Source organism: Micromonospora sp. DT41, from assembly GCF_049841715.1.
Taxonomy (GTDB): Bacteria; Actinomycetota; Actinomycetes; order Mycobacteriales; family Micromonosporaceae; genus Micromonospora; species Micromonospora profundi.
Window position 1 is genome coordinate 113,198 of record NZ_JBNCKU010000010.1, and the last position, 221,598, is coordinate 334,795.

The following is a 221,598-nucleotide window of genomic DNA, read 5'->3' on the forward strand; positions in this document are numbered from 1 at the left end:
CCTCGGCGTAGCCGTGCAGCCGCTCGGCCTCCTGGGCCGCGGCCACCGCAGCCGGCAGGGCACGGGCCGGCTCGCCGGCCAGTCGCCAGTGATGCGCCAACCTGGCCTGGTGCAGCTCGCCCGGCGCGGCAGTCAGCGCCTCGGCGTAGCGCCGGTGGATGCCCGAGCGTTCGGCAGGCAGCAACTCGTGCGCCAGCACCTCGGCCACGAGACGGTGTCGCAGCCGGTAGCCGTCGTCGGCGCCGACCAGCAGCCGGTGAGCCACGGCGGCGCGGGCCGCGTCGATCAACTCCCCCTCCGGCAGCCCCAGCACCTCGGCAAGCAGCCAGTGCTGCACCGGCTCCACACCGGCGGCCACCGCGTGCACCACCGCGTGCGCGTGCTGCGGCAGCGCGTCGACCCGGTCGAGGAAGATCTCCCGCAGCGTCTCGGACAGCCCGTCGCGCCCGTCGCGCAGGTCGCGGGCCAACTCCTCGACGACGAACGGGTTGCCGCCGCTGCGCTGCCACACCTGATCGGCCGCCTCGCCGGGCAGCGCACTGCCCACCACCGCAGCGGCGAGCTTCTCCGTGTCGGCGCGATCCAGTGGGGCCAGGTCGAGCACCCGCACCGAGCGCAGCCGGCGCAGCTCGGTGAGCACCCGACGCAACGGGTGGGCGCCCTGCAACGACTCGGCACGCACCGCGGCCAGCACCGACAGCTGAAGGTCACCGAGGCCGGCGAGCAGGTAGAGCAGGAGCTGGCGGGTGCTGCGGTCGACCCACTGGAGGTCGTCAAGGATCAGCACCAGCGGTCGCCCCTCGGCGATCAGGTGCAACCCGCGCGACACCCGCTCCAGCAGGGCGCTCGCGCCGTCCGGGCCGCCGGTCTCGTCGGCGAACATCTGCAACAGGCTCCGCACGGCCGAGGAGGTGCGCGCCTGCGAGGCCGGCAGGTCGGCGTCGAAACGCCGCAGCGCCTGCAGGAGAGGGTGCAGCGGGGACGCGTCGCCGATGTCCAGGCAACCGCCGGTCAACACAAGTGCGCCCTGGTCGCGCAACCGGGCACCGATCTCGCCGAGGAGGCGGGTCTTACCTACACCGCTCTCGCCGGTGAGGAAGACGGCGGCCGTCTGCCCCTGTGCCACGTCACCGAGCAGGGCGGACCGAACCGTCTGCACCAGCCCGGCCCGGCCCACGAGCGGTGCGGTGTCCACATCGCTGGCCATGGCACGCAGCCTAATCACACGCCCCTGGACCGTTCTACGGCTATCTGCCGCTTGTGGTACTCGTCGCGTCGAGATTGCGACTAAAGGTTGCGTGTGGCCGACATACGTCGTTCGGCAGATCCCCGGTCAGCCCACGAATGCCAATCTCCGGAGGGTCATCAGCCGTCAGCAGGGAAGGGCCGGTGCGCTACCCATGATCACCATCATCGCCGACAGGTCGCGGACCGACCACCCACATTGGCCGGTACCCGCGGAGCGACGCACCGTCACCGTGCTGTTCGTGGACATCGTCGGCTCCACTGCACTTGTCGACAGGCTCGACCCGGAAGACGTCCGCGCCCTGCAACGCGCGTACTTCGACACCGTCGCCGGAGTCCTGCACCGCTGGCAGGGCGTTGTCGAGAAGTACGTCGGCGACGCGGTGATGGCACTGTTCGGGGCACGGAACTCCGACGGCTTCGACGCGTACCGGGCGGTGCGCGCGGGGCTGGAGATCCAGGCCGCGCTGGACCGTCACTCGACGGTCGGCGACATCAGGCTGCGGGTCCGCGTGGGCGTCGCCACCGGCGAGGTGGTGGTCGACCTGGGCGACGCGGTCAGCGGGGGCCACGGCGTCGCCAGCGGCGCGGTGATCACCACAGCGGCCCGCCTCCAGGAGTACGCGCCGCCAGGCGCCGTCGCGCTCTGCGCCACCACGGCCCGCGCCACCGCCGGTCTGATCGCCCAACGCCAACTGGCATCGGTGCCTGTCACCGGTCGGGTGTCGCCGATGCCGGTCTGGCATGCCGTCGGCCCGATACGTCCCAGCGCCGCCCGGCACGACGGGCCGCTGATCGGCCGCCGCCGCGAGTTGGCAACCATCTCCGAGCAGCTGATTCGGGCGCTGCGGGAACGCTCGCCCCGCTGGGTGTCAGTGGTCGGCCCGGCCGGTAGCGGCCGTAGTCGCCTGCTGCACGAGCTGACCCGGGCACTGCCCACCGTGGACGGTGTGTCCGTGCGGTGGTCCGTGGTGGGCTGCCCCCCGTACCCCGATCAGGTTCTCGCTCCGATCGCGGAGCTGGCCCGCAACCTGGCCGGGATCCGGCACGGCGACGGCCCGGCCACGGTCCGCAAACGCCTGACCGACACCTTGACGCCGCTGTTCGCACCGGACCGTGTCGCGGCGGCGGTACCCGCGTTGCAGCGGCTGCTGGCCGCCCCGGACAGCGGTGCCGACGCCCTGAACGGCGCGGCGATCTGCCGGGACGTCCTGCTGCGCCTGGCCGCCGACGGCCCGCTCGTCGTCGCCGTGGACGACGTGGACCGGGCCGCCCCGGTGGTGAGCCGGTTCCTGCACGCGCTGTTCAGCACCGCGACGGCGCGTGGGCTCCCGCTGGCGGTGCTCACCGTGCACCAGCCGCAGTGGGCCGACACCCGACCCGGCCCGGCCCGGCGGGTGACGATCCGGCCGCTGGCCACCGTGCAGTCCGGTCGGCTGCTGCGTCACCTCCTCGCCCGGGCTGGGCAGCCGGTCGCCCTTGTCGACCGGCTGCTGCCGCTGGTCGGTGGACGACCCGGGCACGCGGCCGCGTACGTGGCGGCGGCCACGACAGGCACGGACCCGACGGTGGGCGGGCTGCCCGAGGCCGTGCACCGGGCCGCCAGTGCGGAGTTGGACCGGTTCGGCGGTGAACACCGGGCGGTGCTGATGGCGGCCGGGACCCTCGACGGCGGGATCTCCGGCGCGGCCATCGACCGGGCGCTCGACTGGGCACCCGGGCGATCGGCAGCGGCGCTGCGTGATCTGGTCGCCGCCGGGCTGCTGCTCCCCCGCCGCGCTGGCGGATACGCCTTCACCGCTCCCGCGCTGCGCCAGGTTGCCGCCGAGCGGCTGCCCCGCGCGCTGCGGGCCGTCTTCGCCCGCCGGGCCGCCGACGCTCCGCGCCCGCACAGCGTCCTCCCAGTGGCCCGGCAGACCGACAGCCGCGCTGTCGACGTCCACCCGACCACCGTCAGCGCTGGCACCGTCCACGCTGGCACCGTCAGCGCTGGCACCGTCCACGCTGGCACCGTCCACGCTGGCACCGTCCACGCTGACGCTGTCAGCGCTGACGCTGTAAGCGGCTCGCCCGCGCGGCACGCCGAGGTCGTGCGTCTCAACACCGCCTTGGCCGACCCGGCACCGCAGCCTCGCCGTATGCCCGTCTCGACGGGCACCTCGTCGGCCGCGTCGAGCCGCGACATCAGCAGTCCGCTGAGCGTACGACGGCTCCGAGCCGTCGCGACGGCCGGTGCGACGCCGCCGGCCCGGACCATGCCCGCGTCGCACACCGACACGCTCACCGAGTTACGCCAGCGGGCCGACCGCCTCCCTGCCGCGAACCGTGCGGCGCCCACCGTGCCGACGTCAGCGGGACGCCTCGCCTCGGCCGGCGTCGGCGCTCCACCCGGTGGCACGCACGGCGTACCCGCTGTGGTGCCGGTCCATCCGCTGGAGGGCCTGGCCGCCTCCGCCTGACAGCCCGGCTGCGCGCCAACCGCACCACTGTGGGAGGAGGTGTTACCAGGCGATCGTTCAGTCGGCGGCCAGAAAGGCCAGCACCCGCGGCCAGGCCGCGTCGGCCGCGGCCGGGGTGTACTCGTCGAGGTCCGGGTCGGTGAACAGGTGCCCCGCGCCGGGATAGCCGAAGACGGCCAGGTCGGCGCCGGCGTCGGTCATGGCCCGCTGCCACTCGTCGACCTCGTCCGGCGTGTCGTACGGGTCCGGGTCGGCGAGGTGCAGCTGCACCGGCAGCCCGGGGCGAACCGCTTCCGGTGCGCCACCGGTGCCGTGCAGCAGGAGCAGGCCGGCGGCGGCGGGGCGTTCGGCGAGCAGCGCACCCGCGACACCGGCGCCCATCGAGAACCCGGCGAGCACGGTCTCCGGCGGGAGGTCCCGCAGCGCTGCGCGCGCCCGATCGAGCACCACCTCGTGACCGACCTTGTCGAGCAGCGCGAAGCCCTCCTCAACGGTGTCGGTGGCGGGCACGCCGTACAGGTCGGGGGTGGCGACCCGGTGCCCGGCGGCGCGCAGCCGGTCGGCGGCGGCGCGTACGGCGGGTCGCAGCCCGTACACCGAGTGGAACAGCACGACGTGTCGCATCAGGTCATCCTGCCGCAGCGCGACGACGATTCCGGTGTGGCCACGCGGGAGCGCGGTCAGGCCAACGCCGTCAGCCGGGCTACCAGTTCCGACGGCGGCGGCATCGCGGCGATCTCCCGGCTGACCTCCCCGGCGGCGATGCGGAGGCCGTCGTCGGTGAGCAGGCGGGTAAGCGTCGGCGCGGTGATGTCGCGGGGGCGCAGGGCCAGGCCGGCGCCCCGACGGGCCACCAGTTCGGCGTTGTGCCGCCGGTCCCCCGCGCCCACGGTGGCCAGTTGGGGCAGGCCTGCGGCGAGAGCACCGAGGGCACTGCCGGCACCACCGTGGTGGACCAGCGCCGCGCTCGCCGGCAACGCCTCGTCGAGCGGAATCCAGTCGACCACCCGCACGTTGCCGGGAAGCGACCGAGCCGACCGCGCGTCGGGCCGGACCAGCACGATCTCGGCGTCCACATCGGCGGCTGCGGCCACCACGGCGGGCATCGGTCCCCGGTCGCCGGGGCCGTTGAGGGTGCTGCGGGTGACAAGGATCCGGGGCCGCTCACCCGGCTCGCGCAGCCACGCCGGCAGCTCGCCGCCGCCGGCATAGGAGTCGTAGCGCATCGGCCAGCCGCTCTGGGCGGCCACGCTGGGCGGAGCCACGGCGAGCGCGGCGGCCGGCGGCGGCAGCTCGGTCAGGCCGTGCCGGCGCAGGGCGGCGCCGAGCCGGGCGGTGGTGGCACGGACCAGTTCCCGGCCGTCGAACAGGGCGTTCTCCTGGCGTACGGCCGGAATGTCGAGCCGCGCGGCGGCGATCGCTCCGGCGACCGCGAACGGCTCGTGCAGCACCAGATCCGGCCGCCACCGGGTGGCCAGCGCGACCACCGGGTCGGTGAGGTGGTCGTTGAGCGCGCCGAACAGCAGGCCGGCGCCCCGGGTGCCGGCGGTGCCGGCCAGCTCGGCGCGCGCGATCAGCGGATGACGGGGCAGGACCCGCAGCGCGATCCGGCCGAAGTCGAAGCCCGGCGCGATGTCGTGCACCGGCAGGCCGGCGTCGGCGGCCGCCAGCCCACCGCCACCGGTGGCCAGCAGTACGTCATGGCCGGCGTGGCGTAGTGCGAGAGCGAGCGGCACGAGCGGAAAGACGTGCCCGACCAGCGGGGCGGAGACCACCAGCACGCGCATGGACGCTGATCCTATGTCAACGGAGCTGGGGCCATCTGCCCGTGCGGCCCGGCCCACCTTTGCCGGCCAGGCCGCCAGATGCTGCCGTGCGAGGTGCGCCGGGCTGGCCGGGTGGCCAAACCCGGCGCACCTCTGATCATCGCCCTGCCATTGTCTAGCAGTTGCAAATAATGTGCAACAAGGTCTGGACAGGCGGCCGTGAGCGTAACTAGCCTCAGCGCCATGACTCCTTACATGATGGATTCCGTGGCGTGGCAGGAGAGCTGGGACCGCCAGCAGGAGGCGTTCATGCCGGACCGGGAACACCGGTTCACCGCCATGCTCGACGCCCTCGACGCCGTGGTCGGCGACCGGCCACCACGCCTGCTCGACCTGGCCGGCGGCACCGGCACCATCTCGCTGCGGGCGTTGGCGCGCTTCCCCGACGCCGAGGTGACACTGCTGGACCTGGACCCGGCGCTGCTCGCCATCGCGGGCGCGTCGCTGACCGGCCGGGCCACCATCGTCACCGCCGACCTCGGCACCCCCGAATGGCGCTCCGCGCTCCCCCACCAGGAGTACGACGGGGTGCTCACCGCCACCGCGCTGCACTGGCTGCCCGAGGACCGGCTCGCCACGCTGTACGGCGAGATCCGCGACGTCCTGCGACCGGGCGGGATCTTCGTCAACGCCGACCACATGCCCGACGGCGCCCTGCCCGAGCTGACGAAGCGGATGGCCGGACGGGCGCGCGAGCGCCGCCAGGCGCGGTACGCCGCCGGCGCGGCGCTGTCCTGGCCGGACTGGTGGGCACGGGCGGGCGCCGACCCGACGCTGGCCCCGCTCGTCGCCGAGCGGCACGCCATCTACCCGACCGGACACAGCCCAGAGTGGAACCCTGCGGTGTCGTGGCACCTGAAGGCGCTCACCGAGGCCGGGTTCACCGAGGTCGGGACGGTGTGGCGCGGCGGCTCGGACGCCGCCGTGGCGGCAGTACGCTGAGCAGTCGTGCCAGAGCCGCCCGAGCCACGTACCGATCCGGACGTCGACCTGCGGGTCCCCGCCGACCGACGGGAGTTGGCCGTCCATCCCCTGGCGGTGCTCGCCGCGATCGCGGCGGGCGGGGTCCTCGGCGCGCTGGCTCGGGCCGGTCTGCAACACGCCGCCCCGCATCCGCCCACCGGATTCCCGTGGGCGACTTTCGCTGTCAACCTGTCCGGCTGCCTGCTGATCGGCGTGCTGATGGCAGCGCTCGGGCACCTCGGCGGCGGGCACCCCCTGGCCCGCCCGTTTCTCGGTGTCGGCGTGCTCGGCGGTTTCACCACCTTCTCCACCTACGCGGTGGACGTCCAGCAGGCGATTGTCGCTGGCGCACCGGGCACAGCGGTGACGTACCTGGCGGCGACGGTGTTCGGGGCGCTTGCGGCGGTCGCCGTGGGCGACGCGGCCGCGTCGGGGCTGCTGCGGCGTCGGGCGGCCCGATGACCGTGCTGCTCATCGCGCTGGGCGCCGCCGTCGGGGCCCCGCTGCGCTACCTCGTCGACCGGACCGTGCAGTCGCGGCACGCCTCGACGTTTCCGTGGGGGACGCTGTCGGTGAACGTGGCCGGCTCGCTGCTGCTCGGCCTGCTCGTCGGCCTGCCTGCCGGTCCGGCGGTGAGCGCCCTGCTCGGCACGGGGTTCTGCGGTGCGCTGACCACCTACTCCACATTCAGCTACGAGACGCTGCGCCTGGCGCAGACCGGCAAGCGGCTCCTCGCGCTGGCGAACGTGATGCTCAGCGTCGCCGCCGGGCTCGCCGCGGCCGTCGCCGGCTACGCGCTGACCCGCGCCCTGCTCGGCTGACCACAGACCGCAGCCCGTACCGCAGACACCGATGCTCACCCCGCCGAAGACACCGAGGGTATATACGCGAGGTATACACTCGGGGTAGTCTCCTGCCATGAGCGTCCCACTGACCCTTCTCGGCCTCCTCGAACGGGAGCCCAGCCACGGCTACGACCTGAAGCGCGACTACGACGCCTTCTTCGGCAGGGGCAAGCCGCTGCCGTTCGGCCAGGTCTACTCCACCCTCAGCCGCCTGGCCCGGGACGGCAAGGTGGTGATCAGTGACGTGGCCCCCGGCGCCGGCCCCGACCGCAAGCGCTACATCATCACCGACCTCGGTGCGACCGAGGTCGAGCAGTGGCTGACCCAGCCGGTCGAGCCCGAGCCACACCTTCAGACTGTCCTCTTCGCCAAGGTCGTGCTCGCGCTGATGCTGGACCGGCCCGCCGGCGAATACCTCGACATGCAGCGCAGCGCCCACCTGCAACGGATGCGTGAGCTCACCGAGGTCAAGCGCGCCGGCAGTCTGGTCGACGCGTTGCTCGCCGACCACGGCCTCTACCACCTGGAGGCCGACCTCCGGTGGATCGAGATGACGAACGCCCGGTTGGACGCCCTGCGAAAGGCGGTACGGCAATGAGCGTGGTGATCGAAGCACGCGACGTGAAGCTCTCCTTCGGCCGGACGCCAGCGCTGCGTGGCGCCACCCTCAGCGTGAGCGCGGGCGAGATCGTCGCCGTCATGGGCCCGAGCGGCTCGGGCAAGTCCACACTGTTGCACTGCCTGGCCGGCATCCTCGTGCCCGACTCCGGCGAGATCCACTTCGCCGGCAGCCGGGTCGACACCCTCAGCGAAGCCGCGCGCAGCAGCCTACGCCGGGACCGCTTCGGCTTCGTGTTCCAGTTCGGTCAGCTCGTGCCGGAGCTCACCGCTGCGGAGAACGTCGCCCTGCCACTGCTGCTCAGCGGCGTCCGTCGGCCACAGGCACTCCGCCGGGCGTACGCCTGGTTCGAACGCCTCGGCCTCGACGGCATGGAGCAGCGCCGCTCCGGCGAGTTGTCCGGTGGGCAGGCGCAGCGCGTCGCCCTCGCCCGTGGCCTGGTCGCCGAACCGCAGGTGCTCTTCGCCGACGAGCCGACCGGCGCGCTCGACTCGCTCACCGGCGAGCAGGTGATGGACCTGCTGGTCAGCGCCGCCCGCGAGCAGGGCACCACAGTCATCCTGGTCACCCACGAACCCAGGATCGCCGCGTACGCCGACCGTGAGGTAATGGTCCGCGACGGGCGCGTGAACGCGCCGGACCGGATCGCCTCGTGATCGGCTTCGGGCTCCGCCTCGCCGTGGCCGGCGGTCGTGAGGCGCTCACCCGCCTGGCCGTCATCGCCGCGGCCGTCGCCGTCGGCAGCGGTCTGCTGCTGGCTACCCTCGCCGGGGTCAACGCCGTCAACTCCCAGCTCACCAGGTACGCGTCGATGTATCCCAGCGCCTCGGCCGGCGGCGACGCCGACCCGCTGTGGTGGTCGACCCGGGACGACTTCTTCCACGGCAGGCAGATCACCCGGATCGACGTCGCCCCCGCCGGGGCGAGCGCGCCCACCCCGATCGGCATCCCCGCCATCCCCGGGCCCGGGGAGTTCTACGCCTCGCCCGCGTTGCGGGAACTGCTCGCCACCCACCCGGCCGACCAACTGGCCGACCGCTACCCGGGGCGCGACCTCGGCACCATCGGCCCGGCCGGATTGGCCTCACCGGACGCCCTGCTCGTCGTCATGGGCGGCACCCCCGACAAGGTCGCTGAGTTGCCGCTGGCCCGGCAGGTCACAAGCGTCGGTGACGCGCCCGCGCTACCCGAGGCCACTGTGAATCTCATCCTGGGCGTGGTCGCCGGTGGGCTGCTGTTCCCGGTACTGATCTTCATCGGCACCGCCACCCGGCTCAGCGCCGCCCGCCGGGAGCAGCGCTTCGCCGCGATGCGCCTGGTCGGCGCGACACCGAAGCAGATCGGGGTCGTCGCCGCCGTGGAGGCGACCACAGCCGCCGTCACCGGCACCGCCGTCGGCTTCCTGCTGTTCTTCGCGTTCCGGGGATCGCTGGCGAGCATCCCGTTCACCGGTATGCCGTTCTTCCCCAGCGACATGTCACTGGGCATCCTGGACGTCCTGCTCGTCGCGCTCGGCGTCCCCGCTGGCGCGGCGGTGGCGGCGGCGGTCTCGCTGCGCCGGGTACGGATCTCGCCGCTGGGCGTCACCCGCCGGGTCACGCCACGCCCACCTCGCGCGTACCGGCTGATTCCGCTCCTGCTCGGCGTCGGCGTGCTGGTGTTCGCGCTGGGCTACCGGCCACCGACCTCCGACGGTCAGGCGGCGGTGTTCCTGCCCGGTCTGCTGCTCATCATGGCCGGACTGGTCCTGGCCGGCCCCTGGTTGACGATGCTCGGCGCCCGCCTCATGGCCCGGTACGCCAGCCGACCGGCCACCCTCATCGCCGCGCGACGCCTCGCCGACAACCCGAAGGCCGGCTTCCGGGCCATCAGCGGCATCATGCTCGCGCTCTTCGTCACGACAGTGGCCGTCGGCGTGATCACCACTATCGTCGACAACCGCGGGCCGGCGCCGATCGGCTCGACGGCGGCCGGCACGATGTCGATGGACTTCGGCGGGAAGGCGCCGACAATGCCCGCCACGCTGCTCACCGACCTGCGCTCGGTCACCGGTGTACGGCACGCCTCAGTGGTGCTGGAGAACCCGGACATGCGTACCGCCAGCGAGTCCGGTCTGATCGCGTGCGCCGACCTGCCGAGCGCGTACGGGCGGTGCCCCTACGGCGCGGACGTCGCCGAGGTGGCGTCGGGGCTCGTCCCCTTCCGGGAGACGGCGTCGTCCACAAGGGTCTGGAAGGCCGCGTCGGTGCCACTCGATGAGCTGCAACGGCTGCCGGTGATGTCGATCGTCGTCAACACCGACGGCTCCGCCGCTGCCGTCGAGCGTTCGCGTACCGTCCTGGAGACCGCCCTACCGGCCTTCCGGGTGGCGCCGAACGTGCCTGGTGACTTCGAGTCGGCGTTCGCCGACACGCTGCGCGGCTGGGGGCAACTGGCGAACGTCACAATCATCGCGAGCCTGGCCCTGGCCGGGTGCAGCCTCGCGGTCAGCGTGATCGGCGGCCTCAGCGAACGCCGACGCCCGTTCAGCCTGCTGCGTCTCAGTGGCGCGCCGGTGCGGGTCCTACGCCGGGTGGTGGCGCTGGAGAGCGCCGTACCGATGCTCGCCGTCGCTGCGGTCGCCATCGGCATGGGCCTGGTCGCCGCGCACCTGTTCCTGCGGGCACAGATGGGCTACACGCTCATCGCGCCGGGGCCCGGCTTCTACCTGATCGTCGTCGTCGGGTTGGCGGCGTGCCTCGGCATCATCGCCTCCACCCTGCCGCTGCTGGAACGCCTCACCGGGCCGCAGACAGCCCGCAGCGAATGAGCGTCAGTGGCCCGGCGGTCGGGAGAGCGACCACCGGGCCACTGACGTATGCGCCTCAGCGGGCGTGGCGTTCCGGGTGCGCCCGGTTCCACACCCGCATCCGCTCCGGGTAGCCGGTGCGGGCGGCCTCGTACAGCGGCACCGCGTGCTTGCGGGCGATGTCGCCCGCCGCGCGGGGCGTGCCCGTCCGGCGGCGGATCCACTCGCCGTCGTGCGCGATAGCCATCACCGTGGTGTCGGTAGCGGTGGTCTCCGGCTCCAGGTAGAACTCCACACCCTGCCGACTGGTGACGAACGCCTCCAGCGCCGCGAGGTCCTCCCGGGTCGCCTCCCGATCCAGCTTCGTCGGGGTCGCTCCGGCGTCCCGGGAGCGTCGACTGAACCAGCCCATGCCCCACCCCTCTCCTCGACGACCTCCAGTGCACCACCGAATCCTGGCAATATGCTGCACGCCGGGTGGGAGTGAGCTGGTCAAGCTGCGGATGGAACCTCCCCGGCGCGGGCGGTGTCATGAGTGTGATCCCACCGGAGGCCCTCCTGGACGACGACGTGCTCGTCACCCGCGCTCGGGCAGGTGACCTTGAGGCGTACGACCTCCTGGTCGCCCGGCACACCGCGTCCGCGTACCGGACGGCGGTGCTGCTCGGCGCGGGCTCGGACTCCGAGGACGTCGTCCAGGAGGCGTTCGTGAAGGCCCACCACGGCCTTGCCCGCTACCGGGGCGAGTCGTCCTTCCGGGCGTGGCTGCTGGCGATCGTCGCCAACGAGACCCGGAACCTGCACCGGACGCGCTCCCGCCGCGACGGGCTCGTCCTGCGGGCCGCGGCGGCGTACCCGGCGTCGGAGATCACCGGGGATGACGCCGTCGACGCGGTCCTGGCCGGGGAGCGCCGCGCCACGCTTGTGCAGGCCCTGCGCCGACTGCCGGACCGGGATCGCGAGGTGATCGTCTGCCGGTTCTTCCTCGACCTCAGTGAGGAGGAGACGGTGGCGATGCTTGGCTGGCCCCGGGGCACTGTGAAGTCGCGGACGTCGCGGGCACTGGCGAAGCTGCGCGGCCTGCTCGACGGTGCGGAGGTCCGCCATGGGTGATCTCGAAAGGGAGCTGCGCGACCTCTCGGCCTGGTTGGAGACACCCGACGCGCCCGACCTGACAGCCCGCGTACGCGCACAGCTCACGTCGGCCGTGCCCCACCGACGCCGGTGGCGCCGGTACGTGGCCGTGGCGCTCGTCGCCGTGCTGGTGGCGGTGCTGCCGCCGGGGCGGGCGGCGATCGCCGACGCCGTCGCCGGGTTGCTGCGCTTCGCCGGAGTCACTGTCGCCACGTCGCAAGGCCCGGAGGCGCCCACCGGCACTCCGTCGCCGTTGCCGGCGCAGCGGACCACAGCCCTGGACGAGGCGCAACGGGCGGTGCGCTTTCCCATCCGACTGCCGGCGAAGCTCGGCGTACCCGAGCAGGTGCTTGTCGCCGACCCCGACGGCGCGGGCAGGTACCGGGTGGCGACGCTGCTCTACGACGGGGGCGCGCTGCGCGTCGACGCCTTCGACGGTCGTCTCGACGTGGCCTTCCACAAGCGGGTCGGCAGCCCGACCGTGGAGTGGACGCAGGTCCACGGTGACTTCGCCGTGTGGGTCGACGGCCCGCACACGCTCGCCTACGTGGACCGGGCGGGGACCGTTCGGATGTCGACCGCCCGGCTCGCGGCCTCGACCCTGATCTGGCAGGACCATGGCGTGAGCTACCGGCTCGAAGGCGATCTCACCAGAGCCGAGGCGGTCGGGATCGCCGAGTCGCTCGGTTAGCGGAACCCGCCGCGTCCGGCCGGTGTCGCCCTGGTGAGACGCGCGTCGACGCGTGCCGGGAAGGAGCGAGATGGGTTCCAGGGGCAGAGTTCTGCTGGCGTCGGTCGTCCTGCTGGCGGGCTGCACGACAGGCCAGTCGGCCACGCCGGACGGCCCGGGGGCAACAGGCTGCGGCTCGCGGGTCGAAACAGGCGCCCTGCCCGACTGGGCGGACGCCGGTTTCAGTGGGGACGCCCGCGCTCCGCACGTCCTCGGCGCGAAGGGCGACATCGCGGCAGTGCTGTTCGGCCACCCACTGGCGCAGGTCCGGCAGGACGGGTCGAGCAACAAGATCCTCTGGGTTGCCCGTACGTCCACCGACGCGCTGTCGGCGCCGCTGACGATCACCGCAACCCTCGACGGCACCGACACCAGGGTCATCCGGGAGGTCGCCGGCGGTCCCGGCCCGTCGATCATCGACCCGCCACGGGCCGGTTGCTGGCGTCTCGAACTCCGCTGGGCCGGCCGCACCGACACGATGGACCTGGTGTACGCCGAACGGATGCCCTGACCGAGAAGCGGGAGGTACTACTCACTCCCTGCCACTCTCAACATATATCGCAGGCGGGGCCTTGTGGCAAGACCCGGGTGATGCCCCAGAATTGCCCGGCCAACGCCCTAACCTGCGGAAATGGGAGCCACAAGAATGCGGCCTGATGCCGTGAAGCCCTCGACCACAAGCGTGTTCGACCTCCCCGACCGCCTGCGCGCCAAAGCCGACCCGACGCTGATCGGCGCGGACGAGCAGCACTTCGCGGCCATCGCGCACAGCCTGGAGCAGACGGCCACCGACCTGTCCGACCGCCTCGACACCGCGCGCAGGGCACCCGCCGGCAAGGGCCGGCAGGCCTCCGACCGCGACCAGGAGGTCCGCCGGTTGACAAGCCGGCTGCGTACGCTGCGGCGCTTCGGTCTGGACCTGTGCCTCGGACGCATGGTGAGCGCCGACAACCTCCAACCGGTGTACGTCGGACGACGCGGCCTCACCGACAGCGACGGCCGACAGTTGCTCCTCGACTGGCGCTCCCCCGCCGCCGAGCCCTTCTTCGGGGCGACCCACGCCAACCCGATGGGCCTGGCGAGCCGCCGCCGGTACCGCTGGACACTGGGCCGGATCACCGACTACTGGGACGAGGTGTTCAGTCCCGACGGGTTGCAGGGGCACGTCGCCCTCGACGACCAGTCCGCCTTCATCGCCAGCCTGGGCAGCAGCCGGTCCAGCCGGATGCGGGACGTCCTGAGCACCATCCAGGCCGACCAGGACGCCATCATTCGCGCCGGATCCAGCGGCGCACTCGTCGTCGACGGCGGCCCGGGCACGGGCAAGACAGTCGTCGCGCTGCACCGCACCGCCTACCTCCTCTACGCCGACCCGCGCCTCGGTCACCGCCGGGGCGGCGTGCTGTTCGTCGGCCCGCACCAGCCCTATCTGGCGTACGTCGCCGACGTCCTGCCCAGCCTCGGCGAGGAGGACGTACAGACCTGCACCCTGCGCGACCTCGTCCCCGAGGGCGCCGGGGCGACAGTCGAGACCGACCCCGATGTGGCCCGGTTGAAGTCGTCAGTGGAGATGGTGACGGCGATCGAGGCGGCCGTCCGGTTCTACGAGGAGCCACCGAACACGGCGATGACCGTCGAGACCGACGACGCCGACCTCAGGCTGAGCGCCGACGACTGGGCCGAGGCGTTCGACGCGGCCGGACCGGGCACGCCGCACAACGAGGCGCGCGACGAGATCTGGGAGGCGCTGCTCACGATCCTCGTCGACAGGTACGACGGCGACGAGCCGGAGGGCCTGGTTCGCGGCTCGCTGGCACGCAACCGGGACCTGCGGACGGCCTTCAACAGCGCCTGGCCGCTGCTCGACGCCGCCGACCTCGTCGGAGACCTGTGGTCGGTGCCTGCCTACCTGCGCAGGTGCGCCCCCTGGCTCAGCCCTGACGAGGTCCGCACGCTCCAGCGCGGCGACGCCCGAGCGTGGACGGTGGCCGACCTGCCGCTCCTGGACGCCGCACGGCAACGGCTCGGCGACCGGGAGGCGTCCGGACGCCGGCGCCGGCACGACGCCACAATCGCCGTCGAACGCGAACGCATGGCCACTGTCGTGGACGACCTGATCGAGGCCCACACCTACGACGACGGTGAAGGGGTCCTGTCGAGCCTGCGTCAACTGGACCTCCAGGACGCCCTCGTCGACGAGGCCGCGCTGCCCACCGTCGAGCCGGACCTGCTCGCCGGCCCGTTCGCGCACATCGTCGTGGACGAGGCACAGGAGCTGACCGACGCCGAGTGGCAGATGCTGCTGCTGCGCTGCCCGTCGCGGAGCTTCACGATCGTCGGGGACCGCGCCCAGGCCCGGCACGGGTTCACCGAGTCGTGGCGGGAACGACTCGAACGGATCGGACTGGACCGTGTCGACCTGGCCTCGCTGAGCATCAACTACCGTACGCCGGCAGAGATCATGGCGGAGGCCGAGCCGGTCATCCGGGCCGTGCTGCCGGACGCCAACGTGCCGACCTCGATCCGACGCGACGGCGTCCCCGTCGTACACGGATCGGCTGTTGATCTGGATTCGGTCCTCGACACCTGGCTCGCCGCGCACGACGAGGGCGTCGCCTGCGTCATCGGCGATCCCACATTCACCGCGACACCCCGCGTCCGGTCGCTGACCCCGGCACTGGCCAAGGGGCTCGAATTCGACCTTGTCGTGCTCGTCGACCCCGACACGTTCGGCGAAGGCATCGAAGGGGCTGTCGACCGCTATGTCGCCATGACCCGCGCGACCCAGCAACTCGTCATCCTCACAAGCTCCTAGGCTGCGGGCGTGGACGTGCGGGAGGCGGCGGCGCGCAACAACGCCGAGTGGTGCGACGTCGTCTGCGGCAGTCACGGGGTGGCCGGCTGGTTCGACGCCGACGCCTGGTCGACTCCCCGCCGCTCCCCGACCTGGTACCCGGACGCCGTCACGCTGCGCCCCGGCGTCGACGCCGACGCCCTGCTGGCCCGGATCGACGCGGGGCCCGGCGCGTCGGTGAAGGACAGCTTCGCCGACCTCGACCTCGCCGGGCACGGCTTTGAGGTGCTCTTCGACGCCCAGTGGATCCACCGCCCACCGACGGACCCTCCGGCCGGACCGCTGCTCACCCGGGTCACGACGCCGCAGGGATTGGCCGCGTGGGCTGCGGCGCACGGCGGCGGGGACCTGTTCCGGCCCGCCGTGCTTACCGACCCCCGGGTACGGGTGCTGGCGCGGTACGACGATCGGGGCGAGGTCGTCGGCGGCGCGGTGGTCAGCGGCGATGGCGTACTCGGCGTCTCCAACCTGTTCGCCGGCACCGACGGACCCGACGAGATCTGGCGCGGCGTGCTCGCCACAGTGCCCGGGCTGCCGCTCGTCGGCTACGAATCCGGCCCGGACCTCACCCCCGCGCTCAAAGCCGGCTTCACAGCGGTGGCACCCCTACGAGTCTGGCTCCGCAAGCCCTCCCCCAGCCCCCTCAGCCCCCCCCCCTCAGCCCCGGTGATCATGAGGTTAGCGGCACGACACGCCGGCACCGACGGACGCTAACCTCATGATCACCGGGGTGAGAGCGGGCGGGGGCGGGGGCGGGGCAGGGCGGGGGGTCAGGTTAGGAGGGTTAGGTCTTCTTTGGTCAGGGTTAGGGCGGCTGCGGCGATGTTGGTTTCCAGGTGGGCCGGGTCGCTGGTGCCGGGGATGGCCAGCACGTGGGGGCCCTGGTGCAGGGTCCAGGCCAGACGTACCTGGTGGGGGGTGACGCCGTGGGCACGTGCGACGGCCTCGACGGCCTCGCCCTGCTCGGCTCTCGCGCCCGCCTCCCGACCGGTGCCGGCAAGCGCGAAGAACGGCACGTAGGCGATCCCCCGGTCACCGCAGAGCTTCACGAATGCGTCCTGCTCCCGGTAGGCGTCCACGCCGTAGTTGTTCTGCACGCAGACCACCGGCGCGATGCCCGCCACCTCGTCCAGCTGCTCGGGTCGGACGTTGGAGAGCCCGAGGTGCCGGATCAGCCCGGCGGTGCGCAGCTCGGCAAGCGCGCCGAAACGGTCGACAAGCGGCACCGGCCCCGGGCCCCGGCCGAGGCGCAGGTTGACAACGTCCAGCTGGTCGCGGCCGAGCCGCCGCAGGTTCTCCTCGACCTGGGCCCGCAACTGCGCCGGGGTGTACGCCTCGGTGAACCCGGCCTGCGGGTCGTACCCGAAGCCGACCTTGGTGACGATCACCAGATCCTCCGGGTACGGGGCGAGCGCCGCGCGGATGAGCTCGGTGGCGTACCGGGCGGGGCCGGTGCCCACCCGGAGCGTGCCGCCGGGTGAGACGTAGAAGGCGGCAGTGTCGATGTGGTTGACGCCCAACTCCACGGCGCGGCGCAGCAGGGCGATGGCGTGGTTCCGGCCGGGGTTCGCGGTGATCCGCATCGAGCCGAAGCCCATCCGGTGCACAGTACGGTCGCCCAGCGTCCAGCTGCCCGCCGCGGCGGCACTGATCTCGTCGGTTGGCATTCGGCGAGGTTAGCCAGCACGGGTGCGGGGCGCAGTCGGCCACGCACCCGATACCGCCGAGCGTCGATCCGGGTTAGTTTTGGTGTGCTGAACCGGACTGTGGCTGGCGCAGCACCGGCAGCAGCGCCAATGTCGGCAGCAGCAGCACCGGCACCACAAGCAGGGCGCGCAGGATGCCGACGTGGTCACCGAGCAGCCCCAGCAGGGGCGGGCCGGCAAGGAACGCGGTGTAGCCGATCACCGCGACCACACTGACGCGCACGGGCGCGTGGGCTTCCTCGTCGGCAGCCGCGCTCATCCCGACCGGGAAGCCCAGCGACGCACCGAGCCCCCACAGCGCGACGCCGACGATCGCCAGCGGCCCCGAGCCGGCCAGCACCGCCAAGCCCGCGCCGAGGACGGCGAGCCCGATTGTGGTACTCAGCACCGGCACCCGGCCCCAGCGGTCCAGCGCGATCGTGCCCGCCGTACGCCCGAGGGTCATGCCGACGACGAAGACGCCGAAGACCGCCGCTCCGGCTGCCTCGCTCAGGTCCCGGCCGTCCACGAACGCGACAGCCAGCCAGTCGTTCGCGGCGCCCTCGGTGAACGCCGCCACCAGCACGAACAGCCCGATCAGCAGGGTGCGCGGCTCCCGCCAGGCGGCGAGCTGGGCACGACGACGGCCGGCCGGAGTGGCGTCCGCCGTGCCGCCCTCCGGGGTGTGGGCCGACGACGGCAGGTAGGCCCGCGTGGCAAGCACCGTGCCGGCCAGCACCACCACTGCCACCGCGCAGAGGTGCGCGCCGACCGCCACGTCCAGGCGGGCCGCCAGGGCGCCGAGGCCCGCTCCGGCCACCGAACCGAGGCTCCACCCGGCGTGGAAGCGGGGCATGATGGTGCGTCGCAGACGCCGTTCCACAGCAGCGGCCTCGACGTTCATCGCCACGTCGCAGGCACCGGATCCGTAGCCGAAGGCAACCAATCCGACCGCGACGACGACGAACGAGCCGGTCAGGGTCGCGCCCAACCCCGCCACCGTCAGGCCGACAGCGACCAGCACCGTGGCCAGCCGTACGGTGCGGGCGGTGCCGAGGAGCTGGGCGAGCAGCCCGGAGGTGGGCATGGCGAGCAGCGCGCCGATGCTCATCGCCAACAGCAGCAGACCGAGCCGCCCGGCGGAGAGGTCCAACGCCTCACGGACCGCCGGCACCCGGGAGAACCAGCTGCCGACGGCGAGGCCGTTCAGGGTGAAGGTGACGGCGACGCCGTTTCGGGCGAGCTTGACGGCCTGCGGCGGCAGGCCGGCGGCCGGGCCGGCAACCGAGCTGGTGGGGGCGCTCACTGGGGGTGGTTCCTCTTCCTCGACGGTGATCTCCTGGCACGATCGCACACCTGAGAGCGCTTCCACCACAAGCGTGTGACCGCCCTTACCAGCAACGCCACGGCCGGGGGATGATTCCATGCAGGCGCACGTCTGCCCAGCACGGGCGCCACGGGGAGGGCACCATGACGACAGCCGCACACCGCTCGGCCACGCTTGACGACGTCGCACGGGCCGCCGGGGTGTCACGCTCCACGGCCTCCCGGGTGATCGCCGGTACGGGGTTCGCGTCGCCACAGGCGCGGGAGCAGGTCGCCGCGGCTGCCGACCAGCTCGGCTACGTGCCCAACCAGGCCGCGCGCGCACTCGTCCGCGGCCGAGGCGTACGACTGGTCGTTGCCGTCGCGGGAACCAGCGAGGCGGTGCTCGACGACCCGTACGTCCACCGGGTCGTCGGTTCGGCCGCCCGGGTCTGCGGGCCGGCCGGCGTCGGGGTGGCGCTGCACTGGCTGCCGCTCGGCGACCTGACCGGCCTGGACCGGCTCGCCCGGGACCGCAGCGTCTGCGGTGTGGTGCTGGTCAACACCACCGAGGACGTGCTGGACGCCGTACCCCGGTCGTTGCGTGGTCGGGTGGCCTCGATCGGCATCGGCTCGGCGACGGTGCCGTCGTTCGACGTCGACAACACCGCCGGCGCGGGCGAGGTGCTGCGCCACCTGTACGCCACGGGTCGCCGCCGGATCGCCATGGTGGCCGGGCCGCACTGGCTGCCGTGCTCCCGACGCCCGGTGCAGGCGTACCGCTCGTTGATGCGCCAGGCCGGTCTGCCCGAACGTGTGCTGCCCGGTGACTTCACCGCCGCGCGTGGTCGGGTGGCGGCCGGTGAGGCGCTGCGTCGGTGGCCGGACGTCGATGCCATCTACGCGATCAGCGACGAGACGGCGCTCGGGGTGATGGCGGCGCTGCGTGACGAGGGTGTCCGGGTGCCCGGCGATGTGGCGGTGGCAGGCTTCGACGACATCCCCCTCGCCGCGATGACCGCTCCGGCGCTCACCACCGCCAGTCATCCGGTGGGCACGATCGCCACCGCCGCAGCCACCGCCGTGCTGGCCGGGCGTCCGGCCGCGCCGGTGACCCTCTTCCCGTCCGCCCTGGTGGCCCGGGTCAGCGCCTGACGTCAGCAGGAGCCTCACGGGGTGCCTCCGTTGTCGGACGTCAGCGGCGGGGGGCCACAGCGGCGTACTCGGGTGAGGCGAGGAAGTCGGTGAGCACCTCGACGGTGCCCGGGGTGTAGGGGCGGCCGTCGAGCACCTCGTCGCCGGGCACGAAGACCATCGCCGCTCCCTCGCCGAGCACCACGTCCTCCTGCCGGGCCCGTGTGGAGCCGAGGAAGTAGTGCACCTCCAGGTTCAGCTCGGGCATCGACTGCACGGCGAGCGGACGCAGCGGCGCGTCGGCGCGCAGGCCGGTCTCCTCCCACAGCTCCCGCTCCGCGGTCTGCTGCGGGGTCTCCTCCGCCTCGCCGTACCCGCCGGGCAGCCCCCAGACGTTGGGGTAGAAGGTGGCGTTGCCGTCGCGCAGTTGCAGCAGCAGCCGCCCGTCGGAATCCACAAGCAGCACGCACGCGTTCATGGCCACCCCGGCAGCCTATGCCAACGGGTGCCCCGAGGGCGGGACGGGCGGCGCCAAAATAACACTCGGCCCAAAAGCTCCAGGATAGACAATCACGCTGGGAACGGCCTCATCCAAATGTGACAGCCGGCCGGTAAGATCGGCGACTGCGTTGTGACCGATCGCTGACTGCTCGTGGTGAAAGCGATCACACACACTGACTCCATGAACAGGAGATTCAACCGCGGTAGGGCACTCCGCGTCGCGGTGTGCCTCCTTCTTCTCGCCGCCCTGAGCAGCTGCATGCAGCTCAACATGGGGCTCACCGTCAACGCCGACGACACTGTCGACGGGCAGTTGCTGCTGACCGCCCAGAAGTCCCTGCTGACCTCGCGGAACAAGAACGTCTCGGCGGCCTTCGCGGAGCTGCGGCAGAACATTCCCGCGCTGCCGCCGGGCGAGGAGACCACCTACGAGGACAGCAAACTCTTCGGCACCCAGATCAGTTATCGCAAGGCACCGCTGGCGGGCTTCGACAGCGAGAGCGTCAAACTCGTCCGGGACGGCGATTTCTACCGCTTCACGTTGCCACTCGACCCGAAGCGATACGGCGGAAAAATCGCCCAACAGAATCCGCAACAACAGCAGGCTTTCCTCAGGTTGATGTCATTCGAGATCTCGGTGACATTTCCTGGTCGGGTAATCGACACCAATGGCACTGTCAACGGGCGGTCGGTCACCTGGAAGGTCGACTCCAACCAGGACAAGCCGACCGAGTTGCGGGCCGTCGCCGAGGCGCCGCCCCGCCCCTCCGGCTCGCCGGTCGCCGCTTCCGGCTCGGGCGGTTTCCCGTGGCTGCTCGTCGTCGGCGGCGTACTCCTGGTGCTGGTGCTCGCCGCGGTGGGCGTACTCCTGCTGCGACGTCGACGCCCGACGGCGCCGGCCGCCGCCGCACCGGCCGGACCTGGTCCGACAGCGCCGGGCCCGCCTGCGGGCTCACCCGGCTGATCCATCCGGTGGCCGGCCCTGCCGGCCGCGCCCGGCCCCGGCCTCGCCGACGGCGTCGCCCCGCGACGACGGCGACCGGCACCGGTGCTCCCACCCGGGAGCACCGGCCCTCACCACCACCACAATCCGGTCGCACCATCGCAGAAGAGGGGGATCGCTGTGAACGATCTCTTCACCTGGGCAGCCCTGGGGACAATCGCCGGCGCGAGCGCCGCCACCCTGCTGGCCACGAACGTCATCGGCGGGCTGATCGGCCCGAGCGGCGACAAGCTCCGCAAGTGGATCGCCATCGCCGTCGCGCTGCTGCTGTCCTACGTGACAGCGGCGTTCGCCGACGACGCCGGCGGCGAGAAGTGGATCATCGCGTTCTTCAACGCGCTTGTCATCTTCTCCGCCGCGCTCGGCGTCAACCAGTTCCCGCCCGGCAACCGGCAGGCGACCCAGGCGTCGCCGACCCAGGTCGCGCAGGGTCGTGAGCCCCGTGTCTTCCGTTCGTGGGTCTGAGGGGATGTCGTCATGATCTTCGGAATTCTCAGCGCGGCGGCCCTCGTCGGCGCCAGCGCCCTCTTCGGCCTCCTGGCCGGCGGCCCGGTCGGCCTGCTCATCGGCGCCGTCGTGGGCCTGCTCGTCGGCGCGGTGTTCGGCTGGGCGGTGGCCTCCGCCGGGGTGTACGCCTCCGACGCCCGCGGCATCTTCCTCTTCGTCGTCGACCACACGTGGAGTCTGCTGAACACCGTCGTCGGGGCGATCTACCTGGCCGTGCACCTGGTCTTCGGCCACTCGCTGGACCGGCCCACCTCACTGGGCAGCGGCCGGGTCAGTGTGATGGAGGGCGTCTCACCGCGCTACGCCACCACCATCGGCACCGTCTGCGCCGGCTCCAGCTCCGGCATCCAGCGACACGAGGACGTGCACATCTTCCAGGCACGCCTGCTCGGGCCGCTCTACATCCCGCTGGTGCTGGCGAACTACGTGCTGTTCACCATCGCACCTATCTGGCTGCTCTACCACGACCACACGAACGCCCCGATCAACCGTTTCACCAGGTACTTCGAGATCGGCGTCTACCCACACGTGTGGAATGAGGCAATCGCGTACCGGATCCAGGGAACGCCACCGCGATGAGCAGCGACGGGCGCGGACCGATCGCGACGGCCACCGCCGAGCTGGCCGCCTGGCTTGCCGGCGCGGCGGGGGAACCCGTTCCGATCGGCCCGCCCCGCACCGACGGCGACGCCGCCGGGCTCACCCTCTGGCCCCTCGAACTGCGCCCGGCCCGGCAGACCCGCTCCAGCGGGGCGGTCCGCGAACCGTACCGGTTCACGATCCGCTACCTGCTCTGCGTGATCGGGCCGGCCGGGCTGGACCACCTCGACCGGGTGCTCACCGCCGCCACCAGCGACGGCAGCTACCCGATCGTGCTGGAGGCCGGCGACGCTCCGCTGTGGAGCGCGTTCGGCGTCGCGCCCCGCCCGGCGCTGCTGATCGACGTACCGGCGCAGGTGGATCACCCCACGCCTGCCGCGCCGCCGGTGCTGCAACCGCTGCGGCTGCGCCAGTTGGAGGTCCGCACACTCACCGGCCGTGTGGTCGGCCCCGACGACCAACCCCTCGCCGCGATGCGCGTCGAACTGCCCGCCACGGCGTCCGCCGCCCGAACCGGCCCCGACGGGCGGTTCCTCATCGTCGGGGTCCCGCACGACCCCGACAACCCCGGCCCGGTACGGCTCCGACTCAGCGGGCGCGGACTCGTGCTCACCGCCGACGTCGACGCAGGCGAGGACGACATCGTCATCGTCTGCGCGCCACCGACCCACTGACGCCCACCCGCACAGGAGGACCGATGCCCAGCTACTTCTCCCCCGGCATCTATGTCGAGGAGGTCCCCAGCGGCGCCCGACCGATCGGACCGGCGAGCACCAGCATCGCCGCGTTCGTCGGCGTCGCCCCGAACCGCACCGCCCAACTGGGCAGGGCGGTGCCCGTCAACAACTGGACCGAGTTCCTGCGGCTCTTCGCCGACGGCGACCAGACCGAGAGCACCCCACTGGCCCGGGCCGTCTTCGGCTTTCTGGACAACGGTGGCGCCCGCTGCTGGGTGGTGAACGTCGGCGAGGGCGGCGCCATCACCGGCACCGGCCAGCGCCGCGCCGGCCTGCAACTGCTCGAGGCTGTCGACGAGATCTCCATCATCGCCGCCCCCGGCTTCCACGACGTGGTGTCCCACGAGGCACTGCTCAGCATGGCCGAGCGGACCCGCACCATGGTGGCGATCTGCGATCCGGCCCCCGACATCGACGACATCGCCGCGCTGACGAAGGTCGCCACGCCGTCGTCCGGCAAACCCCCGAAACCCGCCGAGAGTACGGGCGGCGGCGCCGGCTCGGCTGGCGGTGGCTCGGGCTCGGGCGGTGGCGCTGGCTCCGGGGGGCCCGAGGGCGCGGCGTACCGGCCCCGGCAGTCCGAGTTCGGCGCCTTCTACTACCCGTGGCTGCGGGTACGCGACCCGATCAGCGGAGAACTGGAACTCACCCCGCCAAGCGGGCACCTCGCCGGCATCTGGGCGCGAACCGACGCCCTGCGCGGCGTCCACAAGGCACCGGCGAACGAACCCGTCCGCGGCGCCGTCGACCTGGGCTACCTCGTCACCCGACCCGAGCACGACGTGCTCAACCCCAAGGGCGTCAACGTGATCCGCTACTTCGCCGGCGAGGGCATCCGCGTCTGGGGCGCCCGTACGCTCGCCGCCGAAGCCAGTGAGTGGCGCTACCTCAACGTACGGCGGCTCAGCATCGCCATCGAGCAGGCCATCGCCAACGGCACCCGCTGGATGGTGTTCGAACCCAACGACTTCACCCTCTGGCGCTCGATCCGACGCGACATCGGGGCGTTCCTCACCCGGGTCTGGCGCGACGGCGCGCTGCTCGGGCGCAGCCCCGAGGAGGCGTTCTTCGTCAAGTGCGACGAGGAGACCAACCCGCCGGACGTCCGCGACGCGGGCATGGTGATCGCCCACATCGGCATCGCCGTCGTCAAGCCCGCCGAGTTCGTGGTGTTCAAGCTGAGCCAGTGGGCCGGCGGCACCGAGACCGAGACCATCGGAGGCTGACAGATGCCCACCACAGCCACCCCGCAGCCCGGCGCCCCGGTCGACCCGTACCGGGCGTACAACTTCCGGCTGCTCATCAACGGTGTCACCAACGGCCACTTCACCGAGATGAGCGGGCTGGAGGTGAACATCCCCGGGCAGCCGTACCGCGAGCACGGCCTCGGCCGGATGCGGATGGTCCCGGGCCAGGCCGAGTACGAGCCGGTGACGCTGCACTTCGGCCTGACCGCGTCCCGCGAGCTGTGGGACTGGGTGAACGCCACAGCCCAGGGCACAGTCAACCGTCGCAACGTGTCGGTGGTGCTGCTGGATTCCGTGGGCACCGCCGAGGTGCTGCGCTGGAACCTGATCGACGCCTGGCCCACCCGGTGGCGCGGGGCACACCTGAACACCCTCAGCCACGAGATCGCCATCGCGTCGCTGACGCTGCGCTACGAGGGCCTTGAGCTGGAGTCCGGCAGTGCCACCGCGCCGACCCCCGCGTAGCTGGCTGGCCGGGCAGTTGCGCTCGGTCGCCGGGGCGACGATGCGCCTCGCCGGTCAGATCGAGCCCACCGGCGCACGCGACCGCCCGTCGGATGAAAGGCCGCTGGACCAGCGGTCGGCCAAGCGGTTGCTGGACCAGCGGCCGTCGGAACAGCGGCTGTGGGACCAACGGCTGCTGGACCAGCGGCTGCTGGACCAGCGGCCATCGGGCCAGCGGTTGTCGGACCAGCGATTGTCGGACCAGCGATTGTCGGACCAGCGGTTGTCGGACCAGCGATTGTCGGAGCACGGGCCGGTGGATCGATCGGCGTCGGCCGACGAGGCGGCGCCGCGTCGGTTCGGTGAGCCGCCTCGGCACTGGTTGGACCTTGTCGCCGCCCACGCCCCCGGGCTGCTGCGCGAGTTGGATCTCGACGGGCCTCCGGCGGGCCGGCCCGACGCTCAGGACGTACCCGATTCGGACAGATGGGCCGGAGAAGGCACGGGCCCGGGACAACGGTTCACTGCCGACCCAGCGGTCCACGGTGCGGCGGCGGGCAACGTGTCGCAGGCAGGTACCGCCGGTTCGATGGGTGCGGCCGCTGGCTCGCTCGGTTCAGCTGACTCGCTCGGTGCAGGCGGTTCGTTCGGTGCAGCCAGCTCGTTCGGTGCAGGCGGTTCCTTCGGTGCAGGCGGTTCGTTCGGTGCGGCCGGTTCGTCCGGTGCGACCGGCTGGGTAATTGGTGGTGGGGCTGACGGGTTCGGGAGGCCAGGTAGCCCGGAGAGCGGCGGCGAGCCGGCGGACCGAGGGCACCGTGGCGCGGGCCGGTCGTCCAGGCGTGGCAGTGCCACCGGACCGCATCGCTTAGACCATCCAACCGGAGGAGCCAAGCCACTCATCCGCCCCGCAGTCCCCCACCCCACAACCAGCACCGACTCGTGGTCGTCAGCAGAGATCTTGGACGGTTTCGGCCCCTCCAGGGGCGGTTTCCTTCCAAGATCTGCTGTGAAGCAGGTGAGCGCCCGGCCGCGAGGGCATGGGGGCGACCAGCGGAGCGTTGCCGACCAGCTCGCAGTTGGCGGCGAGCGGCGCGGAGCCCGGGGTGGCCCGCGCGGCGTCGAGGGTGGCAAGCACGGGTCGGGTGGTCCCGGCGTTGGTGGTGGTTCCGGAAGCTCGATCGGAGAGGGCAGGTCGTCTCGACAGGGTTCGGGCGATGTCTCCTGGTCCGGCGGACAGGGCGGTTCTGCGCCTGGTGCACCGGTGGAGGGCGCGCCGACGACAGGTGCGAGAGGTGCCGGAGCGACAACTGGCGACCCGCGCGCAGAAGCCGGGTTGACGGCAGGAATCGGGGCGACGGCGAGGTCCAGGTTCGCGTCAGCATCGAGCGGGCCCTCCGATCGCCGGTCGAACAAGAGCATGGCCAGCGGCATCTCGGCGATGACCGCGACCGAGGCGGTGAACGCAACCGAGGCGGTGAACGCAACCGAGGCGGTGAACGCAACCGAGGCGGTGAACGCAACCGGGGCTGTGAACGCAACCGGGGCATGGTTCGCGCCCGGAAGCGGGTTGGCAGGTGCCGGGTCGACGGCGGGCGTGGTTGGCGGGGACGCTGCCTCGCGTACCCGGTTCGGGGCAGGTGACGGCCGCTCGGGCGGCGACGTTGCCGCAGCGGACGCCGGAGGCGCGGCTAGCGGCCGGCCGGTTGACGTGGCTCGCTCCCCCGGCAGCGGGCCCTGGCCGGCGCTCCCGGACGAGACGGCGTGGCCCGGACAGCCGGCCGCGACGACTGGTCGGGCCGATGGAGCAAGACAGGGACCTCGCGACGACGGATGGGCGTTCAGGACCGCCGACCCGTGGCCGGCGCTACCGGATGACCGACCGCTGTGGACGGTGCCCGGCGAGGCGCTGGACACCACCCGGGTGGACCGGCTGGACCGGGAACAGGCGAGCGACTGATGGAGCGCGTCGCCTTTCTCATCGACTCCTCCGGGGAACGGGTGGACTGCCTGCTCAACCCGGAGACCGTGCAGGTGACACGGCTCGCGGGCGTACGGCATCGGGGCACGGCCGGCGGTCAGCTCACCGGGTCCGGGCTTGCCGACGACCCGTTGGTCTTCACCGGTGGCGGTCGCACCGAGCTGGTGCTCGACCTGCTCTTCGACGTCGAATTCGTCCAGGCGCAGGTCCGTCCGCCCGACGTACGGGTGCTCACCCGTCCGTTGTGGATGCTTGCGGAGAACTCCAGCGCCGAGCACGGGTGGCTGCGACCTCCGCTGGTCCGGCTGGTCTGGGGCAAGACCTGGAACGTGCCCGGGGTGATCATCGCGGTGGCCGAGCGGTTCGACGCGTTCACCGGCACCGGCTCGCCGCGACGTTCCTGGTTACGGCTGAAGTTGGTTCGGGCCGCCGAGACGGCCGACCAGGCGGAGGCCGGCTTCGCCGAGGAACTTGCCGCGGCGAGCACTCCGACCGCCGCGCCCGGCAGCGCTGTGGTCGCCGCCGGTGACGGGGCGGCCGATGCGGGCAGCACCGGCGTGCGCTTCGACCTGCTTGCCAACGACGCGCTCGGGTCGCCGCTGCGCTGGCGGTTGCTGGCCGAGCACAACCGGATCACCGACCCCCTGGCGGTGCCCGCGGGCACGACGCTTGCCGTCCCGCCGCCGAGCAGCACACCGAGCGGCACCACGGGCAGTGGCGCCACGGGCGGCAGCAGCACGAGCACCGACGCCGGTGGGGCGGCGTTGGCCGGGATCGCCCGCGCCGTTGCCGGTGCGGTGGGCTCCGGCGCGTCGTTAGTGGGCACGTCGATCGCCACCAGCGCCGCCAGCTGGTCCCCCACCACCAACCCGGGGGGTACGCCGTGACGAGCATCGCGCCCCGGGCGCTCGCCGTTCTGCTCGACGGGGTCGAGCTGAGCGCACCGGCACGACAGCGGGTCCGTTCGCTGCGGGTGGCGGCGCGACTCGACCAGCCCACCCAGGCCGAACTGGTGCTCGCCACCGGCGCCGGGAGCAGCGCCCTCGACCCCCCGGTACGGCCGGGCACGTCGCTCAACGTGCGCCTCGCCGACCACGCCGACGCGCTGTTCGCCGGTGAGGTCACCTGTGTGGAGGTGGAGTACGCCGCCGATGGCGCGGCGGTGCTGCGCCTGCGGGCGTACGACGCGTTGCACCGGCTGCGCAAGCGGCAGGGGCTGCGGGTCTTCACGTCGGTGACCGCCGCCGAGCTGGCCGGTGAGCTGTGCGGCGAGGTGGGGCTGACGGTGACCGTCGAGTGCGACGGGCCACGGCTGGAGCGGCTGGTGCAGCACCGGCACAGCGACCTGGAGCTGCTGCGTGAGGTGACCGGCCGGGCGGGGTTGCACCTGGCCGCCGACGGCGACGGGGTACGTCTGGTCACGCTGGCCGGCTATGGCGAGCCTGTCGCGTTGGCTCTCGGCGTGGACGTGCACACGCTGCGGTTGGCCACGAACGCCGACCAGGCCAGCGGTGCCAGCGCGGCGTTGGGCTGGCATCCGCAGCGGGCCGAGCCGATCAGTCAGCGGGTCGACGAGGCGCGCTGCGGCCGACCGGCGGGCGACCGTCCGGACCCGGCCGACGTGGGCGCCGACGGGATACGTACCGCCGTGGACCAGCCTGGCCGCAGCGACGACGAGTTGGCGGCGTTGGCGCAGGCCCGCCTGGACACCCGGGCCGCCGCGCTGGTCACCGCCGAGGGCGTGGCCGAGGGGAACCCGGAGCTGCGGCCGGGCCGGCGGATCGCGCTGACCGGCGTGCCCGACCCGGTCGCCGGCGCGTACGTGCTGACCGAGGTGGTGCACACCGTTGACGGAAACGGGCACCTGACCCGGTTCTCCACAGTGCCGCCGCCCGCACCGCCTGCTCAGACGAGCGCCGGTGCGGTGGTCACGCTCGGCACCGTCACCGACGTCGCCGACCCGGACGGGCTGGGCCGCGTACGGCTGACCCTGCCGGCGTACGGGGATCTGGACGCCGGATGGCTCGGCGTGCTGTGCCCGGGTGCGGGGCGCGGCAAGGGGCTGGTGGCTCTGCCCGACCCGGACGACACCGTGCTCGTGGTGTTGCCCGGCGGAGAGCCGGCCTCGGGCATCGTGCTGGGCTCGCTCTTCGGCGCGGTCGAACCGTACGACGCCGGCATCGACGATGGGCGGGCCCGCCGCTGGTCGCTGCGCACCGCGGGTGGGCAGTCGATAGTCGTGGACGACGTACAGCGCAGCCTGCGTCTGGCGACCGAGGGCGGCAGTTTCCTGGAACTGACCCCCGACCTGGCGACCCTGCATGCGGCGACCGACCTGGTGATCTCCGCGCCCGGGCGGGCCATTGTGGTCCGCGCCCGCGGCGTGGACTTCCTGCACGCCGAGTCGACCGAGGACCCGACCACCGCGGCGCGGCAGGCCGCCTCGCTGGCCCGCGCCCACCACGAAGGAGGCGGCTGATGCGCTGGATCCACCGCGACTCGGTGATCACCTGCGATCACGACGGCCGGGTCGAGAACCGGCCGTCGCAGGAGTGGGTGACAGTTACCGCCGTACCGGTGCTGGTGGACGACGACCCGGAAGGTCGCAAGATCGTCGCCTGCCCGAACTACGGCCCGACCATCAAGCCGTGCACGAAGACGCTCACCGTCCGGGTCGGCTACAGCGACTGGGTCCGCGTCGACGGGCACCGGGTGGTCCTGTCGCACCTGGAGGGGTTCACAAACGGCACGCCGCCGGGCGCTGTCCACCACACGGTGCGCGACCCGCGCCAGACGTTCCTGGGGTCGGACCGGTGAGGGCGTTCCGGTTCGTCGGCGCGGGCTTCGACGCCGGGCGGGGCGGAGGGCTGGCGCTCACCGCCGCAGGTGGCCTGGCGATGACCGACGGCGACGAAAGCGTACGCCAGGCGTTGTGTCTGCTGTTGTCGACGACCCCGGGCGAGCGGCTGATGCGACCCGGGTACGGGTCACGGCTACATCGGTTGATCTTCGCGCCGAACGACGACACGACGGCGGGGCTGGCCATCCACTACGTCCGGCAGGCGATCGCCCGTTGGGAGCCCCGGGTCGAGGTGATCGACGTGGACGCCGGGCCGGATCCGGACGACGCGTGGCGGCTGGTGATCCGGCTGGACTACCGGGTGCGGGCCAGCCTGACGCCCGGGCAGTTGGTGTTCTCCGTGGACCTGCTCGCCGCCGACGAACCGGGAGGACCGTCATGACGCTGCCCGTGCCGCACCTCGACGACAGGGGGTTCCTCGACCTGGTCACCGAGGCCCGCGAGCGGATCCGCCAGTCCTGCCCGGCCTGGACCGACCTGTCGGCGCACGACCCGGGCATGGCGCTCGTGGAGGCGTTCGCGCACCTGACCGAGGTGATGATCTACCGGCTGAATCAGTTGCCGGAGAAGGCGTACGTCTCGTTCCTGAACCTGCTCGGGGTGGCCCGGCACGCGCCGACGGCGGCCTGGGCGGACGTGCGGTTCACCCGCAGCGGCACCGATCGGGGCGCGGTACGGATCCCGGCGGGTCTGCGGGTCGCTGCGGCGCGCGGCGCGGATCCCCGGCCCGTCCTGTTCGTCACCACCGAGCCGGCGCTGCTGGCGGCCGGCGAGGCGTCGGTGACGGTCCGGATGCACCACTGCGAGCCGGTGGAGGCGGAGTTGCTTGGTGTCGGCACCGGCCAGCCGGGCCAGGTGCTGCGGGCGTCCCGGGCTCCGCTGGCGCACACCGCCGAGTCGCTGGACCTGCTGCTCGGTGTGGAGGTGCCGGCCGGCTCGGTGGAGTTGGGGGCGGCGGCCCGCGAGCACGACGGCCGAACGTTCGAGATCTGGCAGCCGGCGGACAGCTTCGCCGGGCTCGGACCGCAGGCCAAGGCGTACCTCGTGGACCGTTGTTCGGGCACGATCACCTTCGCCCCGGCCCTCGACCTGCGCCCGCCCGCCGAGGCGACCCGGGCCGACGCGACGCCCACCGACTCGACGCCCGCCGACGCGCCGGCGGACCCGACCCGGTCCGGCGTGACCGCCGGGACGGTGGCGGCGGTGCCGCCGGCCGGGCGGCAGGTCCGGCTCTGGTACCGGGCCGGCGGCGGGCCGACCGGCAACGTGGCGGCGGGCACGCTCACCAGCCTGCGCGATCCCCTGCCGGGGGTACGCGTGGACAACCCCACGCCGGCCGCCGGCGGACGGGAGATGGAGGCGCTGGAGTCGGTGCTGCTGCGCGGCCCGTACGAGTTCTTCGCCCAGCAGCGCGCTGTCACCGCCCGCGACTTCGAGGTGCTGGCCACCGCCTCGGGCGCTGTGGCGCGGGCGCGGGCGTTCACCAGCGCCGCTGTGTACAGCTTCGCCCGGCCGGGCGAGGTGGAGGTGGTGCTGGTGCCGTACGTCCCGCCGACGGCCCGCCCGGGTGGCCGGCTGTCGGTGGCGGTGCTGCGCGAGCACGAGGTGCCCGAGGCGCGGCACCGCGTGGAGGCCGACCTGGAGCAGCGCCGCATGGTGGGCATCCGGTCCCGGGCGACGTGGGCCCGGTTCAAGGCGGTGTCGGTACGGGCGCGCGTGGTGGTCCGGCGCGAGGAGGACGTGGACGCCGTCCGTCGCCGGATCCACGACCGGCTGCACCAGACGCTGAGCCCGCTGCCCACCGCGCTGAACCCGACGGGCTGGCCGTTCGGCGAGCCGCTGCGGGCGTCGAACGTGTACCGGCTGCTGGAGCACGCCGAACCGGGCGTGCGGTACGTCGAGTCGGTGCGGTTCGTTGTCGACGAGGCTCCCGACGCGGAGGTACGTGCCCTCGCCGTCGACAAGTACCAGCCCCGCACCTGGTACGCCGGGCGTGGTCCGGTGCTGTTCCGCTCCAGCAACGCAGGTGCCGGCTGGGAGCCGACCGGCCGGTTCGACGGTGAGACGGTGCTGCGGGTGGCGCCCGCGCCCGCTCCGGTGCGGCCGGGCATCGTGCCGCGTCCCGGCTCGGTGGCGGTGGTGACGCTGCGCGCGTCCGGTGGCTCCCGGGTGCACCTGAGCACCGACCTGGGTGAGACGTGGTCGCTGCTGACCGACCTGGACTCGCGCATCTCCGACGTGGCGTGGCTGGACCGCGACGGCGCGGGTGCGCTGCTGGTGGCCACCGACACCGGTCTGTACGAGGTGTCGTTGCTGCCCGGCGCGGTGCCGTTGCAGATCCTCGTCGACCCGTCCGACGCCGATCGGGGTTTCTACGCGGTGCGGGCGTTCGTCTCCGAGCGGGGTGCGCCCGGTGTGGCGGTGGCGGCGCAGGCCGGTTTCGGGGTGTACCTGTCGACTGCCGGCGGCCGGCCGGGGAGCTTCGCGCACGTCGGTCTGTCGAATGTGGACAACCGGGTGCTGTCGGTGCAGTACGACGGTCCGGCGACGCTGTTGTGGAGCGGCGCCGGCGAGCCGGATCCGAAGAAACCCGGCCAGGGCTGCCACCGCACGCGACTGTTCGAGTCGGACGTGCAGTGGCAAACGGTGCAGGCCGGGTGGGTCGGCGGCACCTGCCGTGATCTCGCGTTCGCCGGCCCGCTGGCGCTGGCGGCCACACAGAGCGGCGGCGTGCTGCGGCTGGACACCCTTGCCGCGCAGCCGCAGTGGCAACCGGTGATGGTCAACTGCGGGTTGCCGCTGCGCGACAGGACCCGGTTCGTACCCGTCGACGCCATCGCTGTGAGCGGCCCCGCGACCGGCGGCGCGACAGGCACCGCGAGCGGCGGCACGACCGGCGGCACGGCAGCCGAGCGGCTGGTCCTGGCCGGCGGTGAGCGTGGGGTGTACCGCAGCGCCGACGCTGTCGACTGGACCGCCAGCGCCAACCAGGCCACCGCCGACGTGGTGACAGTTCCGGACACGTGGCTGCTCTGCTCCGGCGAGCACGACATCGAGGTGGTGCGGCAGGATGCGACGCTCGGCGATTGAGCGGCTGCTGCCCGCCGCGTACCAGCGGGCGTGCGTGCCGGGCAGCGTGCTCTGGGCGCTGCTGGAGGTGATGGAGGGGCTGCACGCCCCGGACGAGGCCATCCTCGCCGAGGTGGACGCCCTGTTCGACCCGTACCGGGCGCCGGACGGGCTGGTCGTGCGGTTGACCCGCTGGGTGGCGATGGACCACGTGGTGGCCGCACCCCGGCCGGACGCCCCGCTGCCGTTGCCGCTGGGCCGGCTTCGTGACCTGGTGGCCAACGCCGCGCTGCTGGCCCGCTGGCGCGGCACCCCGTACGGGATGCGCAGGGCCCTTGAGCTGGCCACCGGTGTGCCGGGCTTCGTCATCGACGAGCCTGTGGAGCAGCCCTTTCACATCGTGGTGCGGGTGCCGGCGACCGCCGCCGGTCAGCTCGCCCTCGTCAACCGCATCGTCGAGGCGGAGAAGCCCGTCGCGGTGACCGCCGAGGTCGCGCTGGACGGCCCGCCGCCACCCGCCCCGGACGGCGGCTCCGACGCGGCGACCCCGACGCCGGCCCCGGACGGCGACTTTGACGCGGCGACCCCGACGCCGGGCCCGGCGATCGGCCGGGCGGCGGTGCCGCACCACCCCGTCTCGCACCCATCTTCCGCAGAGGAGCCGTCATGACCACCGAATGGGCCGTCGTCGCTGCCGCTTCCCAGTTCACACTGGACGCCGGCAACCGGGGCGAGCTGACCTTCACCGTCTCGAATCCGCAGCAGGCGCCGGACACAGTGGTCTTCGACGTCGCACCGGGTGAGGGCAGCCAGCGTGCCTGGTTCACTGTGGCCGAGCCGCAGCGGGTGGTGCCCGGGCAGGGCTCGGTCTCGTTCCTGGTGCGGCTCGCCGTTCCGCCCGGCACCGCGCCCCGCCGCTACGACATGACCGGCTTCGCGTACTCGGCGAACACCGCGCCGGAGGAGAGTTCCCGGTCCAGCGGCCGGGTGACGTACGAGGTTCAGGCGGTGGCCGCGCCGAAGCGGACGCCGTGGCCGTGGATCGCGGCGGCGGTGGCGCTGGTGCTGGTGGTCGGCGGGGTGGTCGGCTATCTGCTGACCCGGCCGGACGGCACCACTCCCGGTGCGCCACGGGTCGTGACGGTGGAGGCGGAGAGCCTCGTCGACGGCGCGACTGTGGAGTCACCGGCCGGGACCGCGGCCACCGTGGTGTCGCAGCCGAACTGCTGCTCGGTGACCTGGTCGGACGACAAGCAGCTGTTCTTCCAGGGCCTGGCCCCGGGTGACCGGGTCAGTCTCACAGTCGACCTGCCGGCAGACGCGGTGTGGCTCTTCTCCGCCGCCCGCACCACCTCCTTCGACTACGCCAACACCATCTGGCAGATCGACGGCACGCAACTCGGGGGCACGTTCTTCGGCTTCACGCCGAAGGTGGTCCTGCAGGACTTCACCGACGTGGGCACGATCCGGCTCGGCGCGGGCCGGCACACGCTCACCCTTGTGGCGGTGGGCCGGACCCAGGGCGTCAACCGCTACTTCGCGGGCGTCGACCAGATCCGCTTCACCGAGGTCAGCGGGGCGGTCGCGCAACGATGAGCGGTAGGCAGAAGCTGTTGTTGGTGACGCTCGCGGTGCTGCTTGTGGCGTCGTTCGCGCTCGCCGTCGGCGTGGGCGGTGGCGAGCGGGGACGCGCGGGCGAACCGTCCGGGCTGGTCGGGCGGCTGAGTGGGCTGGCCGGAGGGAGCAGCACCGTCGACCCGGCGACGGTACGGGCCGACTGCGACCGTACCGCCGACGTGCTCAGCTTCGTCGGTGGCTGCGAGCTGCGGGTGGCCGACCCGGGCGGGCTCAGGACGCTGGTGCTGCGCAGCGGTCGGGCCTTCACGGTGACCGCCCCCGCGCCCCGGGACGCCGACCTCACCGTCCGGGCCGACGCCGAGCCGGGCGACGGCGGCGAGGCTGTCGCAAGGATCGCTGTCGACAGTGCGGCGGTCGTGCTGCTCAGGTGTCCGGGAGGTGTGGCATGCACCGTCACCATCGCCGCCACCTGACCGGCCGACCGGCCGACACCGGCCACGGGGAGGCCCGACATGGGTGACCTACGCAAGCCCTTCCTCCTGCTGGCGTTGGTGGCGGTGACCCTCGTGGTGCTTGTCGAGGTCGGGTCGTCGCTGCTCACCGGCGGCGGGGACGCCACCGGCGCGCTGCGTGCCGGAGCGGTGGACCTCGGAGTGGAGGTGGACGCAGGGGCGATCAGCGAACCCTCCGGACGCGGGACGGGCTATCTGGCGCTCATCGACGCTGTGGCGCTCTGGACGACAGGGCTGTTCTGCCTGAGCCTTGTGCTGCCCGAGCGGACGCACGGCCGGATCCAGGGCGTGGCCACGCTGATCTTCTCGATCCTGCTTCTCCTGGGCTCGCTGGTGCTGCTGATCATCGCCATCGTCGAGCTGACCATCATGGTGTCGCTGTTCCTGGCCGTGCCGTTCGGCACGCTGGCGTACCTGGCGCTGTGGGGGTTCTTCCCGGTGGGCGAGGCGAGCCTGCTGCTGGGGCTGGTGCTGCTGCTGAAGCTGGTCTGGGTGGCGATGCTGCTGCTCGCCCAGCCCCGATTCCTGCAGAACAAGGGCCTGGTGCTGCTGGCGCTCACCACTCTGCTCTGCACTGTCGTGCTGGAGTTCCTGCACCGTCTCGTGCCGGTGGTAGTGGTGAGCATCGTGGACGACGTGGGCGCGCTGGTCTTCGCCATCATCGCCATCGTGTGGGCTCTGGTACTGCTGATCGGCTCGATCCCGGCAGTCGTCAAGTCGGTGCGGGTGACCGCCGCCCTACCCACCCGGTGACGGGTCGGTAGGGCTCACGGGGCCGCCGCGACCAGGGCGGCGGCCCGCTCCGGGTCGAGGGTGCCGTCGGCCACCCACACCCGGTAGTGGCCGTGCCGGGTGTCGCCGGCCGCCACCACGGCCGGCCTGTCGAACGCGAACGCCACGCAGACCCCCGGGTACATGGCGGTCCGCACGAACCACCTGTCGCCGGACCCGAGGCCCGCGAAAACCAGTGTGTACGCCGCACCGCCCGCCCCGACGCCCGCCATGGCCAGCCAGGGCACCGCGCTGCCGTTGAGCGTCTCCTCCCCCGTGGCGTCGGCGCTGAACACCGTCGGCTCAACGTCGGCGACGGCCCGCCAGAAGAACCCGCCGTAGCCGGCCCCGCCGGGGCGCCCGTTCGTGGCCGGGCTGCCCAGGCGTACCTCGTGACCGGGCGGTGCGGTGAGCGCGCAGGTCAGGTCGAGTCGCCAGACGTCCGGCGCGACGGCCGACGCGGCGAGCCGCCGATACTCGGTGAGCAGCACCTGCCCGTGGGCGTCGCGCCACTGCGCGTCGTGTGCAAGCCGGTCGGCGGCCTGCTCGGTCCAGCCGGTGTGCGCGATCCGCCCGTGGTCGTCACGCCAGGTGTAGCCGACGTCCCGGACGTAGGTGCGCCCGCCCCACAGATTGGCACCGTTGACGTCCTGCACTGCCAGGGACGCGCCGAGGTGCCAGACGTGGTCGGCGGGCAGCGCGTCGGTGACGACGGTGCCGGCGAGGGTGCGTACCGGGTGCAGGTAGGGGCGGGGCCCGTGTCGCGCGTCCAGCGGCGGGTCGACCACGTACCGGGCCACCTCCGTCGCGCCGACGAGCAGCCGCGCGGGCTCCGGCCCGGTGCTCACTGCACCTCCGCACGGGCGAGGGCCGGCCAGCGGCCGGCGACGGCGTGCAGGGCTGCCACCGTGTAGCCGGCGAGGATGGGCACCGCCACCGGCGTGACGAGGACGGCGAGCAGCCCGGCCAGCGCTGTCACTGCGCTCACCGCAGCCCAGCGGGTGGGCGCGTCCAGGCAGGCGCGAGCGGCGCGGCGGGCCGCCGCCCGCCACCGCCGGCAGCCGCCGACCTCGACGACTACCAGCCCCGCGTACCCGGCCAGGCCGGCGGCGACCAGGGCGGTCACCGCCAGCGCCACCACCCCGCCGGGCACCCGCCCGATGGCTAGCGCCGCCAGGTTGACGGCGAGCAGCCCGACCACGGCGAGCGCCAGCAGGCTGACCGGCACGCCGGGCAGCACCGACCGGCCGTACCGGCGCACTGTGGTCCGGGCCGACGGCCAGCTACCGGTACGCGTCCAGTCGTGCACGGCGGCGCTGGCCGTGCCCGCCGCGGCGGCGGCGGTCAGGACAGGTGCCGCCGCGAGCGTCAGCAGGATGCCGAGCAGCGCCAGGTCGGCGGCGTCGCGGGCGACGTCACGCCAGTCGCGGCGGCCGCCCTCCGGTTCAGCCCTTGATTCCACTGGTGTTGATCCCCTCGACGAGCATCCGCTGGAACGCCACGAAGAACAGGAAGACCGGCAGCAGCGACAGCACCGACATGGCGAACATCGGCCCGACCGCGCTCTGGCTTGTCGAGTCGATGAACAGGGTCAGCGCGACAGGCACTGTGTAGTCCTCCAGTTGGGACAGGAAGACGAGCTGCCGGAAGAAGTCGTTCCAGGTCCAGATGAACGAGAAGATCGCCGTGGTGACCAGCGCGGGACGGCTCAGCGGCAGGATGACGTACCGGAAGATGCCGTACGGGCCGGCGCCGTCGATCCGGGCCGCCTCGTCCAGCTCGCGCGGGACTCCCCGCATGAACTGCACCATCAGGAACACGAAGAACGCCTCGGTGGCCAGGAACTGCGGGATGAGCAGCGGCAGGTACGGCCACTCGCCGCCGACCAGGCCCAGCGTCCGGAACAGGATGTACTGCGGCACGATCAGCACGTGGCCGGGCAGCAGCAGCGTGCCGATCATGACGGCGAACCACATTCCGCGCAGCCGGAACCGCAGCCGGGCGAAGGCGTACGCGGCCAGCAGGCAGGAGAGCCCGTTGCCCACGACGGTGAGCAGGCTGACCATCGCGCTGTTGAGGAAGAACCGGCCGAAGCTGACGTCGAAGTTGGACCACCCGTCGGTGTAGTTGCCCGGGGTGAACCGCTCGGGCAGGAGCCCGATGTTGTTGACGATCTCCTCCTGGGACTTCACCGAGGTGCCCACCATCCAGATGAGCGGGTAGAGCACCACAGCGACGATCGCCACCAGGATCAGCAGTCGCAGTACGGGCCTGCCGCCGGGCCGTCGGCGCGCGGTCGGCGCCGCTGCGGTCGGGGTCACCGCCACCATCACCGGTCCTCCCCGTCGGAGTAGTGCACCCAGAACCGTCCGGTGCTGAAGAAGATCGCGGTGATCACCGCGATGGCGAGCAGGAACACCCAGGCCATCGCCGAGGCGTAGCCCATTTCGAGGTCGGTGAAGCCGGTGATGTAGAGGTTCAGGGTGTACATCAGTGTGGAGTCGACAGGGCCGCCGGTGCCGTTGCTGAGCACGAACGCGGCAGTGAAGCCCTGGAAGCCGTTGATCGTCTCCAGCACCAGGTTGAAGAAGATCACCGGAGACAGCATCGGCAGGGTGATGTTGCGGAACTGGCTGAACCGGCCCGCCCCGTCGACGGAGGCGGCCTCGTACAGCTCGGTGGGCACCTGCTTGAGCCCGGCCAGGAAGATCACCATCGGCGCGCCGAACTGCCAGATGGCAAGCACCATGAGCGTCTGAAGAGCCCAGTCCGGGTCGTTGACCCACGGCTTGCCCTCGATGCCGAAGAGACTCAGCAGCGAGTTGAACGCGCCGTCGCGGTTGAACATGTTGACCCAGACGATGGCCAGCGCGACGCTGCCGCCGAGCAGCGACGGCAGGTAGAACAGGCCACGGAAAAGCCCCACCCCGCGCCAGGCGCGGTTGAGCAGCAGCGCCACGCCGAGCGCGGCGGCAAGCTTCAGCGGTACGGCGATCAGCGCGAACGTCAGTGTGACCCGCACCGAGTGCCAGTACGACGGGTCGGCGGTGAACATCCGCTCGTAGTTGGCGAGCCCCACCCACTGCGCCTCGGAGAAGGGGGTGAGGATGTCGTAGTTGGTGAAGCTCAGGTAGAGCGACAGCAGCATGGGGACCGCCGTGATGCCCATCAGGCCGATGAGCCACGGCGACAGGAAGACGTACCCCGCCAGACCTTCGCTGTGCCGGATACGCCCGGGCCCACGCTTCTCAGCGTGGGCCCGGTCGGTTCCGGGGCCGCGTCGGGTCGGGTCGGGCGCCGTGGTCAGCGCCACGAACGGCTCCTCTCCTCGCCTCGTGGGGCGGTCAGGCGATGGCGGCCTTGCACGCCTCGACGAACTGGGCGGCGGCCTGGGCGGGGGTGGCGCGGCCGTACTGGGCGTTCTCGGCGGCCTTGATCAGCTCGGACTTGACCTTGCTGTGGCCCTTGATCGGGACCTGCGGGGACTCGCCGAACTTCTCGGTAAGCTCCGCCTCGACGGCGATGGACTGCTTCATTGCCGGATCGGTGGTGTCGTCGCTGACCACCCGGCGCAGGTCCAGGTTGGACGGCAGGCCCCGGTCGGTGCCGAGCAGCTTGACCGCCTCGGTGTCGTTGTTCAGGAAGTTGATCACGTCGACCGCGACGTCCTTGTGCTTGCTGCCCTTGAACACCGACCAGTACATGGAGGCCCGTGCCCACTGGGCGCTCGGGTCACCCGGGTAGGCGATCACGCCCAGCTCGTCCTTCGTGTTCTTCTTCAGGTCGGGCATCTGGTTGGCCCAGACCCATGAGGTCGCCGACTTGCCGGTGACCACCAGCTGCTTGCTGATGTCGCTGGAGTTGCCCTCGTGGATGACGTCAGCGGTCGGGGTGGCCTTGCGGTCCCGGGCGCCCTTCCACAGCTCGAACCACTTGGTCACGTCCTCGGCGCCGAAGCCCAGTTCCTTGCCCTTGTAGAGGTCCTTGCCCTGCTGGCGTAGCCAGACCCAGAACGCCTTGTAGTCGGCGCTCGGGTCCTGGGTGCCGGGCACGCCGGTCTTCTTCGCCACCTGCTCGGCCCAGGCGATGTGCTGCTCCCAGGTCATTCCGGTGGTGGGCTCGGGCAGGTTGTTCTTGATCAGCAGCGTCTTGTTGTAGACCAGACCCTGCGTGTTCTCCCCTGCGGCCAGGCCGGCGAGCTTGCCGTCGACAACGCCGTACTGCCAGAGGCTCTTGGGGAACTTGGAGGTGTCGAGCTTGCCGGACTCCTGGTACGGGGTCAGGTCAAGCGTGGTGTTGCGGGCCGCGTACTCGGACAGGTAGTTGTCGTCGATCTGGAACAGGTCCGGCGGGTTGCCGCCGGCGGTGAGCGTGGCCAACTTGTCGAAGTAGCCCTGGTTGGCCTGCCAGGTCTTCTCGAACGTCACGTTCGGGTTCTTCTTGGTGTAGAGGGCCAGGGCGTCCTCGGTCAGCTTGGCCCGGGCGTCGGCGCCCCACCAGAAGATGGAGAGCTTGATCGGGGCGTTCGGGTCGGCCGCGGAGTCGTCGTCTCCGCAGGCGGCGGCACCGAACATCAGCGGTGCGGCCACCGCCACGGCCAGCAGGCCGCGCAGCAGCCGCCGCCTCGGTACGGCGGTACGGCCAGCGCGCCCGGCGGGCGCGCCAGTGGTGGGGGGCATAGCGGGGTGCATGTGCGCTCACTCCTCGGCATTAGGAGGCGACGGCGTCACCGGTGGCCGCAGTCGGGATGCCCGGGCCCGCAGGGCGATGCGGTTCCGGGCCAAGCGGTGCGGCCAGGGGACGTTCCGGTCGGGCGTGTGGGCCCGGGCCGGTCGAGTCGCGGATGACCAGGTCGGTCTGGAGCATTACCTGTGCGGTGGTACGACGGACGCCGAGCGCCGTGCCTGCACCGGACCCCCGCGCACCGCGCGGTGACTCGATGTCCTGTTGCAGCAGCATGTCGACGGCCGTCCGGCCGGCGGCCCCGGTGGGTGTGGCCACCGTCGTCAATTTGGGGCGGGTGAGCCGACTCAGGGTGATGTCGTCGACCCCGACGACACTCACCTCCTGCGGCACCCGGACCCCGAGCGCGTCCAGCCCCTCGATGAGGCCGATCGCCATCAGGTCGTTGTAGGCGAGCACCGCCGACACGCCGCTGCGGCGTACCTGCTCGGCGACGGCGGAACCGCCGATCTCGGTGGGAGCGTTGGGGCCGAGCACCGTCAGTTCCGCCCCGCCGGCCCGGGCGGCCGCTGTTGCCGCCCGGCGCATCTCGCGGTTGGTCCACGAGCTGCGCGGCCCGCCGAGCAGCGCGATGCTGCGGTGGCCCAGGCCGACCAGGTGCTCGATCGCGGCGCGGGCGCCCTGCCCGACGTCCATGAGGACGCAGGGCAGGCCTGTCACCTGACGGTTCACCACTACCAGCGGCACCTCGCGGCTGAGCTGTTCGATGAGGCTGTTGCTCATCCGCGGGCTGCACAGCAGCACCCCGTCCACCTGCTTGGCGAGGGCGTGGACCAACTCCTCCTCGGCCGCCGGGTCCTCATTGGTGTCGGCAACGAACACGTGGTAGTCGCGGTGCCGGGCCTGGCTCTCCGCCGCCTTGATCAGCGGCGGGAAGAACGGGTTCGCGATGTCGGCGATGATCAGGCCGATGTTGTGCGTCCGCCCGGTGATCAGGGCTCGGGCGGCCCGGTTGGGCCGGTAGCCCAGATCCTCCGCGCAGGCCAGCACCCGGACTCGGGTCTCGGGGTTGACCAGGTGCGGTGCAGAGAAGGTGCGGGACACGGTGGAGATGTGCACGCCGGAGGCGCGGGCGACGTCCCGGATGGTGACTGGCACGGCGGCCCCTTCGTCCGATGTGGCGGCGGTCACGCAGGTGCCGCCCATTAATGCAAACGGTTGCTCCAGTGTCAACGGTCAATGATTACGGTTCTGTTGCGCCAACGTCCCTCGGGGTGACGTTCAAGCCCACAAACACTGACATTTGCCGCCGATTGCGCCAGCGTCGTTGACGACAACGGATCGACCGTGGTTACTTCACTGCAAACCTTTGCAGGATCACCCGGGGAGGCGACCGAATGTCACCGAGATCCGACGGACTCCTCCGGTACGCCGTCGTGGGCACCGGCGCGCGGGCCGAGATGTTCGTCCGCGCCCTGGTGCTCGACCACGCCGAGACGACCGACCTCGTCGCCTTCGCCGACGTCAACCAGGCCCGGATGGACGCGCACAACAGGTGGCTCACCGAGCTGGGCCACCGTCCGGTGCCGACGTACCCGGCCGCCGACTTCGCCGCCATGCTGGACAAGGAGCGCGTCGACGTCGTGCTGGTCACCAGTGTGGACGTCACACACGACGAGTACGTGGTGGCAGCGCTGCGCGCCGGCCGGGACGTCGTCACCGAAAAGCCGATGACAGTGGACGCTCCACGCTGCCGACGGATCCTGGACGCGGTGGCCGAGACCGGCGGCCGGGTGAACGTCGCCTTCAACTACCGCTACAACCCGTTGCACGAGCAGGTACGCCGTCTGCTCGCCGAGGGCGCGGTCGGCGAGATCGGCTCGGTGCACTTCGAGTGGCTGCTCGACGTGCGGCACGGCGCCGACTACTTCCGCCGCTGGCACCGCGACAAGGCCACCTCGGGCGGGCTGATGGTGCACAAGGCCAGCCACCACTTCGACCTCGTCAACTGGTGGCTGGACGCCACCCCCGTCGAGGTGTACGCCGCCGGCCGGCTCTTCTTCTACGGCGAGGACGGGCGCCGGCACGGCTACGCCCGCGACTACGACCGGGCGTACGGCTCCCCCGCCGCCGCCGACGACCCGTTCGCGCTGCGGCTGGACGCGCATCCCCGACTGCGGGAGCTGTACCTCGACGCCGAGGCCGAGGACGGCTACCAGCGCGACCGCAACGTCTTCGCTTCCGGCGTGACGATCGAGGACGACATGGCGGTGCTGGCCCGCTACTCCACCGGCGCCACGATGACCTACCACCTCACCGCGTACGCGCCCTGGGAGGGCTACCGGGTGATGGTCAACGGCAGTCGGGGCCGGCTGGAGCTGGAGGTCACCGAGAACGACTTCGTCGACAGGGGCACCGCCGGCGCGGTCAAGGGCGCCGCCCTGCACGGCGTCGAGGCGGCACCCGAGGGCGGCGGCGCGACGCTCACGGTGCGCCCGTTCTGGGAACCGCCCCGGCAGATCCCCGTGGAGGGTCGCAGCCGGCACGGCCACGGCGGCGCGGACGTCCGGATGACAGGGGTTCTCCTCGGCGGCCAACCCGACCCGCTGCATCGCGCCGCTACCGCCGAGGACGGCGCGCTGGCACTGCTCACCGGCCTGGCCGCCAACCGGTCCTTCGAGACCGGCCAGCCGGTCCGGGTGGCCGACCTGCTCAACCCCCGCTGACCGGTGGCCGACCCGCTCGCCCTCCGCTGACCCACCGACGAGGAGTCCGTCCCCGTGCCGACGACCGACCATACCGACCTGCTCCTGCCCGCGGAGCCGAGCCAGCGCGCCCTTGCCCGGGAGTTGTACGCCCTCGCCGCGCAGCAGCCCATCATCTCGCCGCACGGGCACGTCGACCCCGCACTGCTGGCACAGGACCAGCCGTTTCCGGATCCGGCGCGGCTGCTCATCGTGCCCGACCACTACCTGACCCGGATGTTGCTCAGTCAGGGCGTACCCCCTGCGCAGTTGGGTGTGCCCACCCGCGACGGCAGCCCGGCGGAGACCGACGGCCGGGTGATCTGGCGGCGCTTCGCCGCGCACTGGCACCTGTTCCGGGGCACCCCTTCGCGGCTCTGGTTGGAGCAGACGTTCCGGACGGTGTTCGGGGTGGACACCCCGCTGCGCCCGTCGACAGCCGACGACGTCTACGACGAGGTGGCGGCGCGGCTGGCCGAGCCGGACTTCCGGCCCCGGGCGCTGTTCGAGCGGTTCAACATCGAGGTGCTCGCCACCACCGAGTCGCCGCTGGACGACCTCGGGCAGCACGCCAAGCTCGCCGCCGACGGCTGGGGTGGGCCGGGCGGCCGGGTGGTCACCACCTTCCGCCCGGACGACGTGGTGGACATGGAGTTCGAGGGCTGGTCGACGAACGTGCAGCGCCTCGGTGCCCTTGCCGGCGAGGACACCGGCACGTACGCCGGTTATCTGGCCGCGCTGCGGAGCCGGCGGGCCGCGTTCATCGCCGCCGGGGCGACCTCGTCCGACCACGGGCACCCCACCGCGCGGACACTCGACCTGGCACCCGGGGAAGCCGCCCGGCTGTACGACAGGGGCCTGCGCGGCGAGGCAGACGCGGCCGACGCGGAGGCGTTCCGGGCGAACATGCTCGTGGAGTTCGCCCGCATGTCGCTCGACGACGGCCTTGTCATGCAACTGCACCCCGGCGCGGTGCGCAACCACAACCGCTGGCTGCACGCCCGGCACGGGCGCGACGTCGGCGGCGACATCCCGCAGGTCACCGAGTACGTGCACGCGCTCGCCCCGCTGCTGGAGCTCTACGGCAACGACCCCCGGCTGCGGGTGGTGCTCTACACCCTCGACGAGGACACCTTCACCCGCGAACTGGCGCCCCTGGCCGGCGGCTACGCGGCCCTGCTGCTCGGCGCGCCCTGGTGGTTCCTGGACTCCCCCGAGGTGCTGCGCCGGTTCCGGGAGACGGTCACCGAGACCGCCGGCTTCTACAACACGGCCGGGTTCGTCGACGACACCCGGGCATTCTGCTCCATCCCGGTCCGCCACGACGTGGCCCGCCGGGTCGACGCCGGCTTCCTGGCCCGGCTTGTCGCCGAGCACCGGCTGCCCATGGACGAGGCAGCCGAGACCATCGTCGACCTGGCGTACCGGCTGCCCCGGCAGGTCTTCAACTTCGGGCGGGAGCGGAGCCCCGCAGTCGCAAACGAAAGGCAGGCCCAGTGAGTGTCACAATCACCTCCGTCGAGGTGCACGACGTGCGGTTCCCGACCGCGGCGCGGGGCGACGGCTCCGACGCGATCAACCGGGGTGACTACTCGGCGACGTACGTGGAGTTGGGCACCGACGCCGGGCCGACCGGCGCGGGGTTCACCTTCACCAACGGCCGGGGCAACGAGATCACCTGCGCGGCGGTACGCGCGCTCGCCCACCACGTACGGGGGCGCACGGTCGAGGAGATCGCCGCCGAGCCTGTGGCGTTCTGGCGCTCGCTCAGCGCCGACGTGCAGTTGCGTTGGCTGGGGCCGGAGAAGGGCGTCATCCACATGGCGACCGGCGCGCTCGTCAACGCCGTCTGGGACCTGCGGGCGACCCTCGCCGGCAAGCCGATGTGGCGGTTCCTCGCCGAACTGCCGACCGATGAACTGGTCGCCAGTATCGACTTCAAGCACATCACCGACGCGCTCACCCCGGACGACGCCGCCGCCATCCTCGACAAGGGATTGATCGGATCCGATGGCCGGCTCGCGGAACTCAAGCAGATTGGTTTCCCTTCGTACACCACCTCCGTCGGGTGGCTCGGATACCCCGACGAGAAGGTGCGGGCGCTTACCCGGCAGGCGTACGACGAGGGTTGGCGGGCCATGAAGATGAAGGTCGGTGGCCCGCTCGCCGACGACCTGCGCCGGGCCCGGATCATCAGGTCCGAGATCGGCCCGGACGCGCTGCTGATGATGGACGCCAACCAGGTCTGGGACGTCGACGAGGCCATCGCCGCGATGACAGTGCTGGCCGAGGTCGACCCGTACTGGATCGAGGAGCCCACCCACGCCGACGACATTCTCGGGCACGCGCGGATCGCCCGCGCGGTGACCGAGCTGACCGGCGGCCGGTGCCGGGTGGCCACCGGTGAGGTGGCCGCCAACCGGGTGATCTTCAAGCAGCTGCTCCAGGCCGACGCGATCGGCGTGATGCAGATCGACGCGTGCCGGGTCGGCGGTGTCAACGAGGTCCTGGCCGAGCTGCTGCTGGCCGCGAAGTTCGGGGTGCCGGTCTGCCCGCACGCGGGCGGTGTCGGGCTCTGCGAGTACGTCCAGCACCTGGCGATCTTCGACTACCTGCGGGTCGGCACGGCACTGGACGGGCGGATGGTCGAGTACGTCGACCACCTGCACGAACACTTCGTCGACCCGGTCCGCACCCGCGACGGCCGCTACCTGCTGCCCGAGCGGCCCGGCTACAGCGCCACGATGAAGCAGGCGTCGATCGCCGAGTTCCGCTTCCCGGACGGTCCGGCATGGCGGTGACCGTCGGCGCGTCCCGGCTCGGCCTGAGTGTGCTGCGCCAGTTGCCCGCCGAGTCCCGACCGATCGTCCGGCCAGGCACCGTGCCGACAGGCGTCGTCCACATCGGACTTGGCGCGTTCCACAGGGCGCACCAGGCCGTCTACACCGAGGCGGCGATCGGCGCGGCCGGCGGCGACTGGGGCATCATGGCCGTCGCCCCGCGCAGCACCGCGCTGGTCGAGGCGCTCGCCGCGCAGGACAACCTGTTCAGCGTCAGCACCCTCTCCGCCGCCGGCAGCGCCACGCGGGTGGTGGGGGCCCTGAGCGGCGTACGCCACGCCGCAAGCGACCCGGACGCCGTCGTGGCACTGCTCGCCGACCCGGCGGTGCGGGTGGTGACGCTCACTGTCACCGAGAAGGCACACCAGCTCGACCCGGTGACCGGCCGGTTGTGCCCGGACCAGCCGCTCGCGGCGGACCTGGCCGGGGGCCGCCCGCCGAGCACCGTACCGGGGCTGCTGCTGCGCGGGCTGGCCGCCCGCGCAGCAGCGGACGCCGGGCCGATTGCCCTGGTGAGCTGCGACAACCTGCCCTCCAACGGCAGGCGTCTGCGCGGCATGGTCGATCAGGCGGTCGGCCAGGCGCAGGGGGTGCCCGCCGGGTTTGTCGACTGGGTGGCCGGCAACGTCACCTGCCCGGGCACCATGGTGGACCGGATCGTGCCGGCCAGCACCCCGGAGACGATCGAGGCGGCCCGTCTGGCGCTCGGCGTGACCGACCTGGCGGCGGTGGCCGCCGAGCCGTACATGCAGTGGGTGATCGAGGACGACTTTCCCGGCGGCCGGCCCGGCTGGGAGCACGCCGGTGCGGTGCTCACCGGCGACGCCGGCCCGTGGGAACGGCTGAAGCTGCGCACCCTCAACGGCGTGCACTCGGCAGTGGCGTACCTGGGTGCGCTGGCCGGGCGCGAGACGATCGCCGACGCGCTGCTGATCCCGCACCTTCCCGACGTGCTGCGCCGGCTGATCGCCGAGGACGTCGCGGCGAGCTTCACCCCGCCGGACGGCGTCCGGGTCGTCGACTACGGCGAGCAGGCCCTCGATCGGTTCGCCAACCCGGCGATCCACCACCGCACCCTCCAGGTGGCGATGGACGGGTCGCAGAAGTTGCCACAGCGCATCCTGCACACCATCGCCGACCTGCGGGCTGCCGGCCGGTCCGCGCGCTGGGGCGCGCTTGTCGTGGCGGCCTGGCTGCGCTTCGCGCTGGGGTACGCCGACGACGGCCGGCCACTGCCGTTGCAGGATCCCCTCGCCGGGCCGATCCGGGCGGCGCTGGACGCCGGGAAGCAGAGCCCGGCGGGCACCGTGGACGCGATCTTCGCGCTGCGTGACGTCATCCCGGTCGAGGTGGCCGAGGACGACGAGGTACGCACCGAGGTGATCGCCTGGCTGACCGCGCTGGAGCGCCACGGCGTCGAGGCCACGTTGGCCGGTGCCCGGTGAACGGAATGGCGCCGGCGCCCCGGGTGGCGGTGATCGGGGCGAACGGGCACGGCCGTTGGCACCGGCGGGTGATCGCACCGCTGCACGCCGACGGGCAGGTACGGCTGGTCGCCCTCGTCGACGTCCACCCGGTGCAGGACGAGCCGGCGGCGCCGGTGCCGCCCGGCGCGCAGGTGTTCACCGACCACCGGGCGATGCTCGCCGCCACCCGGCCGGACGTGGTGGTGATCTGCACCCCGCCGCACACCCACCTTCCGATCGCCACTGACGCCCTGGCCGCCGGCGCGGACCTGCTGCTGGAGAAACCGCCGGTGCTGTCGATGGCCGAGCACGAGGAGTTGAGCAAGGCGCTCGGGGCGACCGGGCGGGTGGCGCAGGTCGGTTTCCAGGCGCTCGGCTCGGCGGCGCTGACCGCGCTCACCGACGCGCTGGCGGCCGGCCGGCTCGGCACTGTCACAGGCATCGCGACGGTGGCGGCGTGGCAGCGGCCGGACGCGTACTACTCCCGCTCCCCGTGGGCCGGTCGGCGGAGCCTGGACGGCCGGCCGGTGCTCGACGGCGCGCTTGCCAACCCGCTCGCGCACGCGGTGATGCAGTGCCTCGCTGTCGCCGAGGCGCTCGGCAGCGCTCCGCAGTGGCCGGTGACCATCGAGGTGGAGCGCTACCGGGTGCGGCCGATCGAGGTCGAGGACACGGCGGTGCTGCGGGTCCGGTTCCGAGCCGGCCCGCCGGTCCTGGCGGCTGTCACCCTCGCCGCCGAGGAGTTCGTGGCGGGCGAGGTCGTGGTCACCGGCGAGACCGGACAGGCGGTGCTGGAGTACCCGACGGACCGGCTGCGGCTGCCCGGGGAGGTGGCGACCCGCCTGGTCCCGGGACGACGCGGGCTGCTGGAGAACCTGCTCGCCCACCGCGCGGACCCGGTCGGGGTGCCGTTGATCGCCCCGCTGGCGCGTACCGCGCCGTTCACCGCGCTGCTCGACGCGTTACGCGCCGCTCCGGAACCCCTGCTGCTCGACGGTGACCTGGTGACGGCGGTGAACGACGGCGAGGGCCGGGTCCTGCACCTGCGAGGCGTTGTCGACGTGCTGCGCCGGGCGGTCGAGCGGGGGGCGCTGCCGAGCGAGCTGGCGGTGCCGTGGGCGGCGCCGGCGTACCGCGCCGAACTAGCGGGCTGAGGGAGGCGCCGGGCATCAGAGCGCGCACCTCGCCCGAGCTGTGACGGGCCGCATTGGACAGACCTCCCCCTCCACCACCAGCGAATGGGAAGAAACGATGCGCAGAACACTCGCCGTCGCCACACTCATCACCCTCATGCTCGGTGCCGCACCGACCGCACCGGCCCTGGCCGCCGACCGCCCCGACCGCCTCTCCTGGGCCGCCCGTCACCTCGGCCGGCAGTCCCTGCCGGAGCGGGACGGCTGGGCGGCCGAGGGCGCCGGCACCACAGGTGGCTCGACGGCGGCACCCGATCGGACCCGGGTGGTCCGCACACGGGCCGAACTGGTCGCCGCGTTGGGCGGCGACAACGCCGGCAACGCCACCGACGCCACGCCGAAGCTGATCTACGTCGACGGTGCCGTCGACGGCTTCGAAGGACCCGACGGCACGCCGCTTAGCTGTGCCGACCTGGCCGACCCGGGTTACCGCCTGGACGCCTACCTGGCCGCGTACGACCCGGCGGTGTGGGGTCGCGTGACGCCGGCCGGCCCGCTGGAGGAGGCCCGGGTGCGCTCGGTGGCCAACCAGACCCGGCAGACCCAGATCAACGTCGGCCCGAACACCACGATCATCGGGCTGCGGGGTGCCCGACTGACCGGTCTCACGCTGATGATCGACCGGGCGTCGAACGTCATCGTGCGCAACCTGACCTTCGTCGACGCCCGGGACTGCTTCCCCGCCTGGTCACCGACCGACGGCGAGACCGGCAACTGGAACAGCCAGTACGACCAGATCTCGGTGCGCCGCAGCGAGCACGTGTGGATCGACCACAACACGTTCACCGACGGCGACAATCCGGACAGCGCGCAGCCGACCTACTTCGGGCGGCCGTACCAGGTGCACGACGGGTCGCTGGACGTCACGCACACCGCGAGCCTCGTCACCGCGTCCTGGAACCGCTTCACCGGGCGCGACAAGCTGATGTTGATCGGCTCGTCGAACACCGTCGGCCCGGACGTGGGCCGGTTGAAGGTCACCCTGCACCACAACCTCTTCGACGGCGTCCTGCAACGGCTGCCGCGTGTGCGTTTCGGCCAGGTCGACGTCTACAACAACCACTACCGGCTCGGTGGGGACGACTTCGAGTACGCCCTCGGCGTCGGCGTCCAGTCGGCGATCTACGCCCAGAACAACTTCTTCACCCTCGACGCGGCGCTCGACCCGGCCGAGCTGCTCTACGACTGGGGCGGTACCGCGCTCACCGAGCGGGGCAGCTGGGTCCGCCAGGGCACCGGTCCGGCCCGGCCGGTCGACCTGCTGGCGGCGTACAACGCGGCGCACGATCCGGACCTGGGCGTCGACGCCGGGTGGACGCCCACGCTGCGCCGCGACCCCGTCCTGCCGACGCCACTGGTCCCGCTCCTGGTCGGCCCGCTGGCCGGCGCCGATCGGCTACCGCTGTGACCGACAGCCGACGTAGGGGGTCATCGATGTGGTGAAGATCGGCTATAAGTGACGCATGGACTTCCCGCCACACCTGGGCAGCATGCCGATGCACGCGATCACCGAGATCCACGGCGAACCGGGCCTGCTGGAGCGCTTCCGGCTGGAGGTCGCCCAGTTCGACGACGACGCTCGGGCGCGGTTGACCGCCGCGCTCGACCTCGCCGCCGATCTGCACCGCGACGACCGGCGGGTCCGCGAGCCGTACCTCAACCACCTGCTGCGGGTGGCGATCCGGCTGATGCACCACTACCAGGTGCGTGACGTGGACGTGGTCGTCGCCGGCCTGCTGCACGACGCGGTGGAGGACCACCCGGTGGAGCTCGCCGACGGCGACGCCGGCACCGACCCGACCGCTGCGGCGCTCGCCACGCTCGCCGCGCGGTTCGGGCCCCGGGTGGCCACCCTGGTCGCCGCCGTCACCAACCCGGTGTACGACCCGCAGCGCGACCGCAACGAGCAGTACCGGGAGCACCTGGTGGTCAGCCTCGAACGGGAGCCCTGGGCCCGGGTGATCAAGGTTTCGGACTTCACCGACAACGGCGTCGGAGTGATCCACACGATCGGGCCGAAGGTCGTCTCGTCGGCCCGCAAGTACCGGCCGCTGGTGCCGCTCTTCCGGGACCTGATCGGTCGGCCGGACACGCCGCTCTCACCGGCGGTGAAGCAGCACATCTTCGGCCAGCTCGACCTGGCCGAGGAGCGCTTCAGCGCCATCCTGGACCAGCCAGCCCTCCCCAACTGACCAGGTCAGGGCATCACTCAACCGGGTTCTGCGACAAGTTCTCGGATCCTGCGGGCACCTCTCCGCCCTACGGTTGGTTTCACACCAGATGCGAACCAAGACACCTCTTGGTCGAAATGCCTGGTGTGATCCGATCGGGAGGATGTGGCCATGCGGGACCTTTCACGGCGCGATCTGCTCAAGGCGACAGCTGTTGGCACCGGGGCGGTCGCCCTGCCGGGCATGATGATCGGCGGCGACTCGGCGTTCGCCATGGACGGCCCCGGCCCGTCCGATGCGACGTACCCGCCCGCGAGGCTCACCGGCCGCATCGTCCGCCCCCAGAGCCCCGACTACGCGGACGCGAGCCTCGGGTGGGACGAGCTGTTCGTGCGCTACCCGCTGGTCATCGTCTTCGCCCAGGAGACCCGGGACGTGGTCAACGCCCTCACCTGGGCGCGGCAGCACGACGTCGCGATCCGGGTACGCAGCGGCCGGCACAGCCTCGAAGGCTGGTCGAACGTCGACAACGGCATCGTGATCGACGTCAGCGAGCTGAAGGACGTCCACATCGACACCGCGACCCGTACGGCGAAGGTCGGCGCGGGCCTCACCCAGTTGGAGGCGGTGACCGCGCTCGGAGATTACGACCTTGCGGCGACGACCGGCACGGAGGGAACCGTCGGCCTGTCCGGCGCGACCCTCGGGGGCGGCTTCGGGTTCCTCACCCGGTACCTCGGCATGGCCTGCGACAACCTGATCGGCGCGGAGATCGTCGTCGCGTCGGGCGTCAACGGCGCGAAGGTGCTCCAGGTGGACCCGTGGAACCACGCGGACCTGCTCTGGGCTCTGCGCGGCGCCGGAAACGGCAACTTCGGGATCGTGACGTCGCTTACCTACAAGGCGGCTCCGCTGAAGAGCGTCGCCTATCTCCAGGCGACCTGGCCCGGCCTCGGCGAGCTGCACCGGGTCTTCGACAACTGGCAGTGCACAGCACCTTTTGTCGACCCCCGGCTCGGCAGCCAGGTCGAGGTCCACCCGGACAAGATCCTGCTGTTCGGAGTGCTCGCCGAGGGGTCAGAGGCCGAGATCCGCAGACTCATGGCACCGATCCTCTCGATCGGCAATCCGGAGGTCAGCGTGCAGATCGGAGGTTGGGGCGAGACGTACGCCGGATTCCAGATCCCGAACGATGAGGAGCCCGCGAAGTGGAAGTTCTTCTCGCAGTTCACCAGGGAGCCCTTTCCGGCGGAGGCGATCAGCACGGTCCGCGAGTTCATGGAGAACGCCCCGTCGGCCGACAGCAACTTCTTCACCCAGGCCTTCGGCACCGGGGCCCAACGGCAGGAGCCCTTCGGCGGTTCGGCGTTCCCGCACCGTGACGTGCTCTTCTACTCCGAGCCGGGTGCCGGCTGGGGCACCCGCGGCGAGCCCGACAGCGGCGACGACATCACACCGATAGCCCAGACCTGGATCGCCGAGTTCAGTCAGGCGCTGCGGCCCTACGTGGACGGCGCCTACGTCAACGTGCCGAACATCGGCATGGCGGAGTGGGAGACCGCCTACTGGGGGCGCAACGTCACGCGGTTGCGCAAGATCAAGGCGAAGTACGATCCGCGCAACGTCTTCCAGTACGAACAGAGCATCCCGCCGGCGACGCACTGAGCGGCGATCTGCGCGTAACTCCCCCCACCTCCTGCCCAACCTTTGCTCTGCTTCACCCGGCGCAACACTTAGGCCGCGTAAGTGTTGCGCTTGTTGAAGCAGAGCAAAGGACGTGAGGGGAAGGTGGTCTGGCGGTCACGGATACGGGACGGTGGCACCGGCCTTGCCGGCCCGCACCAGGTGCTCCAGCCACGGGGTCGGTGCCACCCCCAACTCCCGGCCCAGGTCGGCGCGGAACAGCTCCAACCGGCGTACCGCCTCGTTGATGTTGCGTTCGGCCAGGTGCACGTTGATCAGCACGCGGGTGGCGCTCTCCCGCAGCGGCTCCAACTGCACGGCGGTCAACGCCACCTGCACCGCCTCACCGAACCGGCCCTGGGCGGTGAGGCGTTCGGCGAGCGCCTCAAGCGCGTACAGCCGGGTCTGGCGCAGCCGCTCCCGCTCGGTCAGCACCCAGTCGTCGTACCAGCCGGGCAGCAGCTCACCGGTCGCCATCGCCGGCACGGGACCGCCCAACGGCGGTGCGCCGGCCAGCAGCGCGGCGGACGCCGCTGCCAGTGTGGCCACGTCGCTTGTCACGCCGACGGCCAAGGCGAGCTGGTCGTCCTCGGCCACCAGCGGTTCCGGCGTGACCCGGTGCAGGCGCCACAGCATGGTGCGCAGGTTGGCGCGTGCCCGCTCCTCGTGGGAGCCGGGCCAGAGCGTGCCGGCGGCCTCCGCGCGGGCACACCGCTGGCGTACGCCGAGGAACGCGAGCAACCGGCGGGCACCCTGCGGCACCGCGACCGGTTGGCCGTCGCGTTCCAGCCCGAACCCGCCGAGCAGGCGCAACGCGTACCGCTGTGGCTGCCGCGCATCGGCCTCGCCCGCAGCGGCCCTGAGGTCGTGCGTCACCTCTTGAACAACCATCGATGTGCCCTTCGCACCCTGTCGCCCCGTGGGAGTTCCACGCTCGGGTGTGGACGGTCGACGCGCCAGCGCAGTGTCGTCACACCGACCCGGCGAACGGCACGGATCAGCCGTTCGCCGGAGCCGTCCCCGGCCGTTCAGCGCAGCTTGCTCAGCGTCTGGGCGTACCCGGTCCATTCGGCGACGTCGCCGACGCCGGCGCGTACACCGGCTTCCTTCATGATGCCGAGCACCTGCTCAGGCTGCGCGTCGGCGAGCTTGCCGAGGGTGCTGACCCCGGCGCGGGCCAGCGCCGCCCGCGCCTTGGTCGGCACCCCGGCGAGCATCGCGATGTCCGCGTCCGCGACGTTCTCCAACTCGGCTTCGATACCGAGGGCTGCCGAAACCGCCGACTGCGCGCCGACAGTCGTGCGGACGATGACGGCCTCACGCTCGCTCACCTCGGCGAGCATCGCGTCCACGCTCGCGTAGCTGGTGTCCGCCGGCAGCACCTTGAGGACGTCACGGATCAGCCGACCGTCGGCCACCTCCTCGTGGCCGAACTGACTGATGAACTCGTCGAGCTTCACCTCGCGCGGGAAGCGCCGCCGGACGTCCTCGTGCTCGGCGACGTACCGGGCGAGTCGGGCGGCGCCGCGGACCTTCGGCCCGGCGATGACGTCCACGCCGATGGTCTCCACGGCGGGCAGCACGATGGTGCCGGCCTTGGTCTGCCAGATGCTCACCTTCTTGTCCATGAACATCGTGGTGCCCATGTACTTGCCGAAGTCCAGCGCGCCGATGTAGTTGGGGATCTGCTCGAACGTGTACGGGCCGGGGACGATCTTGTTTTCGTGGACCGTCGAGTGCAGCCGGTTGATCTCCGCACGTATCTCGTCGAGCAGCCGGCGCAGGCTCACCCGCATCGCTGCCATGCACGCGAACGCCTTGGCCAGGTCGGTGCCGAGGTGGTCCAGGTCGTGCTCGATGCGGTGGAACCGCTCGTTGAAGCCCTGCTCACCGGGGGTCTGCCCGGCCTGCACCACGTCCTCGCCGTCGACCCAGTCGGTGTGCGCGAAGGTACGGGCGAACGGCGGCGGCGCGCAGCCCGGCTCCACCGCCGGGAACGACTCGGCGTAGCTGAACACCCGCTTCGCCGTGCCCACGTTTTCGTAGATCCAGGAGGAGACCAGCACGCTGGCGTCCGAGGGCGGGATGCCGTGCTTGGTGAACACCTCGTACAGCTCGGTGACGGTCATCCCGTCGTAGTTGATCTCGCTCGCCATTGTGGTGTCCCTCTCAGAGCTGGTCGTACACGCCGCGGTGCCGGCGCTGCTGGAAGGTGCGGAAGGTGCGGGCCACCGCGGGGCGCAGCGGCTCGGCGGTGCCGTTGCCGTCGATGTCGACGTGGTCGCGACGGATGCCGAACGTGTTGATCTCCACGCCGAGAGGGCAGACCCGCGTCAGCGCGTTCATCAGCCGCTCGTACTGCGCCAGGGTCAGCGCCACCCCGTCGGGCAGCTCCACCCGGAACTCGTACGGGTCGGTCAGGCCGGTCCGCACGTAGGAGAGCGCCACCACTGCCACCAGCCCGGTGTGGGTGGGCCGCAGGGCGGTCCGCGCGCCGACCGCCTTGATCTCCGCCGTGCCGCCGCCGAGCCCCACCGTGTACCAGCGGAACCCGGTGGCCCGGCGCTCGGCCAGGTTCAACCCGGCCTGCGGCAGGCCGATCACGCTGCACACCAGCAGCACCCGGTTGCCCGTCTCGACAAGCGGCAGCGCGGCGGCCAGGTGCTGTTCGCGCAGCAACCCGACGAGCCGGGCCAGCCGGTCTCCGGCGGCCGGCTGCCCGGCGATCAGTGCGGAGGCCAGCGCCGCCGGCAGCTCGATGGTCTCCACCAGCTCGTCGGGCAGGCGGTTGAGCGCGGCCACCACGGGCGCCGGCTCCCGTACCGCGGGAAGGCCGGCGGCGGCCAGCACCTGATCGACGGGCTGCCCTGCCGGCCGGGTCGGCACGGCCGCCCACCGGGTGCGGGCAGCCGCGTCGGTCAGCGACGTCCACGCCGGCTCCCCGGCGTCGGCCCAGGCCGCCCGCGCCGCGGCCAGCCCGGCCAGCAGCAGCGCGTTGCCGCCCGGGTCACCCGGAGCGTGGAACTGTGCCTCGACCGTCGTGTCGGCACCGACCGCCGCGCTCAGCGGCGCGGTCACCGCCAGCCCTCTGGTGGGCAGGTGCGACAGGTACATCCTGGTGGTGCTGATCCGGTGCGTGGTCGCCAACCCGCACACCCGCCACAGCCACGCCAGCTCGCCGTCGGCCGCCACGGTGGGCACACCGCGCGCACGGGCGGCGGCGATCAGCGCCTCGGCGGTCCGGTCGCCGGTGACCGCCCGGCCGGTGTCCAGCACCCGGTTGCGTAGGTCGGTGGCCTGTGCGGGAGTCGGCCAGCTCACGTCCACACCGAGGCCCAGTTCGTAGCGGCTGCCACCCGCGTCGTCCTGGGCGCGGGTCACCTGCCACACGATCGACGAGCCGAGCGCCCGGCACACCCGCCCCGCCCGGTCCAGGGCGGCGGCCAGCGGCGGCGCGATGCCGTGCGAGCTGTCGAAGGTGTACGACTGGCGCAGGCTGGCACGCAGCGCGGTGACCTCGGCCAACCGGCTGGCCGGCAACGCCCGGCCGGCGTGCGTGGTGTTGTTCGGCGGCGTGTTCGCCGGCAGGACGAGGCGGTCGCGGCGCAGTTGGGCGAGGAAATTCGTGCGGTGCTGCGGATCCCCGGCGGCGACAAGCCGGATCGCCACCGCGAACCGGTCGTCGTCCTCGCGCAGTGTGAACCGGGCGCCGCCGGGCAGGTCCGCGAACAGCCCGGTGTTCGGGTCGGTATCAGCTCCCGGCCCGTTGAGCAGCCGGCGCACCGCACCCGGTGTGGGCAGCAGGAACCGGCGGTAGAGCCCGAGCCGGTGGGCGTACGCCGCATCCGGCTCGCGGGCCGGCGGCGCCAGCCGGCGGGCGTACACCTCGCCGCTGGCCGGCTCGTGCACCAGCTCGTCGACGAAGCGGGCCACCCCGACGTCGGCGCCGATCCGGTCCAGCGCGTCGCGCCGGGCGTGCGCCAGGGTCCGGTATGCGTGCACTTCCCGGGCCGCGCGGCGCAGCCGGTGCTTCTCGTACGACACCAGGTAGAGCAGCCGACCCAGGTTGCCCTCCAGCACGGCCAGCTCCACAAGGGCGGTGAGGGCCTCGCCGGTGACCGCCGTGGTGGAACCGCCGTCGACGACCCGTTCCGCCGTCACGGCCACGGGGAACGCGGCGACCAGCGGCTCGTCGGCAGTGTCCGGCGCGTACGCCGGCACCGACGCGCCGGCGGCCGACCAGGGCGCGAACACCACAGGCGGCAGCACCCGCTCGTCCTCGGCGCCCGGCGCCACGGTGACCGTCACCCGGACGGTCTCCTCGACCAGGTCCCGGCGCAGCACGACGGTGAGCAGCGGATGCCGGCTGGTCCAGTCCACGGCGGCGGTGCCGGTGGCGCCGATCGGCACGACCACCCGCCGGACGGTGCCCGGGTACGGGCCTTCCAACTGGTCGACGAGGTTACGTTCGACGGACGGGTCGGCACCGTCCACCGGCACCCGGATGTCGGTCATCGCGCCCCCGCTCAGACGATCCGGAACGGCCGGGGGTCGTCCCGGTCGACGTAGACGGGCACCTGGTTGGCGGCGAGCACCGCGTTGTCGCCGACGGGCAGGCGCTGCACGCCGTCGCCGGTGGGCGCGCTGCCGGTCACCACGACTGCCGAGTCGGCCGGGAAGCGCACCAGTCGTAGGCCACGGACGTCGGCGACGCCCGGCTCGTTCATCAGCGTCCAGATCACCTCGGCCGCCCGGACGGGTTCACCGGAGGGCAGCTCGTCGACGTAGCGGCGGAGCCGGGCGTGCAGTCGGGCGCGCAGTTCGGTGGCGGCCGTGGAGGCGTTCACCGTCTCCGTCGAGCCGGTGGGAAGCGGCAGACCACGGATCACCAGGTCGGCCTCGACGCCGATGCCCACCTCGTCGGCCCGGTCGACGGAGGCGAAGATGCCCACCGGCCGCAGGTCCTCGATTACCGACTCGACGGCGGCGTGCAGCCCGTCGGGGCCGTCCCAGATGGCCGCGGCGGTGGGCGCGACGAGCACCGTGACGTAGTACGGGTTGCCCAGGTCGCGTTCGGTGCTGAACACGCGCTCGATGAAGTTGAAGTTGCCGAAGATGGACTGGTTGAGGTCCAACCCGCCCCGGCCGTCGAAGACCTGCACCTGGCGTACGCCCGGGACGGTGGCCACTGCCAGGCCGATCGCCTCGGCCGTCCAGATGGAGCGGGGCGCGGCCAGCAGCAGTTGGCGGTAGCGGGCGTCGGAGACCTGCTGCTCGCCGCCGGTCAGCGCGACGGTGTGGGTGATCTCCACCAATTCCTTGCCGGCGGCCTGCTCGGCGTCGTCCAGGTCGGCGAGCAGCGTGTCGGCCCGGTTCCACCTGTCGATCTTCTGGCTGGCCTGGGTGGGGTCGAGGTTGTGCGCGGGGCCGGGATAGAAGGCGGCGACGGCCGGTTCCCGTTCGCCGACGGCGGCGGAGAGCACCACAGTCTCGTCGAGTGCGACGTGGTGACCGCCGGGTGTGGACAGCCGTGCGCCCCGGGGCAGCGTGAGCTGGGTACGACCGGTCGGCAGGGCGGCCTTGAGCTTCAGCTTCACAGTCCCCCGGGCCGGCAGGTACGGCCGGGGGATGCCGAGTTCCTCGCCGAGTCGGGTCAGCGCGTCGGCGGTGGCCGACACCACGTACGAGTTGTCGTAGACCGCGCCGAGGGCCGCCCACAGTCGGGCGTCCTCCAACGCGGCCAACTCCAGCATCTTGCGCAGCACCGCGCCGCTTGTCAGGTCGACGTCCTCGCCGAAGAGCAGGCGGGCGGTGGCGAGCTTCTCGGCGAGCAGCCGGGCGAAGGACTTGGGCACGAAGCCGGTCTCGACGATGCCGAAGCCGGTCGAGCCGGTGGCCCGCAGGGCGGCGGCGTCGACGGCCAGGACGTCGGCCAGCTCGGCCGGCACTGTCGGATCAGACACTTGGCAGCTCCCCGAGATGCACCGAGAGCCGGTCGTCGGTGATGGTTTCGAACTGGACCTGCACCTGGAGGGTGCGGGAGGCGCGCAGCGCGGCGTGGGCGGCGTCGTCGGTGCCGGTGGCGCCGAGTCGACCGTCGTCGAGGTTCACGTCCACGATCTTGCGGACGCGGGGGTCGCGGTCGAGCAGCGTGATGATGCCGATGCGCACCTGCTCGCGGATGAGGCTCGGCTCGATCTGCTCGGCGAGGGCGTTGAGCCCGTCGAAGCCGAAGGTGGCGTCGAAGACGTTCGAGCCGCGCAGCGTGGTCAGCGCCACCGAGAGGCTCTGCGCCACGTTCTGGGTGCCGGCGACAAGCGCCAGCACCCGGCCGTTCGGGCCGTCGTCGAAGACGACGTCGCGGGCCAGGTCGACGCCGGGCATCGTGGGTTCGAAGGCGAGGCCCCAGCCGAGGTAGCGGCGCTGGGCGGCCTGCCGTTCCCGCTCGGTCCGGTCCATCTCAGACCGCCTTCAGCTTGCTCTGCCCGGCGGTGGCGGAAAGGCCGGGGGTGGTGCCGTCGGTGGCACCGCCGAGGGTCGCCAACGCCACCCCCTTGCCGTTGACGAACAGCTTTTCGGCGGCGCCGGTCGCCGAGACGACCTTCTTGCACTGCAGCGTGGAGCTGCTGTCGGTGATCTTGCACCCGGACACCGACTTGCCGACGATGCCGTCGAGTCGGGTCACCTCGGCATCGGCCACGATCAGCTTCGCCTGCCCGGCCGGGGAGACCTTCCCCTGGTTGGGGCAGTGCACGTCACTCGACGTGGTGAGCACGAATGCCATCTCGCTCTCCTCAGTGGACGTTCATCGCGTTGCTGACCTGGACGTCGACGTCGTCGGCGGCGATGGTGACGGTGCCGCCGGTGATGTTCACCGGCCCGTCGCCGGCGTCCAGGTCGATCTGCTTGGCGGTGATGGTGATCGAGCCGTCCTGTTTCATGACGATCGACGAGCCACCGGCGTGCTCGATGGTGATGCTGTCGGCGTCGTCGGCGCGCGCCGGACGCTGGCCCCGGCCGCGCAGCTGGTCCCGGCCCACCCGCACGGTCAGCTCGCCCAGCTCGATGACCCGGTTGCCGTCGCCGTCGGTGAGGTCGTGCGTCACTTTGCCGGCGTGGTCGGCGGGCACCACCGAGTCGCCGATCGACGCGCGGCTGTTGGTGTCCACCCCGACCGGCAGTGACAGCCACCAGTCCCCCGGCTGCGACACCGGGGCGTGCCCGGTGGGCCAGAGCGCGCCGACGTCAACCGGGTCGTCCGGTGCGCCGTTGCGGTAGGCAAGCGCCACCCGGGTGCCCGGGTAGCGGGGCAGGATCAGTCCACAGCCACCCCACGCGAACGGGGTCAGGTAGGTCACCCCGGGCAGCGGCGCGGGTTCCTGCCGGCGTACCGGCAGGCGGCGGGCACCGTTGGGCCGTCCGTCGGAGCGGACCAGCCCCTCCCACACCGTCTCGGTCTGCGCGGGCGGCTCGACAGCGCCGCTGGCGTTTGTGGCCGCCGCGCGTACCTCGCCGATCTCCAACCCGCGCGTCTCGCCGCGGGCCGCGCGGGCGGCCCGGCGCACCGCCTCCGCGGCGGCCACCCCCGGCGACGACGCCGGGCCCGCCGGCTCGGCGGCCGCCACGCCCGAGGCGTCGCTCCAGGTGTCCCAGGCCTGCGCGGGCGAGGAGACCTCCACGCCCTGCACGACGGTGACGAACCCGGCGGTACGCGACAGGGTGTGCCGCGCCGCGCTGAGGTAGAGCAGCTTCGCTCCCGCGCCCAGCTCACCGGTCGACGGGGCGAACGGTGCCGCGAACGAGCCGAGCAACGCCGCGCCGACGCTGCCCAGCGTGGTGGCCTCGTCCACCGCAGGCGGGTCGAAGAGCACCAGGTCGCCGGGCTTCAGGTCGGGACGGCCCTTGAGGGTCAACGTCCACGCCCGGCGACGCGGCGGCGCGGTGCCCCCGGCCTCGGTGGCCGCGTACGGGTCGGTGTCCTGGCTGCCGTTCTCGGTGCACTCCAGCAGCCCGGTGGCGAGGGTGAGCGGTTTCGGCTCCCCCTCGGGGTACGGGATGGGGCGCTTGCCGATGTGCACTGTCCCGTCGCGGATCAGCAGCATCCCCCGCCCGTACGCGTTCAGCGACTGCTGCAACGCGCCACCGAGCCGGTCCAGCGCGGCGCGGTAGAGCAGCCCGGCGCCGAAGGCGACACGCTCGTCGCCGGCCGCCTCGCCGGCGCCCCGGGTCATCGTGCCGTCCGGGTTGGCACCCCAGGTGGCGATGTCCACCCGGGTCCGCTCGGCGATGGCCCGGACGGCGGCGGTGAAGTTCGCCGCCTCGAACCGTTCGGCGACCCGCTGCCCGAGCCGGGCGTACGCCTGCTCGACGAGGGTCAGCTCGGTGTCGTACGTCCGCTCGCCGGTGAGCCGGCGCACCTTCGTCACGCGCAGGACGGCGACAAGCGCCTGGGTCAGCTCGGCCGGTGACGGGCCGGCGTTGACGCCGACCAGGTTGGTGAAGAACGCGCCAACGGAGGTGTTGGCGTCCCGCCAGTACAGGTGCAGCTTCGCCACCAGCGGCGGCTGCCCGTCGGCGGTGCGCAGCGCGGCGAAGTGCTCGTCGATCAGCCCCTGCACGGTGATCGTGTACGCGCCGGGGCCCAGCCCGTCGGGCAGCGCCGCGTCGATGGCCGCGTAGTAGTCGGCGCTGGACACTGTGAGGGTGGCGTCCTGGCTGAGCCCGGTCGGGGTCTCCCGGTGGAAGGTGAGGGTCCAGCCGGCGTCGTTGCCGACCGCCCCCTGGCGTACCTGGCCGGTCTGGAACGGCGTGAGTGTCACCGCAGGACCCTCCGCATCTTCTTGTCGAGCAGGTAGCGGTAGCGCAGCCGGCCGGGGCCGAGTTCGGATTCGACGCGCTGCGCGGGTGGGCGGCGACGCCAGACGAACTCGTTTATCGGCGGCGGTCCGAACTGGTCCACGGCCCGGTCGGCGGGCCGCCAGGCAAGCGTCAGGGTCGAGCCGTAGTCGCCGGAGCCGCGTACCGTGCCGGCGTGCAGCAGCCAGGCCAGCACCAGCACCTCCACGGCTGCCGACGGGTTGGCGTCGGTGGTGAGGCCGGCGTCGGGGCAGACCCGGCGCAGGCCGGTGGCAAGTGGCACCGAGCCGAGGATCCGGGTGCCCTGGCGGACGACAAGGCGCAGCGGCACCCGGCCGACAAGCGCCGGGGCCGGGGCTGTGGCCTGCGGTGCGGGCCGGGGCGCCAGGTCGTCGGCGGAGCTGCTGACCACCGCCAGGGGGTCGGTGTCCAGCCACTGCCGGGCCAGGCCGGTGGGCAGGATCAGCACGGCGTGGACACCCGCGCCCAGTTCGACGCGGTGCGGCAGGCCGGCGGTGAGGCTCTGCCGGACCTCGGTGAACCCGTCGGGCACCTCGATGGGTGTCTCCGGCAGCAGGTAACGGTCGATCGGGAACGGTGGCATGTCAGTTCCCCAACCCGTCGGCGAGCGCGCCGACTCCGATGCTCGCCACGTCGAGCAGCTTGCCGAGCAGGCTGGGACGGGGCACGTGGACGAGGGTGATGGTGGTGTCCAGGACGTCGCGGCGGGCCGCCGAGGCGCTGAAGGTCAGCGACTGCACCTGCATGTCGGTGCGGATGGTCATCGACGTGACGAGGATGAGCCCGCCGAACTTCCCGCCGGAGTACGCAGCGAGGGCGGTGCCGCGTTTGCTCGCCTCGGCCATCGTCTCCAGGGCGAACTTCCAGGCGTACCGTTCCGCGCCGACGAGCACCCCGGTCAGCGTGATGGTGTCGTCGTGGGTGGCCACGATCGCCTTGTGCGCGGTGGAGCCGATCGGCGGCAGGTGGTACGTCTGCGCGAGGGAGATCGCGGTGACAGCCCACAGCGGGATGGGCAGCACACCGTCGCTGATGATCGCCGACGGCACCGTGCCGTACCGTATGAAGCTGCTGGTGATGGCCATGCTCAGCGACCTCCGGTGGGTGGCAGCGGCACCGGCGTACCGGTGCGGCTGACGGTCAGACCCAGGTCGCGCAGCGCCTGAGTGATCTCGCGGACCTCGCCGGCGGCGCTGGTGACCCGCAGTCGCAGCCGGCGCTCCGTCAGCGCCGCGCTGATCCGCGCCGGCCGGGTGGCCGCGGAGCCGCGCCTGTTGATCCGGTCGATCTCGGCGGCGGCGTCCTCCATCCGGCCGATCGCGTCGACGATCTGCCGGTTGGGGGTGAAGCCCGGATCGTCGCGTTGCAGCTGTGCGATGGCCTCGCGGAAATCTGCGGCGTCGCGGCGCAGGTTGGTGGGGAGGTTGTCGGTGAGCGCGCTGACGTCGCTGACGCTTGTCGCGCGGTGCGACTTGTCGTCGATCAGCCACACCCAGCCGTCGCGGCCGATACCGACGAGGTCGGTGCCGGCGACCTTGACGTTGGCGTCCGGCCCCTTGAGGAACGTCTTGATGCTGCTCAGTGAGAACGCCGCCGTGTATTCGCCAAGTACGCCCCGGCCGTAGGTGACCATGTCGTGGCGCAGGTAGGCGCGGAAGCCGGGGCCGTCGTCGGCGCGTCCGCCCCGCTCCCGGAAGCGCCGCCACAGGGTGGCCAGCGCCTCCGGGTTGTGCGCGGCGAGTTGCTGGGTGAGCCACACGTCGCCGCTGGCCACCACCGCCCGCAACTCCGGGTCGGCGATGCGGGCCAGGATCTCGGCCAGCCGCACCTGGTTCATCTGCAAGCCCCGCGAGCGGGCCCGGCCGAGGTCGTCGACGGCGGCACGCAGCCGGGCCATCTCGTCGGGGGTGAGCCGGCCGCCGAGCCGGGTCTCCAGGTCCGCGACGGCGGCCCGCTTACCGCTCTCGGTCTCGCTGGCCACCGCCCGCCACAGCGCCTGCGGCTCCAACTCGGCAGCGCGGCGCACGGCCGCCTGCCGGTCCGTTGGCATGGCCCGGAACGCGTCGCCCACCACGGCCGCCGGCTCGCTGTGCCGACCGCCGCCGGCCTCGAAATCCCGCAGCAACGACTCGGCGTACGCGGCGGCGTCGTCGGCGAGCCGCAGCGGCGCGTCACCCACGATCCCGTCGCGCGGTCGGCTCAGCTCGCGCATCTCCGTTCGGAGCTGGTCGAAGTACTCCCCCAACGCGGTCACCCGTGTGCCCTCGGGCAGGGGGCGGCCTTCGAGCACGTGGTCGAGGATCGCGGCGATGTTCTCCCGCAGCACGGCGATCCGCTCCAGCCTGCTCACCGCGTTGCCCAGGTGCAGGTCACCGACGTCGTCGACGATGCGGCGGATGAGGTGCTCCAGCAGCTGACGGGACCGCACCTCGCCGCCCTCGCTGTGCCCGGCCACCGTACGCATGAACCGGCGCAGACGGGGGTTCGCGTCGGCGGCGGCGTGCACCGCCGCGGAGTCCAGGAAGCGGCCGGCGCGGAACCGGCGGGGCGGGGTCACGGCCGCACCACCGGGGCGCGTGGACCGGCGGCGGACTGGGAGTCGAGCACCATGAGGAGGAACCGGGCGCCCTCCGGACCGCCGACCGCGCTGCGCAGCATCGCCTCCCGCTCCACGTACGCCAGCACCGGCTCCATGAGCTTCTGCACGACGCGTTCCAGCACCTCGTTGAGCAGGATCTCGGTGATGAACGCCTGCAACAGGTCGCGGGAGGCCGCCTCGATGACCTGCCGGGCGACCCGGCGCGCCACGTACCGGGTACCGGCCCGTACGCCTGCCCGGAGCCCGTACCGCAGGGCGACCCGGCCGCCGCGCATGGCCGCGCCGCCGATGGTGCCGACCTCCGGGATCAGGGACAGCGCCAGACCGAGGTACGCCGCGAAAAGTTCCACCTCCACCTCGGCGCGGGTGAGCACCAGCTCCGGGTCGATGAGCGCCTCGTACAGCCGCTCGCGCCGGTGGGCGTGGACCACGTCGCCCACGGCCACCGCCACCCCGACGGCGAAGCCCAGCGGTGGGCAGAGCACCGACAGTGCGATGATGCCGATGGTCAGCGCGAACGCCGACAGCGCCTGCCGGCCCAACTCGCTGCTGAACAGGTCGTCGACGCCGAGGGTGTAGTAGCTGCTGCCGCCGAAGAACTCGCCGAGCTGCTGGTGGGTGACGAGGTGGATGCCCTGTAGGGCGTACCGGCCACCCGGGATGGTGGCCGACGGGATGTGTTCGCTGATCCGGCTGGACCGGAACGCGAACCCGGCGTCTCCCCGGGCGCGGTCGAGCATCTCGTCGTTGTTGCTCCGCATGTCCTGGAGCACCCGCCACAGCTCGTCGCGAATGGCACTGCGGTCACCGGCGAAGCGGGCAAGCACGTCGGGCAGGTCGGCGATCTGCTTGACCAGCGGGTCGATGCCCTCGGCCTCGCCGCGCTGGATGACCATCGCCTGTTCGATGTCGGCGACGGTCCACAGCACCCCGTGGGAGTCCCGGATCCGGGCCACGCCGTCGCGCTCGACGATCTCGCCGGCTGCCCCGGGGCTGGTGAAGGCGGCCTCGGCGGCGAGGAACGCGCCGGAGAGCGAGTGCGCCGCCCCGAACCAGGCGGTGGACGGGTTCACCATGCTCGCGGTGGCGAGCGCCTCACCTCCGACGCTGGTGTGGGTGTGGACGCTGCGGGCCGTCTCGTGCCGGCGCAGCCGGTCCCGTAGGCCCTGCAACTCGACGTAGTCGGTGAGCTGGGAGACGATCAGCCGCTCGAAGATCGGCGCGTAGTCCGGGAAGCTGGTGATCCGGGCCTGGATACCCTGCCGGGAGCTGAGCAGCAACTGCACAAGCATTGCTTTGTTGCCGATCACGAAGATCGTCCCGACGGCGTCCTTCACGGCCGGTGTGAACGCGTACAGGAAGTGCAGGTCCCACGCTGCCGGGTGCTCGAACGCGGCGCTGCGGATCCTGGCCCAGTGCTCCGGCTTGCCGTAGACAGCCATGACACGCCGGGCGAGGTGGTCCAGCCGGGGCACCACACCGGCGAGGTGGCGCAGGAACTGGATGGCGGGCGAGGCGACCGGCCGGAAGTCCAGCGGTCCGAGCCGACCGGTGCCCTCCGGGACGGGCCGGCTGAATCCCTCCCGCTCCGCCGCGCCGACCATCACACCGATCGCGGCGGCGCGGGCGCGCAGCACCGCGGCGGCCTGGAGGCAGAACGTCGCCGGGTAGCGGCAGGGCTGGTTCATCTGGAGCCGGAACGCGATGTCGTCCATCAGCCGGCGCAGCTCGTCGGCGTCCGCGCCGAGCGCGTCGAGGTCGGGTTCGCCGTTGAGCGACCCGCACGCGGGGATCTCCGCCCGCCCGCCGGTGACAAGCGGGAATCGGCTCGCATTGGCACGGGGTGGCCCGGACGGGGCGCTCGGGTCGAAGACGAATCCGCCACGTGACGTAGCGCCGTCGCCGGTACCTCCCCCGGTCCCCGCGCCCGTGGCCGTTCCGTCGCCCGCGCCGCCGGTGCCCGTGCCGGTGCCTGTCCCCGTACTCGCGCCAGCGCCCGCGCCATTGCCATTGCCATTGCCATTGGCAGTGCCCGTGCTGGTGCCTCCGCCGGGTGGCGCCTTCGGGTCGACAGGCGTTGTCGGATGCTGCTCCACGCTGATCGGCAGCAGGTTCGCCCGCCCGGTCCAGTGCAGCGTCGAGTCGGTGGCCTCGGTACCGACAAGCAGCAGCGACGTACCACCCACCTGGACGACGATCAGGCTGGTCGGTGCCGCGCCACCCAGCGATCCGAGGATGTCGTCGACGCGGCGGTTCACCTCCACCTCGACGGCCCGCTCGATCTGCGCCGCGTACTCCTCGGCGGTGGTGGTCTCGCCCCGCGGCTGGCCGGTGCGCAGCCGGGACCGGATGTCGGCGCCGATCTCCTCGTCCACCATCGCCACCAACGCGGCGCGGTCGGACACCAGTCGACGATCGACGGTGCCCGGCTGCGGGCTGGGCGTACGCGCCTCGATCTCGAAGTGCGGCTGCGGTGTGGCCCGGAAGACCGTTTCCCCGAACCGGTCGAAGGTGAAGAACGACAGCGGGGTGGTGGTCACCATGACCAGCCACACCTGCCGTCCCTCCAGGTCGGTGACCCGGGCGATGATGCCCTGCGCGCTGCCCGACGGCAGGCCACCGTGCTGCCGGACCGCCTCGCGGGCCAGCTCGGCGAAATGACCGGCCAGGTGGGTGACAGGTCGCAGGTTCCACTCGTAGCGCACCGGCGGTGGCGCATCGCCGTCCACCGGCACCTCGGCCGCGTCACCACCGTCGTCGTAGGAGGGCACCCGGTAGACGGCCAGCATGCTGCGCAACCGCTGCGGATCGAACAGCTCGACCGCCGGCCGGCTCAGCGGCGCCGCCACACCGGCCGGCAGCCCCGGGTCCAGACGAGCGGCAGCCACCACCTCGTCCATGCGCCGACGGAGCCGGGCTTCGAAGGCACGCCGGTCCTCCGGGGCCACCCCTTCGCAGCCCGCGCCGGCCCAGCGGAACTCCGGCGCTGAGGCGCGTACCTCCAGGTAGCCGCCGCGGGGCGCGACCACCTCACGGCGGGAGCGTTCCAGAGCCCGCGCCAGGGCTGCGCCGAGCGCATCGGTCACCGCCTCCGGCCGCCCGGTCACCGAGCCGGCGTCCAGCCGGATCCGCACCGGTACGTGCACCGAGATGGCCACCGTCAGGACCGCCCGTCCAGGTGCTCGGCGAGCCGGGCCAGCGCGAGGTCGGCGAGGGCGTCGACGTCGACCGCGCCGCCGGCCGCTACCACCTCGATCTCCACCGGGAAGTGGTACGCGATGACAGCGCGATCGTCCTCGGCGACCTGCTCGGCCTCGGCCTCGCTACCGGCCGCCGGCAACACCAGCTCACCCGCGTGCACCAGGGCCAGCCCGGTACGGGTGACCCGGGCGGCACGGCCAGCACCGGTCGCCATCTGCTACCTCCGGTTGATCGTGGGCGGGCTGTCGTCGACTGTCGGTCGGTCAGGCGTCAGGGCAGCACGGACTGGTCGCCGGTCTTCGGGTCGACGGTGGCGGCCAGGCTGAAGCCGCTGAACGTCGCCGCCGGTGCGCCGGAGATCGTGGCGGTGGTCGGCGTCGCACTGGTGATCAGGCAGTCCTGCAACACGAAGGATGAGAACGCCCAGTCGTCGCCGGTGTGCTCCAGCAGCGCGATGTCGAACAGGTCGCCGTCGAGGGCCAGTTTGGTGAGCCGACCGGCGACGTCCCCGATCGCCTTGACGGTCATCGTGAAGTTCATCGACACCGGCGCGTGGATGACGCCCAGGTGGGTCACCTCGCACGAGTGCAACGCCTCGACGTTGAGCGAGAACGACGGGCTGAACGAGTCGATCGGGCTGATCAGCACCGTCTCGGTGCCCTTTGTGTACTGCACCGCGAGGCGGGTCTTCCACTCCATGGTCTGGTTCCTCCGGGTCAGAACTTGGCCACGAGCGTGACCAGCAGGCGGCTCACGGCCGGGCCGTACGTGACGGTGACGACCAGGTCGACAGTGCGGTCGGCCCGGGCGGCGGTGACGATCGAGGTGTCGGTGGCGGTACGGGCGACCTCCGGGATGCTGAGGATGTCCAGCACCGGAATCTCAATGCGGTAGTCGTCGATCACCGCCTGCCGCTTGAGGGGTCCGAGGATGCCGTCGACCTGGGTCTTCAGCAGCGTCATCCCCGGCTTGGTGATCCGCGCGTCGCCCACCAGGCCGATCAGGCCCGCGCGGAGCATGAACTCGATCTGGTCGAGGGTGCGGACCAGGTCGACGTGCAGCAGGCTCGCGTCGGTGGTGAACAGCCGCCCGTCGGCGAAGTGCAGGCTCTCTCCGCTGATCAGGGTCGGATCGATGATGGGCGTGAGGTTCGCCTCGGACAGGCCCTTGATCTCGGCTGGGCTGTACTGCTTGGCCACCGGGATGGCCACGCCACGGATCTTCTTCAGCACGATGCTGTGGTGCACCGGCAGCCCGGCCACTGCCGCCATCGCGGCGGTGGCCGCGTCCCCGTCCGCGCCCCGGGCCGCGATCATCACCATCCGGCTGGTGCTGCTCTTGAGCGGGTTCGCGGCCGTGGTGATGTCGGCGACGTAGGTGGGCACCTTCTCGGTCGCCGGGTTGACCATGGCGAAACCGATCCGCCGCTGGCCGGCCGCGGACATCGTCTCCACGTGCGCCTTGAGGGCGTGCAGGCCGGTGGGCGCCCCTGCACCGGCCGGGTTGCCGACACTCGTCTCGTTGGCCAGCGACACCATCGTCACGTCGTCGGCGGCCTCCAGCGCGCCGAGGGCTGCGGCGTAGTCGTCGCCGGACACCTTGACCCCGTACACCTTGGCCGGGCGCGGATCCTGGAGGAACGCCAACTCCAGCGAGTTGTAGAGGGCGTTGCGGACGACGTTGCCGGTCTGCCGGCGGGCGAAGTTGGTGACCGCGTCGTCGAGGGTCTCGATCCGGACCGGCGTGTTCGCCGGCGCCGAGCCACCGTCGGCGGTGGACGGCGCCTTGCCGACCACGGCGATGACACCCGGTGAGCGCTGGGCCAGTGGCGCCGGTGGCGGCACGATCCGGACCTCGATGAACGGGAATGCTGCTGTCGGTGCCACGGGTCCTCCCGGACGGAGTTGCTGCTGTGGTCGGTAGGCGGCCTCGGCCGCTGTGGTCGATGGGCGGCTCCTGGCCGCCGTGGTCGGTGCGCGGCTTCCGGGCCGCCGTGGTCGGTGCGCGGGCGTCTCAGGTCGTCACGGCGGCGAGCCCGATGCCGCTGCGGGCCAGCCACTGGCCGGCGCGGGCGAACCGGGCGGCGCGCTTCTGCGCGTCGGTGCCGGTGTCGCCGCCGGGCCAGCCGTCGTCGTCGAACGTCTCGATGGGCACCACCCAGACGGCGACCACCCGGTGCCGGCGTCGGACGTCATCCGGTGCCGGCACGTCCAGCCCCAACTCCTCGGCGCGGGCCCGCACGAGCCGGGTTTCGACGAGCAGGTCGGCAAGGGAGAAACCCCTGTCGCGGATCAGTACGGCGGCGGCGAACGGCAGGTGCCGCGGGGTGGGCGGAGCGGCCGGCGGGGCCGCGTACCGCAGCTTCACCGTGGCACCGGCGACCTGCCCGCGCATCCGTGTCACCAGGTCGCCGGCCGTCGCGGCCCCCACACCGGCGAGCAGTCGGTCGAGGTGCGCGTCGGTGAACGCGGCCGGCTGGTGCAGGCCGTCCCGCAGCCGGGCCACCAGCCGGGTACGACGCTCGGTCTCCAGCACCGCCGGGTCGGTTGGCAGCGCGCCCAGGTCGGCGACGATCTGCGGGTCGACGTCGAAGGCGGGCACCGCCACGTCGAGGTCCTCGACCCGGTCCCGGGCCACACTGGTACGTACCACCAGGCTGCCCCGCCACAGCGCGTCGATGCGCAGCGCCGACCCGCCGAGGCCGTGCAGCCGGACCCGCAGCTCGGTACGCGCGGTGCCGCCGGAGCCCAGCCACTCCCCCTCGGCCAGGGTCACCGGAGCGGCGGCGAAACCGAGCGTCAGCTCGTCGAACACCGCCGAGTACGGAGGCGCGACAGGCATCGCCTCCGTGTCGTACCCGGCCTCGACCAGGTGGGCAAGCGACTCGTCGTCGAAGACGGCGGCGCGGGTGCCCGGATCGGCCAACCGCACAAGCACCCCGTCGACGAAGTCCACCGCACCGTTCTCCCCACTGCCCGTGCCAGGGCGCACCGCCCGGCTCGGCACGACAATCGCGAAGCGGACGTCACCCGACCGTCACCGCCACCGTCACCGCACACGCGGGCGGCCCCGAGTGTCGGGAACTGAGCATCCGCACAGCGACTGCCGGCTCGCCCCGGCCACCGGCCACCGGCCACCGCAGCGCCGCACGTCAGCAGCGCAGCACCGGTCGACACGTCGCACAAGAACGCAGCACCGGTCGTCGCACTGCACTACCAACGCAGTGCCGGTCGTCGCACCGCACTACCAACGCAGTGCCGGTCGTCGCACCGCACTACCAAACGCGACGCCGGTCACCGCGGCGTGCCGAACCACGCGACGTGCCGAACCGACCGACACGGCGTGCCCAACCACGCGGCGTGCCTACGGACCGACGCGGCGTGCTGGTCAACGCGCTGGGGCCGAGGTCGCTGTTGAGCTTGATACCACACAGTCATCTTGATGCCCCAGAGTCATCAAGCTCACCGGAGCATGTGCACCTAGCACCCTCACGCTCCGTGGGGCGACGCACGCCCCGTCCGAACCCGGGAGGACCGCTGGTCGCGGAATCCCCGGTGGCGCACGCCAGGCGGCGATGACGCGAATCTGGTCAGCCGATCGGCATCGGGCGACATCGCAGTGGGTCGACATGGCAGTGGGTCGACATGGCAGTGGGTCGAGGCGACACTGCGGTCATCGGTGCGACAACCTGCACGTAGCCGCGGGGCGCGTGCGCGGGACCTCTCCGTTCGCGGCGGCACGGGATCCTGGGTCGACTCGTGGTCCGCGCTGACAGCGGCAGCGTTCAGGAGGGCGAGGCGTGGCGCAGGAAGACGCGTAGCGGGTGCGCGGCGGTGGCGGCCAGGTTGCCCAGCACGGAGAGCAGGAGGGCGTACTGACCGGCGGGCTCGTCGGCGAGCAGTTGGTCGGCGTCATCGACGATCAGTGTGAGCGGGCCGGCGTCCAGCCGGTCCCGCAGCACGTCGGCGAGGGCGTCCCAGGTGCTTCCCAGGTGCGCCGGCAGGGCCAGCGCCGCGGCCAGGGCGGCGAAGAGCGCCGGTCGGGTCCGGCTCGCCGCGCCGGCCAGCACCGAAGCTCCGGGCACGGTCGGCGTCCCCGTCCGGCACACGGTCAGCCACTCGGGCGGGCCACCGTTCTGGTCGACCATCGCGTACCCCCTGAGCTGGCTCGACCACCGGTGCCGGCCGGTGGGCGGCCGGCACCGGCGTTGGTCAGAGCCGGTAGAAGTCGGTGTAGTGGTTCGGCGAGAACCAGGTGACGCCGGTGCTGCGGTTCACGACGATCCGGTACGCGTCGCGGGCGGCGCCCTGGGTGCGCGGGTAGACGTCGTACTCGTGGTAGGTGGCGTTCTTGGGCAGTTGGCCATCGTAGTTGTAGAACTGGCCGCCGGCGAAGTTCGATTTGCCGCCGCTCCAGGAATACCAGCCGCGACTGGTCGGGAAACCCTTGGCCGACCAGCCCGAACGGGCGGCGCGGGCATCCGCGCAGCGGCTCATGGTGCAGGAGCTGTAGACCGCTGCCGAGGCGGAGTCGACCATCCGGGGGGCCACCACGGACGGGCCGACAAGCGCGGCGGCGACCATGGCGAGGAGAAGGGCGAGGGTGGTGGTACGCCGGCGGATCGCGCCGAGCGTGGCCGGCGGGGACACGAGGGTGGACACAGGCTGCCTCCAGACCATCCGATGCATCGATCCGCGTCACTGTCGGATCGGAATCAGTCTCACCGCTGACAGCTCGCGGCGATACCCCTTCGTGCCTCAACGCCTCCACAATGCTCGGTGAACTCCGGGCGTGGCTACGGGCATATCGGTCACGGGTTGTTAGCGTGAAATGCGGATCCGTGACCATAAGGGGTGCCATGACGGACGCTCCCGACGGGAGGCCGCGGCCTGCGGACCAGTGGCGGCAGCGCGGCATCCGTGGGCTGACCATCACGCGGAACGTGAGCGTCGGCGCGTGGCGCTGGTGGGCGCGGAGCTGGGACCGGCTGGTCGCCGCGCTCCAGGACGAGGCACCCGTCGGTGCCGGAGCCGGACCGTCGCCGTCCGGCCCGCTCGTCGAACAGCGCGACGCGCCCCGGCTGATTCCGGTTCCCGCGCGCGGCTACGTGTACTCGTTCTACATCCGCGCCACGTTCGCCTGGTCTTCGCCGGCGAGTCTGCGGGCCGAGGTGCTGAGTTGGTACGTGCAGTATTTCCAGCCCAACGCCGTCCAGCGGTTGACCCGGCTCGCCTCCGACGCCGCCCGAGACCTACCACCGCACCGGGCAGCGGACCTGGAGGTGGCGTTGCAGCGGGCGCTCGCCGAAGATCCGGAGTGGTCCTACCGGCGTGGCGACGTCCTCATCACCTGCCGACCCGACGCCGCAGTACGCCTCGACGAGCGGATCATGCCGGCACTCCAACCGCACGTCGACCGGATGGTGAAGCTGGAGTACCAGTTCGACGAGCAGCTCCGCAAAGCGACGTACGCCGAGGAGTTGAGTCGCAGGTGGGTGACGATCCTGAGCGAGAACCCCGACAGGGACACCGACGACGAGATGGCCGAGGCCCGCCAGAGCATGCTCGCCGCGCAGAAGGAGGCCGCCCGCTGGATCAACGAACTCGTTTACCGACGAGACACCAAGGGCTGATCAGCCGGACACCCATCGTTGAGGGGTAACGTCAGTGGCGATGACGAAGCCAACGACCAGCAGGACTGCGACGTCCAGGGACGGCACCTCGATCGCCTACGAGCAGGCCGGCAGCGGGCCCGCCCTCATTCTTGTGGACGCCGCCGGGCACTACCGCGGGCTCAGCTCGTTCGGCGGGCTGATCGACCTGCTCGCTACCAACTTCACCGTCTACCACTACGACCGCCGCGGCCGGGGAGACAGCACAGACACCCAGCCGTACGCCGTCGAGCGCGAGGTCGACGACCTCGCCGCGCTCATCGACGACGCCGGCGGCGAGGCATTCCTCTATGGTTTCTCGTCTGGCGGCCTGGTCGCCCTGCACGCCGCCGCGAGCGGACTCGCGATTCCCAAGCTGGCGCTTCTCGAGCCGCCGATCGAGGCCACCGAGGACAGATCGGCGCAGGCAGCCTTCACCGCCGAACTCGCTGGACTGATAGCGGCAGAGCAGCGTGCGGCTGCGGTGGAGCACTTCCTGACCGGCGTCGGCGTGCCCGACGAGGTCATCGCCGGGATGCGCGGGAGTCAGTCCTGGTCCGCGATGGAGGCGGTCGCGCACACCCTCGTCTACGACTGCATGGTCAGCGAGGCCACCTCGCTCCATCTCCTGGCGTCGGTGAGCGTGCCGACTCTCGTCCTGGGCAGCGAAGCGAGCGGCGACGACCTCACCGGCATGACCGCCACCATTGCGAAGGCGATGCCCAACAGTTTTCACCGAAGCCTGCCCGGTGAATGGCACGGGGTCCCCGCCGACGTCCTCGCGCCGGCGTTGACCGAGTTCTTCGAACGCTGAGCATCCTCCGACCCTGCCGCGAAGCGCTACACAGCATCGTTGATCCGGGCCACTCGTCGGCCTGGCTCTAGCCGCCGAAGCTCAACGCCCGCCGTAGGTCTTCGTCGAGGCTGTCGTTGTACTGCGGGTCGGGTTCTGCCCCGGCGGCGCTGAGGACGGTGCTGAAGAAGCATCTGGCACCAACGGCGAGGATCACGCGGAAGATCTCCGTGTCATCGAGGCCGTGATCGCGTAGGACAGCGATGTCTGCCGCGCCGACGGAGTTCGCATCGGTCGCGACCTTCCCGGCGAACGTGACGACTGCGACCTCCTGCGCGGAGAGGTCGGCGCTGCCGTGCTCCGTCGCGATGGCGGCGACAGTCGATGCGTCGAAGAGCTTGTCCCGCATGAGCTTCCCGTGCGCCAGTCCGCAGTAGGAGGACTTCAGGGCCCGTGCCGCGGCGAGGGTCGCCAACTCGTAGCGGCGCAGCTCCATCTCGGCCTTCACCGCACCGTTGAGCTGCTGCCAGGCCAGGTACACGGCCGGGCTGTGGGCGAACAACCTCGTGTAGTTGGGCAGGTAGCCCATCGCCCTCGTGTCGGCATCGAAGATCCGCTCGGTGTCCGGCGACTGCTCGGCCTGTTGCAGGTGGCTCATTCCTGCCCCTCCCTACGCTCGACCGCGAACGGTACGCCCCTGCGGCCCCGGACGCTGTCGGGAAAGTGGCGGACGCGGTGTCCGACAGACGTGGTCGCCAGACGCCGTTCAGCTGAGCAAAGACAAGGGTGACCGCACCCCGGGCCTCCTGCGATTGTCGATGGGCACGCCCGGCCAGGCCGCCGGTCGTGCGGTTGGAGGGAACGATGGAGCACCCACTCCGTCTGCTTGACACCGCCGAGAAGCTCCGAACCGACATGGTCGACAGACTGGACGCGCTCGTCTCGTGCGAGTCGCCGCCAGGCTCGATGCCCCAACTGGGATCCTGCGCCGACCTGCTCGCCCGCTGGGGCGAGGAGGTGCTCGGCCGACCCGCCCGCCGGGTCGTCGTCGATGGTCTGCCGCACCTGCTGTGGCCGGCCGTCGACCAGCGTGTGCTGCTCCTGGGTCATTTCGACACGGTCTTTCCGGCCGGCACGGTCCGGTCGAGGCCGTTCACCGTACGCGGGGACGTCGCGACGGGACCTGGTGTGTGTGACATGAAGGCCGGGATCGTGCAGATGTTCACGGCGCTGCACCTGCTTGAGGACACCTCGGCTGTCGGTGTGCTGCTCACCTGTGACGAGGAGAGCGGCTCCGTCACATCGAGACCGTTGATCGAGCGTGAGGCTCGGCGCTCGGGTGCCGTCCTCGTCTGCGAGGCGGCCACCCCGGAGGGGCACGTGAAGGTGGCTCGCAAGGGCGGGTCGGTGTACCGGCTCACCGTCTCGGGTCGCGCCGCGCACGCCGGCGTCGAGCCGCAGCGCGGGGTCAACGCAACTGTCGAGGTCGCCCACCAGGTTCTCACGTTGAGGTCGCTCGGCGCGGCGGACAGCGGCGGCACCTCGGTCACGCCGACGCTGCTGTCGGCGGGCACGACGACCAACACGGTGCCCGAGCGTGCCAGCCTGGCCGTCGACGTGCGAGCCTGGACCGCTGACGAACTCGAGCGCGTCGATCATGCGATCCGTGGGTTGGTGCCGTTCCTGCCCGAGGCGACGCTTGCGGTGCAGGGCGGGATCAACAGGTACCCCATGTCGCCCGAGCTCGCGCGGCCGCTTCTGGAGCTGGCTCAGTCGATCGCGGGTCAGCTCGGCATTCCGCGGCTGGTTGGCGCGTCCGCCGCCGGCGCGTCCGACGGCAACTTCACCGCCGCGCTGGGCGTGCCGACACTGGACGGCCTGGGCGCGGTGGGAGGCGGTGCGCACGCCGCCGACGAGTACGTCTGCCTCGACCGGATGCCCGAGCGGACGGCGCTCCTGGCCGGGCTCGTCGACACACTGTCCACGTTGGAGCGTTTCGGATCGCAACCCATCGATGACATCCAGTAACCTCCTCAACGCCGGCGAACGTCCGGCAGCGAGGGGTCGGCGTCGGTATGACTACGCAACAGCGCTCTGCATCGTCGGTTCCCCTGCTCGGCGTCGAGGAGGAGTTCCTCGTCGTCGACGCCGCGCGGGGTGCGGTAGTGCCGGAGGCGGCGACTGTGGTCGACAGGGCGCGCCCGGCGCTCGGTGCCCGGGTCGGTGGTGAGATCACCAAGTTCCAGGTGGAGACCCGCACCGACCCGTGCCGCAGCGTGGACGATCTCCGCGCGCAGTTGGTCGAGGGTCGCGCCGCCGTCCAGGCGGCGGCCCGGTCGGCGGGTCTGCGGGTGATCGCCAGCGGCTCACCGGTGCTCGGGTGTGCCGTACCGCCGCCCATCACCGAGGGACCCCGCCAGGACCGGGGCACCGCAACCTTCCGTGGGCTGCACGACGAACTGGCGATCTGCGCCGTCCACGTCCACGTGGAGGAGCCCGACCGGGACCGCGCCGTGCTGATCGGCAACCATCTGCGCCAGCACCTGCCGGTGTTCGTCGCCCTCACCGCCAACTCGCCCTACTGGGCCGAGCGCGACACCGGGTACGCGAGTTGGCGCACCGTCACGTGGGGGCGCTGGCCGGTGGCCGGTCCGCCGCCGTTCCTGCGGTCGGCGCGGCAGTACGACGACCACGTGGCGATGCTCCTGGATGCGGGCGCCCTTGTCGACCACGGCACGATCTTCTGGGACCTCCGCCTGTCGATCAACCACCCGACCCTCGAGGTACGGGTGGCCGACGTACCCCTGACCGCCGTGGAGTCGGCGGCGCTGGCGGCCCTGGTGCGGGCTCTGGCGGTCGTCGCCGGGGAGGCCGTCGACGCCGGTGACGAGGGGCCGCAGCCGACCGCTGAGCTGATGCGGCTCGCGTACTGGCGGGCGGCCCGCGACGGGATGGGCGGGCACGGCGTCGACGTGATCACGGGCCGGCTGCTGCCCGCGGCGGCTCTCGCCAAGCGGCTTGTGGCGCTGGCCCGGCCGGCGCTTGACGCCGCGGGCGACCGGGATCCTGTGGAGTCCTGGCTGGGGTGGCTCGCCGCGAACGGCGACGGGGCCACCCGGCAGCGGGCCGCCGCGGCGCGACGTGGGCGTCTGACCGATGTGGTCGACGAGATCACCGCCCGGACGGCGTCCGACCGGCCCAGATACGAAGAAAGCACAACGGCGTAACGACAAGCCGCCCGACCCCGGAAATGCTTGAGGAACCGGATGTCGCGGCAGGCGTTCCCTCCCGTGGAGACCGGTGCACCGGATCAGGGAGGTCCCAGGTGAATGACGCAGATCTTCTGTCCACTGTCGCCATCCAGCACGACCGGAGGCCCCCGGCGGACATGGTGCGCGACGCCGAGGCGTTCGCCGAACGGATGGCGTTACGCCGTTCCGTGCGTGACTTCGCCGGCGACCCGATTCCCGACGGGGTGATCGAGGCCGCCATCCGGGCCGCGTCGACAGCGCCCAGTGGTGCGAACGTGCAGCCGTGGCGGTTCGTGGTGCTTACCGACCCGGCACGCAAACGCCGGCTGCGCGAGGCGGCGGAGGCCGAGGAACGCGCCTTCTACGACCGCCGCGCCTCGGCGGAGTGGCTGGGTGCGATCGCCAGGCTCGGCACCGACTGGCGGAAGCCGTTCCTGGAGACCGCACCCGCCGTCATCGTCGTCTTCGAGGTGCACCAGGGGCCGAACAGCCCGAAGCCCTACTACGTCAAGGAGTCCGTGGGCATCGCCGTCGGCCTGCTGATCACCGCGCTGCACCACGCCGGCCTGGTCACCCTGACCCACACGCCCAGTCCGATGCGGTTCCTCAACGAGGTGTGCGAGCGCCCACCGGAGGAGCGCCCGTACGTGGTGATGCCCGTCGGGTATCCCGCCCCGGACGCCCAGGTGCCCGACCTCACCCGCAAACCTCTCGACGAGGTCATGATCCGCTGGTGAGGTCAGTGGTCAGGAATTCGACAAGGGGGTCGACGTGGCGGTCCGGGCGTCGCCACTCGGCCAGCAGGTCCTCAAGCAGGTGCTGCTCGGCGACGAGTTCCGCGCCGCGGTAACGGCGGATCACCGGGTGGATGAAGGCGCTCTCCCTCGCCCGGTCGGGGGTCGGGTGCCTGTCGATGGCGAAGACGTCGCCGTAGTCGTCGCGGCCCCACCGCAGCGCGAGCGTGTACCACTGCGTGGCGGCCCCGAAGCGCTCCACCGCGTAGTCCTCCGGCAGGTCCTCGTAGTGGTGGAAGTCGCCTGTGGCGTCGTCGCGGACGAAGACGTCGCAGAGGTATTCGAACTGGGTCCACAACGCCGAGGACCAGTTGACCCGGTCGAGCATGAGTTTGGTGAGCGACGCGGGGTCGGCCGGTGTCGTCGCGTACGGCAGCGGCACGCCGTCGTAGCGCTCCCGCAGCATCCGCGTGAACGTGCGCAGGTTGTACCGGAAGCCGTCGATGAAGGGCGACGAGGCGTGTTTGACGTCCCGGTCCTGGGCGATGGTGCCGGCGAAGTACAGGTCGTCGATGTTGCTCGACTGCCAGTCGGGGCGCAGGCCGGGCATGCGGCCGTCGCGCACCATGTCGGGGCGGACCGTCTCGTCGAACATGGCGGTGTTCATCCGGAAGCCCGTGCACCGCAGCACCGTGTGGTAGTCGAGGACGGCGGTCTCCCCCTGGGCGTGGGTGTACGTGATGGACACCTGGTACCGCCCGTCGACGGGACGGATCTCGTCGATCGTGCAGTCCAGCACCGAGTGCAGCGTCTTGAACTGGTAGCTGTCCAGGATCGCGCCGTACTGGCCTCGGACGTCGCCGGGGTGTTTGGTGTTCCATGCCAGTCGCAACGGTTGCCGGCTGGCCAGGTGCACCATCGACGCCCGCCCGAGGATCGCCGACGCCGTCTCGAACGCGGAATTGCCCTTGCCGATGATCAGGACCCGTTGACCGTCGTACGCCGTGGGGTCGACGACCATGTCCTCGTACCCGATGGCGTGTTCGATGCCCTTGATCGCGGGCACGAACGGCTGGCCCCAGCCGGTGGCCACGACCAGGCAGCGAGCCCGCACCTCACCCTGGTCGGTGCGCACCGTGAAGCCGTCGTCGGTCCGCGTGATCCGCTCGACAGTCGTGCCGTAGCGGACGTTGAGCTTGTGGACACGTTGGAACTCGGCGAGGTAGCGCACCAGGTCGTCGGCCGCCGGCAGGTACTCCTCGCTGAACTTCGGGAACAGCAGGTCCGGGTCGTCGTTGAGCAGTGAGTTCCAGTCCCAGCGGAGGCGGATCTCGGGATCGGTGCTGTCGGTGTGCACCTTGTTGAGCGAGATGAGCCGGCGGTGGCGCGGAAACCGCCTGAAGAACCCGCCCGGCGCGTCGCCGCTTTCGAACGTCAGGTAGTCGGCGCCCTGCTGCTGGAGGTAGTAGCTCAGTTGGAGGCCGGCAGGCCCGGCCCCGACGATGACGTACCTGTGTTCGCTGCTGACCATCCTGCGACCCTTCGACGGAGAAAACGGGTCCATCGACCATGGGATGCAAAGCGTTACGTGTCAATACCACTGCGTGGAGATCGGTGGGCCGCGGCAACGCCGGTCAGCTCGGGACGTCCCGCCGGCGGAAGCCGGCCATGCCCGCCGTGAGCAGCAACGCGGCCACCGCTGTCAGCACCACGAGCGGCAGCGCCACCGGGTCGACAGCGGGCACGGAAGGCACATGGGTGTACGGCGACACGTCGAGCGCCGCCTGCGGCAACTCCAGGACCGCGCCGAGCTGACCGAGCAGCAGGAAGACCAGCAGCACCGCCCAGGACAGCGCCACCGACCGGCGGGGCAGCAGACCGAACAGCGCTGTCACCACCCCGGCGACCACCAGGAGGGCGGGCAGCCGCAGCAGCGCGGCGCCAGCCAGCTCGACGGCCGAGCCGAGCGGATCGCCGGTGACCAGGCCGTAGCCGAGGCCGGTGGTCAGGCCGGCGAGCAGCAGCAACGCGACAGCGCCGAGCACTGCGGCGAGCACCTGGGTGCCCAGCCAGCGGGTACGACCGACGGCGGTGGCCAGCGCGGCCTCCAGTGTCCCGTCGGTCTCGTCGCCGCGTACGCGCAACAGGGCCTGCACGACGTACGCGCCGATGGTCAGCGCGAACAGCCCCAGCATCGCGGCCAGGTACGCGTCGAGGAGGTTGTCGCCGCCGCCCATCGCGTTTATCGCCTCGGCGGCGGCCGGGTTCGCGTCGATCATCGCGTTGAACTCGTCGGCGGCGACGCCCATCGACAGGCCGAGGACCGCCACTCCGACCGCCCAGCCCAGCAGGGTCCCGCGTTGCGTACGCCAGGCCAGACCGGCGGGGCTGAGCAGCCCGGCCGCGCCGGTGGCCGGGCCGCGCCGGGGTGCGACGAGGCCGGCGCCCAGGTCACGTCGCTCCGCGAGGGCGTACGCGAGCGCCACCCCGGCGACCAGCAGCAGAACGGGCAGGGCGAGCACCCACCAGCGCTCGTCGCCGAAGGCGCGCACCTGGTTGCCCCAACCGAGCGGGGAGAGCCAGGACGGCCAGGCGCTGCGTACCCGGGTGCCGTCGGCGCTCTGCTCGCCGAGGACGTCACCGGCGGCGCGCAGCACGAAGGAGAGCCCGACGACTGCGGCGGCGAGCGCGTTGGCGCCTCGGGCGGTCACCGAGAGCTGCGCGGTGACAGCGGCGACGGCAGTGAAGGCGACGCCGACGCCACCGATCGCGCCGGCCGCGGCCACCGAACCGGCAAGTGGCAGGCCGGCGCCGGCCAGCGCGAGCAGGAGCAGCGCAGCGGCCAGCACGTTCGCCGTGACGACGACCGCCAGCGCGGCGGTGAGCGGCGCGTACCTGCCGACGACTGACGCGCCGAGCAGCTCGGCCCGGCCGGTCTCCTCGTCCTGGCGCGTGTGCCGGACCACGGCGAAGGTGCTCAGCAGCGCGACGATCAGGGCCAGCGTCACGTACGTCTCGGCGACCACCACGGCGCCGAGGTCGGTGCCGGCGATCGGCCCGTTGAAGGCGCGGGCGACGAGGCTGGACGCCGATGTGGTGGCGTAGCCCTGGCGGGCTGCCTCGTCGGGGTAGATGTCGGCGACGCTGCCGGCGAGCGCGTAGCCGAGCAGCGGCGTGCCGAGGACCCAGATGGCGAGGCGGATCCGGTCGCGGCGCAACACCAGCCGGGCCAGCCGGGGCGTACCGGTGAGGGCGCTCACCGCGCACCGGCCCCTGGGGCGTCGGCGGCGGGGACGTCGGCGGCGTGGCCGTTAGCGGCGGGGTCGTCGCCGTAGTGACGCAGGAAGAGTTGTTCCAGTGTGGGCGGTGTGCTTGTCAGCGCCCGGACACCGAAGTGGACGAGCCGGCCGAGCAGCTCGTCCAGGTGCGCCGGCTCGACCTCCAGGTGGGTACGACCGTCGACCTCGTGCACGTCGTGCACGCCGGGCAGCTCGGCCAGGCCGGTCGCCGGGCGGGCCGTCTCGACAGTCACTGCCGTACGGGTGAGGTGGCGCAGCTCGGTGAGAGTGCCGGACTCGACGGTCCGGCCCTCGCGGATGATGCTGACCCGGTCGCAGAGGGCCTCGACCTCGGCGAGCACGTGGCTGGAGAGCAGCACTGTCGCGCCGGCCCGCTTGATCCGCCGGACCTCGTCCTGGAACACCGCCTCCATGAGGGGGTCGAGGCCGGAGGTCGGCTCGTCGAGCACGTACAGCTCCACGTTCGACGCGAACGCGGCGACGATGGCGACCTTCTGCCGGTTGCCCTTGGAGTAGGTGCGGCACCTGCGGGTGGGGTCCAGGTCGAAACGCTGCAGCAGCTCGTCGCGGCGGTGCTTGTCGAGGCCGCCGCGCAGCTCACCGAGCAGGTCGATCGCCTCTCCCCCGGTGAGGTTGGGCCAGAGGTTGACGTCGCCGGGCACGTACGCCAGCCGGCGGTGCAGGCGGACGGCATCGCGCCACGGGTCGGCGTCGAGCACCAGCGCCTCGCCGGAGTCGCGACGCAGCAGGCCGAGCAGGATCCGGATGGCTGTCGACTTGCCGGCGCCGTTGGGGCCGAGGAAGCCGTGCACCTCCCCCCGCTCGACCTGAAGGTCGAGCCCGTCGAGTGCCCGGATGGCACCGAACGTCTTGACCAGGTTGCCGATCGAGATGACGGGCATCGCCCCTCCTGCCGTTGGCTGCGTCGATCACCCTCACTGTACTGACCGACGGTCAGACGAATCAACGGTGACCACGGACACGAACGAGCGCGACCGCCACTCGGTGTCGGCGAGCGACCCGGAGGCGCTCATCTAGGCTGGCGCAATGACCGCCGATCCCGCGGACGACACCCGTACCCGGATCCTGCGTGCCGCGCTCGACCTCTTCGCCGAACACGGCTACCAGCGCACCTCCCTGCGCCAGATCGGCGAACGGCTGCGGCTGACAAAGGCCGCCGTCCTATACCACTTCCCGGCCAAGGAGCACCTGCTCGGCGCCCTTGTCGAACCGTTGGTGGCCGATCTGGAGGCACTGCTCGACTCCGCGCAGGGGCAGCCGACCGAGCAGGCACGGTGGACGGTGCTGGAGGGCTGGGTCGACATCATGCTCGCCCACCGCCGGCCGCTCGGCATGCTCTTCCACGACATCGCGCTCGTCGGCCGGGGCGACACGTACCACCGTCTCATGACGATCGCGATGCGTGCCAACGACGTCATCGCGGGGCCGGACGGCGGTCGCCGGGACCGGGTCCGGGCGGTCCAGGCGGTGGCCACGTGCAGCGATCCGGTCGTCTTCTTCACCGACGTGCCCGACGAGGTGCTGCGGGCCGACATGCTCGACGGCGTACGCCGACTGCTGACCCCGGACGCCGCACCCCCACCTCGACGGGACCTGGCCACGGCGGGCGCTGCCGTGGGGTCGCCGGCCCCGCAGTCGGGCGCTGGTCGGCGCCGGCCGGGGCGGCCCCCGGCGCTGGCCCGGGAGCAGGTCGAGGCGGCGCGGCGGATGCACGCGGCGGGCACCCACTCGGTGGACGCGATCGCCGCGACGCTGGGGGTCTCGCGGGCCACCGTCTACCGGCACCTAACCGACAATAATGAGACGGTTTAGCGACGGTTTCGAGATCGTTGTGAGCAGAGGTCAGGCCGCAAGCGTGGCGTAGCGGCCGTTGCGGTGCAGCAGGCTGTCGTGGTCGCCGGACTCGACGATCCGACCGTGGTCGAGCACCGCGATCTGGTCGGCGTCGCGGACTGTGGAGAGCCGGTGCGCGATGGTGATCGTGGTGCGGCCCTCGGCGAGCACGTCGAAGGCCCGCTGCACGGCCCGCTCGGTCTCGGTGTCCAGCGCGCTGGTGGCCTCGTCGAGGACCAGGATGCGTGGGTCGCGCAGCAGCGTACGGGCGATGGCCAACCGCTGCTTCTCGCCGCCGGAGAAACGGTGCCCGCGCGAGCCGACCATGGTGTCGTACCCGTCGGGAAGGTCGGCGATCAGGTCGTGGATCTGGGCGGCGCGGGCCGCGTCCTCGATCTCGGCGTCGGTGGCGTCCGGCCGGGCGTAGCGCAGGTTCTCCCGGACCGTGGTGTGCAGCAGGTACGTCTCCTGGCTTACCACGCCGACGATGGCGGCCAGGTCGGCAAGGCGCATGTCGCGCAGGTCGACGCCGTCGATGGTGATCCGGCCGGCGGTGGGGTCGTGCAGGCGGCTGATCAGCCCGGCGAGCGTGCTCTTGCCGGAGCCGGTCTCGCCGACGAGGGCGAGGCTGGTGCCGGCGGGCACGTCGAGGGTGATCCCGGCGAGGGCTGCGGTGTCGCTGCCGGGGTAGCCGAAGGTGACGTCGTCCAGGCGCAGGTGTCCGCGTACCCGGTCGGGGTCGACAGCGACCGGCTCGGTGGGGTCGGCCACGTCGACGGGGAGGTCCAGGTATTCGAAGATGCGGGCGAACAGCGCCAGCGAGGCGGTCAGCGACACGCCCACGTTGAGCAGCCCCATCAGTGGCCGGAACAGGCCGCCCTGCAGCGCGGTGAAGGCGACCAGGGTGCCGATGCTCAGGGTGCCGGCGGTGCCGGGCAGGCCGGCGGCGAGGTAGATGACAGCAGGTACGGCGGCGAAGATGATGCTCATCGAAGCCATCCGCCAGCGACCGGCAAGCTCGCTGCGCAGCTCAAGGTCGACGAGTCGGGCCGAGGAGGCGGTGAACCGGTCGATGAGCGCCGGGCCGGTGCCGAGGGTCTTGGCGAGCTGCACGCCGCTGATCGAGAGCCCTTCCTCGACAGTGACGTTGAGGTCGGCCAGTTCACGCTGCCGCTGGGCGGTGATCTCGCGGCGCATGCGGGCGACGCGGCGGGTCAGCCAGATGGCCGGCGGCAGCACGACGAGGGAGACGAGGGAGAGCTGCCAGGAGAGCGCGATCATGGCGACGGCGGTGGCCACCACTGTGGTGAGGTTGGAGGCGACGGCGGTGGCGGTCGAGGTGACCACCGACTGCATGCCGCCGATGTCGTTTGTGATGCGGGACTGCACCTCGCCGGTGCGGGTGCGGGTGAAGAAGCCCAGCGACTGGCGCTGGAGGTGGCTGAAGACGTCGGTGCGCAGCCGGTGCATGACCCGCTGCCCGACCTGGGTGGAGATCCAGGTCTGCACGACGCCGAGGACGGCGGTCACAGCGGCGACGGCGACCATGCCGAGGACCAGCCAGACGAGCAGGGTCAGGTCGCCCTGCGGAAGGGCCCTGTCGATCACGGCGCGCAGGAGGAACGGGGTGGCCATCGCGATGATCGAGGAGAGCACGATGATCGCGGTGACGATGGCAAGCGCGGGCCGGTGTGGGGTGAACAGGCGGCCGATGCGGCGCAGGGACACCTGACGGGCCTGCGACTTCTCCTCGGCGCTGACGGTGCGGTGGCCGCGGTCGCGGCCCATGGGGGTGGGTTCCAAGGGGGTATCACCTCTCGGTCGGGATATGCTGAGGTTACCTCAACATGAGGGAACAACAGCATTGCCTGCTACGGTATTCCGGTGATCGCGGACACCGCCGACAGCGGCGAGGACGAGAGCCTCGCGGAGGCGTTCTGGGGCGTCGCGTCCCGTCTGCGCCGGCAGACCCGTGAAGCACTGGCGCCCTGGGACATCACCCCCAGCCAGTCCCGGGCGCTGGGTGTGCTCGCCCGGCAGGGCGAGGTACGCCCCGGCACCCTCGCCGAGCACCTGCGCATCGCTCCCCGCTCGGCGACCGAGGTCATCGACGACCTACAGGCCAGAGGACTCGTCGAACGCCGCCGTGACCCTGCCGACCGGAGGGCGACGCTCGTCGTCCTCACCGCGGAGGGCGAGCGGGTCAGCACCGCCATCCGGGCCGCCCGCCGCGCCGAGGCGGACCGCTTCTTCGGCCACCTCGACGACGCCGACCGCGCCGAACTGGCCCGCATCCTGCGCACCCTGCGCGCCTGATGCAAGGAAGGGCACCTTGTTAACGCCTGGTGTATAGGAAGGGGCCCTTCCTAACGCTGGGGGGCACTGCCGCACGGTTTGGCCACCCGGTATCCGGGTAGCCAGCCGCCCCCGTCCGGTCGACGGGACCGGCTACCGCCTGCCGGGACGACGTGACAGGAGGACTCTCGTGCCGCTGCTGTCCCGCCCGAACCACCACCGCGCCGCCTGATGTGCGGGATCAGCGGGGAGGCCCGCTTCGACGGCCGGACGCCCGACGCGAAGGCGGTCACCCGGATGACCGAGGCCATGCGCTCCCGCGGCCCGGACGACGAGGGACTGTACGACGCCGACTGGGTCACCCTCGGGCACCGCCGGCTGACGATCATCGACCTGTCCGAGGCCGGCGGCCAGCCGATGGTGCGCGACGACCTGGGCCTCGCGCTGGTCTTCAACGGCTGCATCTACAACTACCCGGAGCTGCGCGAGGAGCTGCGCAACGCCGGGTACGCGTTCCACTCGACAAGCGACACCGAGGTCATCCTCGTGGCGTACGCGCACTGGGGTGAGCGCTTCGTCGACCACCTCGTGGGCATGTTCGCGATCGGGCTTGTCGACAGGCCCCGACGGCGGCTGATCCTGGCCCGGGACCGGCTCGGCATCAAACCGCTCTACCTCGCCGAGACCCCTGGGCGGCTCCGGTTCGCCTCCACCCTGCCCGCGCTGCTGAGCGCCGGTGACGTGGACACCAGCATCGATCCGGTGGCGTTGCACCACTACCTGTCGTGGCACTCCATCGTGCCCGCGCCCCGAACCGTGCTGCGCGGTGTGCGCAAGCTGCCGCCGGCCACCCTGCGGGTGATCGAGGCAGACGGGCGCAGCCGGGAGGAGGTGTACTGGCAGCCCGACTACGTACGCGAACCCGCCGACGCCGGGATGGACGCCGCCGACTGGCGGGCCGCCATCGGTGACGCGCTGCGCACCGCCGTACGTCGACGGCTTGTCGCCGACGTCCCGGTGGGTGTGCTGCTCTCCGGCGGTCTGGACTCAAGCCTCATCGTGGCGCTGCTCGCCGAGGCGGGCCAGCAGCACCTGCGGACGTTCAGCATCGGCTTCGACAGCCGTGGCGACGAGTCCGGCGACGAGTTCCACTACTCCGACCTGGTGGCCCGCGCCTACGACACCGACCACCACCGGATCCGACTGGCCAACGACGATCTGGTTCCTGCCGTACGCCGGGCCGTGCTGGCAATGAGCGAGCCGATGGGCAGCCACGACGTGGTCGCCTTCCATCTGCTGTCCGAGCAGGTCGCGCGGCACGTGAAGGTGGCGCAGTCCGGGCAGGGCGCCGACGAGGTGTTCGCCGGGTACGGCTACCACCAGCCGCTTGTCGAGGCGCACCGGCACGGCGCCGAGGAGACGTTCGCCGCCGCGTTCTTCGACCGCGACCACGACGAGCTGCGCCAGGTCGTCGGTCCGGAGTACGCGCTGGACCACGACGCCAGCCGGGACCTGCTCGCCGGGCATCTCGCCGCACCCGGCGCGCAGTCGGCGCTGGACGCGGTGCTGCGCCTGGACACCCACCTGATGCTCCCCGACGACCCGGTCAAGCGGGTGGACAACATGAGCATGGCATGGGGTCTGGAGGTGCGTACCCCGTTCCTCGACCAGGACCTGGTCACCCTTGCCGCGCACTGCCCGCCGGAGCACAAGGTGGCCCAGGGCGGCAAGGGTGTGCTCAAGGAGGTCGCCCGGGAGGTGGTTCCGGCCGAGGTGATCGACCGCCCGAAGGGCTACTTCCCGGTGCCGGCGCTGCGCAATGTGGACGGGCCGGTCCGCGAGCTGGTCGCCGAGGCGTTGCAGGCGCCTGTCGCGCGCGAGCGGGGGCTGTTCCGCGCGGAGTACGTGGCGCGGTTGCTCGCCGAGCCGGACCGCGCCGAGGCGGCGGCCGGCAGCAACAAGCTGTGGCAGCTCGGCCTGCTGGAACTCTGGTTGCAGACCCACGACATCCGCTGAGACGGCGCCAGGTCGGGTCAGTCGGCGGCCGTGCGGGCCGCCAGGTCGTCGATGACGGCACGCAGGTCACCGGTACGCGCCAACACCTCACGCTGGCGGGTCGCGCCGGTGCCGTCACGGCGTAGCCGGGCCAGTTGCGCCAGCACGTACCCGAGGTCGCCGTGGCGCAGCAGCGCCGGGGCCACCTTGGCCATCAGGTCGTCGACAATCGTCCACGCCGGTCGGGTGCCGCCGGCCCGCAGGTCGATGAGCTCGCCGTCCAGGCCGTCGTGGGCGGCACGCCAGTGCGCCGCCGCCACCAGACAGTCGCGGGTACGCGGGGCGGTCACACCGGCGCGTACGTCGTCGGCGAGGGAGGCGACAAGTGCGCGTACCAGCGCGGCGACGAGCACCGCGTCATCCACGTCGGAGCAGACGTCACCGACGCGCACCTCCACTGTCGGGTACGCCGACGACGGCCGGGCGTACCAGTAGACCATCGCCGCGTCCAGCATGACGCCGGCGGCGATCAGCTCGTCGACGGTGCGGTCGTAGTCGGCGGCGGACTCGAAGTACGGCGTCGGTCCGATGCTCGGCCACCGTTCCAGCTGCATCGACCGCCAGCTCGCGTGGCCGGTGTCCTGCCCGTCGTGCAGCGGCGAGTTGGTGGTGATGGCCTGCACCACAGGCAACCATCCCCGCAGGTGGTTGCAGACCTGCACGGCCAACTCCCGGTCCGGCAGCCCGACGTGCACGTGGCAGCCGCAGACCGCCGGATCGTGCGCCACAGGCCCGTACCGGCGCGACATCGCGTGGTAGCGCGGCTTGTCCGGCACCGTCCGGTGCGGCTCGGCCACCGGCGTGGCACCGACCGCCACCAGCCGTGCCCCTGCCGCGGCGGCGGCCTCCCCGGCGGATCGGCGCAGCGCCACCAGGTGGCCGCGCAGCTCGGAGAGGTCGGCGCAGACCGGGGTGACCATCTCCACCATGCTGTGCCGGAACTCCTGGCGGCTCTGGTCCCGGGCGGGTCCGCGCAGCGCGGTGAGCACCTTGTCGGCCACCGGCAGGTTCCGCCCGCTCTCCGGGTCCAGCATCAGGTATTCCTCCTCCACGCCGAGCGTGAGGATGCCCAGGTCGGGCACGGTGTCGACGGTCGTTGGACGGTACGCCATGGCCGCCTCCATACGGTTTCGCGGCCACGGGTGGACCCGTGGCCGGGGCGCCTCGGTTTCCCGCGTAAGGCAGGCGGCAAACGCGCGTGCGGACGCCACGCCCGGGTCCGTCGTGTCGCAGGGCGCGCCGGTGTGCGGCGGTCTGGGACGATGCACGGATGCTGATGCGTTGGCGCGGTTCTCGGTGGTTCAACATCGCCCTGGGTCTTGTCGTCGGTGCCGCTGTGGGCCTGGCGGTGTATCTGGCCAGTCGACTGACAGGGCCCGCCCTCTTCGCGCTCTGCGGAACGACTGCCGGTGGCGTCGCGGCGGTGGTCGCGTCCGCCTACTCCCGGAAGTTCCAGTTGACGGAGGTCACGGTCTCTGTCCCGCAGTTCAGTGAGCTGAAGTTCGCCGTCACCCGGGACAACAAGCAAACCGCGTGGCGGCTGTTCGTCGAGGCTGTCACGCGGGTGTCCGGTCAACCGCTGGCGACCGGCACGGGGCACATCCGGGAGGCGTTGACGTCGCTGTACCAGCTGTTCGCGATCAGCAGGGAGATCCTGGGTCAGGTGACGCCCTCCATCCGTACCACCGGCCGCCCGACAGTCGAACACCTCGCAATCGCCATGCTCAACAACGAGCTTCGGCCCTTCCTCTCGGCGTGGCATCCGCGCCTGCGGGCGTGGGAGCAGGCCAACCCGGACGGGCCGGAGTCCGCCTGGCCGGACGACGAGCGGTGCCGCGCGGAGCTTGCGGCCATGCAGCGCCGGCTGCTGCGCTACGTCGAAGGGCTTGGCGAACTCGCCCAGGTGCCGAACGTCGAGGACGTCATGCACGGCATCCTCGCCGAGCCGGCATCAGTTCCCGGCCAGCCGACCCGCGACTCGGTGGCCGACAAGTAGGCACGGCCGCCGACTGTCAACCCGACGCCAGCGTCGCGGCGCGGGCGGTGAGGAAGGCCCGTTCAGCCGCGTTGTCAGTGCCGGCGGCGGCCATCCGGTACGCCTCAACCGCCTCCCCGCGTCGGCCGAGGCGGGCCAGCAGGTCGGCGCGGACGACGTCCCGCACGTGGTAGCCGGGCAGGTCGAGGCGGTCCACCTCGGCCAGCGCCGCCGCCGGCCCGGCCACCTCGGCCAGTGCCACCGCCCGGTTCAGCGCCACCACCGGGCCGGGAGCGAGGACCGTCAGCTGGTCGTACAGCTGAAGGATCTGCCCCCAGTCGGTGTCGGCGACGCGCGGCGCGGCGCTGTGCACGGCGGCGATCGCGGCCTGGATCTGGTACGGCCCCGGCCGGTCACGGCGCAGACAGCGGCGGACCAGCGCCTGCCCTTCGGCGATCAGCGCGGCGTCCCACAGGCTGCGATCCTGGCGGGGCAGCGGCACCAGCTCACCGTCGGCCGTGGTCCGTGCCGGCCGGCGTGACTCGGTGAGCAGCATCAACGCGAGCAGGCCGAGCGCCTCCGGTTCGTCGGGCATCAACTCCACGAGCAGCCGGGCCAGGCGCGTCGCCTCCGCGCACAGCTCGGCGCGGACCAGGCTCGGGCCGGCGCTGGCCGTGTACCCCTCGTTGAAGATCAGGTAAAGCACCGCGAGGACGGCGTGCAGCCGGTCGGGCAGGTCGGCCTCGCGGGGCACCCGGTACGGGATGCGGGCGTTGCGGATCTTCGACTTGGCGCGGACCAGCCGCTGCGCCATCGTCGGCTCGGGGACCAGGAAAGCGCGGGCGATCTCGGCGGTGCTCAGGCCACCGAGCAGGCGCAGGGTGAGCGCGACGCGGGTAGCCGGGGCCAGCGCCGGATGACAGCAGGTGAAGATCAGGCGTAGCCGGTCGTCGCGCACCGGGCCCTCCTCGACGGGTGGATCGGCGGCGTGCAGCAGGGCCGCCTCGGCGTGCCGGTCGGCCCGGGTCGCCTCCCGGCGCAGCCGGTCGATGGCCCGGTTACGGGCGGTGGTGATGATCCAGCCGGCCGGGCTGGGCGGTACGCCGCTGCTCGGCCAACGCCGTACCGCTACGGTGAACGCCTCCTGGACGGCCTCCTCGGCGAGGTCGATGTCGCCCAGCAGCCGGACCAGCACGGCGACCGCGCGGCCGTACTCGGCCCGGAACACCGCCTCGATGTCGGGCACGCTCAGGCCCCGGATCCACCCTGGAACGGGCGGACCTCGATCGGCAGGGTGGTGGCAAGCGCGTAGCGGCGACCCCACTCCAGGGCGACGTCCAGGTCCGGCACGTCGATGACGACGATGCCACCGAGGTACTCCTTGCCCTCGACGAACGGCCCGTCGGTGATCAGCACGTCGCCGTCGCGGGCGCGCAGCACTGTTGCGGTCTCCGGGCCGTGCAGGCCCTGCCCGAAGACCCACGAACCGGCGGCAAACAACTCGTCGTGCAGCTCGCCGACCTGCCGCATCACAGCGGCCAGGAACTCCGGCTCCGGCGGCCGTTCACCCTGCGGTTGCTGGATGCTGAGCAGGTACAGCGTCATCGTTCCTCCTCGCGGCGGCGACCCGGCCCGATGCCGATGTCCCATCCTCTACACGAACGGCCGCCGCCCACCACGACAGTCCGCCGGCAGGAACTTTTCGCGCCGGTCCGCGCCGGTCCGGGCCGAGGGCGCCGGCCGGGGCCGCCGGACAGCTTCGGTGGTACGCCCGGTGACGGCCCGATGACCAGCGTGTACGGCTGCGGTGTCGCGCCGTCGTGGGCCGGGTGCGATGGTGTAGAAAGGCGGAGTGAGCGCAGCGGTGACGCAGGTGCGGGTCTTCGACGGCGGGACGGTCCACGGTGGCTGACCACGACCAGTCGCCCCTTTCCCGCACCGCAGGCACCGCTCTGGTGCAGCTCGGCGACGTACCGTTGGCGGATCTGCTGGCCGGTGCCGGTGACGGCGTCCTTGCCCACGTGTTGGGCACGCTGGCCGCCGAGGGTGAGCCGGGTCGGCCCGGCGACGTGTCGGCTTTCGAATCGAGCTTCTGACAGTGCCGGCCGACGCCTCGCCGTCGGCCACCCGACACCGCCCTGCCGTGGACACGACGGGCGTCGCGTCGGTGCCCCGCGTCCGCCAACTGGTGTTGAAGGTCCACTCGCGGTGCAACCTGGCATGCGACTACTGCTACGTCTACCGCAACGCCGACCAGGGTTGGCGCGACCGCCCCCGAGTCATGGCGCCGGGCACCGTGGCCCGGGTCGCCGACCGGCTGGCCGCGCACGTGGCCCGGCACGGCACCGACCGGGTGCGGGTGGTGCTGCACGGCGGGGAGCCGCTGCTCGCCGGCCTGCCCGCACTCGACCGGACGGTACGCACCCTGCGCGCCGCCATGCCCACGGGCACCACCCTCGACGTGGCGATGCAGACGAACGGGTTGCTCCTCGACGAGGCGGCGCTCGGCCTGTGCCACACCCACGGCATCGACGTCGGCGTGAGCCTCGACGGTGACCGGGTGTCCAACGACCGTAACCGCCGGCACGCCGACGGGCGGGGCAGTTTCGCCGAGGTGGCCGCCGCGCTGCGCCTGCTGGCCCGGCCCGAGCATCGGGAGCGCTACGCCGGCCTGCTCTGCACTGTGGACCTGGCGAACGATCCGATCGCCGTCTACGAGGGTCTGCGCGAGTTCGACCCGCCCCGGCTGGATCTGCTGCTGCCGCACGGCAACTGGAGCAGCCCGCCACCCGGCCGGCAGCCCGACGACCCGGCCACCCCGTACGCGGACTGGCTCATCGCCGTCTTCGACAGCTGGTATGCCGAGACGCCACGGCGTACCGGCATCCGGCTGTTCGAGTCGCTCATCGCGTTGCTGTTGGGCGGTCGCAGTGGCACCCGGGCGCTCGGGACCGCCGAACCGGACGTGATGACGATCGAGACCGACGGCACCATCGAAGGCACCGACACCCTCAAGACGACAACTACCTCGGCCATGCGTACCGGATTCGACGTGTTCCGGCACAGCCTCGACGAGGCGCTGCGGCACCCCTCGTTGGCGGGACGCCCGACAGGTTTCGACTCCCTGGCGGCGGCCTGCCGGGCCTGCCCGGTCGTGGGCGTCTGCGGCGGTGGCCTGTACGCACACCGTTTCCGCGACGGCGCCGGCTTCGCCAACCCGTCGGTCTACTGCCGGAACCTGTTCCGGCTGATCGGGCACGTGCGGTCCACAGTGGCCGCCGACCTGGACGCGCTGCGCCACCGCATCACCTCCCGGCCCGACCTCAGCACACCGGTCGGGCGGTGAGCTGTGGTGTCGGAGCCGTTGTCCGCACCACAGCTCGCCGGGCTGGCTGGCGGGCGCGGCGACGCCGACACGTTCGCGGTGCTTCGCGGCGGGCAACTCGGTCGCCGCCGGCTGCTGACCGTCGCCGCCGCGCGTGCCGCCGCCGACCAGCCACTCGTGGGGCAGAGCCTGGCCCTGCTGACCCGGGCCGAGCGGGCTGACCCGGCCGCCGTGGCCGATGTGCTGGCCCATCCCCCGGTCACCGGTTGGGCCCGCGCCATGCTGGACGGCACCACAGGTCCCGCCTACCTGGCGGCGCTCGCGGCGGTGGCCGCGACCCGCGCCGGGCTGACGTACACGCTGACGTTGCCCGGCCCTGTCGACGGCGTGCTGCCCTTGCCGACCGTCGGCACCGCGACGGGACTGCCCGCCGGCCCGGTGCTGCTGCGCGGCGAGGCCGACACGCTGCGGATCGACGCTGAGGGCGCGGCGGGCGCCGGGCTACGGATCGGCAGCGTGGCGGGCGGCGGGGTGCGGATCGGCGGCGCGGCGGGCGGCGGCCGGGTTGGCACCGACGGCGGCGGGGTGAGCTGGTGGCCGCTGCGCCGGATCAGCCTCGTCGAGGGTTTCGTGGTGACTGTGGACGACCAGGACCCGTGGCGGCGCTGCTACCACCGGCCCTCGGCAGACCGGCTGGACGACGCGGCGGCGGCCCGGCTCAGCCGGCTCACGGCCGACGGGTGGCAGTGGCTGCTGGCGCACCTGCCGGCGCACGCCGACGCGTTGACCGTTCTGCTGCGCTCGCTGGTGCCGCTGCTCCCCCCGCCGTCCGGCAACGCGGTGAGCGCCACCAGCCGGGATGCCCTGGGTGCCATCGCGCTGTCGGTGCCGGCCGACGCCCAGACCCTCGCGCTGCTGCTCGTGCACGAGCTGCAACACACCAAACTCGGCGCGCTGCTGGACCTGGTGCCGCTGTACCGGCCGGGAGGGGCGGCCCGGTACCGGGCGCCGTGGCGGCTCGACCCCCGCCCGGTTGGCGCCCTGTTGCAGGGCGCGTACGCGCACCTGGGGGTGGCCGAGGTGTGGCGCTGCCGGCAGCACGAGGGGATCACTGCCGCTTTCGAGTACGCGTACTGGCGGGAGCAGACCAGCCGCGCGGCCCGGCAGCTCGCCGGGGCGGCCGAGTTGACAGCTGCCGGCCGGTCCTTCGTGGCGGGCATGACCCGGGCTCTGCGCGACTGGCGGGACCCGGTCGACGGCCGGGTCGAGGCGGTGGTCCGCGATGTGGCTGACGCCGGCGCGGTGCGGTGGGGCCTGGCCAACCTGACGCCCGACCCGGAGGGCGTGGACCGGCTGGCGCGGGCCTGGCGGCAGGGCGTGGCACCCGACGCCGGCATGCCGACGCCGACTGTCGCGCCGGCCCCGGCCAGCCCGGCCCTACGCGCCGACTCCGGCCCGGAGGCCGCGGTGCGACGGCAACTCCTGGACGCCAGCGGACCACCCGTGTCGAACCCGAGCGACCAGGCCTACGCGGCGGGCAAGCTGGAGGACGCGCTGGCCGGGTACCGCCGCCGTCTGACCGCCGACCCCGGCGACGTCGACGCCTGGGTAGGGCTGGCGCTCACCGCCCGCCACACCGGCCAGCCAGCCGCGGCCGGGGCGCTGGCCGGCCGGCCCGAGCTGGTGCGGGCGCTCGACCAGACACTGCCTGACGCCGACCCGCTCGCCCTCGCAGAGTGGCTGGGGCAGGCCGTTCCCGCCGCCGAACGCCACCCCGAACCAGGACGATAGGCCCCGACCCGACGCCCGGCACCCCCGCGTCCTGGCGAGACAGCACGCCAGAACCTGGGTGCCACGGCGATCAGCACGTCAGCAGCGGGGCGCCACGGTGATCAGCTTGATCGGAAGCGGCAGACCTGCGGGCGCGACCACCGAGGTGCGAACAACTGCCGACGCCCGGAGGGGTCGGGTTGCGTCCTTTGCTCTGCTTCAACAGGCGCAACACTTTTCGACCAAAAGCGTTGCGTGGGTTGAAGCAGAGCAAAGGACGTGCAGGGGAGATGGCGGGGAGGCAAAGGTGGTTCGTCCTGAACGGCTGACCTCCGAGGGCCTGCCGACGGGCGAGGGGCGACCAGCGGCGTCCAGACGGCGAGCGGCGTCCAGACGGCGAGCGGTGAAGAGGGGCGCGGGTCAGAGGAGCGCTGGTTCGATGTAGGCGTTGGCGCGTTCCTGCTGGCGGGCCTGTACGACCCGCGGATTGTCACCGCCGAAGAGCTGCACCAACTGCCCGAACGCCTCGTCGTAGAGGGCCTGGCCGGCATCCGCCTCGCTCTCGGTGCCCAGGCGGCTCAACGCCAGGTTGACCGAGGCCGAGAGGGTGTCCGGGTGGTCGGCGCCAAGCGCCCTGGTCAACTCCACGTAGGCGGTGGTGTCCAGCAGCAGCGCGGTGTCGCGGTCGCCGAGGGCGAACAGGTCGTTGGCCAGGTTGAGGGTGGCCAGCAGGGTGTGCGGGTGCCGCTCGCCGAGGTTGGCGAGCAACTGGTCGCGGACCCGCTGGGACAGCTCCCGAGCCTGCGTGTGGTCGCCCTGCTTGCGCAGCAGCACACCGAGGTTGTTGAGGCAGGCAAGGGTGATGGCGTGCGTCTCGCCGAGCACCTCGTTGTAGCCGTCGCGCAGCCGGCGGGCCACCCGAAGCGCCGTCTGGTTGTCGCCCACCGCGGACCAGGTCGTCGCCAGGGCCATCTCGGCGGACAGGGTGTCGGCGTGGTCGCCGCCGAGGGTGCGCTGATACCTGACGACCGTCCGCTCGATCAGCCGGTGCGCGTCGGCGAACCGGCCCAGTTGGCGCAGTGTGAGCGCCAACTCCTTGGCCGTCCGCAGGGTCTCCGGGTGGTCCGCGCCGATGACCTTCTGCTGGATGCCGTACGTGCGTTGCAGCACGCTGTGCGACCGCCACAGCTCGCCGACGTCGCGCAGCCCGCGCCCGTAGTTGCTGGCCGAGGCGAGGGTGGACGGATCCTCCTCGCCGAAGCGGTCCCGCCGTCGCTCGTGGATGTGCTGGTCCAGTGCGGCGGCGCCACGGAAGTCGCCGACCAGCCGCAACGACACGGCGAGGTTGTTCTCAGCGGTGAGCGTACGGCCACTGTCGTCGCCGAAGCTGCGGACGCTCAGCTCCAGGGTGCGGCGGTCCTGCGCCTCGGCCTCGTGGTACAGCCCCTGGGCGCGCAGGTCCGCGCCGAGGCTGCGGGCGGTCATCAGCGTGTAGAGGTGCTCCTCGCCGAAGATCCGCCGCTGGCGATCGTAGACGTCCCGGTCGATGTCGTACGCCCGGTCGAAGTGGCTCTGCGCGCGCAGCACGTTGGCGAGGTGGAAGCGCATCCGCAGTTTGGTCGGGTCGTCCTCGTCGGTGTCCCGCCATCCGGCCAGCGACTCCTCGGCGAGGGCCCGGCTGGTGTCGTAGTCACCGCGCCGGTAGAGGTAGCGCACGATGTCCACCACCAACTGCCGCGCCTCGTCCATCGTGGACAGGTGCAGCTCACTGGGGCGTACGTGTGGCCACAGCTCGGCGTACCGGGGCCAGTTGACAGGCTTGTCGGGGTCGCGGGGGCTCGCGGCGGCCAGCAGCAGCTGCGCCTGGCGGCGGGCCTCCTCCGGATCGCCGAGCTGGTCCTGGATGACCAGCTGGACCAGCCGGTGGATCCGCACCGAGTTGTTCTCCGCGTCGACCTGGGCCAGCCCGTAGCGGCCCAGCTCGGCGGTCACCAGGCCCTGCAGGATCGGGTCGGTAAGCGTGGGGTCGATCGGGGCCATGAAACTGGCGAAGCGGTCGGGCGCGGCTACCCCGCCGACATGATCGCCACCTACGGTGTCGAGCCCCCGGTACGTGGCGACGACCTGGCGGTCATCGCCACGCCCACCGACTTCCTCGGGGTGAACTACTACTTCCGGCAACTGGTTGTCGACGACCAGGCCGGACCGCCGCCGTACGCCCGGCAGGTGCCGGTGCCCGGCGCGGTGGAGACCGCGATGGGTTGGGAGACGTACCCGGCAGGGCTGGAGCGACTGCTTGTCGAGGTCCACGAGGAGTACCGACCGGGGAAGATCATCGTTACCGAGAGTGGCTCGGCGTGGCCGGACGAGGTCACCGCGGACGGCACGGTCGAGGACAAGGAGCGCACCGACCACCTGGAGCAGCACCTGGCGGCGTGTGCGGCGGCGGTGGCCCGGGGCGTGCCGCTGGACGGCTACTTCGTCTGGTCCCTGCTTGACAACTTCGAGTGGGCGTACGGCTACGACAAGCGCTTCGGGCTCGTGCACGTGGACTACACGACCCAGCGTCGGACGGTCAAGGCGAGCGGCAGGCGCTACGCGGAGCTGATCCGCGCCCACCAGCGTCTCGCCGGGGCGGCCGGCGCCGTGACGCCGGTGGCCTGAACGGGGTCGGCGAGACCGGCCGCCCGGGGTGCCTCATGGGCGCCCCGGGCGGCCGTTCCGGTCACGGTCCGGCGAAACCGTCACCGACGGCCGCCCCGGCTGGCTAGCCTGCGGCCATGGCCACAGCACCCGACGAGGTCGAGCACACCGGCGGCATGCCGCGAGTGTCCGGCACCGACCGGATGACGGCCTTCAGCGACGGTGTCTTCGCCATCGTCATCACCCTGCTGGTGATCGAGTTGCGGGTGCCGGAATACCACGAGGGTGAGTTGCTCACCGGGCTGCTCGGCGAGGGTGCCTCCTACCTGGCCTTCATCGTGTCGTTCGTCTACATCGGGGTGCTCTGGCTCAACCACCACGCGCTGCTCAAACTGATCCGTGGGACCACCCTCGCCCTGAGCTGGATCAACCTCGGCATCCTCTTCGGGGCAGTGATCATCCCGTTTCCCACGGCGGTGCTGGCGGCGGCGTTCACGCACGGCGACGTCGACGACCAGCGCGCGGCCGTAGCCCTGTACGCGGCGTCCGCCGCGCTGATGTCGGCGCCGTGGCTGGTGTTCTTCGCCTACCTTCGCCGTCATCCGGAGCTTCTGGGGCGCAGGGTGAGCGCGGAGCACGTCCGGATGCAGCGGCTGCGACCTGTCACCGGCCTGGTCCTGTACGGGCTCAGCGGTCTGCTCGGCTGGTTCGCCAACCCGCTGCTGGGCCTGATCGGCCTCATCGTGATGATCGTGTATCACGCCGTGACCAGCCAGGGAGTCCACCGACACGCCAATCATCAGCCCTCGCTTAAATAAGCCAGGCCTGATATAACTGTCGCCGTGCACGCCTTCGACGTGCTGGGCGATCCGGTCCGGCGCCGCATCCTGGAGCTGCTCGCCGAGGGCGAGCAGACCGCCGGCGCGGTCAGCGCGGTCATCCGCGACGAGTTCGGCATCTCCCAACCCGCCGTGTCCCAGCACCTCAAGGTGCTGCGGGACAACGGCTTCGCCACCGTACGGCCGGACGGCACCCGGCGGCTCTATGCCGTCGACCCGCGCCCACTGCGCGAGGTGGACGGCTGGCTGGAGCACTTCCGCCGGTTCTGGGCCCCACCTCTGGCCGCGCTCGCCACCGAACTGGCCCGGGGCCGACGCGAACGCCGGCTACGCGAAGCCTCCGACCCACCCGACGAGAGGAACGAATGATGGACGCCATCGAGCAGATCAACGCCGTTCAGCGCACTGTCGGCAGCCGCACCCTGCAGGCCGGCGAGGCCCGGGTCAGCACCGTCAGCCAGACGTACCAGACAACCGTCGAGGACCTCTGGGACGCCTGCACCAACGCCGAACGCATCCCCCGCTGGTTCCTGCCGATCACCGGTGACCTGCGGTTGCACGGCACGTACCAGCTCAAGGACAACGCCGGCGGCACCATCGAGAGCTGCGACCCGCCGCACCGCTTCACCGCAACCTGGGAGTACGGCGGCGAGGTCAGCTGGATCGAGGTACGCCTCACCCCCGTCGACACCGAGCGCACCCGCTTCGAACTCGACCACATCGCGCACGTCGACCAGGACCGGTGGGCCCAGTTCGGGCCGGGTGCCGTCGGCGTTGGCTGGGACCTGGGCCTGCTCGGTCTCGCCTCGTACCTGGCCGGCGACGGCAGCGGCGTCCGCCCGGAGGACAGCGCCGAGTGGACCGCCTCCGCCGAGGGACGCCGGTTCATGGAGCTGAGCAGCCAACTGTGGGGCGAGGCAAGCATCGCCGCCGGCACCGACGCCGACGAGGCGAAGGCCGCCGCCGAGCGCACCACCTCCTTCTACACCGGCGCCCCGGCGAGCTGAGCCGCCCGACCCGACGGTCCGCCGACATCGCGGTTTCCGACCCAGCCGTTCCCGTGAACGGCGCATCCGGTCATGCGGGCGGCAGGGTTCCGGGCGTGCGGGCGATCAGCTTCCGGACGTGCGGGCTATCAGCTTCCGGTCGTGCGGGTGGCGGGCTTCCGCCGTTCGCACGACCGGGTGCGCGGGCGGCCGCCCGGGTAACGTGCTGCGGCATGACCGGTACGCCGTACTCGCACTGCTCCTACTGCGGCGCCGCCTACCGGCCGGACGCCGGGTGGCCGAGGATCTGCACCGTCTGCGGCGAGACGGTCTGGCGCAATCCGCTGCCCGTCGCGGTCGCGGTGTTGCCGGTCCGCACCGCCGACGGCCTGGGCGTGGTGGTGGTCCGCCGGGACATCGAGCCGGCCCGCGGGCTGCTCGCGCTGCCCGGCGGCTTCATCGAGTACGGCGAGGAGTGGTCCGAAGCGCTGGTCCGGGAGTTGGGGGAAGAGACCGGGCTGATCGCGGCCGCCCAGGACGCGCGGCTCTTCGCTGTGCACAGCGCCCCCGCGGGCGGCACGATGATGATCTTCGGCGTGCTGCCCGAGCGGGCGGCCGAGGAACTACCGCCGTCGGCGCCGACCGAGGAGGCTACCGGATGGTTGGTGCTCACCGACCCGGTTGAGCTGGCGTTCTCCACCCACACCCGGGTACTCGCCGACTTCCTCACGCCCAACCGCACCGCCTGACCGCCCCGCGCCCATGATCGTGCTCGACCCTGGATGTGGTGGCCTTTCGCATCACGGATGCCACTACATCCAGGAAACTGCGTCCGATGCTGAGGGTCGGGCCTCGGGGACGGCGGGCTATCGGGTGTCGGCGGGGTGGTTCGGGTCGGCGTCGGCCAGGTAGCCGGCGGCCTGTAGGTCGAACAGCTCACGGTAGAGGCCGTCGGCCGCTATCAGCTCGTCGTGGTTACCGTGCTGCACGAGGCGGCCCCGCTCCATCACGAAGATCCGATCGGCGTGTCGGACGTTTGCCAGCCGATGGGTGATCAGCACGACCGCCCGGTCGGGTCGACGGCGCAGGTGCTGGAACAGGGCGTGTTCGGCGCGGGCGTCCAGGGCGGCGGACGGCTCGTCACAGATGAGCAGGGCGGCGTCGCGGTAGAGGCCACGGGCGGCGACCAGCCGCTGCCACTGCCCGCCGGACAGCTCCTGGCCGTCCTTGAACTCCCGGTCCAGCAGGGTGTCGTAGCCGTGCGGCAGGCCGACGATCATGTCGTGGGCCGCGGCCGAGGCGGCCGCCTCCTGCACGCTCGGGCCGGGTCGGTCCGGCGGGCGGTCGTGCCGACCGACACGGATGTTCTGCCCAGCGGTGAACGGGAACTTCCACCATTCCTGGGTCATCACGGCCACCTGCGCGCCGAGGGTGCGCGGGTCCAGTTCGGCAGCGTCGACGCCGTCCCAGCGGATCACCCCGCCGGTCGGTCGATAGAGCCCCGCGATCAGCTTGGCCAGTGTGGTCTTGCCGGAGCCGTTCTCACCGACCAGCGCGATCACCTCACCTCGGCGGACGGTCAGACTGACCCGGTCGACCGCTGAGGCGTCGGTGTCCGGGTAGGTCAGGCTCACCTCGTCCAACTCGATGACGTCGACCCCGTCGGTCAGCCGGTCGCCGCCGATCGGCACCCGGGCGTGGGCGCGGGCCAGGAAATCGCGATAGTCCTGGTAGTAGAGGGCGTCCTCGTAGAGCGAGTTGGTGGCGACGACCGCGACGCCGAGGCTGGTCCGTGCGGACTGCAGGGCCAACAGGGCTGTGGCCGCGGCGGCGAGGGCGACCATCCCGTTGAGCAGCAGGCCGCCCAGGACCGCGTACACCCCGAAGGTGGCAAGCCCCGCCACGGCGGCGCCGACGACCCGCGTGCCGGTCTGCGCGCGAACCAACCGCAGGTGGGCACGGGTCTCCACGGTCATCACACTGCGGTATTCGGCGAGCAGGAAGTCGCGCATCTGGTACGCGCGCACCTCGGCGGCGGTGCGCCGGTTGGCCATCAGGTGGGCCAGCATCCACATCCGCCGCCGACGCGTGATCCGGGCCAGCATCGCCAGGTACTCCCGGCGGGCCATCCGCACCGCCGTGATCGCCTGGGGCACAGCCGCCAGCAGCAGACAGGGCAGCAGCAGTGGCTGGATGACTGTCACCGCGACGGCGGTGGCGAGCATCCCGACCACACCGGTCACCAGGTTGACGGTGTGGTCGACGATGAACGCCGCCTCGGCCATCCCCCGGTCGCGCGCGCGGTCCATCTCCTCGGCGAAGCCGGCGTCGTCGAACGCCGCCAGGTCCACCGCCGTGGTGGCCTCGAACAGCCGCAGTTCCACCTGGTAGTTGATCTGCGGGATCAGTCGGGCCTGGGCCCAGCCGGCCGCTATCGTCAGGCCGCCACGGGCCGACACCGCCGCAGCGGCCACGATCAGCGCCGGCAGGGCGGAGCGGACCCGGTCGGGCGTGGGGCCGGCGGCGAACAGTTCACGCAACACGCTGGTGGTGGCGAGCAGGCCGAACGTGGTCATCACGCCGGCGGCGATGTTGAGGCCGATGGAGGCGACGGTGTCGCCACGGTTGGTGGACCAGGCCAGCCCGACCGCCTCCCGTACGAGCCGGGGCAGTCGACGGGCCACGGCCCAGAAGCTGGTGTGGGCGAACTCCTGCGCGTGGTGCAACCAGTCGCGGTCCTCCAGCTCCGGGAGCATGGTGCCGCCGGACTGCGGGTCGCCCGACGAAGCGCCCGGCGGATCGTCGTCCGGGCCAGCGGTGCGCTGGCGGGCCATCGACTCCACGGGCGCTCCTCGGGGGCGGGGGCACGGACGCCGGCCGAGACTACTGCCGGCAACCATTCGATGTCAGCACGTAACCGGCGCGTCGTACGAGCGTGTCAGGAACACGGCATCGAGCCACACCGTCGCCCGATGCGGGCACGGTTGACCGGGCCCTGGACGGGTAAGACGGTGGGCCGCGCGGGCGGGCGTACACCGCCGACCCGCCCGACTGCCGCGCACACCTCGGGGGGCCCATGGCGGACGCGTCGCCGACCGAACCGACGACGTCGGGCCAGGTCGTGGAGCTGCGTGTACACGGTGTCTCCAGAGCGGACGCCGACCAGGTGCTCAACCATCCGCACCTCGAGCAGGTCGCCGGGGACCGCAACGGCGGCTTCTACCGCCCGCGCGCCGGCCATCCGGGCGCCACAGGGCCGGGCGGGGTGTGGCTGGAGGCGTACCGGTGGAGTGACCTACCGTCCGGCACGGCCATGCGGACCCTGTCGCTGGTGTTCCTGCTGCCCTTCATGCTCTGCAACGTGGCGTTGTGGATGCGCCCGGGGAACCCCGCCTCGAAGCATGCCGTCCTCGCGCTGTGCCGGGTGCTCGCGTTGACCCTCACGATGCTCTACGTCCTGGCCATCGTCGGAGGCGCGCTGGACCTCGTCGCCTGGCGCTGCATGGGCACCCCGTCGTGCACGAACGGGCGGAACTGGCTGTCGTGGCTCTCCGGGCGGTCGCCGGGGGTGCGCCTGGGGGTGCTGTCGGTGATTCCGATCGCCGCCATCGGACTCGTCTGGCGGCTGAGCTCGCGCCAGGGCCAGTCGTTCGACGCCTTCCGGACCCCGGTGCAGCAGACATCGGCGCACCGGCTGAGCGGCATCGGCCAGTGGGACGCCGCGCCGCTGGTCGGGCGGCTGCGTTCGGTGCACGTGGCGGCCGCGTTCGCCACCCTGGACGGCAGCCTGCTGGTCGCCCGGGCGAGCCAGCCCTCCTCGGCGGTGATGGTGGTGCTGCTGGTGGCCTGCGGGGCGGTGCTGCTCACCTGTCTGGGGCTGCTCAGCTCCGTGCAGGTCATCGACCGGCTCGGCCGGGAACGCCGGGTGGACGGACTCATCCGCGCACTGCGCACTGTCACCTGCGGTCTGACGATCCTGGTGATCGTGCACATCATCAGAAGTCCGGCACCCTGGCCGCAGGAGGGCACGCTCCCCGGATACAGCGCGATCATGGCATGGCTGTTCGTCAGCCAGACCGTGCTGGTGCTCATCCTCGCCGCTGTCGTCCTCTGGGGTCGCGGCGCCGGGCAACGGGGTGGGGCGTTGCGCGCACTGGGTACGCCCGTCTTCCTCACGATCGCCGCCGGGCTCGGCGTGGCGTTCTCCGCCGAGATGGTCTACCGGGTGTCGGACCTGCTGGACCGCGACGGGGACACCGCCGACGCCCTGGTGACCAGCCCACCGCTGGCGTACAAATGGGCGATCTTCGGGTTTTTCCTTGCGGTGACGACAGCGTTGCTGGTCGCCGGGGTCGTCACCATGCTGACCCGACGCCAACGGATGCGGGCGGCGGCCACGATCGTGGCCGCCGACTTCCCGGACGCGTCGCCGGAGGCGGCCCGGCGACTGCGGCAGGTCGAGCAGGCGGTGGCCCGGGCCCGGTTCACCGAGCGGCTGGAGCCACTGACTGTGGTGTACGCCTGCCTGATCGCGCTGGGCCTGGCGACAAGCGCGCTGGGCATGATGCAGTTGAAACCCGGCGACCTACTGCAACGCTTCATCGGGGTGCCCCTCGGCCTGGTCAACTTCATGATCGGGCTGGGCAGCTACGCGATCGCCTTCATCATCGCCGGGTTGGTCATCGGCGGCATCTTCGCCTACCGCACGGCGCCGTTCCGCCGGTACGTGGGCGTGCTGTGGGACCTGGGGACCTTCTGGCCCCGGGCAGCGCATCCGTTCGCCCCACCCTGCTACGCCGAGCGGGCCGTGCCGGAGCTGACCAAACGGATCACCTACCTCGTGGACCAGGGCAACGGTGTGTTGCTGGCCGGGCACAGCCACGGCTCGGTGCTGCTCGCCGCCACGGTGCTGCAACTACCCCCTCGGGTCAGTGACCGGGTCGCCCTGTTGACGTACGGGTCCCCGCTGCAACGGCTGTACTCGCGGCTGTTTCCCGCGTACGTCGACGAGGAGGTGCTGCAGGAGATCGGTCAGCGGGTCGGCTGGCGCTGGCTCAACCTGTGGCGCGACACCGACCCGATCGGCGGCTGGATCTTCGCCGCGCACCGGCCGGGCACCACCGAGACGCTTACCGGCCCGCCAGCGACAGTGGATCGCCGGTTGAAGGATCCGCAGGACGTCGTGCCGCCGCCGAGCGACAGTGTGCCCCCGCCGATCCTCGCGCACCTGCCCTGCGAGTCGCAGGAGGAGTTCGCGGTGGCCGTACGGGACCTGGCCGGCCGGCTGCGCGCCGGCTGATCCGCTGCCCGCCTGCGCGCCGGGTGGCCCGGCGGCCGGATATCGTCACCGGGTGAGCAGGTCCCAACAGCCGCAACGCCGACTGATCGCCTCCAACAAGAAGGCCCGGCACGAATACACGGTGCTGCGCACGTACGAGGCGGGAATCGTGCTCGTCGGCACCGAGGTGAAGTCGCTACGCGAGGGCCGGGCCTCACTGGTGGACGCGTTCGCCCACGAACGCGACGGCGAAATCGTGCTGTACGGCCTGCACATCGCCGAGTACGCCTACGGCACGTGGACCAACCACGCCCCCCGCCGCAACCGCAAGCTGCTGCTGCACCGGGCCGAGATCGACCGGATCCTGGACAAGGTCCGCGAGGGCGGGGTGACCCTGGTGCCGCTGTCGATGTACTTCGAGAACGGCTACGCCAAGGTCGAGCTGGCGCTGGCCAAGGGCAAGCGCTCGTACGACAAGCGGCAGACGCTTGCCGAACGGGACGCCAACCGGGAGATCGCCCGCGAGCTGGGCCGGCACCTCAAGGGCCACCCGCGCCGCCCCTGACCCGCACGCCCGCACGCCCGCACGCCCGCACGCCCGCACGCCCGCACGCCCGCACGCCGAAGATGGTGCTCGATCCTGGTTGTAGTGGCCTCGACCTCGCGGGATGCCACTACATCCACGATGTTGCCGGAACATGCAGGCGCGAAGGGGTCGGGACGGGACGGCATCACGAGGAATGCGGCGGCGAGGCACGGCCGGCGCAAGTGCCGCCTCTCGGGCCCGATTGCCCACGCGGGTGCGGCCAATTTCGGCCTTACGTGCTTGCAGGTGCGGGCGCTAGGGTGAGCCGGTGACGATGTTCCGGATCGGTGAGGCGGCCGACCTGCTCGGCGTCAGCGCCGACACCATCCGGCGCTGGGTGGACGCCGGGCGGCTGCCCGCCGGGCGCGACGAGCACGGCCACCGGGTCATCGACGGCGTCGACCTTGCCGCCTTCGCCCGCGCCCAGGCCGCGGACCCGGAGGCGGGCGCCGAGTTCTCCTCTGCCCGTAACCGGTTGCGCGGCATCGTCGTCGACGTCCGCAAGGACACGGTGATGGCCCAGGTCGACATCCAGGCCGGGCCGTTCCGGATCGTGTCGCTCCTGAGCCGAGAAGCCGTCGATGAGCTTGACCTGCGGGTCGGGTCGGTGGCCGTCGCGGTGATCAAGTCGACGACTGTGGTGGTGGAGCGGGCCGCGCCCACACCGACCAGGGGAAGGTCAGGCGGATGAGAACGCGGGCGACACGCGGCGTGGTGGCAGTCCTGGTGACGGTGGCCGGGCTGGCGATGACCGGATGCGGCGACAGCGGCGACCCCGCGCCGGGCGGCAACGCGGATGGCCGGGTCACCGGAACGGTGACGGTGTTCGCGGCGGCCTCGCTCACCGAGTCGTTCACCAGGCTCGGTGCGGATTTCGAGGCCGCCAACCCGGGCAGCACCGTGACCTTCAACTTCGCCGGCAGCTCCGCACTGGCCAACCAGGTCAACCAGGGCGCGCCGGCGGACGTCTTCGCCTCGGCCGCGCCACGGAACATGACGACGGTGACCGAGGCCGGCAACGCCGACGGCACACCCGTCACCTTCGCCCGCAACCAACTGGTGATCGCGGTACCCGCCGGCAATCCGAAGGCGGTGACCGGGCTTGCCGACCTGACTCGCCGGGGCGTGAAGGTGGCGCTCTGCGCCGACCAGGTGCCGTGCGGCGCGGCGGCCCGGTCGGCCCTCGACGCGGCCGGCGTCGCGTTGACCCCGGTGACCCTTGAGCAGGACGTCAGGGGCGCGTTGGCCAAGGTGAAGCTGGGCGAGGTCGACGCCGCCCTGGTCTACCGCACGGATGCGCGGGCGGCGAGCGCGGACGTGACAGGCGTCGAGTTTCCCGAGTCGGCGCGGGCGGTCAACGAATACCCGATCGTCGCGCTGAAGGACGCGCCGAATCCGGCCGGCGGGCGGGCCTTCGTCGCGTACGTCCGCTCGGCGCCGGCCCAGGCGATCCTCGCCGAGGCCGGTTTCCAGTCGCCGTGAGCCGGGTCCACACGGTCGCCGGGCCGCACCGACGCGGTCGGGTGCCGGCGGCGCTGCTGATCCCGGCCGGGCTGGGTCTGCTCTTTCTCGTCCTGCCGCTGGCCGGGCTGGTGATCCGGGCACCGTGGACGACCCTGCCGCAGCGGCTCACCGAGCCGGGTGCGCTGACCGCGCTACGGCTGTCGGTGCAGACCGCCACCCTCGCCACACTGCTCTGCCTGCTGCTCGGGGTGCCGCTGGCCTGGCTGCTCGCCCGGGTCGAGTTTCCCGGCCGCAGGCTGGTCCGTGCGCTGGTCACCGTACCGCTGGTGCTGCCGCCGGTGGTGGGTGGCGTGGCGCTGCTGCTGGTCTTCGGCAGGCGTGGGCTGCTCGGCGGCTGGCTCGACGCCACGTTCGGCATCACCCTGCCGTTCACCACCGCCGGTGTCGTGTTGGCCGAGTCGTTCGTGGCCATGCCGTTCCTGGTCATCGCCGTGGAGGGTGCGCTGCGCGCCGCCGACCACCGCTACGAGGAGGCCGCCGCGACGCTGGGCGCCAGCCGTTGGACGACATTCACCCACGTCACGCTGCCGCTTGTGGCACCCGGGCTGGCCGCCGGTGCGGTGTTGTGCTGGGCGCGGGCGCTCGGCGAGTTCGGGGCCACCATCACCTTCGCCGGCAACTATCCGGGCCGCACGCAGACCATGCCGCTCGCCGTTTACCTGGCGTTGGAGACCGACCTGGAGGCCGCCATCGTGCTCAGTCTGGTGCTGCTCGTCGTCTCGGTGGGAATCCTGGCGGCGCTGCGGGACCGCTGGTTGACAAGCGCATGAGCGGGCCGCTGCTCGATGCCCGGCTCGTCGTCGACCGGGCCACCTTCCGTCTCAACGTGCCGCTGCGGGTCGCGCCCGGCGAGGTGGTCGCGCTGCTCGGCCCGAACGGCGCAGGCAAGACCACTGCGCTGCGCGCGCTGGCCGGGCTGCATCCGCTCACCGACGGGCACGTCACCCTCGACGGCGTCGACCTGGACCGCCCGGCGACGCGCGGCTGGGTGCCCACCGAACGCCGGTCAGTCGGCGTGGTCTTCCAGGACTACCTGCTCTTTCCCCACCTCAGCGCGCTGGACAATGTGGCGTTCGGGCCGCGCCGGCACGGCGTCGACCGGCGGGCCGCGCGTGCCAGGGCCAAGGGCTGGCTCGACCGGGTGGGTCTGACCGGGCAGGAGCACCGCAGGCCCCGGCAGCTCTCCGGCGGTCAGGCACAGCGGGTCGCGCTGGCCCGCGCGCTGGCAGTGGAACCTTCACTGCTGCTGCTTGACGAACCGCTCGCCGCGCTGGACGCTCGTACCCGACTGGACACCCGCGCGGAGTTGCATCGGCACCTGGCCGCGCACCCGGGCGCGACGGTGCTTGTCACCCACGATCCGCTGGACGCGTTGGCGCTTGCCGACCGTCTGGTCATCGTGGAGGGTGGCCGGGTGGTGCAGGAAGGGGACGGGCCGAGCGTCACGGCCCGCCCGCGCACCGACTACGTGGCCCGGCTGGTCGGGCTGAACCTCTATCGGGGTCGGGCCGACGGGCACGGCGTGCGGGTTGCACCGGAGCTGACCCTCACCGTCGCCGACCGGCTGGACGGCGAGGCGTTCGTCGCGTTCCGGCCGGCCGCGGTGGCCCTGCACCCGACCCGCCCGGAAGGTAGCCCGCGCAACATCTGGGCCGGTACCGTGGCCGGCGTCCAGCGCCACGGCGACAACGTGCGGGTGCAGGTCGACGGGCCGATCGGGGTGGCCGCCGACGTCACGCCGGCCGCCGCCGCCCACCTGCGGCTGCTTCCAGGCCAGCCGGTCTGGGTGGCGGTCAAGGCTGCCGAAACGAACGCCTACCCGGCCACCGGCTGACACCCGAACGCCCGGCACGCGCGCACGCCCGGCACGCGCGCACGCCCGGCACGCGCGCATACCCACACGCCCGGCACGCGCGGACCTGCTCAGCTGCGCGCGAGCGCGGCCCATTCGGGCTTCGGACGCGAATCAGCCGGCAAGCAGGTCGGCGTGGGCTGCGCGCAGCCGGGCCAACGACGGATCGCTGCCCGGGACGACTCGACGATCCAACTCGGCCCACACCTCGGCCAGCGCCGCACGGACCGCGCCCAGCTCGGCGGCGTGCCGTTGGCTGCTGCGGCGATGCTGCTCGTCGAGGCGGCGGGCCCAACCGGCGGTGACCGCGGCGAGCCGGTCGGCGTCGGCGCGGGCCTGGGCGCCGCTGCGGGCGGCTGCGGCGGGGACGATCGCGGCGACCGGGCGGGGATCGCCGTCGCGGGTGACGACTGTGACCGCGTCGGTCAGCTCGGCCAATGCGACGAGCTGACTGAACCGGGTGCGCGCCTCACGCAGCGGCACGGAACGCGGCGGGTCGGAATGAGGGGTGAGCGCGGGAACGGCCATGGATGCATGGTGCCGCCCGGGTACGACAGAAATCAGCAGTCGTCAGTGGACGGTCGACTCCGGATCCGCCTGCCGGGCCAGCCACTCGGGCGCCAGCACCGACCAGATCTGCAGGTCGATGCGGCCGCCAGGGCCCGGATAGACCTGCCGCAGGGTGCCGTCGTGGCGCAGGCCGAGCCGGCGGGCCAGGGCGATGCTGCGGACGTTGTCGGCGTTGGTCCGCCACTCGACCCGGTGGATGCCGCGCTCGCGTACCGCCCAGTCGATTATCCGGCGGATCGCGGGGGCCATCAAGCCCCGCCCCTGCGCGGCCGGCTCCAGCCAGCAGCCGACCTCGCAGACGCCGATCGTGACGTCGAACGACACGAACATGACCCCGCCGATCAACCTCCCCTGCCGCCACAGTCCCCAGATGCCGCCGCTGTCGCTGGCCCAGCGGTCGGCGTAGCGCTGCAAGACCGCGCGGGCCGACGGCAGGTCGGTGGCGACGAATGTCGACGACACCCAGGGCAGGATGTGCTCCCGCGACCTGTCGAGGTTGGCGAGGAACTCCTCGGCCCGCCAGGGTTCCAGCGGGCGCAGTTCGACCTCGTCGGTAAGCGGCAGGGCGAACATGGGTGCCTCCACACAGGTACGCGTCGGACGACGGGTAGCAGACTCGCACAGGCCGGTACGCCACAGCAGCGTCGGCCCCCGCGCTCAGGCCGGCAGGTGGGTCCGCAGGGCTGCGAACTGGGCGACGGTGAGGTACGACGGGTTGGCGGCCTGCGGCTGGCGGAAGACCTCCAGCGCGGCGAGCCGGTCGTCGGCGCGCAGCCGCTGCCGGGGCACCCGGTCCGCCTCGTCGAGGATCGTAAGGTCCAGGGGCACCGACCAGGTCTGCCCCGGCGGGTCCGGCTCGGCTGCCCCGGTGAGCCGGCCGATCCCCCACACCCCGTACGGCAGGCGGGCGCGGCTGCCGCTGGCCCAGAACACCACAGGCTGCCCGGCGCGCATCAGCCGCGCCCGGTAGCCGGGGCGTACGCACCAGTTGGCCACCCGGGGATCCCTGGCGAACCGGCTGGTCAGGTCGACCCGGTCGGCGTTGCCCTTGATCAGCCAGGCGCCCAGATCGTCGAGGCTCACCAGTGGCTCGGTCATCGCCTCAACCTGCCCCGGCCGAGGGCGGTCCAATCAGATGATCATGTGGGTCCAGTAGCTGAGCCAGAGCACGAACAGCGCGCCCTGCACCACGGCGAGCACGGCGGTCAACCACACGTCGACGGTGGCCCGGCGCGCCCAGCGGGCCAGCACCAGTGCGACCGGGAACACCGCGAGCAGGTAACGCAGCAGGCTCTTGTAGACCGGCGGCCCCATCGACAGCGGCACCAGCACCATGAGCACTCCGTAGACCACGTAGGCCACGTCGCGGCGGCGGAACCCGGCGGCCAGGATCGCCAGGACGACAACGGCGAAGGCGACCCGGACGGCGTCGCGCGGTTCCCCGGTCAACCCGTCGAGCAGCACCGGCACCGGGTTCTGCACCTCGATCCCCCAGCCGGTCTGCTGGGCGTGCTGGTAGGCGAACCAGTCCCCGCCACGCCACCGGCAGAACGCCATGAAGGTGAACCAGCCGGCGGGCAGCAGCAACAGCGGCCAGCCGATCCGCAGGTATCCGAGCAGTTGGCGAGGGCCGAGTCTCCAGTCGTGCTGGCGCAGCAGCACCAGTGCCAGCGGCAGCGCGACGAGCAGGCCGACCGACCGGCTCATCGCCAGGAAGTAGCCGATCACGCCGACGAGCAGCCACTGGCCCCGCTCGGCGTGGTAGAACGCTGCCAACGCGAGGCAGACGAAGAGCGACTCGGTGAGCGCCGCCTGGAACAGGAACGCGGTCGGCAGCAGCACGAGGTACCTGGTGAACCGGCGGGCCGCGTCCGCGTCGCCGAGCAGCACCTCGGCAAGCCGGTAGCCGTACCAGAGGGCCAGCAGGAACGCCACGTTGCTGATCAAGAGCAGGGCCAGCGCGTTGTCGCCGCCGAGCAGCGCGCCGACCGGCCGGGCCAGGAACGGATACAGCAGCGGAAACCCGAAGTCGTTCCACGGCGCTCCGGTAAGCGGCAGTTCGCTGAGCCGCAGGTAGAGCAGCGCGTCCCAGGCGAACCAGAACGAGATCCAGCGGTGCCCGGAGATCTCCCGCTGCTGCGCCCACATCAGCGCCTCGTCCGGCGGCGGCGCTGCGGGGATGCCGTCCCAGGCGTGCAGGGTCAGCAGCCCGACGAGCGTGAGCAGCAGCTTCGCGCCGAGGAACAGCGCGATCACGTACGGCCAGGGCGCCGGAACCCGGCGGGCCAGGCGCGTGGCGGCGTCGGCCGCGCCGGCCACCCGCGCGGCCAGCGCCGCCGGCCGCCGGCCGCTTCGCCACCGGTGCATCCGCCCCGCTTCCCCGGTCCGACCGGCCCACCCGCCGCGCGGGGGTTCGCCCCTTTTCTGTTGTACGCCCCATCACGCTCGGGCGGAGCGGAAACTCAGCACCACTGAGTCGCGAAGGTGACAACTGCCGCAGAACGGGTACGCGCCGCGCCTCGACAACGGCAGTGAGCAGGGAGTACGGCGACATGAGCGAGCAGCACGGCACAGTGGTCATCGGTGCGGGGCCGGCGGGGCTCACGGCCGCCTACGAGTTGCTCCGGCACGGTCGGCCGGTCCAGGTGTTCGAGGCCGACGAGGTGGTCGGCGGGATCAGCCGGACCGTGGAGCGCGACGGTTGGCGGTTCGACATCGGCGGGCACCGGTTCTTCACGAAGGTGCCCCGGGTGGAGGCGTTCTGGCACGAGATCCTGCCGGACGAGGACTTCCTGACCCGGCCCCGGATGAGTCGGATCTTCTACCGGGGCGCCCTGTTCAACTACCCGCTCAGCGCCACGAACGCGCTGCGCAACCTGGGGCTGCCGGAGGCCGTACGCTGCCTCGGCTCGTACGCCCGCGCTCGGCTGCGCCCGCCTCGCGACCAGTCACACTTCGAGGGCTGGGTGTCGGCCCGGTTCGGCTGGCGGCTGTACTCGATCTTCTTCAAGACGTACACCGAGAAGGTCTGGGGTATGCCCGCGGACCGGTTGCAGGCCGACTGGGCCGCGCAGCGGATCAAGAACCTGTCGCTGGCCACGGCGATCCGCAACGCGCTGCTGCCCCGGCGGCGGCGCACCGACGTGACAAGCCTGATCGAGGAGTTCCAGTACCCGAAGTACGGCCCGGGGATGATGTGGGAACGCTGCGCCGAGCAGGTACGCCAGCGCGGCGGGCAGTTGTCCACCGGCACCTGGGTGACAGCCGTGCACCGCGACCCGCGGCGGCGGCGGGCGATAAGCGTGACGGTGAACGGCGCGGGCGGGCAGCGCACAGTGCCCGCCGACGACGTGATCTCGTCAATGCCGATCTCGGAGCTGGTGGCGGCGCTGCGCCCGGCCGCGCCGCCGGAGGTGCTGGCATGCGCCACCGACCTGCGCTACCGGGACTTCCTGACTGTCGCACTGGTGGTGCCCGCGAAGTTCTCGTTCCCTGACAACTGGATCTACGTGCACGACCCGGCGGTGCGGGTCGGCCGGATCCAGAACTTCGGCTCCTGGTCGCCGTACCTCGTCAAGGACGGCCGCACCTGCCTGGGTCTGGAGTATTTCGTCTTCGAGGACGACGAGATGTGGCGTACCCCGGACGCCGACCTCGTGGCGTTGGCGACCGCGGAGCTGGAGCGGTTGGGGTTGGTCCGGCCCGGCGTGGTGGAGGCCGGCTACGTCGTGCGGATGCCGAAGGCCTACCCGGTGTACGACGAGCGCTACCAGCACAACGTGGACGTGATCCGGGCGTGGCTGGCCGAGGAGGTGCCGAACGTGCACCCGGTGGGCCGCAACGGCATGCACCGCTACAACAACCAGGACCACTCGATGCTGACCGCCATGCTCGCCGCCGAGAACATCGCCACCGGCAGTACGCACGACGTCTGGTCGGTGAACGTGGAGCAGGACTACCACGAGCAGTCCTCCGACGGCGGCGGCCGGGGCACGGGCCGGGACGCCCCGGTGCTGCCGAGTCGCATCACCACGGCACCGATCACGGCGCCGGTCGGGGTACGCGCGGCAGGTGACGGTGAGCGGACCCCGGAGCTGCCGCTGGCCTGAGGGAACCGGGGCCGCGAACGCTCCGTCGTGCGGCGTGTCGATGCGACAGTGCGCGTTTCGGCGTACCGGTCGGCGGAAACTGCTGGTGTGGAGATGGGGGTAACCATGAGCCGGTCCGCACCACCGACCACCCGGACGACGATGGCACTGGCGCTGATCCTGCCGCTGCTCGGCACCGCCACGATGGGCGCGGCCTGCACCAACGGCGCGCCGCCGACCGCTTCGGGGTCGGCGACGCCGGCACCGAGCGCCGTGGTGACCGCGACGAACCCGGTCGACCAGCCGTCACCGACGGCCAGCGCCCGACCGACGACGATTCCCACGTCGGCCTTCTTCGAGCTGCCTCCCGAGCTGCGCAAGTCGCCCCGACAGACAACGCCGGTCTCCAACGCCCTACCGAAGTTGTGCGCCAACGAGTTCGGCACCGGCGGCCGGCAGGTGACCGCCAGCGCCGCCATGACCGCCACCTACAAGAAGGCCAACGAACCACCCTCGAACGTTCCGCAGGGCATGATCCACCAGACCATCTTCACCTTCGACGGCGACGGCGCCGCTGACTACCTGAAGCGCGTTCGCAGCGCCGTGCAGGCGTGCCCCACCTACAAGCAGGGCGACAACCCGGTGAAAGTCGAGAGCCGCGCGCTGCCCGGGGCCGGCGACGAGGCCCTGCTGGTGACCCGGACATGGGCCGAGACGAGCCTGAACGGAGAACGCACCGGCGGCACCGCCACCAGCCAGATCGCTGTGGCGCGCGTCGACAGCGCGGTCACCGTGTTCAACGACCAGGGTTGGGAAGGCACCAGCGGCAACCCGGCCGTCCTGGACCAGGCCGTACGCAACGGCGTGCAGGCTCTCGACGACTGGCAGCGCTAGGCGCTCGCACTACCGCCCACGGGCGTGGCCGTCGACGGCGGCCGGTCGGCACAGCCGCTGGTCTGACGCGGATGACACAGCGGTGGGGTGGCGCGTTTGGAACGCACCACCCCACCGGTCGGTGCCTGTTACTCCCAGGAGTCTCGCCGCGTGTAGACGAGGTTTCCGGGGATGACCGTGCCGTTGGTGCTCCACTCGGTGTAGGCCCAGACGTCGCCCTCGGGCAGCGACTCGTTCGGCTTCAGCGTGAAGTTGGTCGTCATGCCGCGCTCCGCCGTGCGAGGGACGGTCAGCGTGGTGGCCGAGTACGTGGCGTTACGACCGACGATGGCGTGGCTCAGTTCGAAGTTGACGACCGGGCCGCCGGGGACCTGGGCGAACACGTACGCGCTGTAGCGCCCCGGCTCGGGCAGGAACTTGTACGCCTGCTCCTCGCTGGTCCAGGATCTGTCACTGCGGTGGATCAGGGTGCCGCCCTTGTACAGGTAGAGATCCAGGTTCGCGTTCGGGTTGTCGGTGTGGACCTCGACGACGATGCCGGCGGTGTTCGCCGGCACTGTGAAGTCGACCTTCTTCACTCCGGTGGCGTTCGGGTCGAACACCCCGCCGTCGACGCCGGCCGGCATCGAGTACGCCTTCCGCACCATCGGCGTGTAGCCGGTGCTGCGGCCGGCGAGTGGCCCCGTGAAGCCCGGCTGGAGCGCGCCGAACGCGCCGTTGACCATCCGGCCGAACTCCTCACCGTCGTCGGCGTAGGGCCGGGGGGTGATTCCCCACGGTCGGGCGGCGACCGGGATGCGGGCACTGTGGGCCTTGCCGCGCCAGGTGATCGACCCGGTCACGTACCGGTCCCAGGGCGCGTTGCCCCGGCGCACGGCGATGGTCACCGTGGCGGACTTGCCCGGCTCCAGCGTCACCGATGCCGGAGTCACGCTTACCTTCATGCCGTCCAGGCCGGACACCGACGAGCGGTACGTCTCCCGCGCCTTGCCCACGTTGGTCAGGGTGCGGGTGATCGTCACCGGGCGGGTGCCGTCGTACTCGCGCAACGAGATGGCCGGCAGGTTGAGTTCCTTGCCGTCGGGCTGGGCGGTCTCGCTGAACCTGACCAGGTCCGCGGCCGTCGGCTGGATGACCAGACCGGGGTCGGTGGCCTTGGCCAGGTTGATGAACCCACTGCCCTGGTCCAGGGGGTTGCTGGTGCCGACGGTGTCGGTGGCGGTGGTCCGCAACGCCGAGGCGACCGCACCCGGTGACCAGTCCGGGTGCGTGGCGCGCAGGATCGCCGCCGCGCCGGCCACGTACGGCGAGGCCATCGAGGTGCCGGAGTACGCGTCGTAGTTTCGCCCGAAGTTGCCCGCCGGGGAGACTGCGGCGATGACGTTCGACCCCGGCGCGACCAGGTCCGGCTTGAAGACGCCGAGCGTCACCTTGTCCGGGCCGGTCGAGGAGAAGTCCGCGACGCTGGGAATGCCCGGGACGCTGGAGCCGTCACCGCCGCTGCGCAGAGAGACCGTCGCGTCGGTGGGGTGGCGCATCAGGTAGGTGAACAACGTGCCGGCCTGCTTCTTGGTCGGCAGGTAGACCACCGGGAAGTTGAAGATGGAGTTGATCCGGTAGTTGCCGGCCGGGTCGAACACCACCATCCCCACGCCGCCCTTGGCCTTGATCTCGGCGACCGATCCGAACAGATCGGACAGCGCGCAGGCGACCACCTTGCCCTTGATCTTGGCAGGGTCGAGGCTCCCCGGTTCGCAGTACGCAGCCCACTGCTCCAACGACCCGGCCTGCTCGCCGAAGACGAGCGGGCGGGAGGCGCCGTCGGGCAGAAGGTCCAGCGAACCGCCGACGAGCTTCGTGCCGTCGCCCAGCTTGAGCGTCGCCTCGTCGGGCTTCGTCACCGCAGCGCCGACAGTTGTCACCCACGGCGCCGCGTTGCTGATCGCCCCGCTCACGATGCCGGTGTTGCCCGCCGACGCGGCCACGAAGACCCCGGCCAGCGAGGCGTTGAGGAACGCGATGCCGATGGGGGTGTTGGCCTCCCAGTCACCGAGTTCGCTACCGATCGAGAAGTTGATGACGTTCACCCCGTCGGCGACCGCGGCGTCGATACCGGCGATGATGTCGGCGTCGTAGCCGGTGCCGCCCCAGAGCACCTTGTAGACGGCGATCTGGGCGTCCGGGGCAACCCCGGAGACGGGACCGAAGCGGCGGCCGTCGATCGTGACGTTCGGCAGTGGCAGACCCGCCGCGGTGGAGGCGGTATGGGTGCCGTGCCCGACCACGTCGCGGGGGGACAGCAGCTCACCCGCGGGCACCGAGCCGCCGTAGGCGAGCCACGAGTCGGCGAAGTACCGGGCGCCCACGATCTTGCCGTTGCAGTGCTCGGCCACGAAGGCGACACCGGTCTGGCAGGTACCGTGCCAGCCCGCCGGTGCGGGCATCTTCTTGGCGAACGACGCGCTCTCCGGCCAGATGCCGGTGTCGAGGACACCGATCACCATGCCCGCACCCGTCCCGGGCCCCGGCTTGGCCGGCTTGCCAGGCTTACCCGGCTCGGGGCGGTCCGCATCCGTGGTCGGCGAAGGCGGCTCGACCCCTGCGGCCCCGGTCGGGGTGGCAGCGGCCGAGGCGGCAGCGGCCGGATCGGGCGACGTCGTCCGGGTTCCGAGCGCCTGCGCCGCGGTGACGGCACGGACGCGCTTGTCGGCCCGCAACGCGGTGGCCTGCTGGGCGGTCAGCCGCGCCGAGAATCCGTTGAAGGCCGCGGTGTAGGCCGTTCTGACCTCGATGCCGGCCGCGCCGGCGACGGCGGCCCGCTGCGCGTCGAGGTGTCGGCGATACGCCTGCGCCGGCGTCGACGTCACGTCCAGTCGGGTGCCCGGCTCCGGACGGGTCCGCGTCAGCCCGGACACGCCACCGGCGTACCGGGTCAACGGCTCCTCGGCCAGTTCGACGACGTACAGGCCTGCTCCGGTGGCGTCCACGGCGGCCCTGGGGCTGGCCGCGTGGCTGCCGTCGGGTCGACGGTCGACGCCGTCGGTGAGGGTGACCTTCCGGTCCGACCCGGTGGAGAAGTAACCCGGGCCGTTGGTGGCCGGCTGTCCTCCGGGGGCTGCCGATGCCGCGATACCGGTTGTGCCGGTGATCATGGCGACGACCAGCGTCGATGTCGCCAATCTTCGCAGCATGGCTCTGCTCGTGCTGTTAGCCACGAGACTCCTTTCGCGTGCTCCCCTGTGGAGCGAAGATCATCTTGCACAACTTCCGCGTTGGAAGTGATCCCCTCACCTAAGGCAGCCCCGGTTAAAGGACGGTTTGCGCGGCGTTACGGAACGCCGGTACCGGAAAGATCACCATGCGTGTGACCAGGCCGTTCCGGACCTCCCCGATCGAGCCCTCAACGGAGCCGATCATCAATGCCTACGGGTGCGGTTGCCCTGGTACAGCCTCAGAGCAGAAAGCGACCCCGACGCCGCAGTCGGTCCTCCAATGCCGGGCCAGCTCCTGGATCGCCGCCAGTCGCACCTCCTGCGAGCGGCCGCTGACCAGCTCGCAGGTGGGCCACCGGGTCACCTCGCACGATCAACGAGCCCAGAAACGGCAATTCGGGCATGGCTCTCCGTCTTCGGCACGCTCTCCGGCCACAGCCGTTCGTGCGGCTCAGACGACGTGACGCAGATAACCGTCGATGGCCGCGTCCAACACCTCCGTACCCGGACGCGCCCAGACCTCGGCGGAGAAGACCTCCACCTCGATCGGACCGACATAACCTGCCCCGTCCACCGCCTCGCGCAGCCGACGGAGCTCGATGCAGCCCGCACCGGGCAGCGCCCGTCCGAGCAGCACCCCCTCCGGCAGCGGCGTCACCCAGTCGCAGACCTGGAACGCGGCGATCCGCGCGCCGGCACGCGCGATCTGCGCGTACACCGTGTCGTCCCACCACACGTGGTACGCGTCCACCACGACGCCGACCACCGCCGGGTCGAACCGCTCGGCGATGTCCAGTGCCTGGCCGAGAGTCGAGATCACGCACCGGTCGGCGGCGAACATCGGGTGCAGCGGCTCGATCGCCAGGCGCACGCCGGCCGCCGCCGCGTGCGGAGCCAACTCGCCGATCGCATCGGCGACCCGACGCCGTGCCCCGTCGACGTCCCGACTGCCCAGCGGCAGACCGCCGGAGACGAGCACCAGCTCCGGAGCGCCGAGCGTGGCGGCCTCCTCGATGGCCCGCAGGTTCTCCGAGCGCCAGTCGTCGGCGGAGAAGAAGCCACCCCGGCACAGCGACGTGACGGTGAGGCCGGCGTCGCGGACCAGCTTCGCCGACCGGGCCAGGCCGTACTCCGCCACCGGCTCACGCCACAACCCGATGCCGGGCACACCGGCCGCCACGCAGCCGGCCACCACGTCCGGCAGCGGCCAGCGCTGGGCGGTCGCCTGGTTGAACGAAAAGCGCTCCAGCCCGCCGGCGACCGGTGGTGAGTCCGCCGCCCCGCTCACTGAGCCAGACTCCGCTCGCGACTGCGGGGCTCGCAAAACCGGCTCACTCCTCGCGCTCACCGAGCCAGACTCCGCTCGCGACTGCGGGGCTCGCAAAACCGGCTCACTCCTCGCGCTCACCGAGCCAGCCTCCGTTCGCGACTGCGGGGCTCGCAAAACCGGCTCACTCCTCGCGCTCACTGGGCCACCCCCGCCACGGTGAAGAACGCTCGGGCCCGCGCTGCGGCCAGGTCGGCGTCGGGCAGCAGGCCCGCCGCGTCGGCCAGGGTGAGCAGGGTGGCCAGGTGCGCGGGTGACCGGCCGGACTGCGCGCCGCCGACCATCGTGAAATGGTCCTGATGCCCGGCCAGCCAGGCCAGGAACACGATGCCCGTCTTGTAGTGCCAGGTCGGCGCCGCGAACAGGTGCCGCGCCAGCGGTACTGTCGGCGCGAAGATCTCGTCGTACGCCGCCAGGTCGCCGCGATCCAGCGCGGCCAGCGCGGCGGCGGCGGCCGGTGCGATGGCCGCGAACACCCCGAGCAGCGCGTCGGAGTGGCCGACATCGTCGCCCCGGATCAGCTCCGGGTAGTGGAAGTCGTCGCCGGTGTAGAGGCGCACTTCGGCAGGCAGCCGGCGACGGAGTGCGATCTCCCGGCCGGCGTCGAGCAGCGACACCTTGATGCCGTCCACTCTGGACTGGTGCGCCTTGATCAGCTCGACCACCGTGTCGGCTGCCAGGTCCAGATCATCGGCACCCCAGTAGCCGGTCAGCGCCGGATCGAACATCGGGCCCAGCCAGTGCAACACCACCGGCTCGTCGGCGGCGGTGAGCAGCTCGTCGTACACCCGCAGGTAATCTTCCGGGCCGCGCGCGGCGGCGGCCAGGTGCCGGCTGCACATCAGCACCGGCCGGGCGCCGGCCGCGCGGACGTCGCCGAGCTGCTCGATGTACGCGGAGGTCACGGCGGCAAGGGTGGCCGGACCGGCGGGAAGCTGATCCGTGCCGACCCCGGCGACGATCCGCCCACCGACCGCGCGCGCTTCGGCGGCGCTGCGTCGAATCAGCTCCCGGGTCGCCGGATAGTCGAGCCCCATCCCCCGCTGGGCGGTGTCCATCGCCTCGGCGACCCCGAGCCCGTACGACCACAGGTGCCGGCGGAAGGCCAGCGTGGTGTCCCAGTCCACCGCCGCCGGGGTGCCCGGCACGTTTTCCGCGCCCGGGTCGGCGACGACGTGGGCCGCGGCGTACGCGATGCGGCTGGCGGCCGGCGTGGCCGGACGGTCGAAGCCCGCCCCGGCGGCCAGTCGGTGCCGTCGCCCACCGGGCAGCACCACCTCGGGTGCGGTCATGAGCGCAGCTCCGGCACCTCGACACGAACGCCCTCGCGGGCGGAGCGCAGCCCCAGTTCGGCGAGCTGGACGCCGCGCGCCCCGGCCAGGAAGTCCCACCGGAACGGCTCACCGGCCACGACGTGCCGCAGGAACGCCTCCCACTGCACCTTGAAACCGTTGTCGAACTCCTCGTTGTCGGGCACCTCGGTCCACTGTGCCCGGAAGTTCTCGGTGACCGGCAGGTCCGGGTTCCACACCGGCTTCGGCGTCACCGCCCGGTGCTGTGCCCGGCAACGGCGCAGCCCTGCCACAGCGCTGCCCTCGGTGCCGTCGACCTGGAACTCCACGAGTTCGTCGCGGAACACCCGCACCGCCCAGGACGAGTTGATCTGCGCGATCACCCCGCCGTCGAGTTCGAAGGTGCCGTACGCCGAGTCGTCGGCGGTTGCCGCGTAGGTGCGGCCGTCCTCGTCGACGCGCTCCGGCACGTGGGTGGCGGTGACGCAGGAGACGGCGTTCACCCGCCCGAACAGCTCCTCCAGCACGTAGTGCCAGTGCGGGAACATGTCGACGACGATGCCGCCGCCGTCCTCGGCCCGGTAGTTCCACGACGGACGTTGGGCGGGCTGCCAGTCGCCCTCGAAGACCCAGTAGCCGAACTCGCCGCGCACCGACAGGATGCGGCCGAAGAAGCCGCCGTCGATGAGCCGCTTGAGTTTGCGCAGGCCGGGAAGGAAGAGTTTGTCCTGGACGACGCCGGTGCGTACGCCGGCCGCGTCGGCGGCCCGCGCGAGGTCCAGTGCGGCGGCGGTGTCCTCGGCGAGGGGCTTCTCCGTGTAGATGTGCTTGCCGGCCTCGATGGCCTGCCGGATCGCCTTCTCCCGCTGTTGGGTGACCTGGGAGTCGAAGTAGATCTCGACGTCGTCGCGGGCCAGCGCTGAGGTGAGGTCGGTGCTCCACTCGGTCAGGCCGTGCCGCTGCGCGAGTTCCCGCAGCTTGGTCTCGTTGCGCCCGACAAGCACGGGTTCCGGCCAGATGGTCGTGCCGTCGGCCAACGCCACGCCCCCGGCTTCACGGATGGCAAGCAGCGACCGGACCAGGTGCTGCCGGTAGCCCATCCTGCCGGTCACACCGTTGACGATGATGCCGATCGACCTACGGGTCGTGGTCACGCGGAACCTCCTCTGAGCCCGGCGCAGCAGCAGGGGAGCCTGCCGGGCGGCGGTCAGGCAAACGCTTTCCCGGAAGCGTAGGCGGGCCGCACACGCCAGGCAAGGCCTTTCCTTGGTCCACGTCACACCCCTCGGGCCTGGCTGCGGGAAAGGGCTTTCACTGCGGTACCGTGGCGTTTCGGCCGGCACGGCGAAACGCCGGCAACAGAACGAAGGGGCGGCCATGGCGACGCTGTCCGATGTGGCACGACGAGCAGGCGTCTCGCCCGCCACCGCCTCCCGCGTGATCAACGGCAGCAGCAAGCCGGTCACCGACGAACTGCGCGAACGGGTGCTCGCCGCCGTCGCCGAGTTGCAGTACGTGCCGAACGCCCACGCCCAACTGCTGGCCCGCTCACACCGCAGCGCGGTCGGCGTGATCGTGCACGACGTCTCCGACCCGTACTTCGCCGAGATCACCCGTGGACTGCAACGCGTCGCCACCGACCGGGGACGGCTACTGATGATCTGCAACAGCTACCGCGACCCGGAGCGCGAGCTGGAGTATGTCGAGCTGCTGCGCGGCCACCAGGTGGCGGCACTGATCCTGGCCGGCTCCGGCTATCACGACGACGCGTTCACCCGACAGCTCAACGAGAAACTCGCCGCGTACGAGGCGACCGGCGGGCGGGTCGCGGTGATCGGCCGGCACGAGCACTTCGGCGACGCGGTGATGCCCGACAACCGGACGGGCGGCTACCTCGCCGGCCGGGAGCTGTGCGAGCTGGGCCACCGGGCGATCGGCGTGGTCGCCGGCCCACGCATCCTCACCACCACCACCGACCGGCTCGCCGGGCTCCGGCAGGCCCTCGACGAGCAGGGCCGCGAGCTTCCCGAACGACGCATCCGGTACGCCGAATTCGACCGCGACGGCGGCGCCGAGGCAACCGCCCGGCTGCTCGACGCCGACCCGGACCTGACCGCGATCGTGGCGCTCAACGACTCGATGGCGATCGGCACGCTCGCCACCCTTCGGTCCCGCTCGTTGGACGTGCCCCGGCAGGTCTCCGTGGTCGGCTTCGACGACATGCCGATCGCCCGGGATGTGACTCCGGCACTGACCACAGTGCGGCTGCCGCTCGTCGACATGGGGGTCCGGACGATGTCCATGGTGCTCGGCGCGCAGACGCCGACGCCCCGGGTCGAGGTGCTCCCCGCCGAACTGGTTCGCCGGGGCACCGCCGGCCCCGCCCCGCAGCACGGTCGGGACACCGCCGGCACGGCCTGACGGTCGGCACCGCTTGACGATCGGCACCGCTTGACGATCCGGCGCGGGTGGCGCCCGACGTGTGGTCGGACGCCACCCGAACCCGATCAGGGCAGGTCGATCGGGCGCAGCACCCGGTCCACTGAGTGCGCGATCTGCCGGTTGCCCTTGTTGACGTCGAAGGTGACGACGCGGGCGTCCCGGTCGTTGGTGTCGGCGTCGACAAGCCGCACCTGGCGGAAGATGTACAGGTAGGTGCGCACGTCGACCTCGACGGTCGAGCCGAGCGCAGTGGTCAGGTCCGTGCCGTCGGCCCGGACCGCCGTCCTGCGGTCGACAGTGGCGCCCGGCACCACGTGGTAGAGCAGCACGTTCTCCACGGTGTCGATGCCCAGGCCGGCGACGGCGCTGAACGCGGCGCTCTCACTCGGCAGCTTCGTGGCCTGCGTGATCTCGCGTACCAGCTGCTGGAACGCGGCGTCGGTCGGAATGAACGCGGTCAGAGCGACGGTGCCGTCGGTGAGCACCTTGACCGGCGAGTTGGGCTTGGCCTCCAGGACGGCCAGCACGGCGGCGGTCAGCACGTCGAAGTCCCGCGAGTTGCGGTCGAAGCCGCTGGTGTCCTTGGTGAGCACCTGGGCGAGGGACGTCGTGCCGAGCGGCTTGGCCTTGCCGGTCGCCGAAGCGGCCGGCACGGCGACAGCCGTGGTGGCCAGCGCGGTGGCCATGGCGCCCACGGCCATCCTGGCGGCGAGTCGTGCGATCTTCATCAGCGGGCCTTTCGTCGATGCGACGGATCCGTGACGTCTCGTCACGATCCATGCTTCGCACCAGGTAGGTCACCCGGATGCATCGACGGCCGAAAAAGTTCGACTACAGGCGCGCCATCAGGGGTACGCAGGCGCGCAGTTCTATGCCGTGATCGGGTAGCCCGGCCGATTGTGTTTCATCGATAAGCTCCCACCGTGACGCTCAAGGGAGCACTGACGTGGATTTCCACGGGCGGCGGCGGTCTTCTCATCGGGGCGGTGCTGGGCCTGCTGATGACAGTGGGCTTTGAGGATCCGCTCAAGAAACGCCTGCAACGGATTCGTCGAAGGAGCAGGCGGCTACGGCCGAGACGGCGGACACCGAACGTGGCGGAGTTCGAGTTCGGCGGTGTCACATCGCCTTGCATGATCGTGGCAGGTGACGGCACCGAGGCCATCAGGGAGGAGCTGGTGCATCTCGTAGTCAGTGACGAACCCCTTGAACTACCTGCGGAGTTGGCGGCATGGCGGTCGGAGATCGCCACTGAGGAGCAGGCAAAGAGGGCAGCTGGGGCACCGCATCACTGGAACGGCGACTGTTTCGCAGTCGAGGAGCTTGTTGAGGAGCGAACCGACCGCGACGAGGAAGTCGAAATCTTCCTTCAGCTACGACGAACCGACTACTACAGCTTCCTGGCCAGTCAGCACCTCGACAGGCGATTCAGGGACGGCACCACGCCGCGGAGCAGATGGATCGACCCCGTCGGCCACCGCCGGGCACCTGCGTTCATGTCGCTGAGCATCGGCACCAGCGTTCTGGTCATTACGACCGACCACCGTGTCCTGATCTGCCAGCGTGGCCCCAACGTCGGATCACGCCCTCTGCACTGGGGGGTTTCGGCAGACGAAGGGCTCAGCGCAAAGCTCGACTCCCCAAGTGGTCTTCCACCTCGGCTCCATGCCACCGCCCGCAGAGGGCTGTGCGAGGAGCTGTCCCTCGAAGACCATGAGTATCGCCTGGCCCTGCTCGGCTTCACCATCGACACCGAGCGTCACCAATGGGATTCGGTGTTCGTGGCGTATGCGCACGACCTCAGCTCAGAGCAACTCGATCGCCGCCTGCAACGAAGCGCAAAGGACCGTGGGCTGGAGATTGAGTCGTGGGAGTTCATTCCCTTCGATGTCCGGTCCGTTCTGCGGCGGCTGACCGGCGGACTGCCGGCGCGGGCCTGGACTCCGGTCGCCCCCGTCGCCCTTTATCTCGCCCTGGTCCACGAATATGGACGATGGCGAGTCGAACGGCTGGCGAGGAGCCAGTCGAAGCGCCTCCGTAGGTCGAGCTGAGGCGGCCGCGGGATCCCGTCCCGCGGCCGCCTCGTAGGTCAGCGCTGGCGCAGCGGTGCGAGCGCGGTGCTCCAGGCCACGACCTGGTCGAGGGTGACCCCGAGCGCGTCCTGCTGGTGCTGGTTGGGCGTGAAGACGCTGAAGTTCTCGAAGTCGGTGTAGAGCGAGAGCGCGACCTGCGAGCGTACGTCGGCCATCTGGAGCTCACCGGCGACCAGACGCAGGTGCTCGACGGCCCGCGCCCCACCCACCGAGCCGTAGCTGACGAAGCCGACGGCCTTGTTGTTCCACTCGGCGTAGAGGAAGTCGATGGCGTTCTTCAGTGCCCCCGAGGTGGAGTGGTTGTACTCGGGGGTGACCATCACGAACCCGTCGAACGACGCGATCGTCTCGGCCCAGCGCAAAGTGTGCGGCTGGGTGTACTGCCCCATCGCGGGCGGATACGCCTCGTCGAGGTGCGGCAGCTTGTAGTCGAGCAGGTCGATCAGCTCGAACTCCGCGTCGGAGCGTTGCCTGGCGACATCGAGGACCCAGCGGGCCACGGCTTCACCGTTACGCCCCGGGCGGGTGCTTCCGAGGATGATCCCGATCCTGGTCATGGTGTTGGCGCCTTTCCGAAAGGTTCGTGGTCTGCGTGCCGTCGAGAACCGTAGCCATTACTTGCTTGGTCAAGCAACAACAGCGCCCATGACCGTCGTCACACGGAGCGTGAGCACTTGCTCAATCAAGCAACTATGCTGAAGGGATGTCCGACAGCCCCGCCCGTCCACGTCCCCTCGCCCCCGACGAGGAGGCACTGGTCCGCGCCCTGGGCCAGATGATGTACGTGCTGCCCCGCACGATCGACGCCGACATGGCCAGTGACCGCCAACTGCCGCTGACCGAGTACACGGCGCTCATGAACCTCTCCGAGGCCCCGGAGCGGCGGATGCGCATGCACGAACTTGCCTCGGTCTGCCACCTCTCGCTCAGCGGCATGACCCGCACCGTGACCCGGCTGGAGACCCTGGGCCTGGTGAAGCGGGAACGCTGCGAGGAGGACGCCCGCGGCTGGAACGCCATCCTCACCGAGGCGGGCCTGGCCCGCCTGGAGGAATCCTGGCCGAGCCACCTGGCGGCCGTACGTCGGCGGTTCCTGCGGCACTTCGAGGGCCTGGACCTGGCTCAGTTGGCCCGCGCGTTCGAGCGGGTCGGCACGACCGACTGAGCCAGGTCGGGCTCGTCGTCAGGCGTTGGGCACGAGCCGCCAGCGGTTGTCGGCGCTGCCGTTGTCCGGGTCCTGCACGGCCTGCGCACCCCATGCCGTCGACCCGTTCAGGATGCCCAGCAGCTTGCCGCTGTTGACGTTGCGGATCTTGTAGGTGCCGTCCCCGTTGTTCACCAGGATCCACCGGTGGTCGGCGGTGCCGTTGTCGGCCCACTGGAGGACGCGGGCGTTGTCGGCGGTGGACATGTTCTCCACACCGAGGACCTTGCCGCTGTTGACGTTGCGGAACCGGACGGCGTCGCCGTCGGTCACCACTACCCAGTTGTGGTCGGCGGTGCCGCTGTCACCCCACTGCACGGCGAGCCCGCCGTCGGCCGTGGACATGTTCTGGATGCCGAGGACCAGGCCGGTACCGACGTTGACAAGCCGGTGACTGCCACCGCCGCTGCTGCCCGCGGTGTTCCAGTAGACGGTGTAGTTGAAGCCGTGGGCGTCCTGGAACGGACCGAGGTTGACCGTCGCCCCGTTCGCGGTGGCGGTGAACGCGAGCGAACTGGTGCTGGTCCGGGCGATGGACGAGACGGCAAGGGACGGAAGCGCGTTCAGTGTGGTGTTGCCGTAGTTGCCGCAGAGGACGCTCGGCCCGTACGTGACGGCGGCGACGGACGCGTTGTCGTTGGCGGCCCGCATGATCACCCGCATCGGCAGGCGCACAGTGACGGTGTCGCCCGCGGCCCAGGTCCGGGTGATCGTGGCGTAGCTGCCGGGCGTGGTGGTCACGGACTGCGCCACGCCGTTGACGCTGATCGTCGCGCCGCTTGTCCACGCCGGGATGCGGACCCGGATGCTCCACGAGCCGCTCATGGTGCCGGACAGGGTGAGCGTGGTGGAGTCGCTCACCGGATAGCTGGTGGCCTGGGTGACGGTGACGCCCCGCTGCGACCAGGTCAGCACCGACGGCACGAACAGGTTCACCGTCAGGGTCGTGCCGTTGTAGAAGTAGATGGAGTCCATCAGCTTCGTGTTGATCTCCAGGCCGGTGCCCTGGCAGCACCAGAACGAGTTGTAGTCGGTGCTCCAGGTGCCACCGCCCCACGCGGGACCCACGCCCCTACGCCCGCCCGGCCGCAGTGGGGTGAAGTAGGTGATGTGGCCGTGGCTGTCGGCGGGGTTCTGGCCGCCGATCAGGTGGTTGATCAGGGCGCGCTCGTAGAAGTCGAAGTAGTCCGTCCGGTTGGGGTCGAGCAGCCACAACTCGCGGGTCAGCTTGAGCATGTTGTAGGTGTTGCACTGCTCGCAGGTGTCGTTGCTGAGGTAGCCGGCGATGGCGTTCGGCGCCCGGAAGTGCTCCGCCTGGCTGTTGCCGCCGATGACGTACGTGTGCGCGCCGACAGTGATGTTCCAGGCGTTGGAGGCGATGTCGCGGTACCTGGTGGTGCCGGTGGCCTTGAACTCCCGTGCGGCGCCCACCCACTTGGGCACCTGCGTGTTGGCGTGCAGTCCGTTGAGCTGGTCCTGGTTGGCGGCCAGCGGGTTGAACACGGAGGCGTGGTCGAACCGCTGGGCGGTGGTGAGCCACCGCGCGTCGCCGGTCTGCTGGTAGATGTCGGTGAGCACCTCGTTCATGCCGCCGAACTCGGTGCCCAGCATCGACTGCATCTGGCTGGAGCTCAACCGGCTCGTCCGGGTGTCGACCCAGCCCGCCAGTGCCAGCAGCACCGTGCGTGCCTGGGTGTTGCCGGTGTAGCGCCACACGTCGAGCAGGCCGGCGAGGGTCTTGTGGATGCAGTAGTAGGGCACGTTGCCGTTGGACAGCGTCCGCGCCTCGAGCGCTGTGAAGTCGGACTCCGGGAAGCCGGAGAGGTAGCCCGCGCCGAACCCGGCAGCGCCGTTGTTCGCCTGGCACTTGGCCAGCTCGGCCACCATGTAGTTCGCCTTGTCCCGGCAGGTGGTGTCGCCGAGCACGGCGTACCCGTGTGCCCAGGCGGTCAGGAAGTGCCCCTGCATGTGGGTCCGGAACGGAAACGACGGCGCGTCCCAGCCTCCGTTGGTGGCGGCGCCGTTCGTCGACAGCCGGTGGTTGGCCCGGAAGTTGTAGAGCAGCCGGTCGACGTCGACGAAGCGCAGGTAGTTGAGGGTGCGGTTCTGGTTGTCAAGCCAGCGGCCGGTGGTCAGTCGCACCTGACCGAGCTCGAAGGGGTAGGCCCCGACGCCAAGGTCGGCGCGCGCCGGTGGGACGACGGCAGCGGCGGCGGGGCCGGCGCCCAGGACGGTTCCGCCGGTGGCGGAGATGACGGCAGTGGCGCCGGCGGCTTGCAGCACGCGGCGACGACTGATGGGCAGGGGTGACATGGAACCTCCACGGAGAGCGCAACAGGCGACGGAGCACAGCCGGGCGGGACGGGGCTCGACAGGGCGGTCAGACGCGAGCGTTAGCGCTCACATCCGTGTCCGGCATGTTACGGCCGATGGCCGCTTTCATTCAAGACAATGAGTGTGGTTCGACCGTTGATCAGCGCTGTTACCCGTGGTGATGCACCGGCGCCGTCGGTGTTATCGATAACACGAGCGACTCAGGCGGACAGCCTGCCGGCCTCGACCAGAGCCCAGGCGAGCAGCCCGAACGCGACGGTCGACGCGACGGCACGGACCACGTTGGCGCGTACCCATGGCGTCTCGAAACGCTCCCGGAGCGCCGCGGGATCAGCGACCCGGTCGATGTCGCCGGCTCGGGCGAGCACGTTGTTGAGCGGCACGTTCACCACTGCGGTCAGGCCGAGCACCACAAGGTAGGACAGCAGCCCCGCGACGATCCACGGCAGCACCGCCCGGTGTCCGGCGTCCAGGTGCAGCGCCGCCGCAAGAAGCGTGAACACCAGCGCGCCACCGAAGCAGACGGCGAACCATCCGTTGAGGATGGACTCGTTTATCCGCTGCATGGCGAGCACAAGCGTGCGGTCGTCGGTGCGGCGAAGACCCGGCATCACCGCGTAGGCGAACGCGGTGAACAGGCCTGCGGTCAGACCGGTGGTGAGGGCGGCGGCGAGAAGGCTCGCGGTACGGAGGAGACCCATGCCCACCACACTGCACCACCGGACGCAGGCGGTGTCAGCGGCGTGGGGCGTGGGCGGCCAGCGGGTTGGTAAGGGTGCCGACGAACTGGAGCGCTGCCGACGGGTCGGCGAGGTCGATCATCTGCTTGTTGTTGCGCAGTTGCAGCCGGTTGAGGCAGGACAACGTGAACTCGGGTGCGAACAGGTCGTAGTGGCGTACCCGCTCGGCCAGGTGCGGCACCCGGTCGAAGTAGTCGGAAGCGCAGGCCGCTACCGTCCGCCAGAAGTCGTCCTCGGGCAGCACTCCGGCATCGACGAGCACCGCGTTGAGGTGCCGCAGGAAGCAGTCGACGACGTCGGTGAAGATGGTCAGCAGCTTGGTGTCGTCGGGCACCTCGACCCGGATCCGCTCCACCGCCTCGGGCAGGACGACGTCGGCGCTCAGCACGGCGATCTCCTCGGCGATGTCCTTGAAGATCACCCGCTCGACGGTGTCGTTCTCGTCGAGGACCAGGATGACGTTCTCGCCGTGCGGCATGAAGGCCAGGTCGTGGGCGTAGAAACTGTGCAGCAGCGGGGTGAGGTAGGCGTCCAGGTAGCGACGCAGCCATACCTGCGGCGCCAGCCCCGACCGGGCGATCAGGGCCGCCGCCAGCGAACCACCGTCATCGTCGACGTGCAGCAGCGCGGCCATCGTGGTCAGTCGTCGCCCCGGCGCGAGGCCCGGCACCGGGCTCTCCCGCCACAGGGCGGCGAACATCTTCCGGTACGGGGAGGTGCGCTCGGTGGCCGCCTCGTACTGCCGGTGCCGGTAGCCCACCGCGGCCCGCTCCCGGATCACTGTCAACCCGGTGCCGGCAAGCACCTCGTCGCCCGCGATCAGGTCGGCAAGCCAGTCGTTGATCGCCGGAGTGGCGGCCATGTACGCGGCGGACAGCCCACGCATGAAGCCCATGTTGAGCACCGACAGGGCGGTCTTGACGTAGTGCCGGCGCGGCTCGGTGACGTTGAAGAACGTACGGATGGACTGCTGGGCAAGGTACTCGTCCGGCCCGGGGCCGAGGTGCACGAGCCGGCGCTCGGCGAGCTCACCGGCGAACGTGACAGCCAGCTTGTTGAACCACTGCCACGGGTGCGCCGGGATCAGGTGATAGTCGGCGAGGTCCAGGCCGAGACCGGCCATCGTGGCCGCGAACCGGTCACGGGTCGACGCGTCCAGCTCCCCCTCGATCAGGGTGTCGTAGTCGAGGTCGGCGGCGCTGCTGAACGTCGAGTGGTCCCGGTGCGCTGCCAACCACTCCAGGCGGACCGGCGCGGCGGCCTCCGGGGCGTACCTGTGGTATTCGTCGACCCCGAAGCCGAGCCGGCCGTTGTTGGCCACGAAGCAGGGATGCCCCTCGGTCATCGACGTCTCGATGGTCTGGAAGTCGGCCACGGCCAGCTCGGCGGCGCTCGGCCCGGCCTGGGCCAGCTTGTACGCGGCGCCGGCCAACGTGGAGGTGATCTCCTCCAGGTAGACCGGCAGCACCTGCGCGGAGAGTCCGAGGGTGCCGCGCAGCTCGACGATGAGATCCACCGCGTCGGGCGGCAGCGGAGCGCCGTCGCGGTGCCGGATGATGCTGTCGGCGTCGATCTGCCAGTGCTCCAGTGCGAGCAGCCGGGCGGCGAACCGGTAGGTGACAGTGCCGTCGTCGCTGCGGACCTCGTACCACTGCCGGTCGTCGTCGCCGGGCACCGGCTCGGGCGTGATCAGCCGCTCGTGGGTGAACTCGGCGAGCGCCTTGCGGACCAGCAGCCGGTTGGCCCGCGCCCAGCGCTGCGGCGTGAGGTGCCCGACCGGGTCGTCGGCGACGGCCGGCGCGGACGGTGACGCGGGAACGGCGGTGGCGGTCACGCCTGGGCTCCTTCGAGGTCGATGACGGCGGCGTGGAACTGGGCCCTGGTGCAGACGCTGAGCAGCGCGTCCTTCTCCGGCTTGGCGATCTGACCGACGACCTCGAAGCCGACGGCGGCGTTCAACGCGTGCACTGCGGTGTTGCGCACGTCCGGCTCCACCACCACCCGCCGGGTCGCCGGGTCGGCGAAGAGCCACGCCAGCACTGTGGTGATCACCGCGCGGGTGAAGCCGTGCTCCGGGGCGTCGGTGGGCGCGCAGAGGAAGTGCATGCCCACGTCGCCGGGCTGGTTGTCGTAGAGCCCGACCAGCTCGACGTGGGCCGGGTCGTAGCGCTCGGCGAGGAAGGCGGGCCTCCCCCGCCACAGCCCGAGGTACGCGTCGTGGTGCGGGTGCTCGGCGATGCGCCGGTACTCCGTGGCCACGGCTGCCTCGTCGGCGTCCTGCATCAGCCAGAACGCCGCCTTCGGGTTCGTCACCCAGGCGTGCAGCAGCGCGACGTCGCCGTCCGGATCGAGGGTACGCAGCGCGAACTCGCCGAGCCGCCCGTCGGTGCGGGTGAAGACAGTGGTCACGACGTCGTCACCCCGAACTCCTGGAAGGTGATGCTCTTCTCGATCGGGTAGTGCTCCCGGCCGAGCAGCTCACGGATGATGAAGGAGTTGCGGTACGGGCCCATGCCCAGGTCGGGCGAGGTGATGCTGTGCGTGTGGGTGCCGGCGTTCTGGAGGAAGATTCCCCGGCCGGTGTGGTCGATGCTGTAGTTGCGGGCCACGTCGAAGCGGCCGTGCGCGTCCCAGCGGATCCTGTCGCGCACCGGCGCGAGGAACTCCGGCACCCGGTAGTGGTAGCCGGTGGCCAGCACCAGCCCCTCGGTACGCAGTGTGAAGTCCCGTTCCTGCTCGACGTGCCGCAACCCCAGCGTGTACTCCCCATCGCTGTGCTCGGCGCTTACCAGCTCGGTGTTCGTCAGCAGCCGGGTGTTCACCGGACCGTCGACGCTGTGGGCGTACAGCATGTCGAAGATGTCGTTGATCAGGTCGGCGTTGATCCCCTTGAACAGGCCCTTCTGCTCGGCCTCCAGCCGGTAGCGGGTGTCCTCGGGCAGCGCGTGGAAGTAGTCCACGTAGTCCGGTGAGGTCATCTCCAGCGTCAGCTTCGTGTACTCGAGGGGGAAGAACCGCGGCGAGCGGGTCACCCAGTTGAGCTGGTAGCCGTACCGGTCGAGGTCGCCGAGCAGGTCGTGGTAGATCTCGGCGGCGCTCTGCCCGCTGCCCACCACAGTGATGCTGCGCTTGGTGCGCAGCGCGTCCCGGTGCTCCAGGTAGCGCGAGTTGTGCACCGCGTCGCCGGGCAGCCCGTCCACGGCGGCGGGCAGGTGCGGTGGGGTGCCGGTGCCGAGCACCAGGTGCCGGGCGCGGTACTCGACGCTCTCCCCCGCGCTGGTGTCGGCCCGCACGACGTACTGCTCGTCGGCAGCGTCGTACTCGACTGTGGCCACTGTCTGACCGAAGCGCAGGTTCGGCAGCTTCGCCGCAGCCCACCGGCAGTACGCGTCGTACTCACTGCGTAGCGGATAGAAGCTCTCCCGAATGTAGAACGGGTAGAGCCGGCCGATCTCCTTCAGATAGTTGAGAAAGGAGTACGGCGACGTGGGGTCTGCGAGGCTTACCAGGTCGGCGATGAACGGGGTCTGCAACCGGGCCGACTCCAGCAGCATGCCCGGGTGCCAGGCCAGGCTGGGCCGGGCCTCCAGGAACACGCCGTCCAGCTCGTCGATCGGCGCGGTGAGACACGCCAACCCCAGGTTGTACGGGCCGAGCCCGATGGCGACGAAGTCGTGGGTGGACATCCGGGCCTCCCGGCGCGGTTGCGAGGTCACGGGGTCGGTCAACGCGGCAGCCTGCTCGGCACCGGCGTCAGCCGACATGGCAGGCCAGGTCGGCGGCGGTGCGCTCGGCCACGTACCGGCCGGCATGGGCGGCGATCAGTTCGAGGACGTGGCCCACATCGTCGACGGTGGTGGCCGGATTGAGCAGCGTGAACTTCAGGAAGTGCCGGCCGTCGACACGGGTCCCGGCGACGAGCGCGGCACCGGAGGCGGCAAGCGCCTCCCGGGCGTACAGGTTGGCCCCGTCGGCCAGGTCGCGACCCGGACCGGTGGGCAGGTAGCGGAAGACCACTGTGCTCAGCTCGGAGCGGGTCACCACCTCGAAGCGTGGATCCTCGCTTACCAGTTGCCAGGCGTCCGCAGCCCTGTCGACCACCTCGTCGAAGAGCGTGCCGAGGCCATCCGGGCCCATGACCCGCAGCGTCAGCCACAACTTCAACGCGTCGAAGCGGCGGGTGGTCTGCAGGCTCTTGTCGACCTGGTTGGGGATCTGCTGTTCCACCATCCGCGCCGGGTTGAGGTAGTCGGCGTGGTAGGTGGCGTGCCGCAGCACCCGCCGGTCGCGCACCAGCAGCGCGCTGGAGCTGACCGGCTGGAAGAACGACTTGTGGTAGTCCACTGTCACCGAGTCGGCCCGCTCGATGCCGTCGAGCAGGTGCCGGCGCGTCGGTGAGACGAGCAGACCGCAGCCGTACGCGGCGTCCACGTGCAGCCAGACGCCGGCCGCCGCGCAGATCCCGGCCAGTTCGGCGAGGGGGTCGATGGAGCCGAAGTCGGTGGTGCCCGCGGTGCCGACGACAGCCATCACCACCTGCCCGGCCTGCCGGCACCTGTCGATCTCGTCGCGGACGGCGGCGGGCTGGATCCGCCGCCGCGCGTCGGTGGGCACCGCTACCACCGCGTCCGGGGCGAGACCGAGCAGCTTTGCCGATTTCTGCACGCTGAAGTGGCCGGCGGCGGACGTGAGCACGCGCAGCCGGGGCAGCAGCTCCGCGCGGGCCGCCGGGGTGAGCGCCGCGGCGCACGCCTCCTCCCGGGCCAGCAGCAGCGCCTGGAGGTTCGACTGGCTGCCCCCGCTTGTGAACACGCCGTCGGCGTGCGGGCCGAGGCCGACGCGGGCGGCGGTCCAGTCGATCAGCCGTCGCTCGATGAGGGTGGCGCCGGCACTCTGGTCCCAGGTGTCCAGTGAGGAGTTCACCGCGCTGAGCACCGCCTCACCCAGCAACGCCGGGATGACCACCGGGCAGTTGAGGTGGGCCAGATAGCGGGGGTGGTGGAACCAGACGGTGTCGCGCAGGTAGACGTCCTCCAGCTCGTCAAGTGCCGCGCCCGCGTCGCCGAGGGGCCGGTCCAGGTCGACCCGGTCGACGACGGGGGCCAGGTCGGCGGGGGTGATGCCCGTGGCAGGCTGCTGCACTGTGGCCACCCGCCGGACGACCCGGTCGACACCGTCGGCGATCGTCCGCCGGTAGTGCTCGACCGAGCCGTCGTGCAGCAGCTGCGCCCGCGCACCGGCCAGTGTCCCCGGCGGCCCGGCGGCCGGCCACTGTGTGGCCGGTGCCGGTGGAATGCTCTCGGCGGGGTACGTCGGCACGGTCACGTGTCCTCCACGTTCTCGACGATGGGCAGCCGGAACCCTCCCCCGTCGCGGTCACGCGCCCGGGGGTCGTACTGCCTTGTGGGATGTGTCGCCGCTCAGACGCGCCGTCGCGTCAGCTGACCTTCTTGGCGTTCTTGATCGCGGTGGCCAGGTTCTCCAGCAGCGGGGCGGCACCGGCGTACGAGAAGCGGGGCACGGCGTCCCACGGGGTCACCTGGTTGGCCTTGACCGCCGGCAGCTGACCCCAGGTGGGCTTGGCGGCCAGGTCCTTGGGCTGAAGCGCTGTGCTGCGGTTGTCGAGCAGGATCAGGTCGGCTGGGAACTTGCCGGTGTTCTCCCAGCTCAGCGCCTCGAAGTAGTCGCCGGATTCGAGCTTGTTGGGCACCACAATGTCGACGCCCAACTCGGCGAAGTACATCAGGTCGGTGCTCACCTTGGGGTTGGAGACGTAGAACAGGTCGGGGCTGCCGGAGCAGGCCATCACCTTGATGCCGGGGTTGGCCTTGACGGCCTGGCGGACGCTCTCGGCGGCGGCCTCGAAGCGGGTCTTCGCGTCGGTGACCTTCTTGGCGGACAGGTCCGCGCCGAGCGACTCGGCCAGGGCGGCGTACCGCTCGATGGGCTTGGTCATCGGTACCCGGGCCGTGGTGATCGCGACGCTTGGCGCGAGCGGCAGGATCTTGTCCTTGCTCTCGTCCGGCACGTACCAGAGGGCGTCGGGGTCGTACATGTGCGTGACGAGCAGTTCGGGGCGCAGGCCCGCGTACTTCTCGACACTGAACTCGCCCCACACGTTGCCGAGGATCTCCACGGACTCGACGTTGAGGTCGCCAGCCTGCGGGTCCGTCGTGCCGTCGGCCCGCTTGGTCTCACCGAACACGCCGACGATCTGCTTGTCGAGACCGAAATCGACAAGTGCTGCGGCCACCCCGGTGAAGGCCACCACGCGTGCCGGGCGGGCCGCCGCCTCGACCTTCTTGTTGCGGTCGTCGGTGAACGACCAGGGGCCACCGGTGTTGCCGGCGGCGGGCTTCGCGTCGTCGTCCTTGCCGCAGCCGGCGAGCAGAGCGGCAAGGGTGGCGGCGCCTCCGGCGGCCAGCAGGCCACGGCGGGACAGGCGACGGGCGGACAAAGATTCGGGCATGGTGTCGTCTTTCGATCAAGGGACGGCCGGGGTCGACCGGGACAGCGGGCTTAGGTTAGCCTAACCTCGGACATTGTCAACAGCGGTACGCCGTGTCGCCACACCCCCGGAGTTCACCCTGGACGCCACACCGTCCGTCAGCACCCTGGCGCGATCCGCGCCCGGGTCGACGGCATCACCGACCGCGCCGCAGCCGGCGCGGCGCTCCCGCCAGGCGGCACGCGCCGCCGGCCTGATCGCCGCCGTGGCGTTGCTCGGCGTCGTCCTGGTGCTCAGCATCGCGGTCGGCGCCAAGTCCCTGCCGCTTGCCGACGTCTGGTCCGGGCTGCTGGACCGCGACGCCGCCGAGTACGCGGTGGTGCACCAGATGCGCCTGCCCCGCACCCTGCTCGGATTGCTTGCCGGCGCGGCGCTCGGCATGGCCGGCGCGGTGATGCAGGCCCTCACCCGCAACCCACTTGCCGATCCCGGGCTGCTCGGCATCAACGCGGGCGCGTCCGCCGCAGTGGCCACCGCCGCCTTGCTGGGCGTCACCGCCATCGGCGGGTACGTCTGGTTCGCGCTCGCCGGCGCAGCGGTGGTCACCGCCCTGGTCTACGCCGTCGGCGGCGGACGTGGCGCCACCCCGGCCCGCCTCGCGCTGGCCGGCGCGGCACTCAACGCCACTCTCTACTCGTACGTCAGCGCGGTCATGATGCTGGACACCGCGTCACTGGACCGGCTGCGGTTCTGGACGGTCGGCTCGCTGGCCAGCGCCGACGCCGCGACAGTGACCCGGGTGGCACCGTTCATCGTGGTCGGTCTGCTGGTCGCCCTCGCCGCCGCCCGCCCGCTGAACGCCCTCGCGCTCGGCGACGACGCCGCCCGTGCGCTGGGCGCTCGACCCGCGCTCATCCGGGTGGCAGTCATCGTCGCTGTCACACTGCTCTGCGGCGCGGCGACCGCGGCCTGCGGCCCGATCGTCTTCGTGGGACTGCTGGTGCCCCACCTCGTACGCGCCCTGACCGGCCCCGACCTGCGCTGGCTCCTGCCGTACTGCGCGGTGCTCGCGCCGGTGCTGCTGCTCGGCGCCGACGTGCTGGGCCGGGTGCTCGGCCGGCCCGGTGAGCTCCAGGTGGGCATGGTGACAGCAGTGCTGGGCGGCCCGCTCTTCCTCTGGCTGGTCACCCGTTCCCGGGTGGCGCACCCGTGAGCGGGCCGGGCGTTTCGGCGCGGCAGGCCAGCGCGCAGCGCAGCGGAGCGGCGACATGACTGTCATCCGTACCCCCGGCGGGTTGTCCCTGCGGTTCCGCCCCCGCGCGCTTGCCGTCGGCGCGGGCGCCGCAGTGCTCGCGGCCGGGCTCGGCCTGGTCGCGCTGGGCAGCGGCGACTACCCGATGGGTCCCGCCGACGTGCTGCGCACCCTGGGCGGTGACGGCACCGCGGCCGAGCAGTTCATCGTGAACGAGCTGAGACTGCCCCGGCTGGTCACCGCCCTGCTTGTCGGCGCGGCGCTGGCGCTGTCCGGCACGATCTTCCAGTCGCTTGTCCGCAACCCGCTGGGCAGCCCCGACATGCTCGGCTTCACCCAGGGCGCGTCGACCGGCGCGCTCGTGGTGGTCGTGCTCGGCGGCAGCAGCATGGCCCTGGCCGGCGCGGCGGTCGTCGGCGGGCTCTGCACCGGCCTGCTGATCTACACACTCGCCTGGCGACGCGGCGTGCACGGCTTCCGGCTCATCCTCGTCGGCATCGGTGTCGCCGCGATCCTCACCGGAGTCAACGGCTACCTGCTGACCCGGGCCCCTCTGATGGATGCCGCCCGCGCGGTGCTCTGGCTCACCGGCAGCCTGGACGGGCGGGGCTGGGCCAACGCCGGGCCGCTGCTGGTCGTCACCGCCGTACTGACGCCACTGGTGCTCGTCGTCTGCGGCCCCGCGCTGCGGATGATGGAGTTGGGCGACGACACGGCAAGCGCCCTCGGGGTGCCCGTGCGCCGGCTGCGTCTCGTCCTACTCGCCGCAGCGGTGCTCCTCGTCTCGTTCTCGGCGGCCGCCGCCGGCCCGGTGTCCTTCCTGGCGCTTGTCGCGCCGCACCTGGCCAAGCGGCTCACACGGTCGCCCGGCCCGAACCTGCTGCCGTCGATGGCCCTCGGCGCGGCCCTGATGGTCGGCGCCGACCTGCTGGCGCAGCGCGCGTTCACCGAGCACCAACTCCCCGTCGGCGTGGTGACCGGGATGATCGGCGGCGGCTACCTCGTGTGGCTGCTTGCCGTCGAACGCCGGGCAGGTCGGCTGTGAACACCCGCGACAGCCTCGAAGGAGCATCAATGCACGGCAGTTCCCGCCTCGGTGGCACCGGGCTGACGCTCGCCTACGATTGGCGCACCATCGCCGAGAACCTCACTGTGGCGGTGCCCGACAAATCGTTCACGGTGATCATCGGCCCGAACGCCTGCGGCAAGTCGACGCTGCTGCGTGCGCTGTCGCGGATGCTGCGCCCGAGTGCCGGCGCGGTGCTGCTCGACGGTCGGGACATCCACGACCTGCCGGCCCGCAAGGTGGCCCGTACCCTCGGCCTGCTGCCGCAGTCGTCGATCGCGCCGGACGGCATCAGCGTCGCCGAGTTGGTGGCCCGGGGTCGCTACCCCCACCAGGGGCTGCTGCGGCAGTGGTCGCGCGAGGACGAACGGATCGTCGACGAGTCGATGGCCGCCACCGGCGTCGCCGACCTCGCCGACCGGCCCGTCGACGAGTTGTCCGGCGGGCAACGGCAGCGGGTCTGGATCGCCATGGCGCTGGCCCAGCAGACCCCGCTGCTGCTGCTCGACGAGCCGACCACGTACCTCGACATCGCCCACCAGATCGAGATCCTGGACCTCTGCGCCCAACTGCACGAGGAGCAGGGGCGCACGCTCGTCGTGGTGCTGCACGACCTGAACCACGCGGCCCGCTACGCCACCCATCTGATCGCCATGCGCGACGGCCGGGTGGTGGCCGCCGGCGACCCCGCGACGGTGGTCACCGCCGACCTTGTGGGCGAGGTGTTCGGGCTGCCCTGCCAGGTGATCGACGACCCGGAGACCGGCACCCCCCTCGTCGTCCCGGCCGCCCGCCGACGGGCCACCGTGACGGTGCCGGGGCTGGCGTGACCGAGGACGATGCTCGGCGTCCCGCCAGGCGGTTCCGCGACAGCTGGGGAGTGCCGCACCTGCGCGCCGACGACCCGCTCGCCCTCGCGGCGGCGCAAGGCCGGGCCACCGCATACGACCGGGCGTGGCAGATCGAGGTGGAACGGCACCGGGCACAGGGCACCACCGCCGCGTTCCTCGGCGCCGACGCACTCGCCTGGGACCGCTTCGCCCGGCAGGTCCGGCTCGCCGACACCGCCCGCCGCTGCCACGCCGCGCTGGACCCGGCGACCGCCGAGTGGGTCGGCGCGTACGTCGACGGGGTCAACGACGGCCTCGCCGCCGGGGCGGGCAGGACACCGGAGTTCGCGGCGGTCGGGCTGGCCCCCGGCCGGTGGGAGCCGTGGACGCCGCTCGCGGTGTGGCTGGGCCACCACATCCTGTTCGCCGGGTTCCCCGGCAAGCTCTGGCGCGAGCACGTCGCGCACCAGCTCGGCCCGGCATCCGTCGACCTGTTCGCCATCGACGGGCCGGCAGTCGCCGGCAGCAACGGGTGGCTGCTGGCCCCCGAGCGCACCGGCACGGGCGCGGCCCTGCTCGCCGGTGACCCGCACCGCTTCATCGAAGATCCGGGCGTCTACCAGCAGATCCGGCTTGCCTGCCCGGAGTACGACGTGGTGGGGCTGGCTGTGCCCGGCGTACCGGGGATCGCCCACTTCGGTCACACCGGGGCGGTGGCGTGGGCGATCACCAACGCGATGGCCGACTACCAGGACCTGTACGCCGAACGGCTGCGCCGGGACGGCACACGGGTGCGGGCGCTCGGCCCGGACGGCTGGCAGGACGTCCACCACCATGTCGAGACGATCGAGGTGGCCGGTGCGGAGCCGGTGCGGGTGGACGTGGTGGAGACCGACCGGGGCCCGTTGATCGTCGGCGGGCCGGACGACGAGACGGGCATCAGCCTGCGCTATCCGCCGCGGGTCCGCTCCGAGCTGGGCTTCGCGGTCCTTCCCGCGCTGCTGCGCGCCCGTACCGTTGCCGATGTGGACGCTGCGGTGGAGCGCTGGGTGGAGCCGGTGAACGTGGTGCAGGCGGCCGACACCATGGGCGGACTGCTGCACCGGGTCGCCGGCGCCGTGCCGGTGCGGCATCCCGACAACTGCCGGCGGGTGGTCCCGGCCTGGGAGGCCGCCCACGCCTGGCGGGCTTGGCACACCCCGATGCCCCGGGCGGAGGTGACCGGCCGGGCGGTGATGGCAAACGACCGTGGGCTGGCCGCACCCCTCGGAGTCGAGTTCGCCCCACCGCACCGCGCGCGCCGGATCGGCGAGCTGCTCGACGCCGGGCAGCGCTGGACTGCCGACCAGATGGCAGCCGTGCACACCGACACGTATCTGGGGTCGGCCGGCGCGCTGCTGGCGGTGCTGCGGGACCTGACCGGGCTCGCCCCGGCCACCGCCGCGCTGCGGGACCGGCTGCTGCGTTGGGACCGGCGGATGAACGCCGACAGCACCGACGCGGCGGACTTCGCCACACTGCGGGCCGCCGTCGTCCGCCGGTTCGCCGCCCATCCGGCGCTGGCCGCGCTCGCCGACCCGCCCGCGTACCCCGAGGTGTTCGCGCCCTGGCTGGCGCTGACGCCGCGGGTGGGTTACGCGCTGGAGCACCTGCTCGGTGGCACCGCGCTGCCCGGCGTGGACGTTGCGGCGCTGGTCCGCGCGGCGGCCGAGGAGATCGCGGGCGAACGGCCGGCGCCCTGGGGGGACCTGCACAGGCTGACACCGTGGCGGGCGCTGCCCGACCAGGCTGCCGGACCGGGCGCCGGGCTCGACGGCGATCACGACTGCGTGCTGGCGACCTCAAGCGTGCCCGGGGTGACGCACCGGTGCTTCCGGGGGCCCGCGGCGCGTTTCGTGTGGGACCTGGCGCGGCGTGCGGACAGCCGCTGGGTGGTCCCGCTGGGCGCCAGCGGGGTGCCCGGCGACAGGCACCACGACGACCAGAGCCCAGCGTGGCTGGCCGGCGAACTGCTGCCGGTGACCACCGACTGGGCCGAACTCACCGAGGAGCCAGATGAGCAGTGACACCTTCGCCGTCGACGGGCACCACTACCGGCGGGACGTCCCCGGGTTCGGTGTGGTCACCATCCGGCCGGTGCGACCCGACGAGGACGCCGACCTGCTGCACGGCTGGGTCACCCAGGAACGCGCCCGGTTCTGGGGGATGCTCGACGCGAGCCGCGAGCGGGTGCACGAGATCTACGCGTACCTCGACTCGCTGGACACCCACCACGCGTACCTGGTGCACCGCGACGGCGTGCCGGCCGCGCTGGCGCAGACCTACCAGCCCGAGGCCGACCCGGTCGGCGAGTGCTACGAGGTACGCCCCGGCGACGTCGGCGTGCACCTGCTGATCGGGCCACCGTCAACTGTCGAGCCCGGCTTCACCGGTGCGCTGTTCGGGGCGATCCTGGACTTCGTCCTCGCCGACCCGACACGGCAGCGGATCGTGATGGAGCCGGACGCCCGCAACGACCGCATGATCGAGCGCCTGCTGCGCACCGGCTTCCGCCCCGGCCCGCTAATCAACCTGCCGGACAAGCGCGCCCGCCTGTTCTTCCTCGACCGCCCCACCGCCAAGCCCCGCTGACCGCCCCGTCGATCTTGCACTTGTGGTCGCCGATGAGTCCCGATTAGCGGCTTTCGTCGGGGCAGTAAGCGCAAGATCGACGCGGCGGGTTCAGGACGGGTGCCCCGCTAGCTTGGCCAGGTGGTCTAGCTGGGTTTCGTCTGTGAGGGCTGAGCCTACGGCTGCCACGCGTACTCCGGCATTCAGGAACTGGGCGGCGTTGCCGGCGTCGAGGCCGCCGGTGGCGACGAAGCGCAACTGCGGCAGCGGGCCGGCCATGGCCTTGAACCAGGCCGGGCCGAGCGAGATGGCCGGGAACGCCTTGAGCCAGGTGAGGCCGTGCCGCAGCGCCTGCTGTGCCTCGGTCGGGGTGGCCACGCCAGGCAGGTGCGGCAGGCCGCGGGCGGCTGCAGCGTCGGCGATTGCGAGGTCCAGGCCGGGCGCGACGGTGAACGCGGCGCCCGCGTCCGCCGCGGCGACGACCTGCGACTCGTCGAGCACGGTGCCGGCGCCGACGATCCGACCACGCTCCCGGCCCGCCTCGACGGCGGCGCGCAGCGCCGGCACCGCGTCGGGCGTGGCCACCGGGACCTCCACCACGTCGATGCCGAGATCCCAGGCGCGCTCGGCGAGGCGGACGGTCTCGGCGACCGGAAGGCCGCGCAGGATGGCCATCACCCGGGCGGTGCCGAAGATGTGGTCGAAATCCGTCGTGGTCATTGTGCACTCCATCCGAGGTCGCGGGAGATCTGCCGGGTGGTGGCCAACAGGCGGGGCAGCAGGCGGCGCAGGTCGGCGAGGGTGGCCACCACCGTCGGCGCGGTCACCGACACCGCCGCGGTGACCGACCCGTCGGCCTGCCGCACGGGCGCCGCCACGCAGGTGATGAGCGTTTCGAACTCGCCGTCGTCGGCGGCCCAGCCCTGCTCCGCGACGGTCGCCAGCTCCGCCCGCAGGGCGGCCGGATCACAGATGGTGGCCTGGGTGTACGCGCGCAGCTCGGCGCCGTCGACCAGCCGGGTCAGCCGGGACTCCGGGCTGTACGCGAGCACCACCTTGCCCACCCCGCTGGCGTGCAAGGGCGCGGTGCGACCGATCCGGGAGTACATCCGCACCTGACCACGGGCCTCGATCTTGTCCACGTAGACCAGGTCGTCGTCGACGAGCTGGGCCAGGTGGATGGTGTGCCCGCATTCGCGGCCGAGCGCCGCCAGGTGCGGGCGGGCCACCGCGCGCACGTCCAGGGAGTCCAGCGCCTGTTGGGCGAGGTCGATCAGACGCAGGCCCACTGCCCAGCCGCCGTCGCTGCGGCGGGCGAACCCGCCAGCCTCAAGGGTCTGCAACAGGCGTAGCGCTGTGGACTTGTGCACGCCCAGATCGGCGGCCACAGCGCCGAGCTGCGCCGGCTCACGCGCCAGCAGTTCGAGCACCCGCATCGCCCGGTCGACGCCCTCGGACACGCCTCAGCCCTCGGCCCGTACGCCGGTCAGGTCCGGCGGCGACCAGGGGCCGTCGAGCAACCCGTCGAACCACGACCACTGCGGCACCGGCGCGTTGTCGCCGCTGCTGCCCAGCGCCTGCGCGGCGACCAGATGCCCGAGGCGCAGCCGGCGCACCGGGTCGAGGCCGCGCAGCACCCCGGCGAGGTAGCCGGCGGCGAACGCGTCACCGGCGCCGACCGGTTCCACCACCGCCACCCGGGGCGCCGGAACGAACACCGGTTCGGCGTCGTGGCGCAGGGCGGTGGCGCCCACCGCGCCGTCCTTGACGACGACAGTCCGCGGACCGGGCAGCAACCGGCGTACGGACAGCGGGTCGTCGGTGCCCCACAGGGCCTCTGCCTCGTCCTGGCCGACGAAGACGAGGTCGCTGCGGTCGGCCAGGTCCCGCAGCACCGGCGCGGCCTGCTCAGCCGGCCAGAGCCGGGCCCGGTGGTTGACGTCGAAGCTGACGAGCGCGCCCGACACCGGCCGGTCGGTGACCGCGTGCGCGACAAGAGCCCGGCACGAGTCGGAGAGCGCCGGGGTGATGCCGGACAGGTGCAGCACCCGCGCGCCGGTCAGCCGAGGGTCGGCCAGCGCATCGGCGTCCATGCGGGAGGCCGCCGAGCCGGCCCGGTAGTAGTGCACGGCGGTGGCCGTCGGCCCAGGGTCCTTGACGTACAGGCCGGTGGGGGCGGTTGGGTCCACTGTCACCAGGTCGACGTGGACGCCTGCGGCCGCGACGTGCCGCACGACGGCCCGGCCGAACGGGTCGTCACCGACCCGGCTCACCCACGCCGCGTCGTGCCCCAGCCGGGCCAGGTAGCCGGCCACGTTGGACTCGGCGCCGCCGGCGGAGAGGGCGACCTGCTCGGCGTGCTCAAGCGGCTCGCCCGGCGCGGGGCAGAGCACGACCATCGTCTCCCCCACCGTTACCACCTCGACCGGCGGTGGCGGGACGGCCGCGTCGTCGGGTCGGGGCTCGGTCGACATGGGGGCACACGTCCTCGCGGAAGGGGTCCGGGGTGCCGCCGAGCCTAGGCCCGTTGCGCTGTCTGAGCAACCGTTGCGCTGAGCGCAACGATGGTCAGGGCAGTGTCAGCCCGTACGCCGCAAGCACCTCCGAGATCGGCTGGTAGTAGGAGACGCCGCCGGAGGTGCAGTTGCCGCTGCCGCCGGAGAGGATGCCCAGGATGACGCCGGTGGACGCGACGTAGAGCGGCCCGCCGCTGTCACCCGGCTCGGCGCAGATGTTCGTCCGGATCAGGCCGGAGACGGAACCACCGGCGTAGTTGACGGTCTGGTTGAGCCCGGTGACGGTGCCGCACCGCACCCCCGTGGTCACCCCGCTGCGGCAGACCGCCTGACCCACGTACGCGTTGCCGTAGCTGTTGACGGCCAGCAGCCCGGGATAGGTGTAGATCGCGCTCGGGTGAGCGATCCGGCTGGTGTAGCGGATCAGCCCGTAGTCGTTGCCGGGGTAGCTGGTGGCGGTGCGACTGCCGAGCACGGTGGCCTGCGCGCTGTCGGCGTACCAGGTGCTGGCGGCAGCGGTGCAGTGCCCGGCCGTGATCACGTAGTACGTGCTGCCGCTGCGCACGTTGGCGCCCAGCGAGCATCTGCCGCCACCGCCGTAGATGCCCTGCCCGGCGGCGATCAGGGTGCGCAGCGTGCCGGGCTCCCGGCGCAGCAGGGCGCCGGTCCGGTCGGCGACCGCCCGCAGCTTCGCCACCTCGGCGGCGGTCACTGTGTCGTCGACAGTGAGGGTCATCCGGCCGGTGGCCGGGTCGAACCCCCAGGCGGTGCCCGCCGTGCGGACCCGGGCGAGCTGCGCCTCGACGGCGCTGTCGGAACTGGCGACGCGGTCAGAACTGGCACGGTCGGGCACCGCGGCGCGCTCGGGCACCGCGGCGCGCTCGGACACCGCGGCGCGCTCGGACACTGCGGCCTGCGCGGCGCCGGGCGTGACGAGAAGGAGAGCGGTCAGGACGAGGGCGGCGAGCGGGGAGCGGCGCATCCGAACCTCCGAAGAGATCGAGACATATAGATACCTAGAGCATCGCGCGGTGACTGTCGCCGTGGCAACACCAGGCAGACCGGAATCGTCGATCCTCGGACGGGCCGCACCGGCGCCGCCGATAATTTCCCAGGACACGGCGGGAGGCCGGGCATGACCACCGGAGACACCCCGGCGCTGGTACGCGATCAGGACGGGTCGACCCGGGCCACTCTGCTGGAACTGCTCTTCGACGTGGTATTCGTGGCGGCGCTCGCGATGGTGTCGGGGCTGATCACCAAGCACGACGCCTGGCCCGGCGTCGCGTCGGTGTTGCTGATGCTGACAGCGATCTGGTGGACCTGGGCGGTCACCTCCACCACCACCGAGTTCTACGACCCGCAGCAAGCGTTCGCAACGATGCTGCTGCTCTGGCAGATCTACGTCTTCCGGGCCGGGCAACTCCTGGAGGCCGGGCTCAAGGGGCGCCGGGCCACCCGCGTCGCCCCGTACACCCATCTGGTGTTGCTGGTCGGCGTGGTCGGCACGGCGTCCGCCTTCCACCTGGTCGTCGAACACCCGGATGGAACGACGTCAGCGCGGTTGCTGATTTTGATCATCGGCGGGCCGATGCTGTTCGTCCTCGGCCGCGCCCTGTTCGCGCTTGTCGTGGCCGACCACCCGCCGTGGTGGCGGGCGGCGTGGCAACTGCTCCCCCTGCTGGCGCTGCCGTGGGCCGGCGGCTGGCCACCGGTGCTGGTCAGCGCGGTCGTGGCGCTCGCGCTGGCCGGCCACGTCCTGCTTCCCCCTGGGGGACGGGAAACCACGCCGGGGCTGCGGCCGCAAGGGGCCGGCTGACCGCGCAGGTCAGACGAGGTGTCGACCGGCCCACTCGGCGAGGTCCCGGGCACACGCGTCCACCGACTCCTGCCAGGTACGGGCCGCGCCCTCCCCCGCCTCGTCGCTCACCTGCTTGACGAGCCGGCACGGCACACCGGCCTGCGCCGCGGCCCACGCGACCGCGTACCCCTCCATGTCGACCAGGTCGGCGCGCTGCGCCAACCTGTCCCGGGCGGTGTCGTCGGCAACGAACGTGTCGCCGGTGGCCAGTACCGCGCCCTCGGCCGCCAACGCCAGCGGCGCCCCGTAGGTCTCGCCGGTGAGCGCACGCAGCAGGGCCGTGTCCAGGTCGTGCTGGAGCACTGTGGCGACCTCGTGGATTCCGGCCAGACCGGGGCGCAGCGCCCCGGCCGTGCCCAGGTTGAGCAGCAGGTTGGGGCGCGGCCCGACGGCAAGCACCGTTGCGACAGCGCTGGCGGCGTTCACCTTGCCGATCCCGGTGAGCAGCACCGGCAGGTCGGGCGGCAGGTAGCGGGCCTCCTCCCCAACGGCGAGCACCACAAGCGGACGATCGGCCCGGACCGTACCCCGAAGATTCACCGGAGCATCGTACGGGCCGCCGCCGCGGGGACAGCCGACCGCCTCGGGGCGCGAACCGGCCGGCGTACAGGCAACGTCCAGCTTCGTCGCATCCCGTGTCCAGCCGGCTGGGGCAGGCTGGTCCGGCGGACCACCGGACCCGCTCTTGGCGACGCCACGACCTTGGCGGTCCGGTCCGCCGACGAAAGAGGTGACGAGGTGTACGACGGGCAGGAGTTCCTCCGCGACAAGCGCTGGTGCCTGAGCAGGCGGGCGCTGCTGACCGGCGCCGGAGCGATCGGCGTGGCCGGAGTGCTGAGCGCCTGCGGCACCGGCGACGACTCCTCGCCCCAGCCGGCTGCCGAACCCGGCGCGGTGCTCGCCGCCACCGGCGACGTGCCGGTCGGCGGCGGCACGCTCGTCGGCGGGGTGCTCGTCGTGCAGCCCGAGGCCGGCACCTTCACGGCGTACGACGCGACATGCCCGCACCAGGGCGCACGCGTCGGCGCTCCCCGCGACGGAGTGATCACCTGCTCCGCGCACAACTCGACGTTCGCCGTCGGCGACGGCGCCCGCCTCGGCGGCCCGGCCACCAGGGGCCTCACCGAAATCCCCATCCGGGTCGACGGCACGAACATCGTCCGCGCCTGACCGTTGTGAGCTGCGCGGTCAGCCGTCGGTGAAGCGGTACAGCACGAAGTCCTTGTCGGCGCCGCAGGCGATCAGCCGGGTGTTCCAGGAGCAGGAGGCGCTGCGGACGTCCCGCAACTCCCCCAACTCGTCGTGCTTGCCTGACCCGGCCCACACGCCGGCAACGCTGCGGTTGTCCGCCACGCTGCTCGGCGCCTCGGCGAAGACCAGCAGGTTGCCCGCGTCCAGTCGAGCTGCCACGCCGGGGCGGTCGCGCAGCGCCAGCGGCTTGCCGGCGGCGTCGTAGAGGGTGACAGTCGGCTTCGGATACTCCCGCTGGGTGAGCACGTGCTCACCCAGCGGCACCAGACCCGTGGTGCCGGGCGCCGACCAGCGGACCGCTGTCTCGCCCTCGGTGGCCGCCACCACCTCGGTGCGCTCAGAGTCGCTGCTCTGCACCTGCACCAGGCACGCCCGCCGTTCGCCGCAGGCCACCAGCCCCTTCGGCCGGTGCTGGTCGTTTCCGGCCCGGTAGAGGACCACCGGGGCGGCGTCGGAGCCCAGGTCGTACGCCAGCAGTTGGAACCCACCCTCGTTGCCGGCCACGTAGAGCCGGTCCTCGTGCGCCACCACCAGGTCGTCGAGGTCGGCGACGTTGCCCCACTCGCGCAGCACGGCGCCGGTGGTCATATCCAGCAGCCGCGCCGAGCGGTCCGCGCCGATCTGCACGAGCCGCCGCCCCTTGCCCGCCCACGGGTCGCGGGGCGAACCGTCGAGGAACGCCGGCCCGCTCGCGGCCTTGTCGCTACCCACCGGCCGGACGGCGGTACGGAACCCGCCGCTCTGGTCGCGGGGGTTCGGCGTGTTCCATTTCTCGCTGCCGTCGCCCATGCGCAGACCGACCAGCTGACCGGCGGTGCGGTCCACAAGCACGGCGATGTCGCCGGAGAGGTGGACGTCGTCGTCGCCTCGAATCGACCGCTGCCAGCGCTGCGTGCCCGACTTGCCGTCGAGGACTGCCACGGCACCAGGAGCGCTACCCGAGCCCTCGGCGAGAACCGCTACCGCCCCCGGGACGGCGACCAGCCCCGTCCACCTGTCGGCGGTGAGGTTCGTCGGTTTGCGCCACAGCTGGTCGCCGGTGCCGGCGTCGACCGCGATCACCTCCAGCCGGTTGTCCGGCAGCGGGTAGCCGAGGTAGGCGCGGTCGTCGAGCACAGTCGTCCACATGGCACGCGGCCGCTCGGTGCCAGCCTGGTGCCTCGCCAGCTCACGCAGTGACCCGAATTCCAGGTCCGGGTAGCGGTCCCGGGTCAGGTAGAGGGTTGCCGCGGTGACCACACCGGCCAGGGCGAGCACAGCGCCGAGCGCCACCCAATGGACCCGACGCCAGGACGACCGCACGGCCGGGGTGGGCGGCGGCGTTCCGGCAGGCCCACCGACAAGGGTCCGGGGCATGCCCGCCGGCCCCGGCACTGTCGGCCCCGCCGCCGGTGGCCACCCCGGCGGCCCGGGCTGCGACGGCACGGTCGGCGCGGTGGGTGCGGGCGACGACGGCATGGTCGGCGCGGGCGACGACGACGGCGGCGGGCCCATCGGCGGCGGCACGGGAGATACCGGCGGGGCGACGGGTGCTCCCGCGTACGCAGGCGTCGGCAACTGTCGACGCAGCGGCAGGTCCGTCAGCGCGCCCTCGGCCACCGGCAGCTCCGGCTGGTCCAGCACCGTCGGCGCCACCCCCAACTCGGCGTGCAGCATGCGGGCCACCAGCGGAATCCGCGACGAGCCGCCGACGAGGAACAGCCCGGCGAGCTGGTCGGGGCTGAGCCCGGCGGCGGCGATGACCTCCCGGGCCCGGTCCACCGCGCGTTGCAGCAGCGGCGTGGCCACCCGCTCGACGTCCGCGCGGGTCAGCTGCACCGCCTCGGGTACCCCGGGCACCGCGACCGGCGCCACTGTGGACCGGGACAGTGTCTCCTTCGCGCCCCGGACCTCGTCCCACAGTCGGACCTGGTCGCGGCGTTGCGCCGGGTCCGACGGCCCGACCAGCCGGGCCCACTGCGCGGCGTGCCGCTCGCCGAGCAGCTCACCGACCCTCCGCAGCAGCGCCGCGTCGAGGTCGAGGCCACCCAGGTCGGGCAGGCCGCCGTCGGCCACCACGCTGAAGCCCGAGTCGCCCCACGGGTCGGCACCCTCGTTGCGCAGCACCGCGACGTCGAGTGTCCCGCCACCGAAGTCGAACACCGCGATGGCACCGCCGACCGGCACCGGCCGGTGCAGCACCTGCGTGTAGTAGCGGGCGGCGGCGACCGGCTCACGCAGCAGTCGGGTGCCCGGCGGCGTCGGCCCGGCGAGGGTGTGCTCGGCGGCCTGCGGCCAGCCGGCCTGCAACAGCGCGTCGGCGAGGACCTGCCGCCGCGTCGCGTCCCAGGCCGCCGGGAAGGTGAGCACCGCCGGGGGCAGGAAGCCCACCGTGTTGACAGCGGCCCGCCCGACGGCAGCCAGCACCGCGGCGAGCAGCTCGGCCGGGCGGTACGAGCGGTCGCCGAGCACCACTGCCGGCTCGTCCACCCGGCGCTTCGGGTTCGGCTCGAACCGGGCCGGGTCGGCCTGCGCCAGCCGTCGAGCGTCCCAGCCAGCGTGCAGAGTGCCGTCCGGGTCGGCGTACACGCCGGACGGGCTGACCGGCTGACCGTCCATCAGCAGTGGCCGGGTCCGCCCGTCCGGCCAGCGCAGCACCGCGACCGTGTTGGAGGTGCCGAGGTCGACGCCGAGGGCGAACCCGTCGTGCTGGCCTGCCATCTGCCCGATACCTCCGCCGCGACGAGGAAACCCAGCCCCGCATGGTACGCAGCCGACGCCGGTGTCCTGATCACACGGTGCGCAGCGCATGTGTCGACCGCCCACGGCCCCGGTCCCGCGATCGAGGGTGATGACTCTGGGACATCAATATGTCTCAGAGTCATCAGGCTTCCAGCGAGGCTGCCGGCCGGGCACCGTGAGGGCTGGGCAGCCCCGGACGGTCAGCCGTCGGTGTCGGTGCAGCGGTCGGAGAGGGCGTAGCGCAGCAGCACCACGTCGCCGATCTGGCGGGTCTCGGCCAGCCGGGCGCGACGACCCGGGTGCCAGGGGAAACGTCCCTCGCCGACGAACCGGGGCGCCCGACCGTCGCCGACGAAGAACGGGGCGACCACCAGGTGCAGCTCGTCGGCGAGACCGGCGGTGAGGAACTGGGCGTGCACGGTGCCGCCGCCCTCCACCATCAGCCGGCGTACGCCTCGGTCGGCCAGGTCGGCAAGGATCCAGGCCGGGTCGACAGGCTCGTTGGCGTCCACCACTGTCGCCAACCGGCCGAGGCGTTCCCGCGCCTTCTCCACCGAGCCGGTGGCGCAGTAGACGAGCCGGGCCGAGTCACCGGCGGTGAAGAACCGGGCGGTCGGGTCGAGGTCGCCCCGGGCGGTAAGCGTCACCTTCGTCGGCGAGGCGGGCCGACCACGCGCCACCCGCTCGGCGCGGCGCGCCGCGGAGCGCACCAGCAGCCGGGGATCGTCACGGCGGACCGTGGCGGCGCCGACCAGGATCGCGTCACAGGAGGCCCGGACGGCGTCGACACGGTCCAGGTCGTCGTCGTTCGACAGCAGCAGCCGCTGTTCGGAGGCGTCGTCGATGTAGCCGTCGATGGAGGTGGCGCAGCTCAGCAGCACGTACGGCCGCGGTGGCGCCGGCCGGCAGCTCACCGGGAGACGGGCCGGTCAGGGGTCAGGACCGCCTCGGACCCGTCCGCTTCCGCCGCCTCGACCTCGGCCGCCTTCGCCGCCTTCGCCGCCAGGTATTCGGCGTTGGCCGGGGACAGGAAAACGCTCGTGGGGACACGCTCGGTGACCGCCACGCCCAGCCGGGTCAACTGCTCGGCCTTGTCGGGGTTGTTGCTGAGCAGCCGGACACGCGGCACGCCGAGGGTGGCGAGCATCTGCGCGGCCGCGCTGTAATCGCGTTCGTCCTCGCCACGGCCGAGCGCGACGTTTGCCTGGTAGGTGTCCAACCCGGCGTCCTGAAGGGCGTACGCGTCGAGCTTGGCGTACAGGCCGATACCCCGTCCCTCCTGGCGCATGTACAGCAGGAACCCGCCGGTCTCGGCGATCCGCTGCACCGCCTCGCGCAACTGCGGCCCGCAGTCGCAGCGCTGGCTGCCGAACACGTCGCCGGTCAGGCACTCGCTGTGCGGGCGGACCAGCGGCGGCTCACCACCGGCGGCGAGCCGGTCCAGGGCACCGGCCCAGTCACCGACGCCGAGGGCGAGATGTTCCCGGCCGTCGACCAGGCCCTTGAACGAGAACACGCGGACCGTCGTGGCGTAGCCGTCGGGGAACGCCAGAGGCACCGTGACCTGGGTACGGATCGTGGCGACCGGCAGTGCTTCGGGCATGGGACTCCTTTGTCCGGCGTCACCGTCACGCGGCGACGCGTACCGTCTCACCACCTGTTCAACAGCCGTCACTGGTGACGGCTTCCCGTGCGGTGGTGGGCTTGCGGGCACGGCGGGCAAGCAGAACGGCGGCGCCGGGCAGGCTGGCCACCAGGACGAGGGCACCGTAGACGGTGGCGGTCGCGACGCCCTCGGCGGCGCTGAGACCGGCTGCGCCGAACACCCACGCAGCCACCCCCTCGCGCGGGCCGAAGCCGGCGACGTTCAGCGGCAGACCCATGGCGAGCAGGGCCAGCAGGGTAAGCGGCAGCAACCGTGACAGTGGGGCATCCGAGCCGGCGGTACGTGCCGCCACCAGGAACGTCGCCAGGTGGCCGGCGACCATGACGGCGGAGGCGACAAGCACACCGAGCCAGGTCCGCCGGGACAGGAGCCCGGACCGCACGTCAGCGACGGCAGTGCGCAGGCCCCGGGCCCACCGCGAGCCGCCGGTCCGGGGCAGGACCCGGGCCAGCAGCACAGCGGCCAACCCGACGGTCAGCAGCACCGCGGCGGAGACCGGCAGGTACGGCCGTACAGGCGAGGGAAACGCCGCCAGCACCACGAGCGCGACGCCCACAAGCACCACCTGGCCGGCGGCACGTTCCCAGACCACAGCGCGGATGCCCCGGCTCACGTCGCCGGCGTCGCGCCCGTGGCGCACCGCCCGGTGGACGTCGCCGAGCACACCGCCGGGCAGCGTCGCGTTGAGGAACACCGCCCGGTAGCAGTGCGCGACAGCGGTCGCCAGTGGCAGCCGCACCCCGAGCCCACCCGCGACGAGACTCCACCGCCACGCCGCGCAGACCGTCGTGAGAACGCCGATGAGCAGTGCCGCGGTCAGTGCCGGCGCGTCGATAAGCCGTACCCCGGCCAGGAACGGACCGCCGCCCACCTGCCACAGCAGGACGGCGAGCAGACCCACCCCGCCGACCACTCGTGCCCAGGCCCACACCATCGGCGCCGGTCCTTCCTGAAGATCGTCCACTTGCCCTAGTGCACGTACCCAGGGTGTCGACGGTTCATCCGCCCGCGAGGAGATCACAGTGCTCGACAAGCACGTCGAGCCGGCCGGCGGCCGCGTCGGCCAGCCGGCGTTCGGCGTACGCCCGCGTCGGGCCGACCAGGTCGGGGCGTTGCTCGCAGGCGGCGCCCAGCCAGCCGCGGAACCACTCGGCGGTCAGGTCGGCCTGCTCCGGGCCGAGCCGCCACGGGCTGGGCCGCTCCCGCACGGCCACGCCCCGCCTGGTGAACGCGGCTGCGGTGGCCGCGGCGGCGTCCGGGCCGAGCAGCCGTCGGCCGTCGACGGTACGCCGCTGGTGCTCGTTGAACGCGTCCTGGACGACGGTGTCCAGCGGATCGGTCGGGGTGAACCGGACCCGCCCGGTCACCGAGACCGCGAACAGGGCCGGGCGGCCGACGCAGGCGTCCACCACCCGGTCGACCTCGTCGGCGGTCAGCATGTCCAGCAGCGCGGACGCGGTGATCAACGCGGCGTCGGCCAGGTCGGTGGTGGTGAGCCGGGTGAGGTCGCCGCAGCGGGTGTCCACTGTGACCGGTGCGCCGTCGGCGGCGCTCACCCCGACCATGCCCTCGGCGGCGCGGGCCAGCAGGTCCGGGTCGCGGTCGTGCAGGATCCAGTGCTGCGGGCCTGGCAGTCGGGCGGCCAGCCAGCGGCTCATCGAGCCGGTGCCGCTGCCCAGGTCGTGGATGAGCGTCGGGGTGCCGCCGGTCAGCCGGGGCCGGACGGCGTCCACCAGGTCCTCGGCGCGGGCTGCCGCGTCGGCCGGCTCGCGCAGGCGCAGCCAGTCGGCGAACGGCAGGGTCTCGGCGGTCACTCCGCCACCTCCTCGAGCACTGCGGCCAGGCGCGCGGTGGTCACCGGCCAGTCGGAAAGGGTGTCGCGCCGGGCGAGCGCGGCGTGCCGCAGCCGGTCCCGCAGCGGTCCGTCGTCCAGCCACCGCGTCAGCGCGCCGGCCAGCGCGACCGGGTCGTCCGGCGGCACCAGCATTCCGGGCCGGATGCCGTCGGGGGCGTGACCGAGCGCCTCCGGCAGGCCACCGACGTCGGTGCCGAGCACCGGCAGGCCGCGCGCCAGTGCCTCGGTGACGACCATGCCGTACGTCTCCCCGCGCGACGGCAGCACCAGCAGGTCTGCGGCGGCGTACGCGGCGTCCAGCGCCACCGAGGTCAGCGGACCGGCCAGCCGGACCCGGTCGTCGAGGTCGGCCGCCGCGAGCCGCTCCCGCAGCAGGCGTACCAGGTCAGGCTCCCGGGTCAGCGTGCCGGCACAGACAAGTGTCCAGCGTCGTCCGGCGATCGTGGTCAGGGCGTCGACAAGCACGTCGTGCCCCTTGTGGTGGGTGACGGCCGCCACGCAGAGCAGCCGGTCCCCGCTCGGCGAGCCGGTCGCCACCGGCGCGGGTGTCACCCCCGGCGGGGCGACACGGACCCGGTCGGCGGGCAGGCGGTGACGGGTCAGCAGCCGGCGCCGGGTCCACTCGCTTGTGGTGACCACCGCGCGGGCGGTGGCCAGCGCGCGGGCCTCGGCCTCGTCGTCAAGCGGCATGTGCACAAGGACGACAAGGCGCAGTCGTCGGGTGTGCGGGGCGAGCAGGTCCGGCACTGCCGAGGCGATCAGACCGTCGAGCAGCACCACTGCGTCGTCCGGCGTATCGACGAGCAGCCGGGCCAGCGCCGTACGGGCTGCCGGGTCGGGATTCGGCCACTCCCCCGGCACCGGGTGCTCGCGCACCGACCAGCCGTGCTCGTCGAGCCCCGCGCAGATCCGCCTGTCGTAGGAGTTGCCACCACTGGGCGTGGCCGGGTCGTCGATGTCGCCGGGCAGCACGACGTGCACCACCCAGCGGCGCTCATCCGGGGCTGGTGCGGAGTCGGCGGCGGGCCGGTCGTGCGACGCCGCCCGGCCCGCACCGATCACAGTGACCGCTCGTAGCTGGCCCAGGCGACGTGTGACTCGTGCAGGGTGACGGTGATGCCGGCCAGCGCACGTGCCCCTTCCCCCAGCGCGCCTGCGTGCACCCGCTCGGCCAGCCGGTCGGCGACGGTACGCGCCAGCACCTCCGTGGTGGTGTTCACCCCGGCGAACGCGGGCTCGTCGTCGAGGTTGCGGTAGGACAGCTCACCGACCACCTCCCGCAACTGCTCGGTGGCCAGGCCGATGTCGACCACGATGCCGTCGGCGTCCAGGTCGGGCCGGCGGAACGTCGCGTCCACCACGAACGTCGCGCCGTGCAGGCGCTGGGCCGGGCCGAACACCTCGCCCCGGAAACTGTGGGCGATCATCATGTGATCCCGAACGGTAACGCTGAACACTGTCACTCCCCGTCGTCGTAGGTGATGAGATGGCACAGCGCGGGCAACTCGCCAGTGCTCAGGCGGGCGAGCACGTCGGGCAGCTCCGCGAACCGGGACGCGCCGGTGATCAGCGCGTCGAAGGCAGGGTCGTCGAGCAGGTCCAGGGCCAGGGCCAGCCGGTCGGCGTAGCTGCGGCGACCCCGCCGCGCGGGTGCCACCATGCCGACCTGGCTGCTGCGTACGGTAAGCCGTCCGGAGTGGAACGCCCCGCCCAGCGACACCTGCACCGGGCGGTCCCCGTACCAGCTCAGCTCCACCACGGTGCCCTCCGGGGCGAGCAGGTCAAGCGAGCGTTGCAGCCCGGCGGCGGTGGCGCTGGCGTGCACCACCAGGTCCCGGTCACCGGCCGCGTCGTCCGGCCTGGCGAACCCGACGCCGAGCGCCCCGGCCACCCCGGCCCGCCGGGCGTCGGTGTCGACGAGTTCGACGTGCACCCCGGGGAACCGGGCCAGCAGCGCCGCGACGCAGCAGCCCACCATGCCCGCGCCGATCACCGTGACCCGGTCGCCTACCAGCGGCGCGGCGTCCCACAGCGCGTTCACAGCGGTCTCCACGGTGCCGGCGAGCACCGCGCGGGCCGGCGGCACGTCGTCCGGCACCGGCACCACTGCGCTGGCCGGCACGACGTACGCGCTCTGGTGCGGGTGCAGGCAGAAGACGGTACGCCCGAGCAGCTCCGGCGGGCCCTGCTCGACAACGCCCACGTTGAGATAGCCGTACTTCACCGGGCCGGGGAAGTCGCCCTCCTGGAACGGGGCGCGCATCGAGGCGTACTGGTCGGGGGGCACCCGGCCGGCGAAGACAAGCGTCTCGGTGCCCCGGCTGACGCCGGAGTAACGGGCCCGTACCAGCACCTCGTCGGGGCCCGGTTCGGGCAGCGACAGCGGCCGGATCTCCGCCACGCCGGGCTCGCGCACCCAGCAGGCGTACGCCTCGCGGATCACCGTCGCGCACCTCACCTTCGCTCTGGACCGAACCGAACGGCCGTGTTTTCCGTGTTCCCTGTCGGGGTCGTCGATCATAAACACGGAGGTACGGTGCCCACAGTTCGAAGCGGTCCGGTGATCGGGCTCACCGCCCAACTGGTCGTGCTCGCAGCACTCGCCGCCACAGTGGGTCTGACCGGGGCCGGTTGGCTGGCCGGGTTGGGCTACGCGGCGGTCACCTGTCTCGCCCTGAGCCGGGGTCTGCGCCGGTCCGGCGCGTCAGGTCTCGGCCCGGCCGACCGGGTGACGCTGACCCGGGCCGTCCTGGTCGGCGCCGTCACCGCGCTGGTGGTGGACTCGTTCGACCGGCCCACGCCGGTGGGGCTGCTGGTCACTGTGGCGGCGGTGGCCCTGCTGCTGGACGCGGTGGACGGTCAGGTCGCGCGGCGCACCGGCACGGTGAGCGCGCTGGGTGCCCGCTTCGACATGGAGGTCGACGCGTTCCTCATCCTGGTGCTCAGCGTGTACGTCGCCCCGGCCGCCGGTAGTTGGGTGCTGGCCATCGGTTTGATGCGGTACGTGTTCGTCGCGGCGAGCGCGGTGCTGCCCTGGCTGGGTGGGTCGCTGCCGCCGCGCCTGTGGCGCAAGGTGGTGGCCGCAGCGCAGGGGGTGCTGTTGGCGGTCGCCGCGGCGGAGGTTCTGCCACAGCCGTGGACCACGCTTGTGCTGGTGGCGGCGCTGGCGCTGCTGATCGAGTCGTTCGGCAGGGACGTGGCCTGGCTGTGGCGACGCCGCCCGACGTCCCGCAGTCAGCAGGCGGCACGTCCCCGGTTCGCCCCGGTCGCCGTGGCGCTGGCTCCCGCGCCGGCCGCACGGCTGGTCGCCGGACGGGCCGGGGCCACGCCACCGGCCCATGCGCCCGGCCACACTCCGGTGGCGCTGCCGCTGACCGACGGGCAGATGCCTGTCATCGTGCCGCCGCTGCTGCCCGTACCCGCGATGGCCACCCTCTCGGGCGCCACGGTCCCCGCACACTGGACGCGATGATGCGCCTTCCCGACCGGCTGCGCCGGCTGACCGGCCCGCAGCGTCCGCGCCCCGCGCGCACCGGCGACGCCTCCCCGCGTACACCCGAAGTGCCGGCCGGATCCGACGGCCGTCGCGGTCGGACGAGGCGGGCGCTCGGCGCGGCGCTCGCGGTTCTGCTTGTGTACGGCGTGCTTGTCGGCCCGGACCGGCTCAGTGAGCTGACTCCCGGCGCGTTCGTCCGCATCCCGCTGGAGGGGCTGCTCCTCGCCGCGCTGCTGCTGGCGTTGCCGGCGCGGCCCCGGCGGGCGGTGGTGGCCGTCGTCGGGCCGGTGCTCGGCCTGCTGGCCGTCGTGAAGCTGGCCGACCTGGGCTTCCGCACGGCCCTCGACAGGCCTTTCGACCTGGTGCTGGACTGGCTGCTGCTCGACGACGCGTTCGGTTTCGTCAGGGACTCGGCCGGTCGGGCCGGCGCCCTCGGCGCGGCGGTCGGCGTCGTGCTGGTGATCGTCGTGCTGCTGCTTGTGGTGACTGTGGCGCTGCGGCGGTTCGCGGCGCTGCTGGTGGGTCACGAGCGGGCGGCGACGCGGGTGGTGGCGGCGCTTACCGTCGCCTGGGTGGCCTGCGCCGTGGTCGGGGTGCGGATCGTGCCCGGCGTGCCGGTGGCCGACGCCGGTGCCACGGCGCTCGTCGGCGCGCACGCCGCCCGGGTGGACGACAGGTTGCGCGACAGTGGGCGGTTCACCGCGAAGATCGGCAGCGACCCGTTCCGGGAGGTACCGGGTGAGCAGTTGCTGACCGGGCTGCGCGGCAAGGACGTCATCCTCGCGTTCGTGGAGAGCTACGGGCGTGACGCGGTGGAGAACCCGGCGCTGGCTCCGCAGGTCAACGCGGTGCTTGACGCCGGTACCGAGGCGCTGCGCTCAGCCGGGTACGGCAGCCGCAGCGGCTTTCTCACCTCCCCGACGTTCGGCGGCGGCAGCTGGTTGGCGCACGACACCCTGCTGTCCGGGCTGTGGACGGACAACGAGCAGCGGCACCGCGCCCTGCTGTCCAGCGATCGGCTGACCCTCAACGGCGCGTTCCGTCGGGCCGGCTGGCAGACCGTCGGGGTGCTGCCGGCAGCCACCCAGCCGTGGCCGGAGCAGGGCTTCTTCTCCTACGACCGCTATTACGACGCCGAGGCGCTCGGCTACCGCGGTCCGAATTTCAGTTACGCCCCGATGCCCGACCAGTACACGCTGTCGTTCTTCCAGCGGCAGGTCCGCGCGGGGGCGGACCGTCCGATCATGGCGCAGATCCCGCTGATCTCCAGCCACTCACCGTGGACGGCGGTGCCTCAGATGATCGGCTGGGACCAGGTGGGGGACGGCTCGATCTACCACAATGACGCCGCCGCGGCCGACGACGGCGAGACCGACGACCGGGACACCGGGCGGGCTCGTGCCGGCTACCGGCAGGCCATCGCCTACTCGCTTCAGACGCTGATCTCCTACGTGCAGACGTACGGGGACGACGACCTGGTGCTCGTGTTTCTCGGCGACCACCAGCCCTCCCCTGTGGTGACCGGCGAAGGTGCGAGCCGGGACGTGCCGATCACCATCGTCGCCCGGGACCGGGCCGTGCTGGACCAGGTGGCGGGCTGGGGCTGGCAGGACGGGTTACGGCCCGGCCCGCAGGCTCCGGTGTGGCCGATGGACACCTTCCGCGACCGTTTCCTGACCACGTTCGGGACGTCGCCGCCGCCGCTCGCCGCGCCGCGCTGACCTGGACCGGACGCCCGGCAGGACTGTCGATGTGCCGTGGGTGCCCCTCCCCGCGCGGGGCGCGGTGTCACAGAAGGCGGCGGGTCGGTGTCTGATGCGGAGGCGTCCCGATCGAGGAGACAGGAGCCGCGCGTGACCAGCACGTCGGATGGGCAGTGTCCGGACCCGGCCGTCGAGGCGTTCGTCGACCACCGCAACCTGCTCTTCACTGTGGCGTACGAGATGCTCGGCTCGGCCGCCGACGCCGAGGACGTCCTCCAGGAGACGTGGCTGCGGTGGGCGGACGTCGACCTTTCCACGGTGCGGGACCAGCGCGCCTACCTCGTCCAGATCACCACGCGTCAGTCGCTCAACCGGCTGCGGACCCTCGGTCGGCGCCGGGAGTCCTACGTCGGCTCGTGGCTTCCCGAGCCGCTGCTGACCGCGCCCGACGTCGCCGAGGACGTCGAGTTGGCCGAGAGCGTCTCGATGGCGATGCTGCTGGTGCTGGAGACGCTGGGCCCCACCGAGCGGGCCGTGTTCCTGCTGCGCAAGGTGTTCGACCTTGCCTATGACGAGATCGCCGAAGCCGTCGACAGGAGTCCGGCGGCGGTCCGTCAGATCGCGCACCGGGCGCAGGCACATGTAGCGGCGCGTCGGCCGCGCGGGGTCGTCTCCCGGGCCGAGGCCCGACAGGCGGTCGAGGCGTTCCGCCGGGCGGTCGAGACAGGTGACCTGCAGGGGCTGCTCGACATCCTCGCACCGGACGTCGTGCTGATCGGCGACGGTGGTGGGATCCGGCAGGCGATCCCGCGGCCGATCACCGGAGCCGTCAAGGTGGCCCGCCTGCTGACCGCGAGGCCGGACCTGGTCGCCGACCTGTCGGCGGAGCCGGTCGAGGCCAACGGCTATCCGGCGTTGGTTCTGCGACTCGACGGCGAGATCGACGCGGTCGTCGCGCTGCGCATCGACGACGGGCTCATCACCGAGCTGTACGCCGTGCGCAATCCGGAGAAGCTCTCGCACATGCGGCAGGAGACGGACCTGCGCCGCTGATCAATGGAGCAGCCCCTCTGGACATTTACCTCAAATCCGCGAAAGGCATACAAATCGCCCATTAGGCTCCTCTGGCGCAACGAAGACCCGCGCGTAGCGCGAGGTGATCGCGAGGGTCGGACCGGAGGGGAACCGGTCCGGCCCTCGCGTGTGCGGCCAGCGCCCCGACCCGCGCTACCGCTTCTCGGCGGGGCGGGCGCGGACGTGCAGCCGCTCCCCCTGCGGCCCGAAGAGGATCAGGGCCTCGGCGGCGCCCGGGCCGGGATTGAGAATTCGGTGCGGGATCCGGGTGTCGAACTCGGCCACCTCCCCCTCGGTAAGCGTCAGGTCGTTCTCGCCGAGCAGCAGGAGCAACCGGCCGGAGAGCACGTAGAGCCACTCGTAGCCCTCGTGCGACTGCTGGGTCCGCTCCCCGGCTGTGCCTTCCGGCGGGAAGATCACTTTGAACGCCTGAACGCCACCTGGCCGGCGGGTCAGCGGCAGGAACGTGATGCCGTGCCGGACGATCGGCTTGGGGCGTACGCGGGGATCGCCGGCGACCGGGGAGTCCACCAGCTCGTCCAACGGCACCTGGTAGGCCCTGGCCAGCGGGAGCAGCAGCTCCAGGGTGGGCTTGCGATTTCCGGACTCCAGCCGGGACAGGGTGCTCACCGAGATGTCGGTCAGTTCGGCGAGCTGGGTCAGGGTCGTCCCGCGCTGCTGGCGCAGGGCGCGTAGCCGTGGGCCGACAGCAGCCAGCGCCACACTGTCCTCGTTTGCCATAACGGCAAGGATAGTTGCCGTCAGGCCGGTAGCGGCGGATGGTGGAGCTCAGCCGACAAGTAAGGGGAAAATCCGGTGAGCGAGACATATGACGTGGTGGTGGTGGGCGGCGGCGCCGCGGGGCTCAGCGGCGCGCTGTCGCTGAGCCGGGCGCGACGGTCGGTGCTGGTGATCGACGCGGGTGAGCCGCGCAACGCGCCGGCCGACCACATCCACAACTACCTGGGACGCGAGGGCACGCCGCCGGCCGAGCTGATCGCGGCCGGACGCGCCGAGGTGGCCAACTACGGCGGGCAGTTCCGCGCCGGACGGGTGGCGGCCGTCACCCGGGACGACGACGGGTTCCTGCTCCACCTCGACGGCGACGGCGACGGCGACGGCACGGTGCGTGCCCGCCGGCTGCTGGTGGCCACCGGGCTTGTCGACGAACTGCCCGACGTGCCCGGTGTGGCGCAGCGGTGGGGCCGTGACGTGCTGCACTGCCCGTACTGCCACGGCTGGGAGGTCCAGGACCGGCGGATCGGTGTGCTGGCGACCGGGCCGATGGCCGTGCACCAGGCCGAGATGTGGCGACAGTGGAGCGACCAGGTGCTGCTCCTGCTGCACGACGCGCCGGCACCCGACGAGGAGGCTGCCGAACGACTCGCCGCCCGGGGCATCGCCGTGGTGCCGGGGCCGGTCGCCGCGCTGGAGGTGACCGGCGACGCGCTCACCGGCGTACGCCTCGCCGACGGCCGGGTCGTGGCGCTGGACGCGGTAGTGGTCGCGCCCCGCACCGTCGCCCGCGCCGAGCCACTGGTCGAGCTGGGCCTGGCCCCCGAGGAGGTCACGGTCGGCGGGCATGTGATCGGCACCCAGATCCCGGCCGACGACGTCGGGGCGACGACGGTGCCGGGCGTGTGGGTCGCCGGCAACGTGGCCGACTTCCGAGGCCAGGTGATCACGTCCGCGGCGGCGGGCCTGATGGCCGGCGCGGCGATCAACGCGGACCTGATCGCCGAGGACACCCGTGACGCCGTCGCCGCGTACCGGCAGGTTGTCGCCACCGCCTTCGAAGAGCCGGCGTGGGAGGAGCGTTACCAGTCCAAGCCGGCGGTGTGGAGCGGCCGACCCAACCCGCAACTGGTCACCGAGGCCGCCGAGCTGACCCCCGGTCGGGCGCTTGACGTGGGCAGCGGGGAGGGCGCCGACGCGGTGTGGCTGGCCGAGCAGGGCTGGCAGGTGACGGCGGTCGACATCTCGACCACCGCCCTGACCCGGGCGGCCGAGCACGCCGAGGCCGTCGGCGTCGCGGACCGGATCGAGTTCACGCACGCCGACCTGCGCGAGAAGCCGCCGGCCGAGCAGGCGTACGACCTGGTGTCGGCGCAGTTCATGCACCTGCCCCCGGAGCCCCGGCAGGAGCTGTTCACCCGGCTCGCCGCCGCGGTGGCCCCCGGTGGCGTCCTGCTGATCGTCGGGCACCACCCGTCGGACCTGTGGACGCCGGGGCACCGCATGCACATGCCGGACATGATGTACACCGCCGAGGAGGTGGCAGCCGGGCTGGACCCGGCCGAGTGGGACGTCCGCACCGCCGAGGCCCGGCGTCGCCCCGGGCCGGAGCCGGACGTCACCTTCCACGACGCGGTCCTCGTGGCCCGCCGCCGCTGACCCATCCACCGAGGACGGGCAGCTTCGGAAACCGGGATCGGGGCAGGTCTTCGCACGGGGCGCGTACGGCGGTAGCGTTGCGCCACACTCGCGGCCGGGCCGGCGGTGCGCCGCCGGCCCGGCGCCCTTGATCGTACGGAGGATGGTGCATGTCCATCGGCGCTGAGCCGCTCGCAGCACGCGACGACGCGGCCTCTCGGCCGAGCTTCGAACTCGCCCTGCGCGGCTACGACAAACGCCAGGTCGACCGGCACCTGGAGCAGCTCGATGGTCAGATCGCGATGCTCAGCGGCGAGCACGGGCGATCCGCCGTGCGGGTCCGCGAACTGACCGCCGAGGTGCAGCGGCTGCGTGCCGAACTGGCCGAAGTGCACGAGCAGCCGGTGCAGGTGGACCGCGCCTCGTTCCAGGATCTGGGCCCGATGGTCGGTGAGATCCTGACCCTCGCCGAGAAGCAGGCCGCTCTCATCACCGAATCGGCCACCGACCGGGCGAACGAGCTGCGCACCGAGGCGGAGCGGATCCTCACCGACACCCGCGAACGGGCCGCGCAGGCACGCCAGGACCTGTCCGAGGAGGTGGCCGCGCGGCGCGCCGAGCAGGAGCAGGCGTACGAGGAGCGGCGCAGCGTCGCCGAGGCGGAGCTGACCACGATCCGGGAACGCGCGGAGCAACTGCGCGCCGACGGTGAGGCCGCGTACGAACGCGCGCAGCACGAGGCGAAGCGCATCACCGAACAGAGCGCGCAGCAACTCAACCAGACGCGGGTGGCCGCCGACGCCCTGATGAAGTCGGCGCGTACGCAGATCCAGCAGGAGATCCAGTCCGCTCGGGCCAAGAACCAGCAGGAGATGGCCCAGTGGCAGGCCGGTGTGGAACGTGAGGTCGCCGAACGGCGCAGCGCCGCCGAGCAGGAGATCGCCGAGCTGAAGGCCGCCGCCCAGGAGGAACTGGCCGAGCAGCGCAGCTCGACCGAGCAGCAGATCGCCTCGCTGCTGGCCGAGGCGCAGCAGCATGTGACCGAGCTGCGTAACCGCGCCGACGAGCAGGCCGCCAGCCACCGGGAGCAGCTCGCGGCGCTCCAGCAGGAGATCGAGGAACGCCAGCGGGAGTCGACCCAGCTGCACACCGAACTGGAGACCGCCGAGCAGCAACTCGCCGAGATCCGTGTCGAGGGCGAGACCCTGGAGAACGAGCTGTCCCGCATGCAGCAGCGGCTCGTCGAGGTGCGCCGGGACCTCACCGCCGAGGCGGCCCGGTTGGACGAGGCCCGCCGGGCCGGCGACTCCGCCGAGCGGCACGCCAAGGAGGTCCGCGCCCGGGTGCAGCGGGAGGCGAAGCGGGTGGCCGACCTGGCCGCCGCCGCAGTGATGGCCGCCGCTGCCGGCGGCACGGAGACCGCTGAGTACCCGATGGTCGGCGCCCGTCCCCACGCTGACCGGCCGGTTGCCGGTCAGCCGCTTGTCGAGCGGCTGGTTCCCGACCGTCCCTCGGTTGACCGGCCGGTGGTCGACCGCAACGGTGTCGACGTCGCCGACGGGTCGCACACCGACGGGGCAGGCGACGACCGGGCGCTGGCTGACCAGACCGGCGACGACCAGGATCGGAACGACCAGGATCGGAACGAGCAGCCCGCCGACTACCAGGAGCGGCCCGACGGGTCCGGTGGCGAGCGGGCGGACACGCCGACCGTCGAGGCGGCGTCGTCAACCGACCGTGCGCTCTCTGCCGAGGAGTCCGGTGGCGACGCCGACCGCTTCCCGGCCCGGCCCGACGCCGACCCGGTGCCGGTGCCGTTCCTGCCCTTCGGGCAGCCGGTGAGCGAGAACGGCGCCGGCCGGCACTGACCTCGACGACCGGCCGGCCCGGCTCACGCGGCGAATCGCGCGGAGTCGGGCCGCCGGCCACGTCAAGGCTGACGGTGGCTGTTCTAGCCGGCGTAGAGCAGCAGCAGACCGGCGACGGTGTAGGCGACCATCAGCGCCAGCAGTGGGAGTTGACCGGCCACCGCGCGGGCCCGGGGAAACAGGTACAGGGCTCGGTCGTGGGCGAGCAGCGTGCCGAGCAGGTGCCCGAGGATGATGACGGTGATCTGGAGACTTGCCACTCCGGACGGTGTGACAAGCCCGGTGTGCGGTTGCCAGCCCGCGGTGCCAAGCCAGTTCGCGCCGGTGTCCAGGGGGTCTGAGAGCAGCGCGACGGTGCGCTGGCCTTCGAGGATCAGCAGCGAGTAGTAGTGCGCCACCACGTACCCCACAGCGATCGGCACTATCGAGTGGGCGATCTCCCCGGGCGCCCGCCGGACCGACCCCGCACCCTCGGTCGAGACCGCGCCGTCAGTCGGGACCATGCCGCCGGGCTGACCGGTTTGCCCGATGCGGGCGGCGGCGGTCACGGCGGCGAGGTACGCGACGGCGACGACGCCGATTACCACGACCAGCCCGGCGGTGCCGGTGACCGCCGGAGGCAGGCCGTTCTCCTGGGAGAAACGCAGCCAGGCCGGGGCGTTGGAAAGACTGTCGAACATTGTCGAGCCGAGCAGCACGATCACCACGGCGACCAGCCCGGGGCGGGGCCGAAGCCCGGCGATGCCGTCCAGCGGATTGCGCCACACCAGCACGCCGTCGGCGGCCCGGCCGATCGGGGCGAGCCGGCCGACCAGCGCGCTGTAGACCTCGAACGGGTCGGCCCGGTCGAACCAACCCGCGCCGAACAGGGCCGCTCCGGCGAGCATGAGCACGGCGTACCCGGCGAGCCACGCGCCGATGACCGGCAGTGTGGCCCGGTCCGGGGCGACCAGTTCCAGCCAGACGAAGCCGAGCAGGGTGCCGGCGGCGGGCCACAGGCCCAGGCCGGGCGGCAGTTCGCGGATGCCACGCTCGGGGTCCCGCCGCACGGCAAGCGCGACGAGCAGGTGGACCATACGCAACGGGTTGACAGCTCGCCAGACCGGGCCGAACAGCAGCGAGACGGGCACCAGACCGACCCAGAGCAGCACGTAGAGCGCGCCGGCGCTCGGGTTGTCGGCCGTGTCCGGCCCGGCGAGCAGGCCCACGCAGAACCAGGCGGCGGCGAGCAGCCCCAGCCCGCGCAGCACCACCCGGAACGCGGGTGCGTCGACGAGGCGGGTCAGCCAACCCGGCACCGGCCGGCCGCCGATCGCGTCCCGGTCCAGGCGGGGCTCGCGCCAGAGCACGCCCAGCGCGACGAACGTGACGACAAGCGTCAGGGCTGCGGCGACGACGAGCTGCCCCAGCGTGATGGGCAGGTCCTGACGGCCGCCGACGCCGTGCGCCAGCAGCGTGGGAGCGCCGCCCACCCTGCTCAGCGCACGACGAGCTGGAACAGCACCAGCTCGCTGTCGTGCGTCTCCACCTCGAACAGGCCGGTCTTGTCGGCGCGGAACTCCACCGAGCCCGCAACGCCGGCCGGCAGTCGGGCGCCCAGGTCGTACCCGTGCACGTGCAGTTCGTCGTCGACGTCCGAGGTGACGGTGATCCGGACCGACTCGCCCTTGCCCACCGTTACCCGGCCGGTCGGCGGGTCGACCCGCCGCTTGGCGATGGTCACGGTGATCTCCCGGTCGACAGCTGGTGTGCTGGGGCTGGCGCTGGGAGTGGGGCTGCCCGCCGCCGTCGGGGTGGTTGTCGGTGCGGCGGCGGACGTCGGTGCCGCCGAAGGTGCGGCCACTGACGGGTCGTCGTCGTCCTGCCCGCAACCCGTGACGAGCAGCGCGGTGAGCAGGCCGGTGGCGAGGAGTGCGGGAAGGCGGGAACCGGGTGCGCGAACCAACACGGGCGGACTCCGAACGACGCTGGGGACGGGGTGGAGATGATCGTCGGGAGGTGAACTCTACGTCTTGTTCGGCACCGGGGAAATGACATGATGAACGAATGCGATCGAGGCCCGCCACTTTCTGCCACGTCCTGAGCCGCGCCTCGGCGGCGCTGGTCGCGATGCTTGTGGCGACGCTGCTGTGGCCCGCCTCCGCGGCTTCCGCCCACGGCCAGTTGGCCACCTCCACCCCGTTGACCGGCACCGTGGTCCGGGAGCCGCTGGCCCAGCTCGGGTTGTACTTCACCGAGAAGCCTGCCGACAACGCCCACTTCACCGTCACCGGCCCGAACGGCACGCGGGTGGACAACGGCTGGTCGAACGGCGAGCCGAAGCGCCTGGACAAGCCGGTCCAGGAGTACGTCATGGTCGACGGCGTCTTCGAACCGCGGCTCTACCACACGGGCTTTCCGGCAATGGTGGCTGTCGCGCACTGGCCGGCGAAAGGTAAGTACACGGCGAGTTACCTCTCGGTCGCCTCGGACGGCGAGGCGGTGCGGGGCGCCGTGACGTTCGACTACCAGGGTCCGAGCACGGCGCCGCCGGCCGGCTGGACACCCCCGACCGACGAACCGGCCCCCGCCCTGCTCGCACAGCTCGAAGGTCATTCGTCGGCGTCCGCCGTGCCGGCCGCGACCGCCGCCGCTGCCACAGCGGCGGCGCAACCGGAGGCGTCCGAGCCGGACGGCGGGCTTGCGCCCTGGCTGGTGCCCGCCGCTGTCGTGGTGGCCGTCGGCGCGATCATCGTCGTGGCAGCCCGCCGCAAGCCGGCGTCACCTCGACCCGGCGCAGACCGCCCGCGCGCGGCGACGAAGCGCACGCCGTCGCGGTCCGGCAGCGCGCCCCGACAGCGCCCGGGTGGGAGCCGCAAGCCGGCCCGCGGCGGCCGCCCCCGGGGCTGAACAGCCCGCGTCCCGCACCGTCACCCAACGGACGAAGCGGGCTGCCGACCGCCGGATGACATGATGTGCCGACAACAGCTCTCGCAACGAGGAAGGTGCTGCTGTCTCATGGCGCACTTCGAGGCCGACCGGCGGGAGACCCGCACCGCGGCCGAGCAGTCCGCACCCCCGATCGTCGACAGCATGACGTACGAGATGGCGACCGACCTGCGGGCGTTGCGCTCGTTCGTCCACGCCGAGGCGCTGGCGCGAGGGCTGTCGCCGCAGCGGGTGGAGCTGCTGACGCTTGCGGTGAGCGAGTTGGCAACGAACACGTTGCAGCACACGACCGGTGGGGGCCGGGTGCGGCTCTGGGCAGAGGAGGGCCACCTGTTCTGCGACGTGGTCGACCAGGGGCCGGTACGAACGTTCGGTCGGGGCATGCCGGCCGCCGACGCGGTACGGGGCCGAGGGCTTGCCATCGTCGAGCAGGTCTGCGACGAGGTGGCCGTGCTCAGCGACCCCGACGGAACAGTGGTACGGATCCGGCTGGGCATCTGAGCCGGCCGAGGGGCGGCACGCGTACGACAAGAGGTGCGGGTTCGGCGGCGATGCGTCCGCGTACGGGCCGCGCCGGCTGCCACAATGCGGTCAGCCCGGACGGCGGCGCCGGGACGGAGACCCGGAGGACTGCAGCATGCCGGACAGCGAACGCGAGGCGGAACTGCTCGACGCCGAGCGCACACTGCAGGCCGCGCAGCGGGCCGGCGACGTCGCCGCCCTGGATCAGCTGCTCATGGACCAGCTGATCGCTGTGGGTCCCGACGGTAGCCAGTACACCAAGTCGGAGGACCTGGCCACGCACCGGGACCGCACCTCGGTCATCGAGGAGCTGGTCGAGGAGAGGTTGGATCTGCTCGTCGTCGGGTCGACCGGTGTGACGTTCTTCCTCGGCCGGGTGGCCGGGGCGCTCGACGGTGAGCCGTTCGCGGCGCGTCTGCGCTACACCCGGACGTGGGTCCACGACGACCCGCACGGTTGGCGCGTTCTCGCCGCCCACATCGGCATCGTCTGACCCGGCCGGTGGGCGTGAAGGGCTAGGACGCAGGCGCCCGTTCGACGGTGGCGACGGTCGGCCCGACGCGCAGCACGCCGTCGTTGAGAGGTGTGCAGCGGACGCCGCCGGTGGTGCGCAGCGCCTTCCACGCCCCGGGGCCGACAGTCACGTCCATCCACGCGCACGGGCGGGCGGCTCGGTTGACCCGCAGGCTGACCGGGCCGTCGCCGGAGTCGAGGACGAGCACCTTCCCGATCAGCTCGTCCACAGCGAGCCCCGTGGTGAGGATGTTGCGCCGCACCTGTGCCAGGCCGGTGCCGGCGGGCAGGGACTCCTGGGCGATGACAGTCACGCTGGCGTCGCGGTGTGCCGGCTTGCCGAAGTAGCGGTCGCCGACGATGCCGAGGCCGGCCCGGATCTGGACGACGTCGACCAGTTCGCCGGGTGGCGCCGGGGCCGGGCCGTCGGCGGGCCGGCCCAGGAAGCGGTGCACCGGTGAGGCCAGCAACTCGACGATCCGCGACATGGCCCGAATTCTACGAACCGGACCTCGTGTCCCGGGTCGGCTCGAGGTTCGCCGCCGTCTCAGACCGCCAGGGCTGCCCGGACCTCCCGTTCCGCCGTCGCGCCGCCGTCGCCGCGCGAGGTCACCCGGCCGGATTCCAGCACGTGGTAGCGGCTCGCCACCCGCAACGCGAAACCCAGGTGCTGCTCGACGAGGAGCACGCTGAACCCGGGTTGCCGGGTCAGTTCGACGATCCGTTCCTGGATCTCCGCGACGACCGACGGCTGGATGCCCTCGGTCGGCTCGTCGAGCATCAGCAGCCGCGGCCGGGTGATCAGAGCGCGGGCGATCGCCAGTTGCTGGCGTTGACCGCCGGAGAGCAGCCCGGCCCGTCGACGCAGCAGCGGACGCAGCGCCGGGAACAGGTCCAGCACCTCCGCCGTGGCCACGGCCCCGTCGCGCCGGCCGTCGGCGACCAGGCGCAGGTTCTCCGCCGCCGTCAGGTGCGGGAAGCACTGCTGGCCCTGCGGGACGTACGCCATCCCGCGCGCCACCCGCTCGTGCGGCCCGAGGCGGGTGACGTCCTCGCCGTCCAGCTCGACAGTGCCGGCGCTCGGACGCAGCAGGCCGGCGGCGACCCGCAGCAGCGTGCTCTTTCCGGCGCCGTTGTGCCCGAGCACCACGGCCACCCCGTCGGGCGGGACGGCGAGGTCGACTCCGTGCAGCACCCGACTGCGCCCGTATCCGGCGTGCACCCCGCGCAGGGTAAGCATCATGCCTCCAGACCGCTGGGGGCCGACCCGGCGTCGACCGGGTGGCCGAGGTAGACCTCCTGTACGCGCGGGTCCGCCTGGACCTGCGCCACGGTGCCCTCGCTGAGCACCCTTCCGGCGTGCAGCACTGTGACGCTGCGGGCGAACCGGCGCAGGAAGTCCATGTCATGCTCGATCACGACGACAGTGCGGTCCCGGCTCACCGTCTCCAGCAGGGCGCCGGTGGCGTCGCGTTCCTCGTGGCTCATCCCGGCGACCGGCTCGTCGAGCAGCAGCAGCCGCGCGTCCTGCACCAGCAGCATGCCGATCTCCAGCCACTGCTTCTGGCCGTGCGCGAGCGTCCCGGCGAGCTGGTCGGCCCGCCCGGTCAGTCCGATCGTGTCCAGCGCGGCGGCAACCTCGCCGGGGATGCCACGGCGGCGACGGGCAAGTGTCGCCCAGCTACGCCGGGCGCCGGCGGCGATGTCGAGATTCTGCACCACCGTCAGCTCCTCGAAGACCGTCGAGGTCTGGAAGGTCCGTCCGATGCCCAACCGGCTGATCTTGTGCACCGGGCGGCCGAGCAGCTCCTGGTCGCCGAACCGGACCGAGCCGGTGGCCCGCACCAGGCCGGTGACCGCGTCCACGAGAGTGGTCTTGCCGGCGCCGTTGGGCCCGATGAGGAACCGGATGTCACCGGCGGGCACCTCCAGCGAGACACCGTCGACCGCCGTGAACCCGTCGAAGCTGGCCCGTAGGTCACGGACGGACAACCCGTCCAGCCGCTCGCCGCTCATGCTGTGCCGGCTGGGCACGCCCTCACGGCCCTCGCTGCGCTCGGTGCGTTCGCTCATGGCACCGGCACCTCCGTCCGCTCCGCCCGCCGCCGGCCCGGCGGCGACCATCCGCGTCGGCGCGGTTCCGCGCTGTCGTCGCGGCGGCGGGCCAGCGCCCACAGCGACGCCAGGCCGCCGGGAAGGAACGCGACAACCACCACGAACAGCAGCCCCTGCAGGTACGTCCAGGTGCCGGGGAACCGCTCGGAGAGGGCGGTACGCGCCCAGGCCACAGCGACCGCGCCGAGAACCGGGCCGAGCAGGGTGGCCCGGCCACCCACGGCGACCCCGATGACGAACTCGATCGACGGAACGATGCCGATCAGCGCCGGCGAGATGATGCCGACCGCCGGCACGAACAGCGCCCCGGCCAGCCCTGCCATGCCGGCGGCCACCACGTACGCGACGAGCTTGACCGACGCCGGGTCGTAGCCGAGGAAACGGACGCGTTCCTCGCCGTCGCGGACCGCCACCAGCAGCTCGCCGTAGCGGCTGTGGATGAGCTGGCGGGCCAGCGCGAGCAGCGCCAGCAGGACACCGGCGATGATGAAGTAGACCATCCGCTGGTTTACCGGGTCGTCCAGGTCGTAGCCGAAGAAGCCCTCGATGTCGGTGAGCCCGTTGGTGCCACCCGTGGTGCCCTGCTGGCCGATCAGCAGGATCACCATTGCGGCGGCGAGGGCCTGGCTGAGGATGGCGAAGTACGCGCCCCGTACGCGGCGGCGGAACACCAGCGAGCCGAGCCCGAACGCGACAGCCATCGGCAGCAGCACCGTGGCGGGCAGCGCGAACCACGGGCTGGCGAAGGGCCGCCACCACATCGGCAGTTCGTCGAGCTGCCCGTACAGCTGCATGAAGTCGGGCATCCCGCCCGGACCCGCGTCGGCGAGCTTGAGATGCATGGCCATCGCGTAGCCACCGAGGCCGAAGAAGACGCCCTGGCCGAGGGTGAGCATCCCGCCCCGGCCCCAGGCGATCCCGATGCCTACCGCGACCATTGCCACGCAGAGGTACTTGGCGAGCAGCGACAACCGGAAGTCCGACAGCACCAGCGGCGCCACGGCGAACAGCAGCGCCGCGCCGAACGCGAAGCCCGCCGCCGCCCGCAGCCGCGACCGGCCCTCCGGCGGGTTCGGCGGTACGGCGCCGGCAGGTGCCGGTTGCACTGCGGTGTCCGGTCGGGCGGGTGTCACGGCGGTCATGCGAGGCTCCTGGTCCGCAGGGTGAACAGTCCCTGTGGTCGCCACTGGAGGAACGCGACGATCGCCACGAACACGATCACCTTGGCGACGCTGAGGGTGGTCAGGTACTCCCCCGTGGCCTGGAGCACGCCGAGGGCGAAGGCGACGATCACGGTGCCCTTGAGCTGACCGATCCCGCCGACCACGACGACCAGGAAGGCGTCGATGATCAGGTTGGTGCCCATCGTCGGGCCGATCGGGCCGAGCAGGGTGAGCGCCACACCGGCGAGCCCGGCCAGGCCGGAGCCGATGAAGAAGGTCGTCCGGTCGACCCGGGCGGTGGAGATGCCCGAGACGGCGGCGAGGTCGCGGTTCTGCACGACGGCGCGGATCCGGCGGCCGAGCGGCGTGAGCCGCAGCGCCAGGGTGAGCGCCGCGACGGCGGCCAGCGCCAGGGCGAGGATGAACAGGCGGTTGTTGGCGACGGTCAGGCCGCCGGGCAGCGCCACGTTGCCGGTGAGCAGCTCCGGCGCGCGGGTCTGCACGTTCGGGCTGCCGAAGACGTCACGGGCCAACTGTTGCAGCATCAGCGACACGCCCCAGGTGACCAGCAGAGTGTCCAGCGGCCGGGCGTAGAGCCTGCGGATCAGCAGGACCTCCAGCAGCGCACCCATCGTGCCGGCCACCACGAACGCCACCGGCAACGCGACAAGCAGCGACATTCCGGCGCCGGTGATGCTCTGTTGCAGGACGTACGTGGTGTAGGCGCCGGCCATGATGAACTCGCCGTGCGCCATGTTGATCACGTTCATCTGCCCGAACGTCAGCGCCAGACCGAGCGCGATGAGCAGCAGCACCGCGCCGATGCTGATGCCTGTGAAGAGTTGACCGAAGAGGACTGTCACGGTGCGTACTCCGAACTGCTTGTCGGGTGGCCCGGGCGGGTCGCGCGGCAACACGGCCCGCCCGGGCCGGCATCGTCAGCTCAGGCCGCTCGCCCACGGGTAGCTCTTGAGGTACGGGTCCGGCTCGATCGGCTTGCCGGAGTTCCACACCTCGGTGATCAGACCGTCGGCCCCGACTTTGCCGATCCGGGCGGTCTTCGCGATGTGCTGCGTCTCCCCGTCGACGGTGACCAGACCCTCGGGCGCGTCGAAGGTGATCCCGTCGGAGGCAGCACGGACCTTCTCCACGTCGAACGCGCCGGCCTTCTCGACCATCGCCTTCCACAGGTACACCCCGACGTACGCGGCCTCCATCGGGTCGCTTGTCGGCTTGTCCGCGCCGTACTTCGCCTTGTAGGCGGCCACGAACTTCGCGTTCGCCGCGCCGGGCGTGGTCTGGTAGTAGTTCCAGGCGGTCAACTGACCTTCGAGGTACTGCGTGCCGATGCCCTTGACCTCCTCCTCGGCGATCGACACCGACACCACCGGCATCGCGGCAGCGGTCAGTCCGGCCGACTTGTACTCCTTGAAGAAGGCCACATTGCTGTCGCCGTTGAGGGTGTTGAACACGGCGGCGGCACCGGAGGACTTGACCTTGTTGACGATCGTGCCGAACTCGGTCGAGCCCAGCGGGGCGTAATCCTCGCCCAGCACGTTCATCCCGTTCGCCGTCGCGTACGCCTTGATGATTTTGTTTGCCGTACGCGGAAAGACGTAGTCGCTGCCGACCAGGTAGACCGATTTGACGCCCTGCGCCTTGAGGTAGTCGAGGCCGGGAACGATCTGCTGGTTCGTCGTCGCACCGGTGTAGAAGATGTACGGCGACTGCTCCAGTCCCTCGTACTGCACCGGATAGAACAGCAGCGCCTTGTTCTTCTCGAACACCGGTTTGACCGCCTTGCGGCTGGCCGACGTCCAGCAGCCGAAGACGGCGGCGACGCGATCCTCGGAGATGAGTTTCTCGGCCTTTTCAGCGAAGGTGGGCCAGTCCGATCCGCCGTCCTCGCCGACCGGCTGGATCTTCTTGCCGAGGACGCCGCCGGCGGCGTTGATCTCCTCGACGGCGAGCATGATGGAGTCGCGGACGGTGACCTCGCTGATCGCCATGGTCCCGGACAGCGAGTTGAGCAGGCCCACCTTGACGGTGTCGCCGGAGATGTCAGCGCTGACGCCGGCCGCGCCGCCCTCGTCGCTGGTCTTGCTGCCGCACGCGGTCATCGCGGCCGCGGCGACCAGGGTCATGGCACCCGCCAGGATGCGGCGGCCCCGGAATAGTGACATCAATTCTCCCCTGCGGTGCACGTGAAGTGGCGAATGGACGTTCGGCGCCATCGACCGGGCGGTCGTGGCTGCGTCGATGTCGTGCCTGACGGTGCGGTGCGGTCCGTGGAGCTGAGGCGGGCGATGTCTGGTGCGGCGGGTGGACGTCGACCGGGCATCGGCTCGGATATGGGCACCGAAAGCGTCGACCGGCATCATTGCGTCAAGGTTTCCCAGTCCTTAATTGACTGTTTCCGCGCCACCGCTCGACGGATACGCGAAAACGGACCGCCACCGCGCTGAATAGCGATGTCGGCCCGTCAAAGGAATCTGCGGATCAGTGCGACCACAATGGTCGGCGGGCGATTCCGCCGGCGGTGGGCGCACATTTGTGGGGTCCGGCCCGCAAGCCAGATCCTTCACACAGGAAGCATCTTAGGGCCGTGCCGGGTGCCGCTGTCAAGCACCGGCGCCGCGCTGGTGCGATCGTCAGGCGCCGATCGTCGCCGACCGGGTGCTGCACCGGTCAGAGCTGGGCGAGCACCGTGAAGTCGAGCCCGTCTGCCTCGGCCAGGTAGATCCGCTGCCGCACGTGCCGTTGCCGCAGCCGCAGCCGCCCACGCGGCCCGTGGTACGCCACGTCGTCGGCCGCCGTCTCTATCGCCCGCACGTCGAGGGTCCGTGCCTGTCCGATGAGGGCGGCCAGCAGCATCACACCCTCGTAACAGGACTCTCCCAGGCTGCCCAGCGGCGGCGCCTCCACCCCGAACCGACGGGCGAACTCCCCGTGGAAGTCGAGGTTCTCCTGGGTCACCAGGCCGGCGAAGAAGCCCGCCGTGCTGTATAGCCGCCGAGTCGCACCGGCACCGCTGGCCAGCAGCATGTTCTCGTCCATGAGGGTGCTCAGGCGCAGGCAGCGCTGGTCCAGACCGGACCGGGCGAACGCCCTGTTGAAACGAACCGCGTCGGCGCCGACGAGAAGCATCAGCACCGCGTCGGCGTCGCTGTGCTCGATGCGGCGCAGCACCTCGTCGAAGTCGTGCGTCTCCAGCGGCAGGAAACCCAGTCCCACCACCTGACCACCACCTCGCAGCGCGTACCGCTGGGCCGCCCGCGCGGTACGCCGGGGCCACACGTAGTCGTTGCCCACCACGAACCAGCGGCGTACGCCCTGCTCCCCTGCGAGCAACCGCATGGCCGGCCACAGTTGGGCGTCCGGCGTCTCACTGGTGAGGAAGACCCCTTCGGTACGCTCACCGCCCTCGTACAGGGCTGTGTAGACGTACGGCACCCGGTGCGCGACCCTGGGCGCCAGCGCCTGGCGCACCGACGAGATGTGCCATCCGGTCACGCCCTGCACGGCACCGACCGACACGAGCGCCTCGACCTCGGCGGCCACCTGGACGGGCGGGGCGCCGCCGTCGACCGGAACGAGCCGCACCTCCCGGCCCAGCACCCCGCCACACCTGTTGATCTCCTCGACCGCCAGTTGGGCGCAGAGTTCACAGGTCGGGCCGAACATTCCCGCCGGCCCACGCATCGGGTACACCAGCGCGATGCTGACCACGGCCGAATCGACGGTGAGCCACGGCGCTGCCGGCGCGGACATGAGCACATGATTGCCCGGCCCTGGTCGGAAGACCAGACCTCACCACTGACCGGGACGACTCGGTAGCATGGCAGGGCCACCGGACCAGGGAGATCCATGTCAGACGTGCCCGGGGCGCCAGCCGACCTGCTGCGCTCGCTCACTCGCGCCGAACGGCTGCTCTCCCGCCGGTTGGGCGCCGTCCTGGCCGAAGACGGGCTGACCATCGAGGCGTGGCGGGTGCTCTGCCTGCTCGCCGACGGTCAGGGCCACCCGATGAGCGAGGTGTCCGCCGAGGCGTTCCTGCCGCCCGGCACCCTCACCAAGCTTGTCGATCAACTCGTCGACCGTAACCTCGTCTTCCGCCGCGTAGACGTGCTGGACCGCCGGCGGATCCGCGCGTACCTGACGGCCCGGGGCCGCCGCGAGCACGAGCGCATCGACCAGCAGATCCGGGCCAACCTCGCCGAGGTGGGCCTCCGGGACGCCACCGACCTGGCCGACCTGACCGACCAGCTCGCCACCCTGGTCGACCGTCTCGACCCGGCCTCCCGCCACGACCACAACCACAACCGCGACCACAACCACGACCGCGCGACCGCAGCGGGCCTGCACCGCTGACCTCCGCCTCCGCCCGGATGCCTGTACCCACACCGGCGGATACCCGCGCTCACACGAACGCCGGACGCCTGCCCCACATCAGAGCCCGGTGTCTGCGCCACATCAGAGCCCGCCACCGCCTGCCCCTCGCGCTTCCCAGGCCATCGCGGGCACCCCAGGCAGCCGCGAGGGTGCTGCGCCGATCCCGCCACAACGAACGCGCCGGTCGATGCCGAAACCTGGGTCCCGGTCGATGCCGAGAACCTGGATCCCAGCAGCGATGCGGGCGCGGGTCCGAGCCATGGGTGGGGGCCGCCCTGGAGCAGCCCTCGGCGGGGCGGTTCTAGAGCGTGATACCTGTGAGTCATCTTGATGACTCACAGGTATCACGCTTCGGACCAACCTGCCCGAGCAGAGACGACTGCACCCCTTGGTCGCGGCCGTCAGTGGTTCCCTGGTCGTTGCCGTCAGTGCCGCGGGCGCGCCGGCGTCGTGCCACGCTCAATGCCTGCCGGCACGCGGTCACAGCCGGCGGCCCTCGACGGGCACCGCGACAGGACCGCTGCCGACGGGACCGACGGCGACAAAGCCGCTGCCGACAGGTCCGCCGCGGGCCGCGCACGCCGACGCCGAGGCGCAACGAGGTGGACGCCGCCGTCCGGGAGGCCGCGTGCCGCCCAGCCGTCTCTGCCGCCGCCGTGGCACCAGCCCTCAGCAAGCCCACCCGGCCGCGTGCGCGCGAGCCTCAACGGTCAGGTGGGCGCGCAGGGTGTGTGCGTCCGGGGCGGTCGCGGTCCACAGTGTTGCCGGCCCGTCTGCGAGGGGCAGTCGCACGACGGCTCCGTCGGCAAGCACCTGGGGTGGTTCGGCGGGTCGCGACGGGTCGACCACCAGCAGCGAGCCGGTGGCCTGCGCTCCGCCGAGCACTGCCGGGCCGGCCCAGCCGGGCGCGTGCGGCCCGACGGCCAGCGACTGCCGCAGCAGCGGCCGGCCGTCGTGGTCGACGTGGGTATGGACGACGGCGCTGCCGGGCGCCTCACCGAAACGGCCACAGATCAACTCGTCGCGCCAGCGCAGGCTTGCCCCTGCGGCCAGGTCGATGTGGGCTTCGGCGAGGTGCGCGCAACCGGCCGCCGCGACCAGTTGCTCCGGCAACCAGTGCAGCGTGGCGCCGGCGTGCACCGCCGCCCGCACGACCATCCGGGACACGGCACCGGGACGGCCGGGCAGGGCGACCGACGCGGCGACCGAGTGCACCCGTACCGCCGCCTCGGCCCCCACCTCGATGTCCAACCGGAGGTCGTCGCCGGCCAGCGGGCCGGCGGCGCCTCCCACGACGTACACCGTGGGGGTGCCGTTTCGGGCCGGGGTCTGACGCAGCAGCAGCGGCGTCTCGCCGTGCACCTCGACAAGGGTCGTGCCACCCCGCCCGTCGGCCCGGGCCACCAGCCGGGCGGACGCCCGCATCAGGTCGTGCCGGGCGACACGGCGAGTGGGTACAGAGCCGCGTGGTGGGCCAGTTCGTGCCGGATCCAGTCGGCGACCCGGCCCGCCGTTGGATCGGCCACGATGGACAGGAACAGGGTTGGCAGGTCACCGCGTCGGGCGCGGGCGTCCCGGTCCATCACCCCCAGGTCGGCACCCACCATTTGCGCAAGGTCGGTCTTGTTGATCACCAGGAGGTCGGCGGCGGTGACCCCCGGTCCGCCCTTGCGCGGCACCTTGTCCCCGCCGGCCACGTCGACCACGAAGATCTGCCGGTCGACAAGGCCCCGGCTGAAGGTGGCGGTGAGGTTGTCGCCACCGCTCTCCACAAGCACGAGGTCCAGCGGGCCGACGGTCTCGGCCAGTTCGTCCACGGCGTCGAGGTTGGCGCCGATGTCGTCGCGGATGGCCGTGTGGGGGCAGCAACCGGTCTCCACGGCGCGGATGCGCTCCGGATCGAGCACGCCGGCCCGCTTGAGAAAGTCGGCGTCCTCGGTCGTGTAGATGTCGTTTGTCACCACGCCGAGTCGCAACTCTCCGGCGAAGGCTCGGCAGAGCGCCGCCACCAGGGCGGTCTTGCCGGAGCCGACCGGCCCACCGATGCCGACGCGCAGCGCCCGGCCGGCCCGCGCCAGCGGCGGGTGCGGGTCCACCCCCGGTTCCGGGTGGGTATGCGGAACGGACTCGTCGTGCGGCACAGCGGTCGGCTCGGCGGCGGACGCGGGTACAGCGGTGTCAGGACGCAAAGAGACGCACCTCCCAGGTGGCATGGACTTCGGCTGAGATGTCGGCGAGTGGAGCGGCCGCGGCCGGCAGCCGCTCCGGTGGGTCGTCGGCGACCCGCGCCGCGTCGGCGGCGATGCCGTCGCAGGCGTCGGCGAGGCCGACCAGCAGGGCCTGGACCTGGTACGGGTCGAGGCCGAGCAGGCGTACGCCAGCGCTCGCCGCACCGGTCACCGTGCCGTACACGGCGACGGTCGCGGTTTCGGTGCGGCTGAGGCCGGCGGCGGCGCAGAGCAGCCCCAGGACGAGCGGCTGGTGCGCTCCGCCGGGGGTGGTGGGCAGGTCGGCGAACGCGGCGTCCGGCCAGATCGCCCGCCCGGCGCGCAGCAGCGCCCGGCCCTGCCGGCGGGACACGGCGCGCAGCGCCGGGGAGGCGGTCCGCGCGTCCAGCTCGGCGTCGAGCCGCGCCAGGGCGGCCCCGGCGTGCTCATTCGCCCCGGTGCCGTCTGGCGCTGCCGCCCGGTGCGCCGCCGCCGCGAACGCCGCACCGACCAGTCCGGCGGTGGCCAGCCGGCCGATCAGGAACGCCTCCAACGAGGCCAGGTCGTCGACCCGGCCCGCCGCGACGGCCGCCTCCAGGCCGCCGGAGTGCGCGTGCGCGCCGGCCGGAAAGCGCCCGTCGGCAAGCAGCAGGAGCAGGCTGGACGTCGCCATCAGAACAGGAAGTACCGCTGGGCCATCGGCAGTTGGGGCACCGGGTCCGGTTCCACCACCTGACCGTCGATCCGGACCGTGAACGTGTCCGGCTCCACCTCGATCCGGGGCATCGCGTTGTTCTCCGGCAGGTCGGCCTTGCCCCGGGACCGTACGTCGGCGACGGGCACCACCCTCCGCCGCACATCGAGGCGGAGCCCGGCGTCGAGCGCGGCCGGGGCCACGAAGGTGAGGCTGGTGGCCGCCGCGGCAGCCCCGTACGCCCCGAACATCGGGCGCGGAAGCATGGGCTGCGGGGTGGGGATCGACGCGTTGGCGTCACCCATCTGTGCGTACGCGATCATGCCTCCTTTGATCACCAGGTGTGGGCGTACCCCGAAGAAGGCCGGGTCCCAGAGCACCAGGTCGGCGAGCTTGCCCGGCTCGACGGAGCCGATCTCCCGTTCCAGCCCGTTGGCCATGGCCGCGCAGATCGTGTATTTCGCGACGTACCGCCGGGCGCGGTGATTGTCGGCCGCGCCGTCGCCGGGCAGGGCGCCCACCCGTTCCTTCATCACGTGCGCGCTCTGCCAGGTCCGCAGGATCACCTCGCCGACCCGGCCCATTGCCTGGGCGTCAGAGCCGATGATCGAGATCGCCCCGAGGTCGTGCAGCAGGTCCTCGGCGGCCATCGTGGACGGTCGGATCCGGCTCTCGGCGAAAGCCAGGTCCTCCGGCACCGACGGATTGAGGTGGTGGCAGACCATCAGCATGTCCAGGTGCTCGGCGAGGGTGTTACGGGTGTACGGCCGGGTCGGGTTCGTCGAGGACGGCAGCACGTTCGGCTCGCCGGCCACGGTGATGATGTCCGGCGCGTGCCCGCCTCCGGCACCTTCGGTGTGGTACGAGTGGATGGCCCGCCCGCCGATGGCACGCAGGGTGTCGGCCACGAAACCGGCCTCGTTGAGGGTGTCGGTGTGGATCGACACCTGGACACCAGAGGCGTCGGCCACCCGTAGGCAGGCATCGATCGCCGCCGGAGTGGTGCCCCAGTCCTCGTGCAGCTTGAAACCGCCCGCGCCGGCCCGCAACTGTTCCCAGAGCGCCTCGGTGGAGACGGTGTTGCCCTTGCCGAGCAGCAGAATGTTCACCGGCAGCGTGTCCAGCGCCTCGTGCATCCGGGCCAGGTGCCACGCGTTCGGGGTGACGGTGGTGGCCCGGGTGCCCTCGGCGGGGCCTGTACCGCCGCCGACGAGCGTGGTGATGCCGCTGGCCAGCGCCTCGGTGACGATCTGCGGGCAGATGAAGTGCACGTGGGTGTCGACGGCGCCGGCGGTGAGGATCCGCCCGTTGCCGGCGATCACCTCGGTGGCCGGACCGATGACCAGGTCGGGATGGACGCCGGGCATGGTGTCCGGGTTGCCCGCACGGCCGAGGGCGACGATCCGGCCGTCGCGCAGCCCGACGTCGGCCTTGACGACTCCCCAGTGGTCGAGCACCACGGCGCCGGTGATGACGGTGTCGAGGGCGCCCTCGGCGCGGGTGGTCCGGGACTGTCCCATCGACTCGCGGATCACCTTGCCTCCGCCGAAGACCACCTCGTCGCCGCCGACACAGTGGTCGGTCTCCACCTCGATGAGCAGGTTCGTGTCGGCGAGACGGATGCGGTCGCCGGTGGTGGGGCCGTACAGGTCGATGTAGCGGTCCCGCCGCACGGCGCTCACCGCGCCGGCCCGTCGGCCGTCGGCGCGGCCTGGTCCAGCGGCCCGGCGCACTCCCCGCGCAGGCCCGGCACGATGCGCAGGCCGCCGAGGGGCACCAGGTCCACGCTGCGGCTGACGCCCGGCTCGAACCGTACCGACGTGCCTGCCGGTACGGCGAGCCGCTGCCCCCAGGCGGCGTCCCGGTCGAATGTCAGCGCCGGGTTGGTCTCGGCGAAGTGGTAGTGCGAGCCCACCTGCACCGGGCGGTCGGCGGTGTTGACCACGAGCAGCGTGGTCACCGGACGGCCGGCGTTGATCTCGACCGGGCCGTCGGCCGGCAGGATCTCCCCGGGGATCACGGGATCGGGTGGTGCACAGTCACGAGCTTGGTGCCGTCCGGGAACGTCGCCTCCACCTGCACCTCCCTCAGCAACTCGGGGATGCCGTCCTGGACGTCGTCGCGGGTGAGCACGGTCCGGCCGGCCGACATGAGGTCGACCACCGACCGGCCGTCGCGGGCGCCTTCGAGCAGGAACGCGGTGATGAGCGCGACGGCCTCGGGGTAGTTGAGTCGCAGGCCGCGCTCTCGGCGGCGGCGGGCGACATCGGCCGCGACGTGGACGAGCAGGCGGTCCTGCTCGTGCGGGCTGAGGAACACGGGATCTCCCGGTGGGATCGGCGTGCCCGGCTCGCCGGCTCCGCAGGGAGCCGCACCGGGACAGCAACATCCCGGGGTACGAGCTGGAGTCACACGACCGCCTGGCCCGCTGCCGACGGGGTGACCCGGGACTCCACCATCCCGGCCCGCGCGACGAGCACCCGGCGGCTTCCGGTCGGATGCGGACCGCACCGCCCACCGCTTGATCAGACCGTAGAGGACCGCCACGGGCCGGGGCAACAGTCCGTTCGGGATCACAGCCGTGCCCGCGACAGTGGGTACGGGTGCTCAGGGTGTCCGGAGACGCGCAGGGGATGATCACCCGGTGACGGCGATGAGGGGTAATCAGAAACTGTTCGGCGCTGCGTTCCTGGCGGTGGCGACGGTCGGGGTGTGGCTGCTCTGGCTGGGCTGGGACACCGAGTACACGGTCGACCCGGAGACCAGCTCGACGAGCGGTCCGTACGAGCCGTGGCAGGTGATCGGCTGCGTGTTGACGCTCGTGCTGCTCGCCGCCCTGGCCGGTACGCGGCTGAGCCCGTGGCTGGTGGCGCCGGTGATGACGATCGCCTTCACTGTGGCCTGGTCGTGGCAGGCCGCGTCGACCGACGACAGCGGGTTGTGGGCGGTCGGTGGATTCCTGGTGCTTGTCGGCATGGCCGCCGGCAGCACTGTGGTGAGCCTCGCGGGACGGCGCATCGGCAGGGCGCTGGCCAGCCGGAACCGCTAGGGCACGGCCCGGCCGGGACGTGGGTCGCCCCGGCCGGGCGTGACGTTGGGATGCCCGTCGTCAGGGTCTGCTGGCCACGACTCCTGACCCGCAGTCGAGAGCGCGATGGGATCAGTGGGCCGCGGCGGGCTCCGGCTCGCGGCGCGGCCCGGGCGCTCCCGCGAACGGGACGTCGACGTGCTCGGTCGCCGGCTGACCATCGGGGTGCCGCCACAGCCCGCGCTCGTGCAGGATCGGCAGCACACCTTCGCCGAACCAGTACGCCTCCTCCAGGTGCGGATAACCGGAGAGGATGAACTCGTCGATGCCGAGCGCGTGGTATTCGGCGATCCGATCGGCGATCTCGGTGTGGCTGCCCACGAGCGCGGTGCCGGCGCCGCCACGGACCAGCCCGACGCCGGCCCACAGGTTGGGTGCGACCTCCAGTCCGTCGCGGGAGCCGCCGTGCAGGTCGAGCATCCGGCGTTGCCCCTCGGATTCGCTGCGGCGTAGCCCGTTCTGCACTGCCAGAATGTCAGCCTCGTCGATGCCGTCGAGCAGGCGACGGGCCTGCGCCCACGCCTCGTCCGCGGTGTCCCGGGCGATGACGTGCAGCCGGATGCCGAAGCGCAGTTCACGGCCAGCGGCGGCAGCGAGCGACCGTACCCGGTCGAGCTTCTCGGCGACCTGGGCCGGCGGTTCGCCCCAGGTGAGGTAGACGTCGCTGTGCCGTACCGCCACCGGCAGTGCGGCGGCGGACGAGCCACCGAAGTAGACAGGTGGCGTCGGGTCGGGCAGCCGGTGCAGCCGCGCCTGCTCGACGCGCAGGTGGGTGCCCGTGTGGTCGACTGTCTCACCTCGCCACAGCCCGCGCACGATGTGCAGGAACTCGTCGGCCCGCGCGTACCGGGCGTCCTTGTCCAGGAAGTCGCCGAACGCCCGCTGCTCCTGGGACTCGCCTCCGGTGACCACGTTGAGCAGTAGCCGACCCCGGGACAGCCGCTGGAAGGTGGACGCCATCTGGGCGGCCAGGGTGGGTGCCAGCAGACCCGGTCGGAAGGCGACAAGGAACTTGAGCCGTTCGGTCACCTCGGTGAGCATCGCGGTGCTCAGCCAGGCGTCCTCGCACCACGCGCCGGTCGGGGTGAGCGCGCCGACGAAGCCGAGCTGCTCGGCGGTGCGGGCGATCTGCCCGAGGTAGGCGACGCTTGCTGGTCGGGCACGACCGGCAGTGCCGGACGGCATGCCGTGTCCGCCGCCGACGATGTCCCTGCTGTCGCCGTTTGTCGGCAGGAACCAGTGGAAGGTGAGGGTCATCTCGGCTCTTTCCTTCGGTGCGTGGTCGGTAGGCACTGCGGTGGGAGGGCCGCTCCTGAGGGTTGGGACGATCCCGCCGCCACTCTACCCATAAAACCTATCGGGTTAGTAGGCTACCGACCGCCCCGACCCCTACCGGTCGACGTGGCCCGGTTCACCTGCCCGACCCAAGGAGTCGCCATGCGTACCCCCTCGACGAGCCGCCACCTGCATCGCCGCAGGCTGGTCACGGCCGCCCTGACGGCTGCGGCCCTGATCGCCACGACCGCCCTGAGCGCCTGCGGCGGGTCCGCCGACGCCAAGGACGACCCCGGTACGCTCCGCATCGGCTACCAGCGCTTCGGCGGGCTGAGCCTGGTCAAGGCGCGCGACGCCACCCCCGGAGTGCAGTGGTCGCTGTTCGAGAGCGGACCGGCGCTCACCGAGGCACTCAAGGCCGGATCCATCGACATCGGACAGGTCGGCGAGGCCCCACCGGTCTTCGCCGCGGCCGGCAAGATCCCGTTCTCCGTCATCGGCACCTCCGCGCCGATCCCGCAGGGTGAGGCCGTGCTGGTCAAGGCCGACAGCGGCTACCGCACCTTCGCCGACCTGAAGGGCAAGCGGGTCGCCCTGAACAAGGGCTCCAACGTGCACTGGCTGCTGGTCCGGCTGCTGGAGGCCAACAACATGACGTTGCAGGACATCGACGTCAAGTACCTCAAACCCGCCGAGGGCCGACCCGCGTTCGACAACGGGCAGGTCGACGCCTGGGTGATCTGGGATCCGTACTTCGCCCTGGCCGAGCAGCCGGGGGTCCGCGTGCTCGCGGACGCGACGGGGCTGGCCAGCAACCGCGAGTACGTCCTGGCCGCACCGGACGCCGTCGAACACCGCTCCGACGAGATCCGCACGTTCCTCAAGCGGTACCGCGAGGTGACCGACTGGGGCATCGCCAACCCGCAGGAGCGGGCCCGCATCCTCGCGCCGGAGCTGAAGATCCCCGAGGACGTCACCAGCCGCGCCCTGGCCCGCAGCGCCAAGCCGCTCGCCCCGGTCGGCCCGGACATCGGCGACGAACTCCAGGCGATCACCGACAGCTTCATCTCGCTGGGCCTCATCCCGGGCCCTGTCGACATGCGGTCCCGGATCGACGACCGGTTCAGCGAGGTGTTCCGGTGAGCCGTACGACTCTCGTCGAGGCCCCCGCCGAGGTCCCCGCCGCCGCGCCGGTCGCGACTCGCCGTGAGCGGCCGGCCCGGCGGTGGCGACGGCTGGTGAGCCCGGTCGTGCTGGTGCTGGGCTGGGAGGCAGCGGCCCAGGTCGGGTTGCTGGCGCCGGAGAAGCTGCCCGCGCCGAGCGAGGTGCTGGCCACCGGCTGGCGGCTGACCCGTGACGGGACGCTCGCCGTACACCTGGTCGACTCGCTCACCCGCGCCGGAGTCGGGCTGCTGATCGGCGGCGTGCTGGCGTTGATCCTGGGCACGGTGGCGGGGTTGCTGCGGCTCGGCGACGACCTTGTGGACCCGCCTGTGCAGATGGGCCGAATGCTGCCGCACCTGGGGCTGGTCCCGCTGCTGATCATCTGGGTCGGCATCGGCGAACCGCTCAAGATCAGCCTGGTCGCCCTGGGTGCGTTCTTCCCGATCTACTTCAACACCTACGCCGGCATCCGGGACATCGACGAACGGCTTGTCGAGGCGGCCCGTACCTGTGGGCTCGGCCAGGCCGCCCGACTGCGCCACGTCGTGCTGCCCGGTGCGTTGCCCGCGCTGTTCCTCGGCCTGCGGCTGGCCATCGGCGCGGCCTGGCTCAGCCTCGTCGTCGGCGAACAGGTCAACGCCCAGACCGGAATCGGCTTCCTGATGATGGAGGCCCGCGAGTTCAGCCAGACCGATGTGGTGGTGCTCGGCCTGCTCGTCTACGCCCTGCTCGGACTGATATCCGACCTTGCCCTGCGTGTTGCGGAGAGGAAGATGTTGACATGGCGTCGCGGACTGCGGGCCACCTGACCGGTGCGGCGCCCGTGCTCACCGCCCGGGCGGTCCGCCGCGCGTTCGGGCCGACGACAGTGCTGACCGGGGTCGATATGAGCATCGCGCGGGGCGAGGTAGTGGCCCTGCTGGGCGGCAGCGGTTCGGGCAAGAGCACGCTGCTGCGCATCCTCGCCGGGCTGGACGGCGCGGCCGGCGGCGAGATCGCCGTGCACGGCACCGCCGCAGTGGTCTTCCAGGAACACCGGCTGCTGCCGTGGAAGCGGGTCGCGGCGAACGTCGGGCTCGGTTTGTCCGGCCCCGATCCGGCCGGCCGCATCCAGCGGGCGCTCGCCGAGGTCGGGCTGGCCGACAGGCACCGGGCCTGGCCTGCCGAGTTGTCCGGTGGGCAGGCACAGCGGGTGGCCGTCGCACGTGCGCTGGTCCGCGAACCGGACCTGCTGCTGCTCGACGAGCCGTTCGGCGCCCTTGACGCGCTGACCCGCCTGCGGATGCAGATGCTGCTGCGCCGGCTGCGCGCCGAGCACGGTTTCGCTGCCCTGCTTGTCACCCACGACGTGGAGGAGGCCCTGCTGCTCGCCGACCGGATCCTGCTCCTGGACACGGGCCGCATCGCTGCGGACCTGCCTGTCGACCTGGCACCCACCCGTACGCCGGACGACCCGGCCTTCGGCGCGCTGCGCCGGCACCTGCTCGACCAACTCGGCGTTCCCACCATCTGACGAGCGGAGACCTCGATGGCTCGCTGGACCCCCGACCCCACCTTCTATCCCTCCCCCGGTGAGGCGGTGAACGCGCCCGCGGAGAAGCTCGCCTACGTGGCGGCGTTCGACCGGACAGCCACCCGGCCTGACGCGATAGTGGTGCTGGACACCGACCCCGACTCCCCCGACTACGGCCGGGTCGTCGGCTGGACCGACCTGCCGCACCTGGGCGACGAGTTGCACCACTTCGGTTGGAACGCGTGCAGCAGTGCGCTCTGCCCGACCGCCCCGCACCCGCACGTCGAGCGGCGCTACCTGATCGTGCCCGGCCTGCGCTCGTCGCGGATCCACGTCATCGACACCCAGCCCGACCCGCGCCAACCCCAGGTGGTGAAGGTGATCGGGCCGGAGGAGCTGGCCAAGCGCGCCGGCTACTCCCGCCCGCACACGGTGCACTGTGGCCCGGACGGCATCTACGTCTCGGCTCTCGGCGGCGCGGACGGCGCGGAGGGTCCGGGCGGCATCGCCATCCTGGACCACACCACATTCGAGGTACGCGGGGCGTGGGAGGCCGACCGGGGGCCACAGTTCCTGGCGTACGACATGTGGTGGCACCTCACCCAGGACGTGCTTGTCACAAGCGAGTGGGGCACCCCGTCGATGATCGAGGACGGCATCATCGGTGAGCTGCTGCTGGGCCGGCGCTACGGTCACGCCATCCACTTCTGGGATCTCGCGAAGCGCCGGCACGTGCAGCGGGTCGACCTGGGCGACCAGTATCAGATGCCACTGGAGCTACGCCCGGCGCACGACCCGACGAAGTCGTACGGGTTCGTCGGGGTGGTGATCAGCGTCGAGGACCTGTCCGCCTCGATCTGGCTGTGGCACCGCGACGGTGACGCCTGGGCGGTCACCAAGGTGATCGACATTCCGGCGGAGCCGGCCGACCCCGCGGACCTGCCCGACCTGCTCAAGCCGTTCGGCGCGGTGCCGCCGCTGGTGACCGACATCGACCTGTCCGTCGACGACCGTTTCCTGTACGTCTCCTGCTGGGGCACCGGGGAGCTGCGCCAGTACGACGTCAGCGACCCGCTGCACCCGGTGCTGACGGGCTCGGTGCACCTCGGCGGGATCGTCCGCCGCACTGCGCACCCGTCCGCGCCGGACGAGGCGTTGGCCGGCGGCCCGCAGATGGTCGAGGTGAGCCGGGACGGCCGGCGGGTCTACGTCAGCAACTCCCTCTACGGCGCCTGGGACGACCAGTTCTATCCGGACGGGGTGGGCGCCTGGCTGGCCAAGCTGGACGTTGACGTGGAAGCCGGCGGTCTCACCCCGGACGTCAGGTTCTTCCCGCACGGCGACGAGTTCCGTGGCCTGCGCGTGCACCAGACGCGGTTGCAGGGCGGGGACGCATCCTCCGACTCGTACTGCTTCCCGTGACCGTCGGCACCTGGGTGACGCTCGCCGCCCTCGGCGCGTTCCACGGCCTGAACCCAGCCATGGGTTGGCTGTTCGCGGTGGCCCGCGGCCTCCAGGAGCGCAGCAGGACGGCCCTGCTGCGCTCGCTGCCGCCCATCGCGGCGGGACACCTGGCCTCGGTGGGGATCGTCGCCGCGCTGGTCACCGCGACCCGTTCGGTGACGGCGAGCACCATCCTGGCGGTCGCCGGCGGCGTACTCCTTGTGGGTTTCGGGTTGTGGCGGTTGCTGTCCGAGCGGCACTTCCGCTGGGCGGGGATGCGGATGTCAGCGGCGCAGCTCGCCGGCTGGTCGTTTCTCATGTCGTCGGCGCACGGCGCGGGGTTGATGCTGCTGCCGGTGCTTGTGCACGAGTCCACGGCCGGGGGCCACGCCGGGCACCTGTCCGCCGCGCCGATGGGCGCGCTGCCCGGGCTGGCGGCGGCCGGGGTGCACACGGTGGCAATGCTCGGCACCGCACTGGTCGTCGCGGTGCTTGTCTACCAGGTGTTCGGGGTGGGGGTGCTGCGCCGGGCGTGGTTCAACGTCGACCGGCTCTGGGCCGGTGTGCTCGTTGCAGCCGGGGTGGTCACGCTGATTCGAGCGTGAGCTCCAGCCTCTGGGCGCGAAGCGGCCCGACCCGCGCCGGCCGGAGGCCAGCACGGGTCGGGCGTGGCGGCTGCGTCGCCGCCCTGGTGTCAGCGAGCCGGAGCGGTCAGGCGCGGGCCTTCGCCGGCTGCTTCAGGAAGGCCATGATCGCCTTGTTGACGTCGTCCGCGTTCGTCCACGGGATACCGTGCGGTGCGCCCTTGAGGGTGACGAGCTGGGCCGTCGGCATCATCGGGGCGAGCCGCTGACCGGTGACCGGGTACGGCAGCACGTTGTCCTTGTCGCCCTGGACGATCAGCACCGGCACGTCGATCTTCGGCAGGTCGCCGCGGAAGTCCTCCTGCCAGGCGTCGACGCTGTCGTGGGTGGCCTTGGCCGAGCCCATCGCGCCGATCTGCCAGTGCGCCCGGTACGCCTCGTCGCTGACCAGCTTGCCCTTGTTCTCGCTGTAGTTGAAGAACGCGTCGCAGAACTGGGTGAGGTAGGCGAAGCGGTCCTTGATGATGGCGTCCTGGAAGCCCTTGAAGAGGCTTGTGTCCACGCCCTCCGGATTGTCCTTGGCCTTGGCCAGCATCGGTTGCAGCGGGCTCAGCAGCACGGCCTTGCTCACCCGCTGCGAGCCGTAGTTGCCCAGGTAGCGGACGACCTCGCCGGTGCCCATCGAGTGGCCCACAAGGATCGCGTCCCGCAGGTCCAGTTCGGTCATCAACACGTCGAGGTCCGCCGCGAAGGTGTTGTAGTCGTACCCGAACGCCGGTTGGGCCGAATTGCCGAAGCCGCGCCGGTCGTAGGTGATGGTCCGGTATCCGGCGTTGAGCAGCGGAGTGACCTCCTTTTCCCACGTCGCCCCGTTGAACGGGAAGCCGTGGATCAGCACCACCGGCTGACCGGATCCGTGGTCCTCGTAGTACAGGTCGATGGGCGCGGAGTTTTCGGTCCCTACGGTGATGAAAGGCATGTTGTGTCTCCTGCTCCGGATCGGGGCTGTCGGACGTCCGCGCTTTCCCGTCAGGCCGCCGGATATGCGGACCGATGGATCGCCCAACGTCGCAGGAACAGGGGTTTTCCGATCCCGCCGGGCGGCCTAGCGTTGGGGGGTGACTCCTCCCCCTCGGCTACGGGCTGTCAGCGACCTGCACATCGGCTATCCGGAGAATCGGGAGCTCGTCCAGCAGCTACGCCCGGAGCACGACGGCGACTGGCTGATCGTCGCCGGCGACGTGGCCGAGCGGTACGCCGACATCGAATGGGCCCTCGGGCTGCTGAGCAGCCGTTTCGCGAAGGTGATCTGGGCGCCGGGCAACCACGAGTTGTGGACGCCTCCCAACGACCCGGTGCAGTTGCGCGGCGAGGCCCGCTACCAGGAGCTGGTGCGGCTGTGCCGGCGGCTGGGGATCGTCACGCCGGAGGATCCGTACCCGGTGTGGGACGGCGCGGGCGGTCCGGCCACCATCGCCCCGCTCTTCGTGCTGTACGACTACACGTTCCGGATGCCCGAGGCGCGCACCAAGCAGGAGTCACTGGACCTTGCGTACGCGGCCGGGGTGGTGTGCACCGACGAGGCGCTGCTGCACCCCGACCCGTACCCGAGTCGGGAGGCGTGGTGCGACGCCCGGGTCACCGAGACCGAACGCCGGTTAGCCGAGCTCGACCCGGAGCTGCCGACAGTGCTTGTCAACCACTACCCGCTGGTCCGCGAGCCCACCGACGTGCTGTGGTACCCGCAGTTCGCCCAGTGGTGCGGCACGGTCCGCACCCGCGACTGGCACCTGCGCTTCGGCGCGTCCACGATGGTTTACGGGCACCTGCACATTCCGCGTACGACCTTCCACGACGGTGTGCGTTTCGAGGAGGTCTCGTTGGGCTATCCGCGCGAGTGGCGTCGGCGCGGGTCCACGCCCCGCCCGGTACGCACCATCGACCCGGCGGAGGACATGCGCCGGATGCGGCAGACGACAGGCTGACGGGCCATCGGGTGGCCAACGGCCGGAGCCGGTGGCCACCCCTGCGACGGTTCAGCTGGCGTAGACCTCCAGAGCCGAGAGTTGACCGGCCGGCCAGCCGGTGTTGCCGGTGAGGGTGATCCGCACGTAGCGGGTCTGCGCGGCGGCGACGGTGAGCGTCACCTGGTTGCCGGTGGCCGGGTCGAAGGTGCGGCCCGCCGCAGCGACGAGCGTGCCGAAGCTGGTTCCGTCGGTGCTGCCGTGCGCAGCGAGGGTCTGCGTCCGGGTGCCCCAGGCCGCCGACGGCGGCAGCCTGAGCACCACCCGACCGACGGTACGCGTCGCGCCCAGGTCGACCTGGACCCACTGCGGAAAGACGCCGTTGACGCTCTCCCAGTAGCTGTTCGGGTCACCGTCGACCACGTTGCCGGAGCCGTAGATCTGGGTGTGGCTGCTCTCGGCGGTGGGTCGGCCGGCGGCCAGGTCACCGCCGGGCGGCGGGGGCGTGCCGCCGAGCACCGGCGGCGTCGGGCGTACGGGGGTGAGCGCGATCTGGCCCTTGAGCATGCGGCCACCGTCGGCGGTGATCCGCAGGTAGTAGTCGGCGGAGCAGGCGACGCCGTCCTCGTCCAGTGACCGGATGCCCGCCCCGGCGGGGGTCGTCGCCTGCGTCTCGGAGGTCTTGGCGATCTGGTTGCCCTCGTTGTACTCGTCGAACATGGACACGTAGAGGCCCTGGGCACCGAGTCGGATCATGTTGTAGAGGTGCCGCCAGTAGAAGTCCCCGTGGCGGCGGTGCCCCGAGGAGAGGTCGCCGGGCATCACGCACGGTTGGTAGTCGATGCCCCGCGCCGCGCAGTCCGCGAGGTCAGGCACGTTGACGTTGGTGTGGAACCAGTCGAGCCCTTCCAGGGTGCCGGTCCGGCCCACCATCCACGGCGAGAGCATGTTGAAGGCGTGGTAGACGTCGAGGAAGCCGGCGCGCGAGTCGTTGACGCCCTGCCGCCAGTAGGTCGGCACTCCGCCGATGACGTAGCAGCCCTGCGCCTTGAACCAGTTGACGACCTCCAGGCAGGGTGCCGGGGCGAAGGGTCGCCCGGGGTCGTCGAAGCCGAAGCCCCAGATGCAGACGACCGGCCTGCCGTTCTGCCGGGCGTACGCCGGGGAGGCGGTGTGCGCTGACATCTTCGTGGTCCAGTCGGTCTTGAGTTCCGACTGCATGTTCGTCCAGCTGGTGACGTCGTACATGATGTAGAACTTCCGGCCGTGGCGTTCGGCGGCGGAGCGGACCTTCTGCGTCATCGCGTCGCGGGTCGGGCCCTCGTCGCCGAACGGGTTGAACCGTTGCAGCGCGGCGGTGTCGCAGCCGTGCTCCTGCATCCAGCGGAAGTGGGTGTCCACTGTCTGCTGGTCGTAGGAGGAGAAGAGTGTGGCGGGCGAGCCGTTGCCGAGGTTCGGGTAGGCGGTGGGGTAGCCGCGTGTGTACTCGCGCATGTCCGGCCAGGACACGATCGTGGTGTTGGCAGGTGACGGGGGCTGGAACCGGTCCCGGCCCCAGTGCCACCAGCCGCCGATGGGTGCGGAGTCGCCGGGGGCGCTGAACCAGCCCTGGTAGCCGACCGACACCTTGCCGACGACGTCGCCCACCGGGCTGGCGGCGTACGCGGGTCGGGCCAGGGCGCCGAGCAGTTCGGTGGTGGAGGTGGCGGCGAGGGCGGACCCGGCCAGCACCGATCCGACGAATCCGCGGCGGGAGACCGCCATGGGTGACCACTCCTTCGGGACGGAAGGCATTGACGGTCATCGTGGCAGCAACGGATGTCGACCCGCAAGAGTTTGACTGGGCGTTGCAATTTGCGGCCAGTGAAGCGGAAGATTCAATCGAGCTGCCGGACGGGGGCGGGGGTCGGAGCCACCGCGGCTCCGACCCCCGTTCCGGCACGCGGACCCGTTACGGGGTGGGGTACTCCGCGATGTAGACCGGCGCACCGACCTTCGTCATGTCGGCAGCCTCGCCGACTCCGTTGACCACGTGGTCGATCGTGCCGGCGCTGAGGTTGACGGTCATGATGTGGTGCAGCTTCACGCCCGGCCGCCTCGGCACCTCGAAGCCGTTCTCGGTGCGGATCGACGGGTTGTTCTGGTTGAAGACGTAGACCCCGCCGCCGTACAGGGTGTGGTGGCGTACCCGGTCGCCGACCTTGTAGCCGGCCCACCCCTTGACCCGGCCGTTCATCCAGTCGGCCTGCGTCGGCGGGTCGTACGGCAGCTCGTTCTGGTAGAGGATCGTGGTGCCGTGCTCGCCGTTCCAGACCGTGTTGTAGCGCTGGAAGTGCTCGACGAACAGGCCGGTGGCGGTCACGTGGTCGCCGTTGATGACGGCGCCGTAGCGACCGGTGTTGGTGCGCCAGCGGTCGGTGTCGCCGTTGACACCCTCGGTGAAGCCCTCGACCCCGTGGTCGCCGCGCCACACCCAGGTGTGGTCGATGAGCACGTTGTCGCTGTTGACCTCCAGCGCGGTGTTGGTCCGGCCGATGTGCGGGCCGCCGACACGGAAGTACACGTCGGACAGCGTGGTCGGGTTGGTGCGGCTGCTGGCCTGGTGACCGTGCTGACGACCGACACGCAGCAGGACCGGTGACTCGACGGTGCCGGCGTCGATGGTGACACCGGCGACGATCACGCCGGGGACACCTGCGACGTCCAGCGGGACGGCGCCGTTGACGGCGGTGAGCGTGGCGTGCCCGATGCCGAGCACCACTGTGTTGGCGCGGCGGATCTCGATGCTGCGGGCGATGTCGTACACGCCGGGGGTGAGCAGCAGGTGCTTACCGCGCGCCAACTGGCTGTTGATCACGTGCACCGGGTCGGACGGCTTCGCGATGAAGAAGTCACCGATGCCGATGGTCCGGCCCGGCGTCATGCCGTCGGCCCAGGAGACACCACGGCTGTCGCGCTGCGCGGCGGGCACTCGCACGTTGTAGCGACCCCTGCCGTCGACGAACAGGTAGGGCTTCTCCCGGCTCAGCGGCGTGGTGTCGAGGGTGGTGTACGGCGGGTCGGGGAACGTGGCGTCGTCGGGCGCGCCCTCCACGCCCGCGAAGACCTGGTTCCACACGGCGTTGGACCAGCTGGCGACCTCGCTGTTGCGGGTCAGCCACTGCTGCTGGGACCCGTTCGTGGTGGCCGGCAGCCGCGAGTCGGCGATGAAACCGCCGCTTGCGTACTGCGGGCCGGCGGTGCAGTAGTCCATCAACGACAGCCCGCCGCCGTTGATGTTGAGCCGGCGCATCGACACCGCCTGGGACACCGCCCAGAAGTTCGCAGTCGACCGGCAGTCGTCCTGGCCCGCGGCGTTGATGGTGAGCGACAGGTTGGACAGGGTGCGCCAGAAGTTGACGAGCGCGAGGCAGTTGCCGGTGCCACCGTCGGCGAGGCAGCGGTTGTAGACCTCCAGCTTGCCGTTGACTGTGACGTCGGTGGGCGAGGCCCCGAGGCCGGACACTTCGGTGTAGTAGCCGACCTTGGCCTGCAACGGCCGCTCGGCAGTGCCGTAGGTGCCGGGCTTGAACAGGTACGCGTGCCGCTCGGTGCCCATCTCGTTGTCGACCTGGCGGGCGTGGGCCGCGTCGAGGGTCCGCTGGATCTCGCTGACCGGCATGGCCGGGTCGAAGATCGTCACGTTGGGTCCGAAGTCGGGAGCGCCGCCCGTGGGGCGACCGGCGGTGGCGGCGGTGCTGGTCATGGTGACGGCGGCTGTCACCAGCAGAGCGAGAAGGAGGGTACGTCGGGACGGGCTTGTCATGCGGTTCGTCCAATCCACTGGCCAGACGGGCGCCCAGCAAGAGAGCGCTCTCTTGCCCCCGTTTCTACCCGCCCCCAAGCCGTCACGCCATCCCACAAGCCCACCCACCCCATCGCCACCGGAACCCGCCTCGCCCCCCTCACCCCCCTCGCCCCGCTCCGCCCCACCCCGCTCGTCGATCATGGAGTTGTGGTGGGGGACTTAGTGGATTTCTGCCGGTATTTCGACCACCACAACTCCATGATCGACGGGGTCGGAGGGGGTCGGGAGCGGCTCGGGAGCGGCTCGGGAGGGGTCGGGAGCGGGTCGGAGGGGGTTGGGAGCGCTTTTGGGGCCGCGGGGCGACGTTACGATGACCGCCGTGCAGTTCGGGGTGCTCGGGCCGCTCGCCGTCACCACCGACGCCGGCGAGCCGGTGGTGGTACCCGGCACCAAGGTGCGCGCCCTGCTGGCCGACCTGCTGACCAACCGCAACCGGGTCGTGTCCGCGGACCGGCTCATCGACGACCTGTGGGGCGAGGAACCCCCCGCCAACCCCGCCGGTGCCCTCCAGGTGCGGGTGTCCCAGCTGCGCAAGGCGCTCAACGACGCCGAGCCCGGTGCCCGCGACCTGGTCGAGTCCCGACCACCGGGCTACCTGCTGCGGGTCGACGCGGTCGACGCCGACAGGTTCGCCGAACTTGCCCGGTGCACCGACGTCGACCGACTCACCGAGGCCCTCGCGCTGTGGCGCGGCGACGCGTACGCGGACGTGGCCGACGCCGAGTTCGTCCGGGCGGAGGCGACCCGCCTCGCCGAGCAGCGCCTCGCCGTGCACGAGCGGCTGGCCGCGGCCCGGCTGGCGCGCGGCGAGCACGACCTGGTCGCCGCCGACCTGGCGGAACTGGTCGCCCGGCACCCGCTGCGCGAGGGCCTGCGGGCCGTGCATCTGCAGGCGCTGTACGCGGCCGGCCGCCAGTCCGAGGCGCTGGACAGCTACGCCGACCTTCGCGACCGGCTCGCCGACGAGCTGGGGCTCGACCCTGCCCCGGAGCTTGTCGCCCTGCATCGCCGGATCCTCGAACAGGACGCCGACCTGAGCGCGCCACCGAAGGCGACGACCACCCGCGACAACCTCCCCGCCCAGCTCGACGAGCTGATCGGACGGGCCGAGGCGCTGGCCGAGCTGCAAGCTCTGCTGCCCCGGCAACGGTTGGTCACGCTGGTCGGGCCGGGCGGGGTCGGCAAGACGCGACTCGCCATCGAGGCAGCCCGTACCGTCCCCGACGGCGTCCGCATTGTCGAGCTGGCACCGCTGCCCGCCCGTGACAGCGGCATCGCCGAACAGGTGCTCGGCGCGCTGGACGTGCGCGAGTCCCCCGGCAGCAGCCTATCCGCCGTCGACCGGCTCGTCGCGGCGCTGCGGCAACGTCACCTGCTGCTCGTGTTGGACAACTGCGAACACGTCATCGAGCCGGTCGCCGAGTTGGTGGCCCGGCTGCTGCGCGACGTACCCGGGCTGAGCGTGCTGGCCACCAGCCGAGAGCCGCTCGGGCTGACCGGGGAGCTGCTCTGGGACGTACCCCCTCTGTCCGTGCCCGGCGACGGTGACCTGGACACGGTCCGGCGCTCGGCGGCGGCCCTGTTGTTCGCCGCACGTGCCGGCGCGCAGCAGCGCGGCTTCCGGCTCGACGCGCGCACGGCGCCGGCGGTGGCCCAGCTCTGCCGCCGTCTCGACGGCCTGCCGCTGGCGCTGGAGCTGGCCGCGACCCGGGTACGGGCGCTCGGCGTGCGGGGCGTGGTGCAGCGGCTCGACGACCGGTTCCGGCTGCTCGCCACACAGCAGCGGGACGTGCCGCCGCGCCAGCGGACGCTTACCGCGGTCATCAGCTGGAGCTGGGACCTGCTGGACGAGGCGGACCGGCTCGCCCTGGCCCGGCTTGCCGTGTTCGGCGACGGCTGCACCCCGGAGGCCGCCGAGCGGGTCTGCGGAAGCGACCTGGACACGCTGGCGCGACTCGTGGACCGGTCGCTCGTGGTGCTCGACGACTCGGGCACGGCACCGCGCTACCGGCTGCTCGAATCGGTCGCCGCGTTCTGTCTGGACCGCCTCACCGACGCCGACGAGGTCCGGGCACGGCACGCCGCCTACTACACCGAGCTTGCCGAACGCGCCGACCCGGGGCTTCGCGGCGCCGACCAGCAGCGATGGCTGGCGGTGCTGGACGCCGAGACGGCGAACCTGCGCGCGGCGCTGGACAACGGCGGCGGGCTGCGCCTCGCCGTCGCGTTGAGCTGGTACTGGTACCTGCGCGGCCGGTTCACCGACGCACGGCGGGCGCTCGCCATACGCGACGAGGAGCAGGAGGCGCGGGCAGCGCCCTGGCGGGTCGGCTTCGCGCTGTTGCAGGGCGACGAGATCCGGCCAGCCGACGTACGGGCCGCAGTGGCCGGCGGGTCAGACGAACGGGCCGCCTGGTTCGCGGCGAACGCGTTGATCGACCACAGTGACCTGACCCTGGCGGCGGAGCTGCTGCCCACCACCGTCGCCGATCCGTGGACCGAGGCCGCGGTGCTCACCTCCCGGGCCAGGCTCGCGCACGCGATGGGTGACCAGGAGGCACTGGAGAGCGCCGCGACCCGCAGCGCCGCGCTGTTCGCGAAGCTCGGCGACAGGTGGGGACGGCTCGTCGCGACCGAGTGGGTGGGCGGGCTCGCGGACATGCGCGGCGAGCACGAACGCGCCGCGGCCCTGCACCGGGAAGGGTTGCGCTGGGCCGAGGAACTGGCGCTGTGGCCGCAGGTCGGCAGCACGCTGTCCTGGCTGGCCTGGCTCGCGGTGCAGACCCGCGACTACGCGCAGGGCCGCGAACTCGCCGAACGCGCGTACCAGATGGCGCTGGAGCAGGCCACGCCCAGCGCCATCGTCTTCGCGCAGATGAGCCTCGCTCTGGCGGCCCGCCGCGACGGCAAGCGCGACGTCGCCGTCACCCACCTGAGCCACCTCGTCGAGCAGGGCCGGGCCGAGCCCTGCCCGGCGTTGTACCTGCCGCTGGTCCTGGTCGAGCTGGGCTACGCGGTCGAACAGGACGGCGACCCGGACGCCGCGCTCGCGCTGCACGTCGAGGCGTTCGCGGCTGCCGAGGCGATCGCGTCGACACGGGACACGATCGGGCCCCTGGAGGGGATGGCGTCGGCGGCGCGCTCACCGGAGGCCGCCGCCCGGCTCCTCGGCGCGGCGGCTGCCGCCCGGCTGGCCACCCACTCTCCCGCCTCTCCCACCGAACGGGACGAGACCGACAGGGTGGCCGAACGCGTCCTGGCCGTCCTCGGGCGGGAACGCTTCGACGCCCTGGTCGCCGAAGGCACGGAGCTGAGCCCGAGCGAGGCTCGCGCCCAGCTCTGACCAGCGGGTCAGGCGGCCGTCCCCGGTCGGTACGTGGCGATGATGACGCCGCTCTTGTGCACACGGGTGCCGATCAGCTCGAAGGACGCCCGGACGTCCTTCAGCGGCACGGTGAGGCTGGCGCCTCCCTGGAGCACCGGGCAGATCCAGAACCGGACCTCGTCCACCAGCCCTGCGCGGACCAGTTGCGCGGTGACCGAGCCGTAGCCGTACTGGATGATGTTGTGGCCGTCCTGGGCCTTGAGCCGGGTGACCTCCTGCACCAGATCGCCCTGGAGCACCTCCGTGTTGTTCCAGGTGGGGTTGGTGAGGGTGGTCGAGGCGACGTACTTCTTGACGTTGTTGAAGTAGGCAGCACCAGTGCTCGGGTCGCTCTCGTCCCGCTGCGGCCAGGCCACGGACATGCCGTCGTAGGTGACCCGGCCCATCAGCATCGCGTCGGCCTCGTCCGTCTGCGAACCGGCGAAGGCGGCGGCCTCCTCGTCGAAGTACGGCATGGTCCACGTCGGGTTCTCGATGACACCGTCGAGGGTGACGTATGTCGAGTTGATGAGCTTGCGCATCGGATTCTCCTGGCTGTCGGTCGTCTTCTCCGGTGACAACCAGGACTGTGCCGTCCGCCGCTTACGATTCGCTTCAGGTGCCCTTACCCGGGTCGGTGAGCGGGATCGGCAGCGCCTGCGTGGCCGCCGTGCCGCCGCCGGCGGAGTGGGCCGGCGCGGGACGGTCGCTGATGCGGCTGTGCAGGCGTCCGCGCCCTGCCGGCCCGGCGCGCCGGGTCACCTCGACCGTCACCATCCGCACCGGCGGTGGCGGTGCGGTGAAGCGTCCGACGCCCCAGCGCACCCAGATCGGGATCCGCCCGGCGTCCGCCTCCGCCCGCAGCTTCTGCACCGTCCGCGCCCGGTCGGTGTGGTCGACCTCCACGACTACCGGCGGGCCGTCCGGGCGGGCGCACGCCACGTCGAGAACTGAGTGCCGCTCCTGCATGGGCGGCGGTAGCGGCACCACGCTCGGCGCCCGCCGGTAGACCCGCCAACCCTGCGCCTGCGCCCAGCGCACGACCGAGTCGATGACCCGTGCGGTGACCTCGTCGGTGTCCAGGTCGACGAACGTCAGATCGTCCAGCCAGCGGCCCAGGTCCGCGGCCAGCCGCTCGCCCTGCTCCGTGACGTCCACCGGCGCAGGATAACGCCTCGACCGACGGCGGCCACGGTCGCGGCGGGCTGCCGGGACGCCTCAGCCGACAGCGGGCACGGGCGCGGACGCGGCGAGGTGCCGGGCCAGCCACGCGGTGGTGGCAGTGCGGGCCGCCTCGGCGTTGTCGCGGGCCAGAAAGTCGTGCCCCTCGCCGGCCAGCACCAGATGACCGTGCGGTACGCCGCGAGCGGCGAGAGCTTGCGCCACCTGCGCCGACTCGCCGGCCGGCACGTTCGTGTCGTTGGCGCCGTGGATGAGCAGCACCGGCACGTCGAGGCGGTCCAGGTGGGTCATCGGTGACAGGTCCCGCAGCAGCTCGGCGTCGCGCACCGGGTCGCCGTACTTGCTGACGGCGGCGGCGGCGATCCACGGCTCGGTGCCTGCGAAGAACGTCCGGAAGTCGGAGATGCCGCACTCGGCCACCCCGGCGGCGAACAGGCCGGGGAAGTTCACGAGCACCGCGAGGACCAGGTAGCCACCGTAGGAGCGGCCCAGGCAGCCCAGCTGGCCCGGCCGGGCAACGCCGCTGTCGAGCAGGAAGTCAGCGCACGCTGCCACGTCGGCGATGGCGCCGTACCGGCCGGCGAGGTTGTCGGCGGCGACGAAGGTACGCCCGAAGCCGGACGAGCCGCGCACGTTCGGCGCGAAGACCGCGACGCCCTGCGCGACGAGGGCCTGGAACAGCGGGTTGTAGCAGGGGCGTTCCTGTGCCTCCGGGCCACCGTGCAGGCTGATCGCCGTCGGCCAGGGGCCGGGGCCGGGCGGCCGGTACAGCCAGCCGGACAGCGGCATCCCGTCGCGTGCCCGCAGGTCGACCAACTGCGGCGCGACTCCACCACCGCCGGCGCGCGTGGCGGCGGCGTCCGGACGCAGCGGACGCGGCGCGGCTGTCACCGGGTCGACCAACCAGACCTCCCGGGGCTGCACCGGCCCCTGCGCGGTGACGCAGAGCAGGTCGCCCCCGGCGGCGAAGACAGCGCCGTCGAGCACCTCACCCGGGGCCGCGACGGCCCGCTGCACGCCACCGGCCAGGTCGAGCAGGCTCAGCTCGCTGCGCCCGCCGTAGGTGTTCCACAGCAGCGCGGCGCGACCCCGGTCGGCGCTGACCGCCACGTGCTCCAGCTCGGCGTCCGGTCGTCCGGCGAGCCGCACCGGCGCCAGCTCGTCCCGCGTCAGGTCGACCCGCACGAGCGTTGCCAGCTCGCTGAATGCGTCGGTGCGGGCCAGCACGCTCGTGCCGTCCCGGCCGAACCAGCCCTGGTCGGTGCTGCCCCGGCCGGTGTCCGGCAGCAGCCGCCGCCGCTCGCCGGTCGCCACGTCCAGCACCTCCAGCCAGCGGGCGTTGCGCGGGCCTCGACGCAGCAGGGCGGCGCCGGCATCCGCTGTGACGTCAAGCAGTGTGAGCAGGTCGTCCTCGACCAGCACCTGCCGCTGCCCGGTCCCCGCGTCGATCAGCAGGGCCGTACCCCGGTCTGCGGTCTCGGTGACGGCCATCAGCGCACCGCCGGGCAACCACCCGGACACCGACGCGCTGCGGCGGCCGAAGCCGGCGACCTGCCGGCGGCAGGTGCCGTCGGGGCGCAGCACCCACAGCTCGGTGCGGGGCGCCCCGCCGGGCGCGACGACGCAGGCAAGCCACTGCCCGTCCGGCGACCAGCTCACCGCCAGGACCGGCTCGTCGCCGGTGGGCACCGCGACCGCTTCGCTGGCGTCCACGTCGCGGACCCAGACGCCGGGCGTTCCGGCCCGGTCGGACAGGAACGCCACCCGCCTGCCATCCGGGGAGGGCGCGCTGGCGAAGTCCTCGCCGGCCGGTGGCGACGGCAGCAGCCGGCGACCGGTCGGGCGGCCCCGGCGGGTGGTGCGCGGCGCCTCGGTCCGTGCGCTCATCTAAACCCCGATCCGCTGCAACCAGAGCTCCAGCAGCCCGAGCTGCCAGAGCGCGTTCGAACCCAACGTGGTCCGCCGGGCGTTCGGCGCGTCAAGCAACTCCTCCAGGTAGTCCTTGCGGAACAGACCCCGGTCGCGTGCCGGCGGCGCGGTCAGCGCGTCGCGGACGTCGTCGAGCAGCGGGCCGGAGAGATGCCGGATCGCGGGCACGGGGAAGTAGCCCTTCGGACGGTCGATCACCTCGTCCGGGACGATGCCCCGGCTCGCCGCCTTCAGCACGCCCTTGCCGCCGTGCGCCAGCTTCAACGCCGGCGGGCAGGCTGCGGCCAGCTCGACCACCTCGTGGTCGAGGAACGGCACCCGCCCCTCCAGCCCCCAGGCCATCGTCATGTTGTCCACCCGCTTGACCGGGTCGTCGACGAGCATCACCAGGCTGTCCTGGCGCAGCGCCGCGTCCAGCGCGGTGTCCGCGCCCGGCGCGGCGAAGTGCGCGGTGACGAACTCCAGGCTGGCGTCGTGGTCGAGCATCCACTCGGGTGCCAACTGGTCGGCGAGCGCGTCGTGGCGACGATCGAAGAACACCCTGGCGTACGCCTCGACGGCGTCCTCGCGGGCCACGTTCGCCATCGGCGGGTACCAGTCGTAGCCGGCGAAGATCTCGTCGGCGCCCTGACCGGACTGCACCACCGTGATCCGCTGCGACACCTCCTCGGAGAGCAGGTGGAACGCCACGCAGTCGTGGCTGACCATCGGCTCGCTCATCGCCCCGATGGCCGCGTGTACGGCCGGCACGAACCGGTCGCCGCCGATGCGGATCTGCTGGTGGTCGGTGCCGAACTCGCGGGCCACCAGGTCGGAGTAGTGAAACTCGTCGCCGCTCTCCCCCGCCCTCGCCTCGAACCCGATGCTGAAGGTCGCCAGCCCGGTCTGGCCCTGCTCGGCCAGCAGGGCGACGATCAGGCTGGAGTCGATGCCGCCGGAGAGCAGCACGCCGACAGGCACGTCGGCGACCATCCGGCGACGTACGGCGGTGCGCAGCGCGGACATGATCCGCTCCTGCCACTCGTCTGCGGACATCGGCGGGGCTGCCGCGCGGGTGAACTCCGGCCGCCAGTAGACGGTGTCGGTGCTGCGGCCGTCGCCGGTGATCACGCGTACGGTCGCCGGGGGCAGTTTGCGGACGCCGGCAAGGATGGTGCGCGGCGGCGGCACGACCGAGTGGAAGCTCATGTAGTGGTGCAGTGCCACCGGGTCGAGGTCGGTGTCCACGTCACCGGCGGCGAGCAGCGCCGGCAGTGTCGAGGCGAAGCGGATCCGGCCCGGCGTCTCGGCGAGGTAGAGCGGCTTGATGCCGAGCCGGTCGCGGGCCAGCACCAGCGTGGACGTGGTCAGGTCGACAAGGGCGAAGGCGAACATCCCGTAGAACCGCTCGACGCAGGCCGTCCCCCACCTGTGGTACGCCTTGATGATCACCTCGGTGTCCGAGGTGGACCGGAAGGAGTAGCCGGCGGCGGTCAGCTCGTCACGCAGTTCCCGGTAGTTGTAGATGCAGCCGTTGAAGACCAGGGCCAGGCCCAGCTCGGGGTCGACCATCGGTTGGGAGCCGGCGTCGGACAGGTCGATGATGCGCAGCCTGCGGTGCACGAGCGCCGCCGGCCCCTGCCGCCACCGCCCCTCGCCGTCCGGGCCCCGGGAGGCGAGGGCGGGAAGCATCCGCTCGACGGCCGCCATGTCCGGCGGCGCCCCGTCGAGCCGGAACTCGCCTCCGATACCGCACATGGTTCACCTCTCATCGGCTCGGGTCGCTCGGCCGCTGACCGGTCCAGGTTTGGCCGGCCTGGTTGCGTCCCGATGACGTCAAGGTCAAGCGTGGGTTACGCGGGCGGTTGACCGGCTCCGCCGAGCAGCCAGGTGTCCTTCGACCCACCGCCACGGGACGAGTTGACGATCATGCTGCCGGCCGGTGCGACCCGGGTCAGCGCCACCGGCGCCACCTCGGCCGTGTCACCGAGGAAGACGAACGCCCGCAGGTCGACGTGCCGAGGTGCGAGGGCGGTGCCGTCGAACACCGGGTGGGTGGTCAACGAGATCACCTCCTGGGCGATCCACCGGTGCGGCGCGGCGAGGATCTGCTCCCGGGCGGCGTCCAACTCCTCCGCCTCGGCGCGCGGACCGATCACCACGCGGTCCCCGCCGTACCCGTCGACGGGCTTGAGCACCAACTCCCCCAGCCGGCCGAGCACCTCGGCGCGCTGCTCGGGCAGCCCGCACAGGTACGTCGGCACGTCCGCGAGCAGCGCCTTCTCCCCCAGGTAGTACTCGATGAGCTGCGGCACGTACGCGTACAGCGCCTTGTCGTCGCCGACGCCGTTGCCGAGCGCGTTGGCAAGGCTGAGCCGCCCCGCGTGCACGGCGGCGAGCAGTGGCCAGCCCAGCGGCACCCCGTCGGCGCCCGGCGCGTGCAGCAGCGCCTCCTCGTCCATCCGCAGGTAGATCACGTCGACCTGGCTGCGGCGGCCCTCGCGTACCAGGCACACCCGCCCGTCCTCCACCAGCAGGTCGCTGCTCCCGATCAGCGGCACGCCCATCTCGTCGGCGAGCAGCCGGTGCTCGAACCACGCCGGGTCGCCGGAGCCGCTGCTGAGCACCACCACTGCGGGGTCGTCGGCGGCGGCGGGCGCGGCGGCGAGCAGCGCCCGGTGCAGCATCGCGGGTGTCTCGTCGGCGGGCAGCAGGTCGTCGGGCACCGGCAGCTCCGGCAGCACCGCCCGGGTCAGCCTGCGGTTCTGCACCGCGTAGCCGAGACCCGAGGGCACCCGCAGGTTGTCCTCCAGCACGTACCAGCCGCCGTCGGGGTCACGCACCAGATCCGTGCCGGACACCTGGGCGCGGGTGCGGCGGCGGCCCATGAGCGCGCCGGTGGGGCGCAGGCCGGGTGAGGACTCCACCACCCAGGCCGGCACCACGCCGTCGGCCACCACCGCCCGCTCGCCGTAGACGTCACGCAGGAAGGCGTCGAGGGCGCGGGCCCGCTGCACCAGGCCGCTGCGCAGCGCGCTCCAGTCGGCGGCGGGCACCACCCGGGGCATCAGGTCGACAGGGAAGAGCCGGGTGCTCGCCTCACCGGCCACGCTGAAGGTCACACCCCGGGCGCGCTGCTCCTCGTCGCGGTCGTGCTCGCGTTGGCGCAGACCGACGGTGCCCAGGCCGCGCAGGGCGTCAAGCAGCGGCCGGTACGCCGGCTCCGGTCCGTCCGGGCCGAAGACCTCGTCGCCGGCGTCGACGTACGTGGGCAGGGCCGGCGGTGGCGGTGCACCCGGGCCGGGGGCGCCCGTGCGGCCCCTGGTCTCGTCGAGCAGCAGGTCGACAACGTCGGCCAGTCGACCCCGCCGCTCGTAGGCCCGCCGCTGCCGGGCCGCCGAGCTGCCGCGCGCCAGCGCGTAACGGGTCAGCTCGCTCACCTGTTCCCAGTCCCCGGTCGCCTCCAGTTGCGGGCGCAGGTCGGTCACCAGTCGACGTACCGCCTCGGCGGCCGGCACCGGCCGGGCCGAGCGGGGCAGGTCCAGCAGGTCGCCCTCCAACCCGGAGCGGGCGGCCCGCCACACGGCGGCGCGCAGCACCGGCGGACGTACGGCGGTGCGCTCGACGCCGGCGCGCAGCGCGGCGACCTCCCGGCGGACCAACGCCCGGAACAGGCCGGTGAGCAGGACGATGATGTCAACGTCGGAGTTGGCGTCGGTGATGCGCAGCTCCACTGTGGGCACGTGCGCCGACGGCCGCACATCGAAGTAGATCATGGCAGGGTCGGTGATGGTCTCCGAGGAGATCAGCTCGGCGACAAGCGCCTCGTGGTCGGCCGCGCTTGTCACCTCGCCCGGGTCGCCGGCCGTGGGCCAGCGCTGCCAGACCAGCGAGCGGACGCTCGCGTAGCCGCTGTCCTGCCCCATCCAGTACGGCGAACTGGTGGACACTGCCAGCAGCAGCGGCAGCCACGGCTGGACCCGCCGGGTGACGGCCACCGCCAGATCCCGGTCCGACACACCGACGTGCACCTGCGCACCGCAGATCAACTGCTCCCGCGCGAGCATCTGGTACTCGTCGAGCATCCGCCGGTAGCGGGAGGTGGGGGTGACACTCGGGTCGCCGTCGGCGCGCAGCGGCACGGTGCCGGCCGCCACGATGCCCAGCCCGGCCCGGTCGGCGACCTGGACGGCCGACTGGCGCAGGCGGGTCAGCTCGGCGCGGATCTCGTCCAGGGTGCGGCAGACAGCGGTGTTGGTCTCCACCACGCTGCGGTGCAGTTCCGCGGTGAACGACGCGGCCGGCAGCCGGTCGAGCAGCTCTCCCGCACGCGGCACCAACTCGCGGGTGTGCAGGTCGACGACATGGAACTCCTCCTCCACACCGATGGTGGCGAGGTCCGCCGGGTCGCTGTCGTCGACCTGCATGACCGGTTGGGCACGGGATGCGGGCACCGCCCGGCCGTTGCCGGACCGGCCCAGCGGCCCGTCGAACGTCGCCGCGTTCGTGGTGTTCTCGACCATGGTCACCCCGGTTCGCGTATCGGTGTGTCGACTTGTCCGACGAGCGTTCCCAGGATTGGTACCGGAGGTGTTTCCGGCGCGTTAAGGTGACGCACCGTTCTGCCCGGCCGCTCGGCGGCACGCTGCGGGCACCGCCCGGGTCGACCCCGCCGTGCCAACGGCACATGCCGGTGAGTCATCACTCTGACTCACCGGCATGTCGCAACGACGCCTACCGTCGATCGCGCGTGTTCGCGGTCGGGGTCATCTCATGTTGGCGACCACGAACGGCGCGTGGCCGTGCAGGTAGTTGTCCCATCCGCCGGTCACCGGCGCACCCGGGCTGAGCAGGTTCGTGGTGTCGGTGCCGACGTCGAGCTTCCAGGCCGTCCAGGAGATGCCGTTCGCCTTCATCCAGTCGATCCAGGACTGCGCCTCCGGCAGGCAGGCCCGGCCGTCGAGACCACCGTCGGCGTGGCTGGCGCCCCACTCCGTGACGAACAGCGCCAGGCCGGCCCGGATCGCCGCGTCACCCTTGGCGCGCAGCGACGCGCCGTGGGTGCACGAGTAGAAGTGCAGCGTGTACATCAGGTTGGTGCCGGAGACCGGGCTGGCAGCCGCGACGTCCACGTCCTGCGACCAGGTCGGGGTGCCGAGCACCACGATGTTGTCCGGGTCGGCGGCGCGGATCGCCGAGACGACAGCCTGGTGGTACGGCTTGATGACGTTCGTCCAGCTCACCTGCAACGGCTCGTTGTAGGGCTCCCAGATGACGTTGGGCAGGTGGCCGTAGCGGCGGGCCAGGTCACCGAAGAACGCCACCGCCTGCGACTGGTTGTTCTGCGCCTCGTGCGCGTGCCAGTCGACGATCACGTACACCCCGGCGCTGACCGCGTTGTTGATGATGGTCTCCACCTGGTTACGCGCCCTGGTCGGGTCGCTGAGGTACGCGCCGGCCGGCTCCACGCCCATCGCCGCGCGGATCACCTGAAGCTTCCAGTTGTCACGCATCCAGGTCAGCGCGGACAGGTTCTCGGCGTACGGGGCGGTCTCCCAGTTGAGCCACATGCTGCTGATGCCCCGCAACTGCACACGCGCGCCGGACTTTGTCGCACATCGTCGTGCCGCACACCCGCAGCTGCCCGTGCCGCTCGACGGGCGTGCCGGTCGTGGGCGGCGGCGTCGTGGGGGGCGGGGTGGTCGGTGGCGGTGTCGTGGGCGCCGGAGTGGTCGGCGCGGGAGTGGTGGGCGTCGGAGGCGGGCCGCCGGCGCAGGCCGCACCGTTGACAGTGCAGTTGACGGGGGTGCCGGAGCCGTCGACGAGGAAGCCGAACGACGTCGACGCCCCGGCGGCCAGGGTGCCGTTCCAGGACACGTTCGTGAAGGTGTAGCGGCTGCCGGAGGTCGTCTGCTGCGCGTTCCACGACTGGCTGATGCTGGAGGGGGCTGGCAGGTCGAACTCGACGCGCCAGCTGGTGATCTGTGCCGACGTGTTGTTGGTGACAGTGACCTGGCCCTGGTAGCCACTGCCCCAACTGTTCGTCACGGAGAACACGGCTGTCGCCGCACTCGCCGGCGTGGCCGCGATCGCCACCGTGCCGGCTATCAGGCCGGCGACGGCCAGCGACGTGACAAGTCTCAGTGTGCGCATGCTGAACCCGCTTCGGATCGACGGTGATGGTCTGAGGCGGGGCGGCGCCAGAGCCGACAATATCGATCTTCCACGATGCATTCAAGGCGTGCGGCCGATCTCCCGCTCGCCGGGACCAGCTGAGCGGTGTACGCCGCTCAGCGCACCTTCATGAGGTCGACGAGTTGGTCCAGCGCAGCGCCCCATCCTTCGTGGAAGCCCATCTCCTCGTGCGACTTCTTCGCCGACGCGTCGGCGTGGATCGCGGTGGCTGTGTACTTCGTGCCCGCGCCGTCCGGCTCGATCCGCACCACAGCGGTGAAGGGGAAGCCGTCCTGGGCGATCTGCGGACGGAAGCCGGGCCCCAGGCCGGAGGTGAAGACCAGCGTCGAACCCTCGTCGACCACCAGGATGCAGCCGCTGTTCGGGTACTCCTCGCCCTCGGGCGAGCGCATTGTCGTGTCGAATCTGCCGCCGGGCCGCAGGTCGATCTCGCAGGCGACTGTCGACCACGGCTTCGGGGTGAACCACTGCATGATCAGCTCGGGTGTGGTCCAGGCCCGCCAGACCAGCTCTGGCGGCACGTCGACGGTGCGCTCCAGGACGAGATCGAGGTCGGGGTCCACTGTGTAGAGGGTCATCGTTCTTGCTCCTTCAGGTCGTAGAGAAGTGAGTCGAGTTGGTCGAGGCGTCGGGTCCACCGCGCGCGCTGCGCGGCGAGCCAGGTGTCGAGGTGCTCCAGCGGCTGGGGCGCGAGCCGGTAGGTGCGAACCCGGCCCTTCTTCTCCGACGTCACCAGACCGGACTGTTCGAGGACGTGCAGGTGCTGGGTGAACGACGGCAGCGCCATGTCGAACGGACGAGCCAGCTCACTGGTCGTGGCCGGCCCCTGGGTGAGGCGCTCGACGACCTGGCGGCGGGTGGGGTCGGCCAACGCCTGGAACACACTGTCGAGAACGCCGCCGCCCTCCCCCACATACTTAGCCATGCGCCTAACTATGCACGGATGCATTACTTAGGTCAAGCCCTAAGTAATTGCGCTCCAAGACACGTCACGGATCGCCGGACGCCCGCACCGGCCGTAGCGTAGGGCGCATGCGAGCCACCACGCTGGGCAGTGCAGGACCCGAGGTCGGCGTCATCGGCCTCGGGTGCATGGGCATGAGCCACGGATACGACATCACCGGCCCCCGCGACGACGACACGTCGATCGCCGTGATCCGACAGGCGCTGGACCTGGGCGCCACGCTTGTCGACACGTCCGACGTGTACGGGCCGTACACCAACGAGGAGCTTGTGGGACGGGCGCTGGCCGGCGGCCACCGGGAGCGGGCCGTCCTGGCCACCAAGGTCGGCCTGGTGACCACCTCCCCCACCGGAGGGCCCGGCAACTCACCGAAGATCGGCAACGACGGCCGACCGGAGCACATCCGCGTGGCGATCGACGCCAGCCTGCGCCGGCTCGGCACCGACCACGTCGACCTCTACCAGCTGCACCGCGTCGACCCGCAGGTGCCCATCGAGGAGTCCTGGGGCGCGATGGCGGAGGTCGTCGCAGCGGGCAAGGCGCGGCAGATCGGGCTGTCCGAGGTGACAGTGGAGCAGATCGTACGGGCTCAGACGGTGCACCCGGTGGCGTCGGTGCAGTCGGAGTTGTCGCTGTGGACGCGTGATCCGTTGACCGAGGTGCTGCCGTACTGCGCGCAGCAGGGCATCGCGTTCCTGCCGTTCTCGCCGCTGGGTAGGGGTTTCCTCGCCGGCCGGTTCACATCCTTCGACGACCTGCCCGCCGACGACTTCCGCCGTGGCCTGCCGCGTTTCCAACAGGACGCGTTGCGCGCCAACCTGGCCATCGTCGCCCGGGTCCGCGAGATCGCCGACCGGGCCGGGCTCAGCCCCGCGCAGGTCGCTCTCGCCTGGGTGGTCGCCCAGGGCGAGCAGGTCATTCCGATCCCCGGCACGAAGACGCCGAAGTACCTTGTGGACAACTGCGCGGCCGGCGACGTGCGGCTCAGCGCCGAGGATCTGGCCGACCTCGACGCCCTGCCCGCGCCCGAGGGCGGACGTTACTGACCATCGCCTCCCGGCGCCGGGCTGGTCGCGGCCCACACTGGTCCGCGACCAGCCCGACCCCGCCGCCGCCGTCAGGCGGGCCGGGCGGCGGCGTCCACCGGTGGGCCGAACCGCACCCCGACGCCTGGTGAATACAGCACGCTGACCGGAGGCCCGGCCGGTGTCGGCAGCCCTGCGGCGGTGACCAGCTCGTCGTCAAGGTGCAGCAGCTCGGCGCGGTGCAGTGGCCAGCGCGGATGCCAGTTCGGCAGGTGCACCGTGCGCCCGTACGCCCGGGTGTGCAGCCCCCACCGGGCGGTGACGAAATGCTCAAGCGGCGTCGGCTCGGCGATCGCCTCCCCCACCCGAACCACAATCCGGCTCGTCGTGCCGGCCGGGCCGGGCCAGCGTCGCCGGCACCGGTAGGTGAGGCGGTCACCGTCGCGGTCCACTCCCATCGAGGACCAGAGGTACGGCAGACGCAGCGTCACCTGGGCGACAAGCACGGGAACGAGGCGGGACGCGTCAAGCGACCGGAACACCACCGCACGCCGGCCGTTGGCGTCGACCGAGTAGAGCCGGACGTTCGTCTCCCAGAACGTGCCGAAGTACGGCACCGCCGGCCCGCGACCGAAGCCCAGCCCCACCATCCGGAAGCCGATCAGACCGACGTAGGTGACGCCGTCGATGGTGTCCGGCCGGGTCCCGACGGGCAGCAGCGGCGCGACGGTCTCCGGGGCGACCGCCCAGTGCAGGAAGGTGAGGTCCTCCCAGCGCTGCCGTAGGACCGCCCAGGGGAACGACTGTCGGGGCGCGATGTCGACCGGCTCGATGTCCACGCTTCCATCCTGACTCAGGCCCGCACGGGGCTGGCATCAGGCGTGCGGGCCGACCCTCACCGTGCCGATGGTCAGCGCCGCCCTGCCCTCCAGGATCTGGCCGACCCGATCGACCTCGTCCTCCAACTCCCGCAGCCGACCCGGGTCGAGCGCCTGCAACGGCTCGACAGTGACGTGGATCGTGCGTCCGGAGCGGCGTTGGTGCCACACCCCGGAGACCACCCCGTCGACAAGCAGCACCGGATAGTTGCCGGCCTGGCCACGAGCCAGCGCCCGCTCGGCCGCGACGCCGGGATAGAGCCGCTCACGCGGGTGGCAGCCAACCGCGTACGCGTCGAAGTAGGGCAGGAGCCGCAACCCGGACGGCGGGTCGGTCGGGAAGTCGGTGTCGTCGGCGGCCACCCATGCCTGCGTACCCTCCACTGTCACCTCGGCCAGGTCGATGGAGTCGAACAGCGACGTGGCCCACCGCACCGGCGCCGCGAGCCACTTGGCGAACTGCGCCGGGGTGGCTGGCCCGTAGGCGAACAGATATCGGCGGACGAGATCGGTCAGGGCGGCGCGGCCGTCCCTCGGCGTGAAGCCGGGAAGCCAGCGCGTCGGGCTGGTGTAGGTGATGGCGCGACCCCTTGCCGGGCCGAAGCAGATCACCCCGGCCCGGCTGGCGGTCGACATCGCAACCATCCATCGGGGCCACAGGTCCTGGAACGCCTCCATGACCCGCTCACCGGCCCACGGGCCGGTGCGGGCCACGATCTCCTCGGTCAACTCGGCGGTGGTCAACTCGGCCTCGGCCAACGCGTCACCCATGGCGGCGAGGACCTGCCCGGCCTGCTCGGACGTCAACAGGTGGCGACTCTGCTCCCACGACGGAGCCGGTATCGCGGTGAGCGCGCCGATCCACATCGGCAGGTCCGCGGCGGCGAGCAGGTGCACCGTCCCGCGCGGTCCACGGGTCTTGACCAGGGTGCGGTCCGTCCAGAGCGCCTGTCGCACCAGGGCGCGGGTGGCACCGGGCACCCGCAGGCCGATGGACAGCTCGGCGGCGGAGGCGACCTGGGCGTGCGCGCCGCACATCGCGGACACCACATCGGCGACGCCCTCGGCACCCGGTGGTGACTCGGGTGCGGCCCGCGCCGAGAGCCCGTGCCGGGCGAGACGCCGGGCCGACACCTGCGCCCAGCCCAGATCGGTCACGGCAGGCTCCCGCGGCGGGCGTGGCTGTCAGCGTGGATCCCCATGACGCCCACGCTATGGCCGGGGTACGTCAGTTCCCGGCCGGCACCGGCTGGCCCCACCACCACCCGCCGTACGCTGGTACGGGCATGCGGCCCGACCAGAACACCCAAACTGCCATAAGCGGGACGCACGGGGGGACGTGGTCGTGACACAGGGTGACGCGGAACTGGTCCTGCTCGCGCAGGCGGGCGACGCGGCGGCGCTCGGCGCGCTGCTGGCCCGTCACGAAGCCGCAATGCGAGCCGTAGCGGTGAGCGTGCTCGGCTACGGTCCCGACGCCGAGGACGCGGTCCAGGACGCCATCGTCGTCGCGCTGCGTCGCATCGGTGACGTCCGCGACCCGGCCGCCATCGGCCCGTGGCTACGCATGATCGTCCGCAACAACAGTCGAACGGCACTGCGCCGGCCCCGCCCGGTCCCGGTCGCCGAGCCGGAGTGGTTCGCCGGCCCCGCCGAAACACCCACCCCGGAGCAGGCGCTCGACCGGGGCGCGATGCGCGACTGGGTGTGGCACGCCATCGGGCAGCTGTCCGAAACTGATCGGCTCGTCACCCTCCTGCGGTATTTCAGCGACGCGTCCTCGTACGAGCAGATCGCCGCCGTCTGCGGCGTGCCGGTCGGCACCGTCCGCAGCCGCCTCAACCACGCCCGCCGGGCGCTCGCCGGCGGTCTGCGAAGGGCGGCGACCGCGGCGCAGGCCGACGTCACCGCCGCGAACGACGCCCGGTGGCGCGACGGCCGCGACGTGATCGCCACGGCGATGCGCGGCGACTTCGACCAGGTGGTCCGGGAGAGTTGGTGGCCGGACGCCGAGATGATCGTGCCGGGTGGCCGGCGCGGCGGCCGTGACCTGGCGGTCGCCGGCATGACCCGCGACCTGACCGCCGGGGTACGTCAGCGGCTGCGCAACGTGGTGGCAAGCGGTGACGTGCTGATCTGGGAGACCGACCTGATCAGCCCGCCGGACGACCCGGAGCACTGCCCTCCCGGGGCGCTGTGGTTGCAGAGGCTGCGGGCGGGCCGGGTGCGCCGGCTCACCCTCTTCCACCCCGTCCCGGCACGCGGGGGCCACCCACCGGCGCTTGTCTGAAAGATTTCCCCGACCGGACGAACTTTCCTCCCGACCGCCGCATCTGGTCTGCGACCAGTCATCACCTGCCGCGCGGCACGGCCGCGCGGCTCATTGATCGGGGACAAGCCCATGGGTTTCACAGGCCACGACGGCGGCACGCTCACACGCCACGAGATAAGCGTCGGTGGCGTTCGGCAGGTCTACCACGTCGTCGGCACCGGCCCGATCTGCGTGGCGCACTCCGGCGGGCCCGGCATCGAATGGGCCTACCTGCGGATGCCGCGCCTGGAAGAGCACTTCACGATGGTGTACGTCGAGCCGGTCGGCACGGGCGCCTCCGGGCGACTCGACGACGCGTCCGACTACCGTCTCGACACGTACGTCCGGTTCCTCGCCGCCGTCGTCGACGACCTCGGCGAGCCCAGGGTGCACCTGCTCGGGCACTCGCACGGCGGCTTCGTCGTCCAGCGGTACGCGCTGGCGCACCCGGACCGGGTCGCCGGGCTCGCCCTGTACGACACCTCGCCCGTCACCGGCGCCGAGTTCTGGGGCGAGGCGATGGCCAACCTCAGCGCGTACCCGGACCGGCCGGAGGCGACGGCGATCCCGGCTGCCTTCGGGCAGATCGGCGGCGCCACCGACGACGAGACGTTGGGTGCCGCGCTACGTGCCGCAGTGCCTGCCTACTTCGCCGACTTCTGGGGCCGGCAGGACGAGTTCGCCCCGTTCCAGGCCGCCGTGCGGATCTCGGCGGCACCTGCGGGCGCGCAGGACCCCACGCCCTTCGACGTACGCGACAGGCTCGGTGAGATCACCGTGCCCATCGTGGTGATCGTGGGTACGTACGACTTCATCTGCGGACCACGCTGGGCCGAGCAGCTGCACGACGGGCTCAAGGATTCGCGTCTGGTGCTGCTCGAGCGCAGCGGGCACTTCGGGCACATCGAGCAGCCTGCGGAGTTCACTCAGGCTGTGGTGGAGCTGCTGCACCGCTGAAACGGCGCACCGCCGCGCCCGACACCGTGATGGGCGTCGCGCGCGGCGGTGCGGTCGGTCAGTGGATGATGACAGGCGTCTTGGCCTGCTCCCCCTGCTCGTTGTCGAGTTGCGCCCGCTGCCGCCGTCGCGGCAGCAGGGCGGCCGGGATGAACGTGAGCACCACCAGCCCGAACGCCACCCAGAACGTGTGGGCGAACGACTTCGCGGCGAAGTCGAGCCCGCGCTCGATGATCGACGGGTCAACCGGGATCTGCTGGAGCAGCTCCGGCCGCTGCTGGGCGGCGATGGCCAGCCCTGCCTCGGTGATCGGCTTGCCGTCCGGGTCCACCGCGCCCGGGATCGGCCGGGAGCCGTTCAGCTCGTTGGTGAGGATCACCGACATGACGGCGGCGCCGACCGAGCCGCCGATCTGCTGGAGGATGTTGACGAGCGTCGAGCCGCGCGCGACCTCCTGCGCCTGCAACGTCCGCAGCGCCGACGTCATGATCGGCATCATCGTGCCGCCCATGCCCAGACCCATCACGAACAGCGACGCGCCGAGCACCCAGTACGAGGTCTGCGCGTCGACCTGCGTGAAGCTGAAGAACCCGATCACGATCAGCGCCAGCGCGAACGGCACGGTGCGACCGATGGGCACCCGGTCCGCGAGCGTCCCGGCGATCGGCATGGTGAGCATCGCGCCGAGCCCCTGGGGTGCGATCAGCAGACCGGCGGCAAGCGTCGACTCGCCGCGCACCTGCAGGAAGTAGCTCGGGAACAGCAGGCCGGCGCCCATGAACGCGATGATGAACACGAACAGGGTCAGCGAGGCGATGGTCAGGTTGCGGTTGCGGAACAGCCGCAGGTCCAGCAGCGGGTGCCGGGGCCTGAAGGAGTAGAGCACGAACGCCACCACAAGCGCGCCGCCGACGAGCATCGGCGCCCACACCTTGGTCTCGGCGAACGTGCCCGTCTCCGGCAGCGACGAGACGCCGTAGAGGAACAGGGCGAGGCCGGGCGAGAGCATCAGCATGCCGAGGAAGTCGAACGACTCCGACGGCTCGGGCGCGTCCTTCGGCAGGGCCATCTGGGCGTAGATGAGGGCGACGACACCGATCGGCAGGTTGATCAGGAAGATCCAGTGCCAGCTCGCCACGTCGATCAGCCAGCCGCCGAGGATCGGGCCACCGATCGGCCCGAGCAGCATCGGGATGCCGAGGACTGCCATCAGCCGGCCGATCCGGTGCGGCCCGGCCGCCCGGGTCATGATGGTCATGCCCAGCGGCATGAGCATGCCGCCGCCGAGGCCCTGCAGGACGCGGTAGGCGATCAGCTCGCCGATCGAGTCGGCGGTGGCGCAGAGCCCGGACCCGATGGTGAACAGCGCGAGCGCCACCATGTAGAGGCGTTTGGTGCCGAACCGGTCGGCTGCCCACCCGCTGAGCGGGATCACAGTGGCCAGCGCCAGCGTGTAGCCGGTCATCGTCCATGCGACGCGCGCGTAGGTCGCGTCGAACTCGCTCTGGAACGTTGGCAGCGCAACGCTTACCACCGTCACGTCGAGGATCGACATGATCGCGCCAAGGACGACGACGCCTGCCACCTTGAGAACTGCGGCGTCGAGCTTGTCCGAGGTCGCGACGGATTGCTGTGTCACAAACTCTCCTGAGGTCGGTTGAACACGCGTTGGTCGGCGGTGGCGGTGCCGCGCCTACCAGGCGCAGGGCGCGGCGTACCAGGGCGACGACGCGCGCAGGCAGACTATCCGCCGGTTGTGACGTCGCGCCGCTGGGTTTCGTGACGCCGACCGGCGACAAGTCCGTTCGGTCGCCCGATTACGGCCGGTCGTCGGGGTGTCGATCAGTCGGCGAGGCGATCGAGCCGTCTGCCAGCAGCGAACGGCAGGCGACCCGAGGCCCAGCGGCTCAGCCAGGGACCGCGAATCCGTGGATGAACCGCACCTGGTTGGGGGTTCGGGACGGTGCCACGGTCGGTGCATGACCACTTCCACCCACACCGTCACCGGCCACTGGATCGGCGGCGAGACACTCGCCGGCTCGGCCGGCACCCTTCCCGTCGTGAACCCGGCGACCGGCGACGTCGTCGCCGAAACCCCGGCCGGCACCGCCGCCGACGTCGACCGGGCCGTCGCCGCCGCCCGGGCGACCTTCCCCGACTGGGCGGCGACCGCCCCGGCGCAGCGGGCCGAGGTGCTGCGCCGCCTGGGCGCCGGTCTCGCCGCCCGCCAGGAGGAGATCGCGACGGTGATCACCGCCGAGATGGGCTCCCCGATCGGGATGTCCCGGACCGCTCAGGTCGCCTTCCCCGCCGCGGTGATCGAGTCCGTGGCCGGCCTGGCCGACGACTTCGCCTGGACCGAGGAGGTCGGCAACTCGCTGATCGTCCGCGAGCCGATCGGCGTGGTCGGCGCGATCACCCCGTGGAACTTCCCGCTGCAGCAGATCGTCTCCAAGCTGGCGCCCGCGCTGCTCGCGGGCAACACGATGGTCTTCAAGCCGTCCGAGAACGCCCCGTTGACCGCGCGGATCCTCGCCGAGGTGGCCGCGGAGGCGGGCGTACCGGCGGGCGTGTTCAACGTGGTGTACGGCACCGGGGCGGTCGTCGGTGAGGCGATCTCCGCCCACCCGGACATCGACATGATCTCCTTCACCGGCTCCACCCGGGCCGGACGACGCATCTCCGAGGTGGCGGCGCACACCGTCAAGCGGGTCACGCTGGAGCTGGGCGGCAAGGGCGCGACCATCATCCTCGACGACGCCGACCTGCCCTCGGCGGTCACCACGGGCATGCTGATGGCGTTCGCCAACGGCGGGCAGGTCTGCGGCGCGTGGCCCCGGATGCTGGTGCCCGCCTCCCGGCAGGACGAGGTCGTCGCACTGGCCGTCGAGGCGGCCCGGCAGCACACCGTCGGCGACCCGACCGACGAGACCACCCGGATCGGGCCGATGGCGTCCGAGGCGCACCGCCAGAAGGTGCTCGGGTACATCGAACGGGGCATCGCCGACGGTGCCCGCCTCGTGTTCGGTGGCCCGGACCGGCCCGCCGGCCTGCCGAACGGCGCCTACGTCCAGCCGACGATCTTCGCCGACGTCGACCCGACGTCCGCGATCGCCCAGGAGGAGATCTTCGGCCCGGTGCTGACGATCATCCCGTATGCCGACGAGGACGAGGCCGTGGCCATCGCCAACGGCACGCTGTACGGGCTGACCAGCGGCGTCTTCGGAGAGCCGGAGCACGCGCTGGCGGTCGCCCGGCGGCTACGCGTGGGCCAGGTCGACGTCAACGCCGGCCACTGGAACCCGCTCGCGCCGTTCGGCGGCTACCGGCAGTCCGGCAACGGCCGGGAGTTCGGCCGCTTCGGTCTGGAGGAGTTCCTGGAGATCAAGTCCATCCAACGCTGAGTCGCCGGGTACCCCGGAACACCACACCAGGGTACGCCTGTTGCAGTCGACGTGCCGGTCCCGCCGGTCCGCCCGGGTGAAGGAGAAGCCAGCCGTGAACCGCGCCGAACTCGCCAGTTTCCTGCGGACCCGACGCGAGGCGCTCCAGCCCGAGGACGTGGGGCTGCCCCGGGGCCAGCGCCGGCGTACCGGAGGGTTGCGGCGCGAGGAAGTCGCCACGTTGAGCGGTATGTCCACCGACTACTACAGTCGGCTGGAGCAGCAGCGGGGTCCGCACCCCTCCGCCCAGATGCTCGCCGCGCTGGCCCGGGGCCTGCGGCTCTCCCTGGCTGAGCGGGACCACCTCTTCCAGCTCGCCGGTCACGCCGTTCCGCACCGGTCGGTCCGGGCCGACCACGTCAACCCGGGGATGATGCGGATCCTCGACCGGTTGCAGGACACCCCCGCCCAGGGTGGTCAACCACCTCGGCGAGACCCTGGCCCAGACCGCGCCGGCGATCGCGCTGCTCGGTGACGAGACCCGGCACACCGGGCTGGCGCGCAGCGCGCACCACCGCTGGTTCACCGACCCCCGGGTGCGGCAACGGCACCCGGCGCAGGACCACGAGACGCAGAGCGGCCTCCTCGTGGCGCACCTGCACGCCGCGTACACCCGGGATGGCAGGGGTTCGCGGGCGGCGACGATCGTCGACGACCTGCTGGCCCGGAGCCCGGAGTTCACCCGGCGGTGGCAGGAGCACCCGGTGCCGGGGCGGCTACTGCCCGGCGAAGCGCTTCCTCCACCCGGAGGTCGGGGCACTGGAGCTGCACTGTCAGACCCTGGTGGATCCCGACCAGTCCCAGACGCTGCTGGTCTTCACGGCCGTGCCCGGGTCGGAGAGCGACGAGAAACTGCGGCTGCTCTCCGTCATCGGCGCCCAGGTCGTCTGACCCCCGGTCCACGACGCGCCGGACGGTCGCCGTGCGCGCGGCCGTTCACCGGGGCGACCCGTACCGGGCCGGGCTGACGCCCAGGTGACGCCGGAAGTGCCGGGTGAGGTGAGCCTGGTCGAAGAACCCGGTCGCGGCGGCGACCTCGGCCGGCCGCTGCCCCGCGAGGAGCAGCCGACGCGCCAGCTCGACCCGGCGACCGGTCAGGTACGAGTGCGGCGGCAGCCCGTGCACGTGGGTGAACGTACGGACCAGGTGCGTCGGGTGGGCGTGCAGCAGCTCGGCGGCCTCCCGCAGGGTGACGCCCTCGACCGTCCGGGCGTCCAGCAGCTCACGCAGCCGCGTCGCGAGGCTGTGCGCCGCCGGCTGCGCGCCGGCCGGAGAGTTCAGCCGTAACCGTTGGCGCAGCCGGTCCAGGATAAGCGCCAGCCGGCTGTCGGCCTCGAACTCGTCGCCCGGGGCGGCGAGCACCTCGTGCAGGTGGTGGATGCGGTGCCGTAGCTGCGGATCGGCGAGGTCCGGACGGTCGACCGCCCGGCCGACCAGCTCGGCGTCGAGCGCCGTGGTGTCGAGGTACAGGACCCGCTTGCGAAAGCCGCCCGGTGTGGCGGAGCGGCCGTCGTGCGCCACGTACGGCGGGAGCAGGGTGACCGACGTCCGCAGCGCGCCGTGGCGGTGCCGGTCCAGGTCGAAGTGGACCGCGCCGTCGTCGACGATCAGCAGCGTCCACACGTCGTGGGTGTGCAGCGGGTACGCGTGGTCCACGAAGTGGGCGTGGAAGACCTCGGTGACCCCGGCGACGGCGGGTCGCCACGCGCTGACGTGGGAGCCTGCCGCCCGGGTGGCCACGCTAAGAACGTACAAGACCCGGCGGCGCCGGGCGGGCAGGCTCGACGTCATGACCGAACCGATCCGCTTTCCCACGAAGATCGCTGTGTTGCTCCGCAACGACCTGGCCGGCTGGCAGCGGCTGAACGTCACCGCCTTCCTGGTCAGCGGCGTCGCGCACGCCGAGCCGGAGTTGCTCGGCGAGGAGTACCGCGACGCGGACGGCACCCGGTACCTGCCGATGTTCCGTCAGCCCGTGCTGGTCTTCGCCGGTGACCGGGCCACGCTTACCAGTGCGCACTCTCGCGCGCTCACCCGCGGGCTACGCCTGTCGATCTTCACGCACGAGCTTTTCACCACCGGGAACGACCGGGACAACCGGGCCGCGGTGCAGGCGGTCGGCCGCGAGAAGCTCGACCTGGTGGGGCTTGCCCTGCACGGGCCGCGCACAGTGGTCGACAAGGTGCTCAAGGGCGCGACAATGCATCCCTGACCGCACCCCGCCGCGGGCCGGCGCCGATTCCTCGGCGCCGGCCCGCGGCGGCAGGCGGGGCGGGCTCAGCCATCGGCCCCCAGCGCCACCACCGGGCTGACCCGCGACGCACGCCGGGCCGGCAGGACCCCGGCCAGCGCGGTCAGCGCGGTCAGCGTCACGAACAGCCCGACCAGGGGCAGCACCGGTACGGTCAGCGGTGCGTTGATCCCCAGGGACTGGACCGCTATCCAGGCGTACGGGACGCCGAGCAGCAGGCCGATGGTCGCACCGATCACCCCGTAGAGGCCGGACTCCACTGTCAGCATCGTGCGCAGACCGGCCCGGGACAGGCCGATCGCGCGGAGCAACCCGGATTCGCGTACCCGTTCGACAACCGAGAGCGCGGTCGTGGAGCCCACGCCGACGACAGCGATCAGCACGGTCAGGCTGACCAGACCGACAGCGATCCCGACCAGGGTGCGCACCACCTCGTCGTTGCGGTCCCGCTCGTCGGCGAGCACCACGAGGCCCACGCTGTCGCTGTCGCCGATCGCGGCCCGCAGCGCCCGTACGCCGGCCGTGCGACCGTCCTCACCGGACCCGGCCGCGTCGGCCAGCAGACCGGTGTACGCGGTCGGCACACCGAGCCGGTCCAGATCGGCCGGGTCGATGAGAACACCTGCGTGCAGAGGACCGTCACCGGGCAGGACCGCCGCCACCCGTACGTCGAGCCTGCGCGCCGCGAGGGCGAGGGTGACGGTGTCGCCGGCCCGCAGACCGGCGTCCCGGGCAACCCAGTTGTTGAGCACGATTCCGCCGGGACCGCGATCGGCGAGACTGCCCTCGGCGACGTCCAGGTCACGGCTTGTCGGCAACGCTGTCAGGTCCAGGTCGGTGGCCGGGTATCCGGACTCGGTCTCGCCGAGCTTGTCGGCGCCGCGCATCAGTGTGACCTCGTCGACCTGCCGGTACGGCACCACCCGCGCCAGAGCGCCACCAGCCGCCTCGGCCCGGGTCACGACGTCCGCCGGCAGCGCCGCACCGCCGCCGTTGACCTCGAAGTCGGCGGGGGCCGACAACGCCATCTCGCGGTCGGCGAGGACCTGCAACGACGCGCCGCCGATCACCACCCCGGAGATCAGTGTCACGCCGAGCGCCACCACGACGGAGACCGCTGCCGCCCGGCGCGGCGCACCGCCGATCCCGCTTACCGCCATCCGCCCGAGCGGCCCGAGTTGGCGCAACGGCCAGCCCACCACGGCCAGCACCGGGCGCACCAGCAGCGGCCCGAGGGCCACGAGCGCGAAGAACGCGAGCGTGCCGGACCCGACAAGCAGGAGCAGTGGCAGAAGCGGGTCGTACGTCGTTTGCTCCGGCTTCGGCAACTGGCTGATCGTCGCGACGGCTGCCACTGCCGCGCCGACGACCAGGAGCAGCCCGAACACCAGGCGCAGGACGCCGATGCCGCGCCGGCCTGCGGTGGTGCTCGCCGCCCGCAACGCCTCCAGCGGGGAGACACGGGCGGCCGACAGCGCCGGCGCCAGGACGGCGAGGACTGTGAGCAGGACGGCGCCGAGCACCACCGCGGCAGCCGCCACCAGCGGTGGGGGCGGCGTCGAGACGGCGTGGCCGGCGGAGCGCAGGATCGCCGGCACCGCGTACCCGAGGGCGAGGGCGCTGCCGACTCCGACGAGGCCAGCGACGAACCCGGTCAGGGCCCCCTCGACGGTCATCGCCCTGACCAGGGTGCCTCGACTCGCGCCGACGGCACGCAGCAGCGCGAGCTGCCGCATCCGCTGGGCGAAGACGATGCGGAAGGTGGAGGTGACCACGAGCGCCGCCGCGACGACGGCGATCGCGACGAACACGCCGACCAGGATGAAGACCGTGCCGACCTCGTCTACCGCAGCGTTGGCCTCCGCCTGGCGTACCTCGTCGCCGGTGCGGATCGGCTGGCCGGGGACCGCCGCGGTCACCCGCTGGTGGACGGCCTCTGTCGACTCTCCGGAGGCCACCCGCACATCGACGCGATCCACTGTGTTCAGGCGTCCCCACGAGGTCACGGCGCCCTCCGGGGCGTACGCGTCGTAGCCGGAGTCGGCATTGGTGTCCACGATGCCGGTCACGACGAGGCGGGCGGGCGCTGTGAGTTCACCGCCTTCGCCGTTGACGGTGCTGCCGACGGAGAGCCCCGCCCGTTGGGCGGTGCGAGGGGTGACAGCGATTTCCCCGGGCTGGTCCGGGTAGCTGCCCTCGACGACTGTGACGATGCTCAGCGGGCCGGCGCCCGGATCGGCCTGGAGGTTGAGGTACGTCTTGTCGACGGCCACCCCGATCGACACCCGGCCCACCGCCTCGGCCACACCGGGCAGGGCGCGGATCCGCGTCAGGTCCGCCACTGTGGGTGGCGCCTGGTTCACGCTGCCGATCACCAGGTCGGTGACGGCCGGCGTGCCGCTCAGGTTGTCCCGTACCGTCCGTTCGCTGATCCCCTGCACCAGCACGGTGCCGAAGACGACGAACGACGCGACGAGGATCGCCAGGCCGGTCAGGATCAGCCGTCCGGGCCGCCGGGCGGCGGCACTCGTCTGGGTACGCAGCACTGTCGCCCTCATGCGCGGGCCGCCAGATCACGCAGCGCGTCGGTGACCGAGTCGTGGTTCGGCTTGTCGATCTCACCGGCGAGCCGGCCGTCGGCGAGAAGCACCACCCGGTCGGCGTACGCGGCGGCGACCGGGTCGTGGGTGACCATGACGACCGTCTGTCCGAGGTCGCGGACCGAGTCACGCAGGACGGCGAGAACCTCCGCTCCGGATCGGGAGTCGAGGTTGCCGGTCGGCTCGTCGGCGAACACCACCTCGGGACGTGCGACAAGCGCACGGGCCAGTGCCACCCGCTGCTGCTGGCCGCCGGACAGTTCGCTGGGCCGGTGGCCGAGCCTGTCGCCCAGGCCCAACACCCCCACCAGGTGCGCGAGGAGCTGACGGTCGGGCTCCCGGCCGGCGAGGTCCAGCGGGAGGGTGATGTTCTGCGCGGCAGTGAGCTGCGGCAGCAGGTTGAACGCCTGGAAGACGAACCCGATCCGGTCGCGGCGTACCCGGGTCAGCGTACGGTCGGACTGCCTGGTGAGGTCGGTGCCGCCGAGCAGGATCCGGCCGGAGGTTGCCGTGTCCAGGCCGGCGAGGCAGTGCATGAGCGTCGACTTGCCGGACCCGGACGCGCCCATGATCGCGGTGAACTCGGCCCGGCCGAAGCCCACCGACACCCCGTCCAGGGCACGGACGGCGGTGTCGCCGCTGCCGTACACCTTCACCAGGTTGACGGCGGCGACCGCGGCGTGGCTGGTCTCCGGTAGGGCGTGGGTTGTCATCGTTCCTCCAGTGGCTGCAATGTGACACCGGAAGCGTCGCCGCCACGGGCAGGTGGGCACATCGGCCCGCAGCCGGGTATCGCCGACGTCGGGTCTGCCTTTCGGCTGATCTGTCATCTCCACCCGACTGGCTACGCTGGGTCATCATGAGCGCCCCGGATCTTCGACGTTGGTGGGTACGCCTGGCCCAGGCCCTCGGGCTCCTGGTCTTCGGGCTGCTCGCTCTCTTCGACGTCACGGCCACCATGTCGGATGTCTTCGGAGTGACCGCTCTCCTGCTCCTGCTGGTGCCGACCGGGTTGGCGGTCGCGACGGTGCCGCTCTGGCTTCCGGTGCACCGGCTGGGCTCCCGCCGGCTGCCGCTGGCCGCTCTGGCAGTCGCCACCGCCTCACTTACCGTGACCGCAATGCTTGTGGTCCTCACCGGCGGCACCGTGTTCGCCCGCACCTGGGGGCTGGCCGAGTCGGCCGGGCTGATCGGTGTGGTCTTCGTGGTGAGCCGCTGGGGCGCACCCCGGTTCGCCGTGTGGGCGGCGGTGCTGGCCGGGCTCGCCGTGGCGGCGATGCCGCTGCGCATCGGCACCGACAGCCTGCTCGTGATCTTCGGACTGCTCCAGGCGCTCGCGGCTGTCGCCGCCGCCGGGGTGGGGCTCTACCTGCGGGTGCTCGCCGCCGGTCGGGCCCGGGCGATCGCCCTGGTCAGGGCCGAACAGCGTGCGGAGTTCGCCCGCGACCTGCACGACTTCATCGCCCACCACGTGACAGGCATCGTGGTGCAGGCGCAGGGTGCGCGGTTCATCGCCGAGCAGGATCCGCGTCGGGTGATCGTCGCCCTGGAGCAGATCGAGCAGGCCGGTGCCGAGACGATGGCCTCGATGCGGAGGATGGTGGGGATCCTGCGGAACCCGGACGCTCCGCCGGACGCGCCGCTGGCCCCGCTGGCCGGGGTGAGGGACCTGGCGCCTCTGCTGTCCGGGTTCAACGGCACGGCGAGCGCGCCGGCACGGCTACACGTCGACGGTGACCTGGAGGGACTGCCGGTGGAGGTGTCGACATCGGCGTACCGGGTGGTGATGGAGGGGCTGACGAACACCCGCCAACATGCCCCGGACGCGCGATCGGTGGACGTGTCAGTGCGCCGTACACCGGACTGGTTGCTGGTCCGGGTGGCCGACGACGGCGCGACCCCACGCACGGCCCCGGCCCGCGGGCACGGTTTCGGCCTGCTCGGCCTCACCGAGCGGGTACGCGCCCTCGGCGGCACGATCACCGCCGGGCCCGGTGTCGCCGGTGGCTGGGTGCTCGACGCCGCGTTCCCGCTGCGCCCGGCGGTGGCCCGGTGATCCGCGTGCTCATCGCCGACGACCAGGCGATGGTGCGGACCGGCTTCGGCATGATCATCGGGGCGCAGTCGGACATGGCTGTGGTCGGCGAGGCCGCCGACGGGGTCGAGGCTGTCGAGTTGGCCCGGCGGCTACGCCCGGACGTGGTGTTGCTGGACATCCGGATGCCCCGGCTCGACGGCCTCGAAGCCCTGCGGCTGCTCGCCGGGCCGGGCGTCGCCGATCCGATCCGGGTCGTCGTGGTGACGACCTTCGACCTCGACGAGTACGTGCACACAGCGCTCTCCAACGGCGCCTGCGGCTTCCTGCTCAAGGACTCCGGCCCGGCGCTGCTCGTGGAGGCGGTCCGCGCGGCGGTGTCCGGTGACGCGTTGATCAGCCCGTCCATCACGGTACGTCTGCTGGAGCACCTCAGCCCGCCCGCGTTCCCGCACGACGACGCCGGACTGTCACCTCGGGAACTCGACGTCGTGCGACTCGTCGCCCGGGGCCTGACGAACGCCGAGATCGCCGCGCAGCTCTTCATCGCCGTCGGCACTGTCAAGACCCACCTGGCAAGCGTCCAGATGAAACTTCCGGCCCGCAACCGGGTCGAGATCGCCGCCTGGGCCTGGGAGCGCCGCCTCGTCAGCTAGTGCTCTGACCACGAACGTTCACGGTGTTGGATGACACGCCGTGGGGCCTGTCGGCTGGGCGGCGTCGGGGC

200 protein-coding genes and 3 pseudogenes (1 of these 203 running past the window's edge) are annotated in these 221,598 nt (G+C 72.0%); 98 read left to right on the plus strand and 105 right to left on the minus strand.

The features are described 5' to 3' along the window. Window positions 1-1,207, minus strand: the start of a protein-coding gene (locus ACLQ23_RS19890) for a helix-turn-helix transcriptional regulator (RefSeq protein WP_355589249.1). It extends 1,691 nt beyond the left edge of the window; 1,207 of the gene's 2,898 nt are visible here — the first part of the coding sequence; it begins with the start codon at window positions 1,205-1,207; its stop codon lies off the left edge, out of view. A 193-nt stretch (window positions 1,208-1,400) separates the two neighbouring features. On the opposite strand from ACLQ23_RS19890, the gene ACLQ23_RS19895 reads away from it, so the two are divergent. Continuing rightward, window positions 1,401-3,704 carry an AAA family ATPase gene (locus tag ACLQ23_RS19895; RefSeq protein ID WP_425880906.1) on the plus strand — a complete coding sequence of 768 codons (2,304 nt, stop codon included), beginning with the start codon at window positions 1,401-1,403 and terminating at the stop codon, window positions 3,702-3,704. A gap of 57 nt (window positions 3,705-3,761) precedes the next feature. Here the strand turns inward: ACLQ23_RS19895 and ACLQ23_RS19900 are convergent, their stop codons facing one another. Together ACLQ23_RS19900 and ACLQ23_RS19905 are read right to left on the minus strand one after the other, a co-directional pair. Continuing rightward, entirely contained in the window at window positions 3,762-4,328 is a 567-nt protein-coding gene (locus tag ACLQ23_RS19900; RefSeq protein ID WP_425880907.1) for a dienelactone hydrolase family protein, read from the minus strand. A 56-nt stretch (window positions 4,329-4,384) separates the two neighbouring features. After that, entirely contained in the window at window positions 4,385-5,491 is a 1,107-nt protein-coding gene (locus tag ACLQ23_RS19905) for a nucleotide disphospho-sugar-binding domain-containing protein (protein WP_355589243.1), read from the minus strand. Window positions 5,492-5,713: 222 nt separating this feature from the next. Between ACLQ23_RS19905 and ACLQ23_RS19910 the strand changes: the two genes are divergently transcribed. The 6 genes from ACLQ23_RS19910 (at window position 5,714) to ACLQ23_RS19935 (ending at window position 10,766) form a co-directional block, all read left to right on the plus strand. Next, window positions 5,714-6,472, plus strand: a complete 759-nt coding sequence (locus ACLQ23_RS19910; protein WP_425880908.1) for a methyltransferase domain-containing protein — start codon at window positions 5,714-5,716, stop codon at window positions 6,470-6,472. Window positions 6,473-6,478: 6 nt separating this feature from the next. Further along, window positions 6,479-6,955 (plus strand): fluoride efflux transporter FluC, encoded by a 477-nt coding sequence (locus tag ACLQ23_RS19915; protein ID WP_355589239.1) that lies wholly within the window; start codon window positions 6,479-6,481, stop codon window positions 6,953-6,955. Continuing rightward, window positions 6,952-7,314, plus strand: coding sequence for a fluoride efflux transporter CrcB (crcB, locus tag ACLQ23_RS19920; RefSeq protein ID WP_355589237.1), 363 nt, complete (start codon window positions 6,952-6,954; stop codon window positions 7,312-7,314). The genes ACLQ23_RS19915 and crcB overlap by 4 nt, the downstream gene beginning before the upstream one ends. Before the next feature lie 97 nt (window positions 7,315-7,411). Then, window positions 7,412-7,936 carry a PadR family transcriptional regulator gene (locus ACLQ23_RS19925; protein WP_355589235.1) on the plus strand — a complete coding sequence of 175 codons (525 nt, stop codon included), beginning with the start codon at window positions 7,412-7,414 and terminating at the stop codon, window positions 7,934-7,936. Beyond that, window positions 7,933-8,613, plus strand: coding sequence for an ABC transporter ATP-binding protein (locus ACLQ23_RS19930; RefSeq protein ID WP_355589234.1), 681 nt, complete (start codon window positions 7,933-7,935; stop codon window positions 8,611-8,613). Before ACLQ23_RS19925 ends, ACLQ23_RS19930 begins: the two co-directional genes overlap by 4 nt. Beyond that, window positions 8,610-10,766, plus strand: a complete 2,157-nt coding sequence (locus ACLQ23_RS19935; RefSeq protein ID WP_425880909.1) for an FtsX-like permease family protein — start codon at window positions 8,610-8,612, stop codon at window positions 10,764-10,766. The genes ACLQ23_RS19930 and ACLQ23_RS19935 overlap by 4 nt, the downstream gene beginning before the upstream one ends. A gap of 55 nt (window positions 10,767-10,821) precedes the next feature. Here ACLQ23_RS19935 and ACLQ23_RS19940 read toward each other — a convergent pair whose 3' ends face one another. Further along, window positions 10,822-11,157: a hypothetical protein gene (locus ACLQ23_RS19940; protein ID WP_167943951.1), complete on the minus strand. Its 336-nt coding sequence runs from the start codon at window positions 11,155-11,157 to the stop codon at window positions 10,822-10,824. A gap of 119 nt (window positions 11,158-11,276) precedes the next feature. Between ACLQ23_RS19940 and ACLQ23_RS19945 the strand changes: the two genes are divergently transcribed. From ACLQ23_RS19945 to ACLQ23_RS19965, 5 genes are all read left to right on the plus strand, one after another. Further along, window positions 11,277-11,858: an RNA polymerase sigma factor gene (locus ACLQ23_RS19945; protein ID WP_355630534.1), complete on the plus strand. Its 582-nt coding sequence runs from the start codon at window positions 11,277-11,279 to the stop codon at window positions 11,856-11,858. Then, window positions 11,851-12,570 carry a hypothetical protein gene (locus ACLQ23_RS19950; RefSeq protein WP_425880910.1) on the plus strand — a complete coding sequence of 240 codons (720 nt, stop codon included), beginning with the start codon at window positions 11,851-11,853 and terminating at the stop codon, window positions 12,568-12,570. Before ACLQ23_RS19945 ends, ACLQ23_RS19950 begins: the two co-directional genes overlap by 8 nt. Before the next feature lie 70 nt (window positions 12,571-12,640). Continuing rightward, on the plus strand, window positions 12,641-13,120 hold the full coding sequence (locus ACLQ23_RS19955) for a hypothetical protein (protein WP_425880911.1): 480 nt from the start codon (window positions 12,641-12,643) through the stop codon (window positions 13,118-13,120). A 135-nt stretch (window positions 13,121-13,255) separates the two neighbouring features. After that, window positions 13,256-15,424 (plus strand): RNA polymerase recycling motor ATPase HelR, encoded by a 2,169-nt coding sequence (helR, locus tag ACLQ23_RS19960; protein ID WP_425880912.1) that lies wholly within the window; start codon window positions 13,256-13,258, stop codon window positions 15,422-15,424. A 9-nt stretch (window positions 15,425-15,433) separates the two neighbouring features. Next, window positions 15,434-16,177: a hypothetical protein gene (locus ACLQ23_RS19965; RefSeq protein WP_425880913.1), complete on the plus strand. Its 744-nt coding sequence runs from the start codon at window positions 15,434-15,436 to the stop codon at window positions 16,175-16,177. Window positions 16,178-16,233: 56 nt separating this feature from the next. Here ACLQ23_RS19965 and ACLQ23_RS19970 read toward each other — a convergent pair whose 3' ends face one another. Further along, window positions 16,234-17,130, minus strand: a complete 897-nt coding sequence (locus tag ACLQ23_RS19970; RefSeq protein WP_425880914.1) for an aldo/keto reductase — start codon at window positions 17,128-17,130, stop codon at window positions 16,234-16,236. Between the two features lie 73 nt (window positions 17,131-17,203). After that, the gene (locus tag ACLQ23_RS19975) at window positions 17,204-18,454 is read right to left on the minus strand and encodes an MFS transporter (RefSeq protein ID WP_425880915.1); all 1,251 of its coding nucleotides are present in this window, start codon (window positions 18,452-18,454) and stop codon (window positions 17,204-17,206) included. A gap of 164 nt (window positions 18,455-18,618) precedes the next feature. Between ACLQ23_RS19975 and ACLQ23_RS19980 the strand changes: the two genes are divergently transcribed. Then, the gene (locus ACLQ23_RS19980; RefSeq protein ID WP_355630546.1) at window positions 18,619-19,608 is read left to right on the plus strand and encodes a LacI family DNA-binding transcriptional regulator; all 990 of its coding nucleotides are present in this window, start codon (window positions 18,619-18,621) and stop codon (window positions 19,606-19,608) included. A gap of 40 nt (window positions 19,609-19,648) precedes the next feature. Here ACLQ23_RS19980 and ACLQ23_RS19985 read toward each other — a convergent pair whose 3' ends face one another. After that, the gene (locus tag ACLQ23_RS19985; RefSeq protein ID WP_355630581.1) at window positions 19,649-20,065 is read right to left on the minus strand and encodes an NUDIX domain-containing protein; all 417 of its coding nucleotides are present in this window, start codon (window positions 20,063-20,065) and stop codon (window positions 19,649-19,651) included. Window positions 20,066-20,269: 204 nt separating this feature from the next. Between ACLQ23_RS19985 and ACLQ23_RS19990 the strand changes: the two genes are divergently transcribed. From ACLQ23_RS19990 to ACLQ23_RS20060, 15 genes are all read left to right on the plus strand, one after another. Further along, on the plus strand, window positions 20,270-21,052 hold the full coding sequence (locus ACLQ23_RS19990; RefSeq protein ID WP_355589215.1) for an LppM family (lipo)protein: 783 nt from the start codon (window positions 20,270-20,272) through the stop codon (window positions 21,050-21,052). A gap of 159 nt (window positions 21,053-21,211) precedes the next feature. Continuing rightward, entirely contained in the window at window positions 21,212-21,556 is a 345-nt protein-coding gene (locus ACLQ23_RS19995; RefSeq protein ID WP_355589213.1) for a hypothetical protein, read from the plus strand. Between the two features lie 12 nt (window positions 21,557-21,568). Then, window positions 21,569-22,177: a glycine zipper family protein gene (locus tag ACLQ23_RS20000; protein ID WP_355589211.1), complete on the plus strand. Its 609-nt coding sequence runs from the start codon at window positions 21,569-21,571 to the stop codon at window positions 22,175-22,177. Next, window positions 22,174-22,872 carry a carboxypeptidase-like regulatory domain-containing protein gene (locus ACLQ23_RS20005; RefSeq protein ID WP_355589209.1) on the plus strand — a complete coding sequence of 233 codons (699 nt, stop codon included), beginning with the start codon at window positions 22,174-22,176 and terminating at the stop codon, window positions 22,870-22,872. The genes ACLQ23_RS20000 and ACLQ23_RS20005 overlap by 4 nt, the downstream gene beginning before the upstream one ends. A gap of 23 nt (window positions 22,873-22,895) precedes the next feature. Continuing rightward, window positions 22,896-24,161, plus strand: coding sequence for a phage tail sheath family protein (locus tag ACLQ23_RS20010; protein WP_425880916.1), 1,266 nt, complete (start codon window positions 22,896-22,898; stop codon window positions 24,159-24,161). A 3-nt stretch (window positions 24,162-24,164) separates the two neighbouring features. After that, entirely contained in the window at window positions 24,165-24,647 is a 483-nt protein-coding gene (locus ACLQ23_RS20015; RefSeq protein WP_355589205.1) for a phage tail protein, read from the plus strand. Between the two features lie 1,935 nt (window positions 24,648-26,582). Next, window positions 26,583-27,491, plus strand: a complete 909-nt coding sequence (locus tag ACLQ23_RS20020; RefSeq protein WP_355589201.1) for a hypothetical protein — start codon at window positions 26,583-26,585, stop codon at window positions 27,489-27,491. Beyond that, window positions 27,488-29,083 carry a contractile injection system protein, VgrG/Pvc8 family gene (locus ACLQ23_RS20025; protein WP_355630555.1) on the plus strand — a complete coding sequence of 532 codons (1,596 nt, stop codon included), beginning with the start codon at window positions 27,488-27,490 and terminating at the stop codon, window positions 29,081-29,083. Before ACLQ23_RS20020 ends, ACLQ23_RS20025 begins: the two co-directional genes overlap by 4 nt. Beyond that, window positions 29,083-29,421, plus strand: coding sequence for a hypothetical protein (locus tag ACLQ23_RS20030; protein WP_425735180.1), 339 nt, complete (start codon window positions 29,083-29,085; stop codon window positions 29,419-29,421). The genes ACLQ23_RS20025 and ACLQ23_RS20030 overlap by 1 nt, the downstream gene beginning before the upstream one ends. Then, window positions 29,418-29,846: a GPW/gp25 family protein gene (locus ACLQ23_RS20035; RefSeq protein ID WP_425735181.1), complete on the plus strand. Its 429-nt coding sequence runs from the start codon at window positions 29,418-29,420 to the stop codon at window positions 29,844-29,846. Before ACLQ23_RS20030 ends, ACLQ23_RS20035 begins: the two co-directional genes overlap by 4 nt. Next, entirely contained in the window at window positions 29,843-32,554 is a 2,712-nt protein-coding gene (locus tag ACLQ23_RS20040; RefSeq protein ID WP_425880917.1) for a putative baseplate assembly protein, read from the plus strand. Before ACLQ23_RS20035 ends, ACLQ23_RS20040 begins: the two co-directional genes overlap by 4 nt. Then, a complete protein-coding gene (locus tag ACLQ23_RS20045; protein ID WP_355589191.1) occupies window positions 32,535-33,203 on the plus strand; it encodes a phage tail protein in 669 nt (222 codons plus the stop codon). The genes ACLQ23_RS20040 and ACLQ23_RS20045 overlap by 20 nt, the downstream gene beginning before the upstream one ends. Beyond that, window positions 33,200-34,129, plus strand: a complete 930-nt coding sequence (locus ACLQ23_RS20050) for a hypothetical protein (RefSeq protein WP_425880918.1) — start codon at window positions 33,200-33,202, stop codon at window positions 34,127-34,129. Before ACLQ23_RS20045 ends, ACLQ23_RS20050 begins: the two co-directional genes overlap by 4 nt. Beyond that, complete coding sequence (locus ACLQ23_RS20055; RefSeq protein ID WP_425880919.1) at window positions 34,126-34,584, plus strand: hypothetical protein; 459 nt, start codon at window positions 34,126-34,128, stop codon at window positions 34,582-34,584. The genes ACLQ23_RS20050 and ACLQ23_RS20055 overlap by 4 nt, the downstream gene beginning before the upstream one ends. Before the next feature lie 39 nt (window positions 34,585-34,623). Beyond that, window positions 34,624-35,376 carry a hypothetical protein gene (locus tag ACLQ23_RS20060; protein WP_425880920.1) on the plus strand — a complete coding sequence of 251 codons (753 nt, stop codon included), beginning with the start codon at window positions 34,624-34,626 and terminating at the stop codon, window positions 35,374-35,376. Between the two features lie 14 nt (window positions 35,377-35,390). Here the strand turns inward: ACLQ23_RS20060 and ACLQ23_RS20065 are convergent, their stop codons facing one another. Genes ACLQ23_RS20065 through ACLQ23_RS20090 form a run of 6 tightly spaced genes read right to left on the minus strand, consistent with a single transcriptional unit; the run spans window position 35,391 to window position 41,235 of the window. Then, window positions 35,391-36,242 (minus strand): PmoA family protein, encoded by an 852-nt coding sequence (locus tag ACLQ23_RS20065; RefSeq protein WP_425880921.1) that lies wholly within the window; start codon window positions 36,240-36,242, stop codon window positions 35,391-35,393. After that, window positions 36,239-36,856, minus strand: a complete 618-nt coding sequence (locus ACLQ23_RS20070; RefSeq protein ID WP_425880922.1) for a hypothetical protein — start codon at window positions 36,854-36,856, stop codon at window positions 36,239-36,241. Before ACLQ23_RS20070 ends, ACLQ23_RS20065 begins: the two co-directional genes overlap by 4 nt. After that, entirely contained in the window at window positions 36,840-37,724 is an 885-nt protein-coding gene (locus ACLQ23_RS20075) for a carbohydrate ABC transporter permease (RefSeq protein WP_355589179.1), read from the minus strand. The genes ACLQ23_RS20070 and ACLQ23_RS20075 overlap by 17 nt, the downstream gene beginning before the upstream one ends. Beyond that, window positions 37,724-38,707 (minus strand): carbohydrate ABC transporter permease, encoded by a 984-nt coding sequence (locus ACLQ23_RS20080; protein WP_167943972.1) that lies wholly within the window; start codon window positions 38,705-38,707, stop codon window positions 37,724-37,726. The genes ACLQ23_RS20075 and ACLQ23_RS20080 overlap by 1 nt, the downstream gene beginning before the upstream one ends. Before the next feature lie 31 nt (window positions 38,708-38,738). Then, window positions 38,739-40,085 carry an ABC transporter substrate-binding protein gene (locus ACLQ23_RS20085; RefSeq protein ID WP_355589176.1) on the minus strand — a complete coding sequence of 449 codons (1,347 nt, stop codon included), beginning with the start codon at window positions 40,083-40,085 and terminating at the stop codon, window positions 38,739-38,741. A gap of 19 nt (window positions 40,086-40,104) precedes the next feature. Continuing rightward, window positions 40,105-41,235: a LacI family DNA-binding transcriptional regulator gene (locus ACLQ23_RS20090; RefSeq protein ID WP_355589174.1), complete on the minus strand. Its 1,131-nt coding sequence runs from the start codon at window positions 41,233-41,235 to the stop codon at window positions 40,105-40,107. Window positions 41,236-41,474: 239 nt separating this feature from the next. Here ACLQ23_RS20090 and ACLQ23_RS20095 point away from each other — a divergent pair, with 239 nt between their 5' ends. The 8 genes from ACLQ23_RS20095 (at window position 41,475) to ACLQ23_RS20130 (ending at window position 52,156) form a co-directional block, all read left to right on the plus strand. Then, a complete protein-coding gene (locus tag ACLQ23_RS20095; RefSeq protein ID WP_355589172.1) occupies window positions 41,475-42,803 on the plus strand; it encodes a Gfo/Idh/MocA family protein in 1,329 nt (442 codons plus the stop codon). Window positions 42,804-42,857: 54 nt separating this feature from the next. Continuing rightward, window positions 42,858-44,321, plus strand: a complete 1,464-nt coding sequence (gene uxaC / locus ACLQ23_RS20100; protein ID WP_425880923.1) for a glucuronate isomerase — start codon at window positions 42,858-42,860, stop codon at window positions 44,319-44,321. Continuing rightward, window positions 44,318-45,622, plus strand: coding sequence for an enolase C-terminal domain-like protein (locus ACLQ23_RS20105; protein ID WP_355589168.1), 1,305 nt, complete (start codon window positions 44,318-44,320; stop codon window positions 45,620-45,622). Before uxaC ends, ACLQ23_RS20105 begins: the two co-directional genes overlap by 4 nt. Then, entirely contained in the window at window positions 45,613-47,106 is a 1,494-nt protein-coding gene (locus tag ACLQ23_RS20110; protein ID WP_425880924.1) for a mannitol dehydrogenase family protein, read from the plus strand. Before ACLQ23_RS20105 ends, ACLQ23_RS20110 begins: the two co-directional genes overlap by 10 nt. A 5-nt stretch (window positions 47,107-47,111) precedes the next feature. Further along, the gene (locus ACLQ23_RS20115; RefSeq protein ID WP_425880965.1) at window positions 47,112-48,281 is read left to right on the plus strand and encodes a Gfo/Idh/MocA family protein; all 1,170 of its coding nucleotides are present in this window, start codon (window positions 47,112-47,114) and stop codon (window positions 48,279-48,281) included. Between the two features lie 97 nt (window positions 48,282-48,378). Next, the gene (locus tag ACLQ23_RS20120; protein ID WP_425880925.1) at window positions 48,379-49,728 is read left to right on the plus strand and encodes a pectate lyase family protein; all 1,350 of its coding nucleotides are present in this window, start codon (window positions 48,379-48,381) and stop codon (window positions 49,726-49,728) included. Between the two features lie 55 nt (window positions 49,729-49,783). Beyond that, window positions 49,784-50,512 carry an HD domain-containing protein gene (locus ACLQ23_RS20125; RefSeq protein WP_425880926.1) on the plus strand — a complete coding sequence of 243 codons (729 nt, stop codon included), beginning with the start codon at window positions 49,784-49,786 and terminating at the stop codon, window positions 50,510-50,512. Between the two features lie 150 nt (window positions 50,513-50,662). Next, window positions 50,663-52,156: an FAD-binding protein gene (locus tag ACLQ23_RS20130; protein ID WP_425880927.1), complete on the plus strand. Its 1,494-nt coding sequence runs from the start codon at window positions 50,663-50,665 to the stop codon at window positions 52,154-52,156. A 135-nt stretch (window positions 52,157-52,291) separates the two neighbouring features. Here the strand turns inward: ACLQ23_RS20130 and ACLQ23_RS20135 are convergent, their stop codons facing one another. From ACLQ23_RS20135 to ACLQ23_RS20215, 17 genes are all read right to left on the minus strand, one after another. Beyond that, window positions 52,292-53,065, minus strand: a complete 774-nt coding sequence (locus tag ACLQ23_RS20135; protein ID WP_355589156.1) for an AfsR/SARP family transcriptional regulator — start codon at window positions 53,063-53,065, stop codon at window positions 52,292-52,294. Between the two features lie 137 nt (window positions 53,066-53,202). Then, window positions 53,203-54,330 (minus strand): hypothetical protein, encoded by a 1,128-nt coding sequence (locus ACLQ23_RS20140; RefSeq protein WP_355589154.1) that lies wholly within the window; start codon window positions 54,328-54,330, stop codon window positions 53,203-53,205. Window positions 54,331-54,343: 13 nt separating this feature from the next. Then, window positions 54,344-56,689, minus strand: coding sequence for a hypothetical protein (locus ACLQ23_RS20145; protein ID WP_425880928.1), 2,346 nt, complete (start codon window positions 56,687-56,689; stop codon window positions 54,344-54,346). An 11-nt stretch (window positions 56,690-56,700) separates the two neighbouring features. Beyond that, window positions 56,701-58,137 carry a baseplate J/gp47 family protein gene (locus ACLQ23_RS20150; protein WP_425880929.1) on the minus strand — a complete coding sequence of 479 codons (1,437 nt, stop codon included), beginning with the start codon at window positions 58,135-58,137 and terminating at the stop codon, window positions 56,701-56,703. Then, window positions 58,130-58,633, minus strand: coding sequence for a hypothetical protein (locus tag ACLQ23_RS20155; RefSeq protein WP_355589148.1), 504 nt, complete (start codon window positions 58,631-58,633; stop codon window positions 58,130-58,132). Before ACLQ23_RS20155 ends, ACLQ23_RS20150 begins: the two co-directional genes overlap by 8 nt. A 1-nt stretch (window position 58,634) precedes the next feature. Next, complete coding sequence (locus ACLQ23_RS20160; protein ID WP_355589146.1) at window positions 58,635-58,958, minus strand: hypothetical protein; 324 nt, start codon at window positions 58,956-58,958, stop codon at window positions 58,635-58,637. Between the two features lie 10 nt (window positions 58,959-58,968). Further along, window positions 58,969-60,993: a hypothetical protein gene (locus tag ACLQ23_RS20165; RefSeq protein ID WP_425880930.1), complete on the minus strand. Its 2,025-nt coding sequence runs from the start codon at window positions 60,991-60,993 to the stop codon at window positions 58,969-58,971. Continuing rightward, the gene (locus ACLQ23_RS20170; RefSeq protein ID WP_425880931.1) at window positions 60,990-61,634 is read right to left on the minus strand and encodes a hypothetical protein; all 645 of its coding nucleotides are present in this window, start codon (window positions 61,632-61,634) and stop codon (window positions 60,990-60,992) included. The genes ACLQ23_RS20165 and ACLQ23_RS20170 overlap by 4 nt, the downstream gene beginning before the upstream one ends. 1 nt (window position 61,635) lies before the next feature. Continuing rightward, entirely contained in the window at window positions 61,636-62,136 is a 501-nt protein-coding gene (locus ACLQ23_RS20175; protein ID WP_355589140.1) for a hypothetical protein, read from the minus strand. 2 nt (window positions 62,137-62,138) lie between these two features. Then, entirely contained in the window at window positions 62,139-63,608 is a 1,470-nt protein-coding gene (locus ACLQ23_RS20180; protein ID WP_355589138.1) for a hypothetical protein, read from the minus strand. Next, window positions 63,605-66,808 carry a hypothetical protein gene (locus ACLQ23_RS20185; RefSeq protein ID WP_355589137.1) on the minus strand — a complete coding sequence of 1,068 codons (3,204 nt, stop codon included), beginning with the start codon at window positions 66,806-66,808 and terminating at the stop codon, window positions 63,605-63,607. Before ACLQ23_RS20185 ends, ACLQ23_RS20180 begins: the two co-directional genes overlap by 4 nt. A gap of 2 nt (window positions 66,809-66,810) precedes the next feature. Then, window positions 66,811-67,065, minus strand: a complete 255-nt coding sequence (locus tag ACLQ23_RS20190) for a hypothetical protein (RefSeq protein ID WP_355589135.1) — start codon at window positions 67,063-67,065, stop codon at window positions 66,811-66,813. A 56-nt stretch (window positions 67,066-67,121) separates the two neighbouring features. After that, entirely contained in the window at window positions 67,122-67,550 is a 429-nt protein-coding gene (locus ACLQ23_RS20195; protein WP_334549664.1) for a hypothetical protein, read from the minus strand. A gap of 17 nt (window positions 67,551-67,567) precedes the next feature. Continuing rightward, window positions 67,568-68,737, minus strand: a complete 1,170-nt coding sequence (locus tag ACLQ23_RS20200) for a hypothetical protein (protein WP_355589132.1) — start codon at window positions 68,735-68,737, stop codon at window positions 67,568-67,570. 127 nt (window positions 68,738-68,864) lie between these two features. After that, entirely contained in the window at window positions 68,865-69,842 is a 978-nt protein-coding gene (locus tag ACLQ23_RS20205) for a hypothetical protein (RefSeq protein ID WP_355589130.1), read from the minus strand. Window positions 69,843-70,635: 793 nt separating this feature from the next. After that, on the minus strand, window positions 70,636-70,998 hold the full coding sequence (locus tag ACLQ23_RS20210) for a barstar family protein (protein WP_355589128.1): 363 nt from the start codon (window positions 70,996-70,998) through the stop codon (window positions 70,636-70,638). 64 nt (window positions 70,999-71,062) lie between these two features. Then, the gene (locus tag ACLQ23_RS20215) at window positions 71,063-71,512 is read right to left on the minus strand and encodes a ribonuclease domain-containing protein (protein WP_425880932.1); all 450 of its coding nucleotides are present in this window, start codon (window positions 71,510-71,512) and stop codon (window positions 71,063-71,065) included. 197 nt (window positions 71,513-71,709) lie between these two features. Between ACLQ23_RS20215 and ACLQ23_RS20220 the strand changes: the two genes are divergently transcribed. Next, the gene (locus ACLQ23_RS20220) at window positions 71,710-72,483 is read left to right on the plus strand and encodes a hypothetical protein (RefSeq protein ID WP_355589125.1); all 774 of its coding nucleotides are present in this window, start codon (window positions 71,710-71,712) and stop codon (window positions 72,481-72,483) included. 40 nt (window positions 72,484-72,523) lie between these two features. Then, complete coding sequence (locus ACLQ23_RS20225; RefSeq protein WP_425880933.1) at window positions 72,524-73,315, plus strand: alpha/beta fold hydrolase; 792 nt, start codon at window positions 72,524-72,526, stop codon at window positions 73,313-73,315. 67 nt (window positions 73,316-73,382) lie between these two features. Here the strand turns inward: ACLQ23_RS20225 and ACLQ23_RS20230 are convergent, their stop codons facing one another. Beyond that, complete coding sequence (locus tag ACLQ23_RS20230) at window positions 73,383-73,952, minus strand: peroxidase (protein WP_355589114.1); 570 nt, start codon at window positions 73,950-73,952, stop codon at window positions 73,383-73,385. A gap of 206 nt (window positions 73,953-74,158) precedes the next feature. On the opposite strand from ACLQ23_RS20230, the gene ACLQ23_RS20235 reads away from it, so the two are divergent. The 3 genes from ACLQ23_RS20235 to ACLQ23_RS20245 all read left to right on the plus strand — a co-directional run bounded on the left by ACLQ23_RS20235 (window position 74,159) and on the right by ACLQ23_RS20245 (window position 77,282). Beyond that, on the plus strand, window positions 74,159-75,322 hold the full coding sequence (locus tag ACLQ23_RS20235; RefSeq protein ID WP_425880934.1) for a M20 family metallopeptidase: 1,164 nt from the start codon (window positions 74,159-74,161) through the stop codon (window positions 75,320-75,322). Window positions 75,323-75,369: 47 nt separating this feature from the next. Further along, window positions 75,370-76,521, plus strand: a complete 1,152-nt coding sequence (locus ACLQ23_RS20240; RefSeq protein WP_355589110.1) for a carboxylate-amine ligase — start codon at window positions 75,370-75,372, stop codon at window positions 76,519-76,521. Between the two features lie 161 nt (window positions 76,522-76,682). Continuing rightward, window positions 76,683-77,282, plus strand: a complete 600-nt coding sequence (locus ACLQ23_RS20245; protein WP_157552942.1) for a nitroreductase family protein — start codon at window positions 76,683-76,685, stop codon at window positions 77,280-77,282. Here the strand turns inward: ACLQ23_RS20245 and ACLQ23_RS20250 are convergent. The 3 genes from ACLQ23_RS20250 to ACLQ23_RS20260 form a co-directional block, all read right to left on the minus strand. Continuing rightward, window positions 77,266-78,810: an NAD(P)-binding domain-containing protein gene (locus ACLQ23_RS20250; protein WP_355589108.1), complete on the minus strand. Its 1,545-nt coding sequence runs from the start codon at window positions 78,808-78,810 to the stop codon at window positions 77,266-77,268. The genes ACLQ23_RS20245 and ACLQ23_RS20250 overlap by 17 nt on opposite strands. A 103-nt stretch (window positions 78,811-78,913) precedes the next feature. After that, window positions 78,914-80,539 (minus strand): ABC transporter permease, encoded by a 1,626-nt coding sequence (locus tag ACLQ23_RS20255; protein ID WP_425735196.1) that lies wholly within the window; start codon window positions 80,537-80,539, stop codon window positions 78,914-78,916. Further along, window positions 80,536-81,480: an ABC transporter ATP-binding protein gene (locus ACLQ23_RS20260; RefSeq protein ID WP_355589104.1), complete on the minus strand. Its 945-nt coding sequence runs from the start codon at window positions 81,478-81,480 to the stop codon at window positions 80,536-80,538. Before ACLQ23_RS20260 ends, ACLQ23_RS20255 begins: the two co-directional genes overlap by 4 nt. A gap of 145 nt (window positions 81,481-81,625) precedes the next feature. Between ACLQ23_RS20260 and ACLQ23_RS20265 the strand changes: the two genes are divergently transcribed. Beyond that, entirely contained in the window at window positions 81,626-82,411 is a 786-nt protein-coding gene (locus tag ACLQ23_RS20265; protein WP_355589102.1) for a TetR family transcriptional regulator, read from the plus strand. A gap of 30 nt (window positions 82,412-82,441) precedes the next feature. Here ACLQ23_RS20265 and ACLQ23_RS20270 read toward each other — a convergent pair whose 3' ends face one another. Next, a complete protein-coding gene (locus ACLQ23_RS20270; RefSeq protein WP_355631629.1) occupies window positions 82,442-84,220 on the minus strand; it encodes an ABC transporter ATP-binding protein in 1,779 nt (592 codons plus the stop codon). A 96-nt stretch (window positions 84,221-84,316) separates the two neighbouring features. Here ACLQ23_RS20270 and ACLQ23_RS20275 point away from each other — a divergent pair, with 96 nt between their 5' ends. Beyond that, window positions 84,317-84,748, plus strand: coding sequence for a MarR family winged helix-turn-helix transcriptional regulator (locus ACLQ23_RS20275; protein WP_355631623.1), 432 nt, complete (start codon window positions 84,317-84,319; stop codon window positions 84,746-84,748). Between the two features lie 210 nt (window positions 84,749-84,958). Continuing rightward, window positions 84,959-86,743 carry an N-acetylglutaminylglutamine amidotransferase gene (locus ACLQ23_RS20280; protein ID WP_355631621.1) on the plus strand — a complete coding sequence of 595 codons (1,785 nt, stop codon included), beginning with the start codon at window positions 84,959-84,961 and terminating at the stop codon, window positions 86,741-86,743. A gap of 17 nt (window positions 86,744-86,760) precedes the next feature. On the opposite strand, the gene ACLQ23_RS20285 is transcribed toward ACLQ23_RS20280, so the two are convergent. Further along, on the minus strand, window positions 86,761-87,894 hold the full coding sequence (locus tag ACLQ23_RS20285) for a carboxylate-amine ligase (RefSeq protein ID WP_425735199.1): 1,134 nt from the start codon (window positions 87,892-87,894) through the stop codon (window positions 86,761-86,763). A 158-nt stretch (window positions 87,895-88,052) separates the two neighbouring features. Between ACLQ23_RS20285 and ACLQ23_RS20290 the strand changes: the two genes are divergently transcribed. Next, window positions 88,053-88,778 carry a hypothetical protein gene (locus ACLQ23_RS20290; protein WP_425735200.1) on the plus strand — a complete coding sequence of 242 codons (726 nt, stop codon included), beginning with the start codon at window positions 88,053-88,055 and terminating at the stop codon, window positions 88,776-88,778. Window positions 88,779-88,794: 16 nt separating this feature from the next. Here the strand turns inward: ACLQ23_RS20290 and ACLQ23_RS20295 are convergent, their stop codons facing one another. Together ACLQ23_RS20295 and ACLQ23_RS20300 are read right to left on the minus strand one after the other, a co-directional pair. Further along, window positions 88,795-90,003 (minus strand): RNA polymerase sigma factor, encoded by a 1,209-nt coding sequence (locus tag ACLQ23_RS20295; protein WP_355631618.1) that lies wholly within the window; start codon window positions 90,001-90,003, stop codon window positions 88,795-88,797. Window positions 90,004-90,005: 2 nt separating this feature from the next. Then, window positions 90,006-90,362: a YciI family protein gene (locus ACLQ23_RS20300; RefSeq protein ID WP_355589091.1), complete on the minus strand. Its 357-nt coding sequence runs from the start codon at window positions 90,360-90,362 to the stop codon at window positions 90,006-90,008. 299 nt (window positions 90,363-90,661) lie between these two features. Here ACLQ23_RS20300 and fxsA point away from each other — a divergent pair, with 299 nt between their 5' ends. The 3 genes from fxsA to ACLQ23_RS20315 are packed head-to-tail and all read left to right on the plus strand — an operon-like array spanning window position 90,662 to window position 93,873. Then, window positions 90,662-90,853 carry an FxSxx-COOH cyclophane-containing RiPP peptide gene (gene fxsA / locus ACLQ23_RS20305; RefSeq protein WP_355589089.1) on the plus strand — a complete coding sequence of 64 codons (192 nt, stop codon included), beginning with the start codon at window positions 90,662-90,664 and terminating at the stop codon, window positions 90,851-90,853. Window positions 90,854-90,900: 47 nt separating this feature from the next. Then, a complete protein-coding gene (locus tag ACLQ23_RS20310) occupies window positions 90,901-92,103 on the plus strand; it encodes an FxsB family cyclophane-forming radical SAM/SPASM peptide maturase (protein ID WP_425880935.1) in 1,203 nt (400 codons plus the stop codon). Between the two features lie 6 nt (window positions 92,104-92,109). Further along, window positions 92,110-93,873, plus strand: coding sequence for an aKG-HExxH-type peptide beta-hydroxylase (locus ACLQ23_RS20315; protein WP_355589086.1), 1,764 nt, complete (start codon window positions 92,110-92,112; stop codon window positions 93,871-93,873). 399 nt (window positions 93,874-94,272) lie between these two features. On the opposite strand, the gene fxsT is transcribed toward ACLQ23_RS20315, so the two are convergent. Continuing rightward, window positions 94,273-96,033, minus strand: a complete 1,761-nt coding sequence (gene fxsT / locus ACLQ23_RS20320) for an FxSxx-COOH system tetratricopeptide repeat protein (RefSeq protein WP_355631615.1) — start codon at window positions 96,031-96,033, stop codon at window positions 94,273-94,275. On the opposite strand from fxsT, the gene ACLQ23_RS20325 reads away from it, so the two are divergent. The 5 genes from ACLQ23_RS20325 (at window position 95,932) to ACLQ23_RS20345 (ending at window position 99,069) form a co-directional block, all read left to right on the plus strand. Continuing rightward, complete coding sequence (locus tag ACLQ23_RS20325) at window positions 95,932-96,516, plus strand: family 1 glycosylhydrolase (protein ID WP_425880936.1); 585 nt, start codon at window positions 95,932-95,934, stop codon at window positions 96,514-96,516. The two genes, fxsT and ACLQ23_RS20325, sit on opposite strands and share 102 nt — an antisense overlap. A gap of 116 nt (window positions 96,517-96,632) precedes the next feature. Next, a complete protein-coding gene (locus ACLQ23_RS20330; RefSeq protein ID WP_355631609.1) occupies window positions 96,633-97,313 on the plus strand; it encodes a TMEM175 family protein in 681 nt (226 codons plus the stop codon). A 24-nt stretch (window positions 97,314-97,337) separates the two neighbouring features. Then, the gene (locus tag ACLQ23_RS20335) at window positions 97,338-97,703 is read left to right on the plus strand and encodes an ArsR/SmtB family transcription factor (protein ID WP_355589082.1); all 366 of its coding nucleotides are present in this window, start codon (window positions 97,338-97,340) and stop codon (window positions 97,701-97,703) included. Continuing rightward, window positions 97,703-98,341: an SRPBCC family protein gene (locus tag ACLQ23_RS20340; protein ID WP_355589080.1), complete on the plus strand. Its 639-nt coding sequence runs from the start codon at window positions 97,703-97,705 to the stop codon at window positions 98,339-98,341. Before ACLQ23_RS20335 ends, ACLQ23_RS20340 begins: the two co-directional genes overlap by 1 nt. 212 nt (window positions 98,342-98,553) lie before the next feature. Continuing rightward, a complete protein-coding gene (locus tag ACLQ23_RS20345) occupies window positions 98,554-99,069 on the plus strand; it encodes an NUDIX domain-containing protein (protein ID WP_355589078.1) in 516 nt (171 codons plus the stop codon). Window positions 99,070-99,186: 117 nt separating this feature from the next. On the opposite strand, the gene ACLQ23_RS20350 is transcribed toward ACLQ23_RS20345, so the two are convergent. Next, window positions 99,187-101,154: an ABC transporter ATP-binding protein gene (locus tag ACLQ23_RS20350; RefSeq protein WP_425735296.1), complete on the minus strand. Its 1,968-nt coding sequence runs from the start codon at window positions 101,152-101,154 to the stop codon at window positions 99,187-99,189. A 242-nt stretch (window positions 101,155-101,396) separates the two neighbouring features. Between ACLQ23_RS20350 and ACLQ23_RS20355 the strand changes: the two genes are divergently transcribed. From ACLQ23_RS20355 to ACLQ23_RS20380, 6 genes are all read left to right on the plus strand, one after another. Further along, window positions 101,397-103,619: a hypothetical protein gene (locus ACLQ23_RS20355; protein ID WP_355631603.1), complete on the plus strand. Its 2,223-nt coding sequence runs from the start codon at window positions 101,397-101,399 to the stop codon at window positions 103,617-103,619. A 52-nt stretch (window positions 103,620-103,671) separates the two neighbouring features. Next, complete coding sequence (smpB, locus tag ACLQ23_RS20360; RefSeq protein ID WP_053659737.1) at window positions 103,672-104,163, plus strand: SsrA-binding protein SmpB; 492 nt, start codon at window positions 103,672-103,674, stop codon at window positions 104,161-104,163. Window positions 104,164-104,452: 289 nt separating this feature from the next. Beyond that, complete coding sequence (locus ACLQ23_RS20365; protein WP_355589074.1) at window positions 104,453-104,875, plus strand: TOBE domain-containing protein; 423 nt, start codon at window positions 104,453-104,455, stop codon at window positions 104,873-104,875. Then, a complete protein-coding gene (gene modA / locus ACLQ23_RS20370) occupies window positions 104,872-105,666 on the plus strand; it encodes a molybdate ABC transporter substrate-binding protein (protein WP_425880937.1) in 795 nt (264 codons plus the stop codon). The genes ACLQ23_RS20365 and modA overlap by 4 nt, the downstream gene beginning before the upstream one ends. Then, window positions 105,663-106,478, plus strand: a complete 816-nt coding sequence (locus tag ACLQ23_RS20375; protein ID WP_355589072.1) for an ABC transporter permease — start codon at window positions 105,663-105,665, stop codon at window positions 106,476-106,478. Before modA ends, ACLQ23_RS20375 begins: the two co-directional genes overlap by 4 nt. Continuing rightward, window positions 106,475-107,542 carry an ABC transporter ATP-binding protein gene (locus ACLQ23_RS20380; protein ID WP_355632257.1) on the plus strand — a complete coding sequence of 356 codons (1,068 nt, stop codon included), beginning with the start codon at window positions 106,475-106,477 and terminating at the stop codon, window positions 107,540-107,542. The genes ACLQ23_RS20375 and ACLQ23_RS20380 overlap by 4 nt, the downstream gene beginning before the upstream one ends. A 132-nt stretch (window positions 107,543-107,674) precedes the next feature. Here ACLQ23_RS20380 and ACLQ23_RS20385 read toward each other — a convergent pair whose 3' ends face one another. The 4 genes from ACLQ23_RS20385 to ACLQ23_RS20400 form a co-directional block, all read right to left on the minus strand. After that, complete coding sequence (locus ACLQ23_RS20385) at window positions 107,675-108,088, minus strand: hypothetical protein (protein WP_053659728.1); 414 nt, start codon at window positions 108,086-108,088, stop codon at window positions 107,675-107,677. 42 nt (window positions 108,089-108,130) lie between these two features. Then, window positions 108,131-108,703: a GNAT family N-acetyltransferase gene (locus ACLQ23_RS20390; protein ID WP_355632260.1), complete on the minus strand. Its 573-nt coding sequence runs from the start codon at window positions 108,701-108,703 to the stop codon at window positions 108,131-108,133. A gap of 84 nt (window positions 108,704-108,787) precedes the next feature. Further along, complete coding sequence (locus tag ACLQ23_RS20395; protein WP_355589066.1) at window positions 108,788-109,228, minus strand: hypothetical protein; 441 nt, start codon at window positions 109,226-109,228, stop codon at window positions 108,788-108,790. A 33-nt stretch (window positions 109,229-109,261) separates the two neighbouring features. Next, window positions 109,262-110,497: a hypothetical protein gene (locus ACLQ23_RS20400; protein ID WP_355632262.1), complete on the minus strand. Its 1,236-nt coding sequence runs from the start codon at window positions 110,495-110,497 to the stop codon at window positions 109,262-109,264. 185 nt (window positions 110,498-110,682) lie between these two features. Between ACLQ23_RS20400 and ACLQ23_RS20405 the strand changes: the two genes are divergently transcribed. Beyond that, window positions 110,683-112,239, plus strand: a complete 1,557-nt coding sequence (locus ACLQ23_RS20405; RefSeq protein WP_355589062.1) for an NAD(P)/FAD-dependent oxidoreductase — start codon at window positions 110,683-110,685, stop codon at window positions 112,237-112,239. A 105-nt stretch (window positions 112,240-112,344) separates the two neighbouring features. Further along, window positions 112,345-113,112 carry a hypothetical protein gene (locus tag ACLQ23_RS20410; protein ID WP_355589060.1) on the plus strand — a complete coding sequence of 256 codons (768 nt, stop codon included), beginning with the start codon at window positions 112,345-112,347 and terminating at the stop codon, window positions 113,110-113,112. 128 nt (window positions 113,113-113,240) lie between these two features. Here ACLQ23_RS20410 and ACLQ23_RS20415 read toward each other — a convergent pair whose 3' ends face one another. From ACLQ23_RS20415 to ACLQ23_RS20430, 4 genes are all read right to left on the minus strand, one after another. Beyond that, window positions 113,241-116,303: a S8 family serine peptidase gene (locus ACLQ23_RS20415; protein WP_355589058.1), complete on the minus strand. Its 3,063-nt coding sequence runs from the start codon at window positions 116,301-116,303 to the stop codon at window positions 113,241-113,243. A gap of 472 nt (window positions 116,304-116,775) precedes the next feature. Then, on the minus strand, window positions 116,776-117,573 hold the full coding sequence (locus ACLQ23_RS20420) for a sugar phosphate isomerase/epimerase family protein (RefSeq protein WP_355589434.1): 798 nt from the start codon (window positions 117,571-117,573) through the stop codon (window positions 116,776-116,778). 215 nt (window positions 117,574-117,788) lie between these two features. Next, window positions 117,789-118,943 carry a dihydrodipicolinate synthase family protein gene (locus ACLQ23_RS20425; protein ID WP_355589056.1) on the minus strand — a complete coding sequence of 385 codons (1,155 nt, stop codon included), beginning with the start codon at window positions 118,941-118,943 and terminating at the stop codon, window positions 117,789-117,791. After that, a complete protein-coding gene (locus ACLQ23_RS20430; protein WP_355589432.1) occupies window positions 118,940-120,043 on the minus strand; it encodes a Gfo/Idh/MocA family protein in 1,104 nt (367 codons plus the stop codon). The genes ACLQ23_RS20425 and ACLQ23_RS20430 overlap by 4 nt, the downstream gene beginning before the upstream one ends. A 277-nt stretch (window positions 120,044-120,320) precedes the next feature. On the opposite strand from ACLQ23_RS20430, the gene ACLQ23_RS20435 reads away from it, so the two are divergent. After that, window positions 120,321-121,364 carry a LacI family DNA-binding transcriptional regulator gene (locus tag ACLQ23_RS20435; protein WP_355589054.1) on the plus strand — a complete coding sequence of 348 codons (1,044 nt, stop codon included), beginning with the start codon at window positions 120,321-120,323 and terminating at the stop codon, window positions 121,362-121,364. Window positions 121,365-121,450: 86 nt separating this feature from the next. Here the strand turns inward: ACLQ23_RS20435 and ACLQ23_RS20440 are convergent, their stop codons facing one another. Continuing rightward, on the minus strand, window positions 121,451-122,113 hold the full coding sequence (locus ACLQ23_RS20440) for a fasciclin domain-containing protein (RefSeq protein WP_355589052.1): 663 nt from the start codon (window positions 122,111-122,113) through the stop codon (window positions 121,451-121,453). A gap of 195 nt (window positions 122,114-122,308) precedes the next feature. On the opposite strand from ACLQ23_RS20440, the gene ACLQ23_RS20445 reads away from it, so the two are divergent. Then, window positions 122,309-123,436 (plus strand): hypothetical protein, encoded by a 1,128-nt coding sequence (locus tag ACLQ23_RS20445; RefSeq protein WP_355589051.1) that lies wholly within the window; start codon window positions 122,309-122,311, stop codon window positions 123,434-123,436. A gap of 38 nt (window positions 123,437-123,474) precedes the next feature. Here ACLQ23_RS20445 and ACLQ23_RS20450 read toward each other — a convergent pair whose 3' ends face one another. Further along, window positions 123,475-124,035, minus strand: a complete 561-nt coding sequence (locus ACLQ23_RS20450; RefSeq protein WP_355589049.1) for an NADPH-dependent FMN reductase — start codon at window positions 124,033-124,035, stop codon at window positions 123,475-123,477. A gap of 146 nt (window positions 124,036-124,181) precedes the next feature. Between ACLQ23_RS20450 and ACLQ23_RS20455 the strand changes: the two genes are divergently transcribed. After that, complete coding sequence (locus ACLQ23_RS20455; RefSeq protein WP_355589047.1) at window positions 124,182-124,643, plus strand: MarR family winged helix-turn-helix transcriptional regulator; 462 nt, start codon at window positions 124,182-124,184, stop codon at window positions 124,641-124,643. An 18-nt stretch (window positions 124,644-124,661) separates the two neighbouring features. Here the strand turns inward: ACLQ23_RS20455 and ACLQ23_RS20460 are convergent, their stop codons facing one another. The 7 genes from ACLQ23_RS20460 to ACLQ23_RS20490 form a co-directional block, all read right to left on the minus strand. Continuing rightward, the gene (locus ACLQ23_RS20460) at window positions 124,662-126,995 is read right to left on the minus strand and encodes a beta-L-arabinofuranosidase domain-containing protein (RefSeq protein ID WP_355589045.1); all 2,334 of its coding nucleotides are present in this window, start codon (window positions 126,993-126,995) and stop codon (window positions 124,662-124,664) included. A gap of 221 nt (window positions 126,996-127,216) precedes the next feature. Next, a complete protein-coding gene (locus tag ACLQ23_RS20465) occupies window positions 127,217-127,717 on the minus strand; it encodes a DUF1772 domain-containing protein (protein ID WP_355589043.1) in 501 nt (166 codons plus the stop codon). A 34-nt stretch (window positions 127,718-127,751) separates the two neighbouring features. Further along, a complete protein-coding gene (locus ACLQ23_RS20470; protein ID WP_355589041.1) occupies window positions 127,752-129,590 on the minus strand; it encodes an IucA/IucC family protein in 1,839 nt (612 codons plus the stop codon). Next, on the minus strand, window positions 129,587-130,165 hold the full coding sequence (locus tag ACLQ23_RS20475) for a GNAT family N-acetyltransferase (RefSeq protein WP_425735212.1): 579 nt from the start codon (window positions 130,163-130,165) through the stop codon (window positions 129,587-129,589). The genes ACLQ23_RS20470 and ACLQ23_RS20475 overlap by 4 nt, the downstream gene beginning before the upstream one ends. Next, the gene (locus tag ACLQ23_RS20480) at window positions 130,162-131,442 is read right to left on the minus strand and encodes a lysine N(6)-hydroxylase/L-ornithine N(5)-oxygenase family protein (RefSeq protein ID WP_355589430.1); all 1,281 of its coding nucleotides are present in this window, start codon (window positions 131,440-131,442) and stop codon (window positions 130,162-130,164) included. Before ACLQ23_RS20480 ends, ACLQ23_RS20475 begins: the two co-directional genes overlap by 4 nt. 67 nt (window positions 131,443-131,509) lie before the next feature. Continuing rightward, the gene (locus ACLQ23_RS20485) at window positions 131,510-133,081 is read right to left on the minus strand and encodes a pyridoxal phosphate-dependent decarboxylase family protein (protein ID WP_425735213.1); all 1,572 of its coding nucleotides are present in this window, start codon (window positions 133,079-133,081) and stop codon (window positions 131,510-131,512) included. 112 nt (window positions 133,082-133,193) lie between these two features. Then, window positions 133,194-134,225 carry an ABC transporter substrate-binding protein gene (locus tag ACLQ23_RS20490; RefSeq protein WP_355589037.1) on the minus strand — a complete coding sequence of 344 codons (1,032 nt, stop codon included), beginning with the start codon at window positions 134,223-134,225 and terminating at the stop codon, window positions 133,194-133,196. Window positions 134,226-134,370: 145 nt separating this feature from the next. Here ACLQ23_RS20490 and ACLQ23_RS20495 point away from each other — a divergent pair, with 145 nt between their 5' ends. Genes ACLQ23_RS20495 through ACLQ23_RS20515 form a run of 5 tightly spaced genes read left to right on the plus strand, consistent with a single transcriptional unit; the run spans window position 134,371 to window position 139,983 of the window. Beyond that, a complete protein-coding gene (locus tag ACLQ23_RS20495; RefSeq protein WP_355632492.1) occupies window positions 134,371-135,417 on the plus strand; it encodes a FecCD family ABC transporter permease in 1,047 nt (348 codons plus the stop codon). 55 nt (window positions 135,418-135,472) lie between these two features. Further along, complete coding sequence (locus tag ACLQ23_RS20500) at window positions 135,473-136,501, plus strand: FecCD family ABC transporter permease (RefSeq protein ID WP_355589035.1); 1,029 nt, start codon at window positions 135,473-135,475, stop codon at window positions 136,499-136,501. Window positions 136,502-136,530: 29 nt separating this feature from the next. After that, on the plus strand, window positions 136,531-137,352 hold the full coding sequence (locus ACLQ23_RS20505) for an ABC transporter ATP-binding protein (RefSeq protein WP_425880938.1): 822 nt from the start codon (window positions 136,531-136,533) through the stop codon (window positions 137,350-137,352). Continuing rightward, the gene (locus ACLQ23_RS20510; RefSeq protein WP_425880939.1) at window positions 137,349-139,418 is read left to right on the plus strand and encodes a penicillin acylase family protein; all 2,070 of its coding nucleotides are present in this window, start codon (window positions 137,349-137,351) and stop codon (window positions 139,416-139,418) included. Before ACLQ23_RS20505 ends, ACLQ23_RS20510 begins: the two co-directional genes overlap by 4 nt. Next, a complete protein-coding gene (locus tag ACLQ23_RS20515) occupies window positions 139,408-139,983 on the plus strand; it encodes a GNAT family N-acetyltransferase (protein ID WP_355632478.1) in 576 nt (191 codons plus the stop codon). Before ACLQ23_RS20510 ends, ACLQ23_RS20515 begins: the two co-directional genes overlap by 11 nt. Window positions 139,984-140,073: 90 nt before the next feature. Here the strand turns inward: ACLQ23_RS20515 and ACLQ23_RS20520 are convergent, their stop codons facing one another. The 4 genes from ACLQ23_RS20520 to ACLQ23_RS20535 all read right to left on the minus strand — a co-directional run bounded on the left by ACLQ23_RS20520 (window position 140,074) and on the right by ACLQ23_RS20535 (window position 143,460). Next, window positions 140,074-140,682, minus strand: a complete 609-nt coding sequence (locus ACLQ23_RS20520; RefSeq protein WP_425880940.1) for a bifunctional 4-hydroxy-2-oxoglutarate aldolase/2-dehydro-3-deoxy-phosphogluconate aldolase — start codon at window positions 140,680-140,682, stop codon at window positions 140,074-140,076. Next, a complete protein-coding gene (locus tag ACLQ23_RS20525; RefSeq protein ID WP_355589027.1) occupies window positions 140,679-141,422 on the minus strand; it encodes an IclR family transcriptional regulator in 744 nt (247 codons plus the stop codon). Before ACLQ23_RS20525 ends, ACLQ23_RS20520 begins: the two co-directional genes overlap by 4 nt. A gap of 3 nt (window positions 141,423-141,425) precedes the next feature. Then, window positions 141,426-142,436, minus strand: coding sequence for a sugar kinase (locus tag ACLQ23_RS20530; protein WP_425880941.1), 1,011 nt, complete (start codon window positions 142,434-142,436; stop codon window positions 141,426-141,428). A 94-nt stretch (window positions 142,437-142,530) separates the two neighbouring features. Continuing rightward, complete coding sequence (locus ACLQ23_RS20535; protein ID WP_355589023.1) at window positions 142,531-143,460, minus strand: S1 family peptidase; 930 nt, start codon at window positions 143,458-143,460, stop codon at window positions 142,531-142,533. A 153-nt stretch (window positions 143,461-143,613) separates the two neighbouring features. Here ACLQ23_RS20535 and ACLQ23_RS20540 point away from each other — a divergent pair, with 153 nt between their 5' ends. Then, a complete protein-coding gene (locus ACLQ23_RS20540; protein WP_355589021.1) occupies window positions 143,614-144,297 on the plus strand; it encodes a low temperature requirement protein A in 684 nt (227 codons plus the stop codon). A 9-nt stretch (window positions 144,298-144,306) separates the two neighbouring features. On the opposite strand, the gene ACLQ23_RS20545 is transcribed toward ACLQ23_RS20540, so the two are convergent. After that, window positions 144,307-144,879, minus strand: a complete 573-nt coding sequence (locus ACLQ23_RS20545; protein WP_355589019.1) for a nucleosidase — start codon at window positions 144,877-144,879, stop codon at window positions 144,307-144,309. A gap of 198 nt (window positions 144,880-145,077) precedes the next feature. Here ACLQ23_RS20545 and ACLQ23_RS20550 point away from each other — a divergent pair, with 198 nt between their 5' ends. Continuing rightward, window positions 145,078-145,509: a Rieske (2Fe-2S) protein gene (locus tag ACLQ23_RS20550; RefSeq protein ID WP_425735218.1), complete on the plus strand. Its 432-nt coding sequence runs from the start codon at window positions 145,078-145,080 to the stop codon at window positions 145,507-145,509. Window positions 145,510-145,527: 18 nt separating this feature from the next. Here ACLQ23_RS20550 and ACLQ23_RS20555 read toward each other — a convergent pair whose 3' ends face one another. From ACLQ23_RS20555 to ACLQ23_RS20590, 8 genes are all read right to left on the minus strand, one after another. Then, window positions 145,528-148,290, minus strand: coding sequence for an Hsp70 family protein (locus ACLQ23_RS20555; RefSeq protein WP_425735219.1), 2,763 nt, complete (start codon window positions 148,288-148,290; stop codon window positions 145,528-145,530). Between the two features lie 221 nt (window positions 148,291-148,511). Then, a complete protein-coding gene (locus tag ACLQ23_RS20560; RefSeq protein WP_425735220.1) occupies window positions 148,512-149,225 on the minus strand; it encodes a RibD family protein in 714 nt (237 codons plus the stop codon). Next, window positions 149,222-149,914: a GTP cyclohydrolase II gene (locus tag ACLQ23_RS20565; RefSeq protein WP_355589011.1), complete on the minus strand. Its 693-nt coding sequence runs from the start codon at window positions 149,912-149,914 to the stop codon at window positions 149,222-149,224. The genes ACLQ23_RS20560 and ACLQ23_RS20565 overlap by 4 nt, the downstream gene beginning before the upstream one ends. Window positions 149,915-149,972: 58 nt before the next feature. After that, a complete protein-coding gene (locus tag ACLQ23_RS20570; RefSeq protein ID WP_355589424.1) occupies window positions 149,973-150,911 on the minus strand; it encodes a lysylphosphatidylglycerol synthase transmembrane domain-containing protein in 939 nt (312 codons plus the stop codon). 64 nt (window positions 150,912-150,975) lie between these two features. Further along, window positions 150,976-151,791, minus strand: coding sequence for a class I SAM-dependent methyltransferase (locus ACLQ23_RS20575; protein ID WP_425880942.1), 816 nt, complete (start codon window positions 151,789-151,791; stop codon window positions 150,976-150,978). After that, window positions 151,788-152,813 (minus strand): glycosyltransferase family 4 protein, encoded by a 1,026-nt coding sequence (locus tag ACLQ23_RS20580; RefSeq protein ID WP_425880966.1) that lies wholly within the window; start codon window positions 152,811-152,813, stop codon window positions 151,788-151,790. The genes ACLQ23_RS20575 and ACLQ23_RS20580 overlap by 4 nt, the downstream gene beginning before the upstream one ends. Window positions 152,814-152,890: 77 nt before the next feature. After that, complete coding sequence (locus tag ACLQ23_RS20585; protein WP_306271636.1) at window positions 152,891-153,289, minus strand: 6-pyruvoyl trahydropterin synthase family protein; 399 nt, start codon at window positions 153,287-153,289, stop codon at window positions 152,891-152,893. A gap of 2 nt (window positions 153,290-153,291) precedes the next feature. Continuing rightward, window positions 153,292-154,275 (minus strand): zinc-dependent alcohol dehydrogenase, encoded by a 984-nt coding sequence (locus ACLQ23_RS20590; RefSeq protein WP_167944021.1) that lies wholly within the window; start codon window positions 154,273-154,275, stop codon window positions 153,292-153,294. Window positions 154,276-154,368: 93 nt separating this feature from the next. Here ACLQ23_RS20590 and ACLQ23_RS20595 point away from each other — a divergent pair. From ACLQ23_RS20595 to ACLQ23_RS20605, 3 genes and pseudogenes are all read left to right on the plus strand, one after another. After that, a pseudogene (locus ACLQ23_RS20595) lies at window positions 154,369-155,100 on the plus strand (CDP-alcohol phosphatidyltransferase family protein); the annotation flags it as partial. A 284-nt stretch (window positions 155,101-155,384) separates the two neighbouring features. Beyond that, window positions 155,385-157,049, plus strand: a pseudogene (locus ACLQ23_RS20600) (sulfatase-like hydrolase/transferase); the annotation flags it as partial. Window positions 157,050-157,181: 132 nt separating this feature from the next. After that, window positions 157,182-158,084 (plus strand): RNA polymerase sigma-70 factor, encoded by a 903-nt coding sequence (locus tag ACLQ23_RS20605; protein ID WP_355589003.1) that lies wholly within the window; start codon window positions 157,182-157,184, stop codon window positions 158,082-158,084. Window positions 158,085-158,258: 174 nt separating this feature from the next. Here ACLQ23_RS20605 and ACLQ23_RS20610 read toward each other — a convergent pair whose 3' ends face one another. Next, on the minus strand, window positions 158,259-158,846 hold the full coding sequence (locus tag ACLQ23_RS20610) for a helix-turn-helix domain-containing protein (protein ID WP_355589001.1): 588 nt from the start codon (window positions 158,844-158,846) through the stop codon (window positions 158,259-158,261). A 75-nt stretch (window positions 158,847-158,921) separates the two neighbouring features. Here ACLQ23_RS20610 and ACLQ23_RS20615 point away from each other — a divergent pair, with 75 nt between their 5' ends. Together ACLQ23_RS20615 and ACLQ23_RS20620 are read left to right on the plus strand one after the other, a co-directional pair. Beyond that, window positions 158,922-160,499, plus strand: a complete 1,578-nt coding sequence (locus tag ACLQ23_RS20615) for a bifunctional NAD(P)/FAD-dependent oxidoreductase/class I SAM-dependent methyltransferase (RefSeq protein WP_355632891.1) — start codon at window positions 158,922-158,924, stop codon at window positions 160,497-160,499. A gap of 149 nt (window positions 160,500-160,648) precedes the next feature. Beyond that, window positions 160,649-162,346: a hypothetical protein gene (locus tag ACLQ23_RS20620; RefSeq protein WP_355588997.1), complete on the plus strand. Its 1,698-nt coding sequence runs from the start codon at window positions 160,649-160,651 to the stop codon at window positions 162,344-162,346. An 83-nt stretch (window positions 162,347-162,429) separates the two neighbouring features. Here ACLQ23_RS20620 and ACLQ23_RS20625 read toward each other — a convergent pair whose 3' ends face one another. Together ACLQ23_RS20625 and ACLQ23_RS20630 are read right to left on the minus strand one after the other, a co-directional pair. Continuing rightward, complete coding sequence (locus ACLQ23_RS20625; RefSeq protein WP_355633151.1) at window positions 162,430-163,818, minus strand: hypothetical protein; 1,389 nt, start codon at window positions 163,816-163,818, stop codon at window positions 162,430-162,432. Window positions 163,819-163,823: 5 nt separating this feature from the next. Next, window positions 163,824-164,294 (minus strand): hypothetical protein, encoded by a 471-nt coding sequence (locus tag ACLQ23_RS20630; RefSeq protein WP_355588993.1) that lies wholly within the window; start codon window positions 164,292-164,294, stop codon window positions 163,824-163,826. A gap of 98 nt (window positions 164,295-164,392) precedes the next feature. On the opposite strand from ACLQ23_RS20630, the gene ACLQ23_RS20635 reads away from it, so the two are divergent. The 3 genes from ACLQ23_RS20635 to ACLQ23_RS20645 all read left to right on the plus strand — a co-directional run bounded on the left by ACLQ23_RS20635 (window position 164,393) and on the right by ACLQ23_RS20645 (window position 166,289). After that, window positions 164,393-165,235: a copper resistance CopC family protein gene (locus tag ACLQ23_RS20635; protein ID WP_425880943.1), complete on the plus strand. Its 843-nt coding sequence runs from the start codon at window positions 164,393-164,395 to the stop codon at window positions 165,233-165,235. A 108-nt stretch (window positions 165,236-165,343) separates the two neighbouring features. Continuing rightward, complete coding sequence (locus ACLQ23_RS20640) at window positions 165,344-165,775, plus strand: ATP-binding protein (RefSeq protein ID WP_355632906.1); 432 nt, start codon at window positions 165,344-165,346, stop codon at window positions 165,773-165,775. A gap of 136 nt (window positions 165,776-165,911) precedes the next feature. Further along, complete coding sequence (locus tag ACLQ23_RS20645) at window positions 165,912-166,289, plus strand: nuclear transport factor 2 family protein (RefSeq protein WP_355632909.1); 378 nt, start codon at window positions 165,912-165,914, stop codon at window positions 166,287-166,289. 22 nt (window positions 166,290-166,311) lie between these two features. On the opposite strand, the gene ACLQ23_RS20650 is transcribed toward ACLQ23_RS20645, so the two are convergent. From ACLQ23_RS20650 to ACLQ23_RS20680, 7 genes are all read right to left on the minus strand, one after another. Beyond that, complete coding sequence (locus ACLQ23_RS20650; RefSeq protein WP_355588985.1) at window positions 166,312-166,797, minus strand: molybdenum cofactor biosysynthesis protein; 486 nt, start codon at window positions 166,795-166,797, stop codon at window positions 166,312-166,314. A gap of 59 nt (window positions 166,798-166,856) precedes the next feature. Next, entirely contained in the window at window positions 166,857-167,552 is a 696-nt protein-coding gene (gene urtE / locus ACLQ23_RS20655) for an urea ABC transporter ATP-binding subunit UrtE (RefSeq protein WP_355632912.1), read from the minus strand. After that, complete coding sequence (gene urtD / locus ACLQ23_RS20660) at window positions 167,549-168,382, minus strand: urea ABC transporter ATP-binding protein UrtD (RefSeq protein ID WP_355632915.1); 834 nt, start codon at window positions 168,380-168,382, stop codon at window positions 167,549-167,551. The genes urtE and urtD overlap by 4 nt, the downstream gene beginning before the upstream one ends. Further along, the gene (gene urtC / locus ACLQ23_RS20665) at window positions 168,379-169,566 is read right to left on the minus strand and encodes an urea ABC transporter permease subunit UrtC (RefSeq protein WP_355632918.1); all 1,188 of its coding nucleotides are present in this window, start codon (window positions 169,564-169,566) and stop codon (window positions 168,379-168,381) included. Before urtC ends, urtD begins: the two co-directional genes overlap by 4 nt. After that, window positions 169,563-170,450, minus strand: a complete 888-nt coding sequence (gene urtB / locus ACLQ23_RS20670) for an urea ABC transporter permease subunit UrtB (RefSeq protein ID WP_355632921.1) — start codon at window positions 170,448-170,450, stop codon at window positions 169,563-169,565. The genes urtC and urtB overlap by 4 nt, the downstream gene beginning before the upstream one ends. A 75-nt stretch (window positions 170,451-170,525) precedes the next feature. Continuing rightward, window positions 170,526-171,770: an urea ABC transporter substrate-binding protein gene (urtA, locus tag ACLQ23_RS20675; RefSeq protein ID WP_082377684.1), complete on the minus strand. Its 1,245-nt coding sequence runs from the start codon at window positions 171,768-171,770 to the stop codon at window positions 170,526-170,528. 505 nt (window positions 171,771-172,275) lie between these two features. Continuing rightward, window positions 172,276-173,358, minus strand: coding sequence for a substrate-binding domain-containing protein (locus ACLQ23_RS20680; RefSeq protein ID WP_053660032.1), 1,083 nt, complete (start codon window positions 173,356-173,358; stop codon window positions 172,276-172,278). A 96-nt stretch (window positions 173,359-173,454) separates the two neighbouring features. Here ACLQ23_RS20680 and ACLQ23_RS20685 point away from each other — a divergent pair, with 96 nt between their 5' ends. After that, the gene (locus ACLQ23_RS20685) at window positions 173,455-173,958 is read left to right on the plus strand and encodes a MarR family winged helix-turn-helix transcriptional regulator (protein WP_082377662.1); all 504 of its coding nucleotides are present in this window, start codon (window positions 173,455-173,457) and stop codon (window positions 173,956-173,958) included. A gap of 690 nt (window positions 173,959-174,648) precedes the next feature. Here ACLQ23_RS20685 and ACLQ23_RS20690 read toward each other — a convergent pair. Genes ACLQ23_RS20690 through ACLQ23_RS20715 form a run of 6 tightly spaced genes read right to left on the minus strand, consistent with a single transcriptional unit; the run spans window position 174,649 to window position 179,199 of the window. Then, window positions 174,649-175,404, minus strand: coding sequence for an urease accessory protein UreD (locus ACLQ23_RS20690; RefSeq protein ID WP_425735231.1), 756 nt, complete (start codon window positions 175,402-175,404; stop codon window positions 174,649-174,651). Continuing rightward, window positions 175,404-176,168 (minus strand): urease accessory protein UreG, encoded by a 765-nt coding sequence (ureG, locus tag ACLQ23_RS20695; protein WP_082377661.1) that lies wholly within the window; start codon window positions 176,166-176,168, stop codon window positions 175,404-175,406. Before ureG ends, ACLQ23_RS20690 begins: the two co-directional genes overlap by 1 nt. Next, the gene (locus tag ACLQ23_RS20700; RefSeq protein WP_425735232.1) at window positions 176,158-176,859 is read right to left on the minus strand and encodes an urease accessory protein UreF; all 702 of its coding nucleotides are present in this window, start codon (window positions 176,857-176,859) and stop codon (window positions 176,158-176,160) included. Before ACLQ23_RS20700 ends, ureG begins: the two co-directional genes overlap by 11 nt. Next, on the minus strand, window positions 176,859-178,562 hold the full coding sequence (locus ACLQ23_RS20705) for an urease subunit alpha (protein WP_053660030.1): 1,704 nt from the start codon (window positions 178,560-178,562) through the stop codon (window positions 176,859-176,861). The genes ACLQ23_RS20700 and ACLQ23_RS20705 overlap by 1 nt, the downstream gene beginning before the upstream one ends. Next, on the minus strand, window positions 178,559-178,900 hold the full coding sequence (locus ACLQ23_RS20710) for an urease subunit beta (RefSeq protein WP_053659635.1): 342 nt from the start codon (window positions 178,898-178,900) through the stop codon (window positions 178,559-178,561). The genes ACLQ23_RS20705 and ACLQ23_RS20710 overlap by 4 nt, the downstream gene beginning before the upstream one ends. Continuing rightward, window positions 178,897-179,199: an urease subunit gamma gene (locus ACLQ23_RS20715; RefSeq protein ID WP_167944032.1), complete on the minus strand. Its 303-nt coding sequence runs from the start codon at window positions 179,197-179,199 to the stop codon at window positions 178,897-178,899. Before ACLQ23_RS20715 ends, ACLQ23_RS20710 begins: the two co-directional genes overlap by 4 nt. Window positions 179,200-179,533: 334 nt before the next feature. Here ACLQ23_RS20715 and ACLQ23_RS20720 point away from each other — a divergent pair, with 334 nt between their 5' ends. Continuing rightward, window positions 179,534-179,929 carry a hypothetical protein gene (locus tag ACLQ23_RS20720; RefSeq protein WP_053659631.1) on the plus strand — a complete coding sequence of 132 codons (396 nt, stop codon included), beginning with the start codon at window positions 179,534-179,536 and terminating at the stop codon, window positions 179,927-179,929. A 111-nt stretch (window positions 179,930-180,040) separates the two neighbouring features. Here ACLQ23_RS20720 and ACLQ23_RS20725 read toward each other — a convergent pair whose 3' ends face one another. Beyond that, the gene (locus tag ACLQ23_RS20725) at window positions 180,041-181,225 is read right to left on the minus strand and encodes an LLM class flavin-dependent oxidoreductase (protein ID WP_053659629.1); all 1,185 of its coding nucleotides are present in this window, start codon (window positions 181,223-181,225) and stop codon (window positions 180,041-180,043) included. 180 nt (window positions 181,226-181,405) lie between these two features. Here ACLQ23_RS20725 and ACLQ23_RS20730 point away from each other — a divergent pair, with 180 nt between their 5' ends. The 5 genes from ACLQ23_RS20730 to ACLQ23_RS20750 are packed head-to-tail and all read left to right on the plus strand — an operon-like array spanning window position 181,406 to window position 185,968. Next, window positions 181,406-182,386: an aliphatic sulfonate ABC transporter substrate-binding protein gene (locus tag ACLQ23_RS20730; RefSeq protein ID WP_425880944.1), complete on the plus strand. Its 981-nt coding sequence runs from the start codon at window positions 181,406-181,408 to the stop codon at window positions 182,384-182,386. Beyond that, window positions 182,383-183,216 carry an ABC transporter permease gene (locus ACLQ23_RS20735; protein ID WP_425880945.1) on the plus strand — a complete coding sequence of 278 codons (834 nt, stop codon included), beginning with the start codon at window positions 182,383-182,385 and terminating at the stop codon, window positions 183,214-183,216. Before ACLQ23_RS20730 ends, ACLQ23_RS20735 begins: the two co-directional genes overlap by 4 nt. Continuing rightward, a complete protein-coding gene (locus tag ACLQ23_RS20740; RefSeq protein ID WP_425880946.1) occupies window positions 183,189-183,920 on the plus strand; it encodes an ABC transporter ATP-binding protein in 732 nt (243 codons plus the stop codon). The genes ACLQ23_RS20735 and ACLQ23_RS20740 overlap by 28 nt, the downstream gene beginning before the upstream one ends. A gap of 15 nt (window positions 183,921-183,935) precedes the next feature. Then, window positions 183,936-185,342, plus strand: coding sequence for a selenium-binding family protein (locus ACLQ23_RS20745; protein WP_425880947.1), 1,407 nt, complete (start codon window positions 183,936-183,938; stop codon window positions 185,340-185,342). Beyond that, window positions 185,339-185,968, plus strand: coding sequence for a hypothetical protein (locus ACLQ23_RS20750; protein ID WP_425880948.1), 630 nt, complete (start codon window positions 185,339-185,341; stop codon window positions 185,966-185,968). The genes ACLQ23_RS20745 and ACLQ23_RS20750 overlap by 4 nt, the downstream gene beginning before the upstream one ends. 106 nt (window positions 185,969-186,074) lie before the next feature. Here ACLQ23_RS20750 and ACLQ23_RS20755 read toward each other — a convergent pair whose 3' ends face one another. Continuing rightward, window positions 186,075-186,926, minus strand: a complete 852-nt coding sequence (locus ACLQ23_RS20755; protein WP_053659619.1) for an alpha/beta fold hydrolase — start codon at window positions 186,924-186,926, stop codon at window positions 186,075-186,077. A 139-nt stretch (window positions 186,927-187,065) separates the two neighbouring features. Here ACLQ23_RS20755 and ACLQ23_RS20760 point away from each other — a divergent pair, with 139 nt between their 5' ends. Beyond that, a complete protein-coding gene (locus ACLQ23_RS20760) occupies window positions 187,066-187,932 on the plus strand; it encodes a metallophosphoesterase family protein (RefSeq protein WP_425880949.1) in 867 nt (288 codons plus the stop codon). A gap of 51 nt (window positions 187,933-187,983) precedes the next feature. Here the strand turns inward: ACLQ23_RS20760 and ACLQ23_RS20765 are convergent, their stop codons facing one another. Together ACLQ23_RS20765 and ACLQ23_RS20770 are read right to left on the minus strand one after the other, a co-directional pair. Continuing rightward, window positions 187,984-189,675, minus strand: coding sequence for a discoidin domain-containing protein (locus ACLQ23_RS20765; protein WP_425880950.1), 1,692 nt, complete (start codon window positions 189,673-189,675; stop codon window positions 187,984-187,986). A 187-nt stretch (window positions 189,676-189,862) separates the two neighbouring features. Continuing rightward, window positions 189,863-191,716 carry an adenylyl cyclase gene (locus ACLQ23_RS20770; RefSeq protein ID WP_167944036.1) on the minus strand — a complete coding sequence of 618 codons (1,854 nt, stop codon included), beginning with the start codon at window positions 191,714-191,716 and terminating at the stop codon, window positions 189,863-189,865. 352 nt (window positions 191,717-192,068) lie between these two features. On the opposite strand from ACLQ23_RS20770, the gene ACLQ23_RS20775 reads away from it, so the two are divergent. Then, on the plus strand, window positions 192,069-195,101 hold the full coding sequence (locus ACLQ23_RS20775) for a BTAD domain-containing putative transcriptional regulator (protein WP_425880951.1): 3,033 nt from the start codon (window positions 192,069-192,071) through the stop codon (window positions 195,099-195,101). A gap of 8 nt (window positions 195,102-195,109) precedes the next feature. Here ACLQ23_RS20775 and ACLQ23_RS20780 read toward each other — a convergent pair whose 3' ends face one another. From ACLQ23_RS20780 to ACLQ23_RS20820, 9 genes are all read right to left on the minus strand, one after another. Beyond that, a complete protein-coding gene (locus tag ACLQ23_RS20780) occupies window positions 195,110-195,664 on the minus strand; it encodes a dihydrofolate reductase family protein (RefSeq protein WP_355632570.1) in 555 nt (184 codons plus the stop codon). A gap of 73 nt (window positions 195,665-195,737) precedes the next feature. Further along, complete coding sequence (locus ACLQ23_RS20785; protein WP_355588936.1) at window positions 195,738-196,280, minus strand: hypothetical protein; 543 nt, start codon at window positions 196,278-196,280, stop codon at window positions 195,738-195,740. A gap of 60 nt (window positions 196,281-196,340) precedes the next feature. Further along, complete coding sequence (locus ACLQ23_RS20790) at window positions 196,341-198,191, minus strand: S9 family peptidase (RefSeq protein WP_355632577.1); 1,851 nt, start codon at window positions 198,189-198,191, stop codon at window positions 196,341-196,343. Then, window positions 198,192-199,970 (minus strand): N-acetylglutaminylglutamine amidotransferase, encoded by a 1,779-nt coding sequence (locus tag ACLQ23_RS20795; RefSeq protein WP_425880952.1) that lies wholly within the window; start codon window positions 199,968-199,970, stop codon window positions 198,192-198,194. A 95-nt stretch (window positions 199,971-200,065) separates the two neighbouring features. Continuing rightward, window positions 200,066-202,735 (minus strand): carboxylate--amine ligase/circularly permuted type 2 ATP-grasp protein, encoded by a 2,670-nt coding sequence (locus ACLQ23_RS20800; protein ID WP_355632589.1) that lies wholly within the window; start codon window positions 202,733-202,735, stop codon window positions 200,066-200,068. Window positions 202,736-202,978: 243 nt separating this feature from the next. Continuing rightward, complete coding sequence (locus ACLQ23_RS20805) at window positions 202,979-203,782, minus strand: glycoside hydrolase family 5 protein (protein WP_425880953.1); 804 nt, start codon at window positions 203,780-203,782, stop codon at window positions 202,979-202,981. Beyond that, entirely contained in the window at window positions 203,718-204,365 is a 648-nt protein-coding gene (locus tag ACLQ23_RS20810) for a cellulose-binding domain-containing protein (protein ID WP_425880954.1), read from the minus strand. The genes ACLQ23_RS20805 and ACLQ23_RS20810 overlap by 65 nt, the downstream gene beginning before the upstream one ends. Before the next feature lie 137 nt (window positions 204,366-204,502). Then, window positions 204,503-204,985 carry an SRPBCC family protein gene (locus tag ACLQ23_RS20815; protein WP_355632583.1) on the minus strand — a complete coding sequence of 161 codons (483 nt, stop codon included), beginning with the start codon at window positions 204,983-204,985 and terminating at the stop codon, window positions 204,503-204,505. Then, complete coding sequence (locus ACLQ23_RS20820; RefSeq protein WP_355588927.1) at window positions 204,982-205,332, minus strand: ArsR/SmtB family transcription factor; 351 nt, start codon at window positions 205,330-205,332, stop codon at window positions 204,982-204,984. The genes ACLQ23_RS20815 and ACLQ23_RS20820 overlap by 4 nt, the downstream gene beginning before the upstream one ends. Before the next feature lie 107 nt (window positions 205,333-205,439). Here ACLQ23_RS20820 and ACLQ23_RS20825 point away from each other — a divergent pair, with 107 nt between their 5' ends. After that, the gene (locus ACLQ23_RS20825) at window positions 205,440-206,417 is read left to right on the plus strand and encodes an aldo/keto reductase (protein ID WP_425880955.1); all 978 of its coding nucleotides are present in this window, start codon (window positions 205,440-205,442) and stop codon (window positions 206,415-206,417) included. A gap of 71 nt (window positions 206,418-206,488) precedes the next feature. Here ACLQ23_RS20825 and ACLQ23_RS20830 read toward each other — a convergent pair whose 3' ends face one another. After that, window positions 206,489-207,235 (minus strand): YqjF family protein, encoded by a 747-nt coding sequence (locus ACLQ23_RS20830; RefSeq protein ID WP_425880956.1) that lies wholly within the window; start codon window positions 207,233-207,235, stop codon window positions 206,489-206,491. A 36-nt stretch (window positions 207,236-207,271) separates the two neighbouring features. After that, complete coding sequence (locus ACLQ23_RS20835; protein ID WP_425880957.1) at window positions 207,272-208,432, minus strand: winged helix DNA-binding domain-containing protein; 1,161 nt, start codon at window positions 208,430-208,432, stop codon at window positions 207,272-207,274. A gap of 187 nt (window positions 208,433-208,619) precedes the next feature. Here ACLQ23_RS20835 and ACLQ23_RS20840 point away from each other — a divergent pair, with 187 nt between their 5' ends. Next, complete coding sequence (locus ACLQ23_RS20840) at window positions 208,620-209,564, plus strand: RNA polymerase sigma factor (RefSeq protein WP_355588919.1); 945 nt, start codon at window positions 208,620-208,622, stop codon at window positions 209,562-209,564. Between the two features lie 111 nt (window positions 209,565-209,675). Further along, window positions 209,676-210,542, plus strand: a complete 867-nt coding sequence (locus ACLQ23_RS20845; protein ID WP_425880958.1) for an alpha/beta fold hydrolase — start codon at window positions 209,676-209,678, stop codon at window positions 210,540-210,542. 58 nt (window positions 210,543-210,600) lie between these two features. Here the strand turns inward: ACLQ23_RS20845 and ACLQ23_RS20850 are convergent, their stop codons facing one another. Then, window positions 210,601-212,181 carry a DHA2 family efflux MFS transporter permease subunit gene (locus ACLQ23_RS20850; protein WP_355588915.1) on the minus strand — a complete coding sequence of 527 codons (1,581 nt, stop codon included), beginning with the start codon at window positions 212,179-212,181 and terminating at the stop codon, window positions 210,601-210,603. A gap of 340 nt (window positions 212,182-212,521) precedes the next feature. Here ACLQ23_RS20850 and ACLQ23_RS20855 point away from each other — a divergent pair, with 340 nt between their 5' ends. From ACLQ23_RS20855 to ACLQ23_RS20870, 4 genes and pseudogenes are all read left to right on the plus strand, one after another. After that, window positions 212,522-213,946: an aldehyde dehydrogenase family protein gene (locus ACLQ23_RS20855; protein ID WP_425880959.1), complete on the plus strand. Its 1,425-nt coding sequence runs from the start codon at window positions 212,522-212,524 to the stop codon at window positions 213,944-213,946. A 94-nt stretch (window positions 213,947-214,040) separates the two neighbouring features. Then, on the plus strand, window positions 214,041-214,460 hold the full coding sequence (locus tag ACLQ23_RS20860; RefSeq protein ID WP_425880960.1) for a helix-turn-helix domain-containing protein: 420 nt from the start codon (window positions 214,041-214,043) through the stop codon (window positions 214,458-214,460). Then, window positions 214,399-214,641: pseudogene (locus tag ACLQ23_RS20865) on the plus strand (transcriptional regulator); the annotation flags it as partial. The gene ACLQ23_RS20860 and the pseudogene ACLQ23_RS20865, both read left to right, overlap by 62 nt. Before the next feature lie 127 nt (window positions 214,642-214,768). Then, complete coding sequence (locus tag ACLQ23_RS20870) at window positions 214,769-214,876, plus strand: hypothetical protein (RefSeq protein WP_425880961.1); 108 nt, start codon at window positions 214,769-214,771, stop codon at window positions 214,874-214,876. Between the two features lie 45 nt (window positions 214,877-214,921). On the opposite strand, the gene ACLQ23_RS20875 is transcribed toward ACLQ23_RS20870, so the two are convergent. Next, window positions 214,922-215,725, minus strand: a complete 804-nt coding sequence (locus ACLQ23_RS20875) for a helix-turn-helix transcriptional regulator (RefSeq protein WP_355588909.1) — start codon at window positions 215,723-215,725, stop codon at window positions 214,922-214,924. A gap of 49 nt (window positions 215,726-215,774) precedes the next feature. Between ACLQ23_RS20875 and ACLQ23_RS20880 the strand changes: the two genes are divergently transcribed. After that, window positions 215,775-216,197, plus strand: coding sequence for a DUF2000 domain-containing protein (locus ACLQ23_RS20880; protein WP_355588907.1), 423 nt, complete (start codon window positions 215,775-215,777; stop codon window positions 216,195-216,197). Between the two features lie 65 nt (window positions 216,198-216,262). On the opposite strand, the gene ACLQ23_RS20885 is transcribed toward ACLQ23_RS20880, so the two are convergent. Both ACLQ23_RS20885 and ACLQ23_RS20890 read right to left on the minus strand, forming a co-directional pair. Continuing rightward, window positions 216,263-218,794, minus strand: a complete 2,532-nt coding sequence (locus ACLQ23_RS20885; RefSeq protein ID WP_425880962.1) for an FtsX-like permease family protein — start codon at window positions 218,792-218,794, stop codon at window positions 216,263-216,265. Next, entirely contained in the window at window positions 218,791-219,549 is a 759-nt protein-coding gene (locus ACLQ23_RS20890) for an ABC transporter ATP-binding protein (protein ID WP_355588903.1), read from the minus strand. Before ACLQ23_RS20890 ends, ACLQ23_RS20885 begins: the two co-directional genes overlap by 4 nt. Before the next feature lie 146 nt (window positions 219,550-219,695). Between ACLQ23_RS20890 and ACLQ23_RS20895 the strand changes: the two genes are divergently transcribed. Both ACLQ23_RS20895 and ACLQ23_RS20900 read left to right on the plus strand, forming a co-directional pair. Then, window positions 219,696-220,892 (plus strand): sensor histidine kinase, encoded by a 1,197-nt coding sequence (locus ACLQ23_RS20895; RefSeq protein ID WP_355588901.1) that lies wholly within the window; start codon window positions 219,696-219,698, stop codon window positions 220,890-220,892. Then, on the plus strand, window positions 220,889-221,527 hold the full coding sequence (locus ACLQ23_RS20900) for a response regulator transcription factor (protein ID WP_355588899.1): 639 nt from the start codon (window positions 220,889-220,891) through the stop codon (window positions 221,525-221,527). Before ACLQ23_RS20895 ends, ACLQ23_RS20900 begins: the two co-directional genes overlap by 4 nt. The last annotated feature ends 71 nt before the right edge of the window (window positions 221,528-221,598 follow it).

Coding starts and splice junctions, on each gene's coding strand:
- ACLQ23_RS20350 (WP_425735296.1), bottom strand. CDS start 101,154: ATGGCCCGCCAGCGCACCGCTGGCCCGGACGACGATCCGCCGGGCGCT.
- ACLQ23_RS20170 (WP_425880931.1), bottom strand. CDS start 61,634: ATGCCACCGTTCCCGATCGACCGTTACCTGCTGCCGGAGACACCCATC.
- ACLQ23_RS19900 (WP_425880907.1), bottom strand. CDS start 4,328: ATGCGACACGTCGTGCTGTTCCACTCGGTGTACGGGCTGCGACCCGCC.
- ACLQ23_RS19955 (WP_425880911.1), top strand. CDS start 12,641: ATGGGTTCCAGGGGCAGAGTTCTGCTGGCGTCGGTCGTCCTGCTGGCG.
- ACLQ23_RS20455 (WP_355589047.1), top strand. CDS start 124,182: ATGTCCGACAGCCCCGCCCGTCCACGTCCCCTCGCCCCCGACGAGGAG.
- ACLQ23_RS19990 (WP_355589215.1), top strand. CDS start 20,270: ATGAACAGGAGATTCAACCGCGGTAGGGCACTCCGCGTCGCGGTGTGC.
- ACLQ23_RS20610 (WP_355589001.1), bottom strand. CDS start 158,846: ATGGCAAACGAGGACAGTGTGGCGCTGGCTGCTGTCGGCCCACGGCTA.
- ACLQ23_RS20775 (WP_425880951.1), top strand. CDS start 192,069: ATGACCGCCGTGCAGTTCGGGGTGCTCGGGCCGCTCGCCGTCACCACC.
- ACLQ23_RS20800 (WP_355632589.1), bottom strand. CDS start 202,735: ATGGTCGAGAACACCACGAACGCGGCGACGTTCGACGGGCCGCTGGGC.
- ACLQ23_RS19895 (WP_425880906.1), top strand. CDS start 1,401: ATGATCACCATCATCGCCGACAGGTCGCGGACCGACCACCCACATTGG.
- ACLQ23_RS20140 (WP_355589154.1), bottom strand. CDS start 54,330: ATGGCGAGCGAGATCAACTACGACGGGATGACCGTCACCGAGCTGTAC.
- ACLQ23_RS20285 (WP_425735199.1), bottom strand. CDS start 87,894: ATGGCGTACCGTCCAACGACCGTCGACACCGTGCCCGACCTGGGCATC.
- ACLQ23_RS20380 (WP_355632257.1), top strand. CDS start 106,475: ATGAGCGGGCCGCTGCTCGATGCCCGGCTCGTCGTCGACCGGGCCACC.
- ACLQ23_RS19985 (WP_355630581.1), bottom strand. CDS start 20,065: ATGAACGCGTGCGTGCTGCTTGTGGATTCCGACGGGCGGCTGCTGCTG.
- ACLQ23_RS19925 (WP_355589235.1), top strand. CDS start 7,412: ATGAGCGTCCCACTGACCCTTCTCGGCCTCCTCGAACGGGAGCCCAGC.
- urtA (WP_082377684.1), bottom strand. CDS start 171,770: ATGTCACTATTCCGGGGCCGCCGCATCCTGGCGGGTGCCATGACCCTG.
- ACLQ23_RS20680 (WP_053660032.1), bottom strand. CDS start 173,358: ATGTCCGCGCCGGCAGCGCCGTGGCTCACCGTCGATTCGGCCGTGGTC.
- ACLQ23_RS20755 (WP_053659619.1), bottom strand. CDS start 186,926: ATGCCTTTCATCACCGTAGGGACCGAAAACTCCGCGCCCATCGACCTG.
- ACLQ23_RS20885 (WP_425880962.1), bottom strand. CDS start 218,794: ATGAGGGCGACAGTGCTGCGTACCCAGACGAGTGCCGCCGCCCGGCGG.
- ACLQ23_RS20855 (WP_425880959.1), top strand. CDS start 212,522: ATGACCACTTCCACCCACACCGTCACCGGCCACTGGATCGGCGGCGAG.
- ACLQ23_RS20795 (WP_425880952.1), bottom strand. CDS start 199,970: ATGTGCGGTATCGGAGGCGAGTTCCGGCTCGACGGGGCGCCGCCGGAC.
- ACLQ23_RS20770 (WP_167944036.1), bottom strand. CDS start 191,716: ATGACAAGCCCGTCCCGACGTACCCTCCTTCTCGCTCTGCTGGTGACA.
- ACLQ23_RS20075 (WP_355589179.1), bottom strand. CDS start 37,724: ATGGTGGCGGTGACCCCGACCGCAGCGGCGCCGACCGCGCGCCGACGG.
- ACLQ23_RS20690 (WP_425735231.1), bottom strand. CDS start 175,404: ATGCGGGCGTCCGCCCGGCTGGTGGCCCGGGCCGACGGGCGGGGTGGC.
- ACLQ23_RS20540 (WP_355589021.1), top strand. CDS start 143,614: ATGACCACCGGAGACACCCCGGCGCTGGTACGCGATCAGGACGGGTCG.
- ACLQ23_RS20805 (WP_425880953.1), bottom strand. CDS start 203,782: ATGTGGCTCAACTGGGAGACCGCCCCGTACGCCGAGAACCTGTCCGCG.
- ACLQ23_RS20415 (WP_355589058.1), bottom strand. CDS start 116,303: ATGCTGCGAAGATTGGCGACATCGACGCTGGTCGTCGCCATGATCACC.
- ACLQ23_RS20340 (WP_355589080.1), top strand. CDS start 97,703: ATGGACGCCATCGAGCAGATCAACGCCGTTCAGCGCACTGTCGGCAGC.
- ACLQ23_RS20190 (WP_355589135.1), bottom strand. CDS start 67,065: ATGGCGACCGGTGCTGGCCGTGCCGCCCGGGTCACCCGTACCGGGCTG.
- ACLQ23_RS19950 (WP_425880910.1), top strand. CDS start 11,851: ATGGGTGATCTCGAAAGGGAGCTGCGCGACCTCTCGGCCTGGTTGGAG.
- urtE (WP_355632912.1), bottom strand. CDS start 167,552: ATGATGCTTACCCTGCGCGGGGTGCACGCCGGATACGGGCGCAGTCGG.
- ACLQ23_RS20825 (WP_425880955.1), top strand. CDS start 205,440: ATGCGAGCCACCACGCTGGGCAGTGCAGGACCCGAGGTCGGCGTCATC.
- ACLQ23_RS20155 (WP_355589148.1), bottom strand. CDS start 58,633: ATGGACCGGACCGAGCGGGAACGGCAGGCCGCCCAGCGCCGCTACCTC.
- ACLQ23_RS20555 (WP_425735219.1), bottom strand. CDS start 148,290: ATGGCAGGCCAGCACGACGGGTTCGCCCTCGGCGTCGACCTCGGCACC.
- ACLQ23_RS20520 (WP_425880940.1), bottom strand. CDS start 140,682: ATGACCACGACGGATTTCGACCACATCTTCGGCACCGCCCGGGTGATG.
- ACLQ23_RS20685 (WP_082377662.1), top strand. CDS start 173,455: ATGTCAGACGTGCCCGGGGCGCCAGCCGACCTGCTGCGCTCGCTCACT.
- ACLQ23_RS20010 (WP_425880916.1), top strand. CDS start 22,896: ATGCCCAGCTACTTCTCCCCCGGCATCTATGTCGAGGAGGTCCCCAGC.
- ACLQ23_RS20645 (WP_355632909.1), top strand. CDS start 165,912: ATGCCGGACAGCGAACGCGAGGCGGAACTGCTCGACGCCGAGCGCACA.
- ACLQ23_RS20730 (WP_425880944.1), top strand. CDS start 181,406: ATGCGTACCCCCTCGACGAGCCGCCACCTGCATCGCCGCAGGCTGGTC.
- ACLQ23_RS20230 (WP_355589114.1), bottom strand. CDS start 73,952: ATGAGCCACCTGCAACAGGCCGAGCAGTCGCCGGACACCGAGCGGATC.
- ACLQ23_RS20505 (WP_425880938.1), top strand. CDS start 136,531: ATGCACGGCAGTTCCCGCCTCGGTGGCACCGGGCTGACGCTCGCCTAC.
- ACLQ23_RS20425 (WP_355589056.1), bottom strand. CDS start 118,943: ATGACCGCACCCGAGGTGGTGCTGCCCGGTGGGCGACGGCACCGACTG.
- urtC (WP_355632918.1), bottom strand. CDS start 169,566: ATGACCGCCGTGACACCCGCCCGACCGGACACCGCAGTGCAACCGGCA.
- ACLQ23_RS20345 (WP_355589078.1), top strand. CDS start 98,554: ATGACCGGTACGCCGTACTCGCACTGCTCCTACTGCGGCGCCGCCTAC.
- ACLQ23_RS20535 (WP_355589023.1), bottom strand. CDS start 143,460: ATGCGCCGCTCCCCGCTCGCCGCCCTCGTCCTGACCGCTCTCCTTCTC.
- ACLQ23_RS20450 (WP_355589049.1), bottom strand. CDS start 124,035: ATGACCAGGATCGGGATCATCCTCGGAAGCACCCGCCCGGGGCGTAAC.
- ACLQ23_RS20440 (WP_355589052.1), bottom strand. CDS start 122,113: ATGAAGATCGCACGACTCGCCGCCAGGATGGCCGTGGGCGCCATGGCC.
- ACLQ23_RS20330 (WP_355631609.1), top strand. CDS start 96,633: ATGGCCACAGCACCCGACGAGGTCGAGCACACCGGCGGCATGCCGCGA.
- ACLQ23_RS20820 (WP_355588927.1), bottom strand. CDS start 205,332: ATGGCTAAGTATGTGGGGGAGGGCGGCGGCGTTCTCGACAGTGTGTTC.
- ACLQ23_RS20260 (WP_355589104.1), bottom strand. CDS start 81,480: ATGCCCGTCATCTCGATCGGCAACCTGGTCAAGACGTTCGGTGCCATC.
- ACLQ23_RS20500 (WP_355589035.1), top strand. CDS start 135,473: ATGACTGTCATCCGTACCCCCGGCGGGTTGTCCCTGCGGTTCCGCCCC.
- ACLQ23_RS20765 (WP_425880950.1), bottom strand. CDS start 189,675: ATGGCGGTCTCCCGCCGCGGATTCGTCGGATCGGTGCTGGCCGGGTCC.
- ACLQ23_RS20015 (WP_355589205.1), top strand. CDS start 24,165: ATGCCCACCACAGCCACCCCGCAGCCCGGCGCCCCGGTCGACCCGTAC.
- ACLQ23_RS20030 (WP_425735180.1), top strand. CDS start 29,083: ATGCGCTGGATCCACCGCGACTCGGTGATCACCTGCGATCACGACGGC.
- ACLQ23_RS20160 (WP_355589146.1), bottom strand. CDS start 58,958: ATGGCATTCGTGCTCACCACGTCGAGTGACGTGCACTGCCCCAACCAG.
- ACLQ23_RS20250 (WP_355589108.1), bottom strand. CDS start 78,810: ATGGTCAGCAGCGAACACAGGTACGTCATCGTCGGGGCCGGGCCTGCC.
- ACLQ23_RS20355 (WP_355631603.1), top strand. CDS start 101,397: ATGGCGGACGCGTCGCCGACCGAACCGACGACGTCGGGCCAGGTCGTG.
- ACLQ23_RS20280 (WP_355631621.1), top strand. CDS start 84,959: ATGTGCGGGATCAGCGGGGAGGCCCGCTTCGACGGCCGGACGCCCGAC.
- ACLQ23_RS20400 (WP_355632262.1), bottom strand. CDS start 110,497: ATGCACCGGTGGCGAAGCGGCCGGCGGCCGGCGGCGCTGGCCGCGCGG.
- ACLQ23_RS20325 (WP_425880936.1), top strand. CDS start 95,932: ATGATCGCCACCTACGGTGTCGAGCCCCCGGTACGTGGCGACGACCTG.
- ACLQ23_RS20895 (WP_355588901.1), top strand. CDS start 219,696: ATGAGCGCCCCGGATCTTCGACGTTGGTGGGTACGCCTGGCCCAGGCC.
- ACLQ23_RS20135 (WP_355589156.1), bottom strand. CDS start 53,065: ATGGTTGTTCAAGAGGTGACGCACGACCTCAGGGCCGCTGCGGGCGAG.
- ACLQ23_RS20700 (WP_425735232.1), bottom strand. CDS start 176,859: ATGGCGACGTCCAGCCTGCTCCTGCTGCTTGCCGACGGGCGCTTTCCG.
- ACLQ23_RS20650 (WP_355588985.1), bottom strand. CDS start 166,797: ATGTCGCGGATCGTCGAGTTGCTGGCCTCACCGGTGCACCGCTTCCTG.
- ACLQ23_RS20235 (WP_425880934.1), top strand. CDS start 74,159: ATGGAGCACCCACTCCGTCTGCTTGACACCGCCGAGAAGCTCCGAACC.
- ACLQ23_RS19905 (WP_355589243.1), bottom strand. CDS start 5,491: ATGCGCGTGCTGGTGGTCTCCGCCCCGCTGGTCGGGCACGTCTTTCCG.
- ACLQ23_RS20430 (WP_355589432.1), bottom strand. CDS start 120,043: ATGGGCTACCGGCAGCACCTGGTCCGGTCGCTGCTTGCCATCCGTGAA.
- ACLQ23_RS20290 (WP_425735200.1), top strand. CDS start 88,053: ATGCTGATGCGTTGGCGCGGTTCTCGGTGGTTCAACATCGCCCTGGGT.
- ACLQ23_RS20745 (WP_425880947.1), top strand. CDS start 183,936: ATGGCTCGCTGGACCCCCGACCCCACCTTCTATCCCTCCCCCGGTGAG.
- ACLQ23_RS20815 (WP_355632583.1), bottom strand. CDS start 204,985: ATGACCCTCTACACAGTGGACCCCGACCTCGATCTCGTCCTGGAGCGC.
- ACLQ23_RS20095 (WP_355589172.1), top strand. CDS start 41,475: ATGTCACCGAGATCCGACGGACTCCTCCGGTACGCCGTCGTGGGCACC.
- ACLQ23_RS20210 (WP_355589128.1), bottom strand. CDS start 70,998: ATGGTCGACCAGAACGGTGGCCCGCCCGAGTGGCTGACCGTGTGCCGG.
- ACLQ23_RS20000 (WP_355589211.1), top strand. CDS start 21,569: ATGATCTTCGGAATTCTCAGCGCGGCGGCCCTCGTCGGCGCCAGCGCC.
- ACLQ23_RS20220 (WP_355589125.1), top strand. CDS start 71,710: ATGACGGACGCTCCCGACGGGAGGCCGCGGCCTGCGGACCAGTGGCGG.
- ACLQ23_RS20115 (WP_425880965.1), top strand. CDS start 47,112: ATGGCGCCGGCGCCCCGGGTGGCGGTGATCGGGGCGAACGGGCACGGC.
- ACLQ23_RS20810 (WP_425880954.1), bottom strand. CDS start 204,365: ATGCGCACACTGAGACTTGTCACGTCGCTGGCCGTCGCCGGCCTGATA.
- ACLQ23_RS19940 (WP_167943951.1), bottom strand. CDS start 11,157: ATGGGCTGGTTCAGTCGACGCTCCCGGGACGCCGGAGCGACCCCGACG.
- ACLQ23_RS20020 (WP_355589201.1), top strand. CDS start 26,583: ATGGAGCGCGTCGCCTTTCTCATCGACTCCTCCGGGGAACGGGTGGAC.
- ACLQ23_RS20720 (WP_053659631.1), top strand. CDS start 179,534: ATGAGGGGTAATCAGAAACTGTTCGGCGCTGCGTTCCTGGCGGTGGCG.
- ACLQ23_RS20385 (WP_053659728.1), bottom strand. CDS start 108,088: ATGGCCGTTCCCGCGCTCACCCCTCATTCCGACCCGCCGCGTTCCGTG.
- ACLQ23_RS20530 (WP_425880941.1), bottom strand. CDS start 142,436: ATGTCGACCGAGCCCCGACCCGACGACGCGGCCGTCCCGCCACCGCCG.
- ACLQ23_RS20300 (WP_355589091.1), bottom strand. CDS start 90,362: ATGACGCTGTACCTGCTCAGCATCCAGCAACCGCAGGGTGAACGGCCG.
- ACLQ23_RS20845 (WP_425880958.1), top strand. CDS start 209,676: ATGGGTTTCACAGGCCACGACGGCGGCACGCTCACACGCCACGAGATA.
- ACLQ23_RS20045 (WP_355589191.1), top strand. CDS start 32,535: ATGCGACGCTCGGCGATTGAGCGGCTGCTGCCCGCCGCGTACCAGCGG.
- ACLQ23_RS20410 (WP_355589060.1), top strand. CDS start 112,345: ATGAGCCGGTCCGCACCACCGACCACCCGGACGACGATGGCACTGGCG.
- ACLQ23_RS20490 (WP_355589037.1), bottom strand. CDS start 134,225: ATGCCCGAATCTTTGTCCGCCCGTCGCCTGTCCCGCCGTGGCCTGCTG.
- ACLQ23_RS20270 (WP_355631629.1), bottom strand. CDS start 84,220: ATGGGCCGCGACCGCGGCCACCGCACCGTCAGCGCCGAGGAGAAGTCG.
- ACLQ23_RS20395 (WP_355589066.1), bottom strand. CDS start 109,228: ATGACCGAGCCACTGGTGAGCCTCGACGATCTGGGCGCCTGGCTGATC.
- ACLQ23_RS20640 (WP_355632906.1), top strand. CDS start 165,344: ATGGCGCACTTCGAGGCCGACCGGCGGGAGACCCGCACCGCGGCCGAG.
- ACLQ23_RS20175 (WP_355589140.1), bottom strand. CDS start 62,136: ATGGCCATCACCAGCAGCTTCATACGGTACGGCACGGTGCCGTCGGCG.
- ACLQ23_RS20780 (WP_355632570.1), bottom strand. CDS start 195,664: ATGCGCAAGCTCATCAACTCGACATACGTCACCCTCGACGGTGTCATC.
- ACLQ23_RS20465 (WP_355589043.1), bottom strand. CDS start 127,717: ATGGGTCTCCTCCGTACCGCGAGCCTTCTCGCCGCCGCCCTCACCACC.
- ACLQ23_RS20635 (WP_425880943.1), top strand. CDS start 164,393: ATGCGATCGAGGCCCGCCACTTTCTGCCACGTCCTGAGCCGCGCCTCG.
- ACLQ23_RS20565 (WP_355589011.1), bottom strand. CDS start 149,914: ATGCCCGAAGCACTGCCGGTCGCCACGATCCGTACCCAGGTCACGGTG.
- ACLQ23_RS20480 (WP_355589430.1), bottom strand. CDS start 131,442: ATGTCCACCCACGACTTCGTCGCCATCGGGCTCGGCCCGTACAACCTG.
- ACLQ23_RS19945 (WP_355630534.1), top strand. CDS start 11,277: ATGAGTGTGATCCCACCGGAGGCCCTCCTGGACGACGACGTGCTCGTC.
- ACLQ23_RS20050 (WP_425880918.1), top strand. CDS start 33,200: ATGACCACCGAATGGGCCGTCGTCGCTGCCGCTTCCCAGTTCACACTG.
- ACLQ23_RS20405 (WP_355589062.1), top strand. CDS start 110,683: ATGAGCGAGCAGCACGGCACAGTGGTCATCGGTGCGGGGCCGGCGGGG.
- ACLQ23_RS20125 (WP_425880926.1), top strand. CDS start 49,784: ATGGACTTCCCGCCACACCTGGGCAGCATGCCGATGCACGCGATCACC.
- ACLQ23_RS19930 (WP_355589234.1), top strand. CDS start 7,933: ATGAGCGTGGTGATCGAAGCACGCGACGTGAAGCTCTCCTTCGGCCGG.
- ACLQ23_RS19980 (WP_355630546.1), top strand. CDS start 18,619: ATGACGACAGCCGCACACCGCTCGGCCACGCTTGACGACGTCGCACGG.
- ACLQ23_RS20225 (WP_425880933.1), top strand. CDS start 72,524: ATGACGAAGCCAACGACCAGCAGGACTGCGACGTCCAGGGACGGCACC.
- ACLQ23_RS20390 (WP_355632260.1), bottom strand. CDS start 108,703: ATGTTCGCCCTGCCGCTTACCGACGAGGTCGAACTGCGCCCGCTGGAA.
- ACLQ23_RS20620 (WP_355588997.1), top strand. CDS start 160,649: ATGTCCATCGGCGCTGAGCCGCTCGCAGCACGCGACGACGCGGCCTCT.
- ACLQ23_RS20085 (WP_355589176.1), bottom strand. CDS start 40,085: ATGCACCCCGCTATGCCCCCCACCACTGGCGCGCCCGCCGGGCGCGCT.
- ACLQ23_RS20130 (WP_425880927.1), top strand. CDS start 50,663: ATGCGGGACCTTTCACGGCGCGATCTGCTCAAGGCGACAGCTGTTGGC.
- ACLQ23_RS20120 (WP_425880925.1), top strand. CDS start 48,379: ATGCGCAGAACACTCGCCGTCGCCACACTCATCACCCTCATGCTCGGT.
- ACLQ23_RS20570 (WP_355589424.1), bottom strand. CDS start 150,911: ATGGTGTGGGCCTGGGCACGAGTGGTCGGCGGGGTGGGTCTGCTCGCC.
- urtD (WP_355632915.1), bottom strand. CDS start 168,382: ATGAGCGAACGCACCGAGCGCAGCGAGGGCCGTGAGGGCGTGCCCAGC.
- ACLQ23_RS20245 (WP_157552942.1), top strand. CDS start 76,683: ATGGTGCGCGACGCCGAGGCGTTCGCCGAACGGATGGCGTTACGCCGT.
- ACLQ23_RS19910 (WP_425880908.1), top strand. CDS start 5,714: ATGACTCCTTACATGATGGATTCCGTGGCGTGGCAGGAGAGCTGGGAC.
- ACLQ23_RS20005 (WP_355589209.1), top strand. CDS start 22,174: ATGAGCAGCGACGGGCGCGGACCGATCGCGACGGCCACCGCCGAGCTG.
- ACLQ23_RS20195 (WP_334549664.1), bottom strand. CDS start 67,550: ATGGAGTGGAAGACCCGCCTCGCGGTGCAGTACACAAAGGGCACCGAG.
- ACLQ23_RS20790 (WP_355632577.1), bottom strand. CDS start 198,191: ATGAGCGCACGGACCGAGGCGCCGCGCACCACCCGCCGGGGCCGCCCG.
- ACLQ23_RS20240 (WP_355589110.1), top strand. CDS start 75,370: ATGACTACGCAACAGCGCTCTGCATCGTCGGTTCCCCTGCTCGGCGTC.
- ACLQ23_RS20060 (WP_425880920.1), top strand. CDS start 34,624: ATGGGTGACCTACGCAAGCCCTTCCTCCTGCTGGCGTTGGTGGCGGTG.
- ACLQ23_RS20515 (WP_355632478.1), top strand. CDS start 139,408: ATGAGCAGTGACACCTTCGCCGTCGACGGGCACCACTACCGGCGGGAC.
- ACLQ23_RS20040 (WP_425880917.1), top strand. CDS start 29,843: ATGACGCTGCCCGTGCCGCACCTCGACGACAGGGGGTTCCTCGACCTG.
- crcB (WP_355589237.1), top strand. CDS start 6,952: ATGACCGTGCTGCTCATCGCGCTGGGCGCCGCCGTCGGGGCCCCGCTG.
- ACLQ23_RS20880 (WP_355588907.1), top strand. CDS start 215,775: ATGACCGAACCGATCCGCTTTCCCACGAAGATCGCTGTGTTGCTCCGC.
- ACLQ23_RS19970 (WP_425880914.1), bottom strand. CDS start 17,130: ATGCCAACCGACGAGATCAGTGCCGCCGCGGCGGGCAGCTGGACGCTG.
- ACLQ23_RS20145 (WP_425880928.1), bottom strand. CDS start 56,689: ATGACCGACATCCGGGTGCCGGTGGACGGTGCCGACCCGTCCGTCGAA.
- ACLQ23_RS20725 (WP_053659629.1), bottom strand. CDS start 181,225: ATGACCCTCACCTTCCACTGGTTCCTGCCGACAAACGGCGACAGCAGG.
- ACLQ23_RS20055 (WP_425880919.1), top strand. CDS start 34,126: ATGAGCGGTAGGCAGAAGCTGTTGTTGGTGACGCTCGCGGTGCTGCTT.
- ACLQ23_RS20460 (WP_355589045.1), bottom strand. CDS start 126,995: ATGTCACCCCTGCCCATCAGTCGTCGCCGCGTGCTGCAAGCCGCCGGC.
- ACLQ23_RS20265 (WP_355589102.1), top strand. CDS start 81,626: ATGACCGCCGATCCCGCGGACGACACCCGTACCCGGATCCTGCGTGCC.
- ACLQ23_RS20435 (WP_355589054.1), top strand. CDS start 120,321: ATGGCGACGCTGTCCGATGTGGCACGACGAGCAGGCGTCTCGCCCGCC.
- helR (WP_425880912.1), top strand. CDS start 13,256: ATGCGGCCTGATGCCGTGAAGCCCTCGACCACAAGCGTGTTCGACCTC.
- ACLQ23_RS20890 (WP_355588903.1), bottom strand. CDS start 219,549: ATGACAACCCACGCCCTACCGGAGACCAGCCACGCCGCGGTCGCCGCC.
- ACLQ23_RS20110 (WP_425880924.1), top strand. CDS start 45,613: ATGGCGGTGACCGTCGGCGCGTCCCGGCTCGGCCTGAGTGTGCTGCGC.
- ACLQ23_RS20740 (WP_425880946.1), top strand. CDS start 183,189: ATGGCGTCGCGGACTGCGGGCCACCTGACCGGTGCGGCGCCCGTGCTC.
- modA (WP_425880937.1), top strand. CDS start 104,872: ATGAGAACGCGGGCGACACGCGGCGTGGTGGCAGTCCTGGTGACGGTG.